This is a genomic window from Sphingobium sp. TCM1 (genome assembly GCF_001650725.1).
In the GTDB taxonomy this organism is placed as follows: domain Bacteria; phylum Pseudomonadota; class Alphaproteobacteria; order Sphingomonadales; family Sphingomonadaceae; genus Sphingobium.
In genome coordinates this window covers 180,035-399,539 of sequence record NZ_LXVX01000039.1, presented here as the reverse complement: position 1 = coordinate 399,539, position 219,505 = coordinate 180,035, and the positions used below count along the sequence as shown (strand labels likewise).

Below are 219,505 nucleotides of genomic sequence, written 5' to 3'. Positions count from 1 at the left end.
CAACCACCCGGAATCCGAGCCGATGGCGATCGGCCGCAACTTCCTGGTCAAGATCAACGCCAATATCGGCAATTCGGCGGTCGCCTCCGACGTGGCGAGCGAAGTCGACAAGCTGGTCTGGTCGATCCGCTGGGGCGCGGACACCGTCATGGACCTCAGCACCGGCCGCAACATCCACGACACGCGCGAATGGATCTTGCGCAACTCGCCCGTCCCGATCGGCACCGTCCCCATCTATCAGGCGCTCGAAAAGGTCGGCGGCATCGCCGAGGACCTGACCTGGGACATTTTCCGCGATACGCTGATCGAGCAGGCGGAACAGGGCGTCGATTATTTCACCATCCATGCGGGCGTGCGCCTCGCCTACATCCCGATGGCGGCGAAGCGCGTCACCGGCATTGTCAGCCGAGGCGGCTCGATCATGGCGAAATGGTGCCTCGCCCATCACAAGGAAAGCTTCCTCTACGAGCATTTCGACGAGATCACCGAGATCATGAAGGCCTATGACATCGCCTACAGCCTCGGCGACGGCCTGCGCCCCGGATCGATCGCGGACGCCAATGACGAAGCGCAGTTCAGCGAACTCTACACGCTGGGCGAACTGACCCACCGCGCCTGGAAACAGGATGTGCAGGTGATGATCGAGGGGCCGGGCCATGTGCCCATGCACAAGATCAAGGAAAATATGGAAAAGCAGCTCCAGGTCTGCGGCGAAGCGCCCTTCTACACATTGGGGCCGCTCACCACCGACATCGCGCCGGGTTACGACCATATCACGTCCGGCATCGGCGCCGCGCAGATCGGCTGGTATGGCACGGCGATGCTCTGCTATGTCACGCCCAAGGAGCATCTGGGCCTGCCCGACCGCGACGACGTCAAGGTCGGCGTCGTCACCTACAAGCTCGCCGCCCACGCCGCCGACCTCGCCAAGGGGCATCCCGCCGCGCAGGTTCGCGATGATGCGCTGAGCCGCGCCCGCTTCGAATTCCGCTGGCGCGACCAGTTCAACCTGTCACTCGATCCCGACACGGCGGAACAATATCACGACCAGACGCTCCCGGCCGAAGGCGCGAAAAGCGCGCATTTCTGTTCGATGTGTGGCCCCAAATTCTGCTCGATGAAGATCACGCAGGAAGTGCGGGAATTTGCCGCCAAAAAGAACCAGCCCGCCGACGGCTTCCTGGAGGCGGGCCTCACCGGCACGGAAGTCGCGCAAGCCAGCAAGGCCGCCGCGCTCAAGGGCATGGAAGAGATGAGCCGCCTGTTCAAGGAAAAGGGCAGCGAACTCTATATGGGCGCCGGCGGCAGGGAGCATGATTGAGGCGGATTATGAAGACAGACGGTCGGCGCGTTCAGCCAGGCGCAGGTGAACAACTCACCAAATTCGCCTGTCTGGATCGTCGGCAAGCGCTTCGCACCCCACCCGCCAGCGTCCGGCAAGGCGCCGCCGGACGCCCCCGCGCCAGGCGCGTTTCCTTGCCGTGCTGCTGCAACTCTGCCGTGTCCGGCCTGCCGCGCGCGCCGTGGGCATGTCGCCGTCGAGCGCGCACCGGCTGCGCCGCAGCCTCGCCTGCACCGATTTCGACCGCAACTGGGACGAAGCGATGATGCTCCACGATCATTGGTGGGCGCGTCCGCAGGCGATGGAACAGGGCGCTTTCCCGGATGAAGCGCCATGATGGAAGGGACGCGTTCCAAGCGTGTTCCGGGCGCGAAGCAGACGCTTCGGGCCGGAAAAGCCCGACGACGGTGTGAACTTCGCGCCGGTCGCGCCGTTCAGCCTTCCAGCACCAGCACGCCGCGCCGTTTCTTCCAGTCCAGCGCCACATTGATCCGCTGGCCCCAGCTGCCGTCCCAGTCGGTCGCCAGCCCATGCGCCTCCAGCTGGTCGACGATGCGCCGGCCGATCGCGATCGCCGCGTCCTCGCCCGTCACGCAGGCGCCGTAATTGAGGTAGAGGCCATGGCCCTCCACCGCCGATTCCGTGTCCTGCATGTGGAAGAAGGCATAGCCCTCGACCGGCTCTCCGGCCTGCTGCGCCGCCTCGACTTCGTCCCAGATTTCGGACGCGCCGCAAGTGCCGCAGCAGGTGAAATTCTGGCGCGCGATCACGCCCTCTGCCTCCAGCGCGGCGAAGGCGGCGTCCAGCCGGTCGCAGTCGGTCAGGGCGGTCCAGCCCTGCTCGGCGGCGCGATGGTCGGCCAGCGCCGCGCGCAACGCTGCCGACGCTTCCCGCCGCAGCACCGGCCGGGGCAATTCCTCCTCGAACAGCTCATGCGCGTTGGTGAGGATCGCATCCTCGTCGTAGAAGCCGCCGGTCACGTCGCGCCGCACCTGGTCGCGCAGCGCCGCGATCGGATCATAGGGCGGCACGACGCCCTCCGATTCCACGATGTCCGCCTTCCGCCCGAAAATCCTGTGCCACAAAGCCCCGAACATGCGCCCCGTCCTGCTACCCCGCCCTGCGTCGCGTTGCGGCCACCATGCCGCGCCCGAAGGCAAAGGAAAAGGGGTGTCGCAATCCGTTTTTCACGGCGCGGGCTCGATCACCACGTCCCAATGATCCTCGGTCACCGCACCGCGTTTTGCCTCCTCCACGTCGAAGGCGGCCTTGTCGGGAAACAGCCGTGCCCTGGCCGCCGCCATCGCCGCCTTGTAGGCCGTGCCCGCGCCGACGCCGTCGGCGCCATGGCGATAGACGATGGTGGTGCGGACATCCCATCGTGTGCTGCCGCCCATATGGGTGAAGGGCATCTCGACCGTCACTTGCATGATGTGGCCCTGCCGCATCATCTCGCGCAGCAACGCCTCATGCTGCTTGCGGTAGATGCGCAGGAACTCGCCCATCCCGCCCCATTTCACCCGGTAATAATTCTCGACCTTGAGCGGCCCGTCCGCGCCCGGCGCGGCATCCTGTGCCATGGCGGGGGAGAGGCAGCCCATGGCGAGCAGCAGGGCGGCGACAGAGGGAAGACGCATGGGCAGGGCCTTTCGGACGGGGGCAGTCATCCTGCCAGACGATTGGCCCGCCCGTTTCCGCCGCCCATCGCCCTTGCCTCCTCGATGCGAACACCGCACCATTTGCCCGACCCTTGACTTGCAGAGGATCGACCATGCCCCGCCGCCTGCTCCTGACGACGCCGCTGATCGCCGCCCTTGCGCTCGCCGCCTGCTCGGGGGGAGGGGCGGACCGGCAGGCCTCCAACAGGGCCGACAATGGCGCCGCGCCGGCCAATGTCGCCGCCGCCGTGCCGGCAGGCGACCGATTTTCCCGCTATGTCGATCATTATCCCTTCGACAAGGTCGGGGACCATAGCTGGCATGACGATCCGGTGGTGGTCCGGGCGGTGGAGACCGCGGTCACGGACGAGACGGTGCGCAAATGGGTGCTGGAGGACGGCGGCCCCTCCACGCCCATCGCCATGGTTGGCGGCCGCGTCGCCTCCTGGTCGTGCGAGGCGCATAATTGCGGCCCGCACCAATGGGTGACGCTGGTCGACCCCAGGAGCGGGGCTGCGGAAATCTGCTATTTCGACGAGAGCGTGGCGACCGACGAGACGCGCTGGTTCAGCGGCGGCCGGGAGGAAAAGCGCGCCGGAAAATGCCCGGAGGTCGAAAGCTGATCGTCGTCGCGCGGCGGGGCGGCAATAGCCTTTCCTGCCTGCGCCATTGGATATGCGGGCCAAAGCGTCTAAATGGCGCAGGATGCCGCCCGACACGCCCGACGCCACGCCCCTTCCGCCCATCTGGGCGACCTTCCGGCGCTTCCTGCCCTATCTCTGGCCGGCGGACGCCCCCGCGCTGCGCCGCCGCGTCGTCCTCGCCATGGGGCTGGTGCTGCTGGCCAAGGCGGTCAGCCTCGCCATGCCCTTCGCCTACAAGGCGGCGATCGACCGCATGGCGCCGGGGCTGGAGCCTGCGGCCGGCCTCGCCATCGCGCTGGTCGTCGCCTATGCGGGCGCCCGCTTCGGCAGCGTGCTGTTCGACAATCTGCGCAACGCCGTCTTCGAAAATGTGGGGCAGGAGGCTGGCCGTCGCCTGTCGGACGATGTCTTCGTCCATCTCCATCGCCTCTCGCTGCGCTTCCATCTCGACCGCCGCACCGGCGCCGTCACCAAGATCGTCGAGCGCGGCACCAAGAGCATCGATACGATGCTCTATTTCCTGCTGTTCAACATCGCCCCGACCATCATCGAACTGGTCGCGGTTTGCGCCATCTTCTTCGTCAAATTCGGTCCCGGCCTGGTCGTCGCCACGCTGGTCATGGTCGTCGCCTATATCTGGTTCACCCGCACCGTCACCGAATGGCGCAACCAGCTGCGCCGGGACATGGTGGACATGGACACCAGCGCCGTCGCCCATGCCGTCGACAGCCTGCTGAATTTCGAGACGGTCAAATATTTCGGCGCGGAGGATCGCGAGGCGAAGCGCTACGGCACCGCCATGCGCCGCTATGCCCAGGCCGCGATCAAGTCGGAAAACAGCCTCGCCTGGCTCAATATCGGCCAGTCGCTGATCACCAACCTGATGATGGCCGGCGCCATGGGTTATACCGTCTGGGGCTGGAGCCGGGGCCAGTTCACCACCGGCGACGTGGTGCTGGTGAACACCCTCCTCTCCCAGCTCTTCCGTCCGCTCGACCTGCTCGGCATGGTCTATCGAACAATCCGCCAGGGGCTGATCGACATGGAGGCGATGTACCAGCTGATCGACACGCCGGCCGAGGTCGCCGACGCGCCGAACGCGCCCGCGCTCCATGTTTCGGGGGGAGAGGTCCGCTTCGATCAGGTCCGCTTCGGCTACGATCCGGAACGGGAGATCCTCCATGGCGTCAGCTTCACCGTTCCGGCGGGCCGGACGCTGGCGATCGTCGGTCCGTCCGGCGCGGGCAAGTCCACCATCGCCCGCATCCTCTTCCGCTTCTACGACATACAGGGCGGCCATGTGACGATCGACGGGCAGGACATCGCCCGGGTCGGCCAGCATTCCCTGCGCGCCGCCATCGGCATCGTGCCGCAGGACATGGTGCTGTTCAACGACACGGTCGGCTATAATATCGGCTATGGCCGCGAAGGCGCGACCCAGACGGAGATAGAGGCGGCGGCGCGGGCCGCGTCGATCCACGATTTCATCCTCAGCCTGCCTCAAGGCTACGCCACCCGGGTGGGCGAGCGCGGCCTTAAATTGTCGGGCGGCGAGAAGCAGCGGGTCGCCATCGCGCGAACGCTGTTGAAAGACCCGCCGGTGCTGGTGCTGGACGAAGCGACCAGCGCGCTCGACAGCCGCACCGAAACCGAAATCCAGACCGTGCTGCGCGACATCAGCCGCAAGCGCACGACGCTTGTGGTGGCGCACCGCCTCTCAACCGTGGTCGACGCTGACGAGATCATCGTGCTGGATCAGGGCCGCATCGTCGAACGCGGCCGCCATGCCGATCTGGTCCGCGCCGACGGACTCTATGCCACCATGTGGACGCGCCAGGCGGCCGAGCGTGCCGTCGCCCCCGCCGAACCGGGTGTGGAGGACGTCTTCGAGGTGATGCGGCCGCTTTCTTAAGGCTCGCCGGCGCTCTGCTGCATTCGCCGTTCGGCGAACCATTGCGCCAGCATCTGGGCGGTGCAGCCGGTGAAGCCATTGGCGCCGTTGACCGAGCAGCTGTTGGGCAGATTCTGGCGCTGCACCTGCTCCATCGTCGCTACCTGGCTACCCCAGCCCTGGCTCCCGACCGGCGCAGGCTTCTCGCGCAGCTTCTTGGGGATGCGATAGCGTTCCGCTTCCGGACGCCGGGCGCACACGACGATCTCGTCGCCCTTGCCCTGCGGACAGGGATCGTCGCCATAGACCAGCAGGTTGATGGTCCGTTCCGGCGGCGGCGCGGGCTGCGCTGTCGCCGACAGCGGGATCAGGGCGGCCAGAGCAAGGCCGGTCAGGGTAGGGATTTTCGGGGAAAGTGCGCCGTAACTTGGCATAGATGCTGGTCCTTCATTCCCCTGTGGTGCGAGCGTCCGGGTTGCCCAAGTCCCGGACCTGTGGAAAAGGACGGCGCGGGACCGCCCTGTCCGTCAATTTTGCGGCGGGGAAGTGGTGTCCTGCGGCGGCGTCTGCTGCCCGGCCTTGGCTTCCGCCGCTTCTTCCGCCTTCACCCGCGCCTCGATCGCCTCGCTGTCGGCATCGATGGTCGACAGGCGCTTGGCGCGCTCGGCCGCGACCAGATCCTTCCAGCTGGCATTGTCGGCCTGCTGCCGCTCCGCCTTGGCAAGGCGGGCGAGCTGCGCGAAGCAGCCGGTCGCGCCGCCCGCGCCCGATGGCGAACAGCTTTCGGTGCCGGACCGGCCGACATATTCCATCGACCGCACCCGCTCGCCCCAGGCCTGGTTGCTCGGCTTGTTGGGATCGCCGCGCAGCGGCTCGGGGATGCGATAGCGTTCCTTTTCCTCCTTGCGCGCGCACACGACGATGTCGCCGCCCTGGCTCGGCGGACAGCTGTCATCGCCATAGACGATGACGATATTGACCTTCTCCGTGCCGTCGCTGGTGGCGGCGGTCGGCGCGGTCGGTTGCTGCGCCAGCGCGGGGACGGCGGTGCCGACCAGCGCCAGCATGGCGATCATGGAGCGTTTCATCATCGGTCCGTCCTTGTCAGATGCCCGGGTTCAAAATGCAGGGTTCAAATTCGTTTCGACAGGGCGATCGCGGCGCGGCAGCCCAGCCGGATCGCACCCGACAGCAGCGGATAGGCGGGCGCCTGCTCCGCGCCATGGGCCAGGGCAGCGTCGCGATGCTCGACTTCCTCGGCCTGGAAATCCGCGATGGCGGTGGAGAGTTCCGCGTCGGCCTGGCCCAGCTGCTCCAGCTGCTCCGCATAATGCCGGTCGATCTCGGTCTCGATCGCGGCGGTGCAGGCCATGGCGGCCTTCGGTCCCATGGCCGCGGTGACGGCGCCAAGCGCGAAGCCGGCGACCTTCCAGACCGGTGCCAGCGCGGTCGGGCGCACGCCGCGCCGCGCGATCATCGCGTCAAAGGCTTCCCGGTGCCGCTCCTCCTGGCTCGCCATGCCCGCGATCAGCCGGCCATAGGGATGGCGGTCGCCCATCACGGCGAGCTGCCCCGCATAGATGCGCGTCGCCCCATATTCGCCCGCCTGGTCGACGCGCAGCATCGCGGCGCGGTCGGCGTCGGTCAGGCGCTTGCCCGGACGGGGGAAATCCTTTTGCCCGCTCATGCCTTCCTCGCTTTCAGAAGCAACGCCAAGATGGCGAGCGCGGCCGCGCCGGACAAGAGGCCGTTATAGCCCGCCAGCGAAATGCCCAGCAGGCTCCAGGGCGCCACGTCGCACCGGGTGATCGGGCTGGCCATGATCTGGTTCAGCAGGTCGGCCGCGCTGCCCCCGGTGGGAGCGGTGGAGCAGGTGGTCAGCCCTTCCCACCAGCCATATTCGACCCCGGCGTGGAACAGGCCGATGCCGCCGCTGATGCCGATGGCCAGGCCCGCCAGCCCCACGAACAGCGCGCTGATGCAGGCGCGCCCCCGCACGGCATAGGCGACAAGCGCCAGCGGGATCGCCGCCATATGGGGATAACGCTGCCACCAGCACATTTCGCATGGATGGAGGCCGCCAATATATTGGGAAGCATAGGCGCCGCCCAGCAGCAGGACCGGCGTCAGCAGCGCGAGGGCGCGGGCGAGAGAAAGGCTCTTCATATCGCCCGCTTAAAGCCTTGGATTGCTTTCGTCATGCTGAACTTGGGGCACCTGCCCAGCCTCCGTTCGCGCCCCGATCGGATCGACGCGCATGGAGGCTGGGCCGGCGATCTATTTCGCTCCCGGCTTGCGCGCGGCGACCTGCGCCGCCGCGACGGTCGCGCCCGGCGTGCCGGCCAGGCGCGCGATCGTCTTGAGCGCATAGTCGAGCTGGAAATCCTCCACGCCCTTCTTCTTCAGCTCCTCGGCTGTCATGGCGAAGCGCGGATCGTCCTTCGCATCCTCCTCCAGCGCCTTGTCGTCGGTCTTGATCTCGTTGATCAGGTGGCGGCGCAGGTCGCTTTCCCGGAATTTGGGGCGATTCTTGTAATCGGGGTCGGACAGCTGCGGCACGCGGATGTCGGGCTGGATGCCGCCTTCCTGCACGCTGCGGCCCGATGGCGTGTAATAGCGGGCCGTGGTCAGCTTGAGCGCCGTTGTGTTGCTGAGCGGCAGCATGGTCTGGACGCTGCCCTTGCCGAAGCTGCGTTCGCCCATCACCAGGCCGCGATGCTGGTCCTGCAAGGCGCCCGCGACGATTTCCGACGCCGACGCCGATCCCGCGTCGACCAGCACGATGACCGGCAGGCCCTTCGCATCGTCGCCGGGCTTGGCATAATAGCGTTCGACATCGCCCTTGGCCCGGCCGCGCTGCGACACGATCTCGCCCCGCTCCAGGAAGGCGTCGCTGACCGACACCGCCTCGTCCAGCAACCCGCCGGGGTTGGAGCGCAGGTCGAGGATATAGCCGGTCGGCTTGTGGCCCAGGCTCTTGTCGATGCTGCGGATCGCCTGGCGCACGTCCGCCCCGGTATTGGCCGAGAAGCTGACGATGTTGATGACGCCGATGCCGTTCTTCACTTCCCATTTGACGGGCTTGAGCTGGATGATCTCCCGCGTCAGCGTAAGGTCGATCGGCTTGTCGCGTCCGGCGCGCACGATGGTGAGCTTCAGGCTGGTGCCCGGCTGCCCGCGCATCTTGTCGACCGCCTCGTCCAGCGTGCCGCCGTAGATGAGCTGCCCGTCGATATGGGTGATATAGTCGCCGGCCTTGATCCCGGCGCGCCAGGCGGGGGTATCCTGCGTCGGCGCGATCACCTTGACCGCGCCATCCTCCTGCGTGACCGAGAGGCCGAGGCCTCCATAGCTGCCCTCCGTCTGGGTGCGCAGATTCTGGAAGTCGCGCGCGTCGAGGAAGCTGCTGTGCGGATCGAGGCTGGCGAGCATCCCGTCGATCGCGCCCTTGATCAGCTTTTCGTCGTCGACCTTCTCGACATAGTCGCTGCGGACCTTCTGGAACACGTCCATGAATTCATCGAGCGCCTTGTAGCTCGACGCCTCCCCATCGGCGAGCGCCGCGGTGGTGGCGGGAATGAGCGCAAGCGCCCCGAGCGCGATCGCGCCCTGGAGGAAGGTGGATTTCATGGCTGTCCTTGATTCCGGCATCTGCGACCCACCATAAGCCGATTCGCGTCCCGACGCAAAAGCGCGCTTCGATGGACCATCGCGCAGCGTCGATGAGCGTCGGGTTAACCCAGCCCCACCAGCGGCACGATGTCCACCGGCCGCCCGTTGCGGCGCAGTTCCACGGTGATGTTGGGCCGTTCCGCGCCGGTGACGCCGACGGGTTCGCCTTGGCGCACGCTGTCGCCGACCTGCGCGGTGACGCGGTGCAGGCCGGTGATGAGCGTGGTCCAGCCCTGGCCATGGTCGATGATGAGGATCTGGCCATAGTCGCGATAGGGACCGGCGAAGGCGACGCGGCCGGCTGTGGGGGCGATCGCCTGCGCGCCGGGCTGCGTCACCAGCGTCAGGCCGCGTGATCGGACCCCGCCGTCATTGACCTCGCCCATGCCGGTGACGAGCTGGCCGATCACCGGCAGGCGATAGGGGGGCGGGCCGCCGGCCGACGCGGTGCGTTCCGGCGGCGCGGCGCCCGCCCGGTCGGGGCGGGCGGGGCGCAGCAGCGGGCCGGACAGGGCGGCCAGCCGGTCGCGCAGGTCGCCCGCATCCTCCAGCCGGTTCATCAGGTCGACAATGTCGCGGGCGCGTTCGCCCAGCGCCAGCGCGCGTTCGCTTTCCAGTCCCGCATTGGCGCGATAGTCGCGGGCGGCGATGCGCTTCTGCGCCTCCAGCGCGGCAAGCGCGGTCTGCTGCTGCCTGCGGTCGCTCTGCGCCTGCGTCAGGGCGTCCGCGGCCTGCTGCGCCGTGGCGCGGAGCGCCCGGCTCTTCTCCAGTTCGGCGCGCAGGCCGGCGGTGCGCTGCTGGATGACGGGCAGGATCTGGCCCAGCACCGCGCGCATGTGGACCGCGTCGCCGACCGATCCGGGCTGGACCAGCGCCAGTCCCAGCGGGCGGCGCGCCATCATCTGGAGCGCCGCGGTCAGGCGGACGATCGGCTCCTGCCTGGTCGCGAGCCGGGCGGCCTGGGCGCGCTGCATCCGCGCGATGATGGCGATGCGGGCCTGCGCGGCCTGGATGTCGGCCTCCGCCTGCTGGATGCGGGCGGCGACGGCGGCGGCGCGGCGGCGCGCCTGCTCGGCCTCGTCGCGGGCGGTGGCCGCCTGCTGGTCGAGGCGGGCGGAGCGGTCGCGGGCCTCGTCCGACTGGCGGCGGGCGGCCCGGAGCGCCTGCTGCTCCTGCGCCAGGGTCGTGCCGGCGGTGCCCGGCAGGATGATGGCGCTGTCGTCGGCGGCGGGCAGGCGCGTGGCTGCGAAGGCCGACAAGCCCGCCAGTCCGCCTGCGATGAGGATGCTGCGCTTCACCCGTTGTCCCGACCCTTGTCGTCCCTGACTAGGCGGAAATCCGGCCGGGTTCTACCCTTCGCGATGATAGGGGTGGTTTGCGAGGATCGAACAGGCGCGCCAAAGCTGCTCGGCCAGCATCGCGCGCGCCATCATGTGCGGCCAGGTCATCGCGCCGAAGGCGACCAGCAGGTCCGCGCTCGCCCGCTCGGCGTCGCCGAACCCGTCCGCGGCCCCGATCAGGAAGCGGCATTCCCGCGTGCCCGCGTCGCGCCAGCCCTCGATTCGCCGGGCAAAGTCCATGGAGCCAAGCTGCTTGCCCTTCTCGTCCAGCATGACCGTGACTGTGCCGGGACCGACGGGAGGCAATTTGCCGCCCCGGTCAGGCATTTCGGTGATCTTGTGCGGCATGGTCAGCCGCTTGACGTAACGGTCGACCAGATCCGCTTCGGGGGAACGCCCGATCTTTCCGCGCGCGATGATGTGGAGCAGCATGGCTGCTCCCTAGCCTTTCATCGCGCGCCTGTCGAAGGGCGCGTCAGGCGGTGCCCGCGACCGGCGTGTCGACGAAGCCCCACATCCGTTCCAGATTGTAGAAGCTGCGCACTTCCGGCTTGAACAGATGGACGATCACGTCGCCCGCGTCGATCAGCACCCAGTCGGCGACCGGCAGGCCCTCGACCCGCGCGGATCGGCCCGTTTCCTTCTTGATCCTCTCGGCGAGATGCTGGGCCATCGCCGCGACCTGGCGCGACGAGCGGCCGCTCGCGATAACCATGTGATCGGCGATGCTGCTCTTGCCTTCCAGGGGGATGGAGATGGTTTCCTGCGCCTGGTCGTCGTCGAGCGACTGCATGACAAGGGCGTGCAGGGCGGCCACGGAATCGGCGCTGGGCGCCGTATCGTTGGCAGGGGCGGGTCTGGTCAAAAAAACTCCAATCTAGACGATATACCGGCGCGTGAGCGGATCGCGCACACGCGTTGCTTCATATTCGCGATGCCAGAGGGGGTCCGCCTGCCGCAGCAGGGTCGCCGATCTTGGATCAGGGCAAAAGCGCAATAGCACGAGCGCCGGCACTCTCCAATTCGTCCATTCTGCACTCTGGCGCGCGGGCCGGACGAAGCGCCGCAGCCAGCTCATGGCCGCAGAGCCACGGGCAACGTCATCATAGCCGGGACGGGCGACCACGGCAATGGGCATCTGCCGCGCAATGCCGCGCCAGTCCTTCCATTGGCCGAACTGGGCCAGATTGTCCGCGCCCATCAGCCAGATGAAGCGATGGCGCGGGTAGCGGCGGACCAGCGCGCGCAGCGTGTCGATCGTGTAGCGGGTGCGCAACGGACGCTCGATCGCGGTGGCGCGAATCGGCGCGCGGCGCGCGACCCGTTGCGCGCGGGCGACGCGGGCGGGGAGCGGCGCCATGCCCTTGGCGGGCTTGAGCGGATTGCCCGGCGACACCAGCCACCAGACCTCGTCCAGCCCCAGGGCCTGGTGCGCGAACAGGGAAATGGCGCGATGCCCTCCATGCGCCGGATTGAAGGAACCGCCGAGCAGGCCGATGCGTCTCATGGCCACCCCATGCCAGTGCGGGGGCAAGGCGGCAATGGCATTGCCCGCGGGCGCGACGGCGCTCGGGGCTGTATTTTTTCCCCGGTCGGGACTAAGGGGCGGCGCGAACGCGTCCCGCCCTTGCCTGTAGAAAGTCCTTGCCATGTCCGACGTCACCATCAAGCGCGCCCTCCTGTCCGTCTCCGACAAGGCGGGCCTTATCGAACTGGGCCAGGCGCTGGGCAGGCATGGCGTCGAACTGGTGTCGACCGGCGGCACCGCGAAGGCGCTGCGCGACGCGGGTCTGGAGGTCAAGGACATCTCCGACCTCACCGGTTTCCCCGAAATGATGGATGGTCGCGTCAAGACGCTGCATCCCAAGGTCCATGGCGGCCTGCTGGCGGTGCGGAACAACCCGGAGCATGTCGCCGCGATGGAGGCGCACGCTATCGGTGCGATCGACCTGGTCGTCGTCAATCTCTATCCCTTCGCCGCCACGGTCGCGAAAGGTGCGGACCGCGACGAGATCATCGAGAATATCGACATTGGCGGCCCGTCCATGGTCCGCTCCGCCGCGAAGAATCACGAAAGCGTCGCGATCGTCACCGATCCGGCGGACTATGCCCGCCTGATAGCGGAAATGGACGAAAAGGGCGGTGCCACCAGCTACGACTTCCGCCGGATGCTGGCCGCGAAAGCCTATGCGGCCACCGCCGCCTATGATTCGATGATCGCCAGCTGGTTCGCCTTCGCCGATCAGGGCGTCATGTTCCCCGAGACGCTCGCCGTGTCGAGCAAGCTCGGCGCAACCCTGCGCTATGGCGAAAATCCTCACCAGTCGGCCGCGCTCTACCTGCCGGTCGGGCCGACCGCCAACGGCATCGCCCAGGCCGAGCAGATCCAGGGCAAGGAACTCTCCTACAACAATTATAACGACGCCGACGCCGCGCTGGAGCTGGTCAGCGAGTTTCGCGACGGTCCGCCGACCGTGGTGATCGTCAAGCACGCCAATCCCTGCGGCGTCGCCACCGGCGACACGCTGATCGAGGCCTATGAGGCCGCGCTCGCCTGCGACAGCGTGTCGGCCTTCGGCGGCATCATCGCCGTCAACCGCCCGCTCGACGGCCCGACCGCCGAAGCGATCAGCGGCATCTTCACCGAAGTCGTCGCCGCGCCCGACGCCAATGAGGAAGCCAGGGCGATCTTCGCGAAGAAGAAGAATCTCCGTCTGCTGCTGACCGGCGACCTGCCCGATCCGGCGCGCCCCGGCCTTCAGATCAAGAGCATCGCCGGCGGCCTGCTGGTCCAGAGCCGCGACAATGGCCAGGTCGACCGTGACGCGCTCAAGGTCGTTACGAAGCGCGCCCCGACCGATCAGGAGCTGAAGGACTGCCTCTTCGCCTGGACCGTCGCCAAGCATGTGAAGTCGAACGCCATCGTCTATGCCAGGGACGGCAGCACCGCAGGCGTCGGCGCGGGCCAGATGAACCGCCTCGAATCCGCGCGCATCGCCGCGTGGAAGGCGAAGGACGCCGCCGAAAAGGCCGGCTGGTCCACCCCGCGCACGATCGGATCGGCGGTCGCCTCCGACGCCTTCTTCCCCTTCGCTGACGGCCTGCTGGCGGCGGTGGAGGCCGGCGCGACGGCGGTGATCCAGCCGGGCGGCTCGATCCGCGACGATGAAGTGATCGCCGCCGCCGACGATGCCGGCCTCGCCATGGTCTTCACCGGGATGCGCCACTTCCGCCACTGAAGCCCTTGTCCTGTTTGGCGCATCCGGCCGACATCCCGGCCCATGCGGCATCCACACTCTTGACGCGGGTGCGAAGGCGCCGTCTTCGCACCCGCAAAATCGCGGAAAACCGCCACTTTTTATCAAGTGGCCTCTTTTCAAGAACGGCCTGTGCGCTTATTTAGAGCGAGACCCTACTTCCACGTCAGACGTGGGGCGGAAGACAGAGAAACTCGTTCGACAGGAGACTTGGATGACCAGAAAAACGCTGGTGGCTCTGGCCGCCTCGCTTGCCCTTGCGCTGCCCGGCATGGCGAGCGCCGGCAGCAACGACATGGATGTGATCGTCGACGGCAATACCGGCGCTGAAACCCGCTCCATCGCCGTGTCCGTGGCCGACCTCAACCTTGCCAGTTCCAGCGGTCTGCGCCGCGCCGACTATCGGCTGGTCCGCGCGTCCAAGCAGGTGTGCGGCTTCGTGAACGGCTCGATCCTGCCGGTGACGGAGGATTATCGCAACTGCTTCGGCACCGCGATCGAGGGCGCGCGCAGCGACCTGAACGCACTGGCGCAGCGCCAGGGCTGATCCGCGAACTGATCGCCGCCCGTTTCTCCGCGATTCGGCCTGGCCCGACAGGGCCGACCCGTCCGATCGCGGACGCGTTCCCCGCACGAAGGGGACTGCCGGGGGCCGCTCCACCATGGTGGAGCGGCCCTTTCTGCTGCCGGCCAAGGATTGTCCTTACCGGCCATTAACCAGTCCTTAGAGGATTTCCTTCACTCCGGGCGGCACGACGGACCATCCGGGGGAAGAAGTTGCCATGCCGCGTATCGACCAGACTGTGGATGTTGCGATCATCGGGGCCGGCCCGGCTGGCCTGACCGCCGCATATCTTCTGACCAAACAGGGCTATAGCGTCACGGTGATCGAAAAGGATCCCGTTTATGTGGGCGGCATCAGCCGGACGGTGGAGCTTGACGGCTTCCGATTCGATATTGGCGGCCACCGATTCTTTTCCAAGTCGCAGCAGGTCGTCGACCTGTGGAACGAGATATTGCCCGACGACTTCATCCAGCGTCCGCGGATGAGCCGCATATATTATGAGGGCAAATTCTACAGCTATCCGCTCCGCGCGTTCGAGGCGCTGTGGAATCTGGGCGTGTGGCGCTCGACCCTCTGCATGGCGAGCTTCGCCAAGGCCCGCCTCTTCCCGAACCGCGACGTCAAGTCCTTCCAGGACTGGACCGTCAATGCCTTCGGCCACAAACTCTTCTCCATCTTCTTCAAGACCTATACTGAAAAGGTGTGGGGGATGCCGTGTGACGAAATGTCGGCCGACTGGGCGGCGCAGCGGATCAAGGGGCTGTCGCTCTGGGGTGCGGTCAAGGACGGGCTGAAGCGCTCGCTCGGGCTCAACAGGAAGCCCAATGACGGCATGGAAACCAAGACGCTGCTGGAAAGCTTCCGCTATCCCCGTCTTGGCCCCGGCATGATGTGGGAAGCCGCGCGCGACCGGGTGGTCGAGGGTGGCAACCAGGTGCTGATGGCGCACAGCTTCAAGCGGCTGGAGCAGGATCAGGCCAGTGACCGCTGGCGGCTCGTGGCGCAGGGACGGGAGGGCGACATCGCCATCAACGCCGCCCATGTCATCAGTTCCGCACCGATGCGCGAGCTGGCGGGCCGCATCCATCCGCTGCCGACGACCCTGGGCCAGGCGATGGACCTCAAATATCGCGACTTCCTGACCGTGGCGCTGATGGTGAAGGGCGAGGACATCTTCCCCGACAACTGGATCTATATCCACGATCCCAAGGTGCTGGTCGGCCGCATCCAGAATTTCCGCAGCTGGTCGCCGGAAATGGTGCCGGACCCGACGCTCGCCTGCGTGGGCCTTGAATATTTCTGCTTCGAGGGCGACGGTCTCTGGTCCTCGTCCGACGCCGATCTGGTTGACCTCGCCAAGAAGGAAATGGCCGCGCTCGGCCTGTGCGACCCCGACGATGTCGTCGGCGGCGCGGTGGTGCGGCAGGAAAAGGCCTATCCGGTCTATGACGACGCCTATGCCGCCAATGTGCTGGCGATGCGGACCGAACTGGAGGCCCGCTATCCCACGCTGCACATGGTCGGCCGCAACGGCATGCACCGCTACAACAACCAAGACCATGCGATGATGACGGCGATGCTGACCGTGCGCAACATCGTCGCCGGATCGCGCGTCCACGACGTATGGCAGGTCAATGAGGATGCCGAATATCATGAAGCGGGCGAGGAAGGGCAGGACATGGACGCGCAAGCGGCTCTCGCCGGCGTCCGCGCCGTGCCGTCGCGGCTGAAGGCGGCCTGACCCGATGGTCGGCCGGTCGGCCGGCATCGCGGGGCGGCTGGGCCAGTTCGCCCTGCGCCTGATGCTGGCCCGCTACCTCATCGTCAGCATCGGCGCCCTGTGTGTCGATACCGCCCTGTTCCTGGCCTTGTCGCAATGGCTGATGCCGGCCGGATGGGCTGCGTTTCTGGGCTATGCCACGGGCCTGCTGGTCCATTGGTCGCTGTCGGTGCGCTTCGTCTTCGGCGACGGCGCCCGACCGCCCAGCCATGGCCAGCGCGCCAGCTTCGTCCTGAGCGGGCTGATCGGCCTGGCCCTGACCGTGGGCACGGTCTCGGCGCTCGGCGCCGTCGGCACGCCAGCCGCGCTGGCCAAGGCGATGGCCGTGCTGGTCAGTTTCACCACCGTCTATCTGGTGCGCAAACATGTCGTCTTCGCTCGCTCCTGAACCCGTCCTGCCCATCCGCAGCGGCGGATTGACGGCATCGACCGGACCACTCCTGCCGCTCGTCGGCATGTGGGCCGTCTACGCGGTCGCGATGCTGCTCGTGTTCCACGCGGAAATCGCGCAGCTGATGTTCATGGACACCGACGACGCCATGCGCCTGCAACAGGTGCGGGACTGGATCGGCGGGCAGGGCTGGTTCGACATCAGCCAGCACCGCATCAATCCGCCCACCGGCGGCCCGATGCACTGGTCGCGCCTGGTCGACATGCCGATCGCGGCGATCATCCTGCTTGCCCGTCCGCTGGTCGGGCAGCCGCTCGCCGAGATACTCGCCTGCGCCATCGTGCCACTGCTGACGCTCGGCGCGCTGTGCCTGGCGACGTTCCGGGCCGCACGGCTGCTGCTGACGCCGGTACCGGCCTTGCTCGTGATCGCGCTGCTGCTGCTCACCCCGACCATCCTGATCCAGTTCACGCCGATGCGGATCGATCATCATGGCTGGCAGATTTTGATGGCGACGATCGCGCTGGGCGGCGCACTCGATCCGCAGCGGGGTCGGGGCGGACTGCTCGCCGGGCTTGCGATCGCGACCTGGCTCCAGATTTCGACGGAGTCGCTGCCCTATGCCGCCCTGTTCGGCGCCCTGTTCGTCCTGCGTCATGTCATCGACGCCCGCGAAAGCGTCCGCCTGACCGCCTATGCCGCTGCCCTCGCGGGTGCCGCGCTGCTGCTGCTGCTCGTCACCCATGGAACGTCCGCGCTCGTCCAGTCGCAGTGCGACGGGTTGTCCGCCGTCTATGCGTGGCCGCTGGCGCTGTTCGCCCTGGTCGTGGTTGCCGGAAGCCGCTTTCCGGCCGGCGACCATGCCGTCTCGCGCCTGATGGCGCCCGCCCTCGGCGGCATGGTCGCGCTCGGCGCACTGCTATGGCTCGGCGCGGACTGCCTGACCGCTGGTCCCTTCCACCAGCTTACCCCGCTGGCTTATGAACAATGGTATATGCGGGTGATGGAAGGACGGCCTCTGTGGGAACAGACGCTGTCGATCGCGGGCGTCAGCCTGTTGCCCTCGCTGTTCGGCCTGGGTGCGACGGCGGCGGCGGCATGGATGGCGCGGGACGCGGAGGCACGGACGCAATGGCTGGTCATGGCGGCATTGCTGCTGGGCGCGCTGATCATGTCCGCCATGGTCATGCGCGCGATGACCGTCGCCCATGTCTTCGCGCTGCCCGGCACGGTCTGGCTGCTGGTCACACTGTTCCATCGCATCCGGGCGCTGGGCAGCGCTCCGCTGCGCGTGCTGATGTCGGTCGCGCTGGCGTTGCTGACCCCGGCCAGCCTGGCCTCCGTCTGGGCCACCCTTGCCGAATCGGCGGAACCCAGCGTGCCGATCAAGAAGGATAATTGTCGTTCACCAGCCACGCTGGCGCCGCTGCGCGCGCTGCCGCCATCGCTGCTGTTCGCGCCGCTCGACATCGGCCCGGACATATTGGTCCACACGGCCCATTCGGTCGTGGGCACGGGTCATCATCGCAATGTCATCGGCATCAACGCCGTCACCCATGCCTTCCTCGCCGCGCCGGACGATGCGCGCGCCGACGTGATGGGGGTGAAGGCCGGCCGGGGCGCCGACTATCTGGTGATGTGCGCCCGCATGAACGAAATTCTGCTCTACACGCAGAGCGGCCACGACAGCCTTGCCACCCGGCTTTCGCGCAACCAGACCCCCGACTGGCTGGAGCGGCTGCCCGCCACGCCGCCGCTGCGCATCTACCGCGTCAGGAAGGACTGAAGGCGAGCGCCACGCCGTTCATGCAATAGCGCTTGCCCGTGGGCCGTGGCCCGTCGTCGAACACATGGCCCAGATGCCCGCCGCAGCGCGCGCAATGCACTTCGGTGCGGGGATAGCCCAGCGCGAAGTCGCGGCTGGTGCCGACCGCCTTGGGCAGCGCCGCCCAGAAACTGGGCCAGCCGGTGCCGCTGTCGAACTTGGTCCTGGAACTGAACAGCCTCTGCCCGCAGCCGGCGCAGGAAAAGATGCCGGCGCGATGCTCCTTGTTGAGCGGGCTGCTCCCCGGATATTCGGTCGCTTCCTGCCGCAGCACCTTATAGGCCCAGGGGCTGAGCTTCCGGCGCCACTCGGCATCGGTCAGCCGGTAGGGATAGGCCGGTTCCGCCTGCGCGGGACCAAATCGCCACAGCGCCAGCGCAGCCGCGCCGGTCGCGACGCCACCCAGGAAATGCCGCCGGTTCATGGCGCGAGCCTTAACCGCATCAGCCTGTCGCGGGCCTGAACAGCGTCTTCCACCAGCGCCCGCCCGACTGCATCACATGGCGGCGGAACAGCAGGACGCCCACCCGGATGATGAGCGCGACGAACGTCGCCTGCCAGACCAGCGCGACGAGATGCGGCCACAAGGTCGCGTCCTGCGCGGCGCGGGCGATCATCGCGAAGGGCGAGCTGAAGGGGAAGATGCAGGCCGCGACCTCCGCCGGGGAACCCATGTGATCGACTGCATAGCTGGCGAAGAAGAAGATCAGCATCTGCCCCATGGTGATCGGCATGTTGAGCGTCTGCACCTCGCGCACCGTCGCCGCCTGCGCGCCGATCCCCAGGAACAGCGACCCGAGCAGCGTGTAGGCCATGGCGAAATAGAGTATCGCCAGCGCCAGGAAGACTGGCCAGCCCACCGCCGGCGCGGGCAGGGCGGTGGCGCCGCCCCCCAGCGCCAGGAAGATGGCGAAGGCGGTGCCGCCCCAGAAGGCGATGCCGACGAAGCTCATCGCCAGCATCGCCATCAGCTTGCCCAGGAAAATCGCGTCGATCGGCACGGCGGCTGCCAGTATCTCTATGATCTTGTTAGTTTTTTCCTCGACCAGATTGGACAGGATCATGCCCGCCAGCAAAATGGTGAGGAAGAACATCACCACCTGCGCGATGCGGCCGATCACCAGCCGCGCCTGCGCCTGCGCGCCCAGGCTGGTGGCGACCTCCTGCCGTTCGACCTGAACCAGGCGCAGCGTCCGCTCCGCCTTGGCCGCGCTGGAAATCAGGCTGAGGTCGCCCTGCAATCGGTCCAGATCCTGCGCCTTGCCGGTCAGCACCGGGTGGGAAATGGTGCCGGAAAGGATCGCCACCACTTCCGAATCGGCGCGGGCGAGCTGGACGCGGGGACTGGGCGTGGTTGGCACCCGCTGGAGCCGGGGCAGCGCCTGCTCGCCCATGCGCTCGGTCAGGCGCCGGTGCGCCCGTGCCAGCGCCGCGCTGTCCTGCGGCGCCATCGCGACGCCGACGATCGGGCGAAGGTCGGTGCTGGAGATTTTCTCGCCCAGCCCGCCGAAAGCGAAGCCGATCAGGATCGGCAGCAGCGGCCCGAGCAGGAACAATATGAAGGTGCGCGACAGCACGACGGCGGTGAAGTCCCGCCGCGCGATGACATAGGCGGCGCGCCACAATTCCTTCATGCGTCCTCCTCCGGCGCGTCATCCTGTTGCATCTGCTTCGCCGCCGCCGCGCCGGCGATGGCGACGAACGCGTCGTGCAGGCCGGGCCGCTCGATCGACAGGCTCTCGATTCCCGCCTGCCCGTCGATCAGCGCGCGCAGCAGCGGCTCGATCCCTTCGTCGGGCAGGGCGAAATGCCACGCGCCTTCCTCCGCCATGGTGTCGGGCGGCAGCGCGCGGCGCCAGCCGCCGTCGCTCGTGCGGGTGCGCAGGCGCACCTGCGCGCGCAGTTGGTCGCGGGCCTGCGCCGGCGTGCCCTCGAACCGGATGCGACCGCCCGCGATGATGGCGATGCGCTCGCACAGCCGCTCGGCATGGGCGATGACATGGGTGGAAAAGAGGATGGTGACGCCGTTTCGCGCCTGTTCGCGGATCAGCGCCTCCAGCTTCTCCTGGTTGATCGCGTCCAGGCCCGAAAAGGGCTCGTCCAGCACGATCAGGCGCGGCTGGTGGACGATGGTGCCGAACAGCTGCACCGTCTGGGCCATGCCCTTGGACAATTGCCGGATCGGCTTGTCGATCGACGCGCCCATGCCATGGCCCTCCAGCATCGCCTTCGCCCGCTCGCGCCCCACTTTCAGTGGCAGGCCGCGCAGCGCGCCCATGAAGGCGATCGCTTCAAACGCCTTCATCGACGGGTAGAGGCCGCGTTCCTCCGGCAGGTAGCCGACCGCGCGCGCCATGCGCAGCGGCTGCTCCGCGCCCAGCAGGCGGCGATGCCCCTCGTCCGGGTCGACGATGCCCAGCAGCGTGCGCAGCAACGTGGTCTTGCCCGCGCCATTGGGGCCGAGGACGCCATAGATGGATCCGGCGGGCACCGCGATGTCGACCCCGTCGACCGCGCGGAAACTGCCGAATGTCTTGACAAGCCCATGGCCTTCGACGGCATAGGCGGGGTTCGGGGCGGCCGCTGGAGCGGAGGACGATGCCGGAGTGTCGCCGATCATCCCGCCCTGATAGTCTGGACCCATGCCCGTGGAAACCGAAACCTTGGCCGAAACCCTGGAACAGCGGCTGAAGGCGCAGGCGCTGCGGCTGGGCTTCGCCGCCTGCCGCATCGCGCCCGCCGATGTCGCGCCCAGGGCGGGGGAAAGGCTGCGCCAGTGGCTGGATGCAGGCCATCATGGCGATATGCTGTGGATGGAGGAACGCGCGCAGCAGCGCGGGTCGCCCAAAGCGCTGTGGCCCGACGTGCGCAGCGTCATCATGCTGGGGATGAGCTATGCGCCGGGGCGCGATCCGCTGGCGCTGGCGGACGTGCCGGACCGGGCGCGCTTTTCGGTCTATGCGCAGGGCAAGGATTATCATGACGTCGTCAAGAAGGCATTGAAGGCGCTCGCCCGCTGGCTGGTGGAGCAGCAGCCCAGCGCGTTGAAGGTCTTCGTGGATACCGCGCCGGTGATGGAAAAGCCGCTGGCACAGGGCGGGGGGCTGGGCTGGCAGGGCAAGCACAGCAACCTCGTCAGCCGCGACCATGGCAGCTGGCTGTTTCTGGGGGCGATCTATAGCGAACTGGCGCTGGAGGCCGACGGGCCGGAGCGCGACCATTGCGGCAGTTGCACCGCCTGTCACGCCGCCTGCCCAACCGATGCCTTCCCGGCGCCCTATATGGTGGATGCGCGGCGTTGCATCTCCTACCTCACCATCGAGCATAAGGGGCCGATCCCGGAGGAGCTGCGCGCCGGGATCGGCAACCGCGTCTATGGCTGCGACGATTGTCTGGCGGTCTGCCCGTGGAACAAGTTCGCCGATACGGCGGCGGCCAACCGGGCCTTCGTCGGCCGGGCGGAACTGGCCGCGCCCGCAATCGGCGACCTGCTCGATCTGGACGACGCCACCTTCCGCGAGATTTTCTCCGGCTCCCCGATCAAGCGCATCGGCCGCAACCGCATGGTCCGCAACGCCGCCATCGCGGCAGGCAATAGCGGCGACGCAAGGCTGCTGGGCCGGTTGCAGGCGCTGGTGCAAGACGAAGACCCGGTGGTTGCGGAGGCTGCGCGATGGGCGATTGGCAAGCTGTCGGGCTAAGGCGGCGCGGTCGGTCCTCCGCTTGCGACCAGAGGCGGACAGTCAAGCGCGGTGCGACGCCGCTCGAACGCGGCCATCCCATATTACCGTCACCCCAGCGACCCGAAGGGCGGCCGAAGGCCAACGCGGGAACCGCTCGCCTGACCTCGCCGCGCGCGCAGCTTTGGGCAGATGGCCCTGCTTCCGGATGATCGAAATTTCGCGCGGAAACACCAAAGATGCGGAACAAGAAAATGGCGCCCCCGGTTCGCCCATCCTATTCCCCTTCCAATGTAGGATTTCCTCTGATCTATCCTGTGCGATGGATCAGCACGTCTTCCCCCGTCCATGATGACCCCGCCGACGCGCAGCCGTGACCCACATGACGCGTCGCTGGCACGCGACAGGCGCGTCATCGTGACCCACCCGACGCGCAAGAGGCGCGTCACCGGCGCGTGGATGACGCGTGGGTGGCGCGACCTTGCCCAAAAACCCAAGAAATGCGTCGGGAAAAATACCAGCGACGGTGTGAACTTCGCCACCGTGACCCTGTCGGTGCGCCTATTTCGCCTGCAACGCGGTCGCGCAGGCGGCCGGATCGACATCCGTTCCCGACGGCGACCGGGCATCGACATGCGTCACCACCGGCTCCTTCCCCCGCGCCGGGGCGTAGAGATAGGCGTCCAGCACGCAGCGGCCATTGGCGAATTGCAGCTTGCGCACGGTCGTCTCGCGAATGTCGAGCCGGGGCGCGCCGAACATCTGCGTCAGCCTGCGCGCGTCCGATCCCAGCAGCGGCCCCTGTTTCAGGAAAGCGCTGGCGGGCGGGCCGGGCGGGGGCGCGACCGGCGCGCCGGGCGGGACGATCGTACCCGCCCCGCAGGCGGCCAGCGGCAGCGCCAGCAGCGCGGCGAAGCCGGAGCGCAAGCTCATGCGGAGGTCTTTCGTCCAAGCAGCATATGGACCGCCATAGCCGCGCTGAAGATCGGCGCAAGCAGGTTGGCGACCGGCACCAGGAAGAATATCGCCGAAACGAGGCCCATGAGCCACCGGCCGCTGCGCGACAAGGGCGGCAGGGCGGGATGACGCGGCTCGACCATGTCGGCCATGTCGCGGCCGAGCAGATAGGCGTTCAGCGCCAGGAACAGCCCGATCGTCCCCACCCCCGTCACCATCAGCAGGATATAGGCAGGCAGGGCGGCGAGGTTCCAGCCGATCGTGCGGCCGATCGAGCGGAGCGCGAAGCGCAGGCTGCGCGCCCAGCCGACCGGCCGGGCGTCGGCATGGGGATAATCGGCGCGTTCGACCGCCTCGATGATGTCGTCGGCGAACAGGCCCATCACCGCCATCGCCGTCGCCCGGAACAGCAGCCATCCCGCCGCGACCAGGATCAGCGCGGTCGCGCCGGCCTCCGCAGCGCCGCCCCAGGCCCCGTTCACCCCCCAGCCGAAATGCAGCCGCAGCGCATGGAGCGCGGCCCACAGCGCGGCGGCGAGCAGGGCGAACAGCAGCAGCGTCAGGATCAGCGTCTTGCCCATCAGGCGCAGCGCGGCGCCGTGGAAGATGGACGGAAAGGCGCGCAGGGCGGCGGTCAGGACCATGGCCCTGCTATCCTCCCGCCCGGCTCCCCCGTCAATCGGCGCGCGGTCGATCGGCGCCGTTGCATGGCGCTGCCCGGCCCGATAAAGACGGCGAAATTTTATTGGCTTCACCAGACAAGGATATTGCGTGACCGCTTCCGCACCCGCTCTTGACGTCGTCGCGATCGGCAACGCCATCGTCGACGTTCTCGCCCGCAGCGACGACGCCTTCCTGGCCGAACATGCGCTGACCAAGGGCGGGATGCAGCTGATCGACGCCGCCATGGCCGAAACCCTTTATGCCGACATGCCCCAGGCAAAGGAAATCAGCGGCGGGTCGGCCGCCAACACGCTGGCGGGGCTGGCCGCGCTGGGCAAGAAATGCGGCTTCATCGGCCAGGTCAACGACGACCAGCTGGGCGCGGTGTTCGCGCATGACGTGCGCGCGCTCGGCATCCGCTTCGACACGCCGGTGATGAGCGGTGACGTGCCGACCGCGCGCTGCCTGATCCTGGTGACGCCCGACGCGCAGCGGACGATGAACACCTTTCTGGGCGCGTCGCAGTTCCTGCCCGAAGCGGCGCTCGACCTCGACATGATCCGCTCGGCCGGCATCCTCTATCTCGAAGGCTATCTGTGGGACCCCGAGCAGCCGCGCGCGGCGATGCGGGCGGCGATCGACGCAGCGCGCGGCGCGGGCCGCAAGGTCGCCTTCACCCTGTCCGACAATTTCGTGATCGACCGGCATCGCGCCGACTTCATCGACCTGATCGACAATGGCCGGATCGACATCCTCTTCTCCAACGAAGGCGAGATCCAGTCGCTCGCGCAGGTCGATGATTTCGAAGCGGCGCTGGCCCGCTTCGCCGACAAGGTGCCGGTGCTGGTGTCGACCCGCAGCGAAAAGGGCGCGGTCGCCATCGTCGGTGGCGTGCGCCATGAAGCGCCCGCCGCGCCGGTCTCGCAGATCATCGACACGACCGGCGCTGGCGACCTGTTCGCCTCGGGCTTCCTCGCCGCCCATATCGACGGCCGCAGCGTCGCCGACGCGCTGGCGCTGGGCGCGGCCGCGGCGGCCGAAGTGATCTCGCACTGGGGCGCGCGCCCCGAAGAGGATCTGGGCGTGATCCGCGACAGGCTGTTCGCCTGATGCACGAAGGCCCGCTTCTCCCTTGAGAGGCGGGCCTTTCGCTCAGTCCGCCTTCTGCTTGCGGAACAGGGCGCGGTCGTCCGACCCGAAGCCCCAGCGCCAGATGACGAGGCCATAGGCGGCCAGGATCGCCCAGATGCCGACCGCCAGCTCGACCCATTCCAGGCGCGGCGGCAGTGCGACGAAGCCGGCGCCGACAATGCAGGCGACACCCGCTGCGCTCATCAGCGGCCAGCGCCAGGCGTTGATCGGCGCGCCCAGCAGGCGCGAAAGCAGCCGCGCCTTGACGAAGGCGCCCACGCCCAGCGCCAGACACAGCGCCAGCGCCGGCGCCGCCGCGACCCACATCACCGGCAGGTCCATCTCCCGCGCGGCCAGGATCAGCGCAAAGCTGAACCCCGCCTGCAACCCGATCATGACGAGCGAGATCATCAGGTTGCGGTGGCGGGCGATATAGACCAGCGCCGATTCGCTGACCACCGCCGTCGCCGCGACGACTTCGGCCAGCAGCAGGAAGGCGAGCGCCCCGGTGCCGCCGACGAAATGCGGCCCGACCAGGCCCATCACCGCTTCGCCGGGAATGCCCAGCGCCAGCGCGATGCCCGCCTGGGCGGCGATGATCCAGAATCCGACCTGGCTGACCTGCTTGGCGATCGCCGCGAGATTCTTTTCAGCGAGGTTCCGGGTAATGACCGGCCCCAGGATCGGGTCGAAGCTGGTCTTCAATTTCTGCGGCAGCGACGCGACCTGCTGCGCCACATAATAGATGCCGATCACCGCCGGGCTGACGAAGAGGCCCAGGATCGCCATGTCGAGCCGGCGCGATCCCCATTCGACGCCGTCCGCCGCGGCGAGCGGCAGGTTGCGGCGCGCCAGCCGCCAGAGCCGGCCGCGATCGGGTCGCCAGCCGCGCGGCCGGCCATAATGGCGCGCCAGCGGAATGATGGACGCCACCAGCGCGGCGATCATCGACACCGCATAGGCCAGGATCAGGCCGTCGCGGGTCGAATAGAAGGCGAAGGCGAAGGCGCCGATGCTGATCGTCCAGGGCTCGATGATCGATCGCGCCCGCACGGTCGCGCCGACATCGAAGCGATAGGCGCAGGCCGCCAGCGCCACGTCTGATCCTGCCACCGCGATGACCACCAGCGCCAGCAGCCGGTCGAGGCCGTTGACGTTGCTGTTGGGGAACATCGCGTGGGGGAAGGCGACGAGGATCGCCGATCCGATCAGCGCCGCGAGCAGGGTGACGATCATGGCGTCGGTCACGACATGGGCATGAGGTCGCTCGGTCTGGCTGAGCGCTCCGGCAAGGCCGCGCTTCAGTCCCAGCGTCGCGATCTGGGCGACGAATTCCACCACCAGCACGGCATAGGCGAAGCGCCCCAGCGCATCGGCGCCGTACCAGCGACCGGCGATGAACAGGAAGGGCAGGCGCGCGGCGAGGCGCAGCAGGAAGCCGAAGACATTGGTCCGCCCGCCCTTGGCCAGGGCGGCGATGTCATCCCGCTCCTGGGCAGGCCCATCCTGGGCCAGACCGTGGGGCAATGATGCCTCCCTCGCCGAAATCGCCTCTTCTCCCTGCGTCATTGGTTCGTATCGATTCTAGATGTTATGCAGCGAATGCGCGACGGCTCATTCGGGCCGCAGCGGGCGGGCCAGCAGCGCGTCGATGACCTGGCCCAACGGCGCAGCGTCGGCCAGCAGAGCGCACACCGCCTCCACCACCGGCATTTCCACCCCCGCCGCGCGCGCGGCGTCGCGCAGCACCGGCGCGGTATGCGCGCCTTCCGCCACGGTGCGGCGGTTGGACAGCAGGTCGGCCGCGCTCGCCCCTTCGCCCAGCCCCTTGCCCAGCGAGAAGTTGCGCGAATTGGTCGAAGAACAGGTCAGGACGAGATCGCCCAGGCCCGAAAGACCGCCCAGCGTTTCTGCCCGCGCGCCGCGCGCCAGGCCGAAGCGGGTCATTTCGGCGAACCCGCGCGAAATCAGCGCCGCGCGGGCATTCAGGCCAAGCCCTGCTCCTTCGGCCACGCCGCAGGCGATGGCGAGCACATTCTTGACCGCGCCGCCAATCTCCGCGCCGATCACGTCGTCCGACAGATAGGGGCGGAAGGAGGGGCGGGCGATGCGGGCGGCCAGCCGCTGGCCGAGTTCCTTGTCCTCGCAGGCGAGCGTGATGGCGGTCGGCAGCCCCTTGGCGACTTCATGCGCGAAGGTCGGGCCGGACAGCACGGCGATGGGCGAGCCGGGCTGTGCCTGCTGCGAGACTTCGGACATGAGCAGGCTGGAGCCTGCCTCTATCCCTTTGGAGCAGAGCACGAGCGGCACGCCGGCGGGCGCTTGCGCTACCACGCTGCGCAGATGCTGGGCCGGGCTGACCACCAATAGCATCTCGCATGTTCCCAGGTCCGTCATCGCGCCAGTGGCGCGGATCGAGGGCGAAAGCGGGATATTGGGCAGGTAGAGCGGATTTCCGTGCCCGCGATTGATCGCGTCGACCACGTCCGGCTCCAGCGCCCACAGCGCCACGTCCTGACCGTCGCTGGCCAGCAGTTGCGCCAGAGCCGTGCCCCAGGCGCCCGCGCCGATGACTCCCGCCTTCATGCCTTCACGCCCCTCATGCCTTGACTCCGGCGCCACGCGCCTTTTCCGCCGCCGGGTCGAGCGGCCAGCGCGGCCGGGCGGGAACGGTGAGATCGTCCACCAGCCCCGCCGCATAGCGCTCGGCCCCGGCCCAGGCGATCATCGCCGCATTGTCGGTGCACAGCCACAGCGGCGGCGCGACGAAGGGCAGGCCATGATCGGCGGCGAGCCGTTCGAGCGCGGCGCGGATCGGCTGGTTCGCGGCGACGCCGCCCGCCACGACCAGCGCGGTCACGCCCTCGCTCCGCCCCAGCGCGCGGCGGGTGCGGTCGATCAGACAGTCGATCACCGCCTGCTGGAAGGAGGCGGCAATGTCTTCGGTGGAATATTGGCCGGACTGGACCGCGCGCATCACCGCGCTCTTGAGGCCCGCGAAGGAGAAATGCGGTTCGGCCGTGCCGACCAGCGGCCGCGGCAGCGGCACCGCTTTCGCATTGCCAAGCGCCGCCGCCTTTTCCACCTGCGGGCCGCCGGGATAACCTAGGCCCAGCAGCTTGGCGGTCTTGTCGAAGGCTTCGCCCGCCGCATCGTCGATCGTGGTGGCGAGCCGGGCATAGTCGCCCGGCCCCTTCACATGAAGCAGCTGGCAATGGCCGCCCGACACGAGCAGCAGCAGATAGGGGAACTGGAGCGTCGGGTCGGCCAGCCGTGGCGACAGCGCATGGCCCTCCAGATGGTTGACCGCCACCAGCGGCTTGCCCGCCGCATGGGCCAGCGCCTTGCCGGTGACGAGGCCGACCATCACGCCGCCGATCAGGCCCGGCCCGGCGGTGGCGGCGATGACGTCCACCTCGCCAAGCGTCATCTTCGCATCAGCCAGCGCCGCCTCGATCAGCGGGCTGAGCGCTTCTACATGGGCGCGGGCGGCTATTTCGGGCACGACGCCGCCATAGGGGCGGTGCGCCTCTTCCTGCGTCGCGAGTCGATGCGCGAGAATCCGGCCGTCGGCCGTCACCAGCGCCGCCGCGGTTTCGTCGCAGCTCGATTCCAGGCCGAGGATGATTGTCATTGCCGCTTCCATCTAATGGTCGTGGCCATTAGAGCAAGCCGCATATGCTTTTCACCGATCGACCGTTGCGCCTGGGCACCAGGGGATCGCCGCTGGCGCTGGCCCAGGCCCATATGGCCGCGCAGGCCTTGCGCGCCGCCCATGGCTGGGGCGAGGACGCCATCGAAATCGTCACCGTACAGACCAGCGGCGACCGGATACAGGATCGCGCGCTGGCCGACATTGGCGGCAAGGCGCTGTGGACCAAGGAACTGGACCGCGCACTGTTTGCGGGCGAGATCGACTTTGCGGTGCACAGCATGAAGGATGTGGAGACGCTGCGCCCGCAGGCTTTCCGCATCGCCGCGATGCTGCCGCGCGCCGATGTGCGCGACAAGCTGGTCGGCGCGAAGAGCTTCGCCGCGCTGCCGGCCGATCCGCTGGTCGGCACCAGTTCGCCGCGCCGCGCTGCGCAGGTGAAAAGGTTGCGGCCCGACGCCGCCATCACCCTGTTCCGCGGCAATGTGGCGACGCGCCTCGCCAAGCTGGCGGCGGGCGAGGTTCATGCCACGCTGCTGGCGGCGGCGGGGCTCGACCGGCTGGACCAGGGCGAAGTCGGCACGCTGATCCCGATCGAGACGATGTTGCCCGCCCCGTCGCAGGGGGCGGTGGGGATAGAGGCGCTGGCCGACAACCGCCCGGTGCTGGAAGCATTGGCGGCGATCGACGACCGTGCCACCCATGACGCGGTGATGGCGGAACGGGCGGTGCTGCGCGGGCTCGGCGGCACCTGCCATTCGCCGATCGCGGCGCTGGCGCTGGTGGAGGGCGACGGCATCTTCCTGCGTGCCGAGATCATCAGCCCGGACGGTGCCGAGACGGTACGGGAAGAAGCCCGGCTGGCACGCGGGGACGAGGCGGCGGCCGAGGCGATCGGCCGGCTGCTGCTCGATCGGGCCAGCCCGGCCCTGCGATCCCTGTTCGTGGGTTCCGGGCCGGGGGCGTGAGGCGCGTCCTGATCCTGCGGCCCGAGCCGGCGGCGGGCAGGACGGCGGCCAGGGCGGCGACGCTGGGGATGGACGCGCGTGTGCATCCGCTGTTCGCGCCGCAGCCGGTCGACTGGACCCCGCCGCCGATCGACAATTTCGATGCCCTGCTGCTCACCAGCGCCAATGGGGCGCGGCTCGCTGGGGCGGAGCTGGCGCGCTACCGGGGGCTGCCCGCCTATGCGGTCGGCGCGGCGACCGCGCAGGCGCTTTACGACGCAGGCTTTGCCGCCGTGAACATCGGGGCCGGCGACGGCAGCGCCATCGCGGCGCGGATCGCCGCCGACGGGCATGAACGGGTGTTGCATCTGGCCGGCACCACCGTCGCGCCGATGGCGTCGGGCACGCTCCGGATCAGCCGGGTCGCGGTCTACAGCATGGCCAGCCTGCCGCCCGATCCCGCCCTGCCGGACGACGCCGTGGCGGGATCGATCCTGTTGGTCCATTCCCCGCGCGCGGGGGAAAGGCTGGCGGCGCAGTTGCCGGAGGCACGGCGCGCAGCGCTGCACCTCGTCGCGATCAGCCCGGCGGCGCTGGCCGCCTGCGGTCCGGGCTGGGCCAGCGCGCAGGCGCCCGCCCGTCCGCAGGATGACGAGATGCTGGCCCTCGCCCTGCGTTTGTGCGAAGGACATGCGCAATGACGGACGAAAGGGTCAGCATGAGCGACGGGGATGGGGTGGGCAGCACGACCGTGACGCCGCCCCCTGAGCGCCGCCGCAGCCTTTTGCCCATGCTGATCCTGATGCTGCTGGCCTTTGCCCTGGGGGTCGCGCTGACCGTCTGGGCCTGGCCTCAGGTCCAGCGCCGCTGGGGCACGCCGCAGGTTCAGCCCGTCGCCAGCCTGCCCATGCCGGGCGGCTCCATGGCCACCGTACAGCCGCGCCCGCTGACCGCCGATGCGGCGCAGATGCTCGACGGCCGCGTCGTCCAGCTGGAGGAGCGGCTGACCCGCATCACGGTGGAGGCACAGGCGGCGTCGGCCAATGCGGCGCGCGCCGAAGGGCTGCTGGTCGCCTTCGCCGCGCGGCGCGCGCTCGATAATGGCGCGCCGCTCGGCTATATCGAAGGGCAGTTGCGGCTGCGTTTCGGTCAGGCGCAGCCCCGCGCCGTCGCCACCATCATCAATGCCGCGCGCGAACCGGTGACGCTGGAGGATCTGCGCGCCGGGCTGTCCGATATCGGCCATGCGCTGACGACGCCGCCCGCCGATGCGGGCTGGTGGACGGCGCTGGAGCATGAGGCGCGCGCGCTGGTCACGATCCGCAAGGCGTCCACGCCCTCGCCCCGGCCCGAGGCGGCCTATGACCGTGCGCTGCGCTATCTCGCCGGGGGGCGGGTAAGCGCCGCGCTGGCCGAGGTGGAACATATGCCGGGCCGGTCCGTTGCCGAACGCTGGGTGCAGATGGCCCGGCGCTACATGGAAGCCCGCCGCGCACTCGACCTGATCGAGACCGCCGCGATCCTGGAACCGCGCACCCTGCGCAGCACGGAGGGCGCGCCGGTCGCCCAGACATCGCCGCTCGCGCCCTGAACCCCTGTCACAAACGACGAATCGTTGATCCGGTGAGGTGAAACCGATGGACGTGTCGGGCGTTTGTCACGACAATGTCATCTTTTCCGCTCCGGCACGCCGGTGCGGGGTCCAGGGATATTCGTCGTCGTGCCGCCTTACGCCCAATCCGTCAGCACATTCTGGAAGGATCGCCTCGCGCCGGGGCCACGCGCTGCCGCGCTTCCTCCGGTGCAACAGTTGCTGGGCAATTTGTCGGTGCCCTTCGACCTCGCGCGGACGAAAGCGCAGGCGGCGATGCTGGCCGGCGGTATGCGCGGCGACGGGCGCAGCATCTTGCTCATACCCGGCCTGCTGGCGTCGGAACAGCGCATGGGCTGGCTGCGCGATATCCTGGCCGCCGCCGGCTATGATGCCCATGACTGGGGGATGGGGCGCAATTTCGGTCCGAAACCCGACAGTCTCGACCGGATCGACCGCCGCGTCGACGCGATCCGCGAGAAGAGTGACGGCCCGGTGACGCTCGTCGGCTGGAGCCTGGGCGGCCTCTATGCCCGCGAATATGCGAAGTTCGCTTGCGCCAAGGTCGGCGGCGTGGTCACGATGGGCACGCCCTTCTCCGGCGACCCGCGCGCCAACCATGCCTGGCGCCTCTATCAGCTCGTATCGGGCTTCCCGGTCGATCGCCCGCCCTTTCCCTGCACCCGCGAGGAAAAGCCGCCAGTGCCGACCGTTGCGCTCTGGTCGCGACGCGACGGCGTGATCCTGCCGGAATGCGCCAGGGGGCGCGCTGGCGAGCGCGACCGCGCGATCGAGGTCGACTGCACCCATATGGGCTTCGCCGCCGCACCCGAAGGCATCGCCGCCGTCGGCAAGGCGCTGGAGGCGATCCGGTCCTGAACGCGACCGCCGGTGGCGCCTTATCGGCCCAACCGCGCCAACGCTTCGTCCCGCCCGATCAGCGGCAATAACTGCGCCATGTCCGGCCCATGATCCAGCCCGGTGAGCGCCCGGCGGAGCGGCAGGAACAATGCCTTGCCCTTGCGCCCCGTCTCGTCTTTCAGCGCCCCGGTCAACGTGCGCCAGATTTCGGCGTCGAAGGGCGCGTCCGACAGGATGCGATGCGCGGCGGCGAGGAAATCGCGATCCGCCGCGTCCGGTGACGGCGCGTCGACCGGCCCGGTGACGATGCGCCACCAGTCGGCTGCGCCCGCGACCGTCTCCAGATTGGGGCGGATCGCGGCCCAGGCGGCTTCATCGACGCCTGTGGGCAGCCGATCGGCGACGGCGTCGTAGGGCAGGAGATGGACGATCTTCTGGTTCAGGCTTGCCAGTTCGCCCTCGTCGAAGCGCGCGGGCGCGCGGCCGAAATGACCGAAGTCGAAACTGTCGATCAGTGGCTGCATGTCCGCAAACGGCTCGACGGGCATCGAACTACCCAGCCGCGCCAGCAGAGACGCGATCGCCATCGGCTCCAGCCCGATCTCGCGGAAATGGGCGACGCCCAGCGATCCCAGCCGCTTGGACAGCTTGCCTTCGCTGCCGGTCAGCAGCGCCTCATGCGCGAACTGCGGCAGCGACGCGCCGAGCGCGGCGAACATCTGGATCTGGGTTGCGGTGTTGGACACATGATCCTCGCCGCGCAGCACATGGGTAACGCCCATGTCGACATCGTCGATGACCGATGGGAGCATGTAGAGCCAGCTGCCGTCGGCGCGGCGGATGACGGGATCGGACAGCAATCTGGGATCGAAGCGCTGCTCGCCCCGGATCAGGTCGGTCCAGACGATCGGCCGGTCATGGTCCAGTTTGAAACGCCAGTGCGGCGTGCGGCCTTCTGCTTCATGGGCCGCGATCTGGTCGGCGGTCAGCGACAGTGCGGCGCGGTCATAGACGGGCGGCAGCCCGCGGCCGAGCAGGATCTTGCGGCGCAGGTCCAGTTCCTGGCTCGTCTCATAGGCCGGATAGACATGGCCGGACGCCCTGAGCGCCTCGAACCGCGCCTCATAGAGGGCGAAGCGCTCGGACTGCTTCTCCTCGCCGTCCTGGTTGAGGCCGAGCCAGGCCAGGTCCGCCTTGATCGATTCGGCATATTCGGGGCGCGAACGCTCCAGGTCGGTATCGTCCAGACGCAGCAGGAAGCGGCCGCCGGACTTCCTCGCCCACAGCCAGTTGTGGAGCGCGGCGCGGATATTGCCGACATGGAGATGGCCGGTCGGAGAGGGGGCGAAGCGGGTGATGACGGTCATGAATATCCCTACGCCGTTCGCCCTGAGCCTGTCGAAGGGCTGCACTTTTTTCAAGAAAGAACAGGGCTTCGACAGGCTCAGCCCGAACGGTCTTCAAACTCAGATGGTCCGAAAACCGTTGGTGATCGGATAGCGGCGGTCGCGGCCGAAATTGCGGATGCCCAGCTTCACGCCCGGCGGCGACTGGCGGCGCTTATATTCGGCGATATAGAGCAGCCGCTCGATCCGCGCGACAGTCTCCTTCTCGAAGCCGCGCCCGACCAGTTCGTCGACCGACAATTCCTCCTCGACCAGGCCGTAGAGGATCGGATCCAGTATCTCATAGGGCGGCAGGCTGTCGTCGTCGCGCTGGTTGTCGCGCAATTCGGCGCTCGGCGGCTTGGTGATGACGCGCTCGGGCATCACCGGACCGGCCGGGCCATAGCCAAGCCCAAGCGACGGCACATTCTCGTTGCGCCAGCGGCACAGGTCGAAGACGGTCGTCTTGTAGGCGTCCTTCAGCACCGAATAGCCGCCCGCCATGTCGCCATAGATGGTGGCATAGCCGACCGACATCTCGCTCTTGTTGCCGGTGGTGAGCAGCATATGGCCATATTTGTTGGACAGGGCCATCAGCGTCACGCCCCGGATGCGCGACTGGATATTCTCCTCGGTCAGGTCGCGCGCACGGCCCTCGAAGACGGAGGCGAGCATCGTGTCGAACGCCGCGACGGCGGGTTCGATCGGGATGCTGTCATACCGGACGCCGAGCAGGCGCGCGCACGCGACCGCATCGTCCAGGCTCTCCTGGCTCGTGAAGCGCGACGGCATCATCACGCACCACACGCGGTCGGCGCCCAGCGCATCGACCGCGACGGCGGCGGAGAGCGCCGAATCGATGCCCCCTGAAAGCCCCAGCACCACGCCCGGAAAGCGGTTGCGGTTCACATAGTCGCGCAGGCCCAGCACCATGGCGTTGTAGATGTCGGCCGGGCGGTCATCCAGTTCATGCTTTTCGCCGGGCAGGCAGACCCACTGGCCGTCCCACTTTTCCCAGCTGGTCAGCACCAGCGCCTCCTCCCAGTCGGGCAATTGCTGCGCCAGGCTGAAATCGGCGTTCATGACGAAGGAGGCGCCGTCGAACACCAGCTCGTCCTGACCGCCGACGCGGTTCAGATAGATGAGCGGCAGGCCGGTTTCGCGCACGCGCGTGCCCGCCACGGCGTTCAGCCGACGATCGTCCTTGTCCACTTCATAGGGGCTGCCATTGGGGCTGATCAATATTTCCGCGCCCTCGGCCCGAAGATGCGCGGTGACGAAGGGAAACCAGATATCCTCGCAGATCGGCACGCCGATCTTCACGCCCCGGAAGTCGATCGGCGCGGGCAGGGGGCCGGGGGCGAACAGGCGCTTTTCGTCGAATGTCCCGTAATTGGGCAACTCGCGCTTCTGCCGGATTGCGGTGACGGCGCCATTTTCCAGCAGCGCGACGACATTGAACAGCACCCCTTGCGAGGCGACGACGGTGCCGACCAGCATCGCCGGGCCGCCATCGGCGGTCTCCTGCGCCAGCCGGTCCAGCTGGTAATTGGCCTGCGTGACCAGCGCGGGCTTAAGCACGAGATCCTCGGGCGGATAGCCGATCAGCTGGAGTTCGGGATAGACGATCAGGTCCGCACCCCTGGCCCGGTCGCGCCATGCCAGCATGGCGTCGGCATTGGCCTTCAGGTCGCCCACGGACTGGGTCATCTGCGCGAGCGCGATCACGAGTTTGTCGGTCATGTGCCGCGCCCTAGTCCATTTTTAAGGCTGGCGCAAAAGCGCCTTTCCACATCGGACCGGCGCCGCTAAAGGGGCCGCGTTTCGCGCATCGTCACCAATTCGTCACAGGGGTTTTCTTCATGAAACTCATGACCGGCAATTCCAACAAGCCGCTTGCGGCCGCCATCGCCGACTATATCGAAATCCCCCTGACCGACGCCAGCGTCCGCCGCTTCGCGGACGAGGAAGTTTTCGTTGAAATTCATGAGAATGTCCGTGGCGAGGACGTGTTCGTGATCCAGTCGACGGCCTATCCGACCAACGACAATCTGATGGAATTGCTGATCATGATCGATGCGCTCAAGCGCGCGTCGGCCAAGCGAATCACCGCCGTCGTCCCCTATTTCGGCTATGCCCGCCAGGACCGGAAGCCCGGCCCCCGCACCCCGATCAGCGCCAAGCTGGTCGCCAACCTCATCACCACCGCCGGGGCCGACCGTGTCCTCTCGGTCGATCTGCACGCCGGGCAGATCCAGGGCTTCTTCGACATTCCGACCGACAATCTGTTCGGCGCGCCGGTGATGTCGGCCGACATCCAGGCCCGCTTCGGCGACAGGAACATCATGGTCGTGTCGCCTGACGTCGGCGGCGTGGTGCGCGCGCGCGCGCTGGCCAAGCGGCTCGACAACGCCCCGCTCGCCATCGTCGACAAGCGCCGCGAGCGCGCCGGCGAATCCGAAGTCATGAACATCATCGGCGACGTGAAGGGCCGCTTCTGCATCCTGATCGACGATATCGTCGATTCGGCCGGCACGCTCTGCAACGCCGCCGCCGCACTCAAGGCGGCTGGCGCCGAGGATGTCATTGCCTATGTCAGCCATGGCGTGCTGTCGGGCGGCGCGGTCGCCCGCGTCGAGGCGTCGGAGTTGCTGGAACTGGTCATCACCGACTCGATCCAGGGCACCGACGCGGTGATCGGCGCCCAGCGAATCCGCCACCTGCCCATCGCCCCCCTGCTGGGCGAAGCGATCAAGCGCATCGCCGACGAAAGCTCGGTCTCCAGCCTGTTCGACTAGAAGGACATCGGGCTGGCGGCGCCTGTCGGTCGCCAGCCTGTCGGATCGGGGAAGATCTTTCAGCCGTCGGACCGGTTCCGGCGGCTTTTTTCGTTGTACCTCAATGCGTCGGGATCAGGATCAGGGGCAGCGCGAACACCAGCGCCAGCCCAGTGATGATCCGCTGGCCGCGCGATACGCCCAGCGGCCGATCGCGCCAGATCATCGGGCAGGCGAGCAGCGCGCAGAGGATCAGCATATTGGCGATCGTCGCCGATCCGCCGACGGGCAGATCCTGCCGCAGGGCGAGGCCCGCGAACAGGCAGATGAAGCTCAATATCCAGCCGACCAGCGCCATGACCATCCCTTTCCGGCCCCAAGCTAGAAGGGCGGGGTTTCGGAAGGCTTAACTGATCGGCACCCAGGGATCATAGCTGCCGAAGCTCCAGACATTGCCCTCCGGGTCGAGCGCGGTATAGCCGCGTCCCGGATAGCCGTCATTGTCGCTCGGCTCCTGCACCACCACCGCGCCTTCGTTGCGGGCATGGAGGCAATGGGCGTCGGGATCGGGCACGACGACATAGACACACCCCGTCACCCCGCCAAGGTCGCGCGCCGTCGACCAGGTGAAGAGCGATTCGCCTTCCATGTCCTTGACGCTGCCCAGCATCACCATGCCCCGCCCCTGTTCTGGCCCCAGCACCAGTTGCGCATGATGGATGATGCCGGGATCGTGATCGTCGGGATAGACGGCGTGGCGGGTGAAGCCGAAGGCGTCGCACAGAAAGTCGATGGCGGCGGGCGCATCGGCGTAGCGCAGGCAGGGAATCGCGGGCGAACCGGGCATCTTTCCTCTCCCCCCGCATCCGGCTTGTCGGATTCGGGACGCGGCCAGTCTAGCGCAGCCCGTCCCGACGGGCTAGGCGAAGCAGCCATGACGACCCGCGACGACCTGGCCCTTGCCAACCGCCTTGCCGATGCCGCCGCTGCGGCCATCCGCCCCTTTTTCCGCGCCCGCTATGATCTGGAGATCAAGGCCGACAAGTCGCCGGTGACGGAGGCCGATCGCGCTGCCGAAGCCGCGATCCGCGCGATCCTGGAACAGGAACGCCCCGGCGACGGCATCATCGGCGAGGAATATGGATCGGTGCGCGAGGATGCCGAGCGGGTGTGGATTCTCGATCCGATCGACGGGACGCGCAGCTTCATCGCCGGGCGGCCGATCTTCGGCACGCTGATCGCGCTGACCCAGGGCGGGTGGCCGACGATCGGCATCATCGACCAGCCGATCGCGCGGGAACGCTGGGCCGGGATGGCGGGCCAGCCGACGACCTTCAACGGCACGCCGGTCCGCACCCGCGCGTGCAAGGGACTGGAGGGGGCAGGGATAGCCACCACCAGCCCCCACCTGTTCGCGGACGGCGACGTGCCGCACTATATGGCGCTGGTCGCCGCCGTGTCCGGCGGGTCGCCGCGCCAGGGGCCGGTCTATGGCGGCGACTGCTATAATTATGGCCTGCTGGCGTCGGGCTTTCTCGACATCGTGATCGAATCGGGCCTCCAGAGCTATGACTTCGCCGCGCTGGTGCCGGTGGTCGAGGGCGCGGGCGGCCTGATGTGCGACTGGAATGGCGAGCCGCTGACGGCGGAGAGCGAGGGCCATGTGCTGGCGCTGGGCGATCCGGCGCGGCTGGAGGATGTGCTGGAGGCGATCCATCAGGGCGCGCGTGACCATGCCCATGACCATCACGATCATTGATCGCCGCAAACGCCGTCCCTGACGGCGGCCACATCCCACAGGATCGCGCCGCCGATCGCCGGGTCACGCCCTGATCGGGCCTCCGATCGACCAGACATGGCCGAACGGATCGATCAGCTGGCCGTAGCGCGCGCCCCAGAACTGATTGTCGAGCGGGAAGCGAACCTTCGCCCCGGCGTCCAGCGCCCGGCTCCACCAGGCATCGGCGTCGTCCACCTCCAGGTGCAGCGTCGTCCCCGCTGGCGGTGGCACCGGTTCGCCCGCCGTCATCTCGTGAAAATGATCGTTCAGCATCAGCGGCCCGTCATTGATGATGAGGTGGGCGTGCATGATCCGCACGCCATCCTCGGCCATGTGCCGGGTCTGCTCGGTCGCGCCGAAGGCGGCCTTGTAGAAATCGATCGCGTCGGCTGCCTTGCCGTCGCCGATGGTGAGATGGGCGGTGACGCCCGGCATGGCGAAGGGAGTCTCGCTCATGGCCCTCTCCTTTTTCGAGTCGGTGTCCGCGCAGGATAAACCCCCGCCATCACGATCAGAAGATGCCCAGGAATTTCCGGTCCTGGCTCTTTTGCTCCTTCCGGCTACCCTTGCCCTTCTCGTCCTTGGCGGTGGTGCCCCGCCCGACATCGTCGCGCGGCTTGCCGCCTCTGGTCCGCTGCGCCTGGGCATCGGCGCCGGCCAGCACCGGGCCGCAGGCCGCAGCCTTGGCGTCGCCGACATCGGCGAAGGCCAGCACCGCCGCGAGCGGACTGGCCGCCACGCCCAATGCCGCCGCCGCGCCGCCGCGCGCCAGCAGTTCGGGGCTGATCACGTCGATGCGGGGCCTGGCGAACCATCCGTTGACGCCGACCGGCGACTGGCCGGAAAACAGGCTGATCTTCTTGCCGTCGGCGCGGAAGACGAGGTCGAGCCTCTCGTTCCGGAACGAAAATCCGCCGCGCCCCAGCATCACATTCTTCTTCGTGTCGATCAGGATCGGGTCCGCCGCCGCCACGCCGTTGCGCACGGTGAAGGCGATGAGGCCGCAGTTGATCTCCACCGGCTGTTTCAGCTTCCCGGCGAACATCTTGGTGACGAAGGTGCCGACATCCAGTTCGGATAGCTGGACATTGCGCGCCCACATCGACCCGGCGGGCAGGATCACCGCGATCCGCCCGTTCGCGCTGCCGAGCGACTCATGCAGCGTGTCGCCCAGCCCGGTCATCTGCACCCGTCCCTTGATGGTGCCGGTGGTGCCCGATTCCTCCACCCCCCAGCGGGCGAGCAGCCTGCCCATGGGCGTCGGCGCCAGGCGGATGTCATAGCGGGTGCGTACCGGCGACCGGCGGGCGTCGATTTCGATGTCGGACGCGACATGGCCGCCCGACATGTCGAAGGTCAGCGGCGACAGGGTCAGCAGGCTGCGGTCCAGCTTTACCGTCACCGCCGCGTTGGCGATGGGGACATTGGGGGCGCGGATGGTGCGGACGGCATAGCGGACATTGGCGTCGAAATTGCGGATCGCCTCCACCCGCAACGGCGCGTCGGGCAGGATGCGCGGCGCGCCGCCGACCGTCTCGATCGCGCCGTCCGCGCCCTGCGCTTCCAGCCGCTGCGGATCATAGCCGATGAAGGGGCCGACATCGACGATGTCGAGCGTCCGGGTGACGAGGTCGGCGTCGATCAGCAGGCGGTTCTTCGGCAGCGACACGGTCATCCGCCCGGCCAGGTCGCTGTCGCCGAACCGGCCCTTCAGATGGGTGAAGCGCCATTCCTCCCCGGCCTTGGTCAGCGCGGAGGTGAAGCGATAGCGCCGCGTGTCGGGAATGGCGACGCCCAGGAAATCGAACAGCAGGCTCAGATTGGGACCGGTCGTCACCAGCCGCAGGTCGCTCCCCTCCAGCTCGGTCGCGCCCGGCAGCGATCCGCTCACCTCCAGCACCGTCGCCCCCGCCACCGCGCGCAGGGCCAGGCTGTTGCGGCCGCCCGTCATCGTCTCGTTGGGCGACAGCAGCCCGCCCGTCAGGGTGAAGGGCCGGTCGCGCATCGTCCCGTCGCCCGCAAAGCGCAGGTCGCTGGCAAAGCGCGTATCCCGCGCCTTCGCCGTCTCGAACCGGATGTCGGTCGCCAGCTGCATCACCGGGTCGCGATAGCGCAGCGTCGTGCCCGCCAGCAGCGCGCGACGGATCAGCGGCAGGGTGATCGGCTCGCCCTTGCGATCGGGATCGCCCAGCGTCCATGTATTATGCTGCCGGTCGCGCGACCATTCCAGGTCGGCGGCGGCGTTGCGCAGTTCCAGCCAGGGCAGGCGATAGCGGTCGCCGAAGATCAGGCTGAGCGGCGCGATCCGCATGTCGATAAGGTCGGCGTGGAACAGATCCGGGCGGCTCGCCCAGGGCCGGTTGGCGATGCGCAGCCCTTCGGCCCGGAACTTGATGGCGATCGGCGCGAAATAAAGCTCGAAATCGCCGCCGACGCGCACCTGCCGCTCCAGCTGGCCGGTCATCACGCGTTCGAACGGCGCTTTCAGGAACCGCCCCTTGGTGATGAACAGGATCAGCCAGAGCGCGAGGATCAGGCCGATGATCCAGAGCAGGACACGCACCGCCAGCGGCAGGCGGCGCCAGCGATCCCGCCCGCGTCGGGCGTGATCGCGCCAGCCGGGAGGGGGCGGGGAAGGGGCGGCGTCGGCCATGGCACGGCATCAACGCGGCCCTGTCATTTTGGCTCCGAATCGCTTGCTTTTACGGGCTTGCCCGACTATGGGCCGCCCTTCGCGATATTCAGTGAGACCGCCCGGCTAACTAGGGCTGCCGTGGCTGTCTGTAATCGTCGCGCTGCAAAAGGAGACGAAAATGCCCAAGATGAAGACCAAGAGCGGTGTGAAGAAGCGCTTCAAGTTCACCGCCACCGGTAAGGTCAAGCACGGCGTCGCTGGCAAGCGTCACCGCCTGATCAGCCACAACGCCAAATATATTCGCCAGAACCGCGGCACCAGCGTGCTGTCGGATTCGGATGCCGGTCACGTGCGCCTCTGGGCGCCGTACGGCCTTAAGTAAGGAGGCCTGACCCATGGCACGTGTCAAGCGTGGTGTAACCACGAAGGCGAAGCATAAGCGGATTCTGCAACAGGCGAAGGGCTATTATGGCCGTCGCAAGAATACGATCCGTATCGCCCGCCAGGCCGTCGAAAAGGCCGGCCAGTACGCTTATCGCGACCGCAAGGTCAAGAAGCGCACCTTCCGTGGCCTCTGGATCCAGCGCATCAACGCGGGTGTCCGCGCCGAAGGCCTGACCTATTCGCAGTTCATGCACGGCCTGAAGCTGGCCGGTGTGGAGCTGGACCGCAAGGTTCTGGCCGACATTGCGATGCACGAAGGCGAGGCGTTCAGCGCCATCATCGCCCAGGCGAAGGCTGCGCTGCCCGCAGCCTGAGCAGACTGATCGCAAGATCGTCAAAAAGGGCGCCGGGGCAGATGCCTTCGGCGCCCTTTCTGTTTTTCCGGCCAATCCCGTTCGGGCTGTTCTGACAAGTCATTTGCCTTGTCAGGAAAGCCCCGCACTCTCTTGAAGAGAAGAGCAGCCCTTCGACAGGTTCAGGGTGAACGGAGTTGCATTGCGAGCCTGCGACTGGAGGGCCATCCCATGTCGCTTCATCTCTGGTGGTTGTACATTACGGCGGTTTTCCTGATCTCGGCCACGCCGGGACCGAACATGCTGCATGTGATGACGCAGAGCATCGCTCATGGCCCGCGCAAGGCGCTGGCGACCATGGCCGGCCTGATGAGCGCGGTGCTGCTGTGCCTGATCGCCTCCGCGCTGGGCTTGGGCGCGTTGCTCAAGGCGTCGCCGCGCCTGTTCGATGTGCTGCGCTATGCCGGTGTCGCCTATCTCGTCTGGCTGGGGATCAAGGCGTGGCGCGCCCCCGTGGGTGGCGGCGGCGCGCAGGCGACGAGCATCCGCTCGGCCCGCGCCCTCTATGGCACGGGCCTGTTGACGGGCCTGTCCAATCCCAAGCTCATCATCTTCGCCGCCGCGCTCTTCCCCCAGTTCATCGACCTCAACCGCCCCTTCTGGCTCCAGTTGGCGATCCTGATCGTCAGCTTCGTGGCCATCGAGTTCGGCTGGCAGTGCGTCTATGCGCTGGGCGGCCTGCGCCTCGCCCGCTGGCTGGCGCCTGCCAACCGGCAGCGCCTGTTCAACCGCGGCACCGGCCTGCTCTTCATAGGCTTCGGCGGCGCTTTGCTGGGCGCGCGGGCTTAAGCCACAAGCGTCCGTCATTCCCGCGAAGGCGGGAATCCATCTCCGGACCAAGCCTATGCAAAGAGACTTTGATCCAACCGTCTACATCATCGCCAGTCATCGGAATGGCACACTTTACGGTGGTATCACGTCAAATCTGCTAAAGCGTCTCCATGAACATCGTTCAGACTTGATCGATGGCTTCACGAAAGACTACGGCGTGCATCGTCTGGTCTGGTTCGAAAGCGGCGGATCGATGGAAGAGGCAGTCCGCCGCGAGAAGCAGATCAAGACGTGGAACAGGAATGGACGATCAACCTGATCGAGCGGGCCAATCCCGATTGGCGTGATCTCGCCATCGATCTGGGGTTCGAGCCATTGGAAAGCCGGCGTGTCGATTGAGCGCCATGATATTGGGACAGGCCGGGAGATGGATTCCCGCCTTCGCGGGAATGACAGGGCTATGACCGAAATTAGCGCATTGAAAGCCGGCCTGATCGCCGACATCGCCGCCGCCGACACGCTCGACGGGCTGGAGGGGCTGCGCGTGGGGGCGCTGGGCAAGAACGGGGTCGTGACCGGCCTTTTGAAGACGCTCGGCCCCATGTCGCCGGAGGAGCGGCTGGAGAAAGGCCCGCCGATCCAGGATTTGCGCGAGTCTGTCACCGCCGCGCTGGCGGAGCGGAAGGCCGCGCTGGAGCAGGCCGCGCTCGACGCCCGGCTCGCGTCGGAACGGATCGACATGACGCTGCCCGCGGACATCGGCCCGCAGGGATCGGTCCACCCGGTCAGCCAGGTCATGGACGAACTGGCGGAAATCTTCGCGGACCTGGGCTTTGCGGTCGCCACCGGGCCGGAGATCGAGGACGACTGGCACAATTTCACCGCGCTCAACATCCCCGAGACGCACCCGGCGCGCGCCATGCACGACACCTTCTATTTCCCCGATGAAGAGGGGCAGAAGAAGATGCTGCTGCGCACCCATACCTCGCCGGTGCAGATCCGCACCATGATGACGCAGGAGCCGCCGATCCGCATCATCGCGCCCGGCCGCGTCTATCGCAGCGACTCCGACGCGACCCACACGCCGATGTTCCACCAGATCGAAGGGCTGGTGATCGACAAGGGCATCACGCTCGGCCATCTCAAATGGACGCTGGAAACCTTCCTCAAGGCGTTCTTCGAGCGCGAGGACATCGTCCTGCGCCTGCGCCCGAGCTATTTCCCGTTCACCGAACCCTCGGTCGAGGTCGATGTCGGCTACACCCTGACCAATGGCCAGCGCGTGATCGGCGGCGACGGCGACGCGCTCGGTGGCGGCTGGCTGGAAGTGCTGGGCAGCGGCATGGTCAACCGCCGCGTGATCGAGGCGTGCGGGCTTGACCCCGACGAATGGCAGGGCTTCGCCTTCGGCACCGGGGTCGATCGCCTCGCCATGCTCAAATATGGGATGAACGACTTGCGCGCTTTCTTCGACGGCGACCTGCGCTGGCTCAAACATTACGGCTTCTCAGGCCTCGACGTACCCACGCTGAGCGGAGGAGTGGGCGCATGAAGTTCACCCTGAGCTGGCTCAAGACGCATCTCGCCACCGATGTGGGCCTGCCCACCATCCTCAAGACGCTGAACGCGATCGGCCTGGAGGTCGAGGGCGTCGAGAATCCTGCAGAGAAGCTGGGCGCCTTCAAGATCGCCAGGGTGCTGACCGCCGAACGCCACCCGCAGGCCGACAAGTTGCAGGTTCTGACCGTCGACCATGGCGACGGCACGCCGCTTCAGGTCGTGTGCGGCGCGCCCAATGCGCGCGCGGGCCTGATCGGCGTGTTCGGGGTCGAGGGCGCGGTGGTCCCGGCCAATGGCATGGTCCTGAAAAAGACCGCGATCCGGGGCGTCGAATCCAACGGCATGATGTGTTCCACGCGCGAGCTGGAACTGGGGGACGATCATGACGGCATCATCGAACTGCCGGGCGACGCCCCGGTAGGGCAGGTCTACGCCAGCTGGGCGGGCCTCGACGATCCGGTGATCGACGTCGCCATCACGCCGAACCGGCAGGACTGCATGGGCGTGCGCGGCATCGCGCGCGATCTGGCGGCGGCGGGCCTTGGCACATTGAATGCCATCATCGTCCCGACCATCGCGGGTGTCGGCCCCGGCCCCGATGTGCGGACGGATGACGAGGATGGCTGCCCCGCCTTCTTCGCCCGCACCGTGCGCGGCGTGACCAATGGCCAGTCCCCCGAATGGATGAGCAAGCGGCTCAAGGCGATCGGGCAGAAGCCGATCAGTGCGCTGGTCGACATCACCAACTATATCATGATCGACCTCGGCCGCCCGCTCCACGTCTATGACATGGCGACCCTCAAGGGCGGCCTCGTCGCGCGCAAGGGCAGGCCCGGCGAGCAGGTGCTGGCGCTCAACGGCAAGAGCTACACGGTCGATGACGGCATGACCGTCATCGCCGACGATGAGGCTGTCCACGATATCGGCGGCATCATGGGCGGCGAACATTCGGGCGCGCAGGACGCCACGACCGACGTGCTGATCGAATGCGCCTATTTCACGCCGGAACGGATCGCCGTGACGGGCCAGAAGCTGGGCCTCACGTCCGACGCGCGCGGCCGGTTCGAGCGCGGCGTCGATCCTGCCTTCCTCGACGATGGCCTGTCGATCGCGACCAGCCTCGTCGTGGCCCTGTGCGGCGGCACGCCCAGCGAAGCGACCCGAGCGGGCGCGCCGCCGGTCGCGGCCAGGATCGTCAGCTATGATCCGGGCCAGTGCCTCGCGCTCGCCGGCGTGGACGTCCCCGCGGCCGAGCAGCGCCGCATCCTGGAAAGCCTGGGCTTCACCGTCACCGGCAGCGACGGCGGCGTGGACTATCAGGATGGAGTGCCGGTGAGCGTCGCCGCCGACTGGGTCATCGCCGTGCCGAGCTGGCGCCGCGACGTCGACGGCTGGCCCGACATCGTGGAAGAAGTGGTGCGGATCGTGGGCCTCGACCATGTGCCCTCCACCCCGTTGCCGCGCGTGCCGGGCGTCGCCCGGCCGACCGCCACGCCCGAGCAGCTGGTCGAGCGCAGGGTGCGCCGCACCGCTGCCGCCCGCGGCCTTGCCGAAGCGATCAACTGGTCCTTCATCTCCGAAAAGGAAGCCGCCGCCGTGGGCGGGGGCGACTGGATGCTGGCGAACCCCATCTCCGAAGACCTCAAGGTCATGCGCCCCTCGCTGCTGCCCGGCCTGCTGTCGGCGACCAGGCGCAATATCGATCGCAGCGCCACGTCGGTCCGCCTGTTCGAGTTGGGCCGGCGCTATTTCAGGCAGGGCGAGCGGGCGACCGTCGGCTTCGTGCTGGCGGGCGAGAAAACGGCCCGCAACTGGCAGAGCGGCAAGGCGCAAGCCTTCGACGCCTTCGATGCCAAGGCTGAAGTGATCGCGCTACTCGCCGCCGCCGGCGCGCCGGTCGCCAACCTTCAGAGCTTCGGTGACGCGTCCGCCGCCTATCACCCCGGCCAGTCGGGCACGCTGCGGCTGGGTCCGAAGGTCGTGCTCGCCGAATATGGCGTGCTCCACCCGTCGCTGGCAAAGCAGTTCGGCCTTGCGGGCGCCATCGTCGCGGGCGAAATCTTCCTCGACGCCATTCCGGGCAAGCGCAAGACGGGCTTCATGCGCGCGCCCTATGCGCCGCCCGCGCTTCAGGCGGTGAAGCGCGACTTCGCTTTCCTCGTACCCGAAACCGTCGAGGCCGATGCGCTGGTCCGCGCGGTCCGGGGCGCGGACAGGAAGAGCATCATCGACGCTCGCCTGTTCGACCTTTTCGTCGGGCCGGGCGTGGAGGAGGGCCACAAGTCGCTCGCCATCGAAGTGACGCTGCAACCGGGCGAGAAGAGCTTTTCCCAGGAAGAGCTGGAGGCGATCAGCGCCGCCGTGGTCAAGGCCGCGCAGAAGCTGGGCGCGTCGCTGCGGGGCTAGGCCCAAGCCCCGTTCGCGTCGAGCGACGTCGGGAGGCGGATAGCGCGCGCTGGCCGCCTCCCCGACAGGCGCGAAGCCAACCGGGTCGGCTATTTCTTCTCGCCGTCCTTCTCGTCCTTCTTCGCCTCCTTCGCCACGGGCGGCGGCGTGATCGGCGCGATCTTGCACCCCTTCGCGCTCGCCAGCCCGCGCAGATAGCCGCGCCGCGCGATGCCCGCCGTCACCGCCGCCTGCAACCGGCGCTCGGCCGGGGCCGCGCCGCTGATCTCGCGCACCAGCCCGCGGAAGGGGATCAGCGAATTGACGATGGTCTTGCCGACCGCCTCGGCGATCTTGCCGGTGCGATTCTCGTTGGCCTGCCGCCCGATCGTGAAATCCTCGCCCAGAACGGCGTTGAGTTCGCCCAGGGCGCCATTCAGCCCCTTGCAGGTCCGGCTGGCCGGCGCGGCATAGGGGTTGTCCACCGCCTTGAGCAGCACCGGCGGTATCTCGTCCTTGTCGATCCCGATGTCGCGCGCGGGTTGGGTGGCGATCTTGCCCGCCTTGTCCAGGGTTTCGTCACGGGGCTTGTCCTGTTCCTGCGCCAGGGCGGTGCCCGACAGCAGCAGCGACAGGGTGATGGCGATCATGGTTCGGTGCATTATGGTCCTCCGACCGCCCAAACCTGTGGCAGGGAGGATCGGTTCCCCCGCCGAAACGATCAGGGGGAGGAGACACCTGCCGATCAGGACGTTATGCGAGGGACGCACCCCGCAGGAGGCCCGCTTGTCCGACACCCGCATCGCCATCGCATCGGCAATTCTCTCCGCCGAGATCGACCCGCTGGGCGCCGAACTCTGGTCGCTTCGGGACGCGCAGGGTCGCGATCTGATGACCGATGCCGATCCCCGATGGTGGACCGGCCATGCGCCCCTGCTCTTCCCCTTCGTCGGCCGGTCGCGCGGCGATGCCTACCGGCTCGACGGGCGCGAATATCCGATGCCGCAGCATGGCTTCGCCCGCCGCCGTGATTTCGCGCTGGTCGATCGCGACGCGGGCAGGGCGCTGTTCCGGCTGGAGGCGGACAGCGATTCGCGTGCCATCTATCCGTTCGACTTCCGGCTCGACATGGGCTTTGCTGTTGAGGGCGCGACCTTGCGGATGACAGCCACCGTCAGCAACCGGGGGGAGGCGGACATGCCCTTTTCCTTCGGCTATCATCCCGCCTTCGCCTGGCCGCTCCCCTATGGCGGCGCGGCGGCCGATCATCGCATTACCTTCGAACGGTCCGAACCCGCCCCGATCCGCAAGGTCGGCGACGAACCCGGCCTCATCGCCCGCGGCTCCGTGCCCTCCCCGGTCGAGGGCGACACGCTCGTCCCCACTCATGCGATGTTCGAGGGCGACGCGCTGATCTGGGATGATCTCGCCAGCCGCTCGCTGACCTGGGGTGCGCCCGGCCACCCGCACCTGCGGATCGACTTCCCCGACACCCCCTGGCTCGGCCTGTGGCAAAAGCCCGGCGCCCATTATCTGTGTGTCGAACCTTGGGCCGGCATGGCCGACCTCGTGGGCTTCGACGGGGATGTCTGGGACAAGCCGGGCATCATGGCGCTGCTGCCCGGCGACTCCCGCAGCTTCCGCATGGACGTGACGCTGGTGGGGGATGGGGCGGGCGTCTAACGCGCGACTCGCTTTGGGCGCAAAAATCCCTATATGGGCGCGCCATGACCATCCCATCCCGCCGCACCTTCGCGATCATTTCCCACCCGGACGCCGGCAAGACCACGCTGACTGAAAAGCTGCTGCTGGAAGGCGGCGCGATCCACCTTGCGGGCGAGGTGAAGGCGCGCGGCGCCAATCGCCGTGCCCGCTCCGACTGGATGAAGATCGAGCAGCAGCGCGGCATCTCCGTCACCTCTTCGGTCATGACGTTCGAGCGGACCCGCGATGGCGAGACGATCACCTTCAACCTGCTCGACACGCCGGGCCACGAGGATTTCTCGGAAGATACCTATCGCACCCTGACTGCGGTCGACTCTGCCGTCATGGTCATCGACGCAGCCAAGGGCATCGAGCCGCAGACCCGCAAATTGTTCGAGGTCTGCCGCCTGCGCAACGTCCCCATCATCACCTTCGTCAACAAGGTCGACCGCGAGGGCCGCGAGATTTTCGGCCTGCTCGATGAAGTCGCCGACCAGCTCCAGCTCGATGTCTGTCCGATGAGCTGGCCCGTCGGCATGGGCACCGATTTCGAGGGCATCTACGATTTCGCCACTAACCGCTTGCGCCAGCCGACCGGCCCTTCTCGCGAGTTTGAGGGCAAGGAGCAGGTCTTCACCGGCCTCGACGATCCGAAGCTGGCCGATGTCCTCTCGGAACGGGGACTGGAAAAGCTGCGCGAGGAGGCGGAGCTGGCGCAGGGGGGCTATGCCGAATTCGACCTTGGCCGCTACCGCCATGGCGACCTGACCCCGGTCTATTTCGGGTCGGCGCTCAAGCTGTTCGGTGTCACCGAACTGATCGACGCGCTGTCGGCCCATGCGCCGCCGCCCCGGTCGCAGCCTGCCGAACCTGCCGCCGTCGAACCGGAACAGAGCGAAGTCACCGGCTTCATCTTCAAGGTGCAGGCCAATATGGACCCGATGCACCGCGACCGCATCGCCTTCATGCGGCTCGTTTCGGGCAAGTTCCGCCGCGGCATGAAGCTGACCCCCAGCGGAAGCGGCAAGCCGCTCGCCGTCCATTCGCCGATCCTCTTCTTCGCGCAGGACCGCGAACTGGCGGACGAGGCTTTTCCCGGCGACATCATCGGCATCCCCAACCATGGCGCGCTGCGCGTGGGTGACACCCTGTCGGAAAAGCCCGGCCTGCGCTTCACCGGCCTGCCAAATTTCGCGCCCGAAATCCTGCGCCGCGTGGCCTTGAAAGACCCGACCAAGACCAAGCAGCTGCGCAAGGCGCTGGACGACCTCAGCGAAGAGGGCGTAATCCAGGTCTTCTACCCCGAAATCGGCAGCAACTGGATCGTCGGCGTCGTCGGCCAGCTCCAGCTCGAAGTGCTGATCTCGCGCCTCGAAGCCGAATATAAGGTGGCGGCGGGCCTCGAACCTTCGCCCTTCGACACCGCCCGCTGGATCAGCGGGGACGAGGCGGCGGTCAAGGAACTGGCGTCCTATAATGGCGCCAACATGGCCCGCGACCGCGACGGCAATCTCGTATTCATGGCCCGCAGTGCCTGGGACATCGGCTACCAGCAGGAACGCCATCCCAAGGTGAAGTTCAGCGCGACCCGCGAACGATAAACCCTATTCGTGCTTCACGAGCATGACTGGGCGGCATTGCTTCCGTCCAGTCATGAATGGCGCAATCTCGTTCAGCTGTCTATTTCGCTGTCGGCTTGCACCCAGTCGCGCCGCAGCGCCCGGCCCGCCAGCGCCATGAACAGGCCCGCGAGCAGGTAGAAGCCCAGCGCCGCGACGATCGCGTAGCGCAGCGCTTCCTGGCCATAGGCGGGCGTCAGCGCGTCGGACAGGTTGCCGACCGCCCAGCTTCCCAGCCCCAGCCCGACCAGATTGTTGATCAGCAGGAAGCAGGCCGCCGCGCTGGCGCGCATATGGGCGGGCACCAGATGCTGGACAGCCGTCAGCACCGGGCCGAGCCAGACATAGACCAGCGCCTGCGGGATCAGGAACAGGGCGAAGGCGACGGTCACGCTGCCCGACAGTACGCCCGCCACGAACAGCGGCATCCCCACGACATAGCTGACCGCCGGCACCCAGGCATAATAGGCCTTGTCCCTGCCGCCCAGCCGGTCGCCCAGCCATCCGCCCAGCAGCACGCCCGCCACCCCGCCGATCAGCAGCAGCGCGCCCAGAAACTGGCCCGCGCCGATCAGGTCCAGGCCGAAGCTGCGCATCAGCAGGCTGGGCAGCCAGAAGGCGACGCCATAGCCGCACATCGAACTGCACGCCGCCCCCAGCGCCAGCATCCAGAAGCTGCGCTTGGCGGCGAGGATGCCGAACACCGCGCTGACCGGCACGGCATCGCCCGCCTGGGCGGGCCGCGCCGGCTCGCGCACCACGAGGCGGAAGATCGGCGCGATCAGGATGCCGAGCAGTCCGACCGCGATGAAGGCCGTGCGCCATTCCACGGTCTGCGCGATATAGCCGCCCAGCAGCGCGCCCCCGGCGGACCCCAGCGGGATGCCGAGCGAATAGATGGACAAAGCGCGGGCGCGCTGATGCTGGGGGAAATAGTCGGAGATGACGGCATAGGACGGGGCGACGCCGCCCGCCTCGCCCACGCCCACGCCGATGCGGAACAGGAACATCTGCGTGAAGCTGCCCGCCACCCCGCACAGCGCGGTGAAGCCGCTCCAGACGGCGAGGCTGACGGTGATGACCCAGGTGCGGCTGGTCCGGTCGGCCAGCAGCGCCAGCGGGATCGCCAGCGTCGAATAGAGCAGGGCGAAGGCGATCCCGCCCAGCGCCCCGAGTTGCGTGTCGTTCAACTCCAGCTCCGCCTTGATCGGCCCGGCCAGGATGCCCAGTATCTGCCGGTCGAGGAAGTTGAACGTGTAGACCAGCAGCAGCATCGCCAGCACGACGCTTGAATAGACTGGACCACGATAGGCGGGGGAAGGGGGGAGTCGATCGGTCATGCCTGCTTCCTAGACCAACTTCAATCGACAGGCTTCAGGATCAGAACGCGACCATGCCCGTCAGGCATAGCTGCGGCGGATTGCCGTCGAAGGCGGTCCGCCTGCCTTCCTTGCCCGGCAACGGGGCGGGGAACCAGGCGCTGTCGTTGATGATCGCCCCGGTCACGGGCTGTGACGAAAGGAAGACATGAACGTCTTTCTGGGGCTGCGCTACGGTGTCTGGGATAGCAGTCGGCCGGCCGAGAAAGTGGCGGCCATCGCCGACGCCCTTGTCGAGCGCCGGATCGGCACAAGGCGGTGCGTCTCGATCCGGCGGCATGGAGCGCGTCAGGCCGCGCACCAGTCGATGGGCCGCGCCGACCAGGGCCGGGCATGACCCTTCAGGATCATCAGTTCGCCCAGCGACACGCCGTCGCGGGTCAGGATGCGCGCGGAGGGATCGGCATCGGCAGGGTCGGGGCGTGCGTCGAAGGCGCCGCCGTTCATCATCGCCGCGAGCGCTATGCGGCCCTGCTCTGCGCGCCGGGCTTCCAGCGGGCATCGGGCGTTCGTCCGGGCGGGGACGCTGATGTCGGAGAGATGATAGCGATGCCCGCGCCAGGCATAGGCATCCGCGGCCAGTACGCACGCGTCGCCGCGCAGATCATCACAGAGCGCGAATCGATCCGAGATGCTGGCAGTGCCGGCCCGGCGGGCCGTTTCCTCGGCGGATGGCAATGCCTGCCCGATGAACGCCGCCGCCAGCATGGCAATCACCAGCACGAGGCATAGAAGCCCGATCGGCAGGACGCGGGTGCGCCTTTCCCGCCGTTCGTTGAGCCAGTTGCCGGGTTCGGCCGGGCGCCGGTCGCCCATTTCATAGAGACTGCGTGCCATGTTTCGCTCCAGGGAAGTCATCGCTCTATCCCCGATCAAGGAAAATTTCGGTTAACCAGCTTCGGCGCCCGCGCCTTGACGGGCAGGGCGCGCCATGGTCAAGTCGGCTGGCTGGATCAAGGGAGGCGGCGTGAGCGATACCTGGTTGTATGACGAACATCCCGCGATGTTCCGGGCGCATCCGCTGCTATTCATTCTGCTGCTGCTGTCCGTCGTCGGCATCCTGGCGATCGGGATATGGTGGGTGATGCACAAGGGTGAGCGGCTGGCCCTGTCCGATCGGGAGGTTCTGATGGAGCGCGGCCTGCTGTCCAAGCAGCGGACAGAGGTCGCATTGTCGAGCATCCGGTCGGTGCGGATCACCCAGAGCCTGGGTCAGCGCCTGTTCGGCGTCGGCCATGTCGAGTTGTTCAGTGCCGGCGACGTGGCCGAAATCGCGATCAAGAACATGCCCCGGCCCGACCGCATCCGGGCGATCGCGGCGGCGCGCAACGTGGATCTGCTGCCGCAAAGATAGAAGATTTCATGCAGCCCCTTGACTTGGGCGCATTTATTTCAACGATAGGGATGCCAAAAGGGGGTCGTCAGAACTCCGCTCGCAAGAGGACGCCATGTCAGGAACGACCGTCCGCAAAGGTGTGGACGGCGCTGCTAAAGGGGTGTCGCCATGGTGGGTTTGCGAGTGATGCCGTCCTTGTCGGACCTGACGGCCGAGCAGCGCGCGGACATCCGCCAGGCGTGCGGCTTTGCTTGCGTGCGCTGCGGCGTCACCATCTACCGCTATCTGGGCCTGCCGGACGGACCGGGCGCGACCCTGCTTTGCCCCACCTGCCATGGCCTGGTCGAGGAGGGGCGGCTGACCGCGACCCAGGTGCACAGCTTCCACGCCAACCCGGTGGTGCGCCAGCGTCATTTCGCGCGGGACCGATTGCCTTTTTCCGCCGAGTTGCCGCAACTGATCGTGGGCGGGGCACGGCTGTTGCGCGATACGCCGATTCCCATCACGCTGGATGGCGAACCGATCCTGATGTTCGCGCCGCCCCGGCGCACCAATGGCGCAACGCGGATCAGCGTCCGGCTGGGCGCGGCGGATGGCGAGGCGGAACAGATCATCGACGGCAATGAGTGGAAGCCGGCCAATGGCAGCTGGCATTTCCTGCTGCGCGGCGATCGCTATTCGATGATGGCGACGCGGGGCGATGGCCTGTGCGTGCTGCGCATCGTGGCGCGCAACAGGATCGCGGTGGAACATCTGCGCACGACGATCCGGGGGCGCCGGCTGGAGGTCACGCCCGACTGGCTGGAGATTGACGGCAAGCGCTATGTCGATCGGATCGGCAGCGGGACGCTGATCGGCCTGGAACTATAAGGCCGCCAGTCAGGCCAGGGTTACGAAGATTTCCGCTTCGAGCAGCCAGGAGCCGGCGGTTTCTCGCCATTTGGCGGCATAGGTGCCGGATGCGAGCATCCGTCCGCTGTCGGCGGCGATGCCCTGCCACTGGCCCTGCTCCATTGCGACCGGCTCCACTGGCGACACGATGATGCGGTCGGGCGTGCGGCAATAGACCAGCCGGTCGGCCGAAGCGAATTCGCGCTTCCACGCCAGCAGCTGCGCCTTGCGCCCCGTAATCACCGCACTGTCCGACCCGGTGACGAGGATCGCGTCGCGCGCCAGCAGCGGTTCGATAGCCTTGAGGTCGGCATCGGCCAGCGCGCGGTTGAAGGTGGCGCGCGCCATGCGGATGGCGAGGTCTGCGGTCGCGGTCATGCTGCTCATTTTCGGAAGCGGTCGCTACGGGGACGTAGCGAGTTTACCCGCAGCGCGCGGATGTGATGATCATCGCCTCGTCATAGCTGACGGTCAGGCGATCCGGGCGGAAGTCCATGGTCATCGCCGTACCGGGGCCGCCCCAGCGCAGTGTCTTCGCGCCGGACGCCTTGAGCAGCTGCGCGCCGAGGTCCGCGCTCGCCTTCTGCCCGGCGAAGCGGTCCAGGCCATCATGATGACAGGGCCCTTCGGCCGTGGCGGGGGGCGTCGCCGGATCTTGTCCGCTCGCCCCGGCGCAGGCCGTGAGGGGAAGGGCGAGGGTTGCCGCCATCATGCCAAAAGCCGCCTTCCGCATGGTCCTTCTCCCTATTCGGTGCGCGTCATCTTGAGCCGGCCGCCCTTGACCGCGAAGGCGAGGCGGCCTTCGACCAGGTCGACCGCGTCACGGCCGAACTGTTCATAGCGCCAGCCTTCCAGTATCGACAGCCCGTCGCGCACGCCCGCCGCCAGCGCGTCGATATCGTCGCTCCGCGCGATCAGCCGCGCGGCCACGTCGATGTCGCGCGAGCGGATCTTGAGCAGCAGCTTGAGCAGGTCCGCGACCAGCGCGCCGTCCTTGCCCAGCCCAGGCCGCTTGGGATCGCGCTCGGGCATTTCCTCCTTGCCCAGCGGCTTGTGCGCCGCGAGCGCGCTCATGAGGCGCGCGCCGATGTCGTTGGTGCGCCAGGTGGCGGAAAGGCCGCGCACCTTGCCCAGATCCTCCTGGCTGCGGGGCGGATGGCTGGCGATGTCGGCCAGCGTCTCGTCCTTGACGATGCGGCCGCGCGGCAGATTCTTGTCCTGCGCCTCAATCTCGCGCCAGGCGGCCAGCGCCTTCAGGCGGCCCAGCACATCGGCCTTGCGGCTGGCGATGCGGACGCGCTTCCAGGCGTCGGCCGGGTCATTCTCGTAATTGCTGGGGTCGCTGATCCGCTCCATTTCCTGGTCGAGCCAGTCGCCGCGCCCGGTCTTGCGCAACTCGTCCAGCATCTTGGGGAAAATCTGGATCAGGTAGGTGACGTCGCCGATCGCATAGTCGATCTGCCGCTTGTCGAGCGGGCGGCGCGCCCAGTCGGTGAAGCGCGCGCCCTTGTCGAGCTGCACGCCCAGCCAGGCCTCGACCAGATTGCCATAGCCGATCTGCTCGCCCAGACCCAGCGCCATGGCGGCGATCTGGGTATCGAACATGGGATGCGGCGTCTTGCCGGTCAGGTTGTGGACGATTTCTATGTCCTGTCCGCCGGCATGGAAGACCTTGAGCACCTCTTCATTGTCGACCAGCAGGTCGAGCAGCGGCTTCATGTCGAGGCCTGGCGCCTTGGGATCGATCGCGGCCGCTTCATGGGCGTCGGCCACCTGCACCAGGCAGAGGTCCGGCCAATAGCTGTTTTCCCGCATGAATTCGGTGTCGACGGCGACATAGGGGGAGTTCGCGATGCGGGCGCAGAAATCGGCAAGGGTCTTGCTGTCGGTAATCAGCGGATGAATTTGCATATGGTCTTCGATCTTATTATGGGCTGGCCCGCTCCCTGCGGGCTCGTCAATCCTTTGACAGGACCGGCCATAGCGGGGCTGCAACAGTTTGTCATTTCCGTAAAACGAAGCTGAAAGATCAAAACGCCATGCACGCCTATCGCACCCATACCTGCGGCGCCCTGACCACGGCCGATGTCGGCAACGAGGTCCGCGTGTCGGGCTGGGTGCACCGCAAGCGCGACCATGGCGGTGTGCTGTTCGTGGACCTGCGCGATCATTATGGCATCACCCAGGTCGTGGCGAAGGCCGACAGCGATCCCTTGATGGCCCTGGAGAGCCTGCGTCTCGAATCCGTGGTGACGATCGAGGGCAAGGTGGTCGCGCGCGCGGCCGAAGCCATCAATCCCCGTATGCCGACCGGCGAGATCGAGATCGTCGCCGACCGCGTGACCATTTTGTCGACCGCGGCGGAATTGCCGCTGCCGGTCGCGGGTGAGCAGGACTATCCCGAGGATATCCGCCTGCGTTACCGCTTTCTCGATCTGCGGCGCGAGACGTTGCACGCGAACATCGTGAAGCGCACGAAGATCATCTCCGACATGCGCCGCCGCATGGAAGGGGCCGGCTTCACGGAATATTCGACGCCGATCCTGACCGCGTCCAGCCCGGAGGGCGCGCGCGACTTCCTGGTGCCCAGCCGCATCCATGCCGGCAAATTCTATGCCCTGCCGCAGGCGCCGCAGCAGTATAAGCAGTTGCTGATGGTCGCCGGTTTCGACCGCTATTTCCAGATCGCGCCCTGCTTCCGCGACGAAGACCCGCGTGCCGACCGCTTGCCCGGCGAATTCTACCAGCTCGACCTGGAAATGAGCTTCGTCACCCAGGAAGATGTGTGGAACACGATGGAGCCGGTCATCGCCCAGGTGTTCGAGGCGTTCGCCGAGGGCAAATATGTCACCCCGGCGGGCAGCTTCCCGCGCATTCCGCACGCCGAAGCGATGCTGAAATATGGCAGCGACAAGCCGGACCTGCGCAACCCGATCATCATTCAGGACGTGACCGACCATTTCGTCGGGTCGGGCTTCGGCATTTTCGCCTCGCTGGTCGAAAGCGGCAGCGTGATTCGCGCGATCCCGGCGCCGGGCGCCGGCGCAGGCAGCCGCAAATTCTTCGACGACATGAATGTCTGGGCGCGCGGCGAGGGCTATTCGGGCCTTGGCTATATCAACATCAAGGATGGCGTGCCCGGCGGCCCGATCGCCAAGAATCATGGCGAAGAAGCCACCGCGAAGCTGATCGCTGCGCTCGGCCTTGGCCCCAATGACGGCGTGTTCTTCGCGGCGGGCAAGGAATCGCAGGCGGCCAAGCTTGCTGGTCTTGCCCGCATCCGCGTGGGCGAACAGCTCGACCTGATCGACAAGGACCGGTTCGAACTCTGCTGGATCGTCGATTTCCCCTTCTACGAATATGACGAAGACACCAAGTCGATCGACTTCGCACACAACCCCTTCTCCATGCCGCAGGGCGGGCTGGACGCGCTGAACAATCAGGACCCGCTGACGATCAACGCTTTCCAATATGACATGGTCTGCAATGGCTATGAGATCGCGTCGGGTTCGATCCGCAACCAGTCGCCCGAACTCATGGTCAAGGCGTTCGAGAAGGTGGGCCTCAGCCAGCAGGATGTGGAGGAACGTTTCGGCGGCCTCTATCGCGCCTTCCAGTACGGTGCCCCGCCGCATGGCGGCATGGCCGCGGGCGTCGACCGGATCGTGATGCTGCTCTGCGGCGCGCAGAATCTCCGCGAGATTACCCTGTTCCCGATGAACCAGCGCGCCGAGGACCTGCTGATGGGCGCGCCCAGCCCGGCCGAATTCAAGCAGTTGCGCGAACTCCACATCCGCGTGGTGGAGCCGCAGGCCAAGGCGTGAGTTTTTCCTTTCCGCCATGCCGGACTTGATCCAGCATGGCGGAAAAGGAGACGCGCTGATGACCATCGACCTCGCCGATTACGAACAGGGCGCGAAATATCAGGGCGATTATGAGGCTGACCTGGCGGCGCTTCAGCAGCGTCTCGCCAAGATCCAGGTCGCCCATATCCTGCATCACCGGCGCAGCATCATCCTGCTGGAGGGCTGGGACGCAGCGGGCAAGGGCGGCATCATCAAGCGGATGACCGCCGACTGGGATCCCCGCTATTATCAGGTCCATCCAATCGCTGCGCCGACCGAGGAAGAGCGCGACCATCATTTCCTCTGGCGCTTCTGGACACGCCTGCCCGCCAGCCGCAACATCGCGATCTTCGACCGCAGCTGGTACGGCCGCGTGCTGGTCGAACGGGTCGAGGGCTATTGTTCCAAGGCGGAATGGAAGCGCGGCTATGAGGAAATCAACGCGTTTGAACGGCAATTGTCCGATGCGGGCACCAATTTCGTCAAGCTTTTCGTCCATATCACGCAGGAAACGCAGGACGAACAGCTCGCGCAGCGGCTCGACACTCCGTGGAAACGGTGGAAAACCGGCGTGGAAGATTATCGCAACCGATCGCGGCACGCCGACTATCTCGATGCGATGCACGCCATGTTCCGCAAGACCGACAGCAAGAACGCTCCCTGGCATGTCATCGACAATAATCATCGCAAGGCGGGGCGCATCGCGGCGCTGACCTATGTCGCAGACCGGCTGGAGCGGTTGGTGCCGATGGACTTCCCCAAGGCCGACCCGGCGGTCATCAAGCTCGCGCGGGAGGCGTTCGGATACCGCGGTTCGGACAAAAAATAGCTTGGAATCAGGTGTTTGTAACATAAGCGTCATTTTCACCTAACTCCACATTTACCAATTGCGGCCTATTCCGGCGGCATGATCGCTGCCGTGCTTCCCTTTCCCCAGACGCCCGTGCCCGCTGTGCGGGACGCTGCCGACCTGCATCTCGACGGGACCGGTCCGGTGATCGGGCTGGGTCGGCCGCTGAGCGAAGCGGTGGACTGTTTCCAGCGCGACGCCGGGCTGCGCCTGCTGCCGGTGATCGACGGGAGCGGAAGGCCCGTGGGCGCCATATATGAGCGCGACATGCGCCGTATCCTCTTCAATCCCTTCGGCCATGCGTTGCTGCGCAACCCCAGTTTCGGCGGGCGCCTGAACGAGCATGTCCGTCCTTGCGCCTGCGTCGAGCGGATGACCGACGTGGAGTCGCTGGTTGACGTCTATGCGGCGCAGGGCGAGGGCTGCGAGGGGCTGATCGTCACTGACCGGGGCCAGTTTGCGGGGGTGCTGGGCGGACCGCTACTGCTGCGCCTGACTGCCGAGCGTGACGCACGCGTCGCCCTGGCGCGGGCCGCGCGGGTGGAACAGATCACGCAGGAGAGCGCGAGCTTCCGCCTCGACGTTGGAAATCTGATCGCCGATCTGGTGGCCATGGCAGACCAGTTGGCCACGTTGGCGCAGGCTGCGACCGAACGTGCGGCAGTCGACGGGGCGGATGCCGCCGCGATGGCTGTGGCGGCGGCACAGACGGCGGACCGGCTGGCCGGCATTGCGGCGGGTGGTATCGAACTGGGCCATGTGTTCGCCGCCATGGAGGCGGAAGCGAGCGATGCAGGCGCGGCCATTCGCGAGGCGGCGGCGCGCAGCCGATCCGGCGCGACCCAGAGCGCCGCGCTGGCGCAGGAAGCCGATGACATCGGCGAAGTGGTCGCCCTGATCGACACGATCGCGCGGGCGACCAGCATGTTGGCGCTCAATGCGAGTATCGAGGCGGCGCGCGCGGGGGCGGCGGGGCAGGGATTCGCCGTGGTCGCGCGCGAGGTGCAGTCGCTCGCGACGCAGACGCGCGGTGCGGCGGCCGAAATCGCCGGGCGGATCGATCATATCCGCGTCACCATTGGGGAGGTCGCGGCGGGACAGGCGCATATGGACGCCACCATGACGCGCGCCGATCGGCTGTCGACGGCCGTGTTCGATGCGGTCGCGCGCCAGGCCGCCTTCAGCCATGCCATTGCCGAAAGCGTGACCGAGGCCGACATATCGAGCGACCATATCCGCGCCGGCGCCGGCCAGATCAGCGACAATGCGTCGGCCAGCGCGTTGGGCGCCCGGACGATGCGCGCGGTGGCGGGGCGGCTGGCGGAGGAAGCCCATCGGCTGGAGGCGCGTGCTGCCGGCTTCATCGCGGCGATGCGGGCGGCATGACCCGTCAAAACAGCGCTGGCGCGTGGCGCAAATCCGGCTAGGCTGTCCGTCCATAAAAAGGAGAGGACGCCATGCTCGTGATGTTCGTCGGCACCGATCGCACCCAGACCGCGGTCAACCCCGCGCAGGTCACTTTCGTCTCCCAGGTGAGTGACGGCACCCGCATCCGTTTCAGCGAAGGGCGCAGCGTCACCGTGACCGAACCGATCGGCGCCGTGCTCGAAAGCCTCAACAGCGCATTGCGGCCGCACGAATAGAGCCTGTCGGCGGCGGCTGGCCGGGCGATCCGATGCGACATATCGCCGGGCCGGCTTGCGCCGTGCCGGAAGCGCGGGCCATGCTGCGTCCAGGGAGAGGCGCATGGACCGCGATTTCGGCGCGTATGACTATATCATCCTGGGCGCGGGCAGCGCCGGCTGCGTGCTGGCCAACCGGCTGAGCGCCGATCCGCGCCATCGCGTGTTGTTGCTCGAGGCGGGCGGCCGCGACGACTGGCACTGGATCAAGGTGCCGGTCGGCTATCTCTACTGTATCGGCAATCCGCGCACCGACTGGTGCCTGAAGACCGACGCGGAAGCGGGCCTGGGCGGCCGCGCGATCGGCTATCCGCGTGGGCGCGTGCTGGGCGGCAGCAGTTCGATCAACGGCATGATCTACATGCGGGGCCAGGCGCGCGACTATGATGGCTGGCGGCAGGCGGGGCTTGTCGGCTGGGGCTGGGACGATGTGCTGCCCTGGTTCCGCAAGGCCGAGGATCATTTCGGCGGCGGCGACGAGGCCCATGGCGCCGGCGGGGAAATACGGGTCGAGAGGCAAAGGCTCCGCTGGGACTTGCTGGAGCGCTTTCGCGAAGCCGCCGGACAATATGGCGTGCCCTATACGGAGGATTTCAATCGGGGCGACAATGAAGGGTCGGGCTATTTCGAGGTGACGCAGCGGCGGGGACGGCGCTGGAGCGCCGCCGACGCCTTCCTGCGTCCCGCGATGAGGCGGCCCAATCTGCGCGTCGTCACCGGGGCGGTGATCGACCGGCTGCTGCTGGAGGGACGGCGGGCGGTGGGAGCGAAATTCCTGACCGGAGGCGAACGCGGCGTCGCGCGGACGCAAGGCGAAGTGCTGCTGTGCGCCGGGTCGATCGGATCGCCGGCGATTCTGCAACGGTCCGGGATAGGAGATGGCGAGCGGCTGACCGCCCTGGGGATCGCGCCGGTCCATCATCTGCCGCGCGTCGGCGAAAATCTGCAGGATCATCTTCAGATACGCTGCGCCTACAGGGTGACGGGCGTGGTGACGCTCAACATGCGGGCGGCCTCGCTGGCCGGCAAGGCGTGGATGGGGCTGGAATATCTCGCCCGGCGGTCCGGGCCGCTCGCGATGGCGCCGAGCCAGTTGGGGCTGTTCGTCAAATCCCATCCGCGCTTCGCCACCGCCAATCTGCAATATCATGTCCAGCCGCTCAGCCTGGCGGCGTTCGGGGGGGCGCTCGATCCCTTCCCGGCCTTCACCGCAAGTGTGTGCAACCTGCGGCCGCAGAGCCGGGGGAGCGTGTGGATCGGGTCCGCCGATCCTGCGCTGCCCCCGGCGATCCGGCCCAACTATCTCTCCGCGCCCGAGGACCGGCAGGTAGCGATCGAAGCAGTGCGGGTGACGCGCGCCATTGTCGGCCAGCCTGCGCTGGCGCCCTATGCGCCGCAGGAGTTTCGGCCGGGTGCGGAGCGGCAGGATGAGGCGGCGATCCTGGAGGGGGTGGGCGCCATCGCCAGCAGCATCTTCCACCCTGTCGGCACGGCCGCGATGGGGACGGTGGTGACGCCGGAACTGCGTGTCCGCGGAATCGACGGACTGCGGGTGGTGGACGCATCGGTGATGCCGACGATCATCTCCGGCAACACCAACGCGCCGGTGATGATGATCGCGGAGAAAGCGGCGGCGATGATCCTGGACGATGCGAAGAGCAGGACGTTCAGTTCTTCCGCTGGGGAACGGTGAAGGTGCCTGACACGCGCCCGCTGGGACTGGTCGTGGTGCCGATCCCGCCGCCGGTCGAACGGCCGTCGACGGTGGAGCGGCCGCTGTTGAGATCCATCACCAGCCGCCCGCCGGTCAGGCGGTTCGTCCCTTGCGTCAGGGCGACATTGCCCAGCATGGTTATCAGCTTCGCGTTGAGATCATAGATGGCGACATTGCCGCGCGCGGTCTGGTCGGCCTTGGTGATCACGACATTGCCGGACGCGTCGATCCGGTCGATCTCGATCCCGTTGCCGTTGGAGCCGCCGCCCGGCTGGTTGCGATAGGCGACGGTCATGCGCGCGGCGTTCAGCGTCATGCCGGCCTGCGTCACTTCGACATTGCCGGACACGACGACCCGGTCGGCGCGATCCTGCACCTCGATGCGATCGGCGGTGAAATTGACCGGGGCATTGCTGTCATGGTTGCGGAACACCTGCGCGCTCGCCCCGGCGATCATCACGCCGGCCGTGCCCAGGAATCCGATCGAAAGCGTCAAAAGGGTGCGTTTCATCAGTTTCGCCCTTTGAGGCCATTTTGTTCGATACGCAAGCGCGCGCGGCCGTTGAGGGTCACCGTGCGCGCGCCCATGTCCGCCTCCAGATGGTCGGCGCTGAAAGTGCCGATCGGGATTCGGCCATCCACCCGGCCGGCGCTGCGCATCCGCCGGGTGGTGAGGTCGACGCCGACATCGCGCGTCGTCAGGCGATATCCGCCCGCCGCCTGGAACTGGACCGGCCCGTCGATCGCGACGCGCTCGCTATCCATGTCGTAGCGGCCCTTCTGCGCCGTGAGTACGGCGGGACCGTCCGACAAAAGGATGCGCGCGGACATGTCGTTCAGGTCTACGATCGGCTCGCGCGAGCTTTTCTGCACCGCCGATCCGGCGCGCAGCGAGAAGGGCTGCCCCTTGCTGTCCTCGCCACGATAAAGCGCCTCGGTCACGCGCATCCGTTCGCGCGCGACATCGACCTTGTTCTTGTCGAGCACGAAGCTGACCTTGTCGCCGCCGGTGAAGGGGGCGGTCGCCAGCAGTGCCGCCAGCACGCCGACCGCGACCGGCAGCCAGTTCTTGAGCAGCTTGACCAGACGGTCATGGCTGCCGCCCGGTCGCGCCCACTGGCGGCGCACGTCGCGTTGCTGATCGGCCTGGACGGACATGCGGCGCGAACGCTCCCTTACATATGCGCGAAAATGTCGATCTCCGGCCAGCCGGCCAGGTCGAGTTCGGCCCGGTGTGGCAGGAAATCGAAGCAGGCCTGCGCCAGTTCCATCCGCCCTTCACGCGTCAGTCGCTTGTCCAGTTCAGCCTTGAGCTGGTGCAGGTAGCGCACGTCGGACGCGGCATAATCCTTCTGCGCATCGGACAGGACCGGGCTGCCCCAGTCGCTCGACTGCTGCTGCTTGCTGATATCCTGGCCCAACAGTTCGCGCACCAGTTCCTTCAGTCCGTGCCGATCCGTATAGGTGCGCACCAGGCGCGATGCGATCTTGGTGCAGTAGACTGGAGCGGCCACGACGCCCAGATAATGGCGGATAGCGGCAATGTCGAAGCGGCCGAAATGATACAGTTTCAGTCGTTCGGGATCGGCCAGCACGGCGCGCAGGTTCGGCGCGGCATAATCGCTGCCGGGCGCGAAGCGCACCAGATGCTCGTCTCCCTTGCCGTCGCTGATCTGGACCACGCACAGGCGGTCGCGCGGGGTGATGAGGCCCATGGTTTCGGTGTCGACGGCGATCGGGCCGGGGGCGAGCACGCCGGCGGGCAGATCTTCTTCATGGAAATGCACGGTCATGCGCTCCCCTCTATGGCGAAACCCGTCGCACCGCAATCAAGGCTTTGCGCGTGGCACAACATGCGGCCGAATGCTGGATTTTCGCGCCGAGATGCGTGTAAATCGGCCGATTGGCGCCAATCGGAACGGAACAGGACCGCTCCGGTGAAAATCATTCGCGCTGCCCTGAAAAGTTGATATAGTGATTCTCAAACCCGCCTTTGCGGTGGATTCTGCATGTCATTCGCCCGACATGTTTGTCCGATTGGTCTTGGGGCGAAGCGAAAGTGACTAACAGGGCATGAGTTTTGATAGAGGTCGCCGCGGCGGGCGCGGCAAGGACAAGCGCGACGGTTTCGGCGACGACAATTTCTACGATCAGGGCAGCCGCGGTGGTTTCGGTGGCGGCTTCGGCGGTGATCGCGGCGGCTTCGGCGGCGGCGGCGGTTTCGGCGGCGGTGATCGTGGCGGTTTCGGCGGCGGTGACCGCGGTGGCTTCGGTGGCGGCGGCGGCGGCGGTGGCCGCGGCGGCTTCGGCGGCGGCGGTGGTGGCGGCTTCGGCGGCGGCGGCGGCGGTGGCCGCGGGATGCCCGCCCAGGTTGTTGGCGAAGGCAAGGGCGTCGTCAAATTCTTCAATGGCCAGAAGGGTTTTGGCTTCATCGTTCGTGACGATGGCGGTGAGGACGTTTTCGTTCACATCAGCGCGGTCGAACAGGCTGGCCTGACGGGTCTGGCCGAAGGGCAGCCGCTCGGTTTCACCCTGGTCGATCGTGGCGGCAAGGTGTCGGCTACCGATCTGGTGATCGAAGGCGAACCGCTCCCGGTCACCGATCGTGCGCCGCGCGAACCGCGCGAACCGCGTGCGGGTGGCTTCGGCGGTGATCGTGGTGGCTTCGGCGGCGCCGATCGTGGCCCGCAGCGCCAGCTGACCGGCGAACGCGCCAGCGGCACGGTCAAGTTCTTCAACGCGATGAAGGGCTTTGGCTTCATCCAGCGCGATGATGGCCAGCCTGATGCCTTCGTGCATATCAGTGCGGTCGAGCGTGCGGGCATGGGCGCCCTTAACGAGGGCGATCGCCTCGACTTCGAACTGGAAGTCGATCGTCGCGGCAAATATGCTGCGGTGAACCTGCAGTCGAAGGCCGACTGAAGCGCGCTACAAGCATCATCCCTGTTACAGGGGAGAGGATAGGGAAGGGGTCGTCCAGTCGGGCGGCCCCTTTTCCTTTGACCCGGCCGGTGGCCGTAGCGCCCCGCATTTCGTGATGCGGCACCTGATTTTGAACCGGAAGCTGCGCGTCCGCCTGACGGCAATCGAGGCCGATCCACTGCTGTCCGCAGCAGAGCGCGAATGAAAATCCCTGTCCGGGGGCCGGCCTGCTACTGGAACGCTGCCCCGCTGCTCAACCCTGATCCTGATAGGCCATCTGCAATATGCCCCAGTGGCGACCACGGACATGGATGGACGCGATCACCTGCTTGAGCAGCACGATCTCGCCTTCCGCGGTTGGGCGGCGATAGGCTTTGATGCAGAAGGGCTGGGTGATCTTGCACTGTTCGCGCGTGTCGGCGAAGTCGAAGATCAGCCCCTGGCGCGAATGTTCGGAATTCCATACATCGTCGCCCGTCCTCTGCGTATGGGATCGCTCGGGCATGGCGACTGCGCCATAGGCGTTGCGGTCGGTAAAGGTCATGCCGAACAGGCCGGAATAGGTCCGGGCCAGTTCCTGCCGCGCGCGGGCGGTGGGCAACATGACCGGCTGGACGGGGTGATTATACTGGACGGGATGTGTGCCGGGGATCGGCGAATAATCTTCGCTGAAAACCTCCGCCTCGCTGATACGGCCTTCCATAATCGCACGTTCGATTGCGCCCGCGACCGCTTCGGCCGATTCGAGGCAGAAGCGGATATAGGGCGAATCGGGAATGTCGACGCCGCTCTCAGCCAGATATTGCAGCAGCAAATTGGTGTCTTCGCTGGCGCTGGTGATGCGGCCTGACAGTCGGTGCAGACCGCCTGCATTGTCGTTCGACGTGCTCGCCAGCGCGGCCAGGCCGGTGCGGATCTCGCCTGCCGATCCCACCATGGACCCGATGCGCTGGGCCACGGTCTCGCTGTTGCCCGACAGGTCGAGCATCAGCGCCGCCAGCCGCTCGACCAGCGCCTCTATGTTGCGCGTGTCCGACTGGGCGGTGCGCGCTGTCTGGGCGCCACGGGTGATGCTGTCCAGCATTCCGCCAGCCTCGCCCGTCAGTGCGGCGATCGACTGCTCGATCGTCTGGGTCGCGGCGGCGGTTTCCTGCGCCAGTTTCTTCACTTCGGCCGCGACCACGGCAAAGCCGCGTCCGGCGTCCCCGGCGCGCGCCGCTTCGATCGTGGCATTGAGCGCCAGCAGGTTGGTCTGGCTGGCGATGCCGCTGATCACGCTGGTCACATGGGCGACCGTCTTCAAGGCCTCGCCAAAGCCGTCCAGCCGCGCATGGATGCGACTCACCTGCTCGATCAGGTCCACGAAATTGCTGTTCGCCGCCGACAATTGTCGGCCTGAATCGTCGATGATGGAACGGGCGGCGACCGCTTTCTCACGGGCATCCTGCCCGGCCAGCGACACGCGCTCACCATCCTGCGACAATTGTGCGGCCGCGCCGCTGATCGCCTCGATCGTGCGTGCCTGCTGCGTCACCCGATCGGCGAGTTCGCTGATGTCGGCCTGAAGGTCGAGCGTGCGTATCCCCAGGTCGCCGGACAATTTGGCGACCTTCATAACCGCGCGCGCGACATTGTCGGATTGCATGTCCCTCATTGCGCCAAGGGCTATCGGGCCATGGTAAATTAAGCGTTAGCGGCCTGGTTCGGCTCGTCTCAAAGCGCCCCGGCGAGCGCCAGCATCACGCCCGCCACCACCAGCATCAGTCCCAAGCCCTCGCTGCGCTGCATCTTTTCCTTCAGATAGAAGTGGCCGAAGGCCACCGTGAAGGCGACCTCGATCTGACCCACGATGCGCACCAGCGCCACCGGCGCCGTGGCAAATCCGGTGAACCAACAGGCTGAACCCAGCGCGGACAGCAGCCCGACCTGCCCCGACATGCGCCAACTGGCCAACACCCGGCGCATCTCGCCCCGTTCCCGCGCCAGCAGCCAGCCGCCCTGGATTGCCGTCTGGAGGAGCACCGTGACCACCAGCACGATCAAGGCCGCAAGGATGCGGTCGTCCCCGCCTACCTGCTGCGTCGCGCGGCGAATGCCGATCGCGGTCAGCGCGAAGAAGAAGCCCGACGCCATGCCGGTGAGGGCGGCCGGCTGGGCCAGCGCGCGCAGGAAGTCGACCGGTCCCATCCGTCGGCCACCGGTGGACAGCAGCATCACGCCCGCCACTCCGCACCCGATGCCCGCCCAGGTCAGTGCCGCCAGTCGTTCCCCCATCAGCAGGAAGGACAGGACAGCGCCCTGCACCGCCTCCGTCTTGGAATAGGCGGTGCCCACGACGAAATTGCGATGGCCGAACGCCAGGATGAGCAAGTTGGTGGCGATGATCTGAGCCAGGCCGCCGGCCAGACAGAAGAGCAGGAAATGGGGCTGGAACAGTGGCCATGGTGCGGGAAATGCGAGCCGGTAGAGGGCGAGCAGCAGCAGCGCGAAAGGGATGCCGTACAGATAGCGGACCAGGCCCGCGCCGTTGAGCGACAGGTTGTGGCTGACGCGGCGCTGGACGGCGGTGCGCCAGGCCTGGGTCGCGCCCGCCATCAGGGTCGCCGGCAGCCAGAGAGGGGAGGTGATCATGCCTGCCCTATAGCGGGCCGACGCCCACCGTCACCCCATCACGACCAGGAAGGTGAAGAAGAGCGAGAGCGACACGCAGGCGAAGCCATAGAGTAGGGGCAACCGGCAGAGAGCGCCTGCGCGAGAGAGCGCATAGGCGTCCTTGAACTGGCGATACATGTGCCAGGCAGCGAAAAGCAGCAGCACCAGCGTGACTAGGCCGCTGGTCACATGGACCGCCGTCAGCAGCATCGACAGGCAGAAGAGCAGCGACATGAAGGCGATCGAATAGGTCACATAGATCGCATGGTCGTAGACCTTGTAGCGGCGGCTGAAAGGGAAGAGCAACCACAGGAAGGGCAACGAGATCAGGATCAATGCCCAGGAAAATTTATACGCGTTGGCCTTGAGCTTGTAATAGGCAAATTCTGGATTTTCCGCGGCGGCGCTCAACGTCTTGCCGACCGTCCTGGCGACGCCGCCGCTCATGCCCTCGCCCATCAGCGAATCGGTGATGTCACTGGCCAGGGTCAGCCCCTTCCGCTCCGCCCGCGCTTCGGTCAGCCTTTCGGTCAATATCTCCCGGCGCGATGCGGACAGGCCCGGCTTGCTCAGGTCCGCCTCGATCTTCCGGATACGGGCATCGGCCTTTTCCTGCTCCTTGCGCAGTTCGGCCTGCGCCTCGGCGTTCATCTGCACGGCCTGCGGCGCCTTGCCTCCTTCGCCTTGAGCGGTCAGCGAGAAGATGGCGTACATCAGGAAGGCGGTGAACAGGAACAGGGCGAAGGGCGACACGAACTTGGCCCGTTCCCCTTCGATATAGCGCCGTGTCAGCTTGCCCGGCCGCAGCGCCAGTTCGGGCAGCGTGGTCCAGATCTTGCCCTCGAAATGGAGCACGCCATGCGCCAGATCATGGCCGATGGCGGCGAAGCTGCGGTGGACATGCGCGGCTTGGCCGCATTGGGCGCAATAATTGCCGGCCAGCGTCGCGCCGCAATTGAGGCAGGGGCCGTGCCCCGGCACGTGCGATTCGCCATGGCCCGGTTCGACCGCCCGCGCCAGCATCGCTCCGGTGACCGCGTCACCCGCTGCTTCGATTCCCCCAGTCATGCGTCGGAGACTATCAGCGGTGTATGACGGACACCAGACGGGTTGAGACGCGCGCTATTCCGGCTTCGCCCGGATCGTCAACCCGGTGAACCGGGCGAGGAAGGCGTAGCTGTCGGCATATTCGTCGATCAGCTTGTCGACCGGCTTGCCCGCGCCATGGCCGGCGCGGCTTTCGACCCGCAGCAATCGTGGCCGGGATCCGATATCCGCCGCCTGGAGCGCGGCGGCATATTTGAAGCTGTGGGCGGGTACTACCCGGTCATCGGTGTCTGCCGTGGTCACAAGGATGGCGGGATAGTCCTTGCCCGACAGGATGTTGTGATAGGGCGAATAGCCGTAGAGCAGCGGGAAATCCGTGGCGCTGTCCGGCGATCCATAGTCGTCGACCCAGTAGCGTCCGGCGGTGAAACGGTCGAAGCGCAGCATGTCCATGACGCCAACGGCCGGCAGCGCCGCGGCGAACAGGTCGGGGCGCTGGTTGACCACCGCGCCGACCAGCAACCCGCCATTGGACCGCCCCTCGATCGCTAGCCCGTCCTGCGGCGTGTAGCCGTTGGCCTTCAGCCACTCGCCCGCGGCGATGAAGTCGTCGAACACATTCTGTTTGTTCGCGCCGCGCCCGGCCTCGTGCCAGGCCTTGCCGAACTCGCCCCCGCCGCGCAGATTGGCGATGGCATAGGCGCCGCCCTGCTCAAGCCACGCCATCCGAACCGCCGAATAGCCCGGCGTCAGCGAGATGTTGAAGCCGCCATAGCCGTAGAGAATGGTCGGCGCGGCGATGGCGCGATCGGCCAGCCGCTTCTTGCGCAGGACGGTGATGGGGATCATCGTTCCATCCTTCGACGGGTAGAGCCGCTGTTCGATCCCGAAATCGTCGGGATTGAAGGGCAGGTCGGGCTGGGCGAAGAGCTGATATTGCTGAGTTGCCGTGTCGAAGCGATAGATGCTGGCCGGGGTGACGAAGCCGGAAAAGCTGAAGAAGGTTTCGGGATCGCCCGCGCGCCCGCCAAAGCCGGCCGCGGTGCCGAAGCCCGGCAGGGGCACGTCGCCGACCTTGCGCCCGTCCAGTTCGACCAGCTCGGCGACGGTCTGCGCGTCGCTCATATAGGCAAGGATCAGCCGGTTGCCGATCAGCGATCCGCCGGCCAGCGTTTCGGCCCGCTCGGCGACCAGTTCCTTCGGCCCCTTGCGCGGTCGCGCTGCATCCAGCGTCACCACCCGCATATGGGCCGCCCGGCTGTCGGTGATGAAATAGAGGGTCGTATCGCGGCTGCCGATCAGTCGCCAGTCATTGGCCGGTCCCTTGACCAGCCGACGTGGCTTGACCGGGCCGCCGGTCAGTTCGGCGACATGGATTTCGCGGCGGGGATCGATGCCCTGGAAGGAACTGATGACCAGCCAGCGGCCGTCGCCCGTCACCTGGGCCTGATGACTGAGCGCCGGGCGATCCGGGGTTGCGTAGACGAGCTGGTCCTGGGATTGGGACGTGCCGACGCGGTGGTAGAAAATCTGCTGATCTTCGGTGGCGGAGCGGAAGGCCTCGCCGTCCTGCGGCGCGGCGAAGCGGGAATAGAAAAAGCCTTCTCCCCGGCCGTCCCAGGCGATCTGCGAGAATTTGACCCATTCCACCGCATCGGCCAGCGTCCGGCCACTGTCGACGTCCAGCAACTTGAGCGTGCGCCAGTCGCTTCCGGCATCCTGTATGGCATAGGCAAGATATTTGCCGTCGGGGGAAGGGGCCCATTCGGCAAGCGCGCTGGCACCATCCTTCGCCCAGTCATTGGGATCGAGCAGCATCCTTTGTGCGCCGTCGATGCCTTCGCGGACATAAAGCGGCGTCTGGTTCTGGAGACCCTTGTTATAGCCGTAGAAATAGCGCCCGCCCGCCTTGCGGGGCACGGTGTAGCGGCCGTGGGCGAAAAGCGCCTGCATCCGGCCCTTGAGCGCCTCGCGGCCCGGCAGGCTGTCGATATAGCGGCGGGTCAGCCCGTTTTCCTGCGCCACCCAGTCCCGCACCGCAGGATCGGCGCGCAGGTCATTTTCGAGCCAGCGATAGGGATCGGCGACCTTTACGCCGAAATGATCCTCCACCAGGTCCAGCCGCCTGGCGGCGGGATAGCGCAGCGTCCTGTCGCCGGCCTCGATCGTCGCGCCATCGGGCCGGGCGAGCGACGGGGCCGCCGCCAGCAGCAGCGGCAACAGGATCAGGGCGGCGCGCATCCTCTCTTTTCGTCACTCTTTTCAAACGGAACAGGCCGCAGCTCTAGAGAGCTGCGGCCTGCCGGTAAAGCATCCAGTCCCAACCAGCAGGACCGGTTAAAAAATCAAGCCTCTTCCAGCTCGTCCGCATCGGCGCCCTGGACCGGACCGGAGTCCTGGCCCTTGGCATCGACGTCGCGGTCGACCAGCTCGATGATCGCGATCGGCGACGCGTCGGAAGCGCGGTAGCCGGCCTTGATCACGCGGGTGTAGCCGCCGTTGCGATCCTTGTAGCGCTCGGCGAGCACTTCGAACAGCTTGGCCAGCTGCACATCGTCCTGCAGGCGGGCCGAAGCCAGGCGACGGTTGGACAGGCCACCCTTCTTGGCGAGGGTGATCAGCTTTTCGACGTAAGGACGCAGTTCCTTGGCCTTTGCGGTGCCGGTCAGGATCTGCTCATGCTTGATGAGCGACGCTGCGAGGTTGCGCAGCAGCGAGTTGCGGTGACCGGCGCTGCGCTGCAGCTTGCGATGACCAATCTTGTGACGCATGATAATTCCCTTCGTTCGTTAAGGGGCCGTGCGAGGTACCCCAGACCTGGCGGTGTTATGGGCCACCGCCCTATGCCCCTGCCCTAAATCAGGCGAAGTTCACACCGTCGCAGGGCACCGGAATGCCGGAACGGTGATCGCCCTTCCCCGAGCAAACCCGGGGAAGGGAGAGGGATCAGCCCAGCAGCTCCTGTTCGAGCTTCTTGGCCATTTCCTCGATATTTTCCGGCGGCCAGCCGGGAATGTCCATGCCCAGGCGCAGACCCATGGACGACAGCACTTCCTTGATTTCGTTCAGCGACTTGCGGCCGAAATTGGGGGTGCGCAGCATCTCGGCCTCGGTCTTCTGGACCAGATCGCCAATATAGATGATGTTGTCGTTCTTGAGGCAGTTGGCCGAGCGGACCGACAGTTCCAGTTCGTCCACCTTCTTGAGCAGATAGCGGTTGATCTGGTTGGCGTCGCTTTCGCCTTCCGAAGCCGTGGTGGCGGCATGGCCGGCAGCCGGGGCGGCGGCAGGCAGGGCGTCCTCGAAATGGACGAACAGCTGGAGCTGGTCCTGCAGGATGCGGGCAGCATAGGCCACCGCGTCTTCCGGCGTGACGGTGCCGTCGGTGTCGACGGTCAGCGACAGCTTGTCATAGTCCAGTTCCTGGCCGACGCGGGTATTGTCGACCTTGTAGGCGACCTGACGCACCGGCGAATAAAGCGCGTCGATCGGAATGAGGCCGATTGGCGCATCGGCCGGACGGTTGGCGACGGCGGGGACATAGCCCTTGCCGACATCGGCGGTCAGTTCCATGTTCAGGGTCGCGCCCTGGTCCAGGTGACAGATCACCAGATCGGGGTTCATCACTTCGATGTCGCCGACGACGCTGATGTCGCCCGCCTTCACCACGGCCGGGCCGGTGGCGGAGAGCTGAAGGCGCTTGGGGCCTTCGCCTTCCATGCGGAGCGCGACCTGCTTGATGTTGAGGACGATGTCGGTCACGTCCTCGCGCACGCCGGCCAGCGACGAGAATTCATGCAGGACGTTCTCGATCTTGATCGAGGTGACCGCCGCGCCCTGAAGCGAGGACAGAAGAACCCGGCGCAGCGCATTGCCGAGCGTCAGGCCGAAGCCGCGCTCCAGCGGTTCGGCAACGAAGGTCGCCTTGCGCTTGCCGTCACCCGACGCCTTGATTTCGAGGCTGTTGGGCTTCTTCAATTCCTGCCAGTTCTTCATGTTGACAGTCATGTATTTCCCCTGGGGATGGGCCGGAACGCTTGTGAAATCCTGCACCCGACAGGACATTCCGGCGATGCAAACGGGTAAACGGGCGACGCGTCCGCCGCCCGCATGTCATGCAGCGCTGCGTGTCAGACGCGGCGGCGCTTGGACGGACGCACGCCGTTGTGCGGAATCGGCGTCACGTCGCGGATGGAGGTGATGTGGAAGCCGACGGCCTGCAGCGCGCGCAGGGCCGATTCGCGGCCCGAACCGGGCCCCTTCACTTCGACTTCGAGCGTGCGAACGCCATGTTCTGCGGCCTTGCGGCCGGCGTCTTCGGCGCACACCTGGGCGGCATACGGGGTCGACTTGCGGCTGCCCTTGAAGCCCATCATGCCGGCCGAGGACCACGAAATCGCGTTGCCCTGGGCGTCGGTGATGGTCACCATGGTGTTGTTGAAGCTGGCGTTGACGTGCGCGACGCCGGCCGAGATGTTCTTGCGTTCGCGGCGCTTGATGCGCTGGGGTTCGCGTGCCATTTTGCTCTATCCTACTGAAATCGTTTGAAAGCAGAAGTCGCCGGAGGGTCCGTCCGAAGGACCGACCCTCAACGATTACTTCTTCTTGCCGGCGATCGGCTTCGCCTTGCCCTTGCGGGTGCGCGCATTGGTGTGCGTGCGCTGGCCGCGGACCGGCAGGCCCTTGCGATGACGCAGGCCGCGATAGCAGGCCAGGTCCATCAGGCGCTTGATGTTCATCGCGGTTTCGCGACGCAGGTCACCTTCGACGGTGTGGCCAGCGTCGATCGTCTCGCGGATCTGCAGGACTTCGGCGTCCGACAGGTCCTGAACGCGGCGGCTGTGGTCGATGCCCAGCTTGTCGGCGATGTCGACGGCGGTCTTGCGGCCGATGCCGTGGATGTAGGTGAGCGCGATGATCACGCGCTTGTTGGTCGGGATGTTGACACCCGCAATACGTGCCATGGTAATTTAATCTCCTGCTCCACAGGGTTGGCAAGCGCCCGCCCTATCTCAAAGCGTCCGGGCCACCCTTCCCTGGCGAGGAAAAACGGCCGATTTCCTATTCCCCTAGACGCAAAAAAGACGGCTAGTGCAGAATGCACTGCCGCTCACCAGCGTGTTGGGGAAGAGGGCGCATAGCGATTCGTGCCAAAATAGTCAACTCCCCGGCTGGTGGAATGGCGGCTTCCCGCAGTCAGCGCGCCACCCTGATCTCGAACAGCCTGGGCCAGTTCTTGCCGGTCACGAACACCCGGTCGGTGGCTGCGTCATAGGCGATGCCGTTGGCCACTGCCTCGCTGTCGCTGACGCCGGCTTCCTTCAGCAGCGGGGCGATGTCGATCCAGTCGATCACGGCCCCGGTGGCGGGATCAATGCGTGCGATCCGGCTGTCATACCAGATGTTGGCCCAGATCTCGCCGCGCACCCACTCCAGTTCGTTGAGGCGATCGACCGCGCGGCCGTTCCAACTCACGGTGATGCGGCGCTGTTCGGCCAGGCTCTCGGGATCGAGGAAGCGCAGTTGCGCGCTGCCGTCGCTCATGATGACGGCGCGCCCGTCCTGGGTCATGCCCCAGCCTTCGCCTTCATAGCGGAAGTCGGACAGTGGCGTGAAGTCGGCGAGGTTCCAGACGAAGCCCTGCCGGTGGCGCCAGGTGAGGCTGATGAGGCGGTCCTTCCAGTTGACGATGCCCTCGCCGAAATAGCGCCCGTCGATGACCCGCCGCTGGAGAATCCTGCCGGTCTTGAGGTCGACCTTGCGGATGTCCGACCGGCCCTCCAGCCCGGTGCTCTCATAGAGCGCGCCGTCGAGATAGAAGAGCCCCTCCGTGAAGGCCGTGGGGTCATGGGGGTAGGCGCGGGCCAGTGTCCAGGGCGTGTCCGCCTGCGCCGGCGCGGCGAGCGCGAAGGCAGCGATGAGCGCGAGCAAGGCGCGTTTCATTCGGCGGCCTGTCCTTCGACCGCCGTAGCGAGCCAGGCGGGGAGGGTGGCGGGGTCGAGCGTTTCGACGCGCCTCAGTTCGACCGACAGGCCAAGGTCGGGAAGCGCGGCGCGCTGGCGCTTCTCGTCGGCCTGCGCCAGTGGGACGGCGACCAGGCGGCGGCTCACCTTGTTGCGATAGTGCATCCGCGCCGTATTCTCCTGCCCCACATAGCAGCCCTTGTCATAGTCGACGCCGTTCAGTTCTTCCGCATTGGTTTCGAGCCAGAGAATCTGGTCCTGCCCCAGCTCCGCCACTCCTTCGAATATGCCGAGCGAGAGGCGATGGGCGCGGAAGGCGGCAGAGGCATCGCCTGCGTCGGCGGGGGCCAGCCAGCGATGACCCAGCGCGGGCAGGCGCGGGTCGAACGGCCTGTCGCCTGCACCAAGCGACCAGTGGACGGCGCGCAACTCGTCATGGGCGATCACGACCTTTCGGCGCAGCCGGTAGAGGGTCAGGCGCCTGGCCAGCGCGTCGGCCTGGCCACCTTCGCAGTCGATGAGGATATCCTCGCCATCCGCCCACAGGATGAAATCGAACAGCGCCTTGCCCTGCGGCGTCAGCAGCCCGGTCCAGCGGGGGTAGCCTTCGGTCAGCGTCATTACGTCGCGGGTGAGCAGGCCTTGCAGGAAGGGCTTGGCTTCCTCGCCTGAAATTCTGAGGATCGCGCGATCGCGCAGGGTGGTGCCGGTCATCGGCTTTAGGTAGGACGGCGACACGACTTAGCCAAGCCGTCCGCGCGAACGGAATATAGGAATATCCCATGACCCAGACCTTCGACATGATCCTCAGGAACGGCACCGTCCATACGCCGGGCGGCGCGGAAAACGTGGATGTGGGCGTGCGCGGCGGCAGGATCGCGGCGATCGGCACGTTGCTGGGCGCAGGTTCAGGTGGGGCGGGCGAGGTGATCGACTGCACCGGGCTGGACGTTCTGCCCGGCTGCATCGACAGCCAGGTCCATTTCCGCGAGCCGGGCCTCGAACATAAGGAAGACCTGGAATCGGGCAGCCGCGCCGCAGTGCTGGGCGGGATCACCGCCGTGTTCGAAATGCCCAACACCAATCCGAACACCGACACGGCCGAGCGCGTGCATGACAAGCTGAAGCGCGCCCATCACCGCATGTGGTGCGACCATGCCTTCTATGTCGGCGCGACCGCGGACAATGCCGAACAGCTGAAAGAGCTGGAGCGCATTCCCGGCACGTCGGGGGTCAAGATCTTCATGGGCGCGTCGACCGGCAGCCTGCTGGTGGACGATGACGATGCGCTGTCCCGCGTGCTGGCGTCGGGCACGCGCCGCGTCGCCATCCATGCCGAGGACGAGGCGCGGATGAACGCGCGCAAGGATCTGCGGGTCGAGGGTGATCCGTCCTCCCACCCGGTCTGGCGCGATGATGAAAGCGCGATGATCGCGACGAAGCGAATCATCGCGCTGGCCCGCAAGGCGCGCCGCCGCATCCATATTCTGCACGTCACGACGCCCGCGGAACTCGAATATATCGGCCAGAACAAGGATGTCGCCACCTGCGAGGTGACGCCGCAGCACCTGACCATGGCGGCCGAGGACGCCTATCCGCGCCTGGGCAGCCATGCGCAGATGAATCCGCCGATCCGCAGCGCCGCCCACCGCGACGGCCTCTGGTTCTGGCTCAACCAGGGCGTGCCCGACGTGCTGGGCAGCGACCATGCGCCGCACACGATCGAGGAGAAGGCCAAGCCCTATCCCGCTTCGCCCAGCGGGATGCCGGGGGTGCAGACGCTCGTCCCGCTGCTGCTCAACCATGTGGCGGAAGGACGGCTGACGCTGCGTCGCTTCATCGAGTTGACCAGTTCGGGGCCGCAGCGCGTGTTCGGACTGACCGGCAAGGGGCGTATCGCGCTCGGCTATGACGCCGACTTCACCGTCGTCGACCTCAAGAAGCGCTGGACCGTGGGCAAGGACTGGCTCGCTTCGCGCTGCGACTGGTCGCCGTTCGAGGGGATGGACCTGACCGGCAAGGCAGTGGGCACGATCATTCGCGGCCATCGCGTGATGTGGGAGGACGCATTGGCCAATCAGGCGGTGGGGGAACCGGTGCGATTCGAGTCGACCGAGTTCAACTGAGGGAGCGGATCTTCAGGCCGTCGCCGCCCGGTTCCGCCGGGCGGCCGCGATCCCGTCGCCAGCGAAGAGGAGGAGCCCCAGCCAGATCAGGCCGAAGCTGGCTATCTGGCCGCTGCTCAGCCGCTCGCTGAACAGCAGCACGCCGCACAGAAATTGCAGCGTCGGGGCGAGATATTGCAGCAGGCCCAGTGTCGCCATCGGCAGGCGCTGGGCGGCGGTGGCGAACAGCACCAGCGGAATGGTGGTGACGGCGCCAGACACGATCAGCAGCGCGGTCGTCGGCGCATCCTGGCCGAAGCCGACGCCGCCATGGCCCGCTTCCCAGAAGAGATAGGCGAGCGCCGGCGGGGCGAGCAGCAGCGTTTCGACGCCAAGGCCGGTCATGGGCGCCACGGGCGTCACCTTGCGCAGCAGGCCGTAGAAGGCGAAGCTGAACGCCAGCGTCAGGCTGATCCACAGGCTGGTCAGGGCGGCGCCGGCGAGGATCGCGACGCCGATGGCCGCGACCCCGATCGCGGCCATCTGCGCGCGTCGCAGCCGCTCCTTGAACAGCAGTACGCCCAGGGCGACATTGACCAGCGGATTGAGGAAATAGCCCAGGCTTGTGGCCACCACATGGCCGCTGTTGACCGCCCAGACATAGGTGAGCCAGTTGATCGCAATCATCAGGGCGGACGCAGCCAATGCCGCGAGCAGGCGCGGAGTGTGCAGCGCCACGCGGAAGGCTGGCAGACCGCGCCGCAGGGCAAGCAGTCCCAGTATCAGCAGCAGCGACCAGAGGACGCGCTGCGTCACGATCTCCACCGGATCGACATGGTGGAGCAGCCGGAAGAACAGCGGCAGCAGCCCCCATATGCCGTAGGCGCCGACCGCTGCCAGCAGGCCGCGCCGCAATTCGGTATCGGTCTGGGTCAGATGATGCCTCCGCCCAGGAACAGCCGCAGCGCGCCGAAGGCTGCCACGATCAGGCAGAAATTCTGCCCGCTTTTCCTGGAGGACATGAGGCCGATGAAGGCGCCGAACAGGGCCATTGGCACCAGGAGCCAGTTGAGCGCTCCCAGCAGCGGGAAGACCGCCGGGATCATCAGGATCAGGGTCACGAGGCCGATGAAGCCGGAAAGGATGTTGAGCATCGTCAACACATGGGCGCCAACCTGTCCCAGAGCAAGACATGGCGCTGATGCCAGTATGACCAAACTGGCCTTTCGCTGAAAAATGGGCCAATTCGGCCTGGCCTTGATTGAATATGGCAGTTGCGACGGCGTATTGCCCGGTGGCGAAGGAGTAAAATATGGCGCTTATTCGGTCCGTCGGCATAATGTCGCTGGCGCTCGCGCTCGCCGCCTGCGGCAAGGGCGACAAGGACGCCAATCTCGCTGCCCTTGATGCGCAGCTGACCAACAATGCCGCCGATCCGGCGCTCAAGGGTGCGCTGGCCGATCCGATCGTCGTCGATCCGCAACTGGTGGGGCAGTCCAACCGCAATGCCGTCCGTCCCGCCGACCGCCCCGCCAATGGCGCGGTGCCGATGTTGCCGGGCGATGCGGGCAAGGCGCAGGCCCTGGCGGTGAAACAGGCCGGTGGCAAGCTGCTGTCCGCACCGGCCGCTAGCCAGGGTGAAGCGATGGCCTCCACCGTGACGCTGGGCGCCGTGGCCCGAGAACAGGCGGCGCGTCGCGGCGGCAATGCCGGCTGCGCGAAGAAGCTGAGCTATGGCATGGAATGGGCGCAGCGCCTGCCTGAACCCTTCACCCTCTACCCCGGCGGGCAACTGACCGAAGCGGCGGGCGCGCAAGTCGATGGCTGCACCCTGCGCGCGGCTAGTTTCGTCACGCCGGTCCCGCGTCAGGGCGTGATGGACTATTATTATACGCTCGCGCGCCGCGCCGGTTATGACGGCGAGCACAAGATCATGGGTGGCGACCATGTGCTGGGCGGCACGCGCGCGGCCGATGGCAGCGCCTATTTCATCCTCTTCACCGACGCTCCCGGCGGCAAGACCGGCGTGGACATCATCGCGGACAATGGGCGCTAGCACCGATCGGCGCGGGCTTCCCTGTTCCGGAAAGCAGCAGGGCGGAGCCTGTTTCCAGACCCCGCCCGACAAATCATGCATTTACAGGTCGCGACCCGCTTATTTCGGGGCCAGCACCATCAGCATCTGGCGGCCTTCCATGCGCGGATAGGCTTCGACCTTGGCGATTTCGGCGACATTTTCGGCCACGCGCTGGAGCAGGTTCATGCCGAGCTGCTGGTGGCTGAGTTCGCGGCCGCGGAAGCGCAGGGTGATCTTCACCTTGTCGCCCTCGCCGATGAAGTCATGGACCTTCTTCATCTTCGTATCATAGTCATGATCGTCGATGTTCGGACGCATCTTGATCTCCTTGATCTCCTGCGTCCTCTGGGTCTTGCGGGCGATGTTCGCCTTCTTCTGGGCCTCGTACTTATATTTGCCGATGTCCAGGAACTTGCAGACCGGCGGATCGGCGTTGGGCGACACTTCGACGAGATCGAGGCCGATCTCATAGGCGCGCTCAATCGCCTCCTGCGTAAACATCACACCCAGATTTTCGCCTTCGTCATCGATCACGCGCACCTTGGGCACGCTGATGAATTCGTTATAACGGGGGCCGGACTTCGGCGGCGGCGCCATCGGGCGGCGCATCATCGGGGGACGTATAGCAATATCTCCTATGGTCGTTTCGAAAAACGGACGGCTCTTAGCGGCTTTTGCGAAAAGCCGAAAGGGGTGCGTGCTTCCGCCGTAACGGAATCACGCACCCTTATGGCATTTCTGCCTCACTGCATATCGGGTGCCCTGGCTTCTTTTGCAAGACGTTCGATGACATCATCGAGCGAAAGGAAGCTCTGCCCCTCCTTGCCCAGTTCGCGCAGCGCCACCGTGCCCTCGTCCGCCTCTCGCCGACCGACGACCAGCAGATTGGGCACTTTTCCAAGGCTATGCTCGCGCACCTTGTAGTTGATCTTCTCGTTGCGGATGTCGAGTTCTGCACGAATACCGGCCGCGCGCAGCTTTTCGACGGCAGCCCTCGCATAGTCGTCGGCGTCCGACACGATGGTCGCGACCACCGCCTGCACCGGGGCCAGCCAGAGCGGAAACTTGCCCGCATAATGTTCGATCAATATGCCGATGAAGCGTTCATAGCTGCCGAAAATGGCGCGGTGAAGCATGACCGGACGGTGCCGCTCGCCATCTTCTCCGACATAAGAGGCGTCGAGTCGTTCGGGCAGCACGCGGTCGGACTGGATCGTGCCGACCTGCCAGGTGCGTCCGATCGCGTCGGTCAGGTGCCATTCCAGCTTGGGCGCGTAGAAGGCGCCTTCGCCCGGCAATTCCTCCCAGCCATATTCGGGCGTGTTGAGGCCAGCGGCGGCCACCGCGTTGCGCAGCTCTGTTTCAGCCTTGTCCCACATCTCGTCGCTGCCGAAGCGCTTTTCCGGGCGCAGCGCCAGCTTGATCGAATAGGTGAAACCGAAATCCTTGTAGATGCGGTCGGCCAGCGCGCAGAAGGCGCGAACTTCCTCGACGATCTGGTCCTCGCGGCAGAAGATATGCGCGTCGTCCTGCGTGAACTGGCGCACGCGCATCAGGCCATGCAGCGCGCCATGCGGCTCGTTGCGGTGGCAGCAGCCATTTTCGTAGAAGCGCAAGGGCAGATCGCGATAGCTCTTGATCCCCTGGCGGAAGATCAGGACATGCGCCGGGCAGTTCATCGGTTTGAGCGCCATCCAGTCGGCATCGTCCGACACCAGCGGGCCTTCATCATCGACATTGGGCACTTCGTCGGGGATGACGAACATGTTTTCGCGATATTTGCCCCAATGGCCCGACTGTTCCCACTGGCGCGCGTCCATCACCTGCGGTGTCTTCACCTCGCGATAGTCCGCAGCGTCGATGGCGCGGCGCATATAGGCTTCCAGTTCGCGCCAGATCAGATAGCCCTTCGGGTGCCAGAAGACGCTGCCATGCGCTTCCTGCTGGAGGTGGAACAGGTCCATTTCCGCGCCCAGCTTGCGATGGTCGCGCTTGCCTGCTTCCTCCAGCCGCGTCAGATGTTCGGCCAGCTGCTTCTTGTTGAGCCAGCCGGTGCCGTAGATGCGGGACAGCATCGCGTTCTTCTGGTCGCCGCGCCAATAGGCGCCCGACACGCGGGTCAGCTTGAAGGCGGCGGGGTCGAGCTTGCCGGTCGAGGCCAGATGCGGCCCGCGGCACATGTCGTACCAGCCGTCACCCGAATGATAGACGGTCAGTTCCTCGCCTGCGGGCAGTTCGGCGGCCCATTCCGCCTTGAACGTCTCGCCGGCCGCACGCCACTGGGCGATCAGGGTGTCGCGGTCGATCACTTCGCGGCGCAAGGGCTTGTCGGCAGCGATGATCTTGCGCATCTCCGCCTCGATCGCCGGCAGGTCTTCCTCTGTAAAAGGACGCGGCTTTCCGTCGATGATTGGCGGCGCGAAGTCATAATAGAATCCGTCGTCCGTCGCCGGGCCGAAGGTGATCTGCGTGCCCGGAAACAGCGCCTGGACCGCTTCGGCCAGCACATGCGCAAAGTCGTGCCGTGCCAGTTCGAGTGCGTCGGCCTCATCCCGCGATGTCACCAGCGCCAGCTGGGCGTCAGCCTCCAGCGGGCGCATGATGTCGCGCAACTCGCCATCGACTCGCGCCGCGATGGCCGCCTTGGCCAGGCCCGGCCCGATCGCCGCCGCAATATCCGCCGGCGTAGTGCCGGGCGCGACTTCACGCACGGAACCATCGGGCAGGGTGATCTTGAGCATGGCGGACACGAGTGGTCTTTCTGTTGAATGGGCTGATCGGCGGCCCTGAAAAGCCGCGCCTTCCCCTTAAATGGGCCGCCCGCCCTGTCAATAGAAGCCCTCTTGCCAACAGAAGCGGCTGCGCGCATGGTGTATGTGTTGATATATCATAATAAACGCAAGGAGGGACTTTATGGCTTTGAGCTTCGCAAGACCCCAGTCACGCGCCGGGAGCGGGTCGTCGATGGACGCGCTCCCGATGTCGGAGATGAACACGACGCCGCTCATCGACGTGATGCTGGTGCTGCTGATCATGTTCATCATCACCATCCCGATCCAGACGCACAGCATCGGCATCGACCTGCCCCAGGCGCCGATCGAAACGAACCTGCCGCGTCCCGATCCGGTGAAGAACAAGGTGACGATCGATGCAGGCGGCGTGGTCCGTTGGAACGGCGCGGCGGTCGATCGGCTGATGCTGCGGCAATATCTGGCCGCCTCGCTGCGGCTGCCGGTGGAACCGGAACTCCAGTTCCAGCCGGATGCGGCCGCCCGTTATGTCACGGTCGACGAAGTGCTGGCCGACATCAAGCGATCGGGCGTGACCAGACTCGGTTTTGTCGGCAATGAACGCTATGCGGGCTTCTGAGAGCCTGCGCTTCCTTTCCCGTATGGCGAAGCCCCGGACGCTGCCTGCAAGCGGCTTGCCGCTGGCCTGCGGAGCGGGTAAATCCCGCGCGGGAAGGGAGGCTCGGAATGAAGGTGATGCGTTACGCGCTGACGGCCCTGCTTTGCTACGCCGCCTTCTGGGGCGCCGCGCATGTCGGCATGTTGCCGCTGCTGCGTACTGATCCCAAGGTCGATGCCTCGCCGCAGGCGATGCCCGGAGCCGAAGCGGCCCGACAGGTGCGCCGTTACCTGCCCGTCATTCGCTGATTTTCAGGCGAAGAGCAGGCGCGCCGCCTCATCCGACTGCTGAAGGAAGCCGACCGGGCCGCCAATCTCCACGCCATGCGGCAAATCATCGGCCACCAGGCCGGCCAGCGCCAGGCCGCTCTGGCAGGCCGTGATCGTCACGCCAAGGCCGATCGCTTCCTCCACCAGCGCGGCCAGGGCCGGCAGCCCCGCCGCCTGATGCGCGGCATCGCGCGGGGCGGCGATGGGCGTCCGCAGCAGCGCTACGGCATCGAGTTGAAGGAAAAGAGCCGCTTCTCCTCCCAGCGCCGCCTGTGCAGCCGCCAGCACCAGTGCCCCGCGCAGCCGCTCCGCCTCCGCCGTCGCGACGACGATCCTCAGGGGACGCATAGTTCCACGGCGCAGCCAGAGCAGGCGGGGTCTTTCGCGACATCGAGCGTGCGGAAACGCATGGAGAGGAGATCGGCGATCAACAGTTTGCCCGCCATGTCGGTGCCGAACGGCACCAGCGCGCGGATCACCTCCAGCGCGGCAAGGCTGCCGATCGCGCCGGTCAGCGCCCCGATCACGCCGGTTTCCGCGCAATTGCGCTCCGCCGCGTCCTCCGGCGCGCCGACCAGGCAGCGATAGCAGGGCTTGTCGCCTTCCCAGCCGCGATAGGTGGCGAGTTGCCCCTCGAACGGGCCGACCGCCGCCGACACGAGCGGAATCCGCAGCCGTTGCGCCGCGTCGGCGACGGCAAGCCGGGTGTCGAAATTGTCGCAGCCGTCCAGCACGACATCCGCCTCGCGCAGGATCAGGTCGGCATTGCCGGCGTCGATCCGGGTGTTGATCGGGATGAGCTTCACGTCGGGATTGATCCGCGCTACCGCCGTCATCGCCGCCTCCGCCTTGGGCGCGCCGACATCGGCCGTGCCGAAGAGGACCTGGCGTTGCAGATTGGACAGTGCCACCGCGTCATGATCGATCACGCGGATGGTGCCCACGCCCGCCGCGGCCAGATACAGGATTGCCGGGCTGCCGATGCCGCCAGCCCCGATCACGGCGACATCGGCGCCGAGCAGCCGGGCCTGGCCCGCGCCGCCAATCTCCTTGAGGATGATGTGGCGGGCATAGCGTTCCAGCTGATCGTCCCTCAGGATCATGGCGCGTCGGACCACAGGAAGCGGACCTGTGAGCGCTTCCACACAGGTGTCGCAGGGCTGATGTCGCCCGACGTGCTGCGGACGGTGCCAAGGGGCCGACCGTCCGCCATGACGGGTTCCACCACGGCACTGCTCCGGCCCGGGCGGAAAGAATGGCTTAGCGTGCCGAGGATGCGGCGGCTGACGAACTGTTCCACGTCCGGGCAATTGGCGTTGACCGGGGCGATCTTCAACGGCTTGCCCTCGGGCGACAGCAGAAACAGCATGTCGATCTCCAGCAGCCAGGAGCCTTCATGATTGACGGCGCCGCTGCATTCGCCATGGCGATAGAGGCGGGCGACCTCCTCCGACCAGCGCGGCGAAACCTTGCGGCCCAGCCAGCCTTCTATGACCGGGACGCTGCCCAGATCCTGGGGCATGGGCGGGGTGGCGGCCGCCACCGGCGCCGCAGCCAGCATCAGCGAAAGCAGCATCGTCATCGCATCACACTCCTGTGGAACCAAAGCCCCCCTGTCCGCGGGCGGTATCGTCGAGACTATCGACTTCCGCGAAGCTGGCAAGCTGCACCGGCGCGACGACCAGCTGGGCGATGCGGTCGCCCCGCGCGATACCGAAGGGCAGGTCACCCAGATTGATGAGGATGATCTTCAATTCGCCACGATAGTCGGCGTCGATCGTGCCGGGCGTGTTGGGCAGGCTGATGCCATGTTTCAGCGCCAGGCCGGAGCGGGGGCGTACTTGCACCTCATAGCCTTCGGGGATCGCCATCGCGAATCCGGTCGCCACCGCATGGCGGCCGCCCGGTTCCAGCACCAGTTCCTCGGCCGCCACCACGTCCATGCCGGCGGCGTGCGCGGTGGCATAGGCGGGGACGGGCAGTCCTTCGCCATGAGGCAGGCGCTTGAGCTTTATTTCAATCGGCGAGAGCGGAGAGGGCATGGGCGACCTTCGCGATGAGTTTCGTGGCGACCTCGCCCTTTGGCAGGACGGGCCATGTTTCGATGCCAGCGGCGGTGACGATCTGCACGGCGTTGGCGTCGCCGCCCATCACGTCGCCGGACACGTCGTTGGCGACGATCCAGTCCGCGCCCTTCTTCGCCAGCTTCGCCCGGGCATGGTCGGCGATCTTCTGCGTCTCGGCGGCGAAGCCGACCAGCAAGGCGGGGCGCTGCGCATGATGGCCCAGCGTCGCGAGGATGTCTGGATTTTCGACGAGGGCGAGCGGTGCGGGCTGGCCGGAGCCGTCCTTCTTGAGCTTCTGATCGGCGGCGTCGGCGGTGCGCCAGTCGGCGACGGCGGCGACCATGATCGCGGCGTCGGCGGGCAACGCTGCCTCGACGGCGGCGAGCATCTGCCGCGCGGTTTCCACATCCACCCGGTCGACGCCTGTGGGGGTCGCCAGATGCACCGGCCCGGCCACCAGCGTCACCCGCGCGCCGGCCCTTGCGGCAGCGGCGGCGATGGCGAAGCCCTGCTTGCCCGACGAGCGATTGGCGATGTAGCGCACCGGGTCGATCGGCTCGTGCGTCGGCCCGGCGGTGATAAGGATATGCTTGCCCGCCAAAGTCCCGTTCGGATCGCGCGGATCGGCAACCGACCGCGCATCGCTGGCAAAGTCGGGCTGGTCCGCCAGCGGATCGACGCTGCGCGGCATCGCCAGCAGGCGTTCGATCTCCGCCGCGATTGCCTCCGGTTCAGGCAGCCGCCCCTTGCCATATTCGCCGCACGCCATTTCGCCGTCGTCAGGCGTCATGACGTGGACGCCATCGGCATGGAGCCGCTCCAGATTGCGCTGCGTCGCCTTGTGATGCCACATCCGCACGTTCATCGCGGGCACCGCCAGCACCGGCTTGTCGGTGGCGAGCAGCAGGGTCGTGGCCAGGTCGTCGGCGATGCCGTTCGCCATCTTGGCGAGGATATTGGCGGTCGCGGGCGCGACGACGACCAGATCGGCCTGGCGCGACAGCTGGATATGGCCGATCTCCCGCTCGGCCTTGAGGTCGAACAGGTCATCAAAGACCTGATCCTCCGTCAGCACGCCAAGGCTGAGCGGCGTCACGAACTGCTTTGCGCTTTCCGTCAGCACCGCCCGCACCGCGACACCGCGCTTGCGCAGCAGGCGCACCAGTTCAAGCGCCTTATAAGCCGCAATGCCGCCGGAGACGATAAGAAGGACGCGCTGGGTCATAGCTGCAGATGTAGGACCGCAGCGCCCAGCACACCAGCCGCCGCCGCCATCACCGCCACGGCTGCATAGCGCCAGCCGCCGCCGACGCGGATCAGCTTTACTTCGGTCAGCGGGGGCGGGGGCGGGGCGCCGCCCTTTTCGGGGAAGGCGTCCTCGATCCTCTTCACCAGGCCCGGAAGCCGCTGGAGCGTGCGCCAGTTTTCGATCAGCGTATCGGCGGCCTTCGCCTCCGGCCCCAGTTCGTCGCGCAGCCACGACTTCACATAGGGACCGCTCGTCTCCCACAGGTTGATGTCGGGGTCGAGCGCGGTCGCGACGCCCTCGACCATCACCATCGTCTTTTGCAGCAGCAGCAGGTGCGGCTGGGTCTGCATGTCGAAGTCGCGGGTGATGGCGAACAGGCCGTCCAGCATCCCCCCGACCGACAATTCGCGGACCGGCTTGCCGCGCATCGGTTCACCCACTGCGCGCAGGGCGGTGGCGAACTCGGCGACATTATGATGGGCGGGCACATATTGCGCCTCGAAATGGATTTCCGCGACGCGCTTGTAGTTGCCGGTGATGAGACCATAGAGAATCTCGGCCAGCCACATGCGGGCGCGCCGGTCGATCCGGCCCATGATGCCGAAGTCGATCGCGACGATGTCGCCGTCGGCGGTCACGAACAGGTTTCCCTGATGCATGTCGGCGTGGAAGAAGCCCTCGGCAATGGCCTGCCGCAGGAAGGCGTTGACGAGGCGCGCGGCCAGTTCCTTGACGTCATGGCCCGCCGCGATCAGTGCATCGCGATCGGAAATCTTGATGCCGTCGATCCACTCCATCGTCATGACCTTGCCGGTCGTGCGGTCCCAGTCGATGGCGGGGATGCGATAGCCGGGCATCGCCTCCATGGCTTCGCTGAGTTCGGAGGCGGAGGCTGCCTCGCGTCGCAGGTCCAGTTCGCGCGCGGTCCATCGCTTCATGTTGGCGATGACCAGGCGCGGGCGCAGGCGGGCGATCTCGCCGCCAAGCTCCTCGACATGGGCGGCCGCCCATTCATAGGTCTGGATGTCGCGGTTGAACTGGTCGATTACGCCGGGCCGGATCACCTTGACCGCCACGTCGCGCCCGTCGGTGGTAAGTGCGCGATGCACCTGCGCGATCGATGCGGCGCCGACCGGCACTTCGTCGAAGCGGCTGTAGAGCGCTTCGAGCGGCCGGCCGAAGCTGGTCTCGATCTGCGCCCTGATCGTGTCGAACGGGACCGGGGGGAGGGCGTCCTGCAAGCGCAACAGATCGTTGGCGGCATGATCGCCGACCAGGTCGGGCCGGGTCGCCAGCGTCTGGCCCAGCTTGATCGCCGCCGGGCCGATCGACTGGAAGGCGTCGGCATAGCGCGGTTGCCTGGGCACGCGTGCGCCGAAACGGGCGATGCGGACCAGCCGGCGGACCGGGCCGGGCGTCAGCGGATCGCGCTCGATCCCGCGCAAGGCGCCGTGCCGTGCCAGTGTGCGCCCCCATTTCAGGAGGCGGAAGATATGGGTGATATGGGCGGTCATGCCGGCGTCAGATCTTCCAGCCCGAATGGATCGCCACCAGCCCGCCCAGGATCGGTTCGACCTTCGTGTTCACGAAGCCTGCCTCGCGGATCATGGTTTCGAATTTCGGCATGGGGGGGAAGCGGCGGATCGATTCGATCAGGTAGCGATAACTGTCCGCGTCATTGGCGAACAGCTTGCCAAGCTGCGGCACCAGCTTGTGCGAATAGACGTCATAGACGTCCGAAAAGCCCGGCCAGGTGGTGGTGGAGAATTCCAGGCAGAAGAAGCGCCCGCCGAACTTCAATACGCGATGGGCCTCGCGCAGCGCCTCGTCGATATGGGTGACGTTGCGGATGCCGAAAGCAATCGTATAGGCGTCGAATTCGCGGTCGCCGAAGGTCAGTTGTTCGGCATTCTGCTCCGACCAGATCAGCCCCTCATACCCTTTCTTCTGTGCCCGCTCGACGCCCACGGCCAGCATCTCGGGATTGATGTCCGAAACCGTGACATGCGCGCCAAGCCTGTGCATCCGGAACGCGATATCGCCCGTGCCGCCCGCCATGTCGAGAATCTGTTCCCCGGCGCGCGGCTTCACGCGCCGCACGAACTGGTCCTTCCACAGCCTATGCGCGCCGCCCGACATGGCGTCGTTCATCAGGTCATATTTTGCCGCAACATTGGAGAAGACTGCGCGGACCATGCCCGCCTTTTCGGCGGCATCGACGTCGCGATAGCCGAAGGATGCTGTTTCGCTCATGATGAAGCCCTCTAGACAGAGATGCGGCGCTGTTCCAGCCAAGAAGCTGGTTATTCTGCCTGACCTTTCCTAGATGCCGTTCATGCCAGAACTTCCCGAAGTCGAAACCACCGTCGCGGGCCTGCGTTCCGTCCTTCAGGGGAGCATTCTGACGCGGGTGGAGCCGCGTCGCGCCGACCTGCGCTTTCCCATCCCGGTCGACCTGCGCCAGCGGCTGACCGGTGCGACTGTCACGGGCCTGTCGCGCCGCGCCAAATATGGCCTCATCGAAACCGATCGCGGCGACATGATGATCTTCCATCTCGGCATGTCGGGACGCTGGCGGATCGACCCGGCGGAGATCGGCGCGCACGACCATCTGCTGCTGGAGACGGCGCCGAGGGAGTCAGGGCAGGGCCATCTTCTCTCGCTCAACGACCCGCGCCGATTCGGGTCGCTCGATCTCGTCCGGTCCGATGCGTGGCGGGCCTATGCCCCCTTCACCCGCATGGGACCGGAACCGCTCGGCCCGGATTTCGACGCCGTTCGGCTCGCCGCCGCGCTCCGGGGCAAGGCGACGTCGATCAAGGCCGCGCTGCTGGACCAGCGGATCGTGGCGGGGTTGGGCAATATCTATGTGTGCGAAGCGCTCAACATGGCGGGCATTGCCCCGACTCGACCCGCGGGCAAGATCAGCCGTCCGCGGCTGACGCTGCTGGTCGAGGCGATTCGCGATGTGTTGTCGGCCGCGATCGTCGCAGGCGGATCCACGCTGCGCGATTATGCGCGGCCCGATGGGGAACTGGGCTATTTTTCCAAACAATGGCGTGTTTACGGGCGCGAAGGCGAGCCGTGCCTTTGCGGTGGCACGGTCTTGCGGCGAGTCGATGGCGGCCGATCGACCTTCTTCTGCCCGAAATGCCAGAAATAGCGCGGGTCCGGGCGGTTGACGCCTGCCGTGAACCCCTGTAAGGGGCGCACCTTCACGAGGCAGGTCGGACCGTCGATTGGCCTCTTCCCGAGATTTGACGAGAACCGAGGAATAGAATGGCCAATACGCCGCAAGCCAAGAAGCGCATCCGTCGCAACGAGCGTCGCGCCGCGATCAATGGCGCCCGCATCAGCCGGATCCGCACCCTGGTGAAGAAGGTGGAAGCCGCCATCACCGCCGGTGACAAGGACGCCGCCGCCACCGCGCTGCAGTCGGTCCAGCCCGAACTGGCCCGCGGCGTCGCCCGCGGCGTGCTGCACAAGAACACCGCCGCGCGCAAGTTCGGCCGCCTGACCAAGGCCGTCAGCGCGATCGCCTGATCCCTCCAAGGGATTATCGGAATTGAGAGCCCGCCCCGGATCTCCGGGGCGGGCTTTTCATCGTTCGTTCACATGCCAGTCACTTTTTGACATCCGCGCAATTCCTGCGATTCGACCCCCATGGCCAAAATCGCTCACGACTAAATATCTGAAAAATAAGTATTATTTTCCGATATTTGCTTTTCCGCGGATTCGCTGAGTCAACGGCTTTATTTCACTTTTTTGAACCGGGACGGCCTTGATCCGGCCAAGCGGGCCTGTCTATTTTGATCCTCCGGCCGCCACTCGAATCACATTCGGCGGCCGTCACAATGTCAGATGATGCAAGATGCTCGGGGAAGCGTGTGCTTTCCCGAACAACCATGTTTGCGCCATATGATGCGGGGTCTGGGGGGACGACTTGGCAATGAAGGACAGGGCAGCAGTGGTTGGTCGACGGGCATTGGAAACGCAGGATATGGCTGGCCTGGAGTCCGCCTGGACTGCCATCCGCGCCGGTTTGCGCCGCGATCTGGGTGCGCGCCTGTTCGACCAGTGGCTGAAGCCCGCCCGCTTGGGTGACTATTGCTCCGAATCGCAGACGCTCGACCTGTTCGTCGCGACCGACTTCAGCGCCAATTTCGTTTCGGGCCAGTTCGGCGATCGCCTGCGCATGGCATGGCGCAGCGCTGGCGTCGGCGTGCGGGAAGTACGCGTGCGGCGCGCACCCGACGCCACTGGCCCGCGCCTGCTGGAAGTCGTGCATCTCGAACCGGCCGCAACCGAGCCGGCCGAATCGCCGATCGCCTCCAATTTCCAGCCGCGCCATGGCTTTGCCGAATTCGTCGTGGGCGAAACCAACCGGCTCGCCTTTTCCGCGGCCCAGGCGATGGCGGGCGAAGCCCAGCCGCGCTTCACCCCGCTCTTCATCCATGGCGCCACCGGCCAGGGGAAGACGCATCTGCTCCACGCGATCGCGGCGGCCTTTTCCGCGCACTCGCCTTCGGAGCCGGTCCTTTACATGTCGGCCGAGCGTTTCATGGTCGAATTCGTGAGCGCGATGCGCGCCAACGAGACGATGGCGTTCAAGGCGCGGCTGCGCGCGGCGCGCTTGCTGCTGATCGACGATGTCCAGTTCATCGCGGGCAAGGGATCGACGCAGGAGGAGTTTCTGCACACGATCAACGACCTGATCGACACGGGCGCGCGGATCGTCGTGACCGCCGACCGGGCGCCGCAGATGCTCGAATCGATCGACGCGCGCATCCTGTCGCGCCTGGCGGGTGGTCTCGTCGCCGACATCCGTCCGGCCGATCTCGACCTGCGACTCGCCATCCTCGAATCGAAGCGCGCCGTCGCTGGCGATCCCCCGGTGCCCGATGCCGTGATCGACTTCCTCGCGCGCTCGATTCGCTCGAACGTGCGCGAGCTGGAGGGGGCCTTCAACAAGCTGGTCGCCTATGGCCAGCTGACCGGCCGCTCGATCGACCTCGACTTCGCGCAGGGGATGCTGGCCGACGCAGTGCGCGCCAACGCCCGCCGCGTTACCGTGGACGAGATTCAGAAGGCCTGCGCGGCCCATTTCAAGATCGATCCATCCGAGATGCGCTCCAAGCGCCGCGCCCGCGCGGTCGCCCGTCCGCGCCAGGTCGCCATGTATCTCGCCAAGAAGATGACGCCGCGATCGCTGCCCGAAATCGGCCGTATCTTCGGCGGGCGCGATCACAGCACGGTGATTCACGCGGTACGCACGATCGAGGCGCTGCGCGAGAGCAATCCCGACATGGACGCCGACGTCCGCGCGCTGCTGCGCCAGCTGGAGGGCTGACGGCCCTCTGGCGCTGGCCACATGATCGGCTAGGCTGGCGCGATGATTCGCCAGTTCGCCCTTTTCCTGCTCGCCGCCCTCAGCCTGTCCCCTGCGATTGCGCAGTCGGAGCCAGCTGCGCCCAATCCCGCCGACGTCCGGGTCGCGCTCGATACCGAGAGGGGGCGGATCGTCGTCGCCGTCCACATCGACAGGGCGCCGATCACCGCCGGCAATTTCCTGAAATATGTCGATCAGAAGCGGCTCGACGGCACTCAATTCTATCGCGGCGTCGGCGCGGCGGACTATGGCTTCGTTCAGGGCGGGGCGCAGAATGATCCGAAGCGGATTCTTCCGCCCATCCGGCATGAGCCGACGACGCAGACCGGCCTCACCCATGATGAGGGGGCGCTGTCGATGGCGCGCTACGCGCCGGGCAGCGCGACCGGGGATTTCTTCGTGGTGCTGGGCAAGATGCCGGCGATGGACGCGCAGCCGCAATCCGCCGGCGACAATCAGGGCTTCGCCGTCTTCGCCCATGTGGTCGATGGGCTGGACGTGGTGAAGGCGATCCTGGTCGCGCCCAAGTCCCCGACCAGGGAGGAAGGGGTAATGAAGGGGCAGATGCTGGAGACGCCGGTCAAGATCCTCACCGCGCGCCGACTGCCCTGAATATTATTCTCTGTACCCTCGGTCGATGATTCGCGCCGCCGCCATGTCGGCGGTCACATTACCCACGGTGCGGAAGATGTCGGGCACCGTTTCCACGGCCAGCAACAGCGGCAGCGCCTCGACCGGCACCCCCATGGCCAGGCAGATCGGGCCGGTGGTGGTGAAGAAGGTGATCTGGCTGGGCAGGCCCACCGCCGCCAGGCTGACGATCGCCGCTACCGCCACGCCCATGACGAGCTGCGTCGGCCCCAGCGCCACGCCGTTCATGGCGGCCACATAGAGGGCCACGCCCAGATTGGCGGGCGGGCTGGTGATGCGGAACAGCGAGATGGCGAGCGGCAGCACGATGCTGCGGCTGGTTTCGCGCACCGCGAGCGGCCCGTCGCTCGCCTGGATCATGGCGGGCAGGGAGGCGATCGAGCTTTGCGTCGAGAAGGCTATAGCCTGCGCGGGGAAAGCGGCGCGGGCGAAGCGGCCGGGCGCGATGCGGCCCATGATGACGACCAGCGGATAGACCAGCAGCGTCACGATGACGCAGATCAGCACGATGAAGCCGATATAGTGGAGCAGCGCACCTGCCGTGGCCAGGCCCGATCGCGCACCAGCCACCAGCGCCAGTGCGAAGACGCCGATCGGCGCGAGCCACAGCACCCAGTTTACCACCACCAACAGCGCATCGGCCAGAGCGTCGAACAGGCCGGTGAGCTGGCCGCGTCGTTCCTCTGCGATGCGCGTCACCGCAAAGCCGAAGACCAGCGCGAACAGGACGACGGCGACGACCTGCCCATCGGCGGCGGATTTCAGCGGATTGACCGGGATGAAGCCCAGCAGCCATTCGGCCGAGGGCCGCATGTCGGGCACGTCGGTAACGGGCCCGGCGCCTGCAAGCGCGCCGACCGCGCCGGCCGGAACGGACCAGAGGTGCAGCATCAGCGGTCCGACCAGCGCCGCAACGCCGGCCGACCCGACCAGCAGGATCGCGAACAGGCCGATCGCCCGGCCCGCCATGCCGCTGCTGCGGGCCGTGGTCGCCGCCTGGGCGATGCCCGTCACCAGCAAGGCGAAGATCAGGGGGATGAGCGGCATCTGGAGGCCGCCGAGCCAAGCCTTGCCCACCGGCTGGGCGATGGCCACTACATCCGCTTCCCAAGGTCCGCCCCATTCGGCGAGTGCGATGCCGCAGGCCAGCCCCGCGACGAGGGCGATCAGGATGCGGACGGTCAAGGACATGGACGGCTTTCCCCTTCTCTGGTCCGCATCGCTCAGGGCAAACGGACCGGTCCAGTCTAGGCCGCCATGTCCTTAGAACAACAGAAGATTATTCGCCGAAGCCACGCGGGGCAGGATCGACGACCGACAGGGCGCCCGCCCCCACTTCGCTGACTTCCAGCGCGCGTTCGGCAATGCCGCCCCGGGTGAAGCGGAAGGCGCCGTCAATGCCGGAAAAGCCGCCCGCGTCGCGCAGCCGGGCATTGGGGAAGGGGCTGCCCGGCTTCCAGTCCTGCGCGATCCGCACTGTCAGCAGTACGGCGTCATAGCCGAGCGAAGACAGGCGGAAGGGCGCGCTGCCGTAGCGGGCGCGATATTTGTTGGCGAGTTGGCCATAGAGCGTGTCCGACACGCTGGCGAACCAGGCGCCGCGCAGCACTGGGCTGGACGCCAGCGCGGTGTCCGTGTTCCACAGTTCCGTGCCCAACAGCCGGGCGCTCGCGCCGCCATTTTTCCGGACGATCGGCGCGACCTGCAACGCCACCCGGCCGCTGTCGGCGATCAGCAGCGCGTCATAGCTGGACGAAGCCTGCAACTTCTTGACCGCCGCCGTGATCGACGCGGGCGACCGGTCGAAGCTCTGCATCGACACCACCGTTCCGCCGGCCTGCTCGACCGCGCGCAGCAGCGCATTGCCGGCGCGTTCGCCATAGGTGCCGCGCGGCACCAGCGCGCCGAACCGGCTCAGTCCCTTGCCGCGCGCAAAGCCGACGACCCGCTCGATCGACTGGTTGGGATTATAGCCCATGATGTAGACGCCGCTGCCCGCGATGCTGGCGTCGTTGGAAAAGCTGATCACCGGCACATTGGCGCGCGCCGCGATCGGTCCGACCACACGCGCATCCTCCGCCAGCAACGGGCCCAGGATCAGGCGATTGCCCTCCGCCAGCGCCCGGTTCACGGCCGCCGCCGCACCCAGCGCGGTGTCATAGGTGGTGATCCGCACCTTGTCGGTCCGGGTATCGAGCAGCGCCAGCGTCGTGGCGTTGGCGATCGACTGGCCGACCCCGGCATTGGGGCCGCTCATCGGTACCAGCAACGCCACGCGATGGCGGGTCGTGTCGGTGGGCAGGCCCTGCGTCACGTCCGGCCCGGTCGGCTGGGCAGGGCCGCTGGGGGCCGCCGGCGCCGGCCCCTTGGGCACGATCGATTGACAGGCGGCGAGGAACAGGGCTGCCCCCATGAAGGCGATCCGCGCGCCCCGTTTCATTGCGGCGAACACATGGGTTTGCCGGGGGGCTTGCCGGGCGGCATCCGTCTCTGTCATCTGGCGTCCTTATGGAAACTCGAAATTCAGGGCTTGAGCCGGGGCTTTACATTGTTGCGGGGCCGATCGGCAACCTCGGAGACCTTACGCCGCGCGGCGCCGAAGTCCTGCGGCTGGCCGATGTGATCGCCGTGGAAGATACACGGGTGAGCGCACGGCTGCTGCGTCATGCCGGGTCGGATCGGCCGATGATTCCCTATCATGACCATAGCGCCGAAAATGTGCGCCAGCGGTTGGTGGAGCGGATGGCGGGCGAATCGGTCGCGCTGCTGTCGGACGCGGGCACGCCGCTCATCTCCGATCCGGGCTACAAGCTGGTGCGCGATGCGCGCGCCGCCGGGCGCAAGATCACGACCCTGCCTGGTCCCAGCGCGGCGATCGCGGCGCTGACGCTGTCCGGCCTGCCGACCGACCGCTTCCTCTTCATGGGTTTCCTGCCGGCCAAGGCGAAGGCGCGGGGCGATACGTTGAACGAGGTGGCGGCATTGCGGGCGACGCTGGTCTTCTACGAAAGCGGCCCGCGCCTGTCGGAGAGCCTGTCCGCCATGGCTGCGCATCTGGGCGACCGGGACGCGGCGGTCAGCCGGGAGATCAGCAAGGCGTTCGAGGAAACGGCGACCGGCACCCTCACGGACCTGTCCGCCCGCTACGCTGACGCGCCGCCCAAGGGAGAGATCGTTGTCATCGTCGGCCCGCCCGGCGAGGCTCCGCCGCCCAGCGCCGAGGATGCGGACGCCGCGCTGCTGGAGGCGATGGCGCGTCTGCCCGTGTCGAAGGCGGCGGGCGAGGTGGCGAAGAAATTCGGCCTCGACCGTCGGACCCTCTATGACCGGGCGATGGAATTGAAGGGGTGAGCCGCCAACAGGCGGAAAGGCGCGGGCGGCAGGCCGAACGCATCGCCGGCTGGTGGTTGCGCCTGAAAGGCTGGCAGATTGTCGGCCGGCGGATGCGGACGCCGGCGGGAGAGGTCGATCTGGTCGCGCGTCGGGGATCGATGCTGGCCTTCGTCGAGGTGAAGGCGCGCGGATCGGCGGCGGAACTCGATCAGGCGATCGACGAACGGCGGCTGGCGCGGGTCGCGGCGGCGGCGGACATCCTCTGGCACCAGCTGGCAAAACCCGGTGACGACATGCGAATCGACGTCATCCTCCTTGCGCCGGGCCGCCCGCCACGCCATCTGGCCAATGTCTGGCATGGGGGGTGATCGTCTACCCCGTCAACCATCCCGAAATGTCGTCGTTAGTGGAAGGTTTTCTGAATGACCGAACTCAACCCCCTGACCGTCGCCGTGCAGATGGACCCGATGGAGGGTATCAGGATCGCGGGCGATTCGACCTTTCACATCATGCTGGCGGGGCAGGCGCGCGGGCATCGGCTCTATCATTATCTGGCGCCTGACCTGACCTTGTCCGACGGACGCGTACTGGCCAGGGCGCGGCCGGTGAAGGTGCAGAAGGTGGATGGCGACCATTTCGCCTTCGGCCCGGAGGAGGTGATCGACCTCGGCCGTGACGTCGATGTCGTGCTGATGCGGCAGGACCCGCCATTCGACCTCAGCTATATCACCGCCACCCATCTGCTCGAACGGGTGCAGGAAGAGACGCTGGTGGTGAACGATCCGGCCAGCGTCCGCAACGCGCCCGAAAAGCTGTTCGTGCTCGACTATGCGCGTTTCATGCCGCCGACGATGATCACGCGCGACCTGGCGCAGGTAAGGCGCTTCCTCGCCGAGCATGGCGAGATCGTGGTGAAGCCGCTCTACGGCAATGCCGGCAATGCGGTGTTCCATGTCGGCCAGTCGGGGGCGAACCTGTCCGCGCTGGTGGAACTGTTCAATGCTTCCTGGGTCGAACCCTTCATGGTCCAGGCCTTCATCCCCGGCGTCGCGGAGGGCGACAAGCGCATCGTCCTGATCGACGGAGACGTCGCGGGCGCGGTTAACCGCATTCCCGGCAAGGGCGAGATACGGTCGAACCTGGCCGTCGGCGGATCGGCCGCCAAGACGGAACTGACCGAGAAGGAACGCGAAATCTGCGCCGCGCTTGGTCCGGAACTCAAGGCGCGCGGGCTGCTCTTCGTGGGGATCGACGTGATCGGCGGGCAATGGCTGACCGAAATCAACGTGACTTCGCCCACCGGGATCGTGTCGATCGACGGTTTTGACGGCACCGATACCGGCGGCATGATCTGGGACGCGATCGACGCCCGGCTGGCGCTGCGCGCGGCGGACTAGTCAACGACCTGTATTGAACGGAGGAGGAGGACGCGCGTTATCACCACCGTTCGTGTCCCTGAGAACCGAGTGAGCATATATTCATGACCGACTGGGTTCTCCGCCTGATCGATGCGGGCGGTTATTGGGGCATCTTCGTCCTGATGATCCTCGAAAATGTCTTTCCGCCCATCCCGTCCGAACTCATCATGGGGATCGGGGGCATCCGCGTCGGGCAGGGGCGGATGGAGATGGCCTGGCTGCTCTTCGCCGGGACGCTGGGCACCACGGTCGGCAATTATTTCTGGTATCTGGTCGGCCATATATTGGGGTTTGCGCGCCTGAAGCCCCTGGTCGACCGCTATGGCCGCTGGGCGACACTGGAATGGCATGATGTCGAGGCGCTCGACCGGCTGTTCGGCAAATATGGGCAGATCGTCGTGTTCGTCTTCCGCTTCATGCCCGCGCTGCGCACCATGATTTCGCTGCCAGCGGGCCTCTTCCGCATGGGCCATGTCCGCTTCCAAGCCCGTACAGATGTAAAAGGGAGGATTTTACACATCCTCAACACGCACGGGCGGTTTTTAGCGTTCACAACAGCCGGAGCGCTCATCTGGAATACGCTGCTGGCCTATGGAGGCTATTTCCTCGGCAAGCGCATAAGCGAGATCGACAAGTATCTTGGGCCGGTCACAACCGTCTGCATCGCACTGTGCGTCATCGGCTATGTCTACCGGCTCATAACGTGGAAGCCGAAGGGGCAGGCACAAGAATGATAATCTGACATTGGGTGGGTAGCAGAGTGTCGTTTTCTGACTGAGCGCGTCTGGGCGATGGGATCTCCACGGAACAACCAGACAGACGATCTAATCCGCCGGTGCCTGAAGGATTTGATCGATCATCACAGATAACAGGCTTACTTGTCGCACTTAGAATCATCAAAAGTGGAAAGATATTCTTCGAGAGTTTGTTTCATTCCCACCGAAGTTCGACGCGCGTTCACGTGGTTCTTGTCTTCCAGGTTGTAAGCTTCCCAATGTCCTGCATTGCATTTCACTTGGGTGCCATAAAGTTGCGGCTTCTTATCAAATTCGAGTGACACGCGATCATACATCAAGGCATAAAGCTGGCCTTCCGCTTCACCAGATGGCCAGAGCTCGCCCAATTTTTTTAAAACTTGGCGCATCAGAGTGACGTTATTTGTAGCGTGCTGAACGATGAGGAACGCCGAACGCGCGGCTTCTTTTCCGTATATGCTTATCTTGAACCAGCCGTCTTCGGGTATAAGTTTCACCAGCTCATCCTGATACTTTATGTCATGTCTCGATATCTCGCTAAAAATCGCCATCCTCCAAGCCTGACGTTCACTCTCCGGGACAGAGCTGAAGTCCAAATGCTGAAACGCCATTCGGCCTGTTTGATCTAAGATACCGAGTCGGATCAGCTTTTCGGAAATATTTTGCGCTGGCGGCTTTCTCGCTTGCTCCGCTTCGGCCACCTCATAGGCTTTTTTGATGTGGTTTTGGAAATCGTTTAGCGTCGGCGAAGGGTTTATGGTCGCTAATGCCGCCTGCATCGAGAATTGGAACGCCCACATAGATTCGTCTCCATATGATCACTGCATGCGGCCCATCTACGGCCAAAAACTGAGCCATCTGCTTAGCTCATGAATGTCATGAGCTGTATGTTAAATCATTATTGCATGGCATCAGTAATTTGGCAGCATTCGCTCCCTTGCACATATTTTCGCACCTGCGTCTTGTGGCGCTTGGATGAACAAGGCATCCTTCTGCCATGGCAGAGCAGAGCAAACGTGAGAGGATAATCCTCTTTGGTGTCATTCCGGTGCTCTCAGCTATCATCGGTTCTATTGCGACTGTCATCTTCACGCGCGCTGCCGGTAGCGGCAAGGTTGACGATGCGGTTGTCGAAATATTGCGGAACCAATCCTACAGCGCGGCTGACAAAGCAAAATTACTTACGCTGGCCAACGCGGACTCTGATCATTTCTGGAGTCTCTTGTCGTCGATGATGACGTTCGTCACTGTCGCCGGAATGATTCTAGCTTGGGCTCTTGCAGATTGGATAAGGAAGCGGTGACCCCGTTGTTAACGCTGAAGCGCTAGCAACGAACTTGAAAATCCCTAGCTACGGGATCTAGTCTCGAAGCCGCCTGATCAATCGCTTCCAAGCATCCTCGCTGCTCATCCAGTCTGGCCGGTCTGGTCTGCGAGGCGTCGGAGCAAATCGGCTAGGACGTCCCCGACAGCGCGAGCAGCGCAAATGCGCTCCGACTGTTTCCATATCGGTGTTCCAGCAGTGGACGAGATACCAGCGGTTGAGCTTGTCTGCATCTACAACTCCTGAGTGTCCGCAATCACAGATGATGAAGAGATTTGCCTGTCGCCGCGCATAGTCGCCTAGATTGCGAAGCGTGATGTTTGCACCCACATCAAAGTGGGAACGTCATCTGACGAGCATCCGGCATCGAGGGTTGCCGGTCCCAAGCCGCTAAAATGCTCTGCGCCAGTTCTAGCGCCGCATTCTCACGCAGGCGTTCGTTTGGTGCGGTCAGGGCCACTCGTGCCCAACCGGGGGCTTGAAGAAGGCTCTGCGCGAGCCAGAGGGAATCGGGCTGGTTCATGCGGGGCAGCATAGAGAACGAAACGAGAACAAGGCAAGCGATCTTGCGACGAACCGCTGAACAGATATGCCCTCTCAGATGCAGTCGTACTTGTCCAAGCCCGACAGTCCGACCGCTTTGTCCTCATAGACTCGCAAGCCGGTAACGCGACACACGCCTCGCCACGTGTAGCTGTCGCCGCCGTCGATGCCATCGATATTCACCTGCTGACGGCACACGCCTTGGTCATCCAACGCTATCTTGCCGTAAGACACACCGCCGTTTTGGACGATCCTGCCGAGCGGACCACCTTCTGCCACCCACGCAGACATCGGGGTAACGCCGTAGCTTTTGTCGATCATCGTGGTCATGGCGCAAAGCTTAGCGACCATGGCCGGGTTGGAGCCGCCGGAGCCGTCCTTATACGCATGATAATTGCCGGGCTGGAGGTCAGCCGTTTGAACAGTCGGTGTATCGGTAGCTGTTTCGCTGGACGCAGCCTGCTCCATAGTGTCTGAGATTTTCAGATTGTCCATTCGTACCCAACAGCCTTTGCCCTGCACCTGTCCCCATCCGCTGTCCTCAGCAGAAATATGCACAGTGCTGCCTTTGGTAATGACTTCCTGCACATCGCCTTGGACGCTCGCCTGTGAACGGCAGTTTATGTCTGAATAGGAGGCCTGCGCGGTTTGAACAGCCGCGTTGGCACCACCAGCAAGATACCATGTTGCGAGAAAGCCACCGCCGCCGAGTAGGACAATGGCGAGAAGTGCGACGACGGCCTTAGGAAATATGCTTGTCGGTTCGACACCCTCGGATGGTTCATAAGCGGTTTCGACTGGTGGAGGCGGCGCAACCTCTTCGATCAGATCATCAGTGTACGGTTGCGCGGGGGATGGCATGGGGGTGGGAACAACACCTTTATCCCCAAGCAACCGGCTCTTGGCTGCTTCAAATTCGCTGTCGCTGAGATGCCCTTGCTCTTTGAGCAACTTCAAGCGCTCAAGCCCCTCGATCCAGTCCGTCATAAAGCCCCTGAATTTTGCGATGGCAGCATATTCAGCGAGATAGGTGACTAATCCGTTGACGAAGCGACAAAAAAGTCCGTCAGCCGAAGCTGACGGACTTCCGAATCCACTCCCTGTAGGGACAACAGTATTTAGTCCTTTGGCTGCGGCGGTCGCATGGCCAGGGGCATACGCAGAAAAGCTTCGATTGATGCGATCAGCGCCGCGTTGTCAGGTTTGCTGGCCGGCGCAGCTTCATCGGCAGTTGGCTTGAATTTGATCCTCTTCATGCTCGCCCTCCCTTATCGTGCCGCGAATGCGAACAGGCCGTCATCGGTCACGATCATCTCAGGAGCAGCCTTCTGCTCCTCACGCGCATAAACCAGATGGCCTTCGTTGAACTCTATGTAGAGCCTCGCGTCCAGCAACGGCTCATTAGGGTTCCTGAATACGATGCGGGGATTGATGATGTAGGGAGCGAACAAGAATGTCGCACTCACACACCCGTCTGTGGTCGCGTCAATACCTATCTCATCCCATAGGAGGCTGGCCGCGCGAGTATAATGGCGAGGGTCGTTGATCGCTTGAGCAAGTGGAAAGGCTACGACAATGCGTGCCTCTGCCTTTGCTGTGAAATCTGATTGTGTGTCGATCTGGTAAGTTGGGTAAGCTAGTCTGGCTATGGCTTGTTCTAGCTGCTGGCGCTTGCTGTATGGATATTCAAGCATGATGGCTGAACAACTCAGTACATCATCTTTTGTGTGGTTGCGCCTGTATTCGGTGAAGGTCATGTAGCGAGGGCTGTTCGTGTCTCGCATGTTCTCAATGTAGCAGCGAATGATGTCATCCATCGCTGGATTGCCGCCTTGTCCGTAAACTGTAGCTTGGTGTGTTGCTTTGACTAGAGCGTCTTTAGTTCGCTTGACGAACAGGCTCATCAATAGAGTAGGGTCGATCATTGTCTAACTCCGACATGTTGTTGCTTCCAGAGTTATTTATGCGATCGACGCTGAGAGTAGCGTTTGAAAATAATGACGCAGCAGATGTTTGGCTGTATAGTAAATACATTACAAGCGGTTGCTTCCACCAGCGCTTGTGGGAATGACGGATGCTCGGTTGCCTTACTCCGCAATCGGGCATCTACCATGAGCTAAGTAGTATTATTCTGTGGCCGATGAGCGACTACAGGATGATCAACCGGCTGCTCAAAAGTTGTGTTGAATAAAAAAGAACCCCGGAAAGCGATTATGCCTTCCGGGGTTTGTTTTACGTGGTTGCAATTAGGCGATCCAGAACCTCTATGAGCGCTCTCCGGTAGGGAGAAGGCTCGTCTGGAAAGTAGACGTAGGACACATGGTCAAGAGTTTTCGGTATGTCGTCATACGTCTTGACCGGGAAACGTGGCGGTTCGAGGTAACGCCGGTCATCGTCCGTCATTTTCTTTTCAAACGTCCGCTCCAGGCCACTGAATTGAGCCTGGGCCATGGTCTTAGCCCAGTCTACACGCTCACGAAGGCCAAGCTCTTTCTGCTCTAGTTCGTCAATATCACCCTGTAGCGCCATGTAAGCTTTTAACGCTGAAGGTGGATTTTCAAACTGTCCTCTGAGTTCCGCCAACCGGGCGACTACACCATCTAGGGCTTGCTGCCACTTATTTGCCTTTCGGGTGTAGGAGTGAAACTCTCGCATATTACACATGACGTCGCCGCCATATTGTTTTAATGCGAGAGATTGAGGTGGGGCTTCCAGTCCCTCAGCATCAATCCGATCAATAAACTCATGTTCATAGATCGACGTGAGCCGTGCTACCTCAATCAAATCCTCAACTTCCAAGAGGTCTTTTATCTGCTCTTTTTCGTTTAGCCGCAGGCGGCGACGATCAAGCAGCCGATCCCGCAACTCGCGGAGTGATCGAACATATAAGCTCATCGTTGGTCCCTCTGTCGAAAAATGGGGTCAGAGCGTGAACCCTGACCCCATTTCGTTATTCGGCAGAAGCCGCCTCAGTTTCAGACATTGAACCAGCAGTCATGCCCTTTTCAAGTTGAGCAATATACAGGTCTTTGCCTTTCTCCTTAGCTACCTTGTCGATATGCCTTTGGATCGCATCAGCCGACGCCGGGTAGTGTCCCATAATTTCGATATTGCCATCCATCGATATACGGCCCCAGAGAGCCACGACCTTTTCGCCGTACTTCTCATCAACACCGCAATCAGAACGGGTCACCGTCACTAGAGAAGGCTGAGACAACACAACGGCCCGATACTTACGGAGATTTGTGATCTCCTTGTCCGTGCTGCTATGCTTAGTCGTGTCAGCCTCTAGCACCTTATCCATGGATTGAGCTTCAAGCTGCTTAATCAGGCTCCGAGGCGTCAAGTTGCCATCGTGCGCATATCGCATCACTTTAGCATACTTTTCAGCACTACGGTTGTCTTTGAACCAGTACATGGTGCCGTTGACACGCCGGGTGGCATGTTTAGCCCACTTAGCCGAATTCTCGTCTTCCTTCTTAACCGCCTTCCATTCGCCCCACAGCATAGTATTCAACGGCGCAAACTTATTGTAGCCGGGCTTCACCGGCACCAAACCATGTACGTCGAGGAGTTCACCTAGTTGGACATCAGAGAGTTTCATCAACTCCTGAATAACTTCCCAAGCCATACCAAGCCGGTCGTAGAGTGTCTTGCGACTTGCCGTTTCTAGAGCCTTCAGTTTGGTGCTACGTTCTGTAGCCTCATCCTTCCTGCCCTTCTGAAACGTCTCCACAACCTGCATACCATGCAGAACGTCAGTGATCTTCGAGGTGCCAGTCGCGATGGCATTGGCGCTAACTTCGCCCATTTCATTTCTCCTGCGGCAGATTAACTGCGCCGCACCAGCGGCCATCAAATAGCGATGGTCGGCGACCTGCTGAGTTTCGAGGCTCACATACGACCTGTGCGGAGAAGCACAGGTTCAGGCCAAATGACGCAGAAACACTGAAACGCATTTCATTGTCGAGTTGCGACTGGTACACTGTCAAATATTTCGATTTCAAAGAGCCAACAGCAGGTTTCCCTGCCGTTGATTTGCAGATACCACAATATGACTGTAAGTCAAGTACGGAGCATCAGGACTGAAACGATTTATAGTTAACTATTGTTCATAGCTGTTGAGACTTGCTTAAAGGGTGCTCCACTACTTGCGCGCATAACGCTAGGCGCCCTGTAGCGCTCTATCAGGTGCCTCGCGATCTACGGGGCGCTGCGCTGCTCCACGAGTAGTGGAGGGCTTCGCAGGGCGTCCTAGGGCGTCTGCGCGCCCGGTTTTCCTCGGCGCAGCCATAACCCCTCCAACTCTTCCTGAGCGAAGCGAAGGCACAAGCGGAGCGCTGGCTGTCCGCAGGACTTCTGGCGGCGTCGCAGACGATAGCTCTGGCGAAGCACTCAGGACGAGTTCTGAGAAGTGATGCGCCAGGCAGTGAGCGACGGCTTTGGTGGCTACGCGACTGAGCGGAGACGCCAAAGGCGGCGGGAACGCCTAGGCGTAGGATTTGTGGTAATGATCTTAGCTGGGAGCCAGTGGGCTGGGTGTATTACTCTTAAGAGTAATATATCTAGTCTATTGGTTCGCAACTTAGTTCGTTGCCGCAAAGCCTTGATACTTTATATATACCTAGTCTATTGGTGGCTTGTTGAGCCAGAAAACCGCTCAGGCTCTAATGATATATTGATGCCTCATTCGCCTTGCCTGTATAAATAACATAGAAGAAACGCAGACTGAGAAACTGCCGTTCTTCGGCAGCAGGTCTGACGTTTCATCCTTTGCGAAAAAGTCTTTGTCCGCTGCGTGTATCTCAGTCCGCGCAGCGGACTTTTTCGTTCAAGGAGAACAGAAGATGGAAAACATCTCACCCAAACTACTCGCATATCTCAAGTCTTGGTATGAGACTACGACAAAGAGCAAGACTGCCGCAGGCGTCGTCGTAAACCTCACATTCGACCAATTTGTAAGCCTGCTCGAAAAGCGTCAAATAGTCAGCCTACAGAAGGCAATCGACGCGAACAGCATTCGCTACCTTCAGGACGAGAACAACCCATACGCCTATGTCGCGACTTGGAAGAGCTACGCGGCTTGTTCCTCAGGTGTCTACGACATCAACACGGCCTGTATCTGTTCCAGAATGAAGAGCGGACAAATCAATCTTCCAGCAGCAGGTGACAAGCTTCGTCCTTCTCACTGTGCCAACATCAGCAAGTCGCTCAAGGGCGTAGAGAAAACCGAAGAGCACTGCCAAGCAATCAGTCAGGCCAAGAAAGGCAAGTCGATCTCCGGATGGAGCGACGAACGTAGAGCTGCTCGATCTGCACTTCGTCAGGCTCAGGAAGCGGCCAAGAGGGCTGCGCTATGACACAGCAGGAACTAGATGCGTTTCTAGCGAAGGGTGGCAAGATCACCAAAGTCCCGAGCGCAGTTAGGGAGCCGAGCAAACCTAGGCGTCCGCATTCAAGCAAATGGACGAAGGCAAACGCGTTCAAGTCGGGAGGGTGGTTGTCATGAGAAAAGCCCCGCTACGGCGGGGCTTTTGTTATTCCGAACGCTTACCAGCTTTCCGATCTTCAACATGCGCCCGCCAGCGATACACAACGAAAGCAAAGCTTACTGTGGTTAGGCCGAGCGAGAAGATCGGGGCAATCAACTGCGCTTGCGCTGATATGTAGACGAGCGCCGAATATGCGGCGACCCCTACGTCCTTGAAAAAGCCCTGATAGAACGCGCCATGGATGTCTGGAATTGGACCGCGCATTACTGAGCCTGCCAGACGCTCACAGCGTCCATAAGAGGGTTCAGCTTTTCCATGTAGGCGGCTGCTGAAACGGAAACGATAGCCACTACTGGACCAATCTTTTTCCAGTTAGCAGCGACGAAAAGAGCAACGCGGCTGATGTTGCTTAGGACTTTCTTTGTGGCTTTTTTCATGTGGATGCGACCTCCGGTGTGTGTCGCATATTTAGAGATAATGCCGGTTACTCATGGTTATACCGGAAGCCTTTCAGCCTCCGGCTAACTCTTATTCAGCTTCTGAATCGTCCCACTTGGCAATAATTGCTTCGAGGCGATTCTTCTCGTTTTCGAGATTGATCTTCACACCCTGAAACACAGTCCCCTGCATCGCGAGGAGTGTGTTAGTGGAATTATCAAGCGCAGCAGCTTCGCGATTAGCTTTTGTGGTCTGCTCCAACTCAGTGACAGCGGTGATTAGCGCGACAGTCTGAGCTAGGCTTTCTTCGACTACCTCGCGTTGGGTGAGATTTGGGTTATCGTAGTTGTTCATGGTGTCTCCACAATTTCATCAGGTTCAAGGGCTTCTTGTTCAGCGGGTGAAACCGCAGCAAGAATTGCGTCAGCGCCTTCGTGAACCTCAAGTGAGATGGGACCAGCCGCGCTGTTTAGGGTTGTGCGAACTAGCGTCATGTCATCATCACGCTCGATCACGTGAGCAATCAGGTATGGCGAAAGAGAGAACTTCTTTCCGTCTTTGCCTGTTAGCTGCAAGCGATCCGAAGGCAGCTTGCGAGTTACTGCCTCATACTGATCTTGCAAGATGGCGCTGGTCACTACGTTGTCGAGCATCAGCCATACGCCACAAGCGGCAGTCTTAGTTTTCTCTTCTTTTGTGAAACTCTCGACAATCTGGATCGCACCCGGCTGCACCAGAGCGCCTTTACCATTGTCGAGAGTAAGCTTAATCATATTCAAGTTCATTGTGTTTCCTCCTCCCCATATTTAGCTGGGGGGGGAAGATCGACTTAGAGTATCGTCCACTTAGTTTTTAGATTGAACGAGCAGCCGGTGTAGTCGGCACTTCTGAATTGATGATAATTGTCGCCATCATCAACGATGCCAGTGTCGGAGGCTCCTTGGATCGCGTGAGCAGTAACGACCACATTACCAGCGCCACCATCGGAACCACCGGGGCTATCAATGACGAATGTGCGGGTCGTGCTGTAGGTTCGCATGTTTACGGCATTAATCTGCTGCCACTCATTTGCGCTGATAACAGTCATCCAGAATTCGCTTCCGTTCTTGCTCAGCGCTAGGCGAATACCGCCATCGGCTGTGTCAACGCGGGAGTATGGCTTGTTATTGTGACTGCCGATGTAGTTGCCTACTGTGGTTTGGAAGCCGCCGTTGAACTCGAGCAGATATTCGCCATTGGCCAAAGTGTAGCCGAGGTCTTGGGCGTAGATTAGAAGCGTTTGCCCACGCGCTGCTGAACCTGCACCAGAGTTGTAGATGCGCTTCACAAAGCGATCCAGCCTAAGGGCTTCTGGGTTGACGGTTCCACCAATGAGAACATCGCCTGTAACGCGAAGGTCGCCAGTGATGTCCACGCCACCGCCCCCGTTTGCATCGGCCACCACGCGCAATTGCGCTCGCCCGTTGCCCGCAACAGCATCGACCTGCCACCAAGCAGCCACGCGGCCATTGATATTGTTGATTGCGGCCTGCTGAGTGCTGACGCTGCTGTTGAGCGTGCTTACGGTGGAGTTCAACGCTGCATACTGGCCATTGAGCGTGGACAGCGCTTCAAAGCTCTGCCTGACTGTCGCTTCTGCCGAGTAAGGTGTAGCGACTTGGCCACGCTCTAGCTTGACTTGGCGAACGTGCATACTCTGAGAAGTGCCGTTTGCCTTATACCAGACCACGCGACACGACACGCGGTTAGCATTGCTCGGTGCTAGACCAGTGACCTTAGTTAGGCGACGAGTGTAGCCATCGGAACTGAAGTTGAAACCAATAGAGCGTGCTGCGCCACCAACTTGCGTGACATAGGTGTCATTGTTCCAGAATACCAACTCAACATAGGCATGGCCGTTGGCGGAACCAAAATAACCAATGTCTGCGGACGCAGTATAGTAGTCAACTTCGATGTTGACCTTGTTGCTCTCGATATAGGTGTATGAACCATCAGGCACATTGCTGCCATTGCTCGCGTAAGTGCCCCAAGTGTCAGTGCCGCCATAAGCGTTGAAGCCTGCTCCAACCGGCGTCCAATAGTTGAGGTTGCCGAGTTCAAAGCCACCATTCCTGAGCAAGTTGGGATTGCCCGCTGAAATCTGTGTCTTCAGCGTGGCAGTGTCGCCCTGTAGAGTGGACGTTGTGCTTTGCAGGCTGCTGATCGACGCGCCCTGTGTGGAAACGGTCGAGGACAGCGAGGAATACTGGCCGTTCAGCGAATTGATGACCGTTTGCTGGCTGTTGATCGACGCCGATGTGCGGCCTGGGAAATATGCTGTCGGGCCTTGGGTTTCTGCGAACACCTCCGAGACCTGAGGACGGCAGAACCATCCCCAGCTATCACCAGAGCCGTTCCAGCCACCCTCTTGCGACGTGCCTAGCTTGATGAAAAGGAAGCAAGCGCGAGCAGCATTCGAAGGCGCTTGGACCTTGCGCCATAGCCTCTGCCAGTTTGCGAGGTTGTTGCCGCCATTGGACTGGTAGAAGCCGGGGAAGCTGTCAGAGCGGTCGCTCCAATCTGAGCTAATCCCGTTGCCGCTGGCGTCGTACCAGTCGATGCGAAGCTGCGTGTAGCAGCGATGGGAGGCTGTATGGGCGGAGAATTCATACCAGCGACCAGCGATGACCGGGAACTGCTCGCTATACCATTGTGAAACTCGCCCGTTGTTCGAGTCTTGCTGATTGATTGCGAGGTTGTGTTCATTCGTCGGACGCCAGCTTTCGCCTGCACCGTCACGTGAAACAACGAAATTGCCATTATTGCCGTCCCACGAGTGAAATGCCCAACCCTCGTTGCCAATCGCGAACTCGGAATTGTTGAGCACATTACCGCCAACAGTGACGCGCTGTTGGAGCGTGGCAATCGTGCCGCTCTGAGTGGACTGCACCTGTTGTAGCGACGAGATCGAAGAGCCTTGTGCCGAAACCGTAGAGGACAGGCTAGAAACTGTGCCGTTCAACGATGATGTCGTGGATTGCAGAGTGCTAATGCTGCCGCTGTGGCTCGACACGGTTGAGGACAGCGAAGCGTGGCTGCTGTTCAGGTCCGAATAAGCGGTGAACATCTGCGAAGCTGTTGCTTCAGCGCTGTATGGAGTGGCGATAGAGCCAAATTCGAATTTGGCCTGACGCCACGAGATCAACGTGACCGTGACATTTGCTGGGCAGTAGGTGATGAGGCGCAAGCGAGCGCTGGCCGCGCCCGATGGTGCAGTTGCCGTTACCTTGAACCTAGCCGTGCCATTTGTGCTAAACGACTGGTTCTGGGTCGGACCACTCTGATTGCTTTCAGTGATGTATTGACCAGCAGAGTTTTCCCACGAAATGCTCAGATAGTTGTAAGCAGCGCCGTTGCTGCGAAGTTCAGCTTCTGCGGAAAACGTGTAGACGTTGTTCTCAGCAACACCGACAGGGATAGAACTCAGGTAGCAGTAGCCATTCGTGAACGCGGTTGTGTTGGCCGCGTAGTTGCCCCAAGTCCAGATGTTGCGCCACCAGCCAGTCTGGGCCAGTCCGACTTTATCCCACCCGCGAAGATCGTTCTCGAAGCCGCCATTCTGTAGCAAGTTAGGGTTGCTGGATGCGGTAATAGTTGTGTTGAGGCTCGCGACACTGCCTTGCAGACCTGTGATCGCCTGCGAGTTTGAACTGATAGTTGCGCCTTGAGTGCCAACTGTGCTTTGGAGGGAACTAATCTGCCCGGCTTGTGTTGAAGAACTCTGCTGCAGAGTTGAAACGCTGCCGTTGAGGCTCGACACATTCGATTGCAGCGAACTGATCGAGCCATTTGCGTTTGTCAATGTCTGAGAGAGCGACGACACGCTACCTTCTGTTGAAGAAACGCGGCTTTCTAGCGAAGAGAAACTGCTGCTAAGTGTGGACAGCGTTTGAGACTGCTGCGACACAACTGCGCCTGCTCCACCAACAGTGTAGGCAGCAGGAGAGTTTGCGCTTTCAAACACCTCCTTCATTTGCGGACGGCAAACTACAACATAGGAGTTGTTACCGGAGGTCGTTGAGCCCTTCTCAATGACCATTCGAGCGGTTGCCGCACCCGCTGGTGGCTTCATCTTGAGGTAAGGGCGACTGTATCCGTTTAGCTGGCGGCCATCGTAGGATATGCTGCTAAATCCACTGCCGTAGTGGTTCGCGATGTTAGTGCCGTTCCGATCATAGAACTGGACTAAGATATTGCCTGAGCAGCGGTGTGGGCCAACATATGCGTTCCACTCATACCACTTGTTAGTATCGACGGGGATCGCAGCTTCGATGTAGAAGCTCGCATAGTAGCTTGTGTTCGCATCTTCTTGAGCGAGAACAAAGACGTTCTCGTTCGGCGGACGCCAATCATCACCTAGTAGGTTACGACCCTGATTGAACAGGCCATTACCATTGTGATAGTAAACCCATCCGATGCATCCGACCGCAAAGTCGGTGTTTGGAAGCAGGTTGCCTGCTCCGGCTGACACTTGCGTCTTTAGTGTGGCAGTGTCGCCCTGAGCCGTTGACACCGCCGATTGCAGGCCGGTGATGCTGGAACCCTGAGACGCAACAGTCTGCGACAAGGAAGAGACTGTGCCGCTGAGATTGGAAGTCGTGGACTGCAAGGAGGAAATGCTGCCGCCCTGCGAAGACACAGTGGACGAAAGCGAAGCATGGCTGCTGTTGAGGTCGTTATAGGCTTTCCACTGCTGGACGACGCTTGCCGCGCTGTTGAAGGCGGTTGCAGTTGGGCCGTTCTCGAACTTGACTTGGCGAACGCCAAAGCTGCCGATGGTCCCGTTGCCGCGATAGACCGTGATGCGAACTCGTGCGTATGTAGTGCCACCCGGCGGTGTAGCTGTGAACGTCAGCGCACGGCGGCGTGAGTTGTCAGATGTGAAGTCACCCGACCCAAGCTGTGGGCCATATGAGGTGGTGATGTAGTTGTCGTTACCGTCATACCACAGCATTTCGCCGTAAGTTCGAGCCGCTGGATCACTGACCGAAAGAAGCGAGACTTCGAAGGACAGCGTATGTGCAAAGCTGCCCCAAACCGGAACCCTGTCGCTGTCGATGGTAAGATGCTGAGCGCCACCAAGATCGCCGAGTGACGAGTTATACATGATCTGGCCCCAAGAGCCGGACACATGCGGGGACCAGCCGTTCGGGCGACTAAAGGTCCAGTTAGCGATGCCATTTTCAAAGCCGCCATTGAGGATTAGATTGACGCCTGCGCCTGCATCAACGCGGGTTGTCAGAGTTGAGAGATTGCCCTGTGCGGTCGATACGGCGCTCTGCAGCGACGAGATGCTGCCACCTTGACTTGATACCGTGGACGAGAGCGACGACACGGTGCCGTTGATGTTGGTGACGCTCTGCTGAAGGCTGGTGATCGAACCGCCTTGGCTGCTCACAGTCGATGACAGGGTTGCGAGATTGCCCTGCGTCGTGCTGATCGCGGAGGCGTTCTGGGTTACATTGCTCTCAGTTGTGCCCACGCGAGTAGTGAGCGAAGCCAAGCTACCATCCAGAGTGCGGAGAGCCTGTGCCTGTGTCTCGATGGCTGCGCCCGAATTACCAGCAGTGTAGGCCGATGGGTAAGTTGCGTCGGCGGTGGTCTGCGCGAATAGAGGGCGCGAGAACCAAGCGAAGCTGTCAGTGGTGCCCTGATCGGTCGCGAGCTTGCGTAGATACAGGATTGCGCGAACCGCGTTGACCGGAGCCTGTCCCTTTACGCCTGCATGAAACCAGCCAGCGAGGGTGACGCCTCCACCGGGATAGGTATTGATTTGCTGGGTAGGCGTGGGCGGATTGATCCAGCCGCCATTGCTGTCGAGCCACTGTAGAATGATCTCCGCTTTGCAGCGGTGAGCAGCGACTAGGGCAGAGAACTCATACCAGTTGCCGCCAGTAACAACGACGCTCTGACTGAACTCTGCATATGCGCCATTGTTGACAGTGTTGGTCTGCTTGATGCTGATGTTGTGTTCGTCGCGCAGACGCCATGGATCACCGCCTTGATCGCGGCCGCCTTCTGCGCCGGGAAGGCCAGTGTTGTTGAAGAGCCAGCCGGAAGTGTCGGTTGTGAAATCCGTGTTTCGCAGCAAATTGCCGCCGACGCGGACCAGCGTTCTAAGGGTAGCTAGGTCGCCGTTGACGTTGCTGATTGCCGTGGCGTTGGACGAAATGAGGCTGGTGTGATTGCCAACGGTCGAGGCGATTGTGTCGATTTCGCCTTCTGCGTTGGTGATCCTGCCCACTGCATTGGACAGGTCGGTCGCGACATTGCTGACGCTGGTGACGATGCCATTGGCCTGCGTCTGCAACGACGAGACTTGCCCAGTGATGGTCGTGACGCTGTTTGAAATGCCGGTGATGCTTGACTGCGCGCCGCTCAGGCCGCTTTGCAGCGCGCCCACCGATTGCTGAATTCCACTAGTCGTGGAGAGCAGGCCGGTGACGTTTGCTGCGACACCCGCGACGCTCTCGCCGAGCTGGTCAATTTCGCCGTTTAGATCGGAGAGGTCTTCCTGAAAGCCGCTTTCGATTGCAGCAATTTGGGCCTGCGCGGCATCAACATCGGCCTTAATCTGCTCAGAGCGGATTAGGACGCCGTTGAGATCGGTGATCGCGTCAATGACTTCGTCGGACGTTTTATCGCCGACCGGCGTTCCTGGAGGTGCGCCCTCAGTCGCATTGTCATCCGGCTTAGTGCCGAATGGATCATCGACGTTTTCCCACGCAACGCGAGCGCGGCGAAGCATCTGATAGATCGTGACCCTATCGCTGCATATTTCCGCGCCGTTGGACACAACAGCTTCGATGACGATGGCCGAAGCGCCAGCCCTGCGGCAAAGCTTGTCAAAAAGAGGGGCTTGGATCTCAATCGAGTTTTCGTTGGCCGTGCCGCTGATACTGCCATCGGCCAGCAAGCTCGCGGCAGTGCCTTCAGCAAGCACGCTGTCATCGACGCGCTTGATCCTCCATTGAGGCGCAGCGGTCAGATTATGCTGAGTAAGGCTTAGGGTCGTTGTCTGCGCGACAACCTGATTGTTCGCGTCGTAGCTGAAGAAGTAGTGGGAAGTCGCAAGTTCAACATACTTGCTGCTTCCATCAACTGCGCGAGCCTTCGAGATTGTGAAGGTCTTGTAGAGTTCGTAGCCATTATAATAGGCACGAAACACTGCATTCGCGTTGTCATTTTGAACAGCGGAAACATGATACTCGCCGGTCTGGTCATCAATAGTGACCGTGCATCCTTCTTGATGCGCGACACTGTATGATGCACCATATCCAACTGTTACATCGGTAGCGTTGTCATAGAGTTTGAACTGACCAGAGAAATTGCTGAGGGAAGTCATTTTTACACCACATTGATAACTTCCGTTATTTATGTGATGTTACCGGCAGCATCGGTCGGGAAGGCCACGCTCTCATTAGTGAGATAGCCCACAACAGCAGAGTAATTGCTGTCAGCGGCACTCAATACTTGCGTGGTCGTCCAGCTTCCCCACATTCCACTGAACATGAGATAGCGCGCTCTAATGATGTGATTGACGCCACCTGCGTTGGCGGTGAACGAGAACGCTTCTGCTTCGTGACTGAAACGATCAGTAGCGGTCTGCCATATGTCGCTGCTCTGTTCGCGATATTCAATCTGGATGCACTGAACGCCCGCGTCTGGGGCTTCCCAAGTAACATCAATCTGACTGACCTGACCGCCATTGCTGTTGAGAATTGTGCGAGTGCTGGATTGCAAGTCAGCAACAGGAATGCTGTCATTGGGATTGTAAGCTGGAACCCTGACAACTGGCGGCAGAGGCTTTGTCTCGTCATCGTCCCACGCATAAACTTGCGCGTGTTCTTCTTGCAGCGTCATGTTGAACGCGAGTTCGATTGTCTCGCTTTGGCTGATTACGCGGAAGAGTTTGCCATTCCAGCCAAGCTCAGGGATCACCATTTTGACCAGCGACCCGACCTGAACCATGAACGCCTTAGGTCCGAAGATGGCGCTGAATGTGGCAGTGTAGCGGTTGCGAACTAGGTTCTGCTTTGCGATGCGCTGCGCTTGTTCAAATCGTGTAACGCCTGCGAAGTCGAGCACGACCGGGCGCGGGATATTGTCTGGCAGAGGGGCAATCTCGATCTGCCCCCAATCGTTCAACTGATAGAGGTTTTCAGGATCGGGAAAGCGACCACGCGCGATGTTGAATGTGTCTTTGAGTGACAGATTGTCTGGCGTGTAGGTATACTGGCCGATTAGGTCATCGTGCGTGAATGTAATCGTAGGACCGTCTAGGTCATCATAGCCGCCGATGAGTTGATAGAGGCCCGCTGTATCGACAAGCTTCGCGGTGCCCATCGCGGACGTAATGATGTTGATGTTCGTTTCGTGCGTGTCAGCCGTTGTGAGCAGACAATCGCAAAGATAGCGCTGAACAGTGCCGTTGCTGCTGACAACAGGCTCTTCGCACATGTTCGCGTAGGCGATGAAGCTGCCAAGGTCGATGCGATCAACGGGAACGCCCATGCCCCATGCGAGGCGACCATTGATCCTCCAGCCGATTAGGTACGTAAGCAGCGCAAGGGCCGGATTTCGGCCAATCTGCTTCGCGCCATCGACGAATGACCAGCTATCCTGATTGTTGGCGCGATGACTGCCCACGCCATTGGCGGTGCTATCAAGGCGAGGGTCATAGACCGGGCAACCGTCAACGATTGTCGTTATGCGGGTCGGCAGGCCGTCAGGGTAATTGTCCGTGCTGAGACGGAAGATCAGCTTGAGGTAGGCGCAGCCGGTGAACGAAGCCGATGGCGTCCAATAAGCGCCGCTACCGAATTGCTCAGCGTTAGTAGCGCTGCCCTCTTCGACAGCACCGATGACGAGGCCGCTGTTGCCCCTATAGGTGCCGGTTGTCGTGCCGTTCGTGTAGGATAGTTCGTCTTCTAGATAGACGTATTCGACATTATGGACCTTGTGACTGGCCAGTGCGATCACCCTATGAAGGTAGTCGCCTTTCTTTAGAGACTTAACATATGGGGTCTGGTTCCTGAACGCGCTGAGTGGGTTGTTCTGGATCAGATCGGTCAGATAGTCCCAACTGTTGCGACTGATCTTTTCATGAAATCTCTCGTCCGTGCCTGCTGCTGTCCGACCAAAGACGATCTTGCGGGTTGCAGTCGGATCGGTTGTGATGTTGTAGCTGATCGCGGAGCCAAATGTCTTTGGCTTGCCCATAATCATGCGCGATGCGAGCGACATACCAAGGCCGACGATGACACCGGCTAAGACTTTGGCCGCAATTGCTGCCGCGCTTGCGCCTGCTGCGGCTAATGCTGAAGAAGCTGTTGCACCTGCTGCTACTGTTCCGCCGAAAGCTGTAAACAGTGCTGGTGCGAGATAGCTGAAAGCCACCATCGCAACTGCGGCCAACGCGACCACAGCAACGATCTTAACGATTTTGCCCATTTAGATACCCTACTTGTTGTAAGGTATTTATTTTTGGGCTGGCTCTAGTTGTGCTGGATCAGACTAGCCGATGCGCCAACAAGCATCGCAGTCTAGAGTTGGCCAAGGAGCAAGGCCGTTGTCATCTAGGAAGTAACTAAACTTGCCCACACATACGCCGAGATAGAAGCGACCATTTGCTTGTCGCCCAACTATGTCGCCACGCCTCGCCTGAGAAGCATGAACACTCTCGCCAAGTCTCTGAGTTACGCAATCGTAGAACGACCTGTAGCCGTTCTCGATCAGCCATTTGCCTGCCTCAATCCAGCTCGTGTATTTGCCTGCGAAGTCTTCCGACAAATCCACTCCGGTTTGCGCCTTTATCGCCCCGCAGACGAACGTCGCGCAGTCATGTGTGTCAGGCTTTGTTGCACCCCACTGAAAGCGATAGTCGCTTACGCGGTCGAGATAAGTCGATAGGGCATCTGGCCATTGCGTTGTGCGCTCAAACATCATTTCAATCCTGTAGCTAGGCGGCCTGGCACACGAGGATCATTGGCGATGCTGACAGCGTAGGCTTGGCTCGTATCGGCCGGGTCATAAAGGGGTTGGTCAAGGTAAGTGCTGGCGCTGGCGTTTGTGATTGCGGCGGAATGGCTCTCAATCGTCAGCTTGAAAACGCGCTGCTGGCCGTCGAAGGAGATCGCGAGCTTGTCCATCGCCCCGCTACGAACGCGCCTGAACGACCAGACCGCCGGCGTCGTCGCATTTGCAGGAGAGATCATCAACGCACGCCAGATTATTGCGCGGCGCCCCTTATACTCAGCGCTATCGAGTGACGCTGCTACGAGCGCGTCAGGCGTTGTGTCGGGCACCGCGAGCGCGATCTCTAGTTCGTCCGATCCTTGGTAGGAGAAGGTGTTTTCACCTATCTGGATGGGGACGCCGTTCTCGATCGGATCGAAAACGAAGTTATCCAAGTAGATGTCGCCACTGCCCATCGGCTGTATGGTCGTCCATCCAGTCCAGAGGCGGCATGGCTCAGATGCGAAGTCCAAATAGCCCATCAAGGCGGTCTGGATGCCACTTGCTTCCAATGCGTCCAGCCATTCGGCTGTCATCCCGTTGCGCATGATGCCCCCTTACAGCTTCTGGACGCACTTGAGCGGGCGCAGGTAGACCACTTCGGCGTCCTTACTGCTGCCGTTGACCGCCTCGCCGGAAGCTAGGCGCAACTCGACCTTTGGATAGGCAAACTCGACTGGTGTGTTGGAGGCGACGCTTTTGCGGAATGGCGGTTGAAACTCGATCAGGGCAATTCCGCCAGTCGCCGTAGTGGGCACGACCGTAATCTGGTGCAGGGAATTGTTGATGCTGAAATAGTCACCGACCTCAAGGCCGGTTGCCTGATTGCCGCTCCAGCCTTTGACCGCAATCGTGTTAGTGGTCGAATAGGCTGCGCTGTTGAGGGACTTGCCGAAGATCGGCTTGCCGCTGCCATGGGGCTGATAAAGGAAACTGCCCATCATGCCGTTCAGCGACAGCACCCAACCGATATGCTCCTTGGCCTTGCTGCTGCCGTGCGGCTGATTGGGGAAGGATAGCTGAACCTGCCACTGCGAGAAGTTATTGATCACTGTAGCAGTGCCAGAGAAGGGCGATTGAGCCACACCCTGATTGTTTAGTAGCTCAATGTCCTCGGTAGATGGAGTAATTGGCGGTGCGCCAATAGGGTATGTAGTCATGTTGCCTCTCGCCCTTTTTTGTATTTATTGGGCGAGAGGTTCGATTACAGTCGTGCCCTGTTGAGCCTTCCTAGAGTGTGTTCACTCGACTGCGCTTTGATCATCGGCATAGCCTGCATGATGCCTTGAACGACGAGTTCTTGGGTACGAGCCTCGTTCTGGCTTTCGCGAGCATCGACGTTGATCGTTATTCCGCCGTCTTTGCCGGTCAGTCCCGACAGCTTATTGTGTGGGACAACACTGCTGCCACCGGGCAAATAAACAAGCTCAGTGCCTCGCTCCCCGACCTTCTTTAAACCCGGAGTTGAGACAAGACCGCCGTTAGCATGAGCGCCGTTTGGTCCGCTGGTCGCTGCCGCGCCACCAGTAATGCCCGACAAAGCGCCGCTGAGCAGACCACCGAGCGGCTTGATGAAAGCTTGCTGGATGATGATTTGAGCAATGCTGGCAAGGATTTGCTTAGCCACGCCTTCAAAGACATCGCCAAAGCTTTTCGCGTTCACGATGGCATCGGCCAAACCGCTGCTGATCGACTGTAGGCCCTCTGCGCCGATGCCTTCTAGCGCTTCCTGAACCTCTGCTGCGCTCGCAGGCAGACTGTCTAGGTAGCTTTCAAGCGGACCCATCGTGTTCTGGACCACTGACTGCGACATCGCACCGTATTTGTTGTCGAGATTGTCGAGCCTCTTCTGAGCGGTTGCCCGTTCCTCTGGCGATGCCTTGCTGGTCGCGGACACGATAGCTTCAAGCTCTAGCTTTTCGCGCCTCTTCTCAAGCTCAAGCCTGCGGAGCTCAATCGTCCTGCGCTCGCGAGCAGTTTTGGCCATGTCACCGGCCAAGCCCAGCATGTCGAGTTGATCGGATAGCTCAGCTTCCTTGCTTTTCAGCAGTTCCTCTTCAATGCGAACGGCTTTCTCGAAGTTGATCTGGTCCTTTTCCGCCAGCGCGATCTTTTCCTGCATCTGGATGAGGTTCTTCGCCTCTTCCTCTGTGTAGCGACCGCTGGTGTTCTGCTGCGTCTTCACATCATTGAGAATGTCGCGCTTTCGCTGCGCCAGTTCATCGTCAATGGCCGCTAGGTCGTTGGCATAGCCTTCTGCGTAGTTGCCGCGATCAATGTACGTGGCACGGGCTAGATCGGCATTGGCGCGAGCAAGGTCAGTCTCATAGGCAAACTTGCGCTCAGCTTCCTTCTGCGCCAACTCCGCGGCGGATGGTCCGCTGCTAGACTTAGCAGTGCTTGCTTTCTCCGCTGCGACAGGCAGCGTGTCAGTCTTAGGCATGTTCAGCGCCTTAGCCTGCGTCACGGCCTGACCCATCAAGCCGACCTGACGCTTGTATTCCTCAAAGGCGATCTTCGGATCATGCTTGAGGGTGCCAATCGCTCCAGGGCCTTTGGCGATTGTGCCGTTCGTCTGAGCGTTGTGGTAAGCAGCCCTTGCCTCGCGCATTTTCTGGCGACGGAATTTCAGGTCCATGTTCGTGTCGTCCATGGTCTGCGCCATCTTATCACCGGCCAAGAAGCCGCCGACTGCACCAACAGCAGCGCCCACATGACCAGCAGTTGCACCGCCTGCCATTGCGCCCATGATCGCCATCGCGAGCCTTGGGTTCTGCTGCCAAAACTTCATGAGGGCCGATGTCAGGCTAGAGATTCCGGAAACCAAACCGGTGATCGCACCAGCGTTGGCCGAGATATTCGCCGCCATCTGCGCGTTCAGGATCATTTTCATAGTGTCTAGCTGGTCGTTTGCCTGACCAGCGTTGCGGATAATGCCCTCTTCAAGGACAATGCCTAGATCACGTGCGGCCCTTGCTTGTAGTTCCAGCCCCTCAGAGCCGCCAGCAAGGGTCAATGTCAGCGTGCCTGCCTTCTTACCGAACAGGTCCATAGTTGCGGCCATCTGCTTGGTAGGGTTATCCAGCTTTTTGACGCTATCTGCGGCCTGTTTCACTGCATCATCTACGTCCAGCGCCGTGATGCCGTACTCTTTCAGCTTCTTTTGCGCTGCTTCATTGCCATTGGCTGCGTCACCAACAGTCTTGGAAAACTTCTCAATACCAGCACGGGCAGTTTCTACGTCCGAGCCTGCCAACTGAGCAGCGTAACCAAACTCCTGAATGAACCTAGTTGATGCGCCGGTTCGATCTGCCATGTCGGCAATTGCATCGCTGTAGTCGAGCGCGCTCTGTGTTAGCCCGACTAGCATGTCTACACCAACGGCAGCGGCCAGCCCCTTCAAGGCGAAGCTTGCCTTGTCCATCGACCCTTGGATGATACGAGAAGTTTTTGTCGTCTCTTCGGCGGCTTTCTTCATGCCGCTCAAGAAAGATGCGCTCTCTAGCGATAGACTGGCGTGAAGACTGCCGAACTGTGTCATAAAGATACTCCGTAGGGGTTACGGAGTATTTATTGAGCAGCAGGGTTCTTCTTGTTCTGGCGCATCTCGTATGCAGCGAAGAAGCCCTTGATCTTGAGAGTAAGATCAACTTGCGGTGCTGCCTTAACTTCCTCTTTTTTCGGCCAACGGTCAAAGAAGGTGGGGACTTTTGTTCCCGGCTGTGCGCCTAAGCGAACCATCACGTTCAGTTGTGTTTCGGCACGTTGATCTTCGACAGGGCAGCCCCAAGGCTCTAGTTCATAGAACGCAAACCAAGTTGTGAACTCGGAAAGCGGCATTGCCGCTATTTCTGCTAAACTCTTTCCCAAAGCCATTGCCAATCTGCATGAGAACAATAGCTCTGGATTATCCATTAGCCTTTTTTTTCGGCCTCTACGTCCCTAACGATGTCGCCATTCGCATATGAGAGCGACACCATGTGCAGATAGATGTGCTGAATTTGAGTGTATGGCAGTCCCTTCAACTGTGGAATGTCGCTGAGATCGAACATGAGATTTCCATTCGCATCAACGATGCTATAGACGAGACCGACGAGGGCTTCGTCTAGCTGATCCACAGCAGGATGGTTCGTCGGGTCTTCCTTGTGCAGCCGGATTGCCTCTGCATTTTCTTGCAGCACTGAAATGAACGCAATACGGCGCTCGACAGTGAACGCTTCCAAGCGAACTGTTGCATCCCACTCAGGAATGAACAGTTCGCTGGAACGTGGCTTCTGCGAAAGCAAGAACGACTTTGAAGCCAGCTTAGCCATTAGGCACCTGCCGTAACAGTGACGTTGCCGGAGATTTCAATGGTGGCTGAGCCAGATACCTTGTCGTCTACTGCGCCGCTCAGCGACTTGCTGAGGACGAAGCCGGAGAAGGTGTAGGTGGTGTTTGCACTATCGTTCAGCGCCAGCTTGAATTCAGTGAGCGCACGCGAAGCCTTTGCAGCTTCAAGGGCGACCTGACCGGCGTCATTTGGGATGACGTTGAAGTTGATGGATACCTGACCGAAGTCCTGTAGGCCCATCAGCTTTTCCTTAGCGGTGCTATCTAGGCTGGTAGTATCGATAACCGAAGCTGAGCCGCTGAATGCGGAAAAGTCGGTGATCTTTGCAATGGGAACGAAAGTGTTGGACCCAGTCTTGATAGAAAGGACTGTGCCCTGAGTTTCAACGGCGGTTGACATTATGTTATAGCCTCCAAATAGTAGGTAGCTCGCCGCTCAGGGCTTGCTTCCGACTATTTATTTGGCGGAGACTTGGACGTTCTCTTACAGGTTGAAGTGCGCCGTCACTTCAACAATCATGCGGAACAACTTGGGATCGCCACTTAGGTCAGAACCATCAAACTCGTTGTCGATAGTGATATAGTTGATTGGTGCTTCTTTGTGCTGCGACAGCCCGATCACAACTGTATCGGACAAGCTTTGCGCTGCCTTCAAGCTGGTGGCGTAAATGTCGATGCGGTAGGAAGCCGAAACCAATCCGCTTAGACCATCGATTGTGAGGTCGCGCTGAGTGCTGGTCCTCTGGTAAACGACCATAGGCGCTACAGCATCATCGGGTGCGAGAACTGGATAGACCTTTGCTGATCCAGTGAAGCTTTTCAGGGCAGAGTAGAAAGCGCTATCCATGTTTAGCGCCTCCCATACTTGCGGGCGAGGCGTTCCATCGACACACCTAGTTGCGACTTGATCTTTTCAAGCATCAACACTGTGGCGTTATCGAAGGCTGGCTTCGCAAATGGACGCGCCATCATCTTCACAGTGCCGTATTCAAGGAAGCGCGCCCAGAAGGCGGAACCGAACGTCACATGAGCAACGACGTTGAACGCCTTCTTGGGGCGACCCATCTTGACTTTGATGTTGTCGCGCATGTGGCCATAATCGACAGTCACGGACTGGCCGCTCTTTGTTCGATAGCTGCGCGAAGTGTCATCATCGCCAACCGGCGTTGCTGCCTTTACCTCTTCCGCGAGAGTTTTCGCACCAGCACGAATTGCGGACTTGCCAGCCTTGGTAGCTAGTTCAGGGCCAAGCTGTTCCAAACCCCTCTTGAGTTCGTCCCATCCCGTCATTTGAAATCTAATTCGATCAGCCATTATGTTCTCTTTTCTCGGCTTATGCTGTCTTGCTGCGGACCATGATGAAGAGGCCCTTGCCGTCTTCGAAATCCTCAAGGCCGGTGATCGCGTAGCTGATGCCCTTGTGCAGGACGGTCATCTGAGTGGTCAGGTCGCTGCGATGGCGGATCAGGAACTTGGCTTCTGCCTGTGATACCTGACCGGCTGCGCGGCTAACGTCCTTCGCGGTAAGCTGCCACTTCGCAGCCCAAACGGTCGCCACGACTAGTGGAGCGCCGCTAATCTCCTCGCCAATATCGTTCGTGGTAGGGCCACCAGTCGTCAGGATCGTAATGCGGTGCCTCAAAGCGCCCGCATTCATAGGCCACCCACGCGATATGGGTTGAGCAGGGTGCGGAATGTCGCTTCTGCTGTGTCCTGGCCCTCGCGTCCGGCATAGAACGAGCCAACATGGACAGCGATCGCCTGCTTGATCGGCGCGGGGATCGCCTCAGGATCGGCATAGCCAGCGTCACAGGTCACGACGAGCGTGCGACTGCCCCTGATCTGCCCTGAGAGCGTCAGCACAGCGCCAGTGTCGCGCAGCAGCACCCAGTAGCTATCGGGGTCGGAGAGGGGTTCTCTGACGCCCTCAGCGTCCAGCAGCTCGACCTTCGTCACCGACGACACGGGAGAGATAGGGAGCGTGAAGCGCTTGCAGCCTTCATCAAGCTCAATCTCGACCTCAACCGGGACGATTGCGCGATTGGTGTAGTTCTCGGCGGCTTCCTGCGCCGTGCGGATCAGCCCTTCGATCAGTTCGTCTTCTTCGTCGGCGTCGATGCGACACCAAAGCTTCGCCTGTTCGACAGATATGGCGAGAAAAGTGTTGTCGCGGGTTAGAGTTGTTTTCATGTTCTACCTCCCCGATATTTATTGAGACGAGAAAGCCCGCCAGTTGCCTGACGGGCTTTCCTTTTTGCGAGTTCGTCTCGCTGACCGCTTACGAAGCTGCGATCTTGAGCAGCTTGATTGCGTCGGTGTTGGTTGGAACGCCGCCAACGCGCGCAGTGACGTAGAACATCACGTAAGGCTTGTTGGTGTATGGATCGCGGATCAGGGTGATGTCCTTGCGATCAGCAATGGTGTAACCAGCCTTGAAGTCGCCGAAAGCAATTGGGGTCGCGTTGGCTGCGATCACTGGCATGTTCTCGTCGTTGTAGACTTCGTAGCCAAGAAGTGTGCCGCGCTGGCCGTTCAGACCCGGTGCCCACAGATAGTTGCCGGTGGTGTCCTTCAGCTTACGAACCTCTGCTTCAGTAGCCGACGCCATCAGGAACTTACCGTTCTGACGATGACCGGCCTTCGTACCGTAAACGAGGTCAAACAACTTGTCTGGGTTGCTGAAAGCAGCAGCAGCGCCGCTAACGACAGTGCCGTAGCCGTTGCCGGTTGCAAGCAGACCCTTTGGCTGGTTGGTGCCGGTGCCGTTGATGAAAGCTGCGCCTTCTGCAAGTGCGAACTGGTCAGCAACCTGCGAAGCCAGCCATGCCTCAAGATCGATTGCGCTGTCATCGAGCATCTGCTGGCTAGCAGCGATGTTCGCATAGAGTTCGCCGTGTGGAACAGCGATCTTGATGATCTTTGGCGAAGCAGTTTCGGTACGTGCATCAGTTTCTGCAACCCAACCCGACGCAGTGCCACGCTGGTTCTGTAGAACCGAGTAGTTGCCGGTGGTCGTGGAGATTACTTCTGCAAGCTGGCGCAGGGGCGAGAAATCAACCAGCTTCTCACGGACGGCCATGTTGACTTCGACTGGAACGGTGAAGCCACCATCCTTGCCGGAGTCACCGCCGAGGGTAAGCGACTTAGCTTCAAGAGCATCTTCGCCCTTGCCGTTGCGGAACCAAGTGCCGAAAGCGCTCTTGTATTCCAGTTCAGCAGTCTCAGCCGAAGCGCCGGGACGACCCGACTTCTTAGCAAGGCTCTTCTGCTCTTCTGCAACTGCTTCAACAGCGCCGGTCAGCTTGGAGATTTCAGCTTCAAGCTTGGTCAGCTTATCTTCTGCGATTGGATCGGTCACGCTTGCTTCAATTGCCTTCAAGCGCTGATCGTTTGCGGACTTGAACTCCTCCCAAACGCCCATTAGTTCTTCGTTAGTGGCCATTATTATGGTCCTCCTGTCTGTCTTATGTTTTGTTTTGTGACCTATTGACAGGATCACCCCTGTAGCGGCTCACTTGAGCAAGTCGTCCTTGCTGTCCCTCTATTTATTAAGTTACTTGTTCAGAAGCTTGCTGATGCGAAGCTGTAGAGCCTTCGCTTCCTCTTCCTTGCGAGCCTTCTCAGCCAGATATGCCTTGCTCTCAAACTGGCCGGCGACAGTCTCAGCTTGCTTGCGCGATAAGCCCTGTTCTCGCAGCAGACGTTCAAGATCGCGGATAGTCATGTCAGTTAGCGAGGACTTGACCTCATTGACCTGAGCCAACTCATTTGCTGCGATAGTCACAACGCTGATCTCAAGAAGGTCTGCTTCTGAGATTGTGCGGCAGTAGTTGTCCTCACCAGTGGCCATTGCCCACTTGATTGGATAGAAGCCGATGGACAGGCCCTTGATCGCACCAGCCTTCAATGCCGTGTACGTATCGCGGCCAGCAGTAGTGTCGAGAAGTTCGCCAGCGACCTTTAGGCCGTATTCGTCTTCTTCGATGCTGGTCCAACGTCCGATCGGTAGCGCGTCAAAGACGTTGTGGTTGAGGCACATCAGCGGGAACGTGCCTGCCTTGGCGTGCTGCTGGAGCGACTTAACGAACGCGCCACGCTCAACAATGTCGCCGTGATAGTCTACGTTGCCGAACACAGAGCCGTAGCCGGTGAAGGCCATGGCAGTCGTAGTCTCATCGCTGGCAGTAATCGCCAGCTTACATTCGATGCCAGTAATGGCCTTCTTCTCAATTAGCATTAGGTTCCTCGCCCTGATTTTCTGTTGTCGTTGGTGGGGTTGGTGTAGCCGTCTGGCCGAAGAGGTTTGCCGCTGGCGTCAGCTTGTCGGCCAGTGGATCATCGGAACGCGGCAAGTCCTCAAGTGCGCGGACTTCATTGATCGTGAGCCAGCCCTGAGTGCGTCCCTGATTATAATATGCGAGACGATCAGCAGTGCTGCTTTCAAGAAGGGCGCGGCTGTCTAGCTTGATGTAATAGCCTTGCTGCTTTTCCTCTTTCGACAGTAGCGCCTTGTATGCAGACTGCTCGATGCGCTCGAACCAAGGCATCAGCGTGTGAGTGAGGTGAGCAAGAAGTAATTGTTCTACCGAATTATAGGAAGTTGCGCCGTCTGCCATCAACATGACGGGCTGAACTCCGAACGCTCGGCAAATCTCTTGTATCTGGAACTTGCGACTTTCGGTCCACTGCGCTTCATTGGCGGTAGAAGAGATTGGCTGGAACTTCATGCCGCCGCCTAGAACAGCGGTTTTGTGGGCATTCTTCGATCCGGCCTGTTGCTCGTTCCAAGCTTCCTTCAACTGCTGTCGTTGTTCAGGCGTTAAAACAGCTTCAGTGGACAAGATGCCGCCGGGTCGAGCGCCATTCTTGAATAGGTTCGCGCCAAACTTCTCGCTCGCAAGTGACAAGCCGATAGCCTGTCGAGCCAGCTTAGTAGCATTAAGTCCCATCCATCCATTCCAAGATGGACCTTTGATGTGCCACATGTTTTCAGCAGGCACATCGATGAAGTCGATAGTCTTGCGCTTGCCGGTTTGGACACGGTAACTCAGAGAGTAATCGGCGTTCTGCGTGACTGTGACGCTGCCCGGTTCGAAGGCATAAATCTCTAGAATTTCCTTGGTGCGGTTATGTCTGTTCAGGAAGCAGAACGCATTGCCGGTCAGAATGAGGTGGAAAGCCATTTGCTCTCGCAACTCGTAAGATGTTTGCCAGTCATTAGGTGAGTGACGGAGCAGGGCAGCAAGCGGATGAGACGCGGCTTCTTCGCCGCGATCATTCTTCTGCTTCTTTAAGAGTTTGAATGGCACCTGTGCGATGCCGTTTGCGATGACACGGACAGCAGCTAGAACGGCTGTTGCTTCGAGCGCGTCATCGTTCAAAGTCTCAAAGCCTTCAGAAGAGCTTTGGTCTGCCGCAATCTCTTGGATAACTTCTTGAAACGGTCGTGCTGACTTTGCTTCTGTCCCATCACCAAAAAGGTAACTAAAAATACTCATGTTGGGTCGTCCTCGTTTTGGATATTTATCCTTTCGAGGACTTGAGACTTGTTAGAGCCAGTCGATGAACGGCTCTGCTGCCTCTAGCTGGTTCATCTTCATTGCGTACGCCATCAACGCGGCAACAATGCCGTCGATCTTCAAGTGAGGCTGCTTGTCTGGCTTGTTAGGGAACAGGTGATTAGCTGAGTTTGCCCTGATGCTGACATTGCCAGCCATCCAGTTCATGCAAGGATTGTCAGAGTGGCGCAGTTTATTGTCAGCAACTAGCGCTTCAAACTCCAGCATGACCGGATTGTAGTTGCCTATGTTCTGCGCGAACTTGCGAACTTCGATGTTTGGGTATTCGTCCTGTATCTCTTGCGCGAATTGATGGCCCTGCCATGGGTCATAGGCCACGCCTTTGATGTTGAACTGAGCAACCAGCTTCGCGAATTGCCCCTTGATGGACGAGAAGTCCGTCGCATTGCCGGGTGTCAGCAGAATGTGGCCGCTGTTTGCCCAGCTACGATATGCGTCTGCGTTCTTGCTGCCCTGAACTGCGCCCTCAGGCAGGAAGAAGAAGGGGAAGAAGTAAGGAATGTGACCGTCCATGACGCACAGGACCAGCGCCGAAATGTCGGTCTGCGTGGAAACGTCGTAGGCCACGAACGCTGGATTGCCCGCGAGATCGGACAGGGTCTTCTCTGAGCGACATGCCGACCATGCGCGCATGTCCAGCCAACCGCTTGTGCTGTTCTGCCAGACGTTGAGGTGCTTGGTCAGCAGCATGGGCTTTTTCTCAGGCAAGCTGAGTGCGTCCCTGAACTGCTCGCGAAGGCCGGCTTCGTGAACGCTCACACCGAAATTAGGATTGGCCTTTTTCCAGACGTTGAAGTCCGTCCAGTCGTCGTCTTTGTCGATTGTGTAGATGGCCGCGAATAGCGCGTCGTTCTGGCTGTGACCGGCAAGGACATTTTCGGCATCGACCTGAAGCTGGCGACATGGACCGGCGACGTTGAAGCCTGCCGTGGTGATCGTCAGGAGCAAGGGCTGCGTTCGCGCGCCCATGCCGGTCTTCATCGTGTCGTATTGCTCGCTGGTGTCGTTCTCGTGCGCTTCGTCCAAGATCGCGCAGTGTGGGTTCGAACCGTCGCCGGGCTTGCCGACCATCGTCTTGATGAACGATCCCGTTGCAAGCGAGAACACGGAATATTTGTGGACTTCGACGCCAGTAGCGGACCTGAAATCCGGCAGCTTCTCGACCATCTGACGGCATGGCTGAAAACATGCGTCAGCCTGCTCGCGATTGTTCGCGCCAATCCATACCTCTGCGCCTGCCTCGTCATCGAGGAAGGCCATGTAGAGGCCGATACCAGCAGCTACGGTGGACTTCGCATTCTTGCGGGGGATGAATAGGCGGGCTTCACGGACCTTGCGAAGGCGCGTCTGGGGGTCAACGAAGCCGAAGATCGATGCAATGATCCAGACTTGCCACGGCTCAAGCTTGAGCCTCTGCTTCTTCGCAGCCCATACGCCCTTAACGTGGGGCAGAAGTTCGATGAATTTGCAGGCGCGTTCGACCTTTGCAGGCACAAACTCCCAGCGATCACCGTCGATGTCGTCTAGGAAACGCTGACACGCTTGCTGAATTTGAAGGCAAGCGGGGATCTCGCCAGCAATGATCTGCTCAGCGTATGCAATTGCCTTGCGCGTAAATGGTCCGTCGCCTTCTTCCCACGCCATCAGCCACCGGCAAGGTCCGCAAATGGATTGTTGGGTTCGGCCTGGCCTTTCGTGCCGCGCTGCGCTCGCGATGGGGCGCCGCCGATGCCTAGGAGTTCACGCTGCTTCCTGAGTTCGACAAGCTGATTGCCCTTGGGCACTTCGCCTGCCTTGAACGCCGCACGGACAATGGCTGCGAGACAGCAGTAGTCAGCAAACATGCTGCTATCGAGGACCGACGTTCCGCTTTGCGTGACCCGCTCCAGTTCTTCGAACCAGATGGCCTTCGCGGCATCACTCAGATAGTCCGGCATGACCGGAGGCTCTGAGACCCTCGGGATCAGAATGGTGGGATCGTCACGACAGGGACGATAGGAACCGACCGCCTTTTTCTCTTCTATGGATTTCTTTTTAGGCCCACGCTGCATTTAGTTATTTATTGCAATCAGCGCGGCGTCGGGCTTAGCTACCGGCGTAAGTCCATGTCAGCTTCTAGAAAAATATCATTCGTGAACATGATGGATCGTGGTATCTACGTTCTGAAAAAAACTCGGGTCAGCATCTTTTGTCGTCTTTAAAAGGAGATAATCATGTTGATACGGTCAGCGTTGGTTTGGATAGTAGCGTCGTTGGGAGTGGCTGCTAGCGCTCAGGACGTTAAGCGAACTTGCGGAACGGTAGTGCTCGGCAATTCAGTTTACGCGCGCACGGACAACCCGCCTTGTGATGGCCCAATGGGAAACAGAGCCACTTGTGCAGCGACTTGCGTCCAATTACCAACGATCGCGCAATTCTCGGATGACGAGGTAGAAACGCTATTGTTTGAAGAGGATGGCGTAACACCAGCTAGAGGCTGGTCAGGCTGGTCAGGTCCCTTCACAGTCAACGACGCGCCCCTGACAAAGAATGTGTGCCGCATAGGAAAAAACTGGAAGCACAACAGAACGCGTGTGGCGAAAATCTGCGTGACATACCGTAACAACCTGTCTGAGTCGGAGTAAGTCTATGAGGCTCTTGACAGTCGCGCTGCTGTTCGCCGGAAGCTTTATGTATCCGGCCGGTGCTGCTCAAGCTTTAGAGAACGAAACCGCTATTGAGAAATGGAAGAGGGAGCAAGTGTCAAATCTCCGGCAAAGCCTCACCAACTACACTACTTGCAACCGAGGGTGCGCTAAAGAGCTTGCAGAAAACATCTGGATTAAAGGCGGTGAAGTGGCGTTAGAAACTATCGGTGTGTTCGCTAGCGCAAAGACCGAGAAGGGAGCGCCGATCAAATACCTGCTGTTCCAGTCATATGGCGTGAGGATTTATAACTTAGGTACAGAAGGCATCCGTGAGAATCGAGCTTGTCACCTGAAATGTGATCAATTGTTTGCCGAGGTAGTTGAGTTAGCAAGGCAGGGATCGTTAGGGCCACTTGTTCGAGGGGACCAATCTGTATTTGACGATCCACGTGTCCTCGAGATCTACTTAAAAAACGTCAAGGCAATCGATCCATCTGAACTACCATGGACGTTCCATAATGATCAAGTTATGGATGAGTATTTCAGAACTGGGTAGCCGCATCAGAGCCCGGACTGTTTAATTCGCACACGCGTCTTTTTAGCTGGGGTGTTGTTACTATAGTTCTTTAGTCTCTAAAAAAAATGCCCCCCTCAAGCCTGCTGCATCGGGCAGGGTGCGACCCAGACATTCTCTCCATGTCAAGTCTTTGGTAGACGCGAACTGCTGGCAGACATTAAGTAGTTGACTTCTTCAATGTCTGTGGAGTTCGCAATGTCAAAGCTCCAGCGTATTTGTCTCTGTCTGTTTCTCGTTATCGCTTTAGGTCCACAAGTAGTGGGCAACATCATGATGGTGCAGCAGGCATTGCATGATAGCGACCTTGTTTATGAGAATGACCTGCTTGGTATCAGGATCAATCTATAAGCTGAAACGTCTGCGGTTCTCTTCGGCTGTCTTTGCTGCGTGACATGGACCGCATAGGCTTTGCGTATTCTCGTACTCGTCCTTGCCGCCGTCTGCCCTCGGTGTGATGTGATCCACCTGTGTTGCTGGCGTCACGTATCCGTTCGCTTGACAGGTTCGGCATAACGGCTCTTCGGCAAGTCGTCGGGCTCTTACCTTCCGCCAGTTGTGGTCATAGACATATTGCTCGGCTCTCACCGGCTTCACCTTCTTGCCGCCATGCGAGAAGTTCTGTGGTGCGTTTGGCATGGTCTTTCCTAAGTGTGCTCTCTCCATAGTTATCGCGCCAACCAGAATTCCTATTAGTCAACGCCAAAGAGTGGATGATTATCTGGTCAGGAGACAACATACGATTGAAGTAGGCGCTGTTGCTTACACAGATCGGAGTTACACACATGACCGCTTTTAACCCCTCGATGATCAAGCCCGCTAGCAAGTCGGCGGAATTTGCAACCGCGGAGCAAGGGCGCACCGCTAAGTCGATTTTGATCGACGGCATAGCCAAGCAGATCAAGCTGTTCAGCAATCCCAAGGAAGATGGTCGGCGCTGGTTTGTGCTAGGTCAGAAGGAGGTGGCGCTCACGCTGCGGGTCAACAATAAGCCTATCAAGCTTATCGGTGACGAGACAAAGGTCGTCGTCCCGGTCGAGCAGTTTGAGGCTGCGATGAACCACTTCAGGGCCGAGGTTGAGAAGGGCAACTTCAACGCGCAGCTTGAGGAAGCCGATAAGGGCATTGCTACCCGGCGCGAAAAGCTACGCAGCACGAGGGCCGCGAAGAAGACCGCCACCAAGTAAGTCACTAACGCACAAACTTCGAAAGGTGGCCACTGTGCCACCTTTCTTGTTGATTTGCTGATCAAGCTAGGACAGGTAGTGCGCCACTAGATAGAGGAGTGGCGTATGGTTGACCTGAGCAAGTTCATCGACAACAGCTTGAAGTCCGAGTTTGAGGCCAGGCCATACGATGTCACCAAGGACCGTTCACGGCTTGTCGGTCGTCTTGAAGCTGCTCGCGCTCAGTTTACCACCAATGGCGCAGTGCGCGGACCAAAACTCTACACGGTTAAAAACGGCGTTGTGGAGTTCAAGGTAGGTGTCAAAGGCGTTGACCTGACCATCAACAAAGCCACGGTCAATTACATTCCCGAAAGCCAGTTCGAAGCATTCCTGACTGCACTGATCGATGCAGTTAATGCAGGTGAGTTCGACATCGTGTTCACTGCCAGTGCCGCTGCGCCAGCAGCGACCAGCGCCGCGCCACGTGCCAAGCGCAATGTCAGCGAAGCGAGCCGTCTGAATATCCGCGTTGGCGGCTTCCGTCGCGGTGGCAAGACGGATGCTGAAATCCGTAAGCAACTAGCGGACGAGGGTGTGGAGAAGGCAGCGATCGATGCTGCGCTCGCATATAAGCGGCCTGGGAAGTAAGGCATAAAGAAAGCCCTCCACACGTAGTGGAGGGCTTTCCCAGTATAAGGAGAAAACAAAAGACCAATTACGCAGCGGCTCTCTGTCTTCCTTTTATTTATCCCTAGACGCTGATGCGGCCTTTCTGGCGAGCTTCTGAGGCATACTCGGCAAGCGTCTTGTTCGGCTTGAAATGCAGGTCTTGCTCAACGCGCAGACCACCCGGTCCCTTGACCGAATATACCTCGTCCATCGAGAAGTAGCCTAGTTCCGGCGATCCAAAGCCGATGTCACATAGGCCAAAGCACAACCCATCATCCGACATTTCGCTGACCAGCCATGTAGCAGCCGACCACGGCAGGAAAAGCTTACATACCGGCTGATAGTCTCGCTCTTGTGCTGTCCCCTTCAAGGGCTGCTGTTCGATCCAGTTCGTGGCTAGCTGTTGCGCTGCCTCAGGTGTGAAGACCTTCAACCATTCCATGTGCCATTCTCCTTGATGTTACGGCACCAGAACAGCAAACATCAGTCAGAGCGGAAATCAACCAAAGAAGTGGTTAGGTCATAAGAGTTTTTGTGGTGTCACTTTCTGGATGACGCGGTGGTTAGGAGACAACAATAAGCTGGGGAAAGGAACCAGCGATGAATGTCGATCTAGCAGCACTTGCCGATTTCGTAGACGCTACTATCACTGCCAACCCCGAGTTCGCAGAACCAGAGTTTGCTTTCACATTCAACGACCAGCGCATCTATGTTGAGCAGAAAGCGCATCACTACAACTTCCACATCGATAATGAGATATACCAGATGCCTCGCATCTAGCTTGCCCTCAGACGCCTCAGGAAAGCAAAGTCGCCCCGGCAGCAACGCTGGGGCGTTCTTTTATCTGGAAGCAGGGCAGGGGCTTATAGGGCTTGCCCGCCGATCCGATTGCCCAGCTTGTCGAACTGCCAAACACCTACGTCCATCGACATGACAGTCACATTAGCGGCGCGGTCGATAGTCATGTGGTCGATGACGCGCTTGAGTGATGCGTTGGTGCGTAGTCGAGCAGCCCGACGAACGTCTTCATCCTCGCTGTTCATCAACTCGGTTAGGTCGCGCAACTGAGCAATGTCATCTCTGAGGCTCGGTGCGGATGTTTGGACGGCGAGTGCCTTCTGCAATTCATCGCACTCAGCGCCTAGAGCGTCTGTTTCGGCTTCCAAAGCAGCAACCCTTGCAGCCATCGCTTTGCTTGGGGCTTCGGCCATGCTGTCGATGATATTGCTGATCTGCTGATTTTTGAGGTCGATGCTATGCAGCACGGCATCCAGCTTGGAGCGAAGCGCATCGGCCTTCGGATCGGCTTGAGCTTCCTCGTCATCAATCGTGGCCCATAGCAATTGCTGTAGCGTGGCAGCTTCTAAGGTCGCGTATGGAGCGTGGACTTTGTTGTCGCATCCAAAGCCACGCCGGGCTGCATCACAAATCAGGTAGTTGTGGCCCTTGCTCTTATAGACCCTCTGTTCGCCTGATGCGGTTGTGTAGCGCGATATGCCTCCATCCCTGACAAAGCCCATTGGTCCATCGCAAACCTCGCACTTGGCTATTCCTGCGAACAGGTTGTTGCCCTGATATTTGGATGATCCACCTGTTCGCGTTTTGGTGGCGCGCATGGCTTCGGCGCGGTTGAACAGGTCGCGGCTGACTACCTGTGGATAGTAGACGACCGGAATATGCTTGCCCTGTTGTGTCGCGAACTCACCAAGCACTGCGCGATTGGACAGCACATGATTGATTGCGCTTTTGCTCCAGCCCTTCGATGTTTCCCGACCTGAAAAAGCTGGTTCACCTCGCTCGTTGAGGCGCTTCATGATGGTGTGAAGACCGATGCCCTCGACATACCATTCGAAAATCTCGCGCACGACTTTCACGCGGGCAGGGTTCTCGATGATGTCGTTATCGGCTGTGACGGTCAGCCAAGCTGGCACCTGCTTGGTGATGGCCTTCTTCGATCCTGCCTCTATGTCGCCGTATTTCTTTTCCCAACTCGCTTTTGCGCGCTTGGACTTCTTGTCGCTTTCCTCGTGCGCCAACGACGCTTTGATGATGAGGCCGAAAATCTCCAGCATGTCGCCGGAGCCAGCGCGATAAACTTGGTCATCGTGGTAGCTCGCAACATCGACGCCGTTCTCGTTGAGCGACCATATGAGTTGAGCAGCAGCTTTCGGACCCTGACGGCTGAGTCGGTCGATGCTTTCTACGACAAGGACAGCGCCATTTTTGAAATGACCTGAACGGGCGCGGCTTTCAAATTCGAATAGAGCTGCGCCCTCATCGCGGTTGCTGCCCTTGAACGCTGAGCGTCCTTCGTCCGCCAGTTCTTCTGCAAGCTGCCAGCCCTTTCTTTCAATGTAGGACCGGGCAGTAGTGAGCTGGCGTTCTAGCGAGAAGCCCTTAGCCTGCTCTAAGGACGAGAAACGGGCGTAGATGTATGCGGGCTTTTTACTGCGCGTTAGTGTCGGATCGGTCATAAACGTGCCCTAGCTGCAATGAGTTAGGATTTCCTTTTACAACCGTACGTGCCTGCTTCCTGCTCTGGACCGCCGGGGGCGCACTGATCTGGAACATCATCCTGGCCTATGCGGGGTTCATCCTGGGCCGCAACTTCCGTGAGATCGACGCCTATGTCGGCCCGGCCGCGACTGCCTGCGTCGTCGGCGCGATCATCCTCTATCTCTGGCGGCTGGCGACCTGGCGGCCCAGGGGCTGATCGATCACGCCCTGGGATGGGCGTTGCGATAGATGTCGAGCAGGTGGGCGGCGTCGACCTGGGTATAGATTTGCGTGGACGACAGGCTGGCATGGCCCAGCAGTTCTTGCAAGCTGCGCAGGTCCGCGCCGCGACCCAGCAGATGCGTCGCGAAACTGTGGCGCAGCGCGTGCGGCGTAGTCCGGTCCGACAGGCCCAGTCGCCCGCGTGCGCCCTGCACCGCGCGCCGGATCAGCGCGGGGGACAGCGGTCCGCCCCGCGCGCCCCGGAACAGCGGCTCGTCGCGGGCCATGCGATAGGGGCAGGCGTCGACATAGGCGTAGACCGCCTCGGCCACCTGCGGCAGCAGCGGCACGATCCGAGTCTTGCCCCGCTTGCCGGTGACGCGCAGCGTTTCGCCCAGTGGCAGGATGTCGCCCTTGAGGCCCATCGCCTCGCCGATGCGCAGTCCCGCGCCATAGAGGAGCAGCAGCACCGCCCAGTCGCGCGCGCCGATCCAGCCTTCCCGGGCAGTTTCGGCGATGTCCGCGGCCAGCGCCACCGCCTCGTCGGGGGATATGGGGCGGGGCAGGCCGCGCTTGACCCTCGGTCCCTTGAGCTGCGGCAGCTTCGCGTCCTGGCCGCCGATGAATTTCAGGAAGCCACGCACTGCCGATAATTCGCGCGCCGCCGACAGATTGCCGATCCCGTCCATCCGCCGGCTGGTCAGAAAGGCGCGCAGGTCCGCCTGGTCGAGACTGGCCAGTGCCGCCGCGGTGACGGCCGCGCCGCGATGCTCCGCCAGAAAGGCGATCAGCCGCTCCGCCGTCGCCACATAGGCCCGCACCGTATGGAGGGAGCGCCGCCGGTCGAGCGCCAGATGCTGGCGCCAGCGTTCGACGAGCGATGGGGAGAGGGTGGCGGACATCATGGCACAAGCCTATCAGAGCGTCGAGTGGCAGGACAACCCGCCCTTGAAATCCGCGCCGAAATGGGCACATGGGAAGCATGGCTACCCCCTTCGATCCGGCCGCCCTGCCGACCGGACTCCTGATGCCGCTCAGCCCTCTGGTGGCTCGCGTGCTGGCGCCCAATCCGTCGCCCTTCACCTACACAGGCACCCAGACCTATGTGGTGGGATCAGAAGCGCTCGCGATCGTCGATCCCGGCCCGGACGATGCGGATCATCTGGCCGCGCTGAATGCCGCCATTGCCGACCGCCCGGTCGTCGCGATCCTGTGTACGCACACCCATCGCGACCACAGCCCCGCCGCGCGTCCGCTGAGCGAAGCCACCGGCGCACCGGTCATCGGCTGCGCACCCCTGACGCTGGAGGATGACGGCCCGCGCGCCGACGCCGCGTTTGACGCCGATTATCGGCCCGACCGCGTGCTGGCCGATGGCGAGCAGGTGCAGGGGCCGGGTTGGACGCTGGCGGCGGTGGCGACGCCGGGCCATACCTCGAACCATCTCTGTTTCGCGCTGCGCGAGGAAAAGGCACTGCTCACCGGCGATCATGTGATGGGCTGGTCGACCAGCGTCATCTCGCCGCCCGATGGCGACATGACCGCCTATATGCGCTCGATGCAGCTGCTGCTCGATCGCGACGACGCGGTCTATTATCCGGCGCATGGCGATCCGATCGACAATCCGCAGCGGCTGGTGCGGGGCATGATGGGCCATCGCAAGCAGCGCGAGGGGCAGATCGTGCGCTTCCTCGAACGAAACGGCGACAGCGCCATCCCGGACATGGTGGCCGAAATGTACAAGGGCGTCGATCCGCGCCTGCATCCCGCCGCCGGCCGCTCGGTGCTGGCGCATCTCATCGATCTGGATGGCCGGGGCATCGCCGCCCCCCTCGGGGACGGGCGATGGCAGATGCGCTGAAGCGCCATGCCGCGCCGGTCGCGCTGGCGCTGCTGATCCTGCTGATGGGGGTAGCGATGCTGGTCGGCTGGCAACGCTATAACCGCGATTATGTGGTGGCGGTCGAGGATGACGGATCGGCGGTGACGAAGATCATCGCGGAGAAGATCGCTGGCTCGGCCAGTCTGCGCGTCTCGCAGCTCAACGGCACGATCCAGAGCACGGCGCAGGACGTGCGCGGCTTTGGCTGGCTCAAGTCCGACCAGGTGGTGAAGATGCCCTATTCTGTCGATTATTTCATCGATCTGGGCGGCCTCTCGGCGCGTGATCTGGAATGGAATCCGCAAAGCCGCACCCTCATCGTCAATGCGCCCGATGTGAAGCCGGCTCGGCCCAATCTGGACGAGGCGCGCCGGACGCTGGTGCGTACCAGCGGCCTGTTCGTGACGCGGGAGGCGGGTGAGGAACTGAGCCGTCGCACCTCTGCGCACGCGCAGGTCCGGGCCGAAGCCTCGGCCCGATCGCCCGAGCGCATGGCGCAGGCGCGCGAATATGGCCGCGCGGCGATCGGAAAAGTCATGGCCGCGCCGCTCGCCGCGATGGGCTATGATGATGCGCGGGTGATCGTCACCTTCCCGCCCGAGCGCAAGGAAGCGAACCGGGAGCGATGGGACGTGACCACGCCGATCAACGAGGTACTGGCCAACGAGCGGCGGCAGCGCTAGGGCGCGCGCAAAGGGCCAGACATGGGACCGAGGAGTATCAGGGTATGACCGCCGTCACCGCCATTCCGCAGGGCATTGACCTGCGCGCGGAAATCGATCGCCTGCGCAAGGAGCGCAACGCCGTCATCCTGGGCCATTATTACCAGACGCCCGAAATCCAGGACTTGTCGGACTTTGTCGGCGACTCCCTTGAACTGTCGCGCAAGGCGGCGGAGACGGACGCGGACGTCATCGCCTTTTGCGGCGTGCGCTTCATGGCGGAAACGGCCAAGATCCTCTCCCCCGAAAAGATCGTCGTGCTGCCGGACATGGACGCCGGCTGCTCGCTGGAGGACAGCTGCCCGCCCGCCCAGTTCAAGGCGTTCCGCGAGGCGCATCCCGATCATATCGCGCTCAGCTACATCAACTGTTCGGCCGAGGTGAAGGCGCTCAGCGACATCATCGTCACCTCCTCGTCGGCGGAAAAGATACTGGCGCAGATCCCGAAGGATCAGAAGATCATCTTCGGCCCCGACAAGCATCTGGGCGGCTACCTCAAGCGCAAGCTGGGTCGCGACATGCTGCTCTGGCCGGGGGTCTGCATCGTGCACGAGGCGTTCAGCGAAACCGAACTGCTCAAGCTCAAGGCCCAGCACCCGGACGCGCCGATCGCCGCGCACCCGGAATGCCCGCCCTATATCGTCGATCATGCCGATTATGTCGGATCGACCAGTGGCATACTGGATTTCGCCAAGACCATGCCCGGCGACACGCTGATCGTCGCGACCGAACCGCATATCATCCACCAGATGCAGAAGGCGGTTCCGCACAAGAATTTCATCGGCGCGCCCGGCGCCGACGGCAACTGCAACTGCAACATCTGCCCCTATATGGCGCTTAACACGATGGAGAAGCTGTATCTCGCCCTGCGCGACCTCCAGCCGCGCATCGAAATGGACGAGACGCTGCGGCTGCAGGCGAAGAAGAGCCTCGACCGGATGCTGGAAATGGCCAGCGGCACGGTGGGTCAGGGCGATCTGGGCGCGCGCTGAGGCGAATCAGCTGCGATAGGTGAGCCGCTTTTCGCTGAGCATCGGCTGGTGCCATAATGTCTGGCAGGGAAAGGCGGCGAAGGCCGGATCTCGCGTCAGCAAGGTCAGGCCTTCCAGTTCCGCCTGCGCCGCCAGCATCCGATCGAACGGGTCGCGATGCGGCGCGTCATAGGCGCCGGCGCGCAGGCCGTGCGCCATGGTCAGGTTCAACGGCTTGAAATCCGCATCCAGGACCGCCGCCTCATAGCGATCCAGATAGGGCAGGAGTTGCGGCAATTTGCCCAGGCGCGCCTTGGTCGCGATTTCCCAAGCATTGACGCTGCTGACGAAAATCCGGTCGGCCCCGCTTTCGATCATCTGATCGATCGTGTCGGGCAAAAGGCTGCGATCGGTCCACCACCAGATCAACACATGGGTATCCAGCAACAGTCTCAATCGCCATGCCCCTCCCACAGGCGCAATTCTTCTTCGGGCAAGGGATCGAAAATCTCGTCGCCGACCGTGAAGAGGCCAGCAAACTGGCCGCCCCGACGTTTCGGACGCACCTGCACTGCATCGATCGGAACCAATTTCGCATAAGGCTTGCCGGCCTTGGCAAGGATGATTTCCTCGCCGGCATGAGCGCGGTCCAAGAGTTTGGAAAAGTGCGTCTTGGCTTCGTGAACATTGACGGTGGCAGTCATGAGCTCAATATGGACTTAGTCCATGGACTAAGTCAAGTCGGGAAACGGGTTGCGGCGCGCGGTGCGTCACGGCTAGAGAGGGCGCCATGACCTTCTCCCTCCCCGGTTTCGATCTCGATGCCTTCATCGCTGCCACCCTGGCCGAGGATCTTGGCCCGGATGGCTGCGACGTCACGAGCGAGGCGGTGATCCCCGCGGACGCTGTCTTCGAAGGCGTGATGGACAGCCGTGACGCGGTGACGCTGGCGGGGCTGCCGCTCGCCATAGCCTTCTTCCGCGCGCTCGACCCGGACGTGACGATCGAGCCGTTGCATCAGGATGGCGATCGCGTCGCAGCCGGCACCGACATATTGCGCATCCGGGGCAAGGCGCGGGCAATGCTGACGGCGGAGCGATCGGCGCTCAACACCGTCCAGCACCTGACCGGCATTGCCACCATGACCCGCGCCTATGTCGATGCGATTGCGGGCACGGGCGCGACCCTGCTCGACACGCGCAAGACGATTCCGGGCCTGCGCGTCCTGGAAAAATATGCCACCCGCATGGGCGGGGCGACCAACCATCGCATGGGTCTGTGGGACGCGGCGATGATCAAGGACAATCATGTCGGGGTCGCCGGATCGGTCGAGGAAGCGGTGCGCCGCGCAGTGGCCGCAGGGGTCGATCGGATCATCGTCGAGGTCGACCGGGTCGACCAGATCGAGCCGGCGCTGGTGGCAGGCGCGACGCATCTGCTGCTCGACAATATGGACGCTTCCACCCTGCGCGGCGCGGTGGCCCTGGTCGCGGGGCGCGTGCCGACCGAGGCATCGGGCGGCGTGACGCTGGAGACCATACGCGCCAGGGCCGATACGGGCGTCACCTATATCAGCGTCGGCCGCCTGACCCAGTCGGCTCCGGCTGCCGACATCGGCCTCGATTTCGCCTGTGCTTAAAATGCTACTGCCCCTGATCGCGCTTGCCATGCCGGGCGTCGCCATGGCGCAGGCCGGCCAATGCCGCCTGCCTGCGGTGATCGCCCGACCGCATGTCGAAGGGCCAAGCGACAGCGAACCGAAGCGCGTCCTGCCGATCGGCTATTATACGCTGGCGGTCAGCTGGACCCCGCAATATTGCAAGACGTCGCGCGGCGGCGCGCGCGATGCGTTTCAGTGCCGGTCGGACAACAAATTCGCCTTCACGCTGCATGGCCTCTGGCCCGACGGCTATGACCGGGAATGGCCGCAATATTGCAAGTCCGCTGGCCCCCTGCCGCGCAAGGTGATCCGAGACCATCTCTGCGCTACGCCCTCGGTGCAGCTGATCCAGCATGAATGGGTCAAGCACGGCACCTGTATGCCGACGACCCCGACCAAATTTTTCGCCCTGTCGCGCAAACTCTACGCCGCCCTGCGCTATCCCGACATGGCGGCGCTAGCCGCGCGAACCATCCTGTCTGCGCGCGATTTCGCCAAAGCCTTTGCCGCGGCGAATGCAGGCATGGTCGAGGACGGCATCCGTCTGAACGTTACACGCGACGGAAGCTTGAGCGAAGTGTGGATCTGCATGGACCGCCAGTATCGCTACATCGCCTGCCCGCCGCAGCAGGGCGGGGTCAAGGACCGGGCGCAATTGCGGATCGAACCGTTCCGCTGACCGTCACCCGTCGATCGTCACCGTAGAGGGGTGGTGGCGGTCGAGATGCTTGCGGATGATGCGCAGATTCTTGCTGTTGGACTTGTAGAGAAAGTCGAACAGGTCGCCCGCGAAGGGGATCGCGCCGATCAGCGTATCGACGCCGACATTGGCGGCCATGCGGGTGATCTGCCATTTCGACATGCCCAGATTGCGTGCTTCCCACACGATCCACGCACCCATGGCCGCCGTCGCGATGTCGCCGACCACCGGGATCAGGCCGATCAGGCTGTCGAGCCCCACGCGCCGGGTGGTGCCGGGAATGACGAACAGCCCCTCCAGCATCGCCTCCATCGCCTCGATCCGGCGGCGCACCGAGGCCGGATCGCGGCCAAAGCCCGGCAAGTCCCGAACCATGCGGTCGAACTGATCCTGCGAAAGCGCCATTATCCTGTCTCCTTGCCACCTAATTGGGGCGGCGGAAGAGATGGTTCAATGGGTGGCGCGCGCGGGGCGAGGGCATGAAGCCGGTCAGCCGCCTGGACACCAGCGACCAGCGGACGGGCGCGCCCAGCGCGATATAACCGTTATGCGCCTGCATCAGCGCTTCGGCCTCGGCGATCCGCGCGCTGCGCTCCGCAGCCGTACTGGCGAGGCTGGCGGCCTGCAACTGGGCGTCGGCGGCGTCGCTGCAATGCACCTTTCGCGCGCAGCCGACCCGGCCCAGATACCAGAGTGCGCTGTCATAGGGTGCGACCTCGTCGATCAGGCGCAGGTCCGCAGGCGCCCCCGTATCGACCCGGCGCGCGTCGAGGCCGATGGCGGCCAGGTCGCGGCGCAGAAGGCCGAACAGCAGGGTCGCGCCCGGTCCGGTGGGCAGTGCGATACGCAGCGTCGGCGGTGCGCCATTGTCCGCGCGCCAGCGCGTGATGGTCGCGCTCGCCTGCGCGCGGCGATCCTCCATTGCCATTCCCGCCCAGGCCGGCGGGGTGGGATTGCGGCCCAGGTCCAGCGCAGACGGCACGATCTGTTCGGTCGTGGCCCATCCGCCCAGCGGGAAGACGGCCGGAAGCTGGCTGCGATCGATCGCCATGTTGATCGCTGCGCGGACATTGTCGTCGTCCAGCAGCTTGCCTTCGCCCACCATGGTGAGGCCCAGCAATCCCTGCACCGGGTCGGCGCGCACCGCATCCCGATCAATCCCGGCGGGCAGCAGCAGGGGCAGGTCCGAAAAGCGACCGCCCAGCACCAGCGCCGCCTGCCTTTCCCGGAAACGGATGATGGCGAGTGCCGCGCCTTCGCTGCGCAACACGCGCAGTTGCGACGGGGGAACCGGACCTTCGGCCGATTTGTCATCGCCGGTCGATCGGTCGATCGGCGTCAGCAGCAAGGCCTTGCCCTGTGCCGCGCGGCGATAGGGACCGGTGCCGCCCTCGCGCGAAAGCACGCCCATTTGCGGCTGGGCCAGCATCTGGAGCATGAAGGGGCGGGCTGCGGCCATGCGGATTTCGATCACCTCGCCGGTCATGGGCACCACGGTCTGCACCGCGTCGAGCGGCCCGTCCGGATCGAAGCGGCGCAACGAGACGATACGCGCCATCACTATGCGCGCGACATCGGGCGCGGTTACGCGGGTGCCGTCCGCCCAGAAGGCGCGGCGCAGGCGGAAGATATAGCTGCGCCCGTCATCCTCGACGATCCATCGCTGCGCCAGTCCTGGCAGGATGTTGCCCGCGGCATCGAAGCCGACCAGCCCCTGCGCCGTGCTTTCCAGCATCAGCTTGGCGGCGGGGTTGGGGAGATTCTGGAGCGGCTTCGCGAAATCGTCGCGGTCGCCCACTATGCTGACCACCACCGGCCCGCTGCCTTCGCCCGAACAGCCGGCGAGCGCGGCGCCGATGGCGACGCTTGCTGTCAGCAGGCCGCGCCGGCCATGGCCGAGAAGGAGGGAGAGGACGCCCATGTCGGTCCCAGGATTAGCCGTTCATCGCCGTGCCGCCAACCGGGATCAGTTCAGAGCATATGTCATAAAAATGCCATCATACCTACGCCTGTTTGTAACAGAAAATTCATACGGGCGTCGCCAGACATGGAAGGGAAACAGATGACGCCCCGAATTCGACTGGCTGCCGGTACCGCGCTGGCGCTGCTGATGACGCCGGTGCCGGTCGCCGCCCAGGCGATCAGCGCCGCAGAGGCCGATGCGCTGCGGGCGCAGATCGCCGCGCTGAAGGCGCAGGTCGACCGGCTGGAGGCGCGACTGGACAGCGCACCCGCCGCGCCGCAGGCTGCCGCCGTCGCCCCGACGACGTCGCCGGTGCCCGCTCCGCCGGTCCAGGTGGCGCAGGCCAAGCCTGCCGGCGATACGGCGGTCAGTTGGAAGGGCGGACCCGTCTTCAGCAAGGGCGCGGCCAGCTTCCACGTCAAGGGACGCATCCAATATGATGCCGGGCTGCTGATGACCCCGGATAGCGTCAATGACCGGGCCAAGGGATATTCCAACGAACTGCGCCGGTTGCGACTGGGCGGTGAAGGGCAATTGGGCGGCGGCTTCGGCTATAAGCTGGAACTGGAGCTGTCCGACAACAGCGTCGACCTGGTCGACACCTTCATCACCTATGAAAAGGGGCCGTGGCTCGTCACCCTGGGCAATCACAACGCCTTCCAGTCGTTGGACGAACTCATCAGCGACACCGGCGGCGCGGTGATGGAGCGCGCGGCCTTCACCGATGCGTTCGGCTTCGAGCGGCGGCTGGGCCTGTCGGCGCAATATCGCTCCGGCATCCTGCTGGCGCAGGCGGGCATCTTTTCCGACAGCGCCGATTCGCTGACCAATGATTCGGATGGCGCCGATGGCGGCGACGAAAACAACAGCTACGGCGTCGACGGCCGCGTCGTGCTGGCGCCGAAGCTGGGCAAGACCCAGCTGCATTTCGGCCTGTCGGGCCATTGGCGCGATTTCCAGCGGTTGAGCGAAAATCCGCAGCGTTACCGCCAGCGCGCCTATCTCCACTCCGCCAACAGCCGCTTCCTCGCGACGCCCAACATTCCGGCCGATGGCGAGAGCCATTATGGGCTGGAGTTCGCTGGCGAGCGCGGGCCGCTCTGGTGGGCGGGCGAGGCGCACTGGCTGCGCGTGTCGCGGCCGGGCCTTGCCGATCCGACCTTCTTCGGCGGCTATGGCGAGGTGGGCTATGTCCTGACCGGCGAAAGCCGCGGATACAAGAATGGCATCTTCGGCATCGTCAAGCCCGACAGCCCGGTCGGCAGCGGTGGCTGGGGCGCGTTGCAGGCGACGCTGCGCTACGATTATCTCAGCCTCAATGACAAGGATATCGTCGGCGGTACCCAGAATGGCGTGATCGCGGCGCTGGTCTGGACCCCGGTCGAATTTCTGCGCTTCAACGTCAATTACGCCCATCTGCAATATACCGACGCGGCGATCCGTGCGGGCAGCCGGCGCGACTATGGCGTCGACGTGATCGGATGGCGCGCGGAACTGGATTTCTGACCCACGGCCATCGGCATCCGGCGCGGCGCTGAGTCGGCCCGGATGCCGACCCCGGTCATCGCGCCGGCAAGGGAGATGCGGGTCCGCTTCAATCACTAAGCCTTGGAATTTCACGCGCTCGCCCTACATCGGGATCAGTTTTTGCGATTGATTCTCAATTGGGAGTGTTGAATGTCCGCGACCCGCAGCGAAACCGACAGCATCGGCGCGATCGATGTCCCCGCCGACGCCTATTGGGGCGCACAGACGCAGCGCAGCATCGAGAATTTCCCCTTCGGCGCGACCGAGCGGATGCCGATCGGCATCGTCCATGGCCTCGCCATCGTGAAGCAGGCGGCGGCGCGGGTGAACCGCCGGCATGGGCTGGACGGGGCGCTGGCCGACGCGATCGAGGCCGCCGCCGCCGAAGTGATCGAGGGCAGGCATGACGACCAGTTTCCGCTGGTCATCTGGCAGACCGGCAGCGGCACCCAGTCCAACATGAACGTCAACGAAGTGATCGCCGGTCGCGCCAACGAGATGCTGACCGGCCAACGCGGCGGGAAATCGCCCGTTCATCCCAACGATCATGTCAATATGAGCCAGTCGTCCAACGACAGCTTCCCCACCGCCATGCACATTGCCGCCGCGCTCGCCGCGACCCACCGGCTGCTCCCCGCACTGGAACGGCTGGAACGCGCCATGCTGGAGAAGGCGACGGCCTGGGCGCAGATCGTCAAGATCGGCCGCACCCATTTGCAGGATGCGACGCCGCTGACGCTGGGCCAGGAATTTTCCGGCTATTACGCGCAGTTGCGTCTGGCCCGCATCCGCACCATGCCGCTGGTCGAACATGGCCTGTCGCGGTTGGCGCAGGGCGGCACGGCGGTTGGGACCGGGCTGAACACGCCTCCGGGCTTCGCCCAGGATGTGGCTGACGAGATAGCGGCCATCACGGGCTTCCCCTTCGAAACCGCCCCCAACAAGTTCGAGGCGCTGGCCAGCCATGACACGCTGGTCGATTTCTCCGGCCGGCTGAACATGATCGCCGTCGCCCTGACCAAGATCGCCAACGACATCCGCCTGCTGGGGTCGGGGCCGCGGTCGGGCCTGGGCGAGCTGGACCTGCCAGCCAATGAACCGGGCAGTTCGATCATGCCGGGCAAGGTCAACCCGACCCAGTGCGAAATGCTGACCATGGTCGCCGCGCAGGTGATCGGCAATCACCAGGCCGTCACCGTGGGCGGGATGCAGGGTCATATGGAGTTGAATGTGTTCAAGCCAGTGATCGGTGCGGCCGTGCTGCGCTCCATCCATCTGCTGTCGGTGGGCATGGAGAGCTTCGCCGAGCGCTGCGTGGAGGGGCTGGAGGCCAACGAGGCCCGCATCGCCGAACTGGTCGATCGGTCGCTGATGCTGGTGACGGCGCTGGCGCCCGAAATCGGCTATGACAATGCCGCTGCCATCGCCAAGCACGCCCATAAGAAGGGGCTGACGCTCAAACAGGCGGGGCTTGAACTGGGGCTGGTCGACGAGCCGACCTTCGACCGGCTCGTGCGGCCCGAAAATATGGTCTGATCCAGATCAACTGGCGGAACCGGGCGCGCTCCGGTACATTGACCGCCTATGAAGAAGAAAGGCATCATCCCCGCCGCACCGCTGGTGACGATCCGTCCGCCCAGGAAGGCGGGACTGCTGCGCAAGGCGGCGCGCGTTGGCGCCACCGTGGTCGCGGCGCGCGTCGCGGCGGCGACCGGCAAGAAGGGCGTCATCGGCCTCATTGCCGGTGCGGGCGCCAAACGCATCATCATGCGCTATCCAGCCGGCGCGCTTTTCGTGACCGGCGCTTACATGGCTGGCAAGCTCTATGAGGCGAAGCGCGAGGCGGACCGGAAGAAGACGCAGAAGCTGCTGCCAGACAAGAGCGGCGATCCCATTCCGATCGACCATGCGCGCAAGGCGCGCCAAGGCTAAAGCGCGGCCTGCCATTCCCGGACCGCGTCGACCGGGAAGGTCAGCATCAGGACATTGAGCGTCAGATTGTCGCGTATCACCGCCAGCGCGAGCAGTTCGAGCGCGATGCCGAGCCCGATGGTCATACGGACCGGTGCGCGGGCGGCGAACAGGAAGCCGATCGCCATCATGCCGATATCGCTCATCGAATTGAGGATCGAATCTCCGGAATAGCCGAGCGCGATGGTCGCCGTGCGATAGCGGTCGATTATCAGGGGTGAGTTTTCGAGGATTTCCCAGGCCGATTCGACCGCCACCGCTACTGCCAGCCGGGCGCCCTGCGGGCGACGCGGTAACAGCCACCGAGTGCCCGCGTAGAAGAGGAAGCCGTGGATCACATGGCTCAGGCTGTACCAGTCGGCGATATGCTGGCTGTTGCCGCTGTCGAGCGCGCCATGCCAGAGTTCCACCCGGCCGCAGGTGCAGATCGGGGGACGGTTCATGAGGAATAGGATCGCGCAGGCCGCCGCCGCAATCAGCGCGGCGAGGATAAAGCCGCGCCGATTCATCCTTTTACGCGTGCGCCACATGGCTCCTGTTCCCACCCCCTTGCAAAAACGCGTCTCTGGCGTCACTAGCGGCCATGGCTGACAGCATCCAGACCGAAACCCCCGATTTCAAGCGCCGGGGTGTCCTCTTCGTCCTTTCTTCGCCTTCGGGCGCGGGCAAGTCCACCATCGCGCGCAAGCTGCTCGCTGCAGAGCCGGATCTGTCCATGTCGGTGTCGGCGACGACTCGGCCGATGCGGCCGGGCGAGGTTGACGGCAAGGATTATCATTTCGTCGACCTGGAGGAATTTCGCCGGATGACGGCGGACCATGAATTCCTCGAATGGGCCCATGTCTTCGGCCAGCGCTACGGCACGCCCCGCGCGCCGGTGGAAGCCATGCTGAAATCGGGCAAGGACGTGCTGTTCGACATCGACTGGCAGGGCGCGCAGCAGTTGCACCAGATCGCCGGTGGCGACGTGGTCCGGATCTTCATCCTGCCGCCCTCGATGGAGGAACTGGAGCGCCGCCTGCGCGGCCGCGCCACCGACAGTGACGAGGTGATCGACGGTCGCATGGCACGCGCGGCGGGCGAAATCGCCCACTGGGACGGCTATGATTATGTGCTCTGCAATGTCGATGCGGAGGATTGCTTCCAGCGGGTGCAGACCATCCTGCATGCCGAGAGGATGAAGCGCAGCCGCCAGACCGGCCTGATCGGCTTCATCCGCAAGCTCAGCCGCTACCACCAGGAAGATTGAGCGCGGGACGCTCTTTCTCTCGGACTATCGCTCGAACCCCGCCGGGTCAGCCCAGTCCGGGTGCGTCCAGGCCATCGCCTTGAACAGCGTGCCCATCGCTTCCCCATCGGTCAGCCGGGCGCGGGCCGCCTCTACCTCCGCCGCCCGCGCGGGCGCGGTGCGGGCCAGTTGCTCGGCGCGGGCGTCGATGCCGAGCTGGCGCAGGAAGTCGCCCTGGCCGACCGGACCATGGACCCGCAGCCCGGCCTGCCGCGCCATATTGCCAAGCATGGTGAAATCGACATGGGTGGTAAGGTCCGCCTCGCCCGGATCAGCGAAGGGATCGGCGAAGCGGTGCGCCTTCACCGCCTGCAACGTGTCGCCCAGCGCCGGCCCTTCATAGCCATAGTCGATCAGGATCGCCGCGCCGCCCTGCCGCGCGATGCGATGGGCCAGGGCATAGGCGATTTCCGCCCCGACGATCGGGGACTCGATGATCGCGCCCTCCGGCGCTTCGGCTGCCATTGGCGGCAGGCCCGATTCGATGCGGCGATAGCCCGCGACCGGAATGAAGCGCCCTTCTTCCTCACGCGCGATGACGACCCGCTCGCGCCATTCCTCCCCGACGCGGATACACTGGCGCACGGGCAGGGCATCGAAAAACTCGTTGGCCACGACCAGCAGCGGTCCCTGATCGGGCAAAGTGTCGATGCGGTCGTGATGGACGACTTGGGGGAGCAACGCGCGCTGCCGGTCGCGCAGGGTGGGGCTGGTTTCGACCAGATGGACCTTGGGCGCGATCGCCGCGCGCTCCATCGCCCGCAGCGCATCCGATGCCAGCGTGCCGCGCCCCGGCCCCAGCTCGACATAGGCCGCGTCCGGCCGCCGGCCCGACCGCATCCAGACATCGGTCAGGGCGAGGCCGACCAGTTCGCCGAACATCTGGCTGATTTCCGGCGCGGTGGTGAAGTCGCCGCCTGCGCCCAGCGGATCGCGGGTCGCATAATAATGCTGGTTGGCCTCGCCGATATAATGGGCGATCGAGATGGGTCCGCCCGAGGCGATCTGCCGCGCCAGCCGCTCGGCCAGCGACAGGGGTTCAGGCGACACTCTCGGTTCCCGCGATCGGCTCGACCCGCAGGCGGCGACCCTTGGCGGTGACGATCAGGTAAAGGCCGCCCAGGATCATGGGAATGCACAGCCACTGGCCCATGTGCAGGCCGGTGCGGGCGGCAAATTCCATCAGCTGGGCATCGGCTTCGCGGACATATTCGATCGCGAAGCGGAAGCAGCCATAGCCGAACACGAAGATGCCGACCAGCATACCCGGCTTGTAGCGGGCGCGGGTCTTCCAGAAGGCGAAGGCGAGGATCAGGAACAGGACCAGGCCTTCCAGCACGGCTTCATAGAGCTGGCTTGGATGGCGGGGGAAGGGGCCGCCGGTGGGGAAGATGATCGCCCAGGGCACGTCCGTCTCCTTGCCCCACAGTTCGCCGTTCACGAAATTGGCGAGGCGGCCGAAGAACAGGCCGAAGGGCACGCAGCAGGCGACATAGTCGTGGATGCGCAGCCAGCTCAGCTTTTCCTTCCACGCCATGTAGAGGATGCCGAGCGAAACGCCGATCGCCCCGCCATGGAAGGACATGCCGCCATTCCACAGTTTGAAGATATCCAGCGGATTGCGCAGGATTTCGGGCTGGTAGAAGATCACATAGGCCAGCCGCCCGCCGATGATGATGCCCAGCGTCGCGTAGAAGATCATGTCGTCGGCATGACGGCGCGCCATCGGCGATCCGGGCTGGGCGACCAGTTTCAGCAGATACCAGTAGCCGATCAATATGCCCGCCAGATAGGCGAGGCTGTACCATTTCAGCGTGAAGAAGCCGAGGTCGAGGGCGACGGGGTCCAGCCCCAGATCTTCAAAGCGGATCGCGCTCGAAGCGGCGGCGGCAAGGTCCAGGATCAAATCGGCTTCCCTCTGGTTGGACAGGGTTGACCCCATAGAGCATGGGATTGCCAAGACCAAGGGGGTGTGAAGGGCGGAGCGCCGGGATGCGCCCCGCCCTTCTTCTCGTCATCGGGGCAGGCCGAGCGCCTTCACGATGTCGTCCCAGGCCACCAGCTTGAAATTCTGCGCCGCCGCGGCGTTGTGGCCGTCCTGCGCGATGAAGAGGCCGCCGGGATAGGCGGGGCCGAAATCGCCCAGCATCAGTTCGATTCCATCGGTTTCCTCCGACCCGCCGATGCTGCCATCGACGACGCGGAAGCGGCCGACATAGCTATCGTCGGACAGGCGATAGAGGACATAGGCATTGTCGCCCTGGCTGGAGACGAGGACATAGCCGTCCTTCTCGCCGATGGGCGCAATGGCGACGCCTTCGGCATCCATCACCAGATTCTTGCCGTCCGCCGCCGCGATCTTCTTGGGTGTGGTGGCGCCGGTCGCGCGCGCGTCGAACCGCCAAAGCCCGACATCCTCCTCCGCGACATAGAGCGTGCCGGTGCGGTCGTCGACGGCGCAGCCTTCCGACTGGGTGCCCAGCTTCATGCTGCGGACGACCCTGCCGGTCGGCGTCGCGCCGGTCGCGTCGAGCGCGATCTGGTTGATCGTCCCGTCCTTCAGCACGATGAACGCCGACAGGCCGCTCGCGTCGCGACCGAGGCATATGCCATAGGCTTCGCCCTTGCCCCCGTCGATCTTGCCGATGGCGGTCAGCTTCGCCGTCGCGGGATCGAGCCGGAACAGAGCGACCTTCGCGTTGGCGATGTCGTTGCGGTCGCTGGCGGCGACCAGGATGCCGGGCGCGCCGTTGATGACCACGCCATCCTTCAGGTCGACATTGTTGACCCGACCCGCATCCAGAAAGTCCCGGTTCCTGCCGTCCAGGCCATAGACATGAAGGCCCGCCTTCTTGTCGGTGCCCACGATCAGGCTCTGCGCCGGATCGGCGGCGTTGCGCCAGATCGCCGGATCGTCGGCGGCGTCGGCATTGGGGGTGCCGACCGGCGTGGTCTCACCGCGCGCGGTGACGGAGACGGCGGGGGTGGCGTTGGCGATGCGGACCGCGACCGGAATTTCCTTTTCGCCAGTGGCGCAGCCAGCAAGTGTCACAAAAGTGAAACAGGAAATCATTGAAATGTAATATTTCTTTCGCGATCCGGTCATGAATAACTCCTAGCGGCGCATGGCGACGGGCCGAATACAAGAAATGGTCCGAAGGTCAATTTTTCTCTTCTAGGATTGGGGGCATATATGGTCGCGAATAAGTGGCTGATGCTTGGTTGCGCCTCGCTGGCGCTGATTTCTTCTCCTGCTCTTGCCCAGGCGCCCGCCGCCAATGATGAGGTCGCCCGGACCGACGGCCCGATCACCCAGGCGGCTGACATCGTCGTCATCGCCGGCATCGGCTATCGCGACCGCACCGACACGCCCGAACCGGTGCTGAAATATGGCACCGAATATTTCCAGCGCTTCGAGCCGCTGACTGCCGGCGACGCGCTCAAGCGCGTGCCGTCCGTCACCTTCCTGTCGGATGTGCTCGAAAGCGACGCGCCGCAGATGCGCGGCCTGCCGCCGGGCTATACCCAGATCCTCATCAATGGCGAGCGCGTGCCGGGCTCCTCGGCCGACCGCAGCTTCTTCATGGACCGCATCCCGGCCGAATTGATCGACAGCGTCGAGATCGTCCGCTCCTCCTCCGCCCGCCGCACCGGCGACGCGATCGCGGGCACGCTCAACATCAACCTGCGCGACGGCTATGAGCTGAACGGCGGCTATGTCCGCGCCGGCGGCCTGCTCTATGACGACAATGAACTGGAACCGAGCCTGGGCTTCGTCTGGGGCGGCGCAGTCGGTCCGGGCCGCCTGCTGCTGGGCGGCAACCTTCAGGGCCGTCACAATCCCAAGCAGAAGAAGAGCCTGCGCTACGGCGATTCGCCTGAAAACAACGCGGATTACGCCACCGACGATTTCGACAATCGCGAGGACCAGCGCGACACCCGCGACGGCAAGGATTACAGCTTCAACGGCAGCTACGAGATCGACGCGGGCGACACCAATTTCAAGCTCAACGGCTTCTATGTGAAGACCGACCGGACGGAGAATGAGCGCAGCTTCGAATATGACGACGCGACCGCCGTCACCGGCCCGGTTCCTGACGGCAACCTGCTGAGCGACAATGCCAATGTGGCGAAGATCGACCAGGAGAATTTCTCGATCGACGGCAAGCTCACCCAGGACTGGGCGGCGGGCAAGACCTCGCTGCGCGTGGGTTACGCCAAGTTCGTCGAGGACCGGACCGAGACCGAATATGAGATCGGCTTCGATGTGGACGACGGCGACGACCCGGAATTCGAAGGCGCGCTGACGCAGACCGACATCAAGGACCAGGAATTTTCGGTCAAGCTGGAGCATGAGGTGCCGCTCGGCGAGACGATGAAGTTCGTCTTCGGCGGCTTCTACCAGGACAAGACCCGCCGCACCGGCATTTTCGAGGCGGAGCAGGAAGGCACCGGCAGCTTCGACTGGGATCAGTTCAGCCAGAACCCGACCGACCTTGCCGGCGATTTCGAGGATCTGGAAGCGACCGATGGCGGCGACAGCCGCATCAGGGAAAAGCGTCGCGACGCCTTCGCTCTGGTCGAGGGCGACACGGGTAGCTTCAAGTGGGAAGCAGGCCTGCGCTACGAACATACCAAGGTGCGCGTGACCGACTATACCGTCGACGACGACATCGCCAATCAGTCGAACAGCTATGGCAAGTTCCTGCCGTCGGCGTCCTTCAAACTGTCGCTGACGGACAAGGACCGCATCATCGGTTCGGTCGCCCGCACGCTGCGTCGCCCGCAATTCGATTATATCCTCCCTGCGACGCTGGAAGAGGAAGTCGGCGACAGCGACCTGCTCGGCAATCCGCAGCTCGACCCGGAAAGCGCCTGGGGCTTCGACATCGGCTATGAGCATCGCATGGGGAGCCGCGGCATCGTCGGCGTCAACTTCTTCTACCGCGACGTCACGGATCTGATCGAGCTGACCAACACCGGCGAGGAAGGGTCCGAAGGCGCGGGCACCTTCATCTACACGCCGATGAATGTCGGCGATGGCAAGGTCTATGGCATCGAATTCGACCTGTCGACCGACCTCGGCTTCATCGGCCTGCCCAATACCGGCCTGTTCGGCAACGCATCCTGGCTGGACAGCGAGATCACCGATGAACTGGGCAAGCGCCGGTTCAACAACCAGTCGAAATATGTCTATAATTTCGGCTTCATCCAGGACTTCCCGACCTTCGGTGCTGCGTTCGGCGCCACCTATCGCAAGCAGGGCGCGGCCTATAGCCGGGTGATCTCGGAAGAAGTCACCACCACCTATGGCGCGGAACTGGAAGTCTTCGTCGAAAAGCGCTTCGGCAAGAAATTCACCATCCGCGCCGTCGGATCGAACCTGCTGAACGGCGCCAAGCGCGAGACGTTCAACAAGTTCGACAATCTGGCCGACCAGCTGGACCGCGACTTCGACGAATATGAGCTGGAAAGCGAAAAGGCCGGACCGGTATTCCAGATCATGGCGCGCATGGCCTTCTGACCTCAGCGCAATATCGGAACGGGGAGGGGCCGCGCCATGCGCGGCCCCTTTTCCGTGGCGAAGGGGGTCAGGCGCACTCGACCGTGACATGCTCCATGCGGGGCAGCGCGCGCACCCGCCTGCGAACCGCCATGCCGTCCGCGCCGGGGGCCAGGCTGATGATGGCGGCATGGGCGTGAGGGCCGATGCGCCAGACATGCAGGTCGCGGATGGTTGCGCCCTCCGCCTCCGTTTCGCGCCGCACGGTCGCCATCAGCGCGGGCTCTGCGGTGTCGAGCAGGATGGCGGCGGTGTCCTTCATCAGCCCCCAGGCCCAGCGCGCGATGACTACCGCGCCCAGCAGGCCGACCGCCGGGTCCATCCACCACCAGCCCAGATAGCGACCGGCCAGCAGCGCCGCGATTGCCAGCACCGATGTCAGCGCGTCGGTCAATACATGGATATAGGCGGCGCGCAGGTTGTTGTCGGCATGGCCATGATCGTGGCCGTGATCATGCCCATGGTCATGGCTATGGTCGTGGCCCAGCAGGAAGGCGCTGATGATGTTGATGACCAGACCCACGACCGCCACCAGCGTTGCCTCGCCAAAGGCGACATGGATGGGCTGGAGGAAGCGCAGCGCCGATTCGACGGCGATGAACAGGGCGGTGACGCCCAGCAGCAGTGCGGAGGCGAAGCCGGCCAGATCGCCGACCTTCCCCGTGCCGAAGGTGTAGCGCGGATTGCGGGCGTGCCGTTTGGCATAGCCATAGGCCGCCGCCGCCACCGCCAGCGCGCCCGCATGGGTCGCCATGTGAAAGCCGTCGGCCAGCAGCGCCATCGATCCGGTGATCCAGCCGAAGACGATCTCCACGACCATCGTCGCGGCGGTCAGCCAGACGACCCAGAGCGTGCGCTTCGCATTCTGGTCATGTCCCGCGCTCAGATAGATATGGTCGAAATAGTGGCTTTCCTCCGTGTCGTCCGAAACGGCGGCGGCAGGTTCATGGCCATGATGATGTCCATGGTCGTGTCCATGCTCATGCCCATGCTTATGGCGGTGATCGTCGTGCATCGTCATTTCCCGTAACGGCGGATCAGTGCCAGCATTTCCTCGGTCGCTGCCGCGCGGGCTTCATCGGTGAGGCCCGGCCTTGCGACATGCTCGCGCATATGCTGCTCGATCAGTTCCTCCATCAGGCTGCCGACCGCGCCGCGCACGGACGCCACCAGCTGGAGCGTCTCCGAACAGCCTGCGTCGCCCGCCAGCTGCCGCTCGACGGCGGCGACCTGTCCGGCGATCCGGCGCACCCGCGCCAGCAGCTTGTCTCGATCCGCAATAATGTGCATAGGGTACCCCCCTATACTATATTTGGATGCGCGCCAAGGGGTGGATCGTGGGGTGATTTGTCCTAACAGGGGCATATGGCAAAGGATCTGGATTGTGACCTGGTGATCGTCGGCGGCGGGCTGGCGGGTGGGCTGATCGCGCTCGCCTTCACGGCGCTGCGACCCGACGTGCGGTTGCTGCTCGTCGAACAGGGGGAGCAGCCGGGCGGCAACCATGTCTGGTCCTTCTTCGACGGCGATGTGGCGAAGAAGGACCGGTGGCTGGTCGACCCCATGGTCGCCCATCGCTGGCCTCAGGGGCATGAGGTCCGCTTTCCCGGCCAGGCCCGGCGTCTGGACACCCCCTATAACAGCGTCACAACTGTCCAGTTCGCTGTCCATCTTAGGACTGTGCTGGGGGATCGCCTGCTGACCGGGGCGCAAGCGGGCGGCATCGCGCCCGACCATGTCGTGCTGGCCGACGGACGGACGATCCGCGCCAGCGCCGTCATCGACGCGCGCGGGGCGGGGGATCTGTCCGCTTTGCGCTGCGGCTGGCAGAAATTCGTCGGCCACGCGTTGCGCTGCGATGCGCCACACGGCATCGATCGCCCGGTCATCATGGACGCGACCGTGGAGCAGGAGGACGGCTACCGCTTCGTCTATCTGCTGCCCTGGGACGAGCGGACAATCTTCGTCGAGGATACCTATTACAGCAATTCGCCAGCCCTGGACGTCCCGGCTCTGGACGCCCGAATCGCTGCCTATGCGCGAGACAAGGGATGGCGCGCCGACCTGGTCCATCGCGAGCAGGGCGTTCTGCCCGTCGTCCATGGCGGCGACTTCGATCGCTACTGGCCCAAAGAGGATAAGGTCGCCCGCGCCGGTGTTCGCGCCGGGCTGTTCCAGCCGATGACCGGCTATTCGCTGCCCGACGCCGTCCGATTCGCGCTCTGGCTGGCGGACCAGCCCCTGGACGGCCTTCCTGCCGCCACCCGCGTCCATGCGGCCGCGCATTGGCGGCGGGGCGGCTATTATCGGCTGCTGGGCCGGATGCTGTTCGGCGCCGCCCGGCCCGACCAGCGCTGGCGCATATTCGCGCGTTTCTACCGCCTCGGCCCGGATTTGATCCAGCGTTTCTATGCTGGCCGTTCGACGCTGTCCGATCGCATCCGCATCTTGTGCGGACGCCCACCCGTGCCCATAAGGGATGCCATGCGAACATTGTGGAATGCGCCCGCCTGATGAACAGGACTGCGATCGTCATCGGCGCGGGCTTTGGCGGCCTGGCGCTTGCCATCCGCCTGCAATCTGCCGGCATCGACACGACCCTGGTGGAGGCGCGCGACCGTCCCGGCGGGCGCGCCTATATGTGGGAAAGGGACGGCTTCACCTTCGATGCCGGCCCGACCGTCATCACCGATCCCGATTGCCTGGCCGAACTGTGGCGCCTGTCGGGACATGACATGGCGCAGGATGTCACGCTGATGCCGGTGTCGCCCTTCTACCGGCTCAACTGGCGTGACGGCACCAATTTCGACTATTCCAACAATGAAGTCGCGCTGCGCGCCGAAATAGCGAAGCTCGATCCCGCCGATGTCGCGGGCTATGACCGCTTCTGCGATTATGCCGCCGGCGTCTTTGAGGAGGGCTATCGCAAGCTCGGCTCGGTCGCCTTCCTCGACTTCGCCTCCATGATCAAGGCGGCGCCCTCGCTTGCCAGATATCAGGCTTGGCGCTCGGTCTATTCCATCGTCGCATCCCATGTGAAGAACGAGAAGCTTCGCGAGGCACTGTCCTTTCACACGCTGCTGGTTGGCGGCAATCCGATGAAGACCAGCGCCATCTACGCCCTCATTCACAAGCTGGAAAAGGATGGTGGGGTCTGGTTCGCCAAAGGCGGCACCAACCGGCTGGTGCATGGCATGGCGACCCATTTCGAGCGGCTGGGCGGCACGCTGCGCCTGGGTGACGCCGTCACCCGCATCGAAACCTATGGGGACAAGGCGACGGCGGTCCACACCGCGTCGGGCTGGCGCGGGGAGGCGGACGCCATCGCCACCAATGCCGACCTGATGCACAGCTATCGCGATCTGCTCGCCCATCATCCGCGCGGCGCGAAGCAGGGGGAAAAGCTGGCGCAGAAACGCTGGTCGCCCAGCCTGTTCGTGCTGCATTTCGGCATCAAGGGCAGCTGGCCGGGCATCCCGCACCATATGATCCTGTTCGGGCCGCGGTATGAAGGGCTGCTCACCGACATCTACGATCATGGCGTGCTGCCGCAGGATTTCTCGCTCTATCTGCATCATCCCACCGTCACCGACCCGTCGATGGCGCCGGAAGGCCATTCGACCTTCTACGCGCTCGCGCCCGTGCCGCACATGGGCAAGCTTCCGATCGACTGGGACCAGTTCGCCCCGGCCTATGCCGAACGCATCCTGGACGAGATCCAGCACCGGCTGATCCCGGACATCAGATCGCGGATCGTCACCCGATTCCATTATGCGCCCAGCGATTTCGGGCGCGACCTGAACGCCCACATGGGCAGCGCCTTCAGCCTGGAACCGCTGCTGACCCAGAGCGCCTGGTTCCGCGCGCACAATCGCGACGATGTCATTCCCAACCTCTATCTGGTAGGGGCCGGCACCCATCCCGGCGCGGGCATCCCCGGCGTGGTGGGCAGCGCCAAGGCGACCGCAGCGCTGATGCTGGACGATCTGGGCAGGATATGATGAAGAGACTGGCGGTCTATTGCGGGTCGGCGACGCCGGCCGATCTCACTTATGTCGACGCGGCGCGCCACGTCGGGCGCACGCTGGCCGGGCGGGGCATCGGCGTCGTCTATGGCGGCGGACGCCTCGGCCTCATGGGCGCGGTGGCGGACGCAGCGCTGGAGGCGGGCGGCGAGGTGATCGGCGTGATCCCCGAGGCGCTGGTCGGCGCCGAAGTCGCGCACCGTGGCTGCACGGAACTGCACGTCGTGCAGACCATGCACCAGCGCAAGCAGCTCTTCACCGACCTGTCCGACGGCTTCGTGACGCTGCCCGGCGGCGTCGGCACGATGGACGAACTGTGGGAAGCGATCAGCTGGGCGCAGCTGGGCTATCATCAAAAGCCGGTCGGCCTGCTCAACGTCGCCGGCTTCTACGACCAGCTGATCGGCTTCAACCGCCAGATGGTGGAGGCCGGCTTCATCCGCGCGCAACATGCCGGCATCCTGATCCATCAGGACAGTATCGAGGCGCTTGTGGACGCGATGGCGGCCTATCAGCCGCACGAGACGATCTTCGCGATGAAGGCGGATCGGTTATGATCCGTTAGCCAAGTCCGGGTGACTTTCCGGGCCGGGCAGGGCATGGGACGGGTATGTCCACCGTTTCTCCAGACCGTGCCGCCCTCGTCGCCCATGCCCGCGACAGCATCGCACGCGGTTCCAAATCCTTCGCCATGGCGTCCAAGCTGTTCGACCGGCAGACCCGCGAACGCGCCTGGCTGCTCTATGCCTGGTGCCGCAAGTGCGACGACATTGCCGATGGGCAGGACCATGGCGGCACGCTGCGGGGCGTCGCCGACGGGCAGGCGCGGCTATCGACCATTCGGGTGCTCACCGACGCGGCGCTGCGAGGAGATCGGACCGGTGATCCGGCCTTTGACGGTTTCGGCGTCGTGATGCGCGAATGCGCGATCCCGGACCGCTATGCCCATGACCTGATCGAGGGTTTCGCGCTCGACGCGCGCGACTGGCGGCCCCGGTCTGAAGCGGACATGCTGCGCTATTGCTATCATGTCGCCGGCGCGGTCGGCTGCATGATGGCGGTGCTGATGGGCGTCGATCCGGCGGATGAGGCGACGCTTGACCGTGCCTGCGACCTCGGCCTCGCCTTCCAGCTCGCCAATATCGCGCGCGACATCAGCGAGGATGAGGCGGCGGACCGCTGTTACCTGCCCGAGGAGTGGCTGGTGGAGATGGATATTCCGCCGGGCGAGCATATGAAGCCCTGGGCGCGACCGCGCCTCGCGGTCCTTGCGCGCCGGCTGGCCGACATGGCTGCCGCTTATGAAGAAAGCGCCCGCCACGGTACGGGTGCCTTGCCGGCGCGCGCCGCCTGGGCGGTTCTGGCCGCCGCCGGCATCTATGGTGACATCGCCCGTGAGGTCGCACGCCGGGGCGAACAGGCCTGGGACCATCGCGTGGTGACACTCAGGCGCGAGAAGCTGGGCTGGGTGATCCGCGCCGGGCTTCAGGTGCCCGGCCGGGCCGGGCGCTGGCCGGCCGCCAGCCCCCGCTCCGCCGATCTGTGGACCCGGGCCCGCTGATTTCCGCGGGGCCGATGGCCTCCCGACGAAAAAATGGGCCGGTACTTTCGTACCGGCCCGAGGCATGTTCGCAGGAGGAACAAGGTGAGGCGGGCGGCCCTTGCCCGTCTGGCGGGCCGCCCTGCCAAACTCAGTAGTTGTAGGCGCGTTCGCCGTGGCTGGAGAGGTCTAGACCTTCCTGCTCGGCATCGGCGCTCGGACGCAGACCCATGGTCTTGTCGATCACGAAGTAGAGCACCGCGCTCAGCACGCCCGAATAGACCAGGGTGAAGAGCACCGCCTTGATCTGCGTGACGACCTGGGTCGCGATCGAGTAGCTGTCGGCGTTGAAGCCGGCCGGGAAGACGGTGTAGTCGAACACGCCCTGGCCGCCCAGCGACGGCGCCGCGACGATGCCGGTGGCGATCGCACCGACGATGCCGCCGATGCAGTGGACGCCGAACACGTCCAGGCTGTCGTCATACCCCATCTTGCCCTTCACGAAGGCGACGAAGATGTAGCAGATCGGCGAAACGACCAGACCCAGCACGATCGAGGTCATCGGCGCGCCCAGGCCAGCGGCCGGGGTGATCGCGACGAGGCCGGCAACCGCACCAGTCACGGCGCCCAGCAGCGAAGGCTTGCCATGGTGGAACTGTTCGACCAGCGCCCAGCTGACGGCCGCCGCGCAGGTGGCGAGCATGGTGTTGATGAAGGCGACGCCGGTGACGGCATTGGCTTCCAGGTTCGAGCCGGCGTTGAAACCGAACCAGCCGACCCACAGCAGCGAGGCGCCGATCATGGTCATGGTCAGCGAGTGGGGAGGCATGGGTTCCTTGGGGAAGCCGATGCGCTTGCCGATGATGAGGCAGCCCACCAGGCCGGCGATACCGGCATTGATGTGGACGACGGTGCCGCCCGCGAAGTCGAGCGCGCCCCAGCCCCAGAGCAGGCCGGCGTCGGTCGGTGCGTCAGCCAGGAAGTCCGGGCCGGCCCAGTACCATACCATGTGCGCCATCGGGAAATAGACGATGGTCAGCCACAGCACGACGAAGACGATCAGCGCCGAGAACTTCACGCGTTCGGCGAAAGCGCCGACGATGAGGGCTGGGGTGATCATCGCGAAGGTCATCTGGAAGACCACGAACACCAGTTCGGGCAGATACAGATTGTTGCTGAACGTCGCGGCATAGGTGGAGCTGCTGACGTTCATCAGGAATGCCTTGTCCAGGCCGCCGACCAGCCACGGCACTGGAGTGCTGGTGGAGGTGAAGGCCATCGAATAGCCCCAGCAGGCCCAGACCAGACCCGCGACCGACACGATCATGAACACCTGCATCAGGACGCTCAGCATATTCTTGGTGCGTACCAGGCCGCCGTAGAACAGGGCGAGGCCAGGGACCGACATCATCAGCACCAGCGCGGCGGAAATCAGCATCCAGGCGACGTCGCCCTTGTTGACCATGCCGGCCATGGCCGCAGCATCCGGCGCCTTGATCGGGCCGGCGGCGGCAAGCGCCGGAGATGCGGCGAGCAGGGAAAGGCCAAGCGCCCCCGCCACCCCGCAGAGTTTCTTGGAAAAGGTCATTATTTCCCCCTTCTTACAGCGCGGTTTCGCCGGTTTCGCCGGTGCGGATACGCACCGCCTGACCGACGTCGAGGACGAAAATCTTGCCATCGCCGATGGCGCCCGAATTGGCCGCGGCCTGTGTCGCTTCCACGACGCGCGGCGCGAGATCGTCGTCGCAGACCACCTCGACCTTGATCTTGGGAACCATGTTGGTCGAATATTCGGCGCCGCGGTAGATTTCGGTCTGGCCCTTCTGGCGACCAAAGCCCTTCACTTCGCTGACCGTCATGCCGGCGATGCCGAGCGAGGAAAGTGCCTCGCGGACATCGTCCAACTTGAACGGCTTGATGATAGCCATGACAAGTTTCATGTCGCCCCCTGTTACTGGTGTGCGGACCACTACCAGCAAGAGGCGTGCCAAATTGTCAAAGGCGGGTTAATGCGGGGCTTCGGTGCGACGGCACATGCTGCAGCTCCAAAAAATTGGGCAGCAGATGGATGCTGCCTAAAAAATGGGCAGGACAGGCGCTACCAGTGCAGGCCGTGTGAGGCCGCTTCCCGTTCCTCTGGTCGTGTTTCGCGCCCTAGCGCGTCATTGCGATGCGGAAACCGGCCGAAACGGGCGATGATCGAATGATGCTCGCGGGCGAACTCCAGCGACTGCGGGTCTCCGGCGCCTTCGAACAGGGTCAGCGACAATTGCTGATCCTCCAGCGCCTCGCTGTGCTGGAAAGGCATATAGAAGAACAGGCGCCCGGTGCCGCCGATCTGGATGTCATAGCCCTGGGCAATCGCGCCGCGCGCCACGCCCCGTGCGAGTGCGTCGGTGGCGAACGCCTGCGCCGCGCCGCGGAACATGTTGCGGGGGAGCTGGTCGAACAACAGCACGGCGGCGAGGGCATCGTCGGCCCGGTCGAGAAAAGCATCCGGTGGCAGCGCCTGCTTTTTCGCCCAGAGCGTCTCGAAGCGGGCAGCACAAAGCTTGTCTAGGGCGGGATCGTGGCTCCACCATCCGGCTTCCCCGACCTGGTTGAACCAAAAATCGAGCAACGCCGCCGCCCAGTCGGCCGTCACTGCATCGTGGCTGTCGGTCAGCATGTTCATGCTCCCTCAATCGATGGACGGCGAGGCGGTTCCGCCATTCGTGCCGCCCAAGGCTCAGGTCGCCGTGCCGCCGACGGTCAGCCCCTCCAGCAGCAGGCTCGGCTGGCCGACGCCGGCGGGCACGCTCTGCCCGCCCTTGCCGCACATGCCGATGCCTTCGTCCAGTGCCCAGTCATGGCCGATGCCGACCACCTTGGTGAGCGCGGTCGGCCCGTCACCGATCAGGGTCGCGCCCTTGATCGGGTCGCCCAGCTTGCCGTTCTCGACCTTGTAGGCCTCGGTGCAGGAAAAGACGAACTTGCCCGACACAATGTCGACCTGACCGCCGCCGAAGCTCTTGGCGAAGATGCCGGACTTCATGCGGCTCAGCAATTCTTCGGGGTCGTCCTTGCCGCCCTTGATGAAGGTGTTGGTCATGCGCGGCATGGGCGCATGGGCATAGCTTTCGCGACGTCCGTTGCCGGTCGGCGCGACGCCCATCAGCCGGGCATTGAGTCGATCCTGCATATAGCCCTTGAGGATGCCGTCCTCGATCAGGATATTTTCCTGGGTCGGCGTGCCCTCATCGTCGATCGACAGCGAGCCGCGGCGATCCATGATGCTGCCGTCGTCCACGACCGTGACGCCGGGCGCGGCGACGCGCTGCCCGATGCGACCGGAAAAGGCGCTGGTACCCTTGCGATTGAAATCGCCTTCCAGGCCATGGCCGATGGCTTCATGGACGAGCACGCCGGGCCAGCCCGAGCCGAGCAGCACGGTCATCTCGCCCGCCGGCGCGGCGACCGAGCGCATGTTGACGCGCGCCTGCGCCAGCGCTTCGTCGATCGCACGGTTCCAGATCCGGGCGTCCATCACCTGATCGTAGAGATAGCGGCCGCCAATCCCGAACACGCCGGTTTCGCGGCGGCCATTCTCCTCCAGGATGATGGAGACGTTGAGGCGCACCAGCGGGCGGATGTCGGTTGCGGTGAAGCCATCGGCGCGCACGATCTCGACCACCGACCAGCTTCCCGCCAGGCTCACCGATACCTGAGCGACCCGCGGGTCGCGGGCGCGGGCGGCCGCGTCGATCTCGGCGCAGAGCGCGACTTTCTCGGCGAAGGGGACGATCTCAAGCGGATTGGCGTCGGTATAGAGGTGGCGATTGGTGCGCTGCGGCGGCGGTGCGGGCTGACCCTTGGCCGGATCGAGCAGGGCAAGCGTCTGGGCTGCCTTGCGGATCGCCGCCTCGCTGATGTCGTTGGCGTGAGCGAAGCCCGTCATCTCGCCCGACACGCCGCGCAGGCCGAAGCCCGCATCGGTCGAATAGTCGGCGGTCTTCAATCGTCCGTCGTCGAAGCCGAAGCTCTCGCTCGCCCGATATTGCAGATAGAGTTCGCCGTCGTCGCACGCGGCCAGCGCCTGCGCGGTCAGGCGGCGCGCGCCATCGGGATCGAGCAGGCCCGGACGATAGAGCAGGCCACGGGCGTCAGTGAATTGCGAAACAGGATCGGTCATGCCGCCCGATATAGGGACGGCACGACCCAAGCCCAATGGAAAAATTAGAGGCTGGCGCCCGAGGCGATGTCCGGCTTGGTCGCGACATCGGCATTGTCGGCGACTCCGCCGATCAGCACGAAGCGGCGGTCGCAATAGCCGCAATCGACATAGCCATGCTCGTCAATCTCCAGGAAGACGCGCGGGTGGCCGAGGGCGGCGGGAATGTCCCCCGATCCGTCGCAGGAAACGCGGGACTTGGAGACTCGGATGATTTCAGGCGGCTGGATCATGGAAAGCGGCGTTAGCAGCGGCGAAGGTGCGCTGCAATATGCGGCGGTGCCTACATCAGCCGCCAGCGCGGCGGCGTGCAGGGCGTCTTGTCGTCCGTTACCGCCAGGGATGCCGGTTTCCCGTCGGTACAGTCCGTGGCGGCCATCACCGCGAAAGGTGACAGCATCAGCAGGACCGGGGCCAGGGTGCCGCCAAGGAAAACCGCGAATTGCATTGCGTAACAATGGCGCATCCATGCTTGCTGCATGATGAATGTTACGGCTGCGCATCGGGAGATGGGGCCGGGGTCGCCGGTACGGTCCCCCGGTAGGCTTCTTAAGCGAGGAAGATGGTGGGCGATGACGGGCTCGAACCGCCGACATTCTCGGTGTAAACGAGACGCTCTACCAACTGAGCTAATCGCCCCCGTGGGGAAGGGGCCTATCTAGGGCAATCGGGCCGTGGGTCAAGCGGTCAATCGGGCAGAGCGATCATCGGGCCAGCAGGCGGCGGCTGGCGCCGAACCAGCGCATCAGCGCTTCGGCCGTCTCCTGCGCCAGGGCGATGAAGACGCGGCGGCCATCCTGCGGGTCGGCCTGTCGTTCGACCAGTCCCTTGTCGGTCAGGGTGCGAATCCAGCGCAAGGCGGTGGTCGGCGGCACGGCGGCGGCGATGCACAGGCTGGAGACGGACACGCGCTCCTGCTCCAGCCGGGCGGCGAGCAGGTCGAGCAGCATGTCCCAGGCCGGGTCGGCGAACAGGTCGCCGGGCAGGAAATCGGCGCGGATGCGGCGCGCGCGGAGCAGGTCGCGCACCTGCTGCGGGGCGATGGCGGGCGCATCCGTCGGGCGCGGGGCGGCGCTGATGGGGGCGAGCGCGGGCATACCGATATAGTCGCTCGGCCGGTCGGAGATTCGCGGGCCGAGGTCGAAGGAGGGCGTGGCCAGGCGGTTGCGCTGGGTCAGCGCGTCGATGGTGCGGGCGAGGCGGCCCACTTCCTCGCTCAATTGCTGGAGGCGGGCGCTTTCCCGGTCGATCTCATGGACATGGCCGGGCATCGGCCGGCGCTCGCCCGCCGTCACCAGCGCGGCGGCGAGTTCGGTGCGGTCCGGGTCGCACAGCAACTGGGTATAGGGGCTGCGGACACAGGCAAAGGCGAGTTCCACCGTGTCCCAGCCCGCGACGAGGATCACGCCCGTGCCCGACTGGATCGCCTGGGTTTCGACCTGGACCAGCAGCCGCTCCAGCGTGGGGGTGGCCGAGGGACAGAAGAGCAGCAGCGTGTCGCAATGGGTCTGGTCATCGAGCCGGGCGGGGGCGTCAGCCAGACTGGTCGTCCCGAGCAGGCGCAGGCCGGCCGCGTCGGCCACCGGCAGGATGTCATCCCGGTCCACCCGGTCGCCCACCACCAGCAGGCCGGCGCGATCGTCCCGCACTGCGATCGGCTCCGCGTCGCCGACAAAGGCGCCATTGGCAGGCAAGGCGTAGGAAAAATCTTCCGTCATGTCCGAATCCCGTTCTAGCTTCGTTCCGGAGACTAAAGCAAGAACGGATCGGTTCAGCCGGATATTCGGCCGTTCCGGACATAAGCTGGCGGCATGTCCCGGAGCCCGCCTTGCCGCCTTGCCCGGATCGATCCGATTTTCGTCCGACCTGGCTTCATTGTTCGCCCGCTTTGGAGGAAGTGCCCCATCCGGTCGGGCCTGGGCGCTTATTCATCCATTATGGAGTCAATCGTTACACGCCCGTGGCGCGCGCGAAATCGATATAGAGGGCGCGCAGCCGCATCGCGATCGGGCCGGGCGCGCCGTCGCCGATCGTCTGCCCGTCGATCATGACCACCGACTGGCAGAGGGTCGACGCGCTGGTGATGAAGGCTTCCCTTGCGGCGAGCGCCTCGGCCACGGTGAAGGGGCGGCGGATGACGGAGAGGCCGCTCTCCTCCGCCAGCGCGGCGAGCGCCGACCCGGTGCAGCCCGCCAGCACCGCCTGGCTGTAGGGGCGGGTGATGATGCCTTCGTCGGTGACGATGAAGGCGGTGGAGGAGGCGCCTTCGGTGACGAAGCCGTCCTCGACCATCCAGGCCTCCTGCGCGCCGGCGTCGCGCGCGGCCTGCTTGGCCATGGCCTGGGCGAGCAGGCCCACGCTCTTGATGTCGCGCCGCGCCCAGCGCTGGTCGGGCATGGTGGCGACGGCGATGCCGGTCCGGACGGCGGGGGTGTCGAGGAAGGGCCTGTCCTGCACGAACATGAACAGGGTCGGTTGCAGGCCGGCGGGGGCGATGAAGTCGCGGGTCGTATCGGCGCCGCGGGTGATCTGGAGATAGACCAGCCCTTCGGTCAGTGCGTTGCGGGCGACGAGTTCCTGCTGCGCCGCCTCGATCGCTGCCAGCGTCATCGGCAGGGCGATGCCGATGGCGGCCGTCGACCGATCCAGCCGGGCGAGGTGGCTGGCGCTGTCGACCAGCTTGCCGTCAATCACGGCGGCGACTTCATAGATGCCGTCGGCGAAGAGGAAACCGCGATCGAGCGGCGAGATGCGGACTTCGTCCAGCGGCAGGTAGCTGCCGTTCAGATAGGCGACGGACATGGGCGATCCTTGAGACTGGCGTTGGCGGCTGCTTTTGCCGCTGGGGCGGGCAGGGTCAAGCCGGGCGCCGGGTGATAGACGACGCAATTTCGGGAATAGGAGGTCACGGTTGGTGATCGCGCCGAAGTTCACGGTGTCGCAGGGAATTTTTCCGGGGCGATCGGCGGCGTTTTTGGCGGAAAAGCGGAGGCGATGCGCGGACAACGCGCCAGCGACGCGACGCCTGCGCGTCATCCCGGTCACGCCCGCGCGTCGCGGACGCGTCCCCCGAGTCACGTCTGCGCGCCAGGGACGCGCCGCCAGGGTCACGGCTGTCCCGATAGCAGGCGAAGCAGGCGGCTCATTCATCCCCAAGGATAAATCAGAGAAAATCCAACATTGAAAGCCTGGCGTGATGCTGTCGTGGACTGGATTTTTACGGTGAAGCGTCGCGCGAAACCGCCAGCCCGCTTTCCAACCCGCATCGGCCATGTCCGTTGCCGGCCCGTCCCCGGTGCCCGACCGCGTACCGTTTCAGGCTGCCTTGCCCTTGAGCGCCTTCTGCCGCCGGCGCTGCACCGACGAGCCGATGCCCATGGCCTCGCGATATTTGGCGACGGTGCGGCGGGCGATGTCCATGCCCTTGGCGCGGAGCAGGTCGACCAACGTGTCGTCGGACAGGATCGCCTGCGGGTCTTCGGCGGCGATCAGCGCCTTGATGTGGCTTTTCACCGCTTCGGCCGAAACCGATCCGCCATCGCCGCCCGACGCCGCAACGCCGCTGGTGAAGAAATATTTGAGTTCGTAGAGGCCGCGCGGGCAGGCCAGATATTTGTTGGAGGTGACGCGGCTGACTGTGGATTCGTGCATCCCGATCGCGTCGGCCACGGCCTTGAGCGTCAACGGCTTCAAGTGCGCGACGCCTTGGTGGAAGAACGCCTCCTGCTGGCGCAATATCTCGCTCGCCACCTTGATGATCGTCTTCTGCCGCTGGTCGAGCGCCTTCACCAGCCAGTTGGCGCTGGCGAGGCAGTCGGCGAGCCAGGCCTTGCCGGCCTTGTCCTGCTTGCCCGTGGACAGCTCGATATAATAGCTGCGGTTGATGAGCAGGCGAGGCAATGTGGCGTTGTTGATCTCGATCGCCCAGCCGTCGCGGGTGGCGCGCACGAACAGGTCCGGCGTCACCGGGGCCGCGCGATCGCCGGAAAAGCGCAGGCCGGGCTTGGGATCATAGCCGCGCAATTCGGCGATCATGTCGGCCATGTCCTCCTCGTCCACGCCGCAGATGCGGCGCAGCTGCGGCAGGGCGCCCCTGGCGAGCAGGTCGAGATTGGCGAGCAGCCGCGCCATGCAGGGATCGTGGCGGTCCGCCTCCTTCGCCTGGAGCGCGAGGCATTCGGCGAGCGAGCGCGCGCCCACGCCGGTGGGATCGAAGCTGTGGATGACGCCCAGCACCCGCTCCACATCATGGAGCGGCACGCCCAGGCCATGGGCGGTGGCCAGCAGGTTCGCCTCCAGATAGCCCGCCTCGCTGATCTGGCCGATCAGCTGGCTGGCGATGAGCAGGTCCATGCCCGACAGGGCGGCGCGCGCCTGGTCCATCAGATGTTCCTGGAGGCTCGCGTCGGGCGCGGCGAAGCTGTCGAAGTCGGGCGCTTCGTCGCCATAGCCGCCCGAGAGCGCGTCCATGCCGCCGCCGCCCGCGCCTCCCATCGGCCCGGCTTCGCCTGCCATGCGGTCGCCGGGGCCATCGTCGATGAAGATGTCGGCGCCATGGTCGACATCGAGCGGGCTGTCCGCGCCGCCCAGCCCCTGCGCGATCAGATCGTCACTGGCGCCGGTTTCGGCGGCGAGCGCGGGACGGTCCAGGTCGCGGTCGATGCCGTCGGGCGCGGGCATTGCGTCATCGCCGCCGGTTTCGAGCAGCGGGTTCTTTTCCAGCTCGCCCGCGACGAACGCCTCGATCTCCAGGTTGGAGAGCGCCAGCAGCTTGATCGCCTGCTGGAGCTGCGGCGTCATCACCAGAGACTGGCTCTGGCGGATGTCGAGGCGTGGGCCGAGCGCCATTATCGTTCTCTTTCGCCAAAATGCGCGTAAGGGCGCATTTGGGAGCCGCACCGGCCCCCATCCCCACCCGGCCGCCCATAGGCTACTGACATGGAACGACCGGGTGGGGGTGCGAGCCGGTGCGGCATGAAAGGAGCGCCCCCTCGCATCTTACAACTGGAAATTCTCGCCCAGATAAAGGCGGCGGACGTCGGCATTGGCGACCAGTTCGGTCGGGTTGCCGGCAAAGAGCACCTGACCACCATAGATGATGCAGGCCCGGTCGACGATTTCCAGCGTCTCGCGGACATTATGGTCGGTGATGAGAACGCCGATGCCGCGCGTCTTCAAATCCTTCACCAGGTCACGAATGTCGGCGATCGAGAGCGGGTCGATGCCAGCGAACGGCTCGTCGAGCAGGACGATCGAGGGATTGGCGGCCAGCGCGCGGGCGATCTCGCAGCGGCGGCGTTCACCGCCCGACAGCGCCATGGCGGACGAATCCCTCAAGCGGGTGAGGCCGAATTCGTCGAGCAGCTGTTCGAGCCGGGCGGCCCGCGCATACTTGTCCGGCTCCGCCAGTTCCAGCACCGCGCCGATATTCTGCGCGACGCTGAGGCCCCGGAAAATCGAGGTTTCCTGGGGCAGATAGCCCAGCCCCAGGATCGCGCGGCGATACATGGGCAGGCCGGTGATGTCCTGCCCGTCGAGCACGATGCGGCCGCGATCGGGGCGGACGAGGCCCATCACCGAATAGAAGCAGGTCGTCTTGCCCGCGCCGTTGGGGCCGAGCAGGCCGACCACCTCGCCCTTGCCCACGGTCAGCGAGACATCGGACAGAACGACGCGCTTGTCATAGCTTTTGGCGATCGAGATGACCGACAGGCCGTCGCCCACTTCCTGGGGCGCTGGGGGATAGGCCGGGTTCGGCCGGTCCTGGGTCGTCACGTCGTGCATCCTGTCATTCCTTACGCGCCATGGAGGCTCGCGGGGGTAAATTGGCAGCCCAAGGGCGATTGGCAAGCTTTGTGCATGGTAACGTCGTGGGAGCAAGGAGAAAATGGGCGTGGCGTGGCGGGAGCGCGTCCGGCGCGGCTGCTCCGTTACCGGAGTTACCGGACCGGCAGGGCGGTTTCATATTTGGTGGTGGAGAGGGCGAACTGGGACGAGGCGCCCGCCACCGAAGGATGTTTGAGCAGGGTACGCATCAGGAAATGCTCATAGTCGGCGACGTCCGACGCGACGACGCGCAGCAGATAGTCCCACTCGCCCGACATCGAATAGCATTCCATCACCTGTTCGTGCCCGCGCACGAAATGCTCGAAGGCGGCGATGGCCTCGCCCGAAAATTCCTTCATGCGGACATGGCAAAGGACGGTGACGCCCTGGCCCAGCCCGCGCGGGTCGGCGAGCCAGACAGCGCGGCGCAATATGCCCTGTTCCTGAAGCGCGCGGACGCGGCGCCAGCAGGAGGGGCCGGTGCTGCCCACCCGTTCGGCGAGGTCGGCATTGCTGAGCGTCGCGTCGCGCTGAAGCTCGGTCAGGATGCGGCGGTCGAGTGCATCGAGCGTGAGAAGATCGGTCATAAAATTTGTATATCATGAAAGATATAGTCGATCATCAGGCGTGATTTCATCATTTTGAAAAGCATTTTCAGGGATTCTTTGCGACCATCCCGGTCATGGAGAAGGACGCAGCCGATCGTCCCGCCCACGCGGCGGAGGACTGGACCATCCCGCAGGACTGGGACCGCTATGACGCGGCCGACCATGCCATGTGGGACCGGCTGTTCGAACGGCAGGCGCACATGCTGGAAGGGCGGGTCGTCCCCGAATTTCTGGCGGGGCTCGACATATTGCGCATGGACCGGCCGGGCATTCCCGATTTCCGCGCGCTCAACGAACGGCTGATGCCGGCGACGGGGTGGCAGGTGGTCGCGGTGCCGGGGCTGGTGCCCGATCGGCTCTTCTTCGATCATCTTGCCAATCGCCGCTTTCCCGCCGGGCGTTTCATCCGCACGCCGAGCCAGGAAGATTATCTGGAGGAGCCGGACATCTTCCATGACGTGTTCGGCCATGTGCCGCTGCTCGCGAACCCGGTCTTTGCCGACTATATGCAGGCCTATGGCCGGGGCGGGCTGCGCGCGGACGGGCTGGGCGCGATCGAGAAGCTGGCGCGGCTCTATTGGTATACGGTCGAGTTCGGGCTGATCGACACTCCGCAAGGGCTGCGCCTCTATGGCGCGGGGATCGTCTCCTCCAACGCCGAATCGCATTTCGCGCTGGAAGATCCGTCCCCCAACCGGATCGGTTTCGATCTCAAGCGCATCATGCGTACCCGCTACCGGATCGACGATTTCCAGCAGAGCTATTTCGTGATCGACAGTTTCGAGCAGCTGCTGGCGCAGACGACCGGTGCCGACTTCGCGCCGCTCTATGCCGATCTGGCGGGGCTGCCCGATCTCGACACCGACGCCATCCTGCCGGGCGACCGCGTGCTGACGCGCGGCACCCAGGCCTATGCACAGAAGAAGGAAGAGGAGCTTTCATGACCGCCGATAATCCGCCCGCCAATCCTCTGGGCCTCAACGGGTTCGAGTTTGTCGAGTTCACCTCCCCCGACCCGGAGGCGATGGCGGCGCAGTTCGAACAGCTGGGCTTTACCGCGACGCACCGTCATCCGGTGAAGAACATCACCCGCTACAAGCAGGGGCGGATCAACCTGATGCTGAACCGCGACGATGCCGGCCGCGTGGCGGCGTTCCGGGGCGTGCACGGGCCGTCGGCGAGCGCCATGGCCTTTCGCGTGGCGAACCCCGAAGCGGCGCTCAAATGGGCGTTGGACAATGGCGCGAAGGCGACCGAGGAGGACGACACCGTCATCGAGGGGATTGGCGGCGCCTATCTCTATTTCATGCCGGACGGGGGCGATCCCTATGCCGACTGGGCCGAGTTTCCCGGCTGGCGGGAAAAGGAGGCGGCGAACAATGTCGGCCTCGACCTGCTCGACCATCTGACCCACAATGTCCGGCGCGGGCAGATGCGGGTGTGGAGCGAATTCTACCGCACCCTTTTCGGCTTCGAGGAGCAGAAATTCTTCGACATCAAGGGCAAGGCGACCGGCCTCACCAGCCAGGCGATGATCGCGCCGGACCGGGCGATCCGCATCCCGCTCAACGAGAGCCAGGACGACAGGAGCCAGATCGAGGAGTTCATCCGCGACTATCATGGCGAGGGCATCCAGCATCTGGCGCTGACCACCGACGACATTTACGATACGGTCGAGCGGCTGCGGGCGCGCGGCGTGCGGCTCCAGGACACGATCGAGACCTATTATGAGCTGGTCGACAAGCGCGTGCCCGGCCATGGCGAGGATCTGGAGCGGCTGAGGAAGAACCGCATCCTGATCGACGGCGATGTCGAGCGGGAGGGGATATTGTTGCAGATATTCACCGAAAACATGTTCGGGCCGATCTTCTTCGAGATCATCCAGCGCAAGGGCAATGAGGGCTTTGGCAACGGCAATTTCCAGGCGCTGTTCGAAAGCATCGAACTGGACCAGATCCGGCGCGGCGTCGTGACGGTGGATGCGTAGGCGAGGCGGCGACATGGCCTGTTCCCCCGGACCCTATCTCTCCGGCTTCGCCAATCATCATGCCAGCGAGGCGGTGGCGGGCGCGTTGCCGCAGGGGCGCAATTCGCCGCAGCAGCCCGCCTTCGGCCTCTATGCCGAGCAGCTGTCGGGCACGGCCTTCACCGCGCCGCGCGCGGAGAACCGGCGCAGCTGGCTCTACCGGATGCGGCCGAGCGCGGGGCATCCGCCGTTCCGGCCCTATGGGCGTGAGACATCGATCCGGTCGGCGCCGTTCGACGAGGCGCCGCCTTCGCCCAACCGGCTGCGCTGGAACCCGCTGCCCGACGCGGCGGGGGAGGGTGTGGATTTTATCGACGGGCTGGTGACGGTCGCGGGCAATGGCGATGTGGCGGCGGGCGCCGGCTGCGCCATCCATCTCTATGCCGCGAGCCGGTCGATGGTCGATCGCGCCTTCTTTTCCGCCGATGGCGAGATGCTGATCCTGCCGCAGCAGGGCGCGCTGCGCATCGTCACCGAAATGGGGGTGATGGATGTAGCGCCCTTGCAGGTGGCGCTGGTGCCGCGCGGGGTGCGTTTCCGCGTCGAACTGCCCGACGGGGCGGCGCGCGGCTATGTCTGCGAAAATCATGGCGCGCTGTTCCGCCTGCCCGAACTGGGGCCGATCGGGTCCAATGGGCTTGCCAATGCCCGCGATTTCGAGACGCCGGGCGCGGCGTTCGAGGATGTCGAGCGACGGACGGAGGTCGTGCAGAAATATATGGGGGCGCTCTGGACGAGCGCGCTGGACCATAGCCCGTTCGACGTGGTGGCGTGGCACGGCAATCTGGCGCCCTGGCGCTATGACCTGTCCCGCTTCAACGTCATGGGGACGGTGAGTTTCGACCATCCCGACCCGTCCATCTTCACCGTGCTGACCAGTCCCAGCGACACGCCCGGCACCGCAAATGCCGACTTCGTGATCTTCCCGCCGCGCTGGATGGTGGCGGAGGACAGTTTCCGGCCGCCCTGGTTTCACCGCAATATCATGAGCGAATATATGGGGCTGCTGCATGGCGCCTATGACGCCAAGGCGGGCGGCTTTGCGCCCGGCGGCGGGAGCCTGCACAATATGATGGGCGCGCATGGGCCGGACGTGGACAGCTGGCGCAAGGCAAGCATGGCGACGTTGGCGCCACAGAGGATAGAGGAGACGATGGCCTTCATGATCGAGAGCCGATACCCCCTGCGCCCGACGCGCTGGGCGATGGAGACGCCGTTGTTGCAGGATGACTATGACGATTGCTGGCAGGGTTTCCCCAAGGCGGAGCTGCCACGATGAGCTGGTGGACGATCGACGCGACGCACGCCCCCAGGCGGACCAGCTGGGTCGCGAGCGCGCAGGGCCATGGCGATTTTCCGGTGCAGAACCTGCCCTTTGGCATCTTCTCGACCGAGGGGACGCATCCGCGCGCCGGAGTGGCGATCGGCGACGCGATCCTAGACCTGGTCGCCTGCGCGCGCGAGGGCCTGCTGCCCGCCGACGTCGCGCCGCTGTGCGCGGGCGAAACGCTGAACGGGCTGATGGCGCTGCCGGCGGCGGAACGCGGGGCATTGCGGCACCGACTGAGCGACCTGCTGTCCGATCAGGCTCATCGCGCGCGGATCGAGCCGATGCTGCATGACGCGGCGGACTGCACGCTGCATCTGCCCGCGCGGATCGGCGACTACACCGACTTCTATGTCGGCATCCATCATGCCAACAATATCGGCCGCCAGTTCCGGCCCGATAATCCCCTGCTGCCCAATTATAAATATGTGCCGATCGGCTATCATGGCCGGGCCTCGTCGGTGCGGCCGTCGGGCGAGCCGCTGGTGCGCCCTTGCGGTCAGCGCAAGCCGCCGGAGGCCGACGCGCCGCTGTTCGGTCCGACGGCGCGGCTCGACTATGAGCTGGAGCTGGGGGTGTGGATCGGGCCAGGCAATGATCTTGGCACGCCGATCCCGATCGCGCAGGCGGCCGACCATATCGCCGGTTTCTGCCTGCTCAACGACTGGTCCGCGCGCGATTTCCAGGCTTGGGAATATCAGCCGCTGGGACCGTTCCTGGCCAAGAATTTCCATTCGACCATTTCGCCCTGGGTGGTGACGCCCGAAGCGCTCGCGCCATTCCGCATCGCCCAGCCGGCGCGACCGGAGGGCGATCCCGCGCCTCTGGCCTATCTGGGCGACGCGGACGACCAGGCGCGTGGCGCGCTGGGGCTGGTGCTGGAAGTGGAACTGACCAGCGCGGCGATGCGCGACGCGGGGCTGGCGCCGCTGCGGCTGAGCCGGGGACCGGCGAGCAACATGTATTGGACGGTGCAGCAGATCGTGACGCACCATGCATCAAACGGCTGCAACCTCCAGCCGGGCGATCTGCTCGGCACCGGCACCATCTCTGCGCCGGAGCGGGCGGGCTATGGCAGCATGATGGAGCTGAGCAGCGGCGGGCGCGAGCCGATCGCGCTGCCGACCGGCGAGACCCGGACCTTCCTGGAGGACGGGGACGAGGTGACGCTGCGCGCGCGCGGCGAAGCGGTGGGTGCGGTGCCGATCGGCTTTGGCGCGTGCCGGGCGCGGGTGCTGCCGGCGCGGTGACGGGCGTCAGGGCGCGTCGGACCAGGTGGCAAGCGCCGGTCCCAGCGCTTCCTCCAGCGGCCCCAGCCAGGGCGCGAAATTGCGCCACTGGTCGATGCCGTCGGTGAAGATGGGCTGGCGCACCTGTTCGGAGCTGGCGGTGCGGACCGCCCGCTTGTTGCGCCAGAAGGCGAGGCATTCCTCCTCGAACGGCAGGCGCAGATGGTCGAGCAGGCGCGCCACTTCCCCCGGCGTGTCGGCGACCATGCGTTCATAGAGGACGCGATGGACGCGGCCGGGCAGCGCGGCGTCGATGGCCGCCATATGGTCGACATAGGCGCGATAATAGAGGCCGATGTCGGTGAGATCGTAGGTGAAGGCCTGACCGCGCGCGAAATGCTGTTTCCAGCCCGAAAAGCAGCAACCCATCGGATGACGGCGCGCGTCGATGATGCGCGCGTTGGGCAGGATGAGATGGATGAGGCCGACATGCTGCCAATTGTTGGGCATCTTGTCGATATAATGGGGCGTGCCGCTGTGGCGGTGGATGCGGGTGCGGTCGAGATATTCCTCGCCCAGGCGCAGCCGGTCGGCGGGCGAGAGCGCGGCGACCATCGCCCGGAAATCGGGAAATTCGCCTTCGTCCACGCGCGATTGGAGCCGGCTGGCGATAATCATCATCTCCGGCAGTTCCATCGTGCCTTCGACCTGGCTGTGGCTGGCGAGGATCTGTTCCACCAGCGTCGACCCGGCGCGCGGCAGGCCGACGATGAAGATCGGGTCGGCCGCGGGACATCCGCCTGCGCTCCGTTCGGCGAGGAAGGGGGCGGTGAATGTCGATGTCGCCGCCTGCACCTCGGCGGCGAAGGCGTCCGCATCGTGCAGGATCATGGCGCGGCGCAGGCGGTTGCCCCGGTCATAATGGGCGAAGGCGGCGGCGTGGGCCTTCGCATCCTCATGCGCCTTGCCCAGCGAGAAATGGAGGTGGAATATATCCTCCCGTCGGCTGGCGGCGTCCGGTTCCAACGTCGCAAGCGCGCTTTCCATCGTGGCGATGTCGTCGGCGCCGAGCGTCACCGTCTTGAGGTTGGCGAGGCTCCACCAGGCCTCCCCCATGGTCGGCTGATGCGTCACGGCCTGCCGGTAGGCGTGGATGGCGTCGGCCTGGCGTCCCAGCGTCTTGAGCGCATGGCCCAGATTCTGCCAGACCTGCGGCTGGTCGGGCTTTTGCGCCAGCAGCCTTTCATAGAGGGCGCAGGCGCCCTCCTGATCGCCGAGGCGCACCAGCACGGACGCCTTGATGAGGTCGTAGCCCGGATGCCTGAGCGGGGATTGGGTCAGTATGTCGGCATGGGCCAGCGCTTCGGGCAGGCGGTTGTTCTGGAGCAGCAGGCGGATAAGGAAATCGCGCGCCAGATCGAAGCCGGGGGCGAGGGTCACGGCGCGTTCGACCAGCGCGAGCGCCTGGTTCATGTCGCCGCGCCGCCACTGGATTTCGCCGCCGAGGCGGATGGCGGGGGGATCGTCGCGCCCGGCCAGCCGGGCTTCGGCGTCGTCAAGGCGGCCTTCGTTCATCGCCATCGCCGCTTCGAGCAGGGTTGGGTCGCGCGAGGCGGCATGGACGCCCGACAGGTCCGCGCGCCACGCCTGCTCGTCGCGGCCGGCCTTGCGCAGTTGGGCGGCAAGCAGGAACCAGCCGCCAGCCACGCCCGGCTGCTGCCGCGCCAGTTCTTCCAGCGCGGCGATGGCGCCGCCGGTGTCGCCTGCTTCGCTGGCGGCCTGCGCCAGTTCCCACAGGATGGCGGGCACGCGCGGCTGGCGGCGGGCGAGAGTGGCGAGGCGCGCGAGTGCGACCTGTGGTTGACCGAGGCGTCGCAGCGCCTGGCCGGCGATGAGTTCCGCCGGCGGCAGGCCGCGGGCCTGGCGCAGGATCGCTTCGGCCTCCTCCAGCGCGCCGGCCGGGTCGGTGTCGAGCCGCCGCGCCGCACTGGCGAGCGCCCGGTCCAGCGGAAGGGGCCGGGTGGCAAGGCCGGCGCCGCGCGGAGCAACATCCATATGGCTGTCCTATTTCCTTTCGTGAACGCACAATGACCGGCATTGTGCGACTGCGCAATGATGATCCGGAAATCTGTGTAACGAAGGAGCAACTAAGCTGTTGACTCCTGCTTTCGTTGTCGCATTATCAAAGCTGGACAACCGTCCTGAATGACCGAAGTCCAAGGGGTAGTTGCATTTATCGAGGATGCCGCATGGTTCCGCGGCAGGCTCCGGGCCGATTGCAGGTTCCGGTCGCGGAGTTGTGTGTGCTTGCGAAGGTCAAGGTCGCATGTGCCCGTCCGGGCATGATGCAACGCGTCATAACAACACGGGCGAACCGTGGACGGGGAGAGGAAAACGGGAGGCTCGTTTCTACAGGGGGAGTCGAACAGAATGAAAAGCCAGTCTCATCGCCGGTCGCATTTGATGAAGATACTGGGCGTGACCACCATCCTGGCGGGGCTTGGTTCCCCCGGCATGGCCCTTTCCGCCGAAGCGGCCGATCAGGCCGCCGTCGATCCGGCCATATCGACGCCCGGCGACGAGCAGGGCCTGGGCGAGATCGTGGTGACCGCGACGCGCAGCGCGCAGAGCATCCAGAAGGTGCCGATCTCCATGCAGGCGCTGGGCGCGGAAAAGCTGGCGGAACGGCAGGTCAAGGGGCTGAGCGATTTCGCCGCGCTGCTGCCGTCGGTGTCGTTCGAGGGCATCGGACCGGGTCGCAACACCGCGTTCTTCCGCGGCATCGTACCGGCGGGCGGCGCCTATGCCTCGGTCGGCTATTATCTGGACGACATCCCCATCACCGGCACCGAAGTGCCCGATATCCATGCCTATGACATGGAGCGTGTCGAGGCGCTGTCCGGGCCGCAGGGTACGCTCTATGGCGCCGGATCGCTGGCCGGCACCATCCGCCTGATCACCAACAAGCCGACGCTGGACAAGTTCGAGTTCGGCTATGACGTCGAAGCCAATAAATATGGCAAGGGCGATTTCGGTGGGCAGCTGGAATCCTTCGTCAACGTGCCGTTGAGCGACACGCTGGCGGTGCGCGCCATGGGCTATTATCGGCGCGAAGGCGGCTATATCGACAACACGCCCAACAACGGACTGCTCAACGACGGGTCGCCGGCGGTCTATAATCTGGGCGACAACAACCCCAACACCGTCCTCAATCTCGACAATAGCGACATCGCCAAGGACGATTACAACACGATCAGGGAATTTGGCGGGCGGCTGCAACTCTTGTGGGAGCCGGTCGCCGGCTGGTCGTTCAACCCGTCGATCACCGCGCAAAAGCAGGTGGCGCGCGGCTATTTCGGCTATGATCCGCGCGTCGGCGATCTGGAAGTCCATGACTATGACCAGACCAAGAATGACGACCGCTGGTATCAGGCGGCGATGAGCATCCACGGGCATATCGGCGACTGGGAGGTCGTTTCGGCGACCGGCTATTTCAAGCGCCGGACGCGCACGCTCAACGACTATACCTATTACACCGTCACCTATGACGGGTTCGGGCCGGGCTATGAAAGCTATCTGCAATTTTTCGACAATTGCACCGGGTCGGGCGCGTCGCAGCAATGTTCGCTGATCGACCCGACGCAATATTATCATGCCGACACGCACCGCGACAAGTTCACCCAGGAATTGCGGATCAGCACGCCCAAGGACTGGCCTTTCGACGTGACTATCGGCGGTTTCTACCAGCGGCAGAAGAATGAGCTGAACACCTATTATGCCATTCGTGGGCTGGACACGATCACCGGCTACACCGCGACCGGGGGCGGCGATGTTCCCGGCGGATTGATCGGCGTGCCGGCCATGTACGGCATCGCCTATGATGACGACGGCAATCCCTATTTCGACACCAGCGACGTCATCAATCCGAACGGCAATCCGCTCGGCACGATGTTGCTGGGAACGCAGGCGGTGAAGAGCGACGGCTTCTACATCGTCGAGCAGGACCAGCTCTATCATGACAAGGCGGTCTTCGCCGAAGGCCATTACAACATCACCCCGACGCTGAAGCTGACCGGCGGCATCCGCTATTTCTGGACCGACTATAAGGTGAAGGGCTTTGCCGGCGTAGCGGGATCGGCGGCGGGCGTGGGCTGCACGACGCCGCTGTCGGCCACGCAGCGCCTGACCTGCCTCAACACCAACGTCAACGCCGCCGATGGAGCCGGGCGATACAAGGAGGATGGCGAAACCCACAAGATCGCGCTCGACTGGCAGTTCCAGCCCGACAAGATGGTCTATTTCAACTATTCGACCGGCTTCCGCCCCGGCGGCTACAACCGTCCGCTGCGCATCCGCAGCCTTGGCAGGATCGTCGACGTGGCGCCGTTCGAGTCCGAGACGCTGACCAATTTCGAACTGGGCGTGAAGACGACCTGGAACAACGTCTTCCGGTTCAATGCCGCCGTCTATTACGAGAAATGGAACAATATCCAGTATAGCGTGGTGGTCGCGGGCGCGCAGGGTGCGGGCATGACCGGCAATGCCGGCAAGGCCGTGGTCAAGGGCATCGAATATGACGCCGACCTGAAGCTCGGCCGCTTCACCATATCGACATCGGGCGCCTATAATGATGGCAAGCTGAAGGGCGATTTCTGCAATTTCGCGCTCAACGCCGCAGGAACCGCGATCAGTCAGCTGACCAGTTGCGCGCCCGGCGTCGATGTCGGCGCGAACCCGCCGATCCCGTCCGTCGCTGCCGATGACGGAACGCGCCTGCCGCGTCAGCCCAAATTCAAGGGCACGACCTCGGTCCGCTATGACACGGATTTCGGCGACTATCGGGCCTTTCTGCAGGGCGCCGCCCTCTACCAGACGGGAGCGACGCAGGATCTGAATGTCGACAGCAACGCCTTGCTGGGCAACACCAAGGGTTTCGTCAGCTTCGACTTTTCCGGCGGCCTCAAGAAGGACAATTGGAGCCTGACCCTGTTCCTGCAAAACGCCTTCGACAAGCGCGGGCAGCTGACCAAAAACACCTTCTGCTCGATCGACTTCTGCGCGGGATCGTCACGCACCTTCACGATCCGGCCGCAATTTTTCGGCATCCGCTTCGGCCAGAAATTCTGAGCCTGGAGCACGGACGACGATGCGCCGCCCGGTCGAGAGGCCCGGCGGCGGTCGGCTTTCCGGGGGCGTGAGAGCGGGGCGCGTCTGATGTTGCCCACTGGCCCGGCCGATTGTCGACGAGGTCATGCGAACGGAAATCCGATCCGGCAGCGGCCAGAAGTGCCCCTGTAATATCAAGGCGCATCAATCAGAACCCATGGCCCATTGTCGCGGTCCAAGGGACATGATGCGCCGGGGCTGCTCGGCGAGCGTCTGCCATGAGCGGGGAAGCCGATCGAGCCGGGCTCAAGGCAAGGGATGATGAAAGGCTTGAATCCAGCGCGCCTCTACCGTCCGAACTTCTTCTGCACCTTGCCGTATCGCAGCTTCCGCGTGCCCGGCTTGCCCTCGGTCGCGCGGCCGCGTGGGGCGGCCACCTGCTGCTCCGCCGGCAGGCCCAGTTCCTCCGCCTCCAGCTTGCGGATCTCGTCCCGGATGCGGCCGGCTTCCTCGAACTCCAGATCGGCGGCGGCGGCGCGCATCTTCTTTTCCAGATCCTCGATATAGGCGCGCAGATTGTGGCCGACGAGGTGGGGGCGATCCTCCAGCCCGGTGTCGACCGTCACCTGATCCTTGGACGCGACATGGGCGATGATGTCGCCGATGTTGCGCTTGATCGTGGTCGGCGTGATGCCATGTTCGCGGTTATAGGCTTCCTGCTTCTCGCGGCGGCGGCTGGTTTCGTTGAGCGCCCGCTCCATGCTGCCGGTGATGCGGTCGGCATAGAGGATCACGCGCCCCTCGACGTTGCGGGCCGCGCGGCCGATCGTCTGGATCAGCGAGGTTTCGGAGCGCAGGAAGCCTTCCTTGTCCGCGTCCAGGATCGCCACCAGCCCGCATTCGGGAATGTCCAGCCCCTCGCGCAGCAGGTTGATGCCGATCAGCACGTCATAGACGCCGAGCCGGAGGTCGCGGATCAGCTCGATGCGCTCCAGCGTCTCGACGTCGCTGTGCATGTAGCGGACCTTGATCCCGGCCTCGTGCATGAATTCGGTGAGGTCTTCGGCCATGCGCTTGGTCAGCGTGGTGACGAGCGTGCGATAGCCCTGCGCGGCGACCTTGCGACATTCGTTGATGAGGTCGTCCACCTGGTCCTCGACCGGCTTGATCTCGACCGGCGGGTCGATGAGTCCGGTGGGACGGATCACCTGCTCGCTGAACACGCCGCCGGTCTGCTCCATTTCCCACGGGCCGGGGGTCGCGGAGACGCTGACCGTCTGCGGCCGCATCGCGTCCCATTCGTTGAAGCGCAGCGGGCGGTTGTCGATGCAGCTGGGCAGGCGAAAGCCATATTCGGCCAGCGTGATCTTGCGCCGATGGTCGCCGCGCGCCATCGCGCCGATCTGCGGCACGGTCTGGTGGCTTTCGTCCACGAACAGCACGGCATTTTCAGGGAGATATTCGAACAGGGTCGGCGGCGGCTCGCCGGGCAGGCGGCCGGTCAGAAAACGACTGTAATTCTCGATCCCTGCGCAGCTTCCCGTCGCGGCGATCATCTCCAGGTCGAAATTGGTGCGCTGCTCCAGCCGCTGCGCCTCCAGCAGCTTGCCCTCCGCCACCAGTTCCTTGAGCCGTTCGGCCAGTTCATGGCGGATCGCCTCCATCGCCTGCTTGAGCGTCGGGCCGGGGGTAACATGGTGGCTGTTGGGAAAGACTTTCACATAGTCGAGGCTGGCGACCTTCCTGCCGGTCAGGGGATCGAATTCGACGATCTCCTCTATCTCGTTGCCGAAGAAGCTGACGCGCCAGGCGGTATCCTCATAGTGGGACGGGAAAATCTCCAGATTGTCGCCCTTCACGCGGAAATTGCCGCGCGCGAAGCCCGCGTCATTGCGCTTATACTGGAGGGCCACCAGCTTGCGGATGATCTCGCGCTGGTCCTCGATCCCGCCCTTCTTCATCGAGAAGGTCATCGCCGAATAGGTTTCGACCGATCCGATACCGTAGAGGCAGGAGACCGACGCCACGATGATGACATCGTCCCGCTCCAGCAACGCGCGGGTGGCGGAATGGCGCATCCGGTCGATGCTCTCGTTAACGCTCGATTCCTTCTCGATATAAGTGTCGGAGCGCGGCACATAGGCTTCGGGCTGGTAATAATCGTAATAGCTGACGAAATATTCGACCGCATTGTCGGGGAAGAAGCTCTTGAACTCCCCATAGAGCTGCGCCGCGAGGATCTTGTTGGGCGCCAGGATCAGCGCAGGGCGCTGCAACGCCTCGATCACCTTGGCCATGGTGAAGGTCTTGCCGGAGCCGGTGACGCCGAGCAGCACCTGGTCCTTCTCCCCCGCCAGCGCCTGTTCGACCAGTTCGGGGATCGCGGTGCGCTGGTCCCCCGACGGCTCATAATCGCTGACCAGGGTGAAGGGCCGGCCACCCTCGCTTTTTTCAGGGCGGGCGGGGCGATGGGGCACGAAGCCTGCGCCGGTTTCCGGTTCATCGAGCGTGGTGCGGATCTGAATCGACATGGGGGCGAATATGGTGTCTTTGGCGGGCGACGCAATCCGCGTCGCGATGGTCAGGGTTTCAGTTCGAACGCGCCCCTGGGCGGTGGCGGATAGACGACCGGCTTGTCGCCGAAGCGCGCGCGCAGGGCGGCCTGGCGGCGTTCAGTCATCGACCACTTCCACGTCAACTTCGTCGGGATATTCGAAGATGGCGTCGCACTTGTTGTCTTTGACGTCATATTCCATGATCGACCAGCGCTTGATCCCACCTTCCCCGGACTCGGCGTACCACGCATCCCAGAGAAGATTCGCAAGCTCGTCGCTGTTCCGTATGGAACGAACCACATCGCCTGCATCCTTGAAGACGCTCGTATCGATCCACCGGTCGCCGATCTCGACATAGAGAAAGACGCCATCAGGATCGCCGCCGACGATGTGGGCCAGTTCTCCCCCCGATGTCGTTGAGCAGTAGCCCCAGCAAATCAAAGCCCCAAAGTTTCACGACACCGATAACAGCCTGATAAGAACAAATAAAGAACATTTGCAGCATGTGTCCCATGTCATTGAACCGGCGCGCGACGCTGTTATGGTCGGGCCCGGTCAGGGATGCAGGGAGGGATGATCATGCGCCGGACAGTCTTGATGCTCGCGGTTCTGACGGGCGCGCTGGCCGCCTGTGGCGACAAGCCCGGCGACAAGCCGGGGGACATCGCCGCCACCGACGCCATGAGCAAGGCGGAGGTGAAGGCGCAGGTCGACAAGGTCCAGCTCAGGCCCGGCCAGTGGGAAGGCCGCTTCACCATCCAGGATATCGACCTGTCCGCCATGCCCGGCGCGCCGGCGGGGATGAAGGAGCAGATGAAGAGCATGATGAGCCAGACCTCGCTCAAATATTGCGTGACGCCCGAGGAGGCCGCCAATCCGGGGGGTGAGATGTTCTCCGGCAAGGAGAACAGGAATTGCACCTATGGCGGGTTCGAGGCGAAGGACGGCGCGGTCAAGGGACAGGTGTCGTGCAAGTCGGAGGGCGGCACGATGAACGCCACCATGTCGGGCCGCTATGCGCCCGAACACTATAGCATGGACATGGACATGAAGATGGCGGGCGGTCCCCAGGGCATGACTATGGCGATGACCGCGCGGTCGGAGGGCAAGTGGATCGGGCCGGAGTGCCCGCCGGGCAGTGAGACCTGACGCGTCGGAGCGCTGCTGGCTCTGCGACCGGCCGATGGGCCGCCGGGTCGAGTGGCATCATCCGCTGCCCCGGAGCCGGGGCGGGCGCGACGTGGTGCCGCTGCACCCGATCTGCCACCGCACCATCCATGCGACGCTGGCCAATGCCGAACTGGCGCGGAGCTATACCGACCGGCAGGCGTTGCGCGCGCACCCGGTCATCGCCCGCTTCCTTGCCTGGGTCGGGGGCAAGCCGCCCGATTTCCACGCACCCACCCGGCCCCGGCGATGATGGGGGGGCGGGTTGCGCCGATTCCCCCTTGCGCTTTGCGGGCGAGGCGTAGAGCCTGCACCCGTTCCGTGACGAGAACACAGGGAGAGGATATGCGAATGACTGTGCAGGCGGCCTTGCCGCTGGCGTTGACCCTTGGCCTGGCCGCCTGCGGCAGTGATCCCGCGCCCGCGCCGGAGGCCGAGGAGGCGCCCGTCGTCATGCAGGCGGGGCAATGGGCGCTGACCCGCAAGACCACCGGCTATAATACCCCCACCGTCACCCCGGCCGAATATCAGGAAGCGCTGAAGCAGGTCAGCGAGGACAAGCTGTGCATCGCCGTGGACAAGGACGGCCTGCCCGACCCCAACGCCCTCGTCGGAGCGGAAGGGACGGAATGCACTTACAAGGACAAGATGGCGCGCAAGGGTCGGTTGATCGCCACGCTGAGCTGCAAGGCCGGGGCGGGCACCTCCGAAATCGCGGTAGAGGGCAATTATACCGCCGACATGCTGACGCTCGGATCGACGATGACGAAGACCGAGAGTGGACAGCCGGTGCTGCGCACCACCCATGACCTGACTGGCCGTCGGGTCGGCGACTGCCCCTCGCCCTCCTGACCGGCCGCGTCACTCCAGCGCGCGGATCGCCCGCTCGTCGCATTTTCTGCGCCCCGGCACGACCGGGCTGACGGTCGGGACCAGCAGCGACTGCCCGATCCGCAGGGGGGCGAAGCGCCGCCGCTCTATCCCCTCGCAGCGCAGCGCCAGCTCCAGCATCCGGGGCGGCGTGTCCCATTGTTCGTAGGAGAGGCGGAACGTGCCCCAATGGATGGGGATGGCGGTCGATGCGCCCAGACGCCGGAACAGCTCCACCGCCTGCATCGGACCGAGATGGGCGTCCGACTGCATCTGCCCTTTCCAGAAGCGGAAGGCGCCGATCGGGATCAGCGCCAAGCGGATCGGGCCGATCCGCCGGGCCTCATAGGGCCAGCCCATGTCGCCCGCGCCGGTGTCGCCGGCGAAGAAGATGTTGCCCGCGCGCGTTTCGATGACGAAGCTGGACCAGAGCGCGCGGTTGCGGTCGGCGCCCCAGCGGCTGCTCCAGTGATGGTTGCGGGTCACATGGACGCGATAGTCGGGGCAATGTTCATAATGACCGCACTGGATGACGGCATCGGGCGCCAGCCCGTTGAGCGCCGCGCCGCTGACCGACTGGCCCCAGTCGAGCGCGGTCGCGGGGATGCCCTCCCGCTTCAATATCGCCTCGTTGCCCAGGCTGGTGACGATCTTCGGCCGGTCCCGATCCCACAGCCGTTTCAGCGTGGGCAGGTCCATATGGTCGTAATGATTGTGGCTGATGATGACCAGGTCGATGCGGGGCAGGTCGTCGAAACGGATGCCCGGCCGCGCGATCCGTTTCGGCCCGATCGGCGGAAAGGGGCTGGCATGATCGGACCAGATCGGATCGGCCAGGATGTTGAGCCCGGCCGCCTGCACCAGCACCGTCGCATGGCCGACCCAGGTCGCCACCATGCCGCGCGGCGCGGCGAAGGGGGCGGGGCGGCTGGGCTTGACGGCGATGGCGACGGGCCAGGGCGGCCGGTCGTCCGCGTCCAGCAGCCAGCGGAAGAGGAAGCCCTGCCGGCTGGTGCCGGGCGGCGCGGGCGTTTCGATCGCGCCGTCGGGGTTGAAGAAATGAGCGCCGTCATAATGGCGGCTGACCGGCCCGTCATGATAGATGCGGTCCAGAAAGGGCGGAACGAGCGTGATCGCCAGGCAGAGCGCGATGACCAGGAACAGCAGCCCGATGCCCGCGCCTCTGATGATGCTGATGAGGCGGTTCATGCTGCTCCCTGCGATCCGTGCAGCAGCGACATAGCGCAAGGCGCCGGCAGGACAAGGGCGTGCGGACTTGGCGCGCGCCTGCGTGCCGGTCAGCTCGGCTTGATCGCCGTCCCGCCGTTGGACCGGGCCGACGCATAAGGCAGGTCGCGGCCCATGGACCAGTTGCCCTGCAACCGCACCAGCGGATTGGGCGCGCACCAGATTTCCCCGGAATCGCTCAGCCCCGTCACCCAGATCAGATTATGCTCCTGCCCATAGTCGATGACGGCAAAGGCATAGCCCTTGCCCTTGCCTTCCACATGGACGGGCAAGGGCGGATCGAGCTGGGTAAAGGACATGAGGGGATGCTCCGGCAGGAAGGGGGTGCCGGGGAGAATGCGGGGCGACGGTGGGAGTTCCTGGCGCTTGACCAGGATCAGTCAGTTTGATCGGCCGCGCGCGAAGCGGGGAGGGTGCGCCCCCGAGTTTGCGCGCCTGCCCGAGGCTCTGCCCTTTTGCCGGATCGCATCGCCGGTCCTGCATTGTGCTGCGCACATGGTTGCCCTCCCCATCTTGCGATGGGGAGGAAGGGAAGGTCATGCCTTTTCCAGCAGGCCTTCCCGCTTGATCTTTTCCTGCCACACCAGCGGGGCGAGGCGGTGGACATTCTGGCCCTCGCTATCGACGGCCACGGTGACCGGCATGTCCTCCACGGTGAATTCGTAGATGGCTTCCATGCCCAGATCCTCGAAGCCGACGACCCTGGATTGCTTGATCGCGCGGGCGACCAGATAGGCCGCGCCGCCGACCGCCATCAGATAGGCGCTCTTGTGCTTGGCGATGCTGTCCGTCGCCGCCGGGCCGCGTTCGGCCTTGCCGACGCAGGCGGCCAGCCCCTGTTCCAGCATCATGTCCATGAACTTGTCCATGCGGGTCGCGGTGGTGGGACCGGCGGGGCCGACCACCTCGTCACGCACCGGGTCGACCGGACCGACATAATAGATGACGCGGCCCTTGAAATCGACCGGCAGCTGTTCCCCGGCGGCCAGCATGTCCGCGATCCGCTTGTGCGCGGCGTCGCGGCCGGTCAGCATCTTGCCGTTGAGCAGCAGGCGGTCGCCATGCTTCCAGCTCTGCACGACTTCGGGCGTCAGCGTGTCGAGATCGACGCGGATCGCTTCCTTGCTCGGCTTCCAGTCGACCTGCGGCCATTCGCTGAGCTTGGGCGCTTCCAGATAGGCCGGTCCCGACCCGTCCAGCGTGAAATGCGCGTGGCGCGTGGCGGCGCAATTGGGGATCATCGCCACCGGCTTGCCCGCCGCATGGCAGGGATAGTCGTGAATCTTGATGTCGAGCACGGTGGCTAGGCCGCCCAGGCCCTGCGCGCCGATGCCCAGCGCATTGACCTTGTCGAAAATCTCGATGCGCAGTTCCTCGATCTTGTTCTGCGGACCACGGGCCTTCAATTCGCCCATGTCGATCGGGTCCATCAGGCTTTCCTTGGCCAGCGCCACCGCCTTTTCCGCGGTGCCGCCGATGCCGATGCCCAACATGCCGGGCGGGCACCAGCCCGCGCCCATCTGCGGCACCATCTCCAGCACCCAGTCGACGATCGAATCGCTGGGGTTCATCATCTTGAACTTGGTCTTGTTTTCCGAACCGCCGCCCTTGGCGGCGACGTCGACGATCACCTTGTTGCCCGGCACCATCTCGACATTCAGCACGCAGGGCGTGTTGTCCCTGGTGTTCTGGCGCGAGAAAGCCGGGTCTTTCAGGATCGACGCGCGCAGGCGATTTTCGGGATTGAGGTAGGCGCGGCGCACGCCCTCGTCGATGACGTCCTGCATCGAGCGGCTGTTATCGTCCAGGCGGCAATCCATGCCCCATTTGACGAAGACGTTGACGATGCCGGTGTCCTGGCAGATCGGGCGATGCCCCTCCGCGCACATGCGGCTGTTGGTCAGGATCTGGGCGATGGCGTCCTTCGCCGCCGGATTGGCTTCGGCCTCATAGGCTTTGCCCAGCGCGCGGATATAATCCATCGGGTGGTAATAGCTGATGAACTGGAGCGCGTCGGCGACGCTCTCGATCAGATCGGCGGTCTTGATGACGGTCATCTACCCTGGTCCCTATCTTGCGGCCCGCCTCTGCACAGCGGCGCCTGGCAAGGCGCGGCTATAGGACTTTGCGGGCCCGAGTCCAGATTTGGCGCGCATGATTCGGGCAGGGGCGCGGGCCTGCCGCCGGGCGGCCGCCCGATGATGGGCCGGGTGGCGGCGGGGCCGAAACCGCCCCCTACGCATTTGCGTGGCAAGCCAAATTTATTTTATCTCCGCCATCCTCCCCCTTGCCTTTTGCGGAGCAAAGGAAAGTCCGCGCGTCGCTGCGATGCGGCGTGCCGGAGCGGCGATGAAATGAATCGGATCAGCGGCAAACAGAGTCGCCGAAACGTCATTTACCCTCTTGCGCCTGAAAGCGGCTGTGGCACTATCCCTTGTATCGGGTTAACGGGGGTTCCCCAACAGGTTGTGATCGTGTCGCCGGATGCTTTTCCGGCGCAGGGGCGTTTTCGCCCCCGCGATCCGCCCGGTTGGGCCCATTTCCGTGCCTGCGCGGTGCGGTTCATGCTAGGATGTGCGCTTGCTCGCACCCCGGCTTGACCGAATCGAACGGAACAGGAACATTGGGGACTCGCAATGGATTTTCGGGACAGTGAACAGACAGGTGCTGGCGACGTGGCGACGGTGATGGACGAAATATTGGAAGCAGCGATCGAGACGAACAAGCCCGCGCCCGCCCCGGCGGCCGAGCCCCTGTCCTCGGAGCCCCTTTCCTCCTCCGCGGTGCAGGCGCGGCGTTTCCACGTCACGACCGACGCGTCGCGCGATGCGCTGCTGACCGAATTCGGCAAGGATACGCTGAACGACCGCTATCTGCTGCCCGGCGAATCCTACCAGGATCTCTTCGCGCGCGTCGCGGCCGCCTATGCGGACGATGCGCCCCACGCACAGCGCGTCTATGACTATATCTCGAAGCTCTGGTTCATGCCGGCGACGCCTGTCCTGTCTAATGGCGGCACCGGGCGTGGCCTGCCGATCAGCTGCTATCTCAATTCGGTGGACGACAGCCTGGAAGGCATCGTCAACACCTGGAACGAGAATGTCTGGCTCGCCTCGCGCGGCGGCGGCATCGGCACCTATTGGGGCAATGTCCGCGGCATCGGCGAGCCGGTCGGCCTCAACGGCAAGACCAGCGGCATCATCCCCTTCGTCCGGGTGATGGATTCGCTGACTCTCGCGATCAGCCAGGGCAGCCTGCGCCGTGGCTCTGCCGCCTGCTATCTCGACATCTCCCACCCGGAGATCGAGGAGTTTCTGGAAATCCGCAAGACCAGCGGCGACTTCAACCGCAAGGCGCTGAACCTGCACCATGGCGTGCTGCTGACCGACGAGTTCATGGAGGCGGTGCGCGACGGCGCCGAATTCCACCTGCGCAGCCCCAAGGATCAGTCGGTCCGTGGCACCGTCAACGCCCGCGCCCTGTTCCAGAAGCTGGTCGAAGTGCGCCTGGCCACCGGCGAGCCGTACATCGTCTTCAACGACACGGTGAACCGGATGATGCCCAAGCATCACCGCGACCTGGGGCTGAAGGTCTCGACCTCCAACCTCTGCTCCGAAATCACCCTGCCGACGGGTCGCGACCATCTCGGCAATGATCGCACGGCGGTCTGCTGCCTCTCCTCCATGAACCTGGAAACCTGGGACGAGTGGAAGGATCATCCGACCTTCGCGGAAGACATCATGCGCTTCCTCGACAATGTGCTGCAGGACTATATCGACCGCGCCCCGCCGGAAATGGCGCGCGCCAAATATAGCGCCATGCGCGAACGCTCGGTCGGCCTGGGCGTCATGGGCTTCCACAGCTTCCTCCAGGCGCGCAACATTCCGTTCGAAGGCGCCATGGCCAAATCGTGGAATCTGCGCATCTTCAAGCATATCAACGCCAAGGTGAACGAGGCGTCGATGATGCTGGCGCAGGAGCGCGGGCCGTGCCCGGACGCCGCAGACCAGGGCGTGATGGAGCGGTTCAGCTGCAAGATGGCGATCGCGCCCACCGCGTCGATCAGCATCATCTGCGGCGGCGCATCGGCCTGCATCGAGCCGATCCCGGCCAATATCTACACCCACAAGACGCTGTCGGGCAGCTTCGCGGTCAAGAATCCCTATCTGGAAAAGCTGCTGGTCGCCAAGGCCAAGGACAGCACGGCCGTGTGGAACTCGATCCTGGAAAAGGGCGGATCGGTCCAGCATCTCGACTTCCTGACCCCGGAAGAAAAGGATGTGTTCAAGACCAGCTTCGAGATCGACCAGCGCTGGCTGCTCGAACTCGCGGCGGATCGCACCCCCTATATCGACCAGGCGCAGTCGCTCAATCTCTTCATTCCGGCCGACGTGGAGAAATGGGATCTGCTCATGCTCCACTTCCGCGCCTGGGAACTGGGCATCAAGTCGCTCTATTATCTGCGGTCGAAATCGGTCCAGCGCGCGGGCTTCGCCGGTGGCGTGGAAGCCGACAACACGATCGACGCGCCCAAGTTCGAAATCGGCGAGACCACCGACTATGACGAGTGTCTTGCCTGTCAGTAAGGTTGTAATTCCCTCTCCTTTCAGGAGAGGGAGGGAGCCGCGCAGCGGCGGAAGGGTGAGGATGATGCGCAACTATCGCGATCTTCCTTCGGGGTCAGTGGCTCGCGCCCGCACCCTGCGCCGCAACGCCACCGATGCGGAAAAGCGCCTCTGGGTCGCGCTGCGCGAAAAACTCGCCGGTGTGAAGTTTCGCCGTCAGGTGCCGCACGGTGCCTATGTCGCGGATTTCCTCTGCTTCTCGGCTGGACTGGTCGTCGAGGTCGACGGCGCGACCCATGCGAACAGCATCGAACAGGATGCTGACCGCACCGGCTATTTCGAGGCGCAGGGCTACCAAGTCCTGCGTTTCTGGAACCATGAAGTCATGGACAATATCGACGGCGTCGTAGCGGTCATCGCGGCGCGCCTTTCGCCCTCACCCTCCCACGCCTGACGGCGCGGGCCCCTCCCTCTCCCGGTGGGAGAGGGGAAGAACAGATTTCGCGGAGTAACCCACCATGCCCCTTCTTCAAGCCAGCAAGGTCTACAAGCCCTTCGAATATCCTTGGGCCTATGAATATTGGAAGCGCCAGCAGCAGCTCCACTGGCTGCCCGAGGAAGTGCCCTTGGGCGAGGATTGCCGCGACTGGGCGCAGAAGCTCAGCGACCATGAGCGCAACCTGCTGACCCAGATTTTCCGCTTCTTCACCCAGGCCGACGTCGAGGTGCAGGATTGCTACCACGAGAAATATGGCCGCGTGTTCAAGCCGACCGAGGTCAAGATGATGCTGACCGCGTTCAGCAACATGGAAACCGTCCACATCGCCGCCTACTCGCACCTGCTCGACACGATCGGGATGCCCGAGAGCGAATATAGCGCCTTCATGCAGTATAAGGAGATGAAGGACAAACACGACTATCTGCAGCAGTTCGGCGTCGACACGGACGAGGACATCGCCAAGACGCTGGCCATGTTCGGCGGCTTCACCGAAGGGCTCCAGCTCTTCGCCAGCTTCGCCATGCTGATGAACTTCCCGCGCTTCAACAAGATGAAGGGCATGGGCCAGATCGTCAGCTGGTCGGTCCGCGACGAGACGCTGCATTGCGAAGGCATCATCCGCCTGTTCCACGCCTTCGTGAAGGAACGCGACTGCCTGACCGCATCGGTCAAGGACGACATCATGGACATGTGCCAGAAGACCGTCCGCATCGAGGACGCCTTCGTCGACCTGGTGTTCGAAATGGGTCCGGTGCCGGGCATGACGCCCAAGGACATCAAGAAATATGTCCGCTACATCGCCGACTGGCGCCTGGGGCAGCTGGGCCTGAAACCCATCTACATGATCGACGAGCATCCGCTGCCCTGGCTGACCCCGCTGCTGAACGGCGTGGAGCACGCCAATTTCTTCGAAACCCGCGCGACCGAATATTCGAAGGCGGCGACCCGCGGCCAGTGGAACGACGTCTGGGACGCCTTCGACCGCCGTCAGAAGGTCAAGGGCGACGCCGCCGCCAACGCCGACGATGAAGGCCCCGACATGTTCAAGGCTGCCGGCATCGCGGCGGAGTGAAGAGAAAAGCGAAAGGCGGCTCCGCCGTGACGGTGCCGCCTTTCGGTTGATCGGGAGCGAGGATGCGCCTGCGCCCGCAAGACGCAGGGCGATGTGTCCATAACGGATCAACATCCCGCCAAAACGGCGCAAGTCGCGTTTATGCTCACCGCATGACCGAGCCAGCCACACCTCACCCCGCCTCTGTCCGACACGCCTATATCTGCCACGTCTGTGGTAGCGATCATGTCACCCGCGACGCATGGGCGGAATGGAATGTGGAGGCGCAGGACTGGCTATTGGGCGTGGCCTTCGACCACGCCTATTGCCATCGCTGCCAGAATGACGCCCGACTGGATCGCGTCGTGCTGACGAGTCCGGTCACTTTCTCGGCCCCGGAAGGCGCGGGAGGTGGGATGGCTACCTAATCGCTGCTTCCGATCCATGCTCCCGATTTTTGGCGCGCACGCAGTCATCGTCACCGCCCGCCCGATTACCGATCCGCCCCGCCATTTGTCCGCGCTCGCCGCCTGTCCCCCGGCTGAACGGCCGGTTTTGTTCCGTTCATGCAACATTTGTCACGCCCATGGGTTCTACGATCGATTATCATTATCGAGGGAAGGAGCCTCACCCATGAGTTTTTCGCTGAAACAGGCCATCGCGGCCTTTTCGCTCGGCGCGATGACGCTGACCGGCATCGTCGCGACCCCGGCCTTTGCCGATCCCGGCAACGGCCGCGGCCATGGTCGCCATGGCAATCCCGGTCATGGCCGGGGCGACTGGAAGCATGGTGGCAAGCATGTCGATCGCGACTGGCGCCAGAGCCGCCGCGACGATTATCGCCGTCCCGGCCGCGTCGTCTACGCCTATGACTATAACCGGCCCGATCCGCGCTATGGCCGCTATTATCGGCCGGACCGCTATTATCGCGACGGCTATGCCCCGATCCGCGTCGATCGCCGCACCCGCATCTATCGCGGCTATGACGACCGCTATTATTGCCGCCGGTCGGATGGCACCACCGGCCTGATCGTCGGCGCGGCGATCGGCGGCCTGCTCGGCAGCCAGATCGATCGCGGCCAGTCCAACATCGCTGGCATCCTGATCGGCGGCGGCGCGGGCGCATTGCTGGGCCGCGAGATCGACCGTGGCGGGGTCAGCTGCCGCTGATCCGCTGACTAGGCGCATCGTCCGAAACAGTGATGCGTCACCAAAAAGCCGGAGCCCGCGGGCCGAGACTTGCGGTCGCGCGTTCCGGTCATGCCATGTCATCCGCCCGCGCAACGGCGCGCGTGCCGAAGCTGCCGGGCGAAGCAGGCGCAAGCCCCGAACTGTCGACCCGTCCTCGTGCCAGGCCTGATCGCGCCTGGGGCCACACAGGTCGCTCGACATCATTCCATTCGAGACTGCGTTGCATTCAGTCCGATATACGGGAAGGCGCGACTTACCAGAGCTATCGCTCAATGTGAAAACCGGTTCCCATAATTTGCAGCCCGTCAGGGCTGAATGTCGATCGGCGCTAGCACCAGGGATGGCGGCTGCCGTCCCAGCTGCGGGCCAGCCCTTCGGCGACCATCATGCCGCCGATCGATTCGCCCTCCCGCGTCACCACGCGCAGCGCGCGGCCATAGCGGTCTGTGTCGCGATCGCCGCTCTCCAGCGAGAACGGGCCTGCGTTCATCAGAGCCTGCAAGCGCCGCGTCGCCTGCGCGCCCAGTTCGCCTTCCGCCGCGCAGCGCGGCCCATGGGTCTCGGGGGTGTCGATGTCGGCGACGCGATATTTCTCGCCCCGGAACCAGAATGTGTCGCCGTCGACCACGCAGTTGGTTCCACCGCCCCTATGGCAGAAACCGAAATCGGCCGACAGCAGGTCGGCGGATCGGGCCTGGGTGGAGCGGGTGCCGGGGAGATGGATGTCGCCGGGCAGGCGCAGCGTCGGGACATGCACCCCGGCCTCGTCGATCCGTTCGACCCAGCCCGGCCCGTACCAGCCCAGCAGCAAGCCCAGGCACAAGGTGTAGATCAGCGCGGGACCGCTGAAACCCTTGCTTCGCCGTGGCCGCTGGTATCGCGCGCTCTGGCCGCCGCTCCGCGCCTGAGCCAGCCAGGCCTGCTGCACCCTGCCCTTGCGCGACGGCGCCTGCCGACCTGTCTCTCGTCTTGCCATGCCGCCATGCTAACGGCCCGTTGGCAAACAGCCCGTTAAAGCCGCTCCAGCTTCCCGCCGATCCGGCGGCGCAACGATTTGACGCATGTCAATGCCGCTCCGACGCGGCCTGCCATGCTGTGACGGGACCATCCGAAACGGAGCCGATTTCATGAATGCCGCCGCGCCGCCCAGCCCCTATGCCCGCATCGGCGGCGAGCCGGTGGTCCGCGCCATCGCGCACCGCTTCTACGACCTGATCGAACAGGACGCGGCCTATGCGGCGTTGCGCGCCATCCATGCGGCGGACCTGACCGCCGTGCGCCACGGCCTCACCCGGTTCCTGTGCGGCTGGCTGGGCGGTCCGCGCGACTGGTTCGAGCGCGGACCCTGCATCATGTCGCTGCATCGCGCCTTCCCGATCACCCCGGCCCTGGCGGATCAATGGGCGACCGCCATGGCCTGCGCGATAGCGGGCGAAGAGGATCTCGATCCCGCGATCGGCGACGCCATGGCCGAAGCGCTCGGCCACATGGCGCGGGGCATGATCAATTTCGGGCTGGAGGGCAGCGCGGCGGCCTGACCTCAATCCTCGTCCTCATCGTCGGTCGCGCCATAGCTGTCCATTTCGTCGTCCATCTGCGGCTCGCCGGCATAGGCGTCCATGTCGATCCGGCCGGAGCGGGTCATCGCCTCCATCTTCTCGACCAGATCCTCGGTATCGTCGGGCGTGATCTGCGCCGGGTTGCTTCGTCCGCCGCGCTCGCTGTCCTCGGCCAGGTCGGTCGAGCGGGCGCGCGCATCGTCGGCGACATCCTGCGCCTGGGTGCCGGCCTCGGCCTGCTCGCCATTCTCGTCCGATTCGGTAACGGGCAGTTCGCGATCCGGGGTAGGGCGGTCCATCGCGGCTCTCCTTGATTGAAGGGATGATGCCGCCTCAACGGCCCGCGTGCCCGGCTGTTCCGGCGAAAGCGCTGGACAGCGCCAGGACAAGGGGGCAAAGGCGCGGTCGATCCTTTCGCACTGCAGCAGGAATCCCCCTCATGCCCCGCCAGCTCATTTCCTCCGGCTCGCCCTTCGAGGCGCAGGTCGGCTATTCGCGCGCCGTCGTCCAGGGCGACTGGTGCTTCGTCGCCGGTACCACCGGTACGGACCCTGAAACCAAGACCATGCCCGAAAGCGTGGTGGAGCAGGGCAGGAACGCCCTCAAGGTGATCGGCAAGGCGCTGGAGGATGCGGGCTTCGCCTTTTCCGACGTCGTGCGCGTTACCTATTATATCACCGACGCCGCTTACTGGGACGTGATGGGTGAGATTGCCGGCCCCGTGTTCGGCGACATCCGGCCCGCCGCCAGCTGCGTCGTCGCCGGCCTCGTCAAGCCGGACATGAAGATCGAAATCGAAGTCACCGCCTTCAAAGGGTAACAGGAGCGCAGCATCATGATTACCATGTACGGCATCAAGAATTGCGACACGATCAAGAAGGCCCGCAACTGGCTGGACAATGAGCGCGTCGCCTACGGCTTCCACGACTACAAGGTCGCGGGCGTCGACAAGGCCAAGCTGGAGGAATGGGTGATGGAGCATGGCTGGGAAACCATCCTCAACCGCTCCGGCACGACTTTCAAGGCGCTCGACGCCGGTGACAAGGCGCATATCGACGCGGACAAGGCGATCCTGCTGATGATCACCAACCCCTCGATGATCAAGCGCCCGATCCTCGACACCGGCAAGGGTACGATCGTCGGTTTCAAGGCGACGACCTATGAAGAGGCGTTGCAGGGCGTGAAGGCGTGATCGGACGGGGGCTGGCGCGCATCGGGGCGATCCTGCTCATGAGCCTCATCCCCCTTTCCGTCGCCCCGTCGGCCTCGGCTGCCGAACCGATCCTGATCGCCCATCGCGGCGCCAGCGGCGAACGGCCCGAACATACGCTCGCCGCCTATGAGCGGGCGATCGACCAGGGCGCCGACTATATCGAGCCGGACCTGGTCCTGACGAAGGACGGGGTCCTCGTCGCCCGGCATGAGAATGAGATCAGCGGCACTACCGATGTCGCCGACCACCCGGAGTTTGCCGACCGCAAGACCAGCAAGACGATCGACGGCATCCAGATGGTCGGATGGTTTACGGAGGATTTCACCCTCGCCGAACTGCGCACCCTGCGCGCGCGCGAACGACTGCCCGACCTGCGTCCGGCCAACCGGCGTTTCAACGATCTCTATCCGATCCCGACCTTCGAGGAGATTTTGAAGCTGGTCCGCGCCAAGGAAGCGGAAACCGGCCGCCGCATCGGCCTCTATCCCGAAACCAAGCATCCCGGTTATTTCGCGGGGCTGGGCCTGCCGCACCAGGCGGCGCTGCTCGAACTGCTCAGCCGCTACGGCTATCAGACGGAGGCGGACCCGGTCTTCATCCAGTCCTTCGAGGTCGGCAACCTGCGCGCGCTGCGCGCCGCGACCCGCCTGCGCCTGATCCAGCTGGTCGACGCGGAGGGCGGCCCCGCCGACCTGCCCGGAACGACCTACGCCGACATGCTGACGGTACGGGGGCTGTCCGACATCGCGGCCTATGCCGACGGCATCGGCCCGTCGGCGGCGCTGCTGATCGCGCCCGAAGGCCCGACCGCGCTGGTCGGGCGTGCCCATGATGCGGGGCTTGCGGTCCATGCCTGGACGCTGCGGATGGAAAACAGCTTCCTGCCCGCCGCCTACCAGCGGCTCGACGATCCGCAGGGGCGGGGCGACTTCGCCGGCTATGTCCGGGCGATCGCAGCGACCGGTGTGGATGGCCTCTTCAGCGACTTTCCCGGCCAGGCGCGCGCGGCTTTGACCGCCGCCAATCCCTGATCGGGATAAAGCGCCGCCAGCCCGGAAAACTTCCTTCGCGACCGGGTCACTTGACTTGCCAAAGCCCGCCCGCAGGCGAATAACGAAGTCATGCTGTCCCAGAAGACCCGTTACGCCATCCGCGCCCTCCAGCATCTCGCCGACCGCTACCGCCAAGGCCCCGTACCCCTGAACGAGATCGCCACGCGACAGAATATCCCGGCCAAGTTCCTGACCGTGATCCTGTCCGAATTGTCACGCGAAGGGCTGGTGGCGACGCAGCGGGGGCGGGACGGGGGCTATTGGCTGGCGCTGGCACCTGTCGACATCAGCTATGGCGACATCGTCCGGCTGACGCGCGGATCGCTGGCGCTGACCCCCTGCGCCAGCCGCTTCGCCCATGAAAGCTGCACCAACTGCCTGCCCGAATCGGAATGTCGCCTGCACCGGGTGATGCTGCGCGTCCGCGACGAAACGGCCAAGGTGCTGGACAGCATCAGCCTTGCCGAGCCGTTCGCGGTGGCGGATGACGGAGCCTGACCCCCACGCCGGACGGCCCAGCCTGGGTCTTGCGCTGGCCGCGCTGCTTCGCCACATGCGTAAGCCATGACCACGCCGCCGCTCAAAGCCGTCCTGATCCCCGTCACCCCGTTGCAGCAGAATTGCACGCTCTTCTGGTGCACGGAAACGATGCGCGGCACCTTCGTCGATCCGGGCGGCGACCTGCCGGTGCTCAAGCAGGCAGCGGCGCAGCATGGCGTGACGATCGAGAAGATCCTCGTTACCCATGGCCATATCGACCATTGCGGGCAGGCGGGGGTGCTGGCGCGCGACCTTGATGTCCCGATCGAGGGGCCGCATGAGGATGACCGTTTCTGGATCGACCGGCTGGCTGCCGATGGCGAACGCTGGGGGCTGCCGGGCGAGAGTTTCGAGCCGGACCGCTGGCTGCAGGACGGCGATCAGGTGACGGTCGGCAATCTGGTGCTCGATGTCATTCACTGCCCCGGCCACACGCCGGGCCATGTCGTCTTCCACCATGCGCCCAGCAAGCTGGCCATCGTGGGCGACGTGCTGTTCCAGGGGTCGATCGGCCGCACCGACTTCCCGCGCGGCAATCATCAGGATCTGATCGACGCCATCACCGGCAAGCTCTGGCCGTTGGGCGGCGACACCGCCTTCGTCCCCGGTCATGGCCAGATGAGCAATTTCGCCCATGAGCGGCGCACCAACCCCTTCGTCGCCGATTCGGTGCTGGCGCGCTGACGAACGACGGTTGGTTAGGCCCGCGCCGCCAGCGCCGGTGGTGCCGGCACCTCGCGCGTCGCACTATAGGCCAGCATCAGCGCCGCGATCGCCAGCACGACCATGATGATCCAACTGAGCAGCGCACCGCCCGCGCGGGTGGCCGTGGGCTTGTCGGCGTCCATGCCGAAACCATGGGCGACGCGCGCCAGCACATAGGCCAGCGCCCCGATCCACAGCCACAGCGACGCGCCCACCGCCAGTTCGATCAGCGCGAACAGGATCAGCACGATCGGCGTATATTCGACGAAGTTGGCGTGCGCGCGCATCCGTCGCGCCAGCAGGCTGTTGCCGGCATCGCCATGCAGCACCCTGTCGCCGATGCGAATCCGTGCGCAGCGAATCGCGAGCCAGAGGTTGAGCAGCGCGCAGGCAGCCGCAAAGGTCAGCGTGATCGGCAGCAGCATCGTCAAATCCCCCTTGTCTGGTGGGCCGCACCCTAGTCCGCGGGGGCAGGGGGGCAAGGTCAAAGGATAAGGAAGCACTTGCGCCTCCGTCAAAAAGCGCTATAGGCGCAGGGCTTCGCGATCACCCGGGCCGCATGGGTCTGCGGCGCCGTTGGCGTCGGCACCATTCGGATACCGGCCAGTCGCACAACCAGATTGATATATGGAATAAGGTGCCGACATGGCTGTCCCCAAGCGCAAGACTTCTCCTTCCCGCCGCGGTATGCGCCGCAGCCATGACGCACTGCGCGTCGAGGCGTTCCAGGAATGCTCGAACTGTGGTGAACTGAAGCGCCCGCACAATCTGTGCGACGCCTGCGGTCACTATAACGGCCGCGAAATCGTCGCCGTCGGGGCGTAAGCCCTTTTCTCTACTCCGCAAAGGGGTGAACTAAAGTGTCAGGCCAACCGCGAATCGCAATCGACGCGATGGGCGGGGACGAAGGCGTGCGCGTGATGATGGCAGGGGCCGCGCTGGCCCGTCGCCGTCATGATGGGCTTCGCTTCACCCTGTTCGGCGACGAGGAGCGGATCAAGGCTGCGCTCGACCATCACCCCAATTTGCGGGCGGCGTCGGACATCGTTCACGCCGACACGGTCGTCGACGGCTCGGACAAGCCCAGCGTCGCGATTCGCAAGAAAAGCAGCTCCATGGCCAAGGCCATCGCCGCCGTGAAGGCGGGCGAGGCCGGGGCGGCGGTGTCCGCCGGCAATACCGGCGCGCTGATGGCGATGGCAAAGGTCGCGCTGCGCACCATGCCGGGTGTCGACCGGCCCGCGCTCGCCGCGATGCTGCCCACGCTGGGCGACAATGACGTCATCATGCTGGACCTGGGCGCCAACACCGAGTGCGACGCCCGCAACCTCGTCCAGTTCGCGGTCATGGGCGCGGCCTATGCGCGCATCGCCTTCGATCTCGACCGGCCGCGCGTGCGCCTGCTCAACATCGGCACCGAGGAACTGAAGGGCACCGACGAGATCCGCGACGCCGCCGCGGTGCTGCGCAGCGCCGACAGCCTGCCACTCCAGTTCGACGGCTTCACCGAAGGCGACAAGATCGGCCGCGGCGACACCGACGTCATCGTCTGCGACGGCTTTTCCGGCAATGTCGCGCTCAAGACGGCGGAGGGCACCGCTCGTTTCGTTACCGACGTGCTGCGCAAGGCCTTCACCAGTTCGATCCGGTCGAAGATCGGCTTCCTGATTTCGAAGCCGGCCATGTACATGCTCAAGCATCATCTCGACCCCAACAATCATAATGGCGCGGTTTTCCTGGGCCTGAACGGCGTGGTGGTGAAGAGCCACGGCAGTGCGGACGAAAAGGGCGTGGCCAATGCCGTCCATGTCGCCGCTCGCTTGCTGGAAGAGGACATCACCCGTCGCATCGCCGCCGACATGGCGGGAATAGGGGGGCTTTCGGCCGCCGCGTCGAAGCTGGAGCAGCCCGCCAAGTGATCCGCCGTTCGATCCTTCTGGGGACGGGCTCGGCCCTGCCCGCGCGCATCGTCACCAATGCGGAACTGGCGCAGACCGTCGACACCAGCGACGAATGGATCGTCGAGCGCACCGGCATCCGCACCCGCCATATCGCGGGCGAGGGCGAGACGACCGCGACGCTCGCCACCGATGCCGCCCTTGCCGCGCTGGACGCCGCCGGCCTCGCCGCACAGGAGATCGACCTCATCATCCTGGCGACGGCGACGCCGGACCAGACCTTCCCCGCCGCCGCGACCAAGGTGCAGGCGGCGCTGGGCATCGACGACTGCGTCGCCTTCGACGTCGCCGCAGTCTGTTCGGGCTTCCTCTATGCCGTGACCGTGGCTGACAGCATGATCCGGTCGGGTGCGGCCAATCGCGCGCTGGTGATCGGGTCGGAGACGTTCAGCCGCATCCTCGACTGGGAGGATCGCACGACCTGCGTCCTCTTCGGCGACGGCGCCGGCGCGATCGTGCTGGGTGCGGAGGAAAGCTTGGAGGGCGCGCGCGGCATCCTGGCGTCGAAGCTGCACGCAGACGGCCGCCACAACCAGCTTCTCTATGTCGATGGCGGTCCATCGACCACGCAGACGGTCGGCAAGCTGAGGATGAAGGGGCAGGAAGTGTTCCGCCATGCCGTGGTCAACCTCGCCTCCGTCCTGACCGAGGTGATGACGCAGGTCGGGCTGCCGGCCACCGAGATCGACTGGCTGGTTCCGCACCAGGCCAATGCCCGCATCCTCGACGCGACGGCGCGCAAGCTCAAGCTACCGGCCGACCGGGTCATCATGACCGTGGATCGCCATGCCAACACATCGGCCGCCTCGGTGCCGCTGGCGCTGGACGTCGCCGTCCGCGACGGCCGGATCAAGCCGGGTGATCTGGTCGTGCTGGAAGCGATGGGCGGCGGCTTCACCTGGGGCGCCTGCGTCCTTCGGGTCTAACCTTTTGGGTAGTCTTGCCGAATCACTGTAAATCCGTCAGATTCGCGGGTAGGTCATCGGGGGGTGATCGCTAGGCGAGAGGGGACGGGAAATGAGCGGCACTGGGACGTTGACGCGGGCGGACCTCGCGGAGAGCCTGAATCGCCATGTCGGTCTGTCGCGAGCGGAAGCGGCGGCGCTGGTCGAATCCATTCTCGACCATATGTCGGCGGCGCTGGAGCGCGGCGAAAATGTGAAGATATCGAGTTTCGGCACCTTCGTGCTGCGGGACAAGACGCAACGCATGGGCCGCAATCCCAAGACCGGAGTCGAGGTGCCGATCGAGCCGCGCCGGGTGCTGACGTTCCGCGCCAGCCAGACGATGCGCGACCGGGTGGCTTGAAACGGGACGTTCGGCCGCCGCTTTTTCTGCCTTAACGGCCATTTACCACGGTTGACCTAGCCGGGATGATGGGTGCAACATTCCTGTCATGAAAAAAGCGGAGGGGGCCTTTCTTACGATCAGTGAACTGGCCGGCGAGCTGGGTTTGCCCCAACATATATTGCGCTATTGGGAAACGCGCTTTCCCCAGCTGCGGCCGCTGCAGCGATCGGGCAATCGCCGCTATTATCGGCCGGATGATGTGGCGCTGGCGCGGCGCATCCACCATCTGCTCCATGTCGAGGGCTTCACCGTGAAGGGCGCGCAGAAGGCGCTGGCCGACGGGGAGGGCGCCGCTGGGGCGGCGCCTGCCGACGCACCGGCGGAGGATCTGGTCGTGCGGCTCGAGGGCATACGCGCCGCGCTGGCCGCTGCGCTGAAACTCTGAAAGGCCCTACAGCTTCCGGGCGTAGATCAGGTCCCGGAACGGCTCGTCGCCGACCATGAAGGTCAGCTCGCCGACATGGACAAAGCCGTGCCGGGCATAGAAGCGCCGGGCGCGCTCATTCTGCGGATAGACCGCCAGCAGTAGCCGCTGCGCGCTGCGACGCCGCGCTTCTTCCTCTACCAGCGCCATCACCCGGTCGCCATGGCCGCCGCCCTGCCATCCGGCGAGGAGATAGACGCGCTTGATCTCCAGGTCGCGGGCCGCGTCGGTCGGCAGCGGCAGGTCGGGCGGCGTCATCATGACATAACCCACCGGCGCGCCGAGCGGCGTTTCCCCGATCAGGACGGTCTGAGCCGGATCGGCGAGCGCGGCCTGATAATAGGCCTCGCCATGCGCGTTCCGGATATGGGCGACCAAGGCGGCGCCCGGATGGTCGTGCGCGAAGCTGGCGAGGAATGTCGCGCCGCCCAGGATCGACAGCGCGGCGGCGTCCTGTGGCTCGGCGCGTCGCCAGGCGATCGGCGTCATGCCCGGCGGCTCAGCGCGTCCCCGGCCCCAGCGCGGGGTCGAGGTCGCGCGGGCGGGTGAAGCTGGCCAGCGTCGCGCCCTTGGTCGCCGCCTGGCGCCAGTGGTCGATCGCCAGGTCCAGCACGGCCAGGCTGGCTGTCGGGAACTTGACCTCCACATCCTCGCGCAGCGGATTGGCGCCATCGTCGGGCACCAGGTCCAGTATCAGTTCCTCGAAGCCCGGATTATGCCCCGCCATCAGCACATGTGCGGCGCTGTCGGGCAGGTCGCGCACCACGTCCAGCAGGGTCGGCGCGGAGGCGAGATAGATGCGGCGATCCCAATGGGCGTCCAGCGTCTCGCCATAGCCGGCGAAGAATGTGTCCAGCGTCTGCACCACCCGCACCGCGGGAGAGGCGATCAGAAAGTCGAACGCCATGTTCCGTTTTGCGGCGAACTGGCCCATCAGCAGCGCGGCCTTCTCTCCCCGGCGGTTCAGAGGCCGGTCGAAATCGCGCGCCACCGGATCGTCCCAGTCCGATTTGGCGTGGCGCAACAGGGTCAGACGCTTCATTTTCTCTCCTGTTGGGGCAAGCCGGATTCGCGCCCCTGATGCCCTAACGAACCGGCTTCGCCAAGCGTTTCGCTGCTCGCCCCGGCGCTGACGGCAATGATCGCCTCGTCCAGCGTCAGCCGGCGGATCGGCGTGCCGGGGGGAAAGGCGGTCAAGAGGCGGCTTGGCATGGCGGCCGACAGGATGACGAAACTGCCCCGGTCCTCGGCCCGGCGGATCAGGCGACCGAAGGCCTGGGCGAGCCGCGCCCGGATCAGCCGGTCGTCATAGGCGTTGCCGCCGCCGGCGAGCCGACGCGCGGCGTGCAGGACGGTCGGCTTGGACCAGGGCACGCCTTCCATCACCACCAGCCGCAGCGAATGGCCCGGCACGTCGACGCCGTCCCTCAACGCGTCGGTACCGAGCAGCGAGGCGCGCGGATCGTCGCGGAAGATGTCGACCAGTGTGCCGGTGTCCATCGGATCGACATGCTGGGCGTAGAGCGGCAGGCCGCCACGCGCGAGCCGGTCGGCGATGCGGGCGTGGACGGCGCGCAGCCGCCGGATCGCGGTGAACAGGCCCAGCGTCCCGCCGCCCGCCGCCTCGATCAGCCGGCCATAGGCACCCGACAGCGCGGCGATGTCGCCCCGCTTGATGTCGGTGACGATCAGCACCTCCGCGCGGCCCGGATAGTCGAACGGGCTGGTCGCCTCGAACCGCTCCGCGCCATGGGGCAGGTGACGCGCGCCGCTGCGCCTTTCGGCATTGTCCCATTCGCCCCCGCCCTTGAGCGTCGCGGAGGTGACGATCACGCCCTGTGCCGGTTTCAGCACGGTTTCGGCGAGCGGGCGGGTCGGGTCGAGCCAGTGGCGGTGGATGCCGATGTCGAACTCGCGCCCCTCGATCCGGTCGACGGTCATCCAGTCGACATAATCGGGGTCGGCCGGGCCGCCGATCCTGGCGAGCAGCGCCAGCCAGGCGGCGATCAGGTCGCGTCGCCAGCCCAGCGAGGCGACCGCACCCTCGATCCGCGCCCGCGCCGCGCCGTCCAGCCAGTCGGGCGCATCCTCGATCACCGCCTCCAGCCGGCGGGCGAGGCGGACGAGCGGCTTGACGAGGGCGTCGAGAGCCAGCGCGGCCTCCTGCGCGGCTTCCACCAGCGCGCCGTCGGGCTCCGCCAACTCGGTTTCCAGTCCATAGCCGGCGTCCGCCTCCCCGGCGTCTGCGGCGCGAGCGTAGACGGTGCCCCGGACCGCGCCGAGCAGCGCCTCCAGCGGGCCGAAGGGTTCGCCCGCCACCACGCGCTTCAGCCAGTCGTCGGCGGGCAAGGCCTGCGCCGCGTCCACCGCCGCGCGGATCGCCTGTCCGCCCTCCTCGTCATAGCTCGCCATGTCGGACAGGCGCGCGGCCAGGCCCCGGCGGCGTCCACGCGATCCGCCCTCCGGCCCCATGATCCAGCGACGCAGCTCGATCGCCTCCTGCCCGGACAGCGCGACCGAGAAGGTCGAATCGGCGGCGTCGAAGAGATGATGGCCTTCGTCGAAGATGATCCGTTGCGGCCGCTGCCCCGTTTCCCGTCCGCGCGCGGCGTTGATCATCACCAGTGCATGGTTGGCGATGACGATGTCGGCATCGACGCTGGCGCGGGCCGACCGCTCGATGAAGCATTTGCGGTAATGCGGGCAGCCGGCATAGATGCACTCGCCGCGCCGGTCGGTGAGGGCGGTGGAGCCATTGCGGCGGAACAGCGTCGGCAACCAGCCGGGCAAGTCGCCGCCGACCATGTCGCCATCCTTGCTGAACGCCGCCCAGCGCGCGACCAATTGCGCCAGGATCGCGGCGCGCCCGGAAAAACCGCCCTGGAGCGCATCTTCGAGGTTGAGCAGGCAGAGATAATTTTCGCGCCCCTTGCGCACCACCACTCGCCTGGCCGCGACCGCCGGATCGGGGAAGAGTCGCAGCGATTCGCGGTCGAGCTGGCGTTGCAGCGCCTTGGTGTAGGTCGACACCCACACCGTCCCCTGCGCCTCTCCCGCCCAGAGCGAGGCGGGGGCGAGATAGCCCAAGGTCTTGCCGATGCCGGTTCCGGCTTCGGCCAGCAGCATGTTGGGCTGGTCGCGATGCTGGCGCGGGCGAAAGGCGGTGCTCGCGGCGGCGGCATAGGCGCGCTGGCCGGGACGGGGTTCGGCCATCGCTCCGGTCAGCGCGTCGAGCCGGGCCAGCACCTGATGTTCGGGCAGGGTGATGCTGCGGGGGGCGGGACGGGGCTGCGCCTCCTCCCATTCAGGCAGCTTGGAAAAGAGCCAGCGTTCCGCTTCCTTCGGCCGGGCGATGCGCGGCGCGACCAGCGGCGACCAGGGCCAGCGCAGCCGGTGCAGCGCCTGCGCGGCGGTCCAGCCGCCTTCGCGCTCCGGCCAGTCAGGCGATGCGAGGCGGGCCAGCAGCAGCGTTGCGCCCTGTTGCAGCAGCGCGGGAATATCCCCTTCATGGGTGGGTGCGGGCAGGTCCAGCGCCTGCGCCAGTCCCTTGGGCGTCGGCACCAGGAATCGGGCAGGGTGGAGGAAGGCCCAGAGTTCGAGCAGGTCGAGGCCATTGAGGTCGGGATAGCCGAGCCTTTGTCCCGTCAGCGGCGCATTGAGCAGCAGCACCGGCGTTTCGGCGGCGCGCGCGATCGCCTGTCCCTTGGCCAGCGCCTGGGTGCGGCCGTCGTCGCGCAGCCAGATTCCGCCATGGCTGGCGTGGAGTGCGGGCAATGTGGCGGGATCGATCACTCGCCGGGGTTTAGGCGAACGGGAACAAAAGGAAAACCTGATTCAGCCGATCCGGCGTCCGAATCCACCACCGCCCATCATCGCCTGAATGCGGGGCTGGAACGCGGCGGGCGTGCGCTTTGCAGCGCGGGCCAGTTCGAGCCGGTCGAACAGCGGTCCGTCGCTCAGTTCATAGGGAAAGCGGATGCCCATCCGGTCCTCTTCGGACCAACGCACCGTGCCGAAGGTGATGAAGCCATCCAGATCGATCTGGCAGGAACTGCCGGCAGGGAGGCTGCACCCCACGACCTGCGCCCCGCCTTCGCTCAGGTCGATGATCGTGCCTTCCAGGCTGTCGAGTACCGTCGTCACGACGATCGGGATGTCCACCGAGACGCGCTCACGGCTGCGCTGTATGTGCATAGGGCCTCCAATCGCCGCAATCATGCACAAACAGGGTTAATGAAATGTAAAGGTGAGAACGATTCTCAACGCGCTTTTGCCTCGAAATAGCGTTTCCTTCGCGCATGTCCGGAGCTAGGGGCTTTGGCACTATGACCATGTCCGACATTCTCCGCAGCGCCGCTCAGGCGTCCAAGGCCTGGCCCTATGAGGAAGCCCGCAAGCTGCTCAAGCGCTACCCCGGTGCTGCGCCCGACAAGGGGCATATCCTGTTCGAAACCGGCTATGGCCCGTCGGGCCTGCCGCATATCGGCACCTTCAATGAAGTGCTGCGCACCACCATGGTCCGCAACGCCTTCCATGCGCTGTCGGATATCCCGACCCGGCTGGTGGCGTTCAGCGACGACATGGACGGGCTGCGCAAGGTGCCGGACAATGTCCCTAACCAGGCGATGCTGACCGAATATCTGGGCAAGCCGCTGACGCAGGTACCCGATCCCTTCGAGAAATATGAGAGTTTCGCGCATCATAACAATGCGATGCTGCGCGAGTTTCTCGACCGTTTCGGATTCGACTATGAATTCGTCTCGGCGACCGAGCGCTACAATGCAGGCGCCTTCGACGAAGCGCTGCGCCAGGTGCTGCGCCGTTACCAGGCGATCATGGACATCATGCTGCCGACCCTGCGCAAGGAACGGCAGGCGACCTATTCGCCGGTGCTGCCGATCAGCCCGAAGAGCGGCATCGTGCTTCAGGTGCCGGTCGAGGTGATCGACGCAGAGGCCGGTCTCGTCCGTTTCGAGGATGAGGGCGAGATGATCGAGCAGTCGATCCTTTCGGGCGGTGCCAAGCTGCAATGGAAGGTCGACTGGGCGATGCGCTGGTACGCGCTGGGCGTCGACTATGAAATGGCGGGCAAGGATCTGATCGATTCGGTGACGCAGTCGTCGAAAATCTGCCGCGCGCTCGGCGGCCGCCCGCCCGAAGGCTTCAACTATGAGATGTTCCTCGACGAAAAGGGCGAGAAAATCTCCAAGTCCAAGGGCAACGGTCTTAGCCTGGAACAATGGCTGACCTATGGCCCGCAGGAGAGCCTGGCTTTCTACGCCTATCGCGAGCCGAAGAAGGCCAAGCAGCTGCACATGGGCGTGATCCCGCGCGCGGTCGACGAATATTGGCAGTTCCGCGGCAATTATCCCCGCCAAGCGATCGAGCAGCAACTGGGCAACCCGGTGCATCACATCCACGACGGCAAGCTGCCGGAGGGGGAACTGCCGGTCACGTTCGGCCTGTTGCTGAACCTTGTGGGCGTGATGGGTGACGCCAGCAGCGACCAGGTCTGGGGCTATCTCCAGAATTATGTGCCCGGCGCGAGCGCGGAAACCTATCCCGAGCTCGATGCGCTGATCGGCCATGCGCTGGCCTATCACCGCGATTTCGTAGCCCCGACGCTCCAGCGGCGCGCGCCCGAGCCGAACGAGGCTGCGGCGCTCGCCCGGCTGGACTCGGAACTGGCGGCGCTGCCGGGCGAGGCTACGGCTGAAGATATCCAGAATATCGTCTACGCCATCGGCAAGGATGAGGCGTTCGGCTTCGCCGAACTGCGCGACTGGTTCAAGGCGCTTTACCAGACGCTGCTGGGCGCCGACCAGGGACCGCGCATGGGCAGCTTCATCGCGCTCTATGGTGTTGAAAACAGCCGCAAGCTGATCGCAGAGGCGTTGGCGGGATAATTTATTGCGCAAACCGGCGCGGAACGGGAACATTCTACCCGATTTCGCGTTTGCGCATATGGTCCACCCCCCTTTCGGACTGGTGATGCGCCTTGCGCGTGTCATCGGCCGCGTGCGCCCGGAAACGGGCGGCGCGGCCAAGGGCGGGAAAGAGGAAACGGCCCCGATCGGATGATCGGAGCCGTTTTTTTTCTCTCGCAGCGCTTACCAGAAGAAGCCGCGATTCACCTCCATCACACGACCGGTACGGACGTTGACCAGCAGCACGTCATTATAGTGGCGGACCCAGCGCAGGTTCGCGCCCGGACGGGGCAGGCGATAGCGATAGGGGTCGGCGATATAATAGCGCGAGCTGTAATAGGTCGGCCGCAACTGCGCGCCCCGGTTCCAGGCGGTGTAGCGGAAAGGCGCGCGCCAGTTGCCGCCGCGATAGACGTCGCGGTGCGATCGGCGATAATCCTGCCAGTCCTCGCGTGCTTCCTGCCGGGCGTCGCGGACATCGCGGCGCGCCTCGCGCACGTCATGGCGGTCGCCATAGCGCTGCGCCTGGCGCAGGTCGCGCTGTTCTTCACGCACATTGCGTTCGCTGCGGCGCGCCTCGCCATAGGATTGGGCAGACGCGACGCCGAGAACGACGGTGGCGGCCAGCAGACCCAGAATGATGAACTTACGCATAGAATATCTCCCATTCGGCTTGACGGATGAACCCCGTCAGTGAGGCCGGGTTCCTTCGTCAACGAGAGGAGATATGCCCTGCCGCGCCTGAACGGGTCGGGAATGATCCAGTCAGATTCCAGTCATTTATGTCGCAAAGTGTATCGCCGGCTGGTGTCTGAAAATGCGCTGGAATGCGCGTGTCGAGGCGGCACCGGCCGGCTCCCCCACCCATATGATATTGGCGCCGGGCGGCACGCTGGGGCGCAGGTCGACGCAGCCGGCATCACCCCCAGGGGCGTTCGCGAAACCATTTGGTGACGACATATTTTGTGCCACGTTCGACCGGGCGCGCCGCGTGCAGGCTGAAGCGGTTGGGCGCGCCGTCGCGGTCCATATTGTTCCAGATCAGGATCATACCCTCGACCGGGGGCACCATGAATTCGCACTGCGGGAAATGCGTCTCTCCCCCCGCCTCGACGGGCGAGAGGTAGATCATCGCCGTCCAGGTGCGCTGCCCCCCGCTCTCGCGCATGGCCTGCCAATAATCGGCCGTCACCGGGAAATAGTCGCAATGGACCCGATATTCCTGGCCCTCGGTATAGCGCTGCCCCTGCAACGTTTCGCCATGGCTGGCGGGCAGGCCGGTGAGCGCGCAGATGCGGCCGGTGATGGATTCGACCAGCGGGTTCCACGGGCTGAGATTGCCGCTATGGCTCGTGCGATAGTCGGCGTTGGCGCTGCCGGAAAAGAGCGACGACGGCCTGGCGCTGGCGTCGATCAGTTCGCGCAGGCCGGCGCATTCCTCCGCGCTCAGGAAATTCTGGCGGCCGTAGATGTCCAGATGCGGCGAATCGATCCGGCTCACCATCGGATTGCGGTCCAGCCGGGCGCGGACGCTGGCGCCAAATTGCGCGCGGGCGGGCGAGGCGATGCCCCCGTCGTCGATCATGTCGGTCATCCCCGCCCATTGCCACAGCGGAGGCGGGCATGAAAAGACCCCGGCGCGTCGCCACGCCGGGGCCAGGCACTCCTGAAGGCCAGTTCAGGAAGGGGAGTGGGCCGTTCGCCTACCAGAAGAAATCATGGATCACGTCGACGACATAGCCGTCGCGCAGATCGACCAGCAGCGCATCGTCATAATAACGCACCCAGCGCAGCGTGCCGTAGGCGGGCGGCAGGCGATAGGCATAGGGATCGCTCAGCCAGTAGCTGTTGGAATAGAGCAGGCTGTTGAGGAATATCCCCACCGAAAAGCGCCGATAGCCATAGTCCCAGCCGCGCGGGGCATAATAGCGGCCGATCCGGTAGCGGTCGCCATAGCGGCTGCGATAGCTGCTCCAGTCATAGCGGCGATCGTTGCGCCAGCCATTGTCCCAGCGCCGCTGGTTGCTCCAGCGGGTGCGGTCGTCGTAGCGGCGGCCATTGTTCCAGCTGGTGCCGCTCCAGCCGCGATTGTCGGTCCAGCGCCGGTCGTCGCGCCGGTCGTTCCGCCAGTCCTGCCGGTCATCCCTGCGGTCGTTGCGCCAGTCCTGGCGATCGTCGCGGCGGTCGTTCCGCGCATCATGCCGGTCATCGCGCCGGTCGCCGCGCCACTCCTGTCGATCGTCCCGCCGATCGTCGCGCCAATCCTGTCGCTGCTCGCGCCGTTCGCGCGCCGCCTGCTCGACGGCGCGGTTGGCGGGCAGGTTGGGTTCCCCGCGCCAGCGTGAATCGGGGCGCGGCGGGGCCATTTGTCCGGCAGGCGGTTGGGCCGCACGCTGCTGCCAGCGCTGCCCGCCAGCATCGCCGCGCTGTTGCCAGCGTTGCGCGCCGCCCTCGCCGCGCGCCTGGTTTGGGCGTTCGCCGCGCCAGCCCGCGCCGTCGCCACCCGCCCGGGCAGCGCGCTCGCCGCGATTGCCGCGTTCCTGCCCCGCCTGCGCCTGGGCATAGGCGGGCGCGATCCCGCCCAGCAGTGTCGCGCCCATCAGGCCGGCCAGCATCATTTTCCTGAACATCGTTCATATCCTCAACCGGGGACAGACCGTCCCGTCATGATGCCGGTATAGGTGATGCGGCGTGTCGCAAGTCTGAACCCGACCGTCAGCGTTCAGAAAGGAAATCGACAACCCAATATGGACATCGGGGCATATATTTCTCATCCTTCGTTGTTGTAGCGGCGCAGCAACAAAATTGCGACGCGGCGGAAAAGCTGATCCAGATCAGTGCAAGCCGCTTTCACTCCCTTTAGGACTGCCGAGTGAAGAAATCCCCCGATGACGGCCGCGTGCGTCAGGCCCTGCGTGATGCGACGATGGACAGCCATCGGCGCGTGGATGCGCTGTTCGCGGATTTGCCGCTCGATTCGGCGACAAGCTACCGCGTCTTCCTGACCGCCCATGGCCGTGCGCTCGGTGCGATCGAGCCGGTCGCCCGTCCGGCATCGCCGCGTCTGCCGCTGCTGGCCGACGATCTGGATGCATTGGGAACGGCGTTGCCCGCGCCGTTGCCAGCCGCCGACGAAGCGGCCGACGGCTATCGCTGGGGGCTTCTCTACACGCTCGAAGGATCGCGGCTGGGCGGCGCGATGCTGGCGCGGCAGGTGGGGGAAGGCCTGCCCAGCGCCTATCTCTCCGCCGTTCATGGCAAGGGCGAATGGCTTTCCTTCCAGCGCGCGCTCGACAGCGCTGCGGCGGAAGGCGGCGAAGGCTGGCTGGAGGACGCCGTGCAGGGCGCTCTGGCCGCCTTCGCCCTGTTTGCCAGGGCGGGCGAGGAAGCGCGGATGGCCGGACATGGCTGATGGCCGTGATCCTGGCGCGATCGATTTCGCCGTCGACCTCACCAACTGCGATCGCGAGCCGATCCATGTGCTGGGCAAGGTCCAGCCTTTCGGCTTCCTGATCGCGTTGACGGCCGACTGGCTGGTGTCGCGGGTGTCGGCGAACAGCGCCGCCTTCATCGGCCTTGCGCCGGACGATCTGCTGGGCCGGCCGATCAGCGCGATCTTCTCCGGCGATGCCATCCATGCGCTGCGCAATCGCATCACCCTGCTTCGCGGTCCCGATTCGGTCGAGCGCGTCTTTTCGCTCGCGCTGATGGACGGCGGCACGGCCTTCGACGTGGCGGTGCATTTCTCCGGCCCGCTGGTGGTGATCGAGGCCGAACCCGCCAGCCATGACGAAATGGAGGCGAGCAGCACCGTCCGGTCGATGGTGGCGCGGCTGGGACAGGCGGACGGCATGACCGCCTTCCTGCGCGATGGCGCGCGTCAGGTGCGGGCGCTGACCGGTTTCGACCGGGTGATGGTCTATCGCTTCGCCGACGGCGGCGACGGCGAGGTCGTCGCCGAAGCGCTCAAGCCCGGCGTCGACAGCTTCCTCGGCCTCCACTATCCGGCGTCCGACATTCCGGTCCAGGCACGCGCGCTCTATCTGCGCAACATCTTCCGCATCATCGCCGACGTGCACGCGGAGCCGGTGCCGGTCGTGCCCGCGCTGGACCCGACCGGGGCGGCGCTCGACATGTCGCTGTGCCTAACGCGAGCGGTGTCGCCGATCCATATCGAATATCTCGGCAATATGGGCGTGGGCGCGTCGCTCTCCATCTCGATCATCGTCGACGGCAGGCTGTGGGGGCTGTTCGCCTGCCATCATTACAGCCCGCGCCTGCCGACATTCGCCCAGCGCAGCGCGGCCGAACTGTTCGGCCAGATCTTTTCGATGATGCTCGAAAGCCGCGAGCGCGCCGAAACCGCCACCTATGAGGGCAAGGCGCGGCAGGTCGCCGACCGTCTGCTGGCGGCGGTGGCGCAGGATCATGACCTGCTGTCCAATGCGCGCTGGCTGGGCGACATCATCTTCGACACGATTCCCGCCGATGGCGTCGGCGTTTATATCGACGGGCAGATGACCTTTTCGGGCCTGACGCCCGACGAGCCTGCCTTCGTCGCGATCGTGCAGATGCTGAACCGGGTCGCCGCCAGCCAGGTCTATACGACCGACAGCCTGACCCGCGTCCTGCCCGAAGCGGCGGTCCATGCCGATCGCGCCGCCGGCATCCTCGCCATTCCGTTGTCGCGCCGGCCGCGCGACTATGTCGTGCTGTTCCGCGCCGAACAGTTGCGATCGGTGCGCTGGGCGGGCAAGCAGGACAAGCATATCGAATATGGCCCGAACGGCCCGCGCCTCACTCCGCGCAAGAGTTTCGAACAATGGTCGCAACTGGTGCAGGGCGTGGCGCTGCCTTTCACCCCGGCCGAACTGCGCGTTGCCGAAGCGCTGCGTACTGCGTTGCTGGAGGTGATCCTGCGCCTGTCGGACTCCGCCGATGCCGAACGGCAGCGCGCGCATGAGAAGCAGGAACTGCTGATCGCCGAACTCAACCACCGGGTCCGCAATATCCTCTCGCTGATCCGCGGCCTGCTGTCTCAGACCCGCGACAGCGCCGGATCGGTGGAGGAATTTATCGCCACGCTGGAAAGTCGCGTCCATGCGCTGGCGCGTGCACATGACCAGATCACCGCCGATCGATGGAGCCCGGCACGGCTCTACGACCTGATCGAGGTGGAGGCGGGCGCCTATCTCGGCGAACGCAGCGACCGGGTGCGGCTGACCGGCCCCAATGTGCTGCTGACGCCCGGCTGCTTTACCGTGCTGGCGCTGGTCATCCATGAAATGCTGACCAACGCCGCCAAATATGGCGCGCTGTCGGACAATGGATCGGTGTCGATCGATTGGCGCGTGGACCAGGATGGCAGCCTGCTGATCGACTGGGTCGAAAGCGGCGGCCCGCCGGTGGTCGCGCCGACGCGTCGCGGCTTCGGTTCCACCGTGATCGAACGCTCGATCCCCTATGATCTGGGCGGTCATGCGGAGATCCATTATCGGCTGGCCGGGATCGAGGCGCAATTCTGCGTGCCGTCGCGCCATGTCGTTTCGGTTCTGCCCGACGGCATCGGGCGGGAGCGTGCAAAGCCCGCGGCGCCGGCGACGCCCAGCCTGCTCAAGGGCCGCCACGTCCTGCTGGTCGAGGACAATATGATCATCGCCATGGACGGCGAGGATGCGCTGCGCGACCTGGGGGCGGAGGTGATGACCGCCGCGAGCGTCGGCCGCGCGCGCGAAGCGATCGCGACCCAGCCGGTTGATCTGGCCGTGCTCGACTTCAATCTGGGCCATGAGACCAGCCTGCCGGTGGCGGATCTGCTGGCGGAACGGGGCATCCCTTTCCTCTTCGCGACCGGCTATGGCGACGGGCTGGAACTGCCGGCGCGTTTTCAGTCCATGACGCTGGTCAAGAAGCCCTATTCGGGCGCGACGCTGGCGCAGGCGCTGGGACCGGTGATGGACGCCCAGGGCTGAAACCGACAGCGAAACAGACAGTTTCCGCATTGTCCGTTGTCCGCATCGGGCGCAGTCCCGATTGTACGACCATGACACAACCGACCTTGTTCATCCCCCATGGCGGCGGTCCCTGCTTCTTCATGGACCCTTCCGATCCCGACCGGCCGCACAGCGACCCGATATGGCATCCGATGCAGGATTATCTGGCGGGCCTGATCGCCGACCTGCCCGAACGGCCAAGGGCGATCCTGCTCGTTTCGGGACATTGGGAAGAGACGGACTTCACTGTCCATGTCGGTGTCCAGCCAGAGCTGCTGTTCGACTATCATGGCTTTCCGCCGCACACTTATGCACTGCGCTGGGATGCGCCGGGCGCTCCCGATCTGGCCCGGCGCGCGGCGGGCCTGCTGCGCGATGCCGGCTTCGCCACGGGCGAGGAAGCGGCGCGCGGCTGGGACCATGGCGTCTTCATTCCGATGAAGGTGGCGCTGCCCGATGCAGACATTCCAATCGCGCAGCTTTCACTGCGCCATGACCTCGATCCGGCGGCCCATATCGCCGCGGGCTGCGCCCTGGCGCCGCTGCGCGACGAAGGCGTGCTGATCGTCGGGTCGGGCATGAGTTTCCACAATCTGCGCGTGCGCGGGCCGCAGGCGATCGCGCCGTCGACCGCCTGGGACTATGCGCTGACCGCCGCCGTCACCGACCCGGACCCGGAGCGCCGGGCGATGCGGGTCGCCGCCTGGGACCAGTTGCCGCAGGCCCGCTTCGCCCATCCGCGCGAGGAGCATCTGCTGCCCCTGATGGTGGCGCTGGGCGCAGGAGGCGACGATGCGGCGACCTGCGACCATCGCAGCAGCGTGATGGGCTGGACCGTGTCGGGCTATCGCTTCGGCTGAGCGGTGGGGCGGCCGAGAGCCGGAACCGTCCGCGCCGCCTCTTCGGGCGCGATGCCCGGTGGCGGCGCAGCGGCCACCTGTTCCTCCCCCCGCATGATCCGCCCCGCGCGCTTGATCGCGCCCCGGAGCCGGGGATAGATGCCGCAGCGGCAGATATTGGTGATCGCGGCGTCAATCTCCTCGTCGCTCGGATCGTTGGTCCGGCGCAGCAGCACCGACGCGGCCATGATCATGCCGGGGATGCAATAGCCGCATTGCGACACATTGTCGGCGGCGAATGCCTGTTGCAGCGGATGGCCGCGATCGGGCGAAAGCGCCTCGATCGTGGTGACGAAGCGCCCCTCGGTCTTGCCGATCGACACCTGGCAGGCGCGTATCGCCTCGCCATCGATGTCGACCGTGCAGGCGCCGCAGTCGCCGGTGCCGCAGCCATATTTGGTGCCGGTGAGGTTGGAGGCATCGCGCAGCGCCCAGAGCAGGGGCGTGTCCGGGTCCATCCGATATTGCACCGGCCGGTCGTTGACGGTGAATTTGGTCACGCCGCCTCTTCCTCCTCCACCTTGTGGTAGAGGACTTCGTTGCGGATATGGATGGTGCGCGAGGCGAGCCGGATTTCCTGGATGAAGGTGGCGAAGGCGCCCGCCTGCAACAGCATGGCCAGGCTGAACAGGATTGCGATCGGCGTGCCGAGATGGGCGCCGAACAGATTGCCCGCGAACAGCAGGATGACGACCAGGCAGACCGCGCAGGCCGATGCGACCGACAGGAAGATGGCGGCATTGACCACGCTCATCCGCCGGTCGAGCACGCGGATCTCGCTCACCATCCGGTCATGCTCCTTGCCGCGGGTGGTGAGCACCAGTTCCTCCACCGCGCGGGCGCGATCGATGATCCGCGCCAGGCGGCTGACGCAGACATTCAGGAAGGCGCCGATGCCCGCCAGCAGGAAGACCGGTGCGAGCGCCAGCTGGATCGTCTGTGCGACCTGCGAGACTTGGGGGAGGGCGGGGATCATGGTCATCCCCGCTTCCCTACCAACCAGCGGATCAGGAGAAAAGTGGCGATGCCGCGCCCGCCCGTCCGGTCCGGTCGATAGTTCAGGCCACGCCCTTGGACGAGGGGGTGTTGATGCCCATGGACTTGAGATACTGCTTGATGTTGCGCGCCGCCTGGCGCAGCCGCTGTTCATTCTCGACCATGGCGATCCGCACGAAGCCCTCGCCATCCTCGCCATAGCCCACCCCCGGCGCGACCGCGACCTTGGCGTGGGTCAGGAGCTGCTTGGAAAATTCCAGGCTGCCCATCTCTTTCAGCGCGGGCGGCAACGGTGCCCAGCAGAACATCGACGCGCGCGCCGGCGGAATGTCCCAGCCCGCCCGGCCGAAGCTTTCGACCAGCACGTCGCGGCGCTTGTGGTAGAGCTGCCGGTTCTTCTCGACGATGTCCTGCGGGCCGTTCAGCGCGGCGCAGGCCGCTGCCTGGATCGGGGTGAAGGCGCCATAGTCGAGATAGGATTTCACCCGCGTCATCGCCGCGATCAGCTTCCTGTTGCCGACCGCGAAACCCATGCGCCAGCCGGCCATGCTGTAGGTCTTGCTGAGCGAGGTGAATTCGATCGCGACATCCTTGGCGCCCGGCACCTGGAGGATGGAGGGCGTCGGGTTGCCGTCGAAATAGAGTTCGGAATAGGCGAGGTCGGACAGGATCCAGACCTTGTTCTCCTTCGCCCAGGCGACCAGCCTTTCGTAGAAGGCGAGGTCGACCGTCTCCGCCGTCGGGTTGGACGGATAGTTCACCACCAGGATCGACGGGCGTGGCACGGTGAAGGCCATGGCGCGATCGAGTGAACGAAAATAATTCTCGTCCGGCGTGGTCGGCACCGACCGGATGGTCGCGCCCGCGATGATGAAGCCGAAGGTGTGGATCGGATAACTGGGGTTGGGGGCCAGCACCACGTCGCCCGGCTCGGTGATCGCGGTGGCGAGGCTGGCGAGGCCTTCCTTCGACCCCATGGTCACGACGACCTCGGTTTCGGGGTCGATGTCCACGCCGAAGCGGCGACCATAATAGTTGGCCTGCGCCTTGCGAAGGCCGGGGATGCCACGCGACTGGGAATAGCCGTGGGCGCTCGGCTTCTGCGCGACCTCGATCAGTTTCGCGATCACATGGTCGGGCGGCGGCAGGTCGGGATTGCCCATGCCCAGATCTATAATATCCTCTCCCGCGGCGCGGGCCGCGGCCCGCATCGCGTTCACTTCGGCGATGACATAGGGCGGCAGGCGCTTCATGCGGTAGAATTCTTCGGACATTATTGGGGCTTTCCTGAAAGCTCTCTGTAGGGAATAGTGCGTGACGCGCCGCTGACGTGTCACAATCTGGCTATAACCCGCCAATCTGTGACGCGCCAGTGAAAGCCGCGCCCACGGACGATGCCAGGAAGAGGAAGGTGGCCATGCAGAACGCCGACATCATGGAGCCCCATCTGCCCACCCTGGAAGAGATGCAGCAATGGACCCAGGTGATCGGCCGCGCCCAGCAATTGATGCTGGAGCAGGCGGCGGGCACCACCGGCCAGACCCTGCCCTTCGACCCGGCGATCGTCGCCCGCATCCAGACCAGCTTCGCGGACGAGGGCATGGCCTTGTGGCGGCGCTTCCTCGATTCGGGCGGACTGCTGCGCAGCCAGCCGGCGCCGGCGCCGGCGACCAGCCCCGCTTCGCGCAAGGATAGGCGGTTTGCCGACCCGGCCTGGACCGAACATCCCTTCTACGACCTGATCCGGCAAAGCTATCTGCTGCTGTCCGACTATCTCATGAAGATGGCTGACGCGGTCGACGGGGTGGACCCGAAGCAGAAGGCCAAGCTGCGCTTCGCCACCACCGGCCTGCTCGACGCGATCGCGCCCAGCAATTTCCCCTTCACCAACCCGCAGGTCGTGCAGAAGACGATCGAGAGCGGGGGTGAGAATCTGGTCAAGGGTCTCAAGCATATGCTCGCCGACCTGGAGAAGGGCCAACTCACCCATACCGATGGCACCCAGTTCGAGCTGGGGCGCAACATCGCCGCGACGCCGGGCAAAGTGATCCACGAAACCCCGCTCTACCAGCTGATCCATTATGCACCCACGACGGACGCGGTGCTGGAGACGCCGCTCATCATCTTCCCGCCATGGATCAACCGCTTCTACATTCTCGACCTCTCGCCCGAAAAAAGCTTCGTCAAATGGGCGGTGGACCAGGGGATCAGCGTCTTCCTGGTGTCCTGGAAGTCGGCCGATGCGTCGATGAAGGATCTGGTCTGGGACGATTATATCCTGAAGGGGCAGGTGGACGCGATCGACACGGTGCGCGACCTGCTGAAGGTGAAGAGCGTCCACACGATCGGCTATTGCGTGGCCGGGACCACGCTGGCCGCGACGCTGGCGTTGCTCGCGGCGCGGGGTGAGGCGGAAAAGGTGGCCAGCGCGACCTTCTTCACGGCGCAGGTCGATTTCAGCCAGGCCGGCGACCTGGCCCTGTTCGTCGATGACGAGCAGATGAAGATGGTCGAGCAACTGTCATCCAAGGGCTTTTTGGACGGGCGCTATATGGCGGCGACCTTCAACCTGCTGCGCGGTCGCGACCTGATCTGGAGCTATGTCGTCAACAATTATCTGCTCGGCATGGATTATCCGCCCTTCGACCTCCTCTACTGGAACGGCGACACCACCAACCTGCCGGCGCGCTGGCATCGGGATTATCTGACGCAGCTCTATCGCGACAATCTGCTGGTGGTTCCGGGCGCGATCAGCATCGACGGCACGCCGATCGACCTGACCAGGATCATGACCCCGGCCTATGTCCAGGCCGGCAAGGAGGATCATATCGCGCCGCTGGAAAGCGTGTGGCAGCTGACCCGGAACCTGTCCGGGCCGATCCGCTTCCTGCTCGCCGGTTCGGGCCATATCGCGGGCGTCATCAACCCGCCCGCGGCGATGAAATATCAATATTGGGCCTGTGACGAGGCGCAGCCGACGCTGGACGCCTTCCTGGCGGGTGCGAAGGAGACGAAGGGCAGCTGGTGGCCCGACTGGCGCGGCTGGATCGAGGGACTCGATTCGCGGACGGTGCCGGTGAAGGGCGCGCGCGTGCCGGGCAAGGGCCGGTTCAAGGCGGTCGAGGATGCGCCGGGACGTTACGTTAAGGCGCGTTAACTCCTTCTAATCCTGCCTTTGCGACAGGGCGCCGGAGTCTTGCGGCGGGTCGTGGATGGCAGTTTTGTTGCACTGCACAATAAGTGTTGCATTGGACTTGCGATCGCTATATTGTGCACTGCAACAAACGGAGGATGGTCATGGCCGATACCCCGAAGACCCCGAGGAACACACCGCGCAGCAAGGCCGGTACGACGACATTGTCGGCGACCGAGGCGCTCAAGGCTGCGGAAGCGGCGATCGGCGTTGAACCCGTCAAGAAGAAGCCTGCCCCCAAGCCCGCGCCCCGCAAGGTCGCGACAGCGAGCGTGAAGCCGGTGGACAGCAATCCGCAGGATAATGTGCCGCCCGTCGACACCAACCCTCAGGACAGCGTGAAGCCGATCGACGTCAATCCGTCGGGTCAGCCCGCCGAGCCGGAGGCAATGCCGGTCGATCCGGTGGCCGTCATCGCCGCCACCACCGCCGTCGATGCTGCGCCCGAGCCGGAGCCTGCGGCCGAGACGCCGGCGCCCGTCATGGCGCCGACCGTGACCGAACCCGAAATTACAGAGAGCCTGGCCAAGGCCGAAACCATCGCGACCCAGCCGCTGCCCGCCACAGAAGGAACCAAGATCATGAACGACGTCATCGAAACCGGAAAGAAGTTCGCCGAGGAAACCAAGGCCAAGTTCGAAACCGCCTATGCCGATTTCAACGAGAAGGCCAAGGCCAATGTCGAGAAGTCGACCAAGGCGATCGAGGAACTGAGCGACATCGCCAAGGGCAATGTCGAGGCGCTGGTCGAATCCGGCAAGATCGCCGCCAAGGGCATGGAATCGCTGGGCCAGGAAGCCGTCGACTATGGTCGCAAGAGCTTCGAGAAGGCGACGACCTCGTTCAAGACCTTCTCGACGGTCAAGACCCCGACCGAATTCTTCCAGTTGCAGAGCCAGCTCCTCTCGAGCAGCTTCGACGAATTCACCAAGGAAGCCGCCAAGAGCAGCGAAGCGCTCATGAAGCTGGCCGGTGATGTCGCCCAGCCGCTGACGGCGCGCGTGACCCTGGTCACCGACAAGGTGAAGTCGCTCGCCGCCTGAGGCGTCCCGGCCCCCGGACTATAGCGCGAGGGCGCCCCTTCCACCGGGAAGGGGCGCCCTTTGCATGAGGGCGATGCGCTCCGTGGCGCGCCGAGTGGCCACAGCGACCCCTTGCCATGACCGGACGAATCGCCATATCCTGCTTCATCATGAACAATGTCACCACCGCATCGGCGTGGTCCGTGAAGATGGCGGGCCGGGATCAGGACGATCAGGGCGAGGGACCGGGCGGCCCCAGCGTCGGCATCGCGACCCGTACCCGCACGCGCACCAAGAAGCCGTCCCTCTACAAGGTGTTGATGCTGAACGACGACTATACGCCGATGGAATTCGTCGTGCATGTCCTGCAGAGCTTTTTCCGCATGGACATGGAGGAAGCCACCCGGGTGATGCTCCATGTCCATCAGCGCGGCGTCGGCGTCTGCGGCATCTTCAGTTACGAAGTGGCCGAGACGAAGGTCAACCAGGTGATGGATTTCGCCCGGCAGAACCAGCATCCGTTGCAATGCACGCTGGAGAAGGCGTGACGCCCTGCGCGCGTCGACCGGTCGAAAGCCTGTGTAGCGCTTATATTTCATATCATTACATGACTGAAATATAAGGTTTTTTTAGAAATTCATCGCATGATGTCCCTGCCAACATGAAGTGGGGACTTCAAGCATGACCAGCATATCCAATAATTATGGCATGGCGATGCCGCCATCGCCGCGCGCGATGATGGATCGTCGCATCGACGCCGCCGTGGAGGCGGGATCGCTCTCCGAAGTGGACGGCGACGCCCTGGAAACCGCGCTCGATTCGATCGACAGCGCGCTGTCTTCCACGGCGAGCGACGGCACGTCGCGGCTCGATCCGTCCGAGATGCAGGACCGGATCGAGTCGCTGATCGAGGAACAGGTTTCGGCGGGCACGCTGACGGAGGAACAGGCGACGCAGCTCCAGAGCTTTTTCGCGCAAGGGCCAGGGGGCGGTTCCGGCACCGATGCTGCCAGCAGCGATGGCGGCATGGCGGTCGAAGGCATGGGCGGGATCGGTGGTACCGGCGCGATGCGTGGCCCGCCGCCCGGACCGCCGCCGTCCGGCAGCGCGAGCGAGGACAGCAGCGGTTCGACCGACAGCAGCGATAGCGCCAGCGCCACCGAGCAGCTCGATTCGATCATCGCCTTTCTGGAAAATCTGCGATCGAGCCTGACGCAGTCGCTCTACGGCGGCACGGCAACGAGCACCGACAGCAGCAACAGCGGGCTGGTCGTCGACAGCCTCGCCTGATCCTGACGTCACCGGGGACGGGTGACGGAGCCGGCGGGGCTTCGCCGTCCCGCCGGCATCGCCTTTAGATGCTTCCCTTGCCCGACGGCGCGTCCTACATCTGCGCCGGTGAGCGAGGAGAGCCAAGCCGCCATCCATGATCTGGCCGTCATCGGCGGCGGGGTGAATGGTTGCGGGATCGCCCGCGACGCGGCGGGGCGGGGCGCCAGCGTGCTGCTGCTGGAGCGGGGCGACTTGGCGCAGGGCACATCCTCCGCCTCCACCAAGCTGATCCATGGCGGGCTGCGTTATCTGGAGCATGGTGCGTTCGCACTGGTGCGCGAGGCGCTGTCGGAGCGCGAGCGGCTGTGGCGGATCGCCCCACACATCATCCATCCCATGCGCTTCGTCCTGCCTTGGACCAGGGGGCTGCGGCCGCGCTGGATGCTGCGGCTCGGCCTGTTCCTCTACGATCATATCGGCGGCCGCCGCGCGCTGCCCGCGACCGAGGCGATAGACCTGCGCCATCATGTGGCGGGCGCGCCGCTCAAGCCCGGCTTCGGCCCCGCCTATTGCTATTCGGACGGCTGGGTCGATGACGCCCGGCTGGTGATCCTCAATGCGCGCGATGCGGCCGACCGGGGCGCGGACATCCGCACGCGGACCGAGGTGACGGGGCTGGCGCGTGCCGATCATGGCTGGATCATCGACGCGCGGACCGGCGATGGCGCCCCGCTGCGTTTTCGTGCGCGGGCGCTTGTCAACGCGGCCGGGCCGTCTGTGCTGGCGCTGATGTGCATGGCTCGTGGGAGGGGCGACGGCCGGATGCGGCTGGTGCGCGGGTCGCATATCGTCGTGCCGCGCCTGTTCGATCACGGCTTCGCCTATTTTTTCCAGCTGCCCGACGGGCGCATCTTCTTCGCCATTCCCTATGAGCGCGACTTCACCCTGATCGGCACCACCGACCGCGACCATGATGGCGGGCTGGACCATGTCGTGGCCAGTCCCGAGGAGATCGCCTATCTGTGCGCGGGCGCGAACCGCTATTTCGCCCGGTCGATCACACCGGCCGATGTCGTGTGGAGTTATGCCGGAGTGCGGCCGCTGATCGATGACGGGTCGACCCGGCCCGAGGCGGCGACGCGCGGCTATCGGCTGGAACTGGAGGGGGACGCGGACGGTGAAGCGCCGCTGCTCCATGTGCTGGGCGGCAAGATCACGACCTATCGCCATCTCGCGGAGGAAGCGGTGGCGCTGCTCCAGCCGCATCTGTCCATGCTGCAAGGCGGCGACTGGACGGCCGACGCGCCGCTGCCGGGCGGCGATTTCGCGACGGCGGGGCTTGCCGATCTGATCGCGGGGCTGGCGCGCGACTATCCCTTCCTCGACGCGGCGAGCGCCGACCGCATCGGCCGGGCCTATGGCACGCGGGCGCGCGACTGGCTGGGCGAGGCGCGCGGCATGGCCGATCTGGGTGTCCATTTCGGTGTCGGGCTGACCGAGGCCGAAGTCGCCTATCTGGTGGCGCGCGAATGGGCGCGAACCACCGAGGACATCGTCTGGAGAAGGACCAAATTGGGCCTGCGGCTGAATGCGGCGCAGCTCGCCGCGCTCGACGCATGGCTGAAGGAGAGGCAATGGGCGAACGCATGATCCTGGTGCTGGACGAAGGCACGACCTCGACCCGCGCGATGCTCTACACGGTGGAGGGGGTTCGGGTCGGGACTGCGCAGCGGGAACTGACCCAATATTATCCCCGTCCCGGCTGGGTCGAGCATGATGCGGCGGAAATATGGGACCGCACCCTGGCCTGCGCGCGCGAGATGGTCGCCCAAGCCGGCGGGGCAGGCCGGATCGCGGCGATCGGCATCACCAACCAGCGCGAGACGGTCGTCGCCTGGGACCGGCGCACCGGCGCGCCGCTGGCGCGCGCCATCGTCTGGCAGGACCGGCGGACCGCCGGCCGGTGCCAAGCCCTGCGCGAGCAAGGCCATGAAACGCTGGTCCAGGCGCGCACCGGGCTTGTCATCGATCCCTATTTTTCCGGGACCAAGATGCGCTGGCTGATCGACCATGCACCCGATGTCGCGGCTGCGGGGGATGCGTTGGCGCTGGGAACGGTCGAAAGCTGGCTGGTCTGGAAACTGACCGGCGGCGTGCATGTCTCCGACGCCAGCAATGCCAGCCGCACCCAACTGATGGCGCTGGACGGGCAGGACTGGGACGCGGGACTGTGCGGCCTGTTCGGCGTGCCAGGGGCGGCGCTGCCCCGGATCGTCGACAATGCCGGCGCGTTCGGCGCCGTGATGCCGGACCTGCTGGGCGGACCGATC

228 protein-coding genes, 1 tRNA gene and 3 pseudogenes (2 of these 232 cut by a window edge) are annotated in these 219,505 nt (G+C 64.3%); 100 read left to right on the top strand and 132 right to left on the bottom strand.

Annotation, left to right across the window (positions count from 1 at the left end; genetic code table 11):
* On the top strand, positions 1-1,321 hold the 3' portion of the coding sequence (gene thiC, locus A7Q26_RS22565; RefSeq protein ID WP_269747281.1) for a phosphomethylpyrimidine synthase ThiC. 611 nt of this gene lie to the left of the window's left edge; 1,321 of the gene's 1,932 nt are visible here — the last part of the coding sequence; its start codon lies off the left edge, out of view; its stop codon occupies positions 1,319-1,321.
* A gap of 160 nt (positions 1,322-1,481) precedes the next feature.
* Positions 1,482-1,679 (top strand): hypothetical protein, encoded by a 198-nt coding sequence (locus A7Q26_RS24945; RefSeq protein ID WP_066864830.1) that lies wholly within the window; start codon positions 1,482-1,484, stop codon positions 1,677-1,679.
* Positions 1,680-1,776: 97 nt separating this feature from the next.
* On the opposite strand, the gene A7Q26_RS22555 is transcribed toward A7Q26_RS24945, so the two are convergent.
* Positions 1,777-2,439 (bottom strand): DUF6891 domain-containing protein, encoded by a 663-nt coding sequence (locus A7Q26_RS22555; RefSeq protein WP_066864827.1) that lies wholly within the window; start codon positions 2,437-2,439, stop codon positions 1,777-1,779.
* A gap of 90 nt (positions 2,440-2,529) precedes the next feature.
* A complete protein-coding gene (locus A7Q26_RS22550) occupies positions 2,530-2,979 on the bottom strand; it encodes a hypothetical protein (RefSeq protein WP_066864824.1) in 450 nt (149 codons plus the stop codon).
* Between the two features lie 134 nt (positions 2,980-3,113).
* On the opposite strand from A7Q26_RS22550, the gene A7Q26_RS22545 reads away from it, so the two are divergent.
* Both A7Q26_RS22545 and A7Q26_RS22540 read left to right on the top strand, forming a co-directional pair.
* The gene (locus A7Q26_RS22545; RefSeq protein WP_066864820.1) at positions 3,114-3,623 is read left to right on the top strand and encodes a hypothetical protein; all 510 of its coding nucleotides are present in this window, start codon (positions 3,114-3,116) and stop codon (positions 3,621-3,623) included.
* An 82-nt stretch (positions 3,624-3,705) separates the two neighbouring features.
* Entirely contained in the window at positions 3,706-5,556 is a 1,851-nt protein-coding gene (locus A7Q26_RS22540) for an ABCB family ABC transporter ATP-binding protein/permease (protein ID WP_066864817.1), read from the top strand.
* Here the strand turns inward: A7Q26_RS22540 and A7Q26_RS22535 are convergent.
* From A7Q26_RS22535 to A7Q26_RS22495, 9 genes are all read right to left on the bottom strand, one after another.
* Positions 5,553-5,969, bottom strand: a complete 417-nt coding sequence (locus tag A7Q26_RS22535) for a hypothetical protein (protein ID WP_066864814.1) — start codon at positions 5,967-5,969, stop codon at positions 5,553-5,555. The genes A7Q26_RS22540 and A7Q26_RS22535 overlap by 4 nt on opposite strands.
* A gap of 93 nt (positions 5,970-6,062) precedes the next feature.
* Positions 6,063-6,626 carry a hypothetical protein gene (locus A7Q26_RS22530; protein WP_066864811.1) on the bottom strand — a complete coding sequence of 188 codons (564 nt, stop codon included), beginning with the start codon at positions 6,624-6,626 and terminating at the stop codon, positions 6,063-6,065.
* Positions 6,627-6,667: 41 nt separating this feature from the next.
* Entirely contained in the window at positions 6,668-7,222 is a 555-nt protein-coding gene (locus A7Q26_RS22525; protein ID WP_066864808.1) for a demethoxyubiquinone hydroxylase family protein, read from the bottom strand.
* A complete protein-coding gene (locus A7Q26_RS22520) occupies positions 7,219-7,701 on the bottom strand; it encodes a disulfide bond formation protein B (protein ID WP_066864805.1) in 483 nt (160 codons plus the stop codon). The genes A7Q26_RS22525 and A7Q26_RS22520 overlap by 4 nt, the downstream gene beginning before the upstream one ends.
* A 111-nt stretch (positions 7,702-7,812) precedes the next feature.
* The gene (locus tag A7Q26_RS22515; protein ID WP_066864803.1) at positions 7,813-9,165 is read right to left on the bottom strand and encodes a S41 family peptidase; all 1,353 of its coding nucleotides are present in this window, start codon (positions 9,163-9,165) and stop codon (positions 7,813-7,815) included.
* Positions 9,166-9,269: 104 nt separating this feature from the next.
* A complete protein-coding gene (locus A7Q26_RS22510; protein WP_066864800.1) occupies positions 9,270-10,505 on the bottom strand; it encodes a murein hydrolase activator EnvC family protein in 1,236 nt (411 codons plus the stop codon).
* 51 nt (positions 10,506-10,556) lie between these two features.
* Positions 10,557-10,979 carry a 23S rRNA (pseudouridine(1915)-N(3))-methyltransferase RlmH gene (locus A7Q26_RS22505; RefSeq protein WP_066864797.1) on the bottom strand — a complete coding sequence of 141 codons (423 nt, stop codon included), beginning with the start codon at positions 10,977-10,979 and terminating at the stop codon, positions 10,557-10,559.
* Between the two features lie 43 nt (positions 10,980-11,022).
* Entirely contained in the window at positions 11,023-11,412 is a 390-nt protein-coding gene (gene rsfS / locus A7Q26_RS22500) for a ribosome silencing factor (RefSeq protein ID WP_066864794.1), read from the bottom strand.
* Between the two features lie 12 nt (positions 11,413-11,424).
* Positions 11,425-12,054, bottom strand: a complete 630-nt coding sequence (locus tag A7Q26_RS22495; RefSeq protein ID WP_066864792.1) for a nicotinate-nucleotide adenylyltransferase — start codon at positions 12,052-12,054, stop codon at positions 11,425-11,427.
* Positions 12,055-12,196: 142 nt separating this feature from the next.
* Here A7Q26_RS22495 and purH point away from each other — a divergent pair, with 142 nt between their 5' ends.
* From purH to A7Q26_RS22470, 5 genes are all read left to right on the top strand, one after another.
* On the top strand, positions 12,197-13,786 hold the full coding sequence (purH, locus tag A7Q26_RS22490) for a bifunctional phosphoribosylaminoimidazolecarboxamide formyltransferase/IMP cyclohydrolase (RefSeq protein ID WP_066864789.1): 1,590 nt from the start codon (positions 12,197-12,199) through the stop codon (positions 13,784-13,786).
* 232 nt (positions 13,787-14,018) lie between these two features.
* Positions 14,019-14,351, top strand: a complete 333-nt coding sequence (locus A7Q26_RS22485; RefSeq protein ID WP_066864786.1) for a UrcA family protein — start codon at positions 14,019-14,021, stop codon at positions 14,349-14,351.
* A 235-nt stretch (positions 14,352-14,586) separates the two neighbouring features.
* On the top strand, positions 14,587-16,110 hold the full coding sequence (locus A7Q26_RS22480; RefSeq protein ID WP_066864783.1) for an NAD(P)/FAD-dependent oxidoreductase: 1,524 nt from the start codon (positions 14,587-14,589) through the stop codon (positions 16,108-16,110).
* 4 nt (positions 16,111-16,114) lie between these two features.
* On the top strand, positions 16,115-16,537 hold the full coding sequence (locus tag A7Q26_RS22475) for a GtrA family protein (RefSeq protein ID WP_066864780.1): 423 nt from the start codon (positions 16,115-16,117) through the stop codon (positions 16,535-16,537).
* Positions 16,515-18,326 (top strand): hypothetical protein, encoded by a 1,812-nt coding sequence (locus A7Q26_RS22470; RefSeq protein WP_198163021.1) that lies wholly within the window; start codon positions 16,515-16,517, stop codon positions 18,324-18,326. Before A7Q26_RS22475 ends, A7Q26_RS22470 begins: the two co-directional genes overlap by 23 nt.
* Here A7Q26_RS22470 and msrB read toward each other — a convergent pair.
* From msrB to A7Q26_RS22455, 3 genes are read right to left on the bottom strand one after another with little or no spacing between them, the layout of a single operon-like run.
* A complete protein-coding gene (gene msrB / locus A7Q26_RS22465) occupies positions 18,313-18,789 on the bottom strand; it encodes a peptide-methionine (R)-S-oxide reductase MsrB (RefSeq protein WP_066864777.1) in 477 nt (158 codons plus the stop codon). The genes A7Q26_RS22470 and msrB overlap by 14 nt on opposite strands.
* Positions 18,790-18,808: 19 nt before the next feature.
* Entirely contained in the window at positions 18,809-19,999 is a 1,191-nt protein-coding gene (locus tag A7Q26_RS22460) for an ABC transporter permease (RefSeq protein WP_066864774.1), read from the bottom strand.
* Positions 19,996-20,985 carry an ABC transporter ATP-binding protein gene (locus A7Q26_RS22455; RefSeq protein ID WP_066865310.1) on the bottom strand — a complete coding sequence of 330 codons (990 nt, stop codon included), beginning with the start codon at positions 20,983-20,985 and terminating at the stop codon, positions 19,996-19,998. The genes A7Q26_RS22460 and A7Q26_RS22455 overlap by 4 nt, the downstream gene beginning before the upstream one ends.
* A gap of 55 nt (positions 20,986-21,040) precedes the next feature.
* Here A7Q26_RS22455 and queG point away from each other — a divergent pair, with 55 nt between their 5' ends.
* The gene (gene queG, locus A7Q26_RS22450; RefSeq protein WP_443018183.1) at positions 21,041-22,066 is read left to right on the top strand and encodes a tRNA epoxyqueuosine(34) reductase QueG; all 1,026 of its coding nucleotides are present in this window, start codon (positions 21,041-21,043) and stop codon (positions 22,064-22,066) included.
* Between the two features lie 540 nt (positions 22,067-22,606).
* On the opposite strand, the gene A7Q26_RS22445 is transcribed toward queG, so the two are convergent.
* Both A7Q26_RS22445 and A7Q26_RS22440 read right to left on the bottom strand, forming a co-directional pair.
* Entirely contained in the window at positions 22,607-22,978 is a 372-nt protein-coding gene (locus A7Q26_RS22445; protein ID WP_066864769.1) for a hypothetical protein, read from the bottom strand.
* Entirely contained in the window at positions 22,975-23,646 is a 672-nt protein-coding gene (locus A7Q26_RS22440; RefSeq protein WP_066864766.1) for an EI24 domain-containing protein, read from the bottom strand. Before A7Q26_RS22440 ends, A7Q26_RS22445 begins: the two co-directional genes overlap by 4 nt.
* A 127-nt stretch (positions 23,647-23,773) precedes the next feature.
* Here A7Q26_RS22440 and A7Q26_RS22435 point away from each other — a divergent pair, with 127 nt between their 5' ends.
* Positions 23,774-24,775 (top strand): adenosine kinase, encoded by a 1,002-nt coding sequence (locus A7Q26_RS22435; RefSeq protein ID WP_066864762.1) that lies wholly within the window; start codon positions 23,774-23,776, stop codon positions 24,773-24,775.
* Positions 24,776-24,817: 42 nt separating this feature from the next.
* Here A7Q26_RS22435 and A7Q26_RS22430 read toward each other — a convergent pair whose 3' ends face one another.
* From A7Q26_RS22430 to tsaD, 3 genes are read right to left on the bottom strand one after another with little or no spacing between them, the layout of a single operon-like run.
* Positions 24,818-26,365 (bottom strand): lipopolysaccharide biosynthesis protein, encoded by a 1,548-nt coding sequence (locus A7Q26_RS22430; RefSeq protein ID WP_443018179.1) that lies wholly within the window; start codon positions 26,363-26,365, stop codon positions 24,818-24,820.
* A 45-nt stretch (positions 26,366-26,410) separates the two neighbouring features.
* Complete coding sequence (locus A7Q26_RS22425) at positions 26,411-27,382, bottom strand: NAD(P)H-dependent glycerol-3-phosphate dehydrogenase (RefSeq protein WP_066864759.1); 972 nt, start codon at positions 27,380-27,382, stop codon at positions 26,411-26,413.
* 13 nt (positions 27,383-27,395) lie between these two features.
* Entirely contained in the window at positions 27,396-28,430 is a 1,035-nt protein-coding gene (tsaD, locus tag A7Q26_RS22420; protein WP_066865305.1) for a tRNA (adenosine(37)-N6)-threonylcarbamoyltransferase complex transferase subunit TsaD, read from the bottom strand.
* A gap of 44 nt (positions 28,431-28,474) precedes the next feature.
* Here tsaD and hemC point away from each other — a divergent pair, with 44 nt between their 5' ends.
* The 4 genes from hemC (at position 28,475) to A7Q26_RS22400 (ending at position 31,865) form a co-directional block, all read left to right on the top strand.
* Positions 28,475-29,416, top strand: a complete 942-nt coding sequence (hemC, locus tag A7Q26_RS22415; RefSeq protein WP_066864756.1) for a hydroxymethylbilane synthase — start codon at positions 28,475-28,477, stop codon at positions 29,414-29,416.
* Positions 29,413-30,096, top strand: a complete 684-nt coding sequence (locus A7Q26_RS22410; RefSeq protein ID WP_066864753.1) for a uroporphyrinogen-III synthase — start codon at positions 29,413-29,415, stop codon at positions 30,094-30,096. The genes hemC and A7Q26_RS22410 overlap by 4 nt, the downstream gene beginning before the upstream one ends.
* Positions 30,093-30,986, top strand: a complete 894-nt coding sequence (locus A7Q26_RS22405; protein WP_232313895.1) for a hypothetical protein — start codon at positions 30,093-30,095, stop codon at positions 30,984-30,986. Before A7Q26_RS22410 ends, A7Q26_RS22405 begins: the two co-directional genes overlap by 4 nt.
* A 129-nt stretch (positions 30,987-31,115) precedes the next feature.
* Positions 31,116-31,865 carry an esterase/lipase family protein gene (locus tag A7Q26_RS22400; protein ID WP_066864750.1) on the top strand — a complete coding sequence of 250 codons (750 nt, stop codon included), beginning with the start codon at positions 31,116-31,118 and terminating at the stop codon, positions 31,863-31,865.
* Positions 31,866-31,885: 20 nt separating this feature from the next.
* On the opposite strand, the gene gltX is transcribed toward A7Q26_RS22400, so the two are convergent.
* Both gltX and A7Q26_RS22390 read right to left on the bottom strand, forming a co-directional pair.
* Positions 31,886-33,214 (bottom strand): glutamate--tRNA ligase, encoded by a 1,329-nt coding sequence (gene gltX, locus A7Q26_RS22395; RefSeq protein ID WP_066864747.1) that lies wholly within the window; start codon positions 33,212-33,214, stop codon positions 31,886-31,888.
* Positions 33,215-33,313: 99 nt separating this feature from the next.
* Complete coding sequence (locus A7Q26_RS22390) at positions 33,314-34,975, bottom strand: NAD+ synthase (RefSeq protein WP_066864744.1); 1,662 nt, start codon at positions 34,973-34,975, stop codon at positions 33,314-33,316.
* Positions 34,976-35,094: 119 nt separating this feature from the next.
* Here A7Q26_RS22390 and A7Q26_RS22385 point away from each other — a divergent pair, with 119 nt between their 5' ends.
* Positions 35,095-36,030 (top strand): ribose-phosphate pyrophosphokinase, encoded by a 936-nt coding sequence (locus tag A7Q26_RS22385; protein ID WP_066864741.1) that lies wholly within the window; start codon positions 35,095-35,097, stop codon positions 36,028-36,030.
* A 100-nt stretch (positions 36,031-36,130) separates the two neighbouring features.
* Here the strand turns inward: A7Q26_RS22385 and A7Q26_RS22380 are convergent, their stop codons facing one another.
* A complete protein-coding gene (locus A7Q26_RS22380; RefSeq protein ID WP_066865299.1) occupies positions 36,131-36,367 on the bottom strand; it encodes a hypothetical protein in 237 nt (78 codons plus the stop codon).
* 48 nt (positions 36,368-36,415) lie between these two features.
* Entirely contained in the window at positions 36,416-36,856 is a 441-nt protein-coding gene (locus A7Q26_RS22375) for a VOC family protein (protein WP_066864738.1), read from the bottom strand.
* A gap of 87 nt (positions 36,857-36,943) precedes the next feature.
* Between A7Q26_RS22375 and A7Q26_RS22370 the strand changes: the two genes are divergently transcribed.
* On the top strand, positions 36,944-37,768 hold the full coding sequence (locus A7Q26_RS22370; protein WP_066864735.1) for an inositol monophosphatase family protein: 825 nt from the start codon (positions 36,944-36,946) through the stop codon (positions 37,766-37,768).
* A gap of 63 nt (positions 37,769-37,831) precedes the next feature.
* Here A7Q26_RS22370 and A7Q26_RS22365 read toward each other — a convergent pair whose 3' ends face one another.
* Together A7Q26_RS22365 and A7Q26_RS22360 are read right to left on the bottom strand one after the other, a co-directional pair.
* Positions 37,832-38,245, bottom strand: a complete 414-nt coding sequence (locus A7Q26_RS22365) for a VOC family protein (protein WP_066864732.1) — start codon at positions 38,243-38,245, stop codon at positions 37,832-37,834.
* Positions 38,246-38,300: 55 nt separating this feature from the next.
* Entirely contained in the window at positions 38,301-40,442 is a 2,142-nt protein-coding gene (locus tag A7Q26_RS22360; protein ID WP_066864729.1) for an AsmA family protein, read from the bottom strand.
* Positions 40,443-40,602: 160 nt separating this feature from the next.
* Between A7Q26_RS22360 and rpmI the strand changes: the two genes are divergently transcribed.
* From rpmI to pheT, 6 genes and pseudogenes are all read left to right on the top strand, one after another.
* Positions 40,603-40,806, top strand: a complete 204-nt coding sequence (gene rpmI / locus A7Q26_RS22355) for a 50S ribosomal protein L35 (RefSeq protein ID WP_009823219.1) — start codon at positions 40,603-40,605, stop codon at positions 40,804-40,806.
* 13 nt (positions 40,807-40,819) lie between these two features.
* Positions 40,820-41,182 carry a 50S ribosomal protein L20 gene (gene rplT, locus A7Q26_RS22350; protein ID WP_066864726.1) on the top strand — a complete coding sequence of 121 codons (363 nt, stop codon included), beginning with the start codon at positions 40,820-40,822 and terminating at the stop codon, positions 41,180-41,182.
* Between the two features lie 210 nt (positions 41,183-41,392).
* Entirely contained in the window at positions 41,393-42,010 is a 618-nt protein-coding gene (locus tag A7Q26_RS22345) for a LysE family translocator (RefSeq protein ID WP_066864723.1), read from the top strand.
* Positions 42,011-42,065: 55 nt separating this feature from the next.
* Positions 42,066-42,391 (top strand): annotated as a pseudogene (locus A7Q26_RS22340) (GIY-YIG nuclease family protein).
* 61 nt (positions 42,392-42,452) lie between these two features.
* Positions 42,453-43,544 carry a phenylalanine--tRNA ligase subunit alpha gene (pheS, locus tag A7Q26_RS22335; RefSeq protein WP_066864720.1) on the top strand — a complete coding sequence of 364 codons (1,092 nt, stop codon included), beginning with the start codon at positions 42,453-42,455 and terminating at the stop codon, positions 43,542-43,544.
* Complete coding sequence (pheT, locus tag A7Q26_RS22330) at positions 43,541-45,958, top strand: phenylalanine--tRNA ligase subunit beta (RefSeq protein WP_066864717.1); 2,418 nt, start codon at positions 43,541-43,543, stop codon at positions 45,956-45,958. The genes pheS and pheT overlap by 4 nt, the downstream gene beginning before the upstream one ends.
* A gap of 89 nt (positions 45,959-46,047) precedes the next feature.
* Here pheT and A7Q26_RS22325 read toward each other — a convergent pair whose 3' ends face one another.
* Entirely contained in the window at positions 46,048-46,599 is a 552-nt protein-coding gene (locus tag A7Q26_RS22325) for a hypothetical protein (RefSeq protein WP_232313894.1), read from the bottom strand.
* A gap of 124 nt (positions 46,600-46,723) precedes the next feature.
* On the opposite strand from A7Q26_RS22325, the gene A7Q26_RS22320 reads away from it, so the two are divergent.
* Both A7Q26_RS22320 and A7Q26_RS22315 read left to right on the top strand, forming a co-directional pair.
* Complete coding sequence (locus tag A7Q26_RS22320) at positions 46,724-47,620, top strand: aldose 1-epimerase family protein (RefSeq protein WP_066864711.1); 897 nt, start codon at positions 46,724-46,726, stop codon at positions 47,618-47,620.
* A 44-nt stretch (positions 47,621-47,664) separates the two neighbouring features.
* Positions 47,665-49,242 (top strand): peptide chain release factor 3, encoded by a 1,578-nt coding sequence (locus tag A7Q26_RS22315; protein ID WP_066864708.1) that lies wholly within the window; start codon positions 47,665-47,667, stop codon positions 49,240-49,242.
* Positions 49,243-49,313: 71 nt separating this feature from the next.
* On the opposite strand, the gene A7Q26_RS22310 is transcribed toward A7Q26_RS22315, so the two are convergent.
* The 3 genes from A7Q26_RS22310 to A7Q26_RS22300 are packed head-to-tail and all read right to left on the bottom strand — an operon-like array spanning position 49,314 to position 51,476.
* A complete protein-coding gene (locus A7Q26_RS22310; protein WP_066864705.1) occupies positions 49,314-50,600 on the bottom strand; it encodes a spinster family MFS transporter in 1,287 nt (428 codons plus the stop codon).
* Positions 50,601-50,640: 40 nt separating this feature from the next.
* Positions 50,641-50,919 carry a hypothetical protein gene (locus A7Q26_RS25750; protein WP_198163020.1) on the bottom strand — a complete coding sequence of 93 codons (279 nt, stop codon included), beginning with the start codon at positions 50,917-50,919 and terminating at the stop codon, positions 50,641-50,643.
* An 8-nt stretch (positions 50,920-50,927) separates the two neighbouring features.
* Complete coding sequence (locus A7Q26_RS22300) at positions 50,928-51,476, bottom strand: nuclease (RefSeq protein ID WP_066864700.1); 549 nt, start codon at positions 51,474-51,476, stop codon at positions 50,928-50,930.
* A gap of 130 nt (positions 51,477-51,606) precedes the next feature.
* Between A7Q26_RS22300 and A7Q26_RS22295 the strand changes: the two genes are divergently transcribed.
* Together A7Q26_RS22295 and A7Q26_RS22290 are read left to right on the top strand one after the other, a co-directional pair.
* The gene (locus A7Q26_RS22295) at positions 51,607-51,993 is read left to right on the top strand and encodes a PH domain-containing protein (RefSeq protein WP_066865296.1); all 387 of its coding nucleotides are present in this window, start codon (positions 51,607-51,609) and stop codon (positions 51,991-51,993) included.
* A gap of 150 nt (positions 51,994-52,143) precedes the next feature.
* Entirely contained in the window at positions 52,144-52,845 is a 702-nt protein-coding gene (locus A7Q26_RS22290; protein WP_066864697.1) for a hypothetical protein, read from the top strand.
* Positions 52,846-52,854: 9 nt separating this feature from the next.
* Here A7Q26_RS22290 and A7Q26_RS22285 read toward each other — a convergent pair whose 3' ends face one another.
* From A7Q26_RS22285 to rnd, 3 genes are read right to left on the bottom strand one after another with little or no spacing between them, the layout of a single operon-like run.
* Positions 52,855-53,244 (bottom strand): DUF4440 domain-containing protein, encoded by a 390-nt coding sequence (locus A7Q26_RS22285; protein WP_066864694.1) that lies wholly within the window; start codon positions 53,242-53,244, stop codon positions 52,855-52,857.
* Positions 53,245-53,287: 43 nt separating this feature from the next.
* Entirely contained in the window at positions 53,288-53,599 is a 312-nt protein-coding gene (locus A7Q26_RS22280; RefSeq protein ID WP_066864691.1) for an I78 family peptidase inhibitor, read from the bottom strand.
* 11 nt (positions 53,600-53,610) lie between these two features.
* Positions 53,611-54,777 (bottom strand): ribonuclease D, encoded by a 1,167-nt coding sequence (gene rnd, locus A7Q26_RS22275; RefSeq protein ID WP_066864688.1) that lies wholly within the window; start codon positions 54,775-54,777, stop codon positions 53,611-53,613.
* A 128-nt stretch (positions 54,778-54,905) separates the two neighbouring features.
* Between rnd and aspS the strand changes: the two genes are divergently transcribed.
* From aspS to A7Q26_RS22250, 5 genes are all read left to right on the top strand, one after another.
* On the top strand, positions 54,906-56,690 hold the full coding sequence (gene aspS / locus A7Q26_RS22270) for an aspartate--tRNA ligase (RefSeq protein WP_066864685.1): 1,785 nt from the start codon (positions 54,906-54,908) through the stop codon (positions 56,688-56,690).
* A 58-nt stretch (positions 56,691-56,748) separates the two neighbouring features.
* On the top strand, positions 56,749-57,540 hold the full coding sequence (locus A7Q26_RS22265) for a polyphosphate kinase 2 family protein (RefSeq protein ID WP_066865292.1): 792 nt from the start codon (positions 56,749-56,751) through the stop codon (positions 57,538-57,540).
* 78 nt (positions 57,541-57,618) lie between these two features.
* Positions 57,619-58,947 (top strand): methyl-accepting chemotaxis protein, encoded by a 1,329-nt coding sequence (locus tag A7Q26_RS22260; protein ID WP_084439269.1) that lies wholly within the window; start codon positions 57,619-57,621, stop codon positions 58,945-58,947.
* A 71-nt stretch (positions 58,948-59,018) separates the two neighbouring features.
* Positions 59,019-59,204 carry a hypothetical protein gene (locus tag A7Q26_RS22255; protein ID WP_066864683.1) on the top strand — a complete coding sequence of 62 codons (186 nt, stop codon included), beginning with the start codon at positions 59,019-59,021 and terminating at the stop codon, positions 59,202-59,204.
* Between the two features lie 103 nt (positions 59,205-59,307).
* Positions 59,308-60,936 (top strand): GMC family oxidoreductase, encoded by a 1,629-nt coding sequence (locus A7Q26_RS22250; RefSeq protein ID WP_066864680.1) that lies wholly within the window; start codon positions 59,308-59,310, stop codon positions 60,934-60,936.
* On the opposite strand, the gene A7Q26_RS22245 is transcribed toward A7Q26_RS22250, so the two are convergent.
* The 3 genes from A7Q26_RS22245 to A7Q26_RS22235 are packed head-to-tail and all read right to left on the bottom strand — an operon-like array spanning position 60,911 to position 62,750.
* Positions 60,911-61,468: an LptA/OstA family protein gene (locus A7Q26_RS22245; RefSeq protein ID WP_066864678.1), complete on the bottom strand. Its 558-nt coding sequence runs from the start codon at positions 61,466-61,468 to the stop codon at positions 60,911-60,913. The genes A7Q26_RS22250 and A7Q26_RS22245 overlap by 26 nt on opposite strands.
* On the bottom strand, positions 61,468-62,115 hold the full coding sequence (locus A7Q26_RS22240) for an LPS export ABC transporter periplasmic protein LptC (RefSeq protein ID WP_066864675.1): 648 nt from the start codon (positions 62,113-62,115) through the stop codon (positions 61,468-61,470). The genes A7Q26_RS22245 and A7Q26_RS22240 overlap by 1 nt, the downstream gene beginning before the upstream one ends.
* A gap of 17 nt (positions 62,116-62,132) precedes the next feature.
* Entirely contained in the window at positions 62,133-62,750 is a 618-nt protein-coding gene (locus tag A7Q26_RS22235) for a ribonuclease D (protein WP_066864672.1), read from the bottom strand.
* Positions 62,751-63,030: 280 nt separating this feature from the next.
* On the opposite strand from A7Q26_RS22235, the gene A7Q26_RS26205 reads away from it, so the two are divergent.
* Positions 63,031-63,879, top strand: coding sequence for a cold-shock protein (locus tag A7Q26_RS26205; RefSeq protein WP_066864669.1), 849 nt, complete (start codon positions 63,031-63,033; stop codon positions 63,877-63,879).
* 253 nt (positions 63,880-64,132) lie between these two features.
* Here the strand turns inward: A7Q26_RS26205 and A7Q26_RS22225 are convergent, their stop codons facing one another.
* From A7Q26_RS22225 to ygfZ, 10 genes are all read right to left on the bottom strand, one after another.
* Positions 64,133-65,494 (bottom strand): methyl-accepting chemotaxis protein, encoded by a 1,362-nt coding sequence (locus tag A7Q26_RS22225; protein ID WP_066865285.1) that lies wholly within the window; start codon positions 65,492-65,494, stop codon positions 64,133-64,135.
* A gap of 98 nt (positions 65,495-65,592) precedes the next feature.
* Positions 65,593-66,510, bottom strand: a complete 918-nt coding sequence (locus tag A7Q26_RS22220) for an EamA family transporter (protein WP_066864665.1) — start codon at positions 66,508-66,510, stop codon at positions 65,593-65,595.
* A 30-nt stretch (positions 66,511-66,540) separates the two neighbouring features.
* A complete protein-coding gene (locus A7Q26_RS22215; RefSeq protein WP_066864662.1) occupies positions 66,541-67,599 on the bottom strand; it encodes a DUF3667 domain-containing protein in 1,059 nt (352 codons plus the stop codon).
* A 54-nt stretch (positions 67,600-67,653) separates the two neighbouring features.
* Positions 67,654-69,819 carry a prolyl oligopeptidase family serine peptidase gene (locus A7Q26_RS22210; protein ID WP_066864659.1) on the bottom strand — a complete coding sequence of 722 codons (2,166 nt, stop codon included), beginning with the start codon at positions 69,817-69,819 and terminating at the stop codon, positions 67,654-67,656.
* Between the two features lie 104 nt (positions 69,820-69,923).
* Positions 69,924-70,349, bottom strand: a complete 426-nt coding sequence (rplQ, locus tag A7Q26_RS22205) for a 50S ribosomal protein L17 (RefSeq protein WP_066864656.1) — start codon at positions 70,347-70,349, stop codon at positions 69,924-69,926.
* A gap of 175 nt (positions 70,350-70,524) precedes the next feature.
* Positions 70,525-71,586, bottom strand: coding sequence for a DNA-directed RNA polymerase subunit alpha (locus tag A7Q26_RS22200; protein WP_066864653.1), 1,062 nt, complete (start codon positions 71,584-71,586; stop codon positions 70,525-70,527).
* Between the two features lie 122 nt (positions 71,587-71,708).
* On the bottom strand, positions 71,709-72,098 hold the full coding sequence (gene rpsK / locus A7Q26_RS22195) for a 30S ribosomal protein S11 (protein WP_004208752.1): 390 nt from the start codon (positions 72,096-72,098) through the stop codon (positions 71,709-71,711).
* Positions 72,099-72,173: 75 nt separating this feature from the next.
* Positions 72,174-72,542, bottom strand: a complete 369-nt coding sequence (gene rpsM, locus A7Q26_RS22190) for a 30S ribosomal protein S13 (RefSeq protein ID WP_066864651.1) — start codon at positions 72,540-72,542, stop codon at positions 72,174-72,176.
* Positions 72,543-72,774: 232 nt separating this feature from the next.
* On the bottom strand, positions 72,775-73,521 hold the full coding sequence (locus A7Q26_RS22185) for a glutaminyl-peptide cyclotransferase (RefSeq protein WP_066864648.1): 747 nt from the start codon (positions 73,519-73,521) through the stop codon (positions 72,775-72,777).
* Positions 73,518-74,255 (bottom strand): CAF17-like 4Fe-4S cluster assembly/insertion protein YgfZ, encoded by a 738-nt coding sequence (gene ygfZ, locus A7Q26_RS22180; RefSeq protein ID WP_066864645.1) that lies wholly within the window; start codon positions 74,253-74,255, stop codon positions 73,518-73,520. The genes A7Q26_RS22185 and ygfZ overlap by 4 nt, the downstream gene beginning before the upstream one ends.
* 68 nt (positions 74,256-74,323) lie before the next feature.
* On the opposite strand from ygfZ, the gene A7Q26_RS22175 reads away from it, so the two are divergent.
* Positions 74,324-75,667, top strand: coding sequence for a dihydroorotase (locus tag A7Q26_RS22175; protein ID WP_066864642.1), 1,344 nt, complete (start codon positions 74,324-74,326; stop codon positions 75,665-75,667).
* 12 nt (positions 75,668-75,679) lie between these two features.
* Here the strand turns inward: A7Q26_RS22175 and rarD are convergent, their stop codons facing one another.
* Together rarD and A7Q26_RS25445 are read right to left on the bottom strand one after the other, a co-directional pair.
* Entirely contained in the window at positions 75,680-76,561 is an 882-nt protein-coding gene (rarD, locus tag A7Q26_RS22170) for an EamA family transporter RarD (protein WP_232313893.1), read from the bottom strand.
* Positions 76,562-76,578: 17 nt separating this feature from the next.
* Positions 76,579-76,800, bottom strand: a complete 222-nt coding sequence (locus A7Q26_RS25445; RefSeq protein WP_066864639.1) for a hypothetical protein — start codon at positions 76,798-76,800, stop codon at positions 76,579-76,581.
* A gap of 158 nt (positions 76,801-76,958) precedes the next feature.
* Here A7Q26_RS25445 and A7Q26_RS22160 point away from each other — a divergent pair, with 158 nt between their 5' ends.
* A complete protein-coding gene (locus tag A7Q26_RS22160; protein WP_066864636.1) occupies positions 76,959-77,702 on the top strand; it encodes a hypothetical protein in 744 nt (247 codons plus the stop codon).
* Positions 77,703-77,801: 99 nt separating this feature from the next.
* On the opposite strand, the gene infC is transcribed toward A7Q26_RS22160, so the two are convergent.
* Positions 77,802-78,335, bottom strand: coding sequence for a translation initiation factor IF-3 (gene infC, locus A7Q26_RS22155; RefSeq protein WP_066864633.1), 534 nt, complete (start codon positions 78,333-78,335; stop codon positions 77,802-77,804).
* A gap of 131 nt (positions 78,336-78,466) precedes the next feature.
* Complete coding sequence (thrS, locus tag A7Q26_RS22150) at positions 78,467-80,464, bottom strand: threonine--tRNA ligase (protein ID WP_066864630.1); 1,998 nt, start codon at positions 80,462-80,464, stop codon at positions 78,467-78,469.
* 172 nt (positions 80,465-80,636) lie between these two features.
* On the opposite strand from thrS, the gene A7Q26_RS22145 reads away from it, so the two are divergent.
* Complete coding sequence (locus tag A7Q26_RS22145; RefSeq protein WP_066864627.1) at positions 80,637-81,092, top strand: ExbD/TolR family protein; 456 nt, start codon at positions 80,637-80,639, stop codon at positions 81,090-81,092.
* A gap of 107 nt (positions 81,093-81,199) precedes the next feature.
* Positions 81,200-81,379, top strand: coding sequence for a hypothetical protein (locus tag A7Q26_RS22140; RefSeq protein ID WP_066864624.1), 180 nt, complete (start codon positions 81,200-81,202; stop codon positions 81,377-81,379).
* 3 nt (positions 81,380-81,382) lie between these two features.
* Here the strand turns inward: A7Q26_RS22140 and A7Q26_RS22135 are convergent, their stop codons facing one another.
* Genes A7Q26_RS22135 through A7Q26_RS22105 form a run of 7 tightly spaced genes read right to left on the bottom strand, consistent with a single transcriptional unit; the run spans position 81,383 to position 86,968 of the window.
* Positions 81,383-81,748: a DsrE family protein gene (locus tag A7Q26_RS22135; protein ID WP_066864621.1), complete on the bottom strand. Its 366-nt coding sequence runs from the start codon at positions 81,746-81,748 to the stop codon at positions 81,383-81,385.
* A complete protein-coding gene (locus A7Q26_RS22130; RefSeq protein WP_066865280.1) occupies positions 81,736-82,503 on the bottom strand; it encodes a HesA/MoeB/ThiF family protein in 768 nt (255 codons plus the stop codon). Before A7Q26_RS22130 ends, A7Q26_RS22135 begins: the two co-directional genes overlap by 13 nt.
* Positions 82,500-82,982 carry a hypothetical protein gene (locus A7Q26_RS22125; protein ID WP_066864619.1) on the bottom strand — a complete coding sequence of 161 codons (483 nt, stop codon included), beginning with the start codon at positions 82,980-82,982 and terminating at the stop codon, positions 82,500-82,502. Before A7Q26_RS22125 ends, A7Q26_RS22130 begins: the two co-directional genes overlap by 4 nt.
* A 4-nt stretch (positions 82,983-82,986) precedes the next feature.
* Positions 82,987-83,442, bottom strand: a complete 456-nt coding sequence (gene dut / locus A7Q26_RS22120) for a dUTP diphosphatase (RefSeq protein WP_066864612.1) — start codon at positions 83,440-83,442, stop codon at positions 82,987-82,989.
* Positions 83,417-84,691, bottom strand: a complete 1,275-nt coding sequence (locus A7Q26_RS22115; RefSeq protein WP_066864609.1) for a bifunctional phosphopantothenoylcysteine decarboxylase/phosphopantothenate synthase — start codon at positions 84,689-84,691, stop codon at positions 83,417-83,419. Before A7Q26_RS22115 ends, dut begins: the two co-directional genes overlap by 26 nt.
* On the bottom strand, positions 84,688-86,229 hold the full coding sequence (ubiB, locus tag A7Q26_RS22110; protein WP_066864606.1) for a 2-polyprenylphenol 6-hydroxylase: 1,542 nt from the start codon (positions 86,227-86,229) through the stop codon (positions 84,688-84,690). Before ubiB ends, A7Q26_RS22115 begins: the two co-directional genes overlap by 4 nt.
* 7 nt (positions 86,230-86,236) lie before the next feature.
* Positions 86,237-86,968 (bottom strand): class I SAM-dependent methyltransferase, encoded by a 732-nt coding sequence (locus A7Q26_RS22105; RefSeq protein ID WP_066864603.1) that lies wholly within the window; start codon positions 86,966-86,968, stop codon positions 86,237-86,239.
* Positions 86,969-87,050: 82 nt separating this feature from the next.
* On the opposite strand from A7Q26_RS22105, the gene mutM reads away from it, so the two are divergent.
* The 4 genes from mutM (at position 87,051) to A7Q26_RS22085 (ending at position 90,716) form a co-directional block, all read left to right on the top strand.
* Positions 87,051-87,878: a bifunctional DNA-formamidopyrimidine glycosylase/DNA-(apurinic or apyrimidinic site) lyase gene (mutM, locus tag A7Q26_RS22100; protein WP_066865277.1), complete on the top strand. Its 828-nt coding sequence runs from the start codon at positions 87,051-87,053 to the stop codon at positions 87,876-87,878.
* 116 nt (positions 87,879-87,994) lie between these two features.
* A complete protein-coding gene (gene rpsT / locus A7Q26_RS22095; RefSeq protein ID WP_066864601.1) occupies positions 87,995-88,258 on the top strand; it encodes a 30S ribosomal protein S20 in 264 nt (87 codons plus the stop codon).
* 406 nt (positions 88,259-88,664) lie between these two features.
* Complete coding sequence (dnaA, locus tag A7Q26_RS22090) at positions 88,665-90,065, top strand: chromosomal replication initiator protein DnaA (RefSeq protein ID WP_066864598.1); 1,401 nt, start codon at positions 88,665-88,667, stop codon at positions 90,063-90,065.
* A gap of 42 nt (positions 90,066-90,107) precedes the next feature.
* Positions 90,108-90,716: a peptidylprolyl isomerase gene (locus A7Q26_RS22085; RefSeq protein WP_066864594.1), complete on the top strand. Its 609-nt coding sequence runs from the start codon at positions 90,108-90,110 to the stop codon at positions 90,714-90,716.
* 3 nt (positions 90,717-90,719) lie between these two features.
* On the opposite strand, the gene A7Q26_RS22080 is transcribed toward A7Q26_RS22085, so the two are convergent.
* Entirely contained in the window at positions 90,720-91,946 is a 1,227-nt protein-coding gene (locus tag A7Q26_RS22080) for a dicarboxylate/amino acid:cation symporter (RefSeq protein ID WP_066864588.1), read from the bottom strand.
* Positions 91,947-92,034: 88 nt separating this feature from the next.
* Positions 92,035-93,195, bottom strand: coding sequence for a penicillin-binding protein activator (locus tag A7Q26_RS22075; protein ID WP_157102668.1), 1,161 nt, complete (start codon positions 93,193-93,195; stop codon positions 92,035-92,037).
* Between the two features lie 68 nt (positions 93,196-93,263).
* Between A7Q26_RS22075 and rsmI the strand changes: the two genes are divergently transcribed.
* The 4 genes from rsmI (at position 93,264) to A7Q26_RS22055 (ending at position 96,240) form a co-directional block, all read left to right on the top strand.
* Positions 93,264-94,106, top strand: a complete 843-nt coding sequence (rsmI, locus tag A7Q26_RS22070; protein ID WP_066864585.1) for a 16S rRNA (cytidine(1402)-2'-O)-methyltransferase — start codon at positions 93,264-93,266, stop codon at positions 94,104-94,106.
* Positions 94,103-94,456 (top strand): YraN family protein, encoded by a 354-nt coding sequence (locus tag A7Q26_RS22065; protein ID WP_066864583.1) that lies wholly within the window; start codon positions 94,103-94,105, stop codon positions 94,454-94,456. Before rsmI ends, A7Q26_RS22065 begins: the two co-directional genes overlap by 4 nt.
* Positions 94,457-94,510: 54 nt before the next feature.
* Positions 94,511-95,485 (top strand): glutathione synthase, encoded by a 975-nt coding sequence (gshB, locus tag A7Q26_RS22060; protein ID WP_066864581.1) that lies wholly within the window; start codon positions 94,511-94,513, stop codon positions 95,483-95,485.
* Positions 95,486-95,568: 83 nt separating this feature from the next.
* The gene (locus tag A7Q26_RS22055) at positions 95,569-96,240 is read left to right on the top strand and encodes a DedA family protein (protein WP_066864577.1); all 672 of its coding nucleotides are present in this window, start codon (positions 95,569-95,571) and stop codon (positions 96,238-96,240) included.
* A 140-nt stretch (positions 96,241-96,380) separates the two neighbouring features.
* Here the strand turns inward: A7Q26_RS22055 and A7Q26_RS22050 are convergent, their stop codons facing one another.
* On the bottom strand, positions 96,381-97,061 hold the full coding sequence (locus tag A7Q26_RS22050) for a DUF6624 domain-containing protein (protein WP_066864574.1): 681 nt from the start codon (positions 97,059-97,061) through the stop codon (positions 96,381-96,383).
* 197 nt (positions 97,062-97,258) lie between these two features.
* Between A7Q26_RS22050 and A7Q26_RS22045 the strand changes: the two genes are divergently transcribed.
* The gene (locus A7Q26_RS22045; RefSeq protein WP_066864572.1) at positions 97,259-97,564 is read left to right on the top strand and encodes a hypothetical protein; all 306 of its coding nucleotides are present in this window, start codon (positions 97,259-97,261) and stop codon (positions 97,562-97,564) included.
* Positions 97,565-97,916: 352 nt separating this feature from the next.
* Here A7Q26_RS22045 and A7Q26_RS26275 read toward each other — a convergent pair whose 3' ends face one another.
* The 6 genes from A7Q26_RS26275 to A7Q26_RS22025 form a co-directional block, all read right to left on the bottom strand.
* Positions 97,917-98,108: a DUF6771 family protein gene (locus A7Q26_RS26275; RefSeq protein WP_084439279.1), complete on the bottom strand. Its 192-nt coding sequence runs from the start codon at positions 98,106-98,108 to the stop codon at positions 97,917-97,919.
* A gap of 74 nt (positions 98,109-98,182) precedes the next feature.
* The gene (locus A7Q26_RS22040; protein ID WP_066864570.1) at positions 98,183-99,115 is read right to left on the bottom strand and encodes an SHOCT domain-containing protein; all 933 of its coding nucleotides are present in this window, start codon (positions 99,113-99,115) and stop codon (positions 98,183-98,185) included.
* Between the two features lie 131 nt (positions 99,116-99,246).
* Positions 99,247-99,384, bottom strand: a complete 138-nt coding sequence (locus tag A7Q26_RS25440; protein WP_157102661.1) for a hypothetical protein — start codon at positions 99,382-99,384, stop codon at positions 99,247-99,249.
* A 12-nt stretch (positions 99,385-99,396) separates the two neighbouring features.
* On the bottom strand, positions 99,397-100,053 hold the full coding sequence (locus A7Q26_RS22035) for a hypothetical protein (protein ID WP_157102660.1): 657 nt from the start codon (positions 100,051-100,053) through the stop codon (positions 99,397-99,399).
* A gap of 307 nt (positions 100,054-100,360) precedes the next feature.
* Positions 100,361-101,023 (bottom strand): hypothetical protein, encoded by a 663-nt coding sequence (locus A7Q26_RS22030; RefSeq protein WP_066864564.1) that lies wholly within the window; start codon positions 101,021-101,023, stop codon positions 100,361-100,363.
* Positions 101,024-101,078: 55 nt separating this feature from the next.
* Complete coding sequence (locus tag A7Q26_RS22025; protein ID WP_157102659.1) at positions 101,079-102,026, bottom strand: hypothetical protein; 948 nt, start codon at positions 102,024-102,026, stop codon at positions 101,079-101,081.
* A 949-nt stretch (positions 102,027-102,975) separates the two neighbouring features.
* On the opposite strand from A7Q26_RS22025, the gene A7Q26_RS22020 reads away from it, so the two are divergent.
* Positions 102,976-103,488 (top strand): hypothetical protein, encoded by a 513-nt coding sequence (locus A7Q26_RS22020; RefSeq protein WP_066864558.1) that lies wholly within the window; start codon positions 102,976-102,978, stop codon positions 103,486-103,488.
* A gap of 177 nt (positions 103,489-103,665) precedes the next feature.
* Here the strand turns inward: A7Q26_RS22020 and A7Q26_RS25435 are convergent, their stop codons facing one another.
* From A7Q26_RS25435 to A7Q26_RS21920, 22 genes are all read right to left on the bottom strand, one after another.
* A complete protein-coding gene (locus A7Q26_RS25435) occupies positions 103,666-103,884 on the bottom strand; it encodes a hypothetical protein (RefSeq protein ID WP_157102658.1) in 219 nt (72 codons plus the stop codon).
* Positions 103,884-104,057, bottom strand: a complete 174-nt coding sequence (locus A7Q26_RS25430) for a hypothetical protein (protein WP_157102657.1) — start codon at positions 104,055-104,057, stop codon at positions 103,884-103,886. Before A7Q26_RS25430 ends, A7Q26_RS25435 begins: the two co-directional genes overlap by 1 nt.
* Before the next feature lie 91 nt (positions 104,058-104,148).
* Positions 104,149-104,412, bottom strand: a complete 264-nt coding sequence (locus A7Q26_RS22015) for a hypothetical protein (RefSeq protein ID WP_066864554.1) — start codon at positions 104,410-104,412, stop codon at positions 104,149-104,151.
* Complete coding sequence (locus tag A7Q26_RS22010; RefSeq protein WP_066864551.1) at positions 104,409-104,843, bottom strand: hypothetical protein; 435 nt, start codon at positions 104,841-104,843, stop codon at positions 104,409-104,411. Before A7Q26_RS22010 ends, A7Q26_RS22015 begins: the two co-directional genes overlap by 4 nt.
* Before the next feature lie 44 nt (positions 104,844-104,887).
* Positions 104,888-111,442, bottom strand: coding sequence for a hypothetical protein (locus A7Q26_RS22005; RefSeq protein ID WP_157102656.1), 6,555 nt, complete (start codon positions 111,440-111,442; stop codon positions 104,888-104,890).
* Positions 111,443-111,471: 29 nt separating this feature from the next.
* Positions 111,472-113,550 (bottom strand): hypothetical protein, encoded by a 2,079-nt coding sequence (locus A7Q26_RS22000; protein ID WP_157102655.1) that lies wholly within the window; start codon positions 113,548-113,550, stop codon positions 111,472-111,474.
* Positions 113,551-113,613: 63 nt separating this feature from the next.
* Positions 113,614-114,042: a DUF6950 family protein gene (locus tag A7Q26_RS21995; RefSeq protein WP_198163019.1), complete on the bottom strand. Its 429-nt coding sequence runs from the start codon at positions 114,040-114,042 to the stop codon at positions 113,614-113,616.
* Positions 114,042-114,662 (bottom strand): hypothetical protein, encoded by a 621-nt coding sequence (locus A7Q26_RS21990; RefSeq protein ID WP_066864542.1) that lies wholly within the window; start codon positions 114,660-114,662, stop codon positions 114,042-114,044. Before A7Q26_RS21990 ends, A7Q26_RS21995 begins: the two co-directional genes overlap by 1 nt.
* 9 nt (positions 114,663-114,671) lie before the next feature.
* A complete protein-coding gene (locus A7Q26_RS21985; protein WP_066864534.1) occupies positions 114,672-115,166 on the bottom strand; it encodes a hypothetical protein in 495 nt (164 codons plus the stop codon).
* Positions 115,167-115,318: 152 nt separating this feature from the next.
* On the bottom strand, positions 115,319-117,655 hold the full coding sequence (locus A7Q26_RS21980; protein WP_066864531.1) for a hypothetical protein: 2,337 nt from the start codon (positions 117,653-117,655) through the stop codon (positions 115,319-115,321).
* 29 nt (positions 117,656-117,684) lie between these two features.
* Entirely contained in the window at positions 117,685-117,990 is a 306-nt protein-coding gene (locus A7Q26_RS21975; protein WP_157102654.1) for a phage tail assembly protein T, read from the bottom strand.
* 38 nt (positions 117,991-118,028) lie between these two features.
* Entirely contained in the window at positions 118,029-118,427 is a 399-nt protein-coding gene (locus A7Q26_RS21970) for a hypothetical protein (protein WP_066864517.1), read from the bottom strand.
* Complete coding sequence (locus A7Q26_RS21965) at positions 118,427-118,846, bottom strand: phage tail tube protein (protein WP_066864514.1); 420 nt, start codon at positions 118,844-118,846, stop codon at positions 118,427-118,429. The genes A7Q26_RS21970 and A7Q26_RS21965 overlap by 1 nt, the downstream gene beginning before the upstream one ends.
* Positions 118,847-118,930: 84 nt before the next feature.
* The gene (gp17, locus tag A7Q26_RS21960) at positions 118,931-119,293 is read right to left on the bottom strand and encodes a tail completion protein gp17 (protein WP_084439266.1); all 363 of its coding nucleotides are present in this window, start codon (positions 119,291-119,293) and stop codon (positions 118,931-118,933) included.
* Positions 119,294-119,295: 2 nt separating this feature from the next.
* Positions 119,296-119,760, bottom strand: a complete 465-nt coding sequence (locus tag A7Q26_RS21955; protein ID WP_084439265.1) for an HK97-gp10 family putative phage morphogenesis protein — start codon at positions 119,758-119,760, stop codon at positions 119,296-119,298.
* Positions 119,761-119,779: 19 nt separating this feature from the next.
* Positions 119,780-120,103 carry a phage head closure protein gene (locus A7Q26_RS21950; protein WP_066864506.1) on the bottom strand — a complete coding sequence of 108 codons (324 nt, stop codon included), beginning with the start codon at positions 120,101-120,103 and terminating at the stop codon, positions 119,780-119,782.
* On the bottom strand, positions 120,100-120,636 hold the full coding sequence (locus A7Q26_RS21945) for a head-tail connector protein (RefSeq protein WP_066864504.1): 537 nt from the start codon (positions 120,634-120,636) through the stop codon (positions 120,100-120,102). Before A7Q26_RS21945 ends, A7Q26_RS21950 begins: the two co-directional genes overlap by 4 nt.
* 88 nt (positions 120,637-120,724) lie before the next feature.
* Entirely contained in the window at positions 120,725-121,888 is a 1,164-nt protein-coding gene (locus A7Q26_RS21940) for a phage major capsid protein (protein WP_066864502.1), read from the bottom strand.
* Between the two features lie 111 nt (positions 121,889-121,999).
* Positions 122,000-122,683 (bottom strand): HK97 family phage prohead protease, encoded by a 684-nt coding sequence (locus tag A7Q26_RS21935; protein WP_084439264.1) that lies wholly within the window; start codon positions 122,681-122,683, stop codon positions 122,000-122,002.
* Positions 122,673-123,944 carry a phage portal protein gene (locus A7Q26_RS21930; RefSeq protein ID WP_066864499.1) on the bottom strand — a complete coding sequence of 424 codons (1,272 nt, stop codon included), beginning with the start codon at positions 123,942-123,944 and terminating at the stop codon, positions 122,673-122,675. The genes A7Q26_RS21935 and A7Q26_RS21930 overlap by 11 nt, the downstream gene beginning before the upstream one ends.
* A gap of 51 nt (positions 123,945-123,995) precedes the next feature.
* The gene (locus tag A7Q26_RS21925; protein ID WP_066864496.1) at positions 123,996-125,669 is read right to left on the bottom strand and encodes a terminase large subunit; all 1,674 of its coding nucleotides are present in this window, start codon (positions 125,667-125,669) and stop codon (positions 123,996-123,998) included.
* Entirely contained in the window at positions 125,669-125,962 is a 294-nt protein-coding gene (locus A7Q26_RS21920) for a hypothetical protein (protein ID WP_084439263.1), read from the bottom strand. The genes A7Q26_RS21925 and A7Q26_RS21920 overlap by 1 nt, the downstream gene beginning before the upstream one ends.
* Before the next feature lie 691 nt (positions 125,963-126,653).
* On the opposite strand from A7Q26_RS21920, the gene A7Q26_RS25425 reads away from it, so the two are divergent.
* Positions 126,654-127,208, top strand: coding sequence for a hypothetical protein (locus A7Q26_RS25425; protein WP_157102653.1), 555 nt, complete (start codon positions 126,654-126,656; stop codon positions 127,206-127,208).
* Positions 127,209-127,571: 363 nt separating this feature from the next.
* Here the strand turns inward: A7Q26_RS25425 and A7Q26_RS26380 are convergent, their stop codons facing one another.
* Positions 127,572-127,865: an HNH endonuclease signature motif containing protein gene (locus A7Q26_RS26380; RefSeq protein WP_084439276.1), complete on the bottom strand. Its 294-nt coding sequence runs from the start codon at positions 127,863-127,865 to the stop codon at positions 127,572-127,574.
* A gap of 146 nt (positions 127,866-128,011) precedes the next feature.
* On the opposite strand from A7Q26_RS26380, the gene A7Q26_RS21915 reads away from it, so the two are divergent.
* Complete coding sequence (locus A7Q26_RS21915; RefSeq protein ID WP_066864492.1) at positions 128,012-128,413, top strand: hypothetical protein; 402 nt, start codon at positions 128,012-128,014, stop codon at positions 128,411-128,413.
* A 105-nt stretch (positions 128,414-128,518) separates the two neighbouring features.
* Positions 128,519-129,043, top strand: a complete 525-nt coding sequence (locus A7Q26_RS21910) for a hypothetical protein (protein WP_066864490.1) — start codon at positions 128,519-128,521, stop codon at positions 129,041-129,043.
* 103 nt (positions 129,044-129,146) lie between these two features.
* Here A7Q26_RS21910 and A7Q26_RS21905 read toward each other — a convergent pair whose 3' ends face one another.
* Positions 129,147-129,506, bottom strand: coding sequence for a DUF2958 domain-containing protein (locus tag A7Q26_RS21905; RefSeq protein ID WP_066864480.1), 360 nt, complete (start codon positions 129,504-129,506; stop codon positions 129,147-129,149).
* Positions 129,507-129,664: 158 nt separating this feature from the next.
* Between A7Q26_RS21905 and A7Q26_RS21900 the strand changes: the two genes are divergently transcribed.
* On the top strand, positions 129,665-129,844 hold the full coding sequence (locus A7Q26_RS21900) for a hypothetical protein (protein WP_066864478.1): 180 nt from the start codon (positions 129,665-129,667) through the stop codon (positions 129,842-129,844).
* 83 nt (positions 129,845-129,927) lie between these two features.
* On the opposite strand, the gene A7Q26_RS21895 is transcribed toward A7Q26_RS21900, so the two are convergent.
* Positions 129,928-131,538 carry a recombinase family protein gene (locus A7Q26_RS21895; RefSeq protein ID WP_066864475.1) on the bottom strand — a complete coding sequence of 537 codons (1,611 nt, stop codon included), beginning with the start codon at positions 131,536-131,538 and terminating at the stop codon, positions 129,928-129,930.
* 56 nt (positions 131,539-131,594) lie between these two features.
* Between A7Q26_RS21895 and A7Q26_RS26270 the strand changes: the two are divergent.
* Positions 131,595-131,777: pseudogene (locus A7Q26_RS26270) on the top strand (DedA family protein); the annotation flags it as partial.
* Positions 131,778-131,781: 4 nt separating this feature from the next.
* On the opposite strand, the gene A7Q26_RS21890 reads toward A7Q26_RS26270, so the two are convergent.
* Positions 131,782-132,684 carry a tyrosine recombinase XerC gene (locus A7Q26_RS21890; protein WP_066865271.1) on the bottom strand — a complete coding sequence of 301 codons (903 nt, stop codon included), beginning with the start codon at positions 132,682-132,684 and terminating at the stop codon, positions 131,782-131,784.
* Between the two features lie 71 nt (positions 132,685-132,755).
* Between A7Q26_RS21890 and A7Q26_RS21885 the strand changes: the two are divergent.
* From A7Q26_RS21885 to nadA, 3 genes and pseudogenes are all read left to right on the top strand, one after another.
* Positions 132,756-133,571, top strand: a pseudogene (locus tag A7Q26_RS21885) (MBL fold metallo-hydrolase); the annotation flags it as partial.
* A 116-nt stretch (positions 133,572-133,687) separates the two neighbouring features.
* Positions 133,688-134,347: a DUF4230 domain-containing protein gene (locus A7Q26_RS21880; protein ID WP_443018182.1), complete on the top strand. Its 660-nt coding sequence runs from the start codon at positions 133,688-133,690 to the stop codon at positions 134,345-134,347.
* Between the two features lie 44 nt (positions 134,348-134,391).
* Positions 134,392-135,378, top strand: coding sequence for a quinolinate synthase NadA (gene nadA / locus A7Q26_RS21875; protein WP_066864469.1), 987 nt, complete (start codon positions 134,392-134,394; stop codon positions 135,376-135,378).
* Between the two features lie 6 nt (positions 135,379-135,384).
* On the opposite strand, the gene A7Q26_RS21870 is transcribed toward nadA, so the two are convergent.
* Both A7Q26_RS21870 and A7Q26_RS21865 read right to left on the bottom strand, forming a co-directional pair.
* Entirely contained in the window at positions 135,385-135,813 is a 429-nt protein-coding gene (locus A7Q26_RS21870) for a type II toxin-antitoxin system VapC family toxin (protein WP_066864466.1), read from the bottom strand.
* Complete coding sequence (locus A7Q26_RS21865) at positions 135,810-136,061, bottom strand: type II toxin-antitoxin system Phd/YefM family antitoxin (protein WP_066864463.1); 252 nt, start codon at positions 136,059-136,061, stop codon at positions 135,810-135,812. Before A7Q26_RS21865 ends, A7Q26_RS21870 begins: the two co-directional genes overlap by 4 nt.
* Positions 136,062-136,147: 86 nt before the next feature.
* Between A7Q26_RS21865 and nadC the strand changes: the two genes are divergently transcribed.
* Together nadC and A7Q26_RS21855 are read left to right on the top strand one after the other, a co-directional pair.
* Positions 136,148-136,996 carry a carboxylating nicotinate-nucleotide diphosphorylase gene (gene nadC / locus A7Q26_RS21860; protein WP_066864460.1) on the top strand — a complete coding sequence of 283 codons (849 nt, stop codon included), beginning with the start codon at positions 136,148-136,150 and terminating at the stop codon, positions 136,994-136,996.
* On the top strand, positions 136,989-137,696 hold the full coding sequence (locus A7Q26_RS21855; RefSeq protein WP_084439262.1) for a ribonuclease T2 family protein: 708 nt from the start codon (positions 136,989-136,991) through the stop codon (positions 137,694-137,696). The genes nadC and A7Q26_RS21855 overlap by 8 nt, the downstream gene beginning before the upstream one ends.
* Before the next feature lie 3 nt (positions 137,697-137,699).
* Here the strand turns inward: A7Q26_RS21855 and A7Q26_RS21850 are convergent, their stop codons facing one another.
* A complete protein-coding gene (locus A7Q26_RS21850) occupies positions 137,700-138,122 on the bottom strand; it encodes a DUF4112 domain-containing protein (RefSeq protein WP_066864453.1) in 423 nt (140 codons plus the stop codon).
* Positions 138,123-138,141: 19 nt separating this feature from the next.
* Positions 138,142-139,638, bottom strand: a complete 1,497-nt coding sequence (locus A7Q26_RS21845) for an ABC transporter substrate-binding protein (RefSeq protein WP_084439261.1) — start codon at positions 139,636-139,638, stop codon at positions 138,142-138,144.
* A 141-nt stretch (positions 139,639-139,779) separates the two neighbouring features.
* Here A7Q26_RS21845 and A7Q26_RS21840 point away from each other — a divergent pair, with 141 nt between their 5' ends.
* From A7Q26_RS21840 to A7Q26_RS21830, 3 genes are all read left to right on the top strand, one after another.
* Positions 139,780-141,186 carry an OprO/OprP family phosphate-selective porin gene (locus A7Q26_RS21840; RefSeq protein WP_066865263.1) on the top strand — a complete coding sequence of 469 codons (1,407 nt, stop codon included), beginning with the start codon at positions 139,780-139,782 and terminating at the stop codon, positions 141,184-141,186.
* A 171-nt stretch (positions 141,187-141,357) separates the two neighbouring features.
* A complete protein-coding gene (gene fumC / locus A7Q26_RS21835; RefSeq protein ID WP_066864451.1) occupies positions 141,358-142,743 on the top strand; it encodes a class II fumarate hydratase in 1,386 nt (461 codons plus the stop codon).
* Between the two features lie 48 nt (positions 142,744-142,791).
* Entirely contained in the window at positions 142,792-143,139 is a 348-nt protein-coding gene (locus A7Q26_RS21830) for a hypothetical protein (protein ID WP_066864449.1), read from the top strand.
* Here A7Q26_RS21830 and A7Q26_RS21825 read toward each other — a convergent pair.
* Complete coding sequence (locus A7Q26_RS21825; RefSeq protein ID WP_198163018.1) at positions 143,136-143,687, bottom strand: DUF2585 domain-containing protein; 552 nt, start codon at positions 143,685-143,687, stop codon at positions 143,136-143,138. The two genes, A7Q26_RS21830 and A7Q26_RS21825, sit on opposite strands and share 4 nt — an antisense overlap.
* Before the next feature lie 74 nt (positions 143,688-143,761).
* On the opposite strand from A7Q26_RS21825, the gene gmk reads away from it, so the two are divergent.
* Positions 143,762-144,427, top strand: coding sequence for a guanylate kinase (gene gmk, locus A7Q26_RS21820; RefSeq protein WP_066864444.1), 666 nt, complete (start codon positions 143,762-143,764; stop codon positions 144,425-144,427).
* 24 nt (positions 144,428-144,451) lie between these two features.
* On the opposite strand, the gene A7Q26_RS21815 is transcribed toward gmk, so the two are convergent.
* The 3 genes from A7Q26_RS21815 to A7Q26_RS21805 all read right to left on the bottom strand — a co-directional run bounded on the left by A7Q26_RS21815 (position 144,452) and on the right by A7Q26_RS21805 (position 147,539).
* Positions 144,452-145,516 carry a class I SAM-dependent methyltransferase gene (locus A7Q26_RS21815; protein ID WP_066864442.1) on the bottom strand — a complete coding sequence of 355 codons (1,065 nt, stop codon included), beginning with the start codon at positions 145,514-145,516 and terminating at the stop codon, positions 144,452-144,454.
* Complete coding sequence (lgt, locus tag A7Q26_RS21810; RefSeq protein WP_198163017.1) at positions 145,506-146,408, bottom strand: prolipoprotein diacylglyceryl transferase; 903 nt, start codon at positions 146,406-146,408, stop codon at positions 145,506-145,508. Before lgt ends, A7Q26_RS21815 begins: the two co-directional genes overlap by 11 nt.
* A gap of 72 nt (positions 146,409-146,480) precedes the next feature.
* Positions 146,481-147,539, bottom strand: coding sequence for a phytase (locus tag A7Q26_RS21805; RefSeq protein WP_066864437.1), 1,059 nt, complete (start codon positions 147,537-147,539; stop codon positions 146,481-146,483).
* Between the two features lie 120 nt (positions 147,540-147,659).
* On the opposite strand from A7Q26_RS21805, the gene A7Q26_RS21800 reads away from it, so the two are divergent.
* Positions 147,660-149,990 (top strand): TonB-dependent receptor plug domain-containing protein, encoded by a 2,331-nt coding sequence (locus A7Q26_RS21800; RefSeq protein WP_066864435.1) that lies wholly within the window; start codon positions 147,660-147,662, stop codon positions 149,988-149,990.
* 67 nt (positions 149,991-150,057) lie between these two features.
* Here the strand turns inward: A7Q26_RS21800 and dmeF are convergent, their stop codons facing one another.
* Both dmeF and A7Q26_RS21790 read right to left on the bottom strand, forming a co-directional pair.
* Positions 150,058-151,050 carry a CDF family Co(II)/Ni(II) efflux transporter DmeF gene (dmeF, locus tag A7Q26_RS21795; RefSeq protein ID WP_066864433.1) on the bottom strand — a complete coding sequence of 331 codons (993 nt, stop codon included), beginning with the start codon at positions 151,048-151,050 and terminating at the stop codon, positions 150,058-150,060.
* Positions 151,047-151,319, bottom strand: coding sequence for a metal/formaldehyde-sensitive transcriptional repressor (locus tag A7Q26_RS21790; RefSeq protein WP_066864430.1), 273 nt, complete (start codon positions 151,317-151,319; stop codon positions 151,047-151,049). Before A7Q26_RS21790 ends, dmeF begins: the two co-directional genes overlap by 4 nt.
* Positions 151,320-151,394: 75 nt before the next feature.
* Between A7Q26_RS21790 and crtY the strand changes: the two genes are divergently transcribed.
* The 4 genes from crtY to A7Q26_RS21770 are packed head-to-tail and all read left to right on the top strand — an operon-like array spanning position 151,395 to position 155,615.
* A complete protein-coding gene (crtY, locus tag A7Q26_RS21785) occupies positions 151,395-152,543 on the top strand; it encodes a lycopene beta-cyclase CrtY (RefSeq protein WP_066864428.1) in 1,149 nt (382 codons plus the stop codon).
* Positions 152,543-154,030: a phytoene desaturase gene (locus tag A7Q26_RS21780; RefSeq protein WP_066865260.1), complete on the top strand. Its 1,488-nt coding sequence runs from the start codon at positions 152,543-152,545 to the stop codon at positions 154,028-154,030. The genes crtY and A7Q26_RS21780 overlap by 1 nt, the downstream gene beginning before the upstream one ends.
* Positions 154,030-154,611, top strand: a complete 582-nt coding sequence (locus A7Q26_RS21775; RefSeq protein WP_066864426.1) for a TIGR00730 family Rossman fold protein — start codon at positions 154,030-154,032, stop codon at positions 154,609-154,611. Before A7Q26_RS21780 ends, A7Q26_RS21775 begins: the two co-directional genes overlap by 1 nt.
* A gap of 53 nt (positions 154,612-154,664) precedes the next feature.
* A complete protein-coding gene (locus A7Q26_RS21770) occupies positions 154,665-155,615 on the top strand; it encodes a phytoene/squalene synthase family protein (RefSeq protein WP_066864423.1) in 951 nt (316 codons plus the stop codon).
* Between the two features lie 130 nt (positions 155,616-155,745).
* Here A7Q26_RS21770 and A7Q26_RS21765 read toward each other — a convergent pair whose 3' ends face one another.
* From A7Q26_RS21765 to A7Q26_RS21715, 12 genes are all read right to left on the bottom strand, one after another.
* Complete coding sequence (locus A7Q26_RS21765; RefSeq protein WP_066864421.1) at positions 155,746-157,182, bottom strand: ammonium transporter; 1,437 nt, start codon at positions 157,180-157,182, stop codon at positions 155,746-155,748.
* 13 nt (positions 157,183-157,195) lie between these two features.
* Entirely contained in the window at positions 157,196-157,534 is a 339-nt protein-coding gene (locus A7Q26_RS21760; protein ID WP_037476545.1) for a P-II family nitrogen regulator, read from the bottom strand.
* A 158-nt stretch (positions 157,535-157,692) separates the two neighbouring features.
* A complete protein-coding gene (locus A7Q26_RS21755) occupies positions 157,693-158,268 on the bottom strand; it encodes a DUF924 family protein (RefSeq protein ID WP_066864414.1) in 576 nt (191 codons plus the stop codon).
* 54 nt (positions 158,269-158,322) lie between these two features.
* Complete coding sequence (gene tldD, locus A7Q26_RS21750) at positions 158,323-159,765, bottom strand: metalloprotease TldD (RefSeq protein ID WP_066865256.1); 1,443 nt, start codon at positions 159,763-159,765, stop codon at positions 158,323-158,325.
* Between the two features lie 44 nt (positions 159,766-159,809).
* A complete protein-coding gene (locus A7Q26_RS21745) occupies positions 159,810-160,037 on the bottom strand; it encodes a zinc-finger domain-containing protein (protein ID WP_066864413.1) in 228 nt (75 codons plus the stop codon).
* A 50-nt stretch (positions 160,038-160,087) separates the two neighbouring features.
* Positions 160,088-160,252 (bottom strand): hypothetical protein, encoded by a 165-nt coding sequence (locus tag A7Q26_RS25415; protein ID WP_157102651.1) that lies wholly within the window; start codon positions 160,250-160,252, stop codon positions 160,088-160,090.
* Between the two features lie 115 nt (positions 160,253-160,367).
* Positions 160,368-160,443, bottom strand: a tRNA-Val gene (locus A7Q26_RS21740).
* Between the two features lie 65 nt (positions 160,444-160,508).
* The gene (locus A7Q26_RS21735; RefSeq protein WP_066864412.1) at positions 160,509-161,522 is read right to left on the bottom strand and encodes a MarR family transcriptional regulator; all 1,014 of its coding nucleotides are present in this window, start codon (positions 161,520-161,522) and stop codon (positions 160,509-160,511) included.
* A 232-nt stretch (positions 161,523-161,754) separates the two neighbouring features.
* Entirely contained in the window at positions 161,755-162,606 is an 852-nt protein-coding gene (locus A7Q26_RS21730) for a D-amino-acid transaminase (RefSeq protein WP_066864411.1), read from the bottom strand.
* Between the two features lie 513 nt (positions 162,607-163,119).
* On the bottom strand, positions 163,120-164,652 hold the full coding sequence (rpoN, locus tag A7Q26_RS21725) for an RNA polymerase factor sigma-54 (RefSeq protein WP_066864408.1): 1,533 nt from the start codon (positions 164,650-164,652) through the stop codon (positions 163,120-163,122).
* Between the two features lie 150 nt (positions 164,653-164,802).
* Positions 164,803-165,588 carry an LPS export ABC transporter ATP-binding protein gene (gene lptB, locus A7Q26_RS21720; RefSeq protein ID WP_066864405.1) on the bottom strand — a complete coding sequence of 262 codons (786 nt, stop codon included), beginning with the start codon at positions 165,586-165,588 and terminating at the stop codon, positions 164,803-164,805.
* A 155-nt stretch (positions 165,589-165,743) separates the two neighbouring features.
* A complete protein-coding gene (locus A7Q26_RS21715; protein WP_066864402.1) occupies positions 165,744-166,217 on the bottom strand; it encodes an Lrp/AsnC family transcriptional regulator in 474 nt (157 codons plus the stop codon).
* Between the two features lie 95 nt (positions 166,218-166,312).
* Between A7Q26_RS21715 and phhA the strand changes: the two genes are divergently transcribed.
* The 4 genes from phhA to fahA are packed head-to-tail and all read left to right on the top strand — an operon-like array spanning position 166,313 to position 170,841.
* Positions 166,313-167,182: a phenylalanine 4-monooxygenase gene (phhA, locus tag A7Q26_RS21710; RefSeq protein ID WP_066864399.1), complete on the top strand. Its 870-nt coding sequence runs from the start codon at positions 166,313-166,315 to the stop codon at positions 167,180-167,182.
* Entirely contained in the window at positions 167,179-168,225 is a 1,047-nt protein-coding gene (gene hppD / locus A7Q26_RS21705; protein WP_066864396.1) for a 4-hydroxyphenylpyruvate dioxygenase, read from the top strand. The genes phhA and hppD overlap by 4 nt, the downstream gene beginning before the upstream one ends.
* A gap of 13 nt (positions 168,226-168,238) precedes the next feature.
* Positions 168,239-169,543, top strand: coding sequence for a homogentisate 1,2-dioxygenase (gene hmgA, locus A7Q26_RS21700; RefSeq protein ID WP_066864394.1), 1,305 nt, complete (start codon positions 168,239-168,241; stop codon positions 169,541-169,543).
* Positions 169,540-170,841, top strand: a complete 1,302-nt coding sequence (gene fahA, locus A7Q26_RS21695) for a fumarylacetoacetase (RefSeq protein WP_066864392.1) — start codon at positions 169,540-169,542, stop codon at positions 170,839-170,841. The genes hmgA and fahA overlap by 4 nt, the downstream gene beginning before the upstream one ends.
* A gap of 6 nt (positions 170,842-170,847) precedes the next feature.
* Here fahA and A7Q26_RS21690 read toward each other — a convergent pair whose 3' ends face one another.
* A complete protein-coding gene (locus A7Q26_RS21690; protein ID WP_066864389.1) occupies positions 170,848-172,875 on the bottom strand; it encodes a tetratricopeptide repeat-containing sulfotransferase family protein in 2,028 nt (675 codons plus the stop codon).
* A 408-nt stretch (positions 172,876-173,283) separates the two neighbouring features.
* On the opposite strand from A7Q26_RS21690, the gene A7Q26_RS21685 reads away from it, so the two are divergent.
* Entirely contained in the window at positions 173,284-175,947 is a 2,664-nt protein-coding gene (locus tag A7Q26_RS21685) for a TonB-dependent receptor (RefSeq protein WP_066864385.1), read from the top strand.
* A gap of 326 nt (positions 175,948-176,273) precedes the next feature.
* Here the strand turns inward: A7Q26_RS21685 and uvrB are convergent, their stop codons facing one another.
* Positions 176,274-178,457: an excinuclease ABC subunit UvrB gene (gene uvrB, locus A7Q26_RS21680; protein WP_066864382.1), complete on the bottom strand. Its 2,184-nt coding sequence runs from the start codon at positions 178,455-178,457 to the stop codon at positions 176,274-176,276.
* Positions 178,458-178,598: 141 nt separating this feature from the next.
* Entirely contained in the window at positions 178,599-178,922 is a 324-nt protein-coding gene (locus A7Q26_RS21675; protein ID WP_332308784.1) for a hypothetical protein, read from the bottom strand.
* Positions 178,923-179,060: 138 nt separating this feature from the next.
* Here A7Q26_RS21675 and A7Q26_RS21670 point away from each other — a divergent pair, with 138 nt between their 5' ends.
* The 3 genes from A7Q26_RS21670 (at position 179,061) to A7Q26_RS21660 (ending at position 180,500) form a co-directional block, all read left to right on the top strand.
* Entirely contained in the window at positions 179,061-179,630 is a 570-nt protein-coding gene (locus tag A7Q26_RS21670) for a DUF3617 domain-containing protein (protein WP_066865253.1), read from the top strand.
* 34 nt (positions 179,631-179,664) lie between these two features.
* Positions 179,665-179,901: an HNH endonuclease gene (locus tag A7Q26_RS21665; RefSeq protein WP_066864379.1), complete on the top strand. Its 237-nt coding sequence runs from the start codon at positions 179,665-179,667 to the stop codon at positions 179,899-179,901.
* Between the two features lie 92 nt (positions 179,902-179,993).
* Entirely contained in the window at positions 179,994-180,500 is a 507-nt protein-coding gene (locus tag A7Q26_RS21660; RefSeq protein WP_066864376.1) for a DUF3617 domain-containing protein, read from the top strand.
* A gap of 9 nt (positions 180,501-180,509) precedes the next feature.
* On the opposite strand, the gene A7Q26_RS21655 is transcribed toward A7Q26_RS21660, so the two are convergent.
* The 3 genes from A7Q26_RS21655 to A7Q26_RS21645 all read right to left on the bottom strand — a co-directional run bounded on the left by A7Q26_RS21655 (position 180,510) and on the right by A7Q26_RS21645 (position 183,823).
* The gene (locus tag A7Q26_RS21655; protein ID WP_066864373.1) at positions 180,510-181,727 is read right to left on the bottom strand and encodes an MBL fold metallo-hydrolase; all 1,218 of its coding nucleotides are present in this window, start codon (positions 181,725-181,727) and stop codon (positions 180,510-180,512) included.
* 89 nt (positions 181,728-181,816) lie between these two features.
* Complete coding sequence (locus tag A7Q26_RS21650) at positions 181,817-182,065, bottom strand: hypothetical protein (RefSeq protein ID WP_066864370.1); 249 nt, start codon at positions 182,063-182,065, stop codon at positions 181,817-181,819.
* 237 nt (positions 182,066-182,302) lie between these two features.
* Positions 182,303-183,823, bottom strand: coding sequence for a fumarate hydratase (locus tag A7Q26_RS21645; RefSeq protein WP_066864367.1), 1,521 nt, complete (start codon positions 183,821-183,823; stop codon positions 182,303-182,305).
* A 630-nt stretch (positions 183,824-184,453) separates the two neighbouring features.
* On the opposite strand from A7Q26_RS21645, the gene A7Q26_RS21640 reads away from it, so the two are divergent.
* From A7Q26_RS21640 to A7Q26_RS21625, 5 genes are all read left to right on the top strand, one after another.
* A complete protein-coding gene (locus A7Q26_RS21640; protein ID WP_066865250.1) occupies positions 184,454-186,352 on the top strand; it encodes a ribonucleoside-diphosphate reductase subunit alpha in 1,899 nt (632 codons plus the stop codon).
* Positions 186,353-186,413: 61 nt separating this feature from the next.
* Positions 186,414-186,785, top strand: a complete 372-nt coding sequence (locus A7Q26_RS21635; protein ID WP_066864364.1) for an endonuclease domain-containing protein — start codon at positions 186,414-186,416, stop codon at positions 186,783-186,785.
* A 64-nt stretch (positions 186,786-186,849) separates the two neighbouring features.
* The gene (locus tag A7Q26_RS21630) at positions 186,850-187,902 is read left to right on the top strand and encodes a ribonucleotide-diphosphate reductase subunit beta (RefSeq protein ID WP_066864361.1); all 1,053 of its coding nucleotides are present in this window, start codon (positions 186,850-186,852) and stop codon (positions 187,900-187,902) included.
* Positions 187,903-188,054: 152 nt separating this feature from the next.
* Entirely contained in the window at positions 188,055-188,309 is a 255-nt protein-coding gene (locus tag A7Q26_RS24925; RefSeq protein ID WP_084439259.1) for a hypothetical protein, read from the top strand.
* Positions 188,310-188,514: 205 nt separating this feature from the next.
* Positions 188,515-189,051 (top strand): glycine zipper 2TM domain-containing protein, encoded by a 537-nt coding sequence (locus tag A7Q26_RS21625; RefSeq protein WP_066864358.1) that lies wholly within the window; start codon positions 188,515-188,517, stop codon positions 189,049-189,051.
* A gap of 349 nt (positions 189,052-189,400) precedes the next feature.
* Here A7Q26_RS21625 and A7Q26_RS25745 read toward each other — a convergent pair whose 3' ends face one another.
* Entirely contained in the window at positions 189,401-190,048 is a 648-nt protein-coding gene (locus A7Q26_RS25745; RefSeq protein WP_066864355.1) for a thermonuclease family protein, read from the bottom strand.
* Positions 190,049-190,199: 151 nt separating this feature from the next.
* On the opposite strand from A7Q26_RS25745, the gene A7Q26_RS21615 reads away from it, so the two are divergent.
* Positions 190,200-190,610: a group II truncated hemoglobin gene (locus A7Q26_RS21615; protein WP_066864352.1), complete on the top strand. Its 411-nt coding sequence runs from the start codon at positions 190,200-190,202 to the stop codon at positions 190,608-190,610.
* Between the two features lie 2 nt (positions 190,611-190,612).
* Here the strand turns inward: A7Q26_RS21615 and A7Q26_RS21610 are convergent, their stop codons facing one another.
* A complete protein-coding gene (locus A7Q26_RS21610; RefSeq protein WP_066864349.1) occupies positions 190,613-190,930 on the bottom strand; it encodes a hypothetical protein in 318 nt (105 codons plus the stop codon).
* Positions 190,931-191,070: 140 nt separating this feature from the next.
* Here A7Q26_RS21610 and A7Q26_RS21605 point away from each other — a divergent pair, with 140 nt between their 5' ends.
* The 5 genes from A7Q26_RS21605 (at position 191,071) to A7Q26_RS21585 (ending at position 194,120) form a co-directional block, all read left to right on the top strand.
* A complete protein-coding gene (locus A7Q26_RS21605; protein WP_066864346.1) occupies positions 191,071-191,451 on the top strand; it encodes a RidA family protein in 381 nt (126 codons plus the stop codon).
* A gap of 15 nt (positions 191,452-191,466) precedes the next feature.
* Positions 191,467-191,823: an ArsC family reductase gene (locus tag A7Q26_RS21600; protein ID WP_066864342.1), complete on the top strand. Its 357-nt coding sequence runs from the start codon at positions 191,467-191,469 to the stop codon at positions 191,821-191,823.
* The gene (locus A7Q26_RS21595) at positions 191,820-192,875 is read left to right on the top strand and encodes a glycerophosphodiester phosphodiesterase (RefSeq protein WP_066864339.1); all 1,056 of its coding nucleotides are present in this window, start codon (positions 191,820-191,822) and stop codon (positions 192,873-192,875) included. Before A7Q26_RS21600 ends, A7Q26_RS21595 begins: the two co-directional genes overlap by 4 nt.
* 90 nt (positions 192,876-192,965) lie before the next feature.
* Positions 192,966-193,394 (top strand): RrF2 family transcriptional regulator, encoded by a 429-nt coding sequence (locus A7Q26_RS21590; RefSeq protein WP_066864336.1) that lies wholly within the window; start codon positions 192,966-192,968, stop codon positions 193,392-193,394.
* Between the two features lie 66 nt (positions 193,395-193,460).
* Positions 193,461-194,120 (top strand): MBL fold metallo-hydrolase, encoded by a 660-nt coding sequence (locus A7Q26_RS21585; protein ID WP_066864333.1) that lies wholly within the window; start codon positions 193,461-193,463, stop codon positions 194,118-194,120.
* A gap of 14 nt (positions 194,121-194,134) precedes the next feature.
* On the opposite strand, the gene A7Q26_RS21580 is transcribed toward A7Q26_RS21585, so the two are convergent.
* Positions 194,135-194,566 (bottom strand): MAPEG family protein, encoded by a 432-nt coding sequence (locus tag A7Q26_RS21580; protein ID WP_066864331.1) that lies wholly within the window; start codon positions 194,564-194,566, stop codon positions 194,135-194,137.
* Between the two features lie 220 nt (positions 194,567-194,786).
* Here A7Q26_RS21580 and rpmF point away from each other — a divergent pair, with 220 nt between their 5' ends.
* The 5 genes from rpmF to A7Q26_RS21555 all read left to right on the top strand — a co-directional run bounded on the left by rpmF (position 194,787) and on the right by A7Q26_RS21555 (position 197,834).
* Positions 194,787-194,966: a 50S ribosomal protein L32 gene (rpmF, locus tag A7Q26_RS21575; RefSeq protein ID WP_066864328.1), complete on the top strand. Its 180-nt coding sequence runs from the start codon at positions 194,787-194,789 to the stop codon at positions 194,964-194,966.
* Between the two features lie 68 nt (positions 194,967-195,034).
* Positions 195,035-196,060, top strand: a complete 1,026-nt coding sequence (gene plsX / locus A7Q26_RS21570) for a phosphate acyltransferase PlsX (protein ID WP_066864325.1) — start codon at positions 195,035-195,037, stop codon at positions 196,058-196,060.
* Positions 196,057-197,025 (top strand): beta-ketoacyl-ACP synthase III, encoded by a 969-nt coding sequence (locus tag A7Q26_RS21565; protein WP_066864321.1) that lies wholly within the window; start codon positions 196,057-196,059, stop codon positions 197,023-197,025. Before plsX ends, A7Q26_RS21565 begins: the two co-directional genes overlap by 4 nt.
* 91 nt (positions 197,026-197,116) lie before the next feature.
* Positions 197,117-197,407: an integration host factor subunit alpha gene (ihfA, locus tag A7Q26_RS21560; protein WP_066864319.1), complete on the top strand. Its 291-nt coding sequence runs from the start codon at positions 197,117-197,119 to the stop codon at positions 197,405-197,407.
* 88 nt (positions 197,408-197,495) lie between these two features.
* Positions 197,496-197,834, top strand: a complete 339-nt coding sequence (locus A7Q26_RS21555; protein ID WP_066864315.1) for a MerR family transcriptional regulator — start codon at positions 197,496-197,498, stop codon at positions 197,832-197,834.
* 6 nt (positions 197,835-197,840) lie between these two features.
* Here A7Q26_RS21555 and A7Q26_RS21550 read toward each other — a convergent pair whose 3' ends face one another.
* The 4 genes from A7Q26_RS21550 to A7Q26_RS21535 are packed head-to-tail and all read right to left on the bottom strand — an operon-like array spanning position 197,841 to position 202,067.
* Positions 197,841-198,362 (bottom strand): GNAT family N-acetyltransferase, encoded by a 522-nt coding sequence (locus tag A7Q26_RS21550; protein WP_066864313.1) that lies wholly within the window; start codon positions 198,360-198,362, stop codon positions 197,841-197,843.
* 10 nt (positions 198,363-198,372) lie between these two features.
* Positions 198,373-198,915 (bottom strand): SixA phosphatase family protein, encoded by a 543-nt coding sequence (locus A7Q26_RS21545; RefSeq protein ID WP_066864310.1) that lies wholly within the window; start codon positions 198,913-198,915, stop codon positions 198,373-198,375.
* Positions 198,912-201,665 carry an ATP-dependent DNA helicase gene (locus A7Q26_RS21540; RefSeq protein WP_066864307.1) on the bottom strand — a complete coding sequence of 918 codons (2,754 nt, stop codon included), beginning with the start codon at positions 201,663-201,665 and terminating at the stop codon, positions 198,912-198,914. Before A7Q26_RS21540 ends, A7Q26_RS21545 begins: the two co-directional genes overlap by 4 nt.
* A 42-nt stretch (positions 201,666-201,707) precedes the next feature.
* Positions 201,708-202,067, bottom strand: coding sequence for a PilZ domain-containing protein (locus A7Q26_RS21535; protein ID WP_066864304.1), 360 nt, complete (start codon positions 202,065-202,067; stop codon positions 201,708-201,710).
* A 131-nt stretch (positions 202,068-202,198) separates the two neighbouring features.
* Between A7Q26_RS21535 and A7Q26_RS21530 the strand changes: the two genes are divergently transcribed.
* Positions 202,199-203,779, top strand: a complete 1,581-nt coding sequence (locus tag A7Q26_RS21530; RefSeq protein ID WP_066864301.1) for a lysine--tRNA ligase — start codon at positions 202,199-202,201, stop codon at positions 203,777-203,779.
* Positions 203,780-203,983: 204 nt separating this feature from the next.
* Here A7Q26_RS21530 and A7Q26_RS21525 read toward each other — a convergent pair whose 3' ends face one another.
* The 3 genes from A7Q26_RS21525 to A7Q26_RS21515 all read right to left on the bottom strand — a co-directional run bounded on the left by A7Q26_RS21525 (position 203,984) and on the right by A7Q26_RS21515 (position 206,430).
* Positions 203,984-204,454 carry an RcnB family protein gene (locus A7Q26_RS21525; protein ID WP_066864298.1) on the bottom strand — a complete coding sequence of 157 codons (471 nt, stop codon included), beginning with the start codon at positions 204,452-204,454 and terminating at the stop codon, positions 203,984-203,986.
* 265 nt (positions 204,455-204,719) lie between these two features.
* Positions 204,720-205,394: a prolyl hydroxylase family protein gene (locus tag A7Q26_RS21520; protein ID WP_066864295.1), complete on the bottom strand. Its 675-nt coding sequence runs from the start codon at positions 205,392-205,394 to the stop codon at positions 204,720-204,722.
* A gap of 109 nt (positions 205,395-205,503) precedes the next feature.
* Positions 205,504-206,430: an RcnB family protein gene (locus A7Q26_RS21515; protein ID WP_066864292.1), complete on the bottom strand. Its 927-nt coding sequence runs from the start codon at positions 206,428-206,430 to the stop codon at positions 205,504-205,506.
* A gap of 242 nt (positions 206,431-206,672) precedes the next feature.
* On the opposite strand from A7Q26_RS21515, the gene A7Q26_RS21510 reads away from it, so the two are divergent.
* The 3 genes from A7Q26_RS21510 to A7Q26_RS21500 all read left to right on the top strand — a co-directional run bounded on the left by A7Q26_RS21510 (position 206,673) and on the right by A7Q26_RS21500 (position 210,653).
* The gene (locus A7Q26_RS21510) at positions 206,673-207,212 is read left to right on the top strand and encodes a biliverdin-producing heme oxygenase (RefSeq protein WP_443018178.1); all 540 of its coding nucleotides are present in this window, start codon (positions 206,673-206,675) and stop codon (positions 207,210-207,212) included.
* Positions 207,205-209,772 (top strand): HWE histidine kinase domain-containing protein, encoded by a 2,568-nt coding sequence (locus A7Q26_RS21505; protein WP_066864288.1) that lies wholly within the window; start codon positions 207,205-207,207, stop codon positions 209,770-209,772. The genes A7Q26_RS21510 and A7Q26_RS21505 overlap by 8 nt, the downstream gene beginning before the upstream one ends.
* Positions 209,773-209,843: 71 nt before the next feature.
* The gene (locus A7Q26_RS21500; RefSeq protein ID WP_066864285.1) at positions 209,844-210,653 is read left to right on the top strand and encodes a DODA-type extradiol aromatic ring-opening family dioxygenase; all 810 of its coding nucleotides are present in this window, start codon (positions 209,844-209,846) and stop codon (positions 210,651-210,653) included.
* Here the strand turns inward: A7Q26_RS21500 and A7Q26_RS21495 are convergent.
* From A7Q26_RS21495 to A7Q26_RS21485, 3 genes are all read right to left on the bottom strand, one after another.
* Positions 210,638-211,192 (bottom strand): (2Fe-2S)-binding protein, encoded by a 555-nt coding sequence (locus tag A7Q26_RS21495; RefSeq protein ID WP_066864280.1) that lies wholly within the window; start codon positions 211,190-211,192, stop codon positions 210,638-210,640. The two genes, A7Q26_RS21500 and A7Q26_RS21495, sit on opposite strands and share 16 nt — an antisense overlap.
* Positions 211,189-211,668, bottom strand: a complete 480-nt coding sequence (locus A7Q26_RS21490; RefSeq protein WP_198163031.1) for a DUF2721 domain-containing protein — start codon at positions 211,666-211,668, stop codon at positions 211,189-211,191. The genes A7Q26_RS21495 and A7Q26_RS21490 overlap by 4 nt, the downstream gene beginning before the upstream one ends.
* Before the next feature lie 82 nt (positions 211,669-211,750).
* On the bottom strand, positions 211,751-212,962 hold the full coding sequence (locus A7Q26_RS21485; protein WP_066864273.1) for an LL-diaminopimelate aminotransferase: 1,212 nt from the start codon (positions 212,960-212,962) through the stop codon (positions 211,751-211,753).
* Positions 212,963-213,105: 143 nt separating this feature from the next.
* Between A7Q26_RS21485 and A7Q26_RS21480 the strand changes: the two genes are divergently transcribed.
* The 6 genes from A7Q26_RS21480 to A7Q26_RS21455 form a co-directional block, all read left to right on the top strand.
* Positions 213,106-214,845, top strand: coding sequence for a PHA/PHB synthase family protein (locus A7Q26_RS21480; RefSeq protein WP_066864272.1), 1,740 nt, complete (start codon positions 213,106-213,108; stop codon positions 214,843-214,845).
* Positions 214,846-214,985: 140 nt separating this feature from the next.
* Complete coding sequence (locus tag A7Q26_RS21475; protein WP_066864269.1) at positions 214,986-215,924, top strand: phasin family protein; 939 nt, start codon at positions 214,986-214,988, stop codon at positions 215,922-215,924.
* Between the two features lie 116 nt (positions 215,925-216,040).
* Positions 216,041-216,451, top strand: a complete 411-nt coding sequence (clpS, locus tag A7Q26_RS21470) for an ATP-dependent Clp protease adapter ClpS (protein ID WP_066864265.1) — start codon at positions 216,041-216,043, stop codon at positions 216,449-216,451.
* A 133-nt stretch (positions 216,452-216,584) separates the two neighbouring features.
* Positions 216,585-217,193: a hypothetical protein gene (locus A7Q26_RS21465; RefSeq protein WP_066864262.1), complete on the top strand. Its 609-nt coding sequence runs from the start codon at positions 216,585-216,587 to the stop codon at positions 217,191-217,193.
* 108 nt (positions 217,194-217,301) lie between these two features.
* Positions 217,302-218,825 (top strand): glycerol-3-phosphate dehydrogenase, encoded by a 1,524-nt coding sequence (locus A7Q26_RS21460; RefSeq protein WP_066864259.1) that lies wholly within the window; start codon positions 217,302-217,304, stop codon positions 218,823-218,825.
* Positions 218,810-219,505 carry the start of a glycerol kinase gene (locus A7Q26_RS21455; RefSeq protein ID WP_066864256.1) on the top strand. It continues 783 nt past the right edge of the window, so only the first 696 of its 1,479 coding nucleotides appear in the window; its start codon is at positions 218,810-218,812; its stop codon lies off the right edge, out of view. Before A7Q26_RS21460 ends, A7Q26_RS21455 begins: the two co-directional genes overlap by 16 nt.

What these genes read in the sequence shown, in the direction of transcription:
- A7Q26_RS22555 (WP_066864827.1), bottom strand. Translation starts at nt 2,439, where the DNA reads ATGTTCGGGGCTTTGTGGCACAGGATTTTCGGGCGGAAGGCGGACATC.
- A7Q26_RS22550 (WP_066864824.1), bottom strand. Translation starts at nt 2,979, where the DNA reads ATGCGTCTTCCCTCTGTCGCCGCCCTGCTGCTCGCCATGGGCTGCCTC.
- A7Q26_RS22545 (WP_066864820.1), top strand. Translation starts at nt 3,114, where the DNA reads ATGCCCCGCCGCCTGCTCCTGACGACGCCGCTGATCGCCGCCCTTGCG.
- A7Q26_RS22540 (WP_066864817.1), top strand. Translation starts at nt 3,706, where the DNA reads ATGCCGCCCGACACGCCCGACGCCACGCCCCTTCCGCCCATCTGGGCG.
- A7Q26_RS22535 (WP_066864814.1), bottom strand. Translation starts at nt 5,969, where the DNA reads ATGCCAAGTTACGGCGCACTTTCCCCGAAAATCCCTACCCTGACCGGC.
- A7Q26_RS22530 (WP_066864811.1), bottom strand. Translation starts at nt 6,626, where the DNA reads ATGATGAAACGCTCCATGATCGCCATGCTGGCGCTGGTCGGCACCGCC.
- A7Q26_RS22525 (WP_066864808.1), bottom strand. Translation starts at nt 7,222, where the DNA reads ATGAGCGGGCAAAAGGATTTCCCCCGTCCGGGCAAGCGCCTGACCGAC.
- A7Q26_RS22520 (WP_066864805.1), bottom strand. Translation starts at nt 7,701, where the DNA reads ATGAAGAGCCTTTCTCTCGCCCGCGCCCTCGCGCTGCTGACGCCGGTC.
- A7Q26_RS22515 (WP_066864803.1), bottom strand. Translation starts at nt 9,165, where the DNA reads ATGAAATCCACCTTCCTCCAGGGCGCGATCGCGCTCGGGGCGCTTGCG.
- A7Q26_RS22505 (WP_066864797.1), bottom strand. Translation starts at nt 10,979, where the DNA reads ATGCTGCTCCACATCATCGCGCGCGGAAAGATCGGGCGTTCCCCCGAA.
- A7Q26_RS22495 (WP_066864792.1), bottom strand. Translation starts at nt 12,054, where the DNA reads ATGAGACGCATCGGCCTGCTCGGCGGTTCCTTCAATCCGGCGCATGGA.
- purH (WP_066864789.1), top strand. Translation starts at nt 12,197, where the DNA reads ATGTCCGACGTCACCATCAAGCGCGCCCTCCTGTCCGTCTCCGACAAG.
- A7Q26_RS22485 (WP_066864786.1), top strand. Translation starts at nt 14,019, where the DNA reads ATGACCAGAAAAACGCTGGTGGCTCTGGCCGCCTCGCTTGCCCTTGCG.
- A7Q26_RS22480 (WP_066864783.1), top strand. Translation starts at nt 14,587, where the DNA reads ATGCCGCGTATCGACCAGACTGTGGATGTTGCGATCATCGGGGCCGGC.
- A7Q26_RS22475 (WP_066864780.1), top strand. Translation starts at nt 16,115, where the DNA reads ATGGTCGGCCGGTCGGCCGGCATCGCGGGGCGGCTGGGCCAGTTCGCC.
- A7Q26_RS22470 (WP_198163021.1), top strand. Translation starts at nt 16,515, where the DNA reads ATGTCGTCTTCGCTCGCTCCTGAACCCGTCCTGCCCATCCGCAGCGGC.
- msrB (WP_066864777.1), bottom strand. Translation starts at nt 18,789, where the DNA reads ATGAACCGGCGGCATTTCCTGGGTGGCGTCGCGACCGGCGCGGCTGCG.
- A7Q26_RS22460 (WP_066864774.1), bottom strand. Translation starts at nt 19,999, where the DNA reads ATGAAGGAATTGTGGCGCGCCGCCTATGTCATCGCGCGGCGGGACTTC.
- A7Q26_RS22455 (WP_066865310.1), bottom strand. Translation starts at nt 20,985, where the DNA reads ATGATCGGCGACACTCCGGCATCGTCCTCCGCTCCAGCGGCCGCCCCG.
- A7Q26_RS22445 (WP_066864769.1), bottom strand. Translation starts at nt 22,978, where the DNA reads ATGAGCTTGCGCTCCGGCTTCGCCGCGCTGCTGGCGCTGCCGCTGGCC.
- A7Q26_RS22440 (WP_066864766.1), bottom strand. Translation starts at nt 23,646, where the DNA reads ATGGTCCTGACCGCCGCCCTGCGCGCCTTTCCGTCCATCTTCCACGGC.
- A7Q26_RS22430 (WP_443018179.1), bottom strand. Translation starts at nt 26,365, where the DNA reads ATGACGCAGGGAGAAGAGGCGATTTCGGCGAGGGAGGCATCATTGCCC.
- A7Q26_RS22425 (WP_066864759.1), bottom strand. Translation starts at nt 27,382, where the DNA reads ATGAAGGCGGGAGTCATCGGCGCGGGCGCCTGGGGCACGGCTCTGGCG.
- tsaD (WP_066865305.1), bottom strand. Translation starts at nt 28,430, where the DNA reads ATGACAATCATCCTCGGCCTGGAATCGAGCTGCGACGAAACCGCGGCG.
- hemC (WP_066864756.1), top strand. Translation starts at nt 28,475, where the DNA reads ATGCTTTTCACCGATCGACCGTTGCGCCTGGGCACCAGGGGATCGCCG.
- A7Q26_RS22405 (WP_232313895.1), top strand. Translation starts at nt 30,093, where the DNA reads ATGACGGACGAAAGGGTCAGCATGAGCGACGGGGATGGGGTGGGCAGC.
- gltX (WP_066864747.1), bottom strand. Translation starts at nt 33,214, where the DNA reads ATGACCGTCATCACCCGCTTCGCCCCCTCTCCGACCGGCCATCTCCAT.
- A7Q26_RS22390 (WP_066864744.1), bottom strand. Translation starts at nt 34,975, where the DNA reads ATGACCGACAAACTCGTGATCGCGCTCGCGCAGATGACCCAGTCCGTG.
- A7Q26_RS22385 (WP_066864741.1), top strand. Translation starts at nt 35,095, where the DNA reads ATGAAACTCATGACCGGCAATTCCAACAAGCCGCTTGCGGCCGCCATC.
- A7Q26_RS22380 (WP_066865299.1), bottom strand. Translation starts at nt 36,367, where the DNA reads ATGGCGCTGGTCGGCTGGATATTGAGCTTCATCTGCCTGTTCGCGGGC.
- A7Q26_RS22375 (WP_066864738.1), bottom strand. Translation starts at nt 36,856, where the DNA reads ATGCCCGGTTCGCCCGCGATTCCCTGCCTGCGCTACGCCGATGCGCCC.
- A7Q26_RS22370 (WP_066864735.1), top strand. Translation starts at nt 36,944, where the DNA reads ATGACGACCCGCGACGACCTGGCCCTTGCCAACCGCCTTGCCGATGCC.
- A7Q26_RS22365 (WP_066864732.1), bottom strand. Translation starts at nt 38,245, where the DNA reads ATGAGCGAGACTCCCTTCGCCATGCCGGGCGTCACCGCCCATCTCACC.
- A7Q26_RS22360 (WP_066864729.1), bottom strand. Translation starts at nt 40,442, where the DNA reads ATGGCCGACGCCGCCCCTTCCCCGCCCCCTCCCGGCTGGCGCGATCAC.
- rpmI (WP_009823219.1), top strand. Translation starts at nt 40,603, where the DNA reads ATGCCCAAGATGAAGACCAAGAGCGGTGTGAAGAAGCGCTTCAAGTTC.
- rplT (WP_066864726.1), top strand. Translation starts at nt 40,820, where the DNA reads ATGGCACGTGTCAAGCGTGGTGTAACCACGAAGGCGAAGCATAAGCGG.
- A7Q26_RS22345 (WP_066864723.1), top strand. Translation starts at nt 41,393, where the DNA reads ATGTCGCTTCATCTCTGGTGGTTGTACATTACGGCGGTTTTCCTGATC.
- pheS (WP_066864720.1), top strand. Translation starts at nt 42,453, where the DNA reads ATGACCGAAATTAGCGCATTGAAAGCCGGCCTGATCGCCGACATCGCC.
- pheT (WP_066864717.1), top strand. Translation starts at nt 43,541, where the DNA reads ATGAAGTTCACCCTGAGCTGGCTCAAGACGCATCTCGCCACCGATGTG.
- A7Q26_RS22325 (WP_232313894.1), bottom strand. Translation starts at nt 46,599, where the DNA reads ATGCACCGAACCATGATCGCCATCACCCTGTCGCTGCTGCTGTCGGGC.
- A7Q26_RS22315 (WP_066864708.1), top strand. Translation starts at nt 47,665, where the DNA reads ATGACCATCCCATCCCGCCGCACCTTCGCGATCATTTCCCACCCGGAC.
- A7Q26_RS22310 (WP_066864705.1), bottom strand. Translation starts at nt 50,600, where the DNA reads ATGACCGATCGACTCCCCCCTTCCCCCGCCTATCGTGGTCCAGTCTAT.
- A7Q26_RS25750 (WP_198163020.1), bottom strand. Translation starts at nt 50,919, where the DNA reads ATGCCGCCGGATCGAGACGCACCGCCTTGTGCCGATCCGGCGCTCGAC.
- A7Q26_RS22300 (WP_066864700.1), bottom strand. Translation starts at nt 51,476, where the DNA reads ATGGCACGCAGTCTCTATGAAATGGGCGACCGGCGCCCGGCCGAACCC.
- A7Q26_RS22290 (WP_066864697.1), top strand. Translation starts at nt 52,144, where the DNA reads ATGGTGGGTTTGCGAGTGATGCCGTCCTTGTCGGACCTGACGGCCGAG.
- A7Q26_RS22285 (WP_066864694.1), bottom strand. Translation starts at nt 53,244, where the DNA reads ATGACCGCGACCGCAGACCTCGCCATCCGCATGGCGCGCGCCACCTTC.
- A7Q26_RS22280 (WP_066864691.1), bottom strand. Translation starts at nt 53,599, where the DNA reads ATGCGGAAGGCGGCTTTTGGCATGATGGCGGCAACCCTCGCCCTTCCC.
- rnd (WP_066864688.1), bottom strand. Translation starts at nt 54,777, where the DNA reads ATGCAAATTCATCCGCTGATTACCGACAGCAAGACCCTTGCCGATTTC.
- aspS (WP_066864685.1), top strand. Translation starts at nt 54,906, where the DNA reads ATGCACGCCTATCGCACCCATACCTGCGGCGCCCTGACCACGGCCGAT.
- A7Q26_RS22265 (WP_066865292.1), top strand. Translation starts at nt 56,749, where the DNA reads ATGACCATCGACCTCGCCGATTACGAACAGGGCGCGAAATATCAGGGC.
- A7Q26_RS22260 (WP_084439269.1), top strand. Translation starts at nt 57,619, where the DNA reads ATGATCGCTGCCGTGCTTCCCTTTCCCCAGACGCCCGTGCCCGCTGTG.
- A7Q26_RS22255 (WP_066864683.1), top strand. Translation starts at nt 59,019, where the DNA reads ATGCTCGTGATGTTCGTCGGCACCGATCGCACCCAGACCGCGGTCAAC.
- A7Q26_RS22250 (WP_066864680.1), top strand. Translation starts at nt 59,308, where the DNA reads ATGGACCGCGATTTCGGCGCGTATGACTATATCATCCTGGGCGCGGGC.
- A7Q26_RS22245 (WP_066864678.1), bottom strand. Translation starts at nt 61,468, where the DNA reads ATGAAACGCACCCTTTTGACGCTTTCGATCGGATTCCTGGGCACGGCC.
- A7Q26_RS22240 (WP_066864675.1), bottom strand. Translation starts at nt 62,115, where the DNA reads ATGTCCGTCCAGGCCGATCAGCAACGCGACGTGCGCCGCCAGTGGGCG.
- A7Q26_RS22235 (WP_066864672.1), bottom strand. Translation starts at nt 62,750, where the DNA reads ATGACCGTGCATTTCCATGAAGAAGATCTGCCCGCCGGCGTGCTCGCC.
- A7Q26_RS26205 (WP_066864669.1), top strand. Translation starts at nt 63,031, where the DNA reads ATGAGTTTTGATAGAGGTCGCCGCGGCGGGCGCGGCAAGGACAAGCGC.
- A7Q26_RS22225 (WP_066865285.1), bottom strand. Translation starts at nt 65,494, where the DNA reads ATGAAGGTCGCCAAATTGTCCGGCGACCTGGGGATACGCACGCTCGAC.
- A7Q26_RS22220 (WP_066864665.1), bottom strand. Translation starts at nt 66,510, where the DNA reads ATGATCACCTCCCCTCTCTGGCTGCCGGCGACCCTGATGGCGGGCGCG.
- A7Q26_RS22215 (WP_066864662.1), bottom strand. Translation starts at nt 67,599, where the DNA reads ATGACTGGGGGAATCGAAGCAGCGGGTGACGCGGTCACCGGAGCGATG.
- A7Q26_RS22210 (WP_066864659.1), bottom strand. Translation starts at nt 69,819, where the DNA reads ATGCGCGCCGCCCTGATCCTGTTGCCGCTGCTGCTGGCGGCGGCCCCG.
- rplQ (WP_066864656.1), bottom strand. Translation starts at nt 70,349, where the DNA reads ATGCGTCACAAGATTGGTCATCGCAAGCTGCAGCGCAGCGCCGGTCAC.
- A7Q26_RS22200 (WP_066864653.1), bottom strand. Translation starts at nt 71,586, where the DNA reads ATGACTGTCAACATGAAGAACTGGCAGGAATTGAAGAAGCCCAACAGC.
- rpsK (WP_004208752.1), bottom strand. Translation starts at nt 72,098, where the DNA reads ATGGCACGCGAACCCCAGCGCATCAAGCGCCGCGAACGCAAGAACATC.
- rpsM (WP_066864651.1), bottom strand. Translation starts at nt 72,542, where the DNA reads ATGGCACGTATTGCGGGTGTCAACATCCCGACCAACAAGCGCGTGATC.
- A7Q26_RS22185 (WP_066864648.1), bottom strand. Translation starts at nt 73,521, where the DNA reads ATGAAACGCGCCTTGCTCGCGCTCATCGCTGCCTTCGCGCTCGCCGCG.
- ygfZ (WP_066864645.1), bottom strand. Translation starts at nt 74,255, where the DNA reads ATGACCGGCACCACCCTGCGCGATCGCGCGATCCTCAGAATTTCAGGC.
- A7Q26_RS22175 (WP_066864642.1), top strand. Translation starts at nt 74,324, where the DNA reads ATGACCCAGACCTTCGACATGATCCTCAGGAACGGCACCGTCCATACG.
- A7Q26_RS25445 (WP_066864639.1), bottom strand. Translation starts at nt 76,800, where the DNA reads ATGCTCAACATCCTTTCCGGCTTCATCGGCCTCGTGACCCTGATCCTG.
- A7Q26_RS22160 (WP_066864636.1), top strand. Translation starts at nt 76,959, where the DNA reads ATGGCGCTTATTCGGTCCGTCGGCATAATGTCGCTGGCGCTCGCGCTC.
- infC (WP_066864633.1), bottom strand. Translation starts at nt 78,335, where the DNA reads ATGATGCGCCGCCCGATGGCGCCGCCGCCGAAGTCCGGCCCCCGTTAT.
- thrS (WP_066864630.1), bottom strand. Translation starts at nt 80,464, where the DNA reads ATGCTCAAGATCACCCTGCCCGATGGTTCCGTGCGTGAAGTCGCGCCC.
- A7Q26_RS22145 (WP_066864627.1), top strand. Translation starts at nt 80,637, where the DNA reads ATGGCTTTGAGCTTCGCAAGACCCCAGTCACGCGCCGGGAGCGGGTCG.
- A7Q26_RS22140 (WP_066864624.1), top strand. Translation starts at nt 81,200, where the DNA reads ATGAAGGTGATGCGTTACGCGCTGACGGCCCTGCTTTGCTACGCCGCC.
- A7Q26_RS22135 (WP_066864621.1), bottom strand. Translation starts at nt 81,748, where the DNA reads ATGCGTCCCCTGAGGATCGTCGTCGCGACGGCGGAGGCGGAGCGGCTG.
- A7Q26_RS22130 (WP_066865280.1), bottom strand. Translation starts at nt 82,503, where the DNA reads ATGATCCTGAGGGACGATCAGCTGGAACGCTATGCCCGCCACATCATC.
- A7Q26_RS22125 (WP_066864619.1), bottom strand. Translation starts at nt 82,982, where the DNA reads ATGACGATGCTGCTTTCGCTGATGCTGGCTGCGGCGCCGGTGGCGGCC.
- dut (WP_066864612.1), bottom strand. Translation starts at nt 83,442, where the DNA reads ATGCCCTCTCCGCTCTCGCCGATTGAAATAAAGCTCAAGCGCCTGCCT.
- A7Q26_RS22115 (WP_066864609.1), bottom strand. Translation starts at nt 84,691, where the DNA reads ATGACCCAGCGCGTCCTTCTTATCGTCTCCGGCGGCATTGCGGCTTAT.
- ubiB (WP_066864606.1), bottom strand. Translation starts at nt 86,229, where the DNA reads ATGACCGCCCATATCACCCATATCTTCCGCCTCCTGAAATGGGGGCGC.
- A7Q26_RS22105 (WP_066864603.1), bottom strand. Translation starts at nt 86,968, where the DNA reads ATGAGCGAAACAGCATCCTTCGGCTATCGCGACGTCGATGCCGCCGAA.
- mutM (WP_066865277.1), top strand. Translation starts at nt 87,051, where the DNA reads ATGCCAGAACTTCCCGAAGTCGAAACCACCGTCGCGGGCCTGCGTTCC.
- rpsT (WP_066864601.1), top strand. Translation starts at nt 87,995, where the DNA reads ATGGCCAATACGCCGCAAGCCAAGAAGCGCATCCGTCGCAACGAGCGT.
- dnaA (WP_066864598.1), top strand. Translation starts at nt 88,665, where the DNA reads ATGAAGGACAGGGCAGCAGTGGTTGGTCGACGGGCATTGGAAACGCAG.
- A7Q26_RS22085 (WP_066864594.1), top strand. Translation starts at nt 90,108, where the DNA reads ATGATTCGCCAGTTCGCCCTTTTCCTGCTCGCCGCCCTCAGCCTGTCC.
- A7Q26_RS22080 (WP_066864588.1), bottom strand. Translation starts at nt 91,946, where the DNA reads ATGTCCTTGACCGTCCGCATCCTGATCGCCCTCGTCGCGGGGCTGGCC.
- A7Q26_RS22075 (WP_157102668.1), bottom strand. Translation starts at nt 93,195, where the DNA reads ATGAAACGGGGCGCGCGGATCGCCTTCATGGGGGCAGCCCTGTTCCTC.
- rsmI (WP_066864585.1), top strand. Translation starts at nt 93,264, where the DNA reads ATGGAAACTCGAAATTCAGGGCTTGAGCCGGGGCTTTACATTGTTGCG.
- gshB (WP_066864581.1), top strand. Translation starts at nt 94,511, where the DNA reads ATGACCGAACTCAACCCCCTGACCGTCGCCGTGCAGATGGACCCGATG.
- A7Q26_RS22055 (WP_066864577.1), top strand. Translation starts at nt 95,569, where the DNA reads ATGACCGACTGGGTTCTCCGCCTGATCGATGCGGGCGGTTATTGGGGC.
- A7Q26_RS22050 (WP_066864574.1), bottom strand. Translation starts at nt 97,061, where the DNA reads ATGTGGGCGTTCCAATTCTCGATGCAGGCGGCATTAGCGACCATAAAC.
- A7Q26_RS22045 (WP_066864572.1), top strand. Translation starts at nt 97,259, where the DNA reads ATGGCAGAGCAGAGCAAACGTGAGAGGATAATCCTCTTTGGTGTCATT.
- A7Q26_RS26275 (WP_084439279.1), bottom strand. Translation starts at nt 98,108, where the DNA reads ATGAACCAGCCCGATTCCCTCTGGCTCGCGCAGAGCCTTCTTCAAGCC.
- A7Q26_RS22040 (WP_066864570.1), bottom strand. Translation starts at nt 99,115, where the DNA reads ATGACGGACTGGATCGAGGGGCTTGAGCGCTTGAAGTTGCTCAAAGAG.
- A7Q26_RS25440 (WP_157102661.1), bottom strand. Translation starts at nt 99,384, where the DNA reads ATGAAGAGGATCAAATTCAAGCCAACTGCCGATGAAGCTGCGCCGGCC.
- A7Q26_RS22035 (WP_157102660.1), bottom strand. Translation starts at nt 100,053, where the DNA reads ATGATCGACCCTACTCTATTGATGAGCCTGTTCGTCAAGCGAACTAAA.
- A7Q26_RS22030 (WP_066864564.1), bottom strand. Translation starts at nt 101,023, where the DNA reads ATGAGCTTATATGTTCGATCACTCCGCGAGTTGCGGGATCGGCTGCTT.
- A7Q26_RS22020 (WP_066864558.1), top strand. Translation starts at nt 102,976, where the DNA reads ATGGAAAACATCTCACCCAAACTACTCGCATATCTCAAGTCTTGGTAT.
- A7Q26_RS25435 (WP_157102658.1), bottom strand. Translation starts at nt 103,884, where the DNA reads ATGCGCGGTCCAATTCCAGACATCCATGGCGCGTTCTATCAGGGCTTT.
- A7Q26_RS25430 (WP_157102657.1), bottom strand. Translation starts at nt 104,057, where the DNA reads ATGAAAAAAGCCACAAAGAAAGTCCTAAGCAACATCAGCCGCGTTGCT.
- A7Q26_RS22015 (WP_066864554.1), bottom strand. Translation starts at nt 104,412, where the DNA reads ATGAACAACTACGATAACCCAAATCTCACCCAACGCGAGGTAGTCGAA.
- A7Q26_RS22010 (WP_066864551.1), bottom strand. Translation starts at nt 104,843, where the DNA reads ATGAACTTGAATATGATTAAGCTTACTCTCGACAATGGTAAAGGCGCT.
- A7Q26_RS22005 (WP_157102656.1), bottom strand. Translation starts at nt 111,442, where the DNA reads ATGACTTCCCTCAGCAATTTCTCTGGTCAGTTCAAACTCTATGACAAC.
- A7Q26_RS22000 (WP_157102655.1), bottom strand. Translation starts at nt 113,550, where the DNA reads ATGGGCAAAATCGTTAAGATCGTTGCTGTGGTCGCGTTGGCCGCAGTT.
- A7Q26_RS21995 (WP_198163019.1), bottom strand. Translation starts at nt 114,042, where the DNA reads ATGTTTGAGCGCACAACGCAATGGCCAGATGCCCTATCGACTTATCTC.
- A7Q26_RS21990 (WP_066864542.1), bottom strand. Translation starts at nt 114,662, where the DNA reads ATGCGCAACGGGATGACAGCCGAATGGCTGGACGCATTGGAAGCAAGT.
- A7Q26_RS21980 (WP_066864531.1), bottom strand. Translation starts at nt 117,655, where the DNA reads ATGACACAGTTCGGCAGTCTTCACGCCAGTCTATCGCTAGAGAGCGCA.
- A7Q26_RS21975 (WP_157102654.1), bottom strand. Translation starts at nt 117,990, where the DNA reads ATGGCTTTGGGAAAGAGTTTAGCAGAAATAGCGGCAATGCCGCTTTCC.
- A7Q26_RS21970 (WP_066864517.1), bottom strand. Translation starts at nt 118,427, where the DNA reads ATGGCTAAGCTGGCTTCAAAGTCGTTCTTGCTTTCGCAGAAGCCACGT.
- A7Q26_RS21965 (WP_066864514.1), bottom strand. Translation starts at nt 118,846, where the DNA reads ATGTCAACCGCCGTTGAAACTCAGGGCACAGTCCTTTCTATCAAGACT.
- gp17 (WP_084439266.1), bottom strand. Translation starts at nt 119,293, where the DNA reads ATGGATAGCGCTTTCTACTCTGCCCTGAAAAGCTTCACTGGATCAGCA.
- A7Q26_RS21955 (WP_084439265.1), bottom strand. Translation starts at nt 119,760, where the DNA reads ATGGCTGATCGAATTAGATTTCAAATGACGGGATGGGACGAACTCAAG.
- A7Q26_RS21950 (WP_066864506.1), bottom strand. Translation starts at nt 120,103, where the DNA reads ATGAATGCGGGCGCTTTGAGGCACCGCATTACGATCCTGACGACTGGT.
- A7Q26_RS21945 (WP_066864504.1), bottom strand. Translation starts at nt 120,636, where the DNA reads ATGAAAACAACTCTAACCCGCGACAACACTTTTCTCGCCATATCTGTC.
- A7Q26_RS21940 (WP_066864502.1), bottom strand. Translation starts at nt 121,888, where the DNA reads ATGGCCACTAACGAAGAACTAATGGGCGTTTGGGAGGAGTTCAAGTCC.
- A7Q26_RS21935 (WP_084439264.1), bottom strand. Translation starts at nt 122,683, where the DNA reads ATGCTAATTGAGAAGAAGGCCATTACTGGCATCGAATGTAAGCTGGCG.
- A7Q26_RS21930 (WP_066864499.1), bottom strand. Translation starts at nt 123,944, where the DNA reads ATGAGTATTTTTAGTTACCTTTTTGGTGATGGGACAGAAGCAAAGTCA.
- A7Q26_RS21925 (WP_066864496.1), bottom strand. Translation starts at nt 125,669, where the DNA reads ATGGCGTGGGAAGAAGGCGACGGACCATTTACGCGCAAGGCAATTGCA.
- A7Q26_RS21920 (WP_084439263.1), bottom strand. Translation starts at nt 125,962, where the DNA reads ATGCCGGACTATCTGAGTGATGCCGCGAAGGCCATCTGGTTCGAAGAA.
- A7Q26_RS25425 (WP_157102653.1), top strand. Translation starts at nt 126,654, where the DNA reads ATGAGGCTCTTGACAGTCGCGCTGCTGTTCGCCGGAAGCTTTATGTAT.
- A7Q26_RS26380 (WP_084439276.1), bottom strand. Translation starts at nt 127,865, where the DNA reads ATGCCAAACGCACCACAGAACTTCTCGCATGGCGGCAAGAAGGTGAAG.
- A7Q26_RS21915 (WP_066864492.1), top strand. Translation starts at nt 128,012, where the DNA reads ATGACCGCTTTTAACCCCTCGATGATCAAGCCCGCTAGCAAGTCGGCG.
- A7Q26_RS21910 (WP_066864490.1), top strand. Translation starts at nt 128,519, where the DNA reads ATGGTTGACCTGAGCAAGTTCATCGACAACAGCTTGAAGTCCGAGTTT.
- A7Q26_RS21905 (WP_066864480.1), bottom strand. Translation starts at nt 129,506, where the DNA reads ATGGAATGGTTGAAGGTCTTCACACCTGAGGCAGCGCAACAGCTAGCC.
- A7Q26_RS21900 (WP_066864478.1), top strand. Translation starts at nt 129,665, where the DNA reads ATGAATGTCGATCTAGCAGCACTTGCCGATTTCGTAGACGCTACTATC.
- A7Q26_RS21895 (WP_066864475.1), bottom strand. Translation starts at nt 131,538, where the DNA reads ATGACCGATCCGACACTAACGCGCAGTAAAAAGCCCGCATACATCTAC.
- A7Q26_RS21890 (WP_066865271.1), bottom strand. Translation starts at nt 132,684, where the DNA reads ATGTCCGCCACCCTCTCCCCATCGCTCGTCGAACGCTGGCGCCAGCAT.
- A7Q26_RS21880 (WP_443018182.1), top strand. Translation starts at nt 133,688, where the DNA reads ATGGGGGTAGCGATGCTGGTCGGCTGGCAACGCTATAACCGCGATTAT.
- nadA (WP_066864469.1), top strand. Translation starts at nt 134,392, where the DNA reads ATGACCGCCGTCACCGCCATTCCGCAGGGCATTGACCTGCGCGCGGAA.
- A7Q26_RS21865 (WP_066864463.1), bottom strand. Translation starts at nt 136,061, where the DNA reads ATGACTGCCACCGTCAATGTTCACGAAGCCAAGACGCACTTTTCCAAA.
- nadC (WP_066864460.1), top strand. Translation starts at nt 136,148, where the DNA reads ATGACCTTCTCCCTCCCCGGTTTCGATCTCGATGCCTTCATCGCTGCC.
- A7Q26_RS21850 (WP_066864453.1), bottom strand. Translation starts at nt 138,122, where the DNA reads ATGGCGCTTTCGCAGGATCAGTTCGACCGCATGGTTCGGGACTTGCCG.
- A7Q26_RS21845 (WP_084439261.1), bottom strand. Translation starts at nt 139,638, where the DNA reads ATGGGCGTCCTCTCCCTCCTTCTCGGCCATGGCCGGCGCGGCCTGCTG.
- A7Q26_RS21840 (WP_066865263.1), top strand. Translation starts at nt 139,780, where the DNA reads ATGACGCCCCGAATTCGACTGGCTGCCGGTACCGCGCTGGCGCTGCTG.
- fumC (WP_066864451.1), top strand. Translation starts at nt 141,358, where the DNA reads ATGTCCGCGACCCGCAGCGAAACCGACAGCATCGGCGCGATCGATGTC.
- A7Q26_RS21830 (WP_066864449.1), top strand. Translation starts at nt 142,792, where the DNA reads ATGAAGAAGAAAGGCATCATCCCCGCCGCACCGCTGGTGACGATCCGT.
- A7Q26_RS21825 (WP_198163018.1), bottom strand. Translation starts at nt 143,687, where the DNA reads ATGAATCGGCGCGGCTTTATCCTCGCCGCGCTGATTGCGGCGGCGGCC.
- gmk (WP_066864444.1), top strand. Translation starts at nt 143,762, where the DNA reads ATGGCTGACAGCATCCAGACCGAAACCCCCGATTTCAAGCGCCGGGGT.
- lgt (WP_198163017.1), bottom strand. Translation starts at nt 146,408, where the DNA reads ATGGGGTCAACCCTGTCCAACCAGAGGGAAGCCGATTTGATCCTGGAC.
- A7Q26_RS21805 (WP_066864437.1), bottom strand. Translation starts at nt 147,539, where the DNA reads ATGATTTCCTGTTTCACTTTTGTGACACTTGCTGGCTGCGCCACTGGC.
- A7Q26_RS21800 (WP_066864435.1), top strand. Translation starts at nt 147,660, where the DNA reads ATGGTCGCGAATAAGTGGCTGATGCTTGGTTGCGCCTCGCTGGCGCTG.
- dmeF (WP_066864433.1), bottom strand. Translation starts at nt 151,050, where the DNA reads ATGACGATGCACGACGATCACCGCCATAAGCATGGGCATGAGCATGGA.
- A7Q26_RS21790 (WP_066864430.1), bottom strand. Translation starts at nt 151,319, where the DNA reads ATGCACATTATTGCGGATCGAGACAAGCTGCTGGCGCGGGTGCGCCGG.
- crtY (WP_066864428.1), top strand. Translation starts at nt 151,395, where the DNA reads ATGGCAAAGGATCTGGATTGTGACCTGGTGATCGTCGGCGGCGGGCTG.
- A7Q26_RS21780 (WP_066865260.1), top strand. Translation starts at nt 152,543, where the DNA reads ATGAACAGGACTGCGATCGTCATCGGCGCGGGCTTTGGCGGCCTGGCG.
- A7Q26_RS21775 (WP_066864426.1), top strand. Translation starts at nt 154,030, where the DNA reads ATGAAGAGACTGGCGGTCTATTGCGGGTCGGCGACGCCGGCCGATCTC.
- A7Q26_RS21770 (WP_066864423.1), top strand. Translation starts at nt 154,665, where the DNA reads ATGTCCACCGTTTCTCCAGACCGTGCCGCCCTCGTCGCCCATGCCCGC.
- A7Q26_RS21765 (WP_066864421.1), bottom strand. Translation starts at nt 157,182, where the DNA reads ATGACCTTTTCCAAGAAACTCTGCGGGGTGGCGGGGGCGCTTGGCCTT.
- A7Q26_RS21760 (WP_037476545.1), bottom strand. Translation starts at nt 157,534, where the DNA reads ATGAAACTTGTCATGGCTATCATCAAGCCGTTCAAGTTGGACGATGTC.
- A7Q26_RS21755 (WP_066864414.1), bottom strand. Translation starts at nt 158,268, where the DNA reads ATGAACATGCTGACCGACAGCCACGATGCAGTGACGGCCGACTGGGCG.
- tldD (WP_066865256.1), bottom strand. Translation starts at nt 159,765, where the DNA reads ATGACCGATCCTGTTTCGCAATTCACTGACGCCCGTGGCCTGCTCTAT.
- A7Q26_RS21745 (WP_066864413.1), bottom strand. Translation starts at nt 160,037, where the DNA reads ATGATCCAGCCGCCTGAAATCATCCGAGTCTCCAAGTCCCGCGTTTCC.
- A7Q26_RS25415 (WP_157102651.1), bottom strand. Translation starts at nt 160,252, where the DNA reads ATGCAATTCGCGGTTTTCCTTGGCGGCACCCTGGCCCCGGTCCTGCTG.
- A7Q26_RS21735 (WP_066864412.1), bottom strand. Translation starts at nt 161,522, where the DNA reads ATGACGGAAGATTTTTCCTACGCCTTGCCTGCCAATGGCGCCTTTGTC.
- A7Q26_RS21730 (WP_066864411.1), bottom strand. Translation starts at nt 162,606, where the DNA reads ATGTCCGTCGCCTATCTGAACGGCAGCTACCTGCCGCTGGACGAAGTC.
- rpoN (WP_066864408.1), bottom strand. Translation starts at nt 164,652, where the DNA reads ATGGCGCTCGGCCCACGCCTCGACATCCGCCAGAGCCAGTCTCTGGTG.
- lptB (WP_066864405.1), bottom strand. Translation starts at nt 165,588, where the DNA reads ATGCACGACGTGACGACCCAGGACCGGCCGAACCCGGCCTATCCCCCA.
- A7Q26_RS21715 (WP_066864402.1), bottom strand. Translation starts at nt 166,217, where the DNA reads ATGACCGATCTTCTCACGCTCGATGCACTCGACCGCCGCATCCTGACC.
- phhA (WP_066864399.1), top strand. Translation starts at nt 166,313, where the DNA reads ATGGAGAAGGACGCAGCCGATCGTCCCGCCCACGCGGCGGAGGACTGG.
- hppD (WP_066864396.1), top strand. Translation starts at nt 167,179, where the DNA reads ATGACCGCCGATAATCCGCCCGCCAATCCTCTGGGCCTCAACGGGTTC.
- hmgA (WP_066864394.1), top strand. Translation starts at nt 168,239, where the DNA reads ATGGCCTGTTCCCCCGGACCCTATCTCTCCGGCTTCGCCAATCATCAT.
- fahA (WP_066864392.1), top strand. Translation starts at nt 169,540, where the DNA reads ATGAGCTGGTGGACGATCGACGCGACGCACGCCCCCAGGCGGACCAGC.
- A7Q26_RS21690 (WP_066864389.1), bottom strand. Translation starts at nt 172,875, where the DNA reads ATGGATGTTGCTCCGCGCGGCGCCGGCCTTGCCACCCGGCCCCTTCCG.
- A7Q26_RS21685 (WP_066864385.1), top strand. Translation starts at nt 173,284, where the DNA reads ATGAAGATACTGGGCGTGACCACCATCCTGGCGGGGCTTGGTTCCCCC.
- uvrB (WP_066864382.1), bottom strand. Translation starts at nt 178,457, where the DNA reads ATGTCGATTCAGATCCGCACCACGCTCGATGAACCGGAAACCGGCGCA.
- A7Q26_RS21670 (WP_066865253.1), top strand. Translation starts at nt 179,061, where the DNA reads ATGCGCCGGACAGTCTTGATGCTCGCGGTTCTGACGGGCGCGCTGGCC.
- A7Q26_RS21665 (WP_066864379.1), top strand. Translation starts at nt 179,665, where the DNA reads ATGGGCCGCCGGGTCGAGTGGCATCATCCGCTGCCCCGGAGCCGGGGC.
- A7Q26_RS21660 (WP_066864376.1), top strand. Translation starts at nt 179,994, where the DNA reads ATGCGAATGACTGTGCAGGCGGCCTTGCCGCTGGCGTTGACCCTTGGC.
- A7Q26_RS21655 (WP_066864373.1), bottom strand. Translation starts at nt 181,727, where the DNA reads ATGAACCGCCTCATCAGCATCATCAGAGGCGCGGGCATCGGGCTGCTG.
- A7Q26_RS21650 (WP_066864370.1), bottom strand. Translation starts at nt 182,065, where the DNA reads ATGTCCTTTACCCAGCTCGATCCGCCCTTGCCCGTCCATGTGGAAGGC.
- A7Q26_RS21645 (WP_066864367.1), bottom strand. Translation starts at nt 183,823, where the DNA reads ATGACCGTCATCAAGACCGCCGATCTGATCGAGAGCGTCGCCGACGCG.
- A7Q26_RS21640 (WP_066865250.1), top strand. Translation starts at nt 184,454, where the DNA reads ATGGACGAAATATTGGAAGCAGCGATCGAGACGAACAAGCCCGCGCCC.
- A7Q26_RS21635 (WP_066864364.1), top strand. Translation starts at nt 186,414, where the DNA reads ATGATGCGCAACTATCGCGATCTTCCTTCGGGGTCAGTGGCTCGCGCC.
- A7Q26_RS21630 (WP_066864361.1), top strand. Translation starts at nt 186,850, where the DNA reads ATGCCCCTTCTTCAAGCCAGCAAGGTCTACAAGCCCTTCGAATATCCT.
- A7Q26_RS24925 (WP_084439259.1), top strand. Translation starts at nt 188,055, where the DNA reads ATGACCGAGCCAGCCACACCTCACCCCGCCTCTGTCCGACACGCCTAT.
- A7Q26_RS21625 (WP_066864358.1), top strand. Translation starts at nt 188,515, where the DNA reads ATGAGTTTTTCGCTGAAACAGGCCATCGCGGCCTTTTCGCTCGGCGCG.
- A7Q26_RS25745 (WP_066864355.1), bottom strand. Translation starts at nt 190,048, where the DNA reads ATGGCAAGACGAGAGACAGGTCGGCAGGCGCCGTCGCGCAAGGGCAGG.
- A7Q26_RS21615 (WP_066864352.1), top strand. Translation starts at nt 190,200, where the DNA reads ATGAATGCCGCCGCGCCGCCCAGCCCCTATGCCCGCATCGGCGGCGAG.
- A7Q26_RS21610 (WP_066864349.1), bottom strand. Translation starts at nt 190,930, where the DNA reads ATGGACCGCCCTACCCCGGATCGCGAACTGCCCGTTACCGAATCGGAC.
- A7Q26_RS21605 (WP_066864346.1), top strand. Translation starts at nt 191,071, where the DNA reads ATGCCCCGCCAGCTCATTTCCTCCGGCTCGCCCTTCGAGGCGCAGGTC.
- A7Q26_RS21600 (WP_066864342.1), top strand. Translation starts at nt 191,467, where the DNA reads ATGATTACCATGTACGGCATCAAGAATTGCGACACGATCAAGAAGGCC.
- A7Q26_RS21590 (WP_066864336.1), top strand. Translation starts at nt 192,966, where the DNA reads ATGCTGTCCCAGAAGACCCGTTACGCCATCCGCGCCCTCCAGCATCTC.
- A7Q26_RS21585 (WP_066864333.1), top strand. Translation starts at nt 193,461, where the DNA reads ATGACCACGCCGCCGCTCAAAGCCGTCCTGATCCCCGTCACCCCGTTG.
- A7Q26_RS21580 (WP_066864331.1), bottom strand. Translation starts at nt 194,566, where the DNA reads ATGCTGCTGCCGATCACGCTGACCTTTGCGGCTGCCTGCGCGCTGCTC.
- rpmF (WP_066864328.1), top strand. Translation starts at nt 194,787, where the DNA reads ATGGCTGTCCCCAAGCGCAAGACTTCTCCTTCCCGCCGCGGTATGCGC.
- plsX (WP_066864325.1), top strand. Translation starts at nt 195,035, where the DNA reads ATGGGCGGGGACGAAGGCGTGCGCGTGATGATGGCAGGGGCCGCGCTG.
- ihfA (WP_066864319.1), top strand. Translation starts at nt 197,117, where the DNA reads ATGAGCGGCACTGGGACGTTGACGCGGGCGGACCTCGCGGAGAGCCTG.
- A7Q26_RS21555 (WP_066864315.1), top strand. Translation starts at nt 197,496, where the DNA reads ATGAAAAAAGCGGAGGGGGCCTTTCTTACGATCAGTGAACTGGCCGGC.
- A7Q26_RS21550 (WP_066864313.1), bottom strand. Translation starts at nt 198,362, where the DNA reads ATGACGCCGATCGCCTGGCGACGCGCCGAGCCACAGGACGCCGCCGCG.
- A7Q26_RS21545 (WP_066864310.1), bottom strand. Translation starts at nt 198,915, where the DNA reads ATGAAGCGTCTGACCCTGTTGCGCCACGCCAAATCGGACTGGGACGAT.
- A7Q26_RS21535 (WP_066864304.1), bottom strand. Translation starts at nt 202,067, where the DNA reads ATGCACATACAGCGCAGCCGTGAGCGCGTCTCGGTGGACATCCCGATC.
- A7Q26_RS21530 (WP_066864301.1), top strand. Translation starts at nt 202,199, where the DNA reads ATGACCATGTCCGACATTCTCCGCAGCGCCGCTCAGGCGTCCAAGGCC.
- A7Q26_RS21525 (WP_066864298.1), bottom strand. Translation starts at nt 204,454, where the DNA reads ATGCGTAAGTTCATCATTCTGGGTCTGCTGGCCGCCACCGTCGTTCTC.
- A7Q26_RS21520 (WP_066864295.1), bottom strand. Translation starts at nt 205,394, where the DNA reads ATGACCGACATGATCGACGACGGGGGCATCGCCTCGCCCGCCCGCGCG.
- A7Q26_RS21515 (WP_066864292.1), bottom strand. Translation starts at nt 206,430, where the DNA reads ATGTTCAGGAAAATGATGCTGGCCGGCCTGATGGGCGCGACACTGCTG.
- A7Q26_RS21505 (WP_066864288.1), top strand. Translation starts at nt 207,205, where the DNA reads ATGGCTGATGGCCGTGATCCTGGCGCGATCGATTTCGCCGTCGACCTC.
- A7Q26_RS21500 (WP_066864285.1), top strand. Translation starts at nt 209,844, where the DNA reads ATGACACAACCGACCTTGTTCATCCCCCATGGCGGCGGTCCCTGCTTC.
- A7Q26_RS21490 (WP_198163031.1), bottom strand. Translation starts at nt 211,668, where the DNA reads ATGATCCCCGCCCTCCCCCAAGTCTCGCAGGTCGCACAGACGATCCAG.
- A7Q26_RS21485 (WP_066864273.1), bottom strand. Translation starts at nt 212,962, where the DNA reads ATGTCCGAAGAATTCTACCGCATGAAGCGCCTGCCGCCCTATGTCATC.
- A7Q26_RS21480 (WP_066864272.1), top strand. Translation starts at nt 213,106, where the DNA reads ATGCAGAACGCCGACATCATGGAGCCCCATCTGCCCACCCTGGAAGAG.
- A7Q26_RS21475 (WP_066864269.1), top strand. Translation starts at nt 214,986, where the DNA reads ATGGCCGATACCCCGAAGACCCCGAGGAACACACCGCGCAGCAAGGCC.
- clpS (WP_066864265.1), top strand. Translation starts at nt 216,041, where the DNA reads ATGACCGGACGAATCGCCATATCCTGCTTCATCATGAACAATGTCACC.
- A7Q26_RS21465 (WP_066864262.1), top strand. Translation starts at nt 216,585, where the DNA reads ATGACCAGCATATCCAATAATTATGGCATGGCGATGCCGCCATCGCCG.